Origin of the sequence: Acinetobacter sp. V102_4 (assembly GCF_031799005.1) — a bacterium.
Taxonomy (GTDB): domain Bacteria; phylum Pseudomonadota; class Gammaproteobacteria; order Pseudomonadales; family Moraxellaceae; genus Acinetobacter; species Acinetobacter calcoaceticus.
In genome coordinates, this window is the sequence record NZ_JAVQNR010000037.1 from 1 (window position 1) to 181,549 (window position 181,549).

Consider the following 181,549-nt stretch of genomic DNA (forward strand, 5'->3'; position numbering starts at 1 on the left):
CCACACGTTTTGCAATCTGGTCACGGCTGAGTTTCTGGTAGCTCATGTTATTTCTCCTTATTGCTTATTGTGCGGGCTGTACTTGGACAACGTGTTGTACAAAAATACCTGGGGTAATGATGTGCTCTGGATCTAATCCACCTAACTCAACTACCTCAGAAACTTGAACAATGGTGACATCAGCAGCCATAGCCATAATTGGGCCAAAGTTACGTGCAGATTTACGGTAAACCAGATTGCCCCAGCGGTCGCCCTTGTAGGCTTTAATAAGCGCGAAATCTGCTTTAATTGGATATTCAAGTACGTAGTCTTTACCATCGATCTGGCGGGTTTCTTTACCTTCAGCTAAAAGTGTTCCAAAACCTGTTGGGGTAAATACAGCGCCTAATCCCATACCGGCTGCCTGAATACGACACGCCAGATTACCTTGCGGAACTACTTCAAGCTCTACCTTTCCAGCACGATACAGTTCATCAAACACATAAGAGTCGGACTGACGAGGGAAAGAACAGATGACTTTTTTAACTGAACCAGCTTTAAGCAATTTAGCCAGACCATAATCACCATTACCGGCATTATTGCTGACAATAGTCAGGCCTTTAACACCGAGTTCAATCAGTCCATCAATGAGTTCAGCGGGTTGTCCTGCGGTACCAAAACCACCAATCAGGATGGTGGCACCATCTTTAATCTGCGATAGAACCTCGCTAAGAGAGGACTTACTTTTGTCAATCATGTGAGAAACCTTAGAGCATGAGGTAACGTGATGTATTACTACCGCTAAAAATTTATTTAAATTCTTAATGGTAGTAATAAATGGAATAAATTTTGTGAGTCAAAAGCGAACTTTTAACTCACATACACTTTCAATTAAGCACTAGCGCGACGACGTTCAACTTCAGTTGAAGGTGCTGCAGCGGCATCTTTCACAAGTTCGATGTTAAATGTGATGTGTTTGAAAGCGTGATCTAAACCACGGCGTTGAATTTCAGCAGGGTCAGTTACATCAACTGCTGTTGCAACTAAACCGTCACGAGTAGCGAAGGCAAAGTCGTCCCATAAGTACTCATCACCCTCAATGTTGAATTGAGTTGTAAGCTTACGGAAGCCTGGTGCAGACACGAAGTAATGAACGTGCGATGGGCGGTTACCATGACGGCCTAACTTGTTAAGAAGGGCTTGAGTTGTACCTTCTGGCGGGCAACCATAACCAACAGGCATCGTAGTTAATGCAACATATTTACCATCAGCATCAGTCAAAATACTACGGCGTAAGTTGAAGTCAGATTGAGACTTATCAAAGAATGAGTAATTACCCAAGCTGTTAGCATGCCATACTTCAACTTTAGCATTTTCAATGATATTGCCATCAGTATCAGTCACAGTACCTTCAATAATTAAGGTATCAATTTTGCCAGATTCTGTACCATCATCCATACGCGAAAAACCAACAGATTCAGGTGCACCAGCTACGTAAAGTGGACCTTCGATGGTACGAGGTGTGCCACCAGTAACGCCAGCTTTTGCATCAGCTTCATCTGCACGTAAATCAAGATAGTGCTCTAAACCTAAGCCAGCTGCTAAAAGTCCGAGTTCATTAGCTTGGCCTGCATCTGTAAAATATTCCAAACCTTTCCATACTTCTGAAGGTTGGATGTCTAAGTCTTCGATGGCTTGAAATAAATCCCCGAGAAGGCGCACTACAATTTGCTGAACACGTGCATCGACTTTGCCTTTAGCTGTGTCGACATTCATTTGTTTTACAAGCGCATCAATTTGTTGACGGTTCATACTAAAACTCCTTAAGTATGCAATACGGTTTTGGGTGGCAGCGGTACTGGCATTTTGTTTAGCTAGCAAATTGTTGCTGCCACGTTCCTTGTTACCTTTTGAATCAATGTATTTAATTTCTAAGTGTGTTTCAGACCACACACTCAAACTATTTTCTTAGATTACGAATCATCATCACGAACAGAAGAAGGGTGACGGTTAAGTGCCATCACTTCGATGTTCATGTAAGGATAGAGAGGTAATCCCTGTAAAATGTTGTGCAACTCTTCATTGCTCTCTACATCAAAAATACTGATGTTTGAGTATTGGCCTGTAATTCGCCAGATGTGTCGCCATTTTCCTTGACGTTGTAGATCTTGCGAATAAGCCTTTTCAACGGCCTTAATTTCATTTGCTTTGTCGGCTGGCATATCAAGTGGAATATGCACATCCATACGTACATGAAATAACATGGGAAACTCCTTATCCTGTTGCCTTAACGACGTAACTTCTCAACTTTATCTTCATCAATTTCAATGCCTAAGCCCGGAGCTGTTGGCAAGTGCAATTCAAAGTTTTCGTAACGTAGCGGTTCCTTCAAAATTTCTTCGGTAAGTAATAACGGACCAAATAATTCAGTACCGAATGCTAATGTTTCAAAGGTTGCAAATGCATGAGCAGAAGCAATGCTACCTACAGGGCCTTCAAGCATGGTACCGCCATAAAGATCAATTCCAGCCAAACCTGCAACCTTGGCCACTTCACATGCTTCGATCAGACCACCAGATTGTTCAATTTTTACCGCAAATACATCAGCCCCATGGCTTTTTGCAATACGGTATGCGCTGTCTGGCCCAGTTAAAGCTTCATCCGCCATGATTGCGACATCAAACCGATGTGTTAAACGAGCAAGTGCTTCAGTATTTTGAATAGCACAGGGCTGTTCAATTAAATCAATTCCGCCATCTTGCAGCTGTTGAATACCTTGAATACATTCCAGCTCTGACCATGCACGATTTACATCAACACGTACACTAATATCTGCGCCTAGTGCTTTTTTAATTGCAATCACATGATCAACATCGTGTTGCAAAGGACGAGCACCAATTTTGAGTTTGAACGTGTTATGACGTTTCAACTCAATCATTTTTCGAGCTTCAGTAATATCTTTTTCTGTGTCGCCAGACGCGAGCGTCCAAAGTACAGGTAAACTATTACGCAGACGGCCACCTAAAACTTCACTTAACGGCACGCCTAAACATTTTGCCTGAATATCAAGTAGAGCGGTCTGAATGGCACATTTCGCGAAACGGTTACCATTAATATTTTTACGAATCAGTTTTAGTGTTTGAGCCACATTTAAATCTTTAACTGATGCGAGTAATGGTGCAAAGTAAGTATCAATATTGGCTTTGACACTTTCAGGACTTTCTTCACCATAGTTCAGTCCACCAATGGTGGTCGCTTCACCCCAACCGACAATACCATCCGTGGTCGTAATTTTAACGAGTACCAAAGTCTGAGTACGCATTGTAGTCACAGACAACTGGTGAGGACGGATAGTTGGAATATCCACAAGTATGGTTTCTATGGTTCTATACATGAAGTTTCAACTATTACGAACTTGTTTACATACCATAGAAGAATGTAATAGCCTAAAATAGATATAGAACGGTATTTTAAGATACTAAAAAGGTATATTAATGGAATTAAGACATCTACGTTATTTTGTTACCGTTGTTGAAGAACAAAGTCTGACTAAAGCCGCAGAAAAGCTTTTTATTGCCCAGCCACCTTTAACACGTCAAATCAAAAAACTAGAGGAAGAGTTAGGGATTGATTTGTTTGTGAAGGGCTCTCGTCCATTAAAAGCAACAGAAGCAGGCCTGTTTTTTTACCAACATGCTGTGCAGATTTTAACGCATACGGCTCAAGCAGCTTCTATGGCTAAAAAAATGAAGTTGGTCGATAACATTGTCAAAGTGGGTTATGTCAGCTCACTGCTTTACGGTCGGTTACCGCAGGTCATTTATCTATTTAGACAAAAAAATCCAGATATCCATGTTGAACTGATTGAATGTGGAACACGAGATCAGGTTGAAGCTTTAAAATTAGGCAAAATCGATTTAGGTTTTGGACGATTACCCATTAGTGATCCTGCCATTAAGAGACTTTTACTCAGAAAAGAAAAATTAAAATTAGCGATTCATAAAAAGCATCCATTAAGTGAATTTCAAGATTCAGGAATTTACTTATCTCAAATCATTAATGAGACGATTTTTTCTTATCCAACCACGCCTAAACCGAATTTTTCGACCACTATTCAAGCTTTATTTACCAAGTTGGGTTTAATTCCAGCCAAATTGACCGAAGTCCGAGAAATTCATATGGCACTTGGTTTAGTGGCATCGGGCGAGGGCATTTGTATTATTCCAGAAAGTGCCTGTGACATTGGAATGAAGAATCTAATTTACTTAAATATATTAGACTTAGAAGCCTATAGTCCGATTTCTCTATCCATGCGTAACATGGACCAAAGTTCGTATATTCCTAAAATTCTAGATTGTATTGAAGAGATCTATAGCCAAGAAGAAGTGTCTAGAAATTTGAATTTATAAATTTTTAATACGATTAAAATTGAATTTTCATGTTATTTTAAAACTTTAAACCTATAGGTAATATGTAAAAGGAATTATTGAATGAGAAAAATTTTAGGACTAGCTTCTCTCATTATGTCTACTGGTGTTGTACATGCTGAACAATTAAATGAACAAGAACAAATTTCTCCATACAGTGCAAATGTAACCTTCGCGAGTCAATATATATCACGTGGTTTCCAACAAACATGGGGTAAGCCAGCTTTACAGATTGGTTTAGATTATGCAAATCCGAATGGATTATTTGTAGGTACTTGGGCATCGAATGTGAGTTCTAACTATCTTCGTGATGCTTCAGTTGAGTGGGATTTTTATACAGGTTATATAAAAACTTTCGATAAGTTTTCAGCTGGCATGACAGTTTTTTATTACTATTATCCGGGAGCTGAAAGCACGCCTGAAACGGGCAGTACCAGTTATAACTATGGCGAAATTGTGCCTCAGATTGGTTATGGACCTTTAACGCTTAAATATTTCATTACCTACACGCCAGATTATGCGGGTTATAACTCCAAGACGATGGGCGGCCCTGAGGGTAAACGTTCAAGAGGAACAACATATCTGGATTTAACTTTTACACAGCCAATAAATGACACTTGGACTTTTGGTGCCCATTATGGCTATGAAAAAATTAAAAATTTCTCGGAAGCTAATTTCCAAGATGTTAAGGTTGAGCTTATTAAGGATTTAGGTGATGGTTGGAATACAGGATTAGCCTACACTAAAGCTTGGGATAAAAATGGGTTCTATAAGAAGTATAGTAATGGTGAGCCAGATGCACCTATTTCAAATCCGATTGACTCAACATTTACGGTGTCTGTAAAAAAAGTTTTTTAAGTTAAACTTATCAATAATGGTCTGATTAACTACGCTTGAAAGTCATCTGTAAACTTTCAAACGTAGTTAAAGCTGACTGTTTATTGAGTTTTAAAATTAATTAAAGTAGGTAAATTAAGTACTACCTGAGTATCATTAATAATGTCTAAACGTGAAATTATCTAGAGTAATATATATAATTGAAAAACTAAAATATTAGTATTTTTCTAATCTCTAAAAAAATATTGATTAATAAAATTATTATGGATACTTAATATTAATCTTCAAAGGCATTTGTGGGCTGATTATAAATAAAAACTATTATATGAAACAAAATAAGTATTGGCATTTAGACGGGGATTTTTCCATTCTTAAACTGTTTTATGTACACGTTCCAGTAGGTAGCTGTCTCGGAAAATACAAGGGATTTGTTGTGTCTAACTTTGCCTGAACTTCGTATTCCGTTTTTATACCTTCAGTAACGCAGTATACGTTCAATTTTGCAGTTTAAGGAAATATTGATGTCGAATTCTGCTGTTGTTGATTCAGTTGCTTTTGCCTTAAGACAAGCTGAACTATCACAAACTGCGATTATTCCTATTCGTACTGAGCTCGGTGGTGAACAGGCAAATGTGGATATCGCTTATGCAGTACAGGAAATCAATACTGTACGTGCACTCTCGGAAGGGCGCCGTTTAGTAGGTCGAAAAATTGGCCTAACTTCTAAAGTGGTACAAGCCCAACTCGGTGTAGATCAACCTGACTTTGGGATGTTATTTGCTGATATGGCATATGGCGATGGTGAACTCATTCCAGCGGGTAAGTTGATTCAGCCAAAAGTTGAAGCTGAAATTGCGCTCGTACTCAAAAAGGATTTAACCCAAGCCCGACATACATATGCAGACATTATTAGTGCAACAGACTATGCATTACCGGCTATTGAAATAGTCGATAGTCGCATTGAGAACTGGAAAATCTCATTGATTGACACGGTTGCTGACAATGCATCAAGTGCAGCTTTTGTGTTGGGTTCACGTCCAGTACAGCTTAATCAACTTGATTTAGTTAACTGCAAAATGATTATGACTCGTGGTGATGAGGTCGTTTCACAAGGTGTTGGTAAAGCTTGTTTAGCTAATCCATTGAATGCAGCAGTTTGGTTAGCTGATGAAATGGTACGACGCGGACGTCCATTACAAGCAGGAGATATTGTCCTGACTGGGGCATTGGGTCCAATGGTGGTGGCTCATCCTGGGGATGAGTTTAAAGTTGAAATTGAAGGCTTCAATTCGGTTGTTGCATGCTTTGCTGCTGAATAAAGGATAAGGAAATGAAAAAGATAAAATGTGCCTTAATTGGTCCAGGAAATATTGGAACAGATTTGTTGTATAAATTGCAGCGTAGTGAAGTTTTGGAGCCAGTATGGATGGTTGGAATTGATCCTACTTCTGAAGGCTTAGCTCGTGCTGCAACAATGGGTTTAAAAACCACGGCTGAAGGCGTTGATGGTTTATTACCTCACGTACTTGAAGATGATATCAAAATTGCTTTTGATGCAACTTCAGCATATGTACATGCAGAGAACAGTCGCAAGCTCAATGAGCTTGGGGTGTTAATGATTGATTTAACTCCTGCGGCAATTGGTCCATTTTGTGTGCCGCCAGTGAATTTGGAAGCTTTGTTGGATGCGGGTGAAGTACCTAATGTGAATATGGTGACTTGTGGTGGACAGGCAACTATTCCGATGGTCGCGGCAATTTCAAGGGTACAGACTGTTAACTATGCTGAAATCATTGCAACGGTTTCGACTAAATCGGTTGGGCCAGGTACACGTAAAAATATTGATGAATTTACCCGAACAACTGCTGGAGCAATTGAAAAAGTTGGTGGTGCCAAACAAGGTAAAGCCATCATTATTATTAACCCGGCTGAACCACCATTAATGATGCGTGACACAGTACATTGTTTAGTTGAAGGAGAGCCTGACCAAGTTGCAATTACGGAATCAGTCAATGCCATGATTAAAGAGGTACAAAAGTACGTACCCGGCTACAAACTGGTGAATGGACCTGTATTTGATGGCAATCGTGTTTCTATGTTTCTTGAAGTAGAAGGCCTAGGTGATTATTTACCGAAATATGCAGGTAATCTTGACATTATGACTGCGGCAGCTGCACGTACTGCAGAAATGTTTGCAGAACGCGTTTTATCTAATCAAAAAGCTGAAGTTGTTTAAGGAGAAACCGTATGTCTAAGATTATTGTGCATGATATGACTTTACGTGATGGTATGCATCCACAACGTCATCAAACTACAGTTGAGCAAATGATTGCCATTTCAACCGCGTTAGACGAAGCGGGTGTGCCATTAATTGAAGTGACTCATGGTGATGGCTTAGGAGGGAGTTCCGTTAACTACGGTTTCGCTGCTGCAACAGATGAAGAGTATTTATCTGCTGTTGTGCCACGCATGAAAAATGCCAAAGTGTCAGCGTTGTTATTGCCTGGCATTGGAACAGTTGATCATTTGAAAATGGCACATGAGATTGGTGTTTCAACCATTCGTGTCGCAACACACTGTACTGAAGCAGACGTGTCTGAACAGCATATTACTGCCGCACGAAAATTGGGAATGGACACAGTTGGCTTTCTGATGTTGGCACATATGGCATCGCCACAACATTTGCTAGAAGAAGCAAAAAAAATGGTGTCTTACGGTGCTAACTGTATTTATGTCACTGACTCTGCTGGGTACATGTTGCCACAAGATGTTACCGATCGGGTTGGGTTACTTCGTCAAGAACTTGATAGCAGTATTGAGTTAGGTTTCCATGGTCACCATAACTTGGGTATGGGCGTTGCCAATACTGTTGCTGCGGTTGACGCTGGCGCAATTCGGGTCGACTTGGCGGCAGCTGGTCTAGGAGCTGGAGCAGGCAATACGCCGCTTGAATTATTTATTGCGGTTGCAAATCGTATGCAAATAGAAACAGGCGTAGACTTGTTTAAAGTACAGGATATTGCAGAAGATCTTGTGATTCCAATGATGCTAAACCCAATTCGTGCCGATCGTGATGCAGCAACGTTAGGTTATGCAGGTGTATATTCTTCTTTCTTGTTGTTTGCAAAACGTGCTGAAGCTAAATATGGTGTCTCTGCACGTGAAATTTTATTAGAGCTTGGTCGCCGTGGTACGGTTGGGGGGCAGGAGGATATGATTGAAGATCTTGCCTTGACCATGTCAAAAGCGAAAGTAATGAGCGCATAAGTTTTTACAAATGAAAAAGAGCACTCCACGAGAGTGCTTTTTTACATCTAATGATTTGATCTAGATGAAATAACTTGGATATAAGCGTTATTTTCTATAAATGGATGGTCATCATTTTTGATTGGATGTGTTTCTATTTAAATAAAAAAACGATTAGAAAATTAAAAATAGCAAATTTAAACAAAGATATTTTAATGAAAAATAGATATATAACAAATGCTTATTCTGGTTTTTAGGAGATGATTAATCGTTTTTAGTGATCTGTTAAAAATCCTCATTACTGGAAAAGTAACATTTTTTTAAAGCATTGAGTTTAAAAAGAAAAATATCTTAATACTCTAGTCGAATTTTTCATAAAAATAGAGTTGAGCATGATAGGGCTTGGTTTCATGGATTGATTGAAAGGAAGTACGCAATGCGTCGTCAAACGTTATGGATCGCAATGGCTTGCGCAATAGCAACAATAGGGGCTACTGGCACACATGCTGGTTTTGTTGAAGATAGTCAGGTTCAGCTTAAATTTAAAAACTTTTATTTAGATCGTCAGTATGATGACACCCCTGCAAAAAACTGGGGGAGTTGGTCGCAAGCTGTGACACTGGATGCAAAATCGGGCTATGCACAGTTTGGGGCGTTACAACTCGGTGTTGATGTGTTAGCACAGTACGCTGTACGTCTGGATGGCCGTGACCGTAATGCCGATTGGGTTCTGCCGTATAGTGGAATTTCTGGTACAGGCACAGGAAAACAAGAGCGCCAGTTTGGTAAAATAGGAGCAACTCTTAAAGCGAAAATCAGCCAAACTGAATTACGAATTGGTGAAATTTTACCTGTAACACCAGTAATTCATTTTGATCCATCACGTCAATTATTGACCACTTATAATGGGGTATGGCTAGAGTCAAAAGATCTTAAAAACACCAAATTAACGTTAGGTTATTTGGATAGTATCAATGCCCGTTATGAAAATCAGCCAATGGATTTTGGTCTATGGCCTAAAGCATTAAATAATGATGGTAAAACTGATGGGATGTATGTTGCGGGCATAGATTACCAATTAAATAAAAACTGGTCTGCAAGTTACTTTTATGGCGATGTGACGAATATCTATCATCAAAATTACTTGGGTGTGAACTATAAAAACAATTATGACAAGTTAAAAGTCGATTCACACATACGTTTTTTCGACAATGCAGAGTCGGGAGATGCCTTGTATGGTGATATTGATAATCAGGCATTGTCTATAGGCTCAACCTTAACTTATGGCTCACACAGCGTAGGTTTATCTTATCAGCAAATGTTTGGTGATCATGGTAGTAACCCGAGTGCAGCAACTGGTGCACCATATTTCCCATCCCTCGCAGGTTGGGTACCTCAGCCTTATTTGGATAACTGGTCAGTTGCGAGCTTTATCCGTAAAGATGAGAAATCGGTGGGCGTGGCTTATAGCTATGATTTTAGTGATCTTGGCATTAAAGGTTTAAAAACCACTGCAAAATATTGGCATGGTTGGGGCATTGATTCAGCTTATGAATCAAGTGCATTAACAGGCAAAGGCAAAGAAGATGAATTCAACTTTATTCTGAATTACGTTGTGCCAGAAGGGAAGTTAAAAGGCTTAGGTTTTCAGTGGATGTATATCGATGTGAACTTCGACAATATTGCAGGCCAAGCAAGCGATTTGCAGGAACATCGTATTGCAACGACATATACCTATAAATTTTAAATACTTTTAAATATTTATTTAAATAACAAATGGTTATTAATATTTTTTTTGTATCACCTCATCGTAAACAAGTATCAGTTTAGGCGCTGTGAACAGGTAAGATGGGTGAGTAAAACATTTAAAATTTGGCCTACTAAAAGCAGCTTAATCTTGAGTTCAGCTGTATAAATTGTAAGAGGAATGACATGGGCACAGTACAAATCCCCGAATATAAAACAGATCCATTTTTTGGTTTGGAAGACAAATGGATTGAAACTGCAGCAGGCGAGCTCACTCATTATCATGAGCTTGGAGAAGGTACTCCAATTTTATTTTTACATGGTTCGGGTACTGGTGTTTCAGCAGCAGCAAACTGGTGGTTGAACTTACCACAAATTGCTGAGCAGGCACGCTGTATTGCTATTGATTCGATTGGTTATGGACAAACTGTTGTTGCAGAAGGGACTGCTTACGGTATCCGTGCATGGGTAGATCATGCAGTCCGTGTATTAGATGCTTTGGGAATTGAAAAAACCTGGTTAGTAGGTAATTCTTTAGGTGGTTGGTTAGCATTCCAGTTTATATTGGATTACCCAGAGCGTGTACTGGGTATTGTATCAATGGGAACGGGTGGTGCTAAACAGACGGCAGCACTTAAAGCACATGCTAATCCTGAATTGACAGAAGCTGGTATCCGTAAAACTTTAGAAATGTTTGTGGTCGATAAGTCTTTAGTCACAGATGAATTGGTTAAAGTTCGTTTTGACTCAGCAAAAAATGACTACGCATCAGATCGATTGATGGATGTTGTTGGTGCACGAGACCGTGACCGCTTTGAGTTCCCACTTGATTTTGAAAAGATGAAAGAGATCCAAGTTCCTGTGTTACTCATTCATGGGGTGCAAGATGTAGTTATTCCTGTATCTCGTACATGGGATATTTTGAATATTGTACCTTATGCTGATGCACATATTTTTAGTCAATGTGGTCATTGGTCACAAGTTGAAAGAGCACAAGAATTTAACCAGATTATTAAACAATATTTAGCAGTACATGATGTTAAATAAAATATAAAAAATACAGGAAGGATAAATTATTATTCTTCCTGTATTTAAATTAAAAAATTTGGTTTTTTGCTGAGCCCTGTTATTTTATCTTAGACTTTTGTATTAAATAAGATAAGTTAGATCTGGTTAATATTTAAGTAAAAAACTTTACTTAATAAATCCATGAATTCTTTAACCCCAGAAGATTCTGCATCTTTGCGATAGCTTACAAATAAATCTAAAAAAGGTAGATCGACATCAACAGGTCTAGTGACAATATTATTTAAAGTGAGCGGCTCTATATAGCTAGGCAAGATCCCGCAACCTAATCCCATCCCTATTGAATTAATATTAAATAAAATATTATGAGCAGTTTGCACAATATTAAATTTAATTTTATGAAGTTCAGCAAAATTAAGAATTGTATTATGTAAAATCGATGACTGTTCTGACGATGGGATAATAAAATCAATATTATTTAAAAGCTTCACAGGAATACGCTCGTATTGAGCAAGTGGGTGATCTCGAGGAAGCAATAGCATTAGAGGTTCACGTAATACAAACTGACTCTGAATTTCATCGTTATTTAAGTTATCTCTCATAAAGGCAATGTCAATTTCACCTTTCTTTAAGGCTTCCATTTGTTCGGTATTATTCATGCTCCGTAATTCAATTTTTAAGTTTGGATTTTGTATGCGTAAACTTGGAAGAACACACGGGAAAACTTTCATTTCTACTACTGGAACAAAACCAATGGTCAGTTGTTGTTTTTTAAATTTAGAAACTTGACGAGCCATTGAAATTGCTTTGTCCGCCTGAGCTAAAGTCAGACGGGCTTGTTCAAGAAATACACTACCTTCTTCAGTGAGTTCAACTTTACGTTTAGTGCGATGTAGTAATGTAACGCCAACCTCATCCTCAAGGTCTTTAATTTGTTGACTTAATGATGGTTGAGCTGTGTAGAGGCGAAGTGCAGCTTTACTAAAGTTGAGTTCTTCAGCCACCATTACAAAGTAGCGTAAATGACGTAATTCCATATCAGTTGTGATCCCAAAATCCTATTATTAACGTTGGATAGTTAATAAAATATGCTAAATGCTTGAAAACCATAAATCCGTTTATAAAACCACTGATCAGTATCAGTCGAACTTAATTTTAATATTTAAAATCTATAATGAATAATTCATAAAAAGTCTAATTTGAAACAAATAAAATATTTCACTTAAAACAGTTAAAAAATCATTATCCATTCAAATTGAATTTTATGTTGTGCGTTTTTGGCGGCAGCAGGAGTGCTTCTCATGAATGGAAAAATTGAAGTGTGTGAAATCGATGCTTTAGTCGATGCACAAAATGGACGTATCTCGCCAACTATCTATACAGATCCACAATTGTACGAACTAGAGTTAGAGCGTGTTTTTGGACGTTGTTGGCTATTTCTTTGTCACGAAAGCCAGATTCCAAAATCAGGCGACTTTTTCAATACATATATGGGTGAGGACCCAATTATTGTTACGCGTCAAAAAGACGGTTCTATTAAAGCATTATTAAATCAATGTCGTCACCGTTCTATGCGGGTTAGCTATGCTGACTGTGGTAATACGCGTGCGTTCACCTGCCCATATCATGGCTGGTCCTATGGGATTGACGGTTCTCTTAAAGATATTCCATTGGAAGGTATCGCTTTTCCACATGGGGCTTGTAAAGAAGAATGGGGATTGCAAGAGGTTCCTCGTGTTGCAAGCTATAAAGGTTTGGTTTTTGGTTGTTGGGCAGATGACACACCCGAATTACTCGACTATATGGGTGATATTGCTTGGTATCTCGATGCAATGATTGACCGCCGTGAAGGTGGCTCGGAAGTTATTGGTGGTATTCATAAATGGGAAATTAACTGCAACTGGAAATTTGCAGCAGAACAGTTTGCTTCTGATCAATACCACGCGCCGTACTCGCATGCCTCTGCAGTACAAGTTTTAGGTGGTAAACCTGATGATGCATCAAAAGCATTAGGTGCAGCACAAACGGCACGTCCAGTTTGGGAAACAGCAGAAAGCTGTGTGCAATATGGTCAACGTGGTCATGGTTCAGGTTTCTTCCTTACGGAAAAACCAGATGCTAATTTCTGGGTTGATGGTCAAGTAGCAGATTACTTCCGTGAAACCTATGAAGAAACAAAAGAGCGTTTGGGTGAAACTCGTGCTTTGCGTTTGGCAGGCCATAACACCATGTTCCCAACATTGTCTTGGCTGAATGGTATGACGACGATGCGTATTTGGCATCCACGTGGACCAGATAAAACCGAAGTTTGGGCTTTCTGTATCACGGACAAAGCAGCACCGCAGCACATCAAAGAAGCGATGGAGTTGAATGCTTGTCGAGCATTTGGCCCAGCTGGTTTTGCTGAAGCAGACGATGGTGAAAACTGGATTGAGATCCAGAAAGTGTTACGTGGTTATAAAGCGCGAAAAAGCAAACTCATTATGGAAATGGGTCTTGGCAATGAAAAATACCGTGAAGATGGTATTCCAGGTATTACTAACCATGTTTTTTCCGAAACAGCTGCACGTGGCATGTATCGTCATTGGGCAAACCTGTTGATGCATGAAAAATGGGAAGACGTACAACGGGCAGATGAGGCTTATGAGCAAGAGCTTTTGAAAAAAGCGGCTAAAAAGGATGAGAAGGAGCTTGTGAAATGAACCAGATCATTGACTCATTAAAACCACAGCCAGTATGGCGTTCTATTGGATTGGAACTTCACCACGACATTAGTCAGTTTCTATATGCAGAAGCACAGTTGTTAGATGACTGGAAATTCCGTGATTGGTTGGACATCTTAAGCGAAGATATTTTATATACGCTAAAAACGACGACAAATGCGCAAACACGTGATCGTCGTAAATGTATTGCACCACCATCAACATGGATTTATCACGACGACAAATTTGTATTAGAGCGCCGCGTAGCAAAATTAGAAACAGGGATGTCGTGGTCCGAAGAACCGCCATCACGTACTCGTCACTTGATTACTAATATTCGGGTCGAAGCAACTGCACAAGCAAATGAATATCAAGTTTTTAGTAATTATTTGCTTTATCGCTCACAAAAAGAAAAAGACGTATTGACCTATGTTGGTAAACGAGTTGATCTGATTCGAAAAGATGATAGCAGTAGTTTAGGTTGGAAAATTGCTAAACGCGATATCACCCTCGATCAAGCGACTTTGATTTCTCACAATATTACGGTGTTTTTCTAATGAATAAGATTTTCGTTTGTCAGATTGATGAGTTGGATGAAGGCGAAGCGCTGAAAGTAGATTGTAATGTAGGTGATATTGCTGCACTTGCGGTGTTCAATTTCAATGGTGAGTTTTTTGCCATGAATGATAAATGCAGTCATGGTAATGCTTCTATGTCAGAAGGCTACCTAGAGGATGATGGCACGGTTGAATGTCCACTTCATGCATCACGTTTTTGTTTGAAAACTGGCGTACCACAATGTGTACCAGCAACTGATCCGATTCAGACATTCTCTGTCGTGATTGAAGATGGTGCACTTTATGTCGAAATGGCAGGAGCGTAATGATGGGCTGGCTAGAGGGTGAAGTTGCACTAATTACTGGTGGTGGTTCGGGACTAGGGCTTGCGTTGGTTGAGCGCTTTTTGCAAGAGGGTGCGCATGTTGGTGTGTTGCAACGGTCTCAATCAAAAATAGATGAATTGATTGCACGCTATGGTGACAAAATTGTGGCGATTAATGGAGATGTGGCTAATTTTCAGGATAACGTTCGTGCTGTGCAGGCTACAGTAGAACGTTTTGGAAAACTGGACTGTTTTATTGGTAACGCTGGTATTTGGGATCATTATGCCGACATCGTTAACATGAGTGGCGAACAGTTAGATAAAGCCTTTGATGAAATCATGAGTATTAATACGAAAGGTTATTTGCTTGGTGCAAAAGCAGCTTTAGATGAGTTACTCAAAACTGAAGGCTCGATGATTTTTACCTTATCTAACTCAGCGTTTTATTCATCTGGTGGTGGTCCAATTTATACTGCATCAAAACATGCTGGTGTAGGTTTAGTGCGTGAACTGGCCTATGAGCTGGCACCCAAAGTGCGTGTGAATGCAGTTGCTCCATCTGGTATGAATGTCAATGTGAAAGGTGCCGCATCCCTTGGGCAGGAAAATCTAGGATTACTTGATGCACGCGATCCGCAAAAAATTGGACAAGGCATGCCATTGAGATTCTTACCAGAACCAGAAGACATGACTGGTTCTTATGTATTGCTTGCATCTCGTCAAAATAACCGACCATTATCTGGCGTTTTTATAAATGCTGACTGTGGTTTAGGAATTCGTGGCTTACGCCAATCGAACGCTGGTTTTTTTGATGCTTAATTTTAATCCGATATTAATGGACTAATAAGACAGCTAAAAACTGTCTTATTTCGGAGCTAATCATGACTGTTAAACTTATTTGTGCTTCTCATAGCCCACTAATGGAATTTGCGTCTCCGGCAGAACAACAACAAGAACAAACGGTGCGTCATACTTTTGAAAAACTGGCAGCCGAGGTCAAAGCATATGACCCAACTTTAATTATTGCTTTTGGGCCAGATCATTTTAACGGCTTCTTTTATGACCTGATGCCGAGTTTTTGCGTGGGTGTACGTGCGACGGCGGCAGGTGATTGGAATTATGGTCCGGGTGAGCTCAATGTGCCAGAAAACACAGCATTGGGTTTAATTCGACGTGTACTTGATGAAGGTGCGGATGTTGCATATTCATATCGTATGCAAGCGGATCATGGCGTAACCCAACCGCTGCATTTTTTATGTGATGGTCAACTTAATCGTTATCCAACCATTCCAATATTTATTAATGGTGCAGCTGCGCCAATGCCTACGACAAAACGAACGATTGCTTTAGGACGAGCGGTTGGGGCTTTCATCAACTCAATTAATCTAGAAAATGAACGTATATTAATTTTGGGCACAGGTGGACTTTCACACGATCCACCAACCCCTCAAATGGGCTCTGCACCACCAGAAGTTGAAGAATTTCTAATTGCCGGACGTAACCCAACTGTTGAAGCTCGTAATACACGTCAGGCCAAAATCATTTCAGTGGGACAGCGTTTGGCAGCAGGTGACAAGAGCGTATCTGTTCCACTTAATCCAGAGTGGGACGAACAGTTATTGGAAAAATTCAAAAATGCAGACTTTGCTGCGCTTGAAAATATGACTGAAGATGAAATTCGCCGTGAAGGTGGGCGTGGTGGGCAAGAAGTTCGTACATGGATGGCTGCTTTTGCGGCATTAGAAGCTGTTGGCGATTATGAGATGACCTTACATTGCTATGAACCTATCAGTGAATGGATTGCTGGTTTTGGCATTGTATCTGCCGAGCTGAAATAAAGGATAAAACGATGAATATTCAAACTATTGTCATCATCGGTGCTGGACAGGCAGGTGCAAGTGCTATTCTGGAACTACGTAATAACAAATACGACGGTAAAATCATTTTGATTGGAGATGAATCACATCTGCCTTATGAGCGTCCCCCTTTATCTAAAGATATGATTTTAAGGCCTGAACAGACCAAAATTGAAATTCTGTCACAACAAAAATTGAAAGATTTAGGTGTTGAGACCATTCAAGGCAATGCGGTTGTTCGCATTGAGCCTGAACAATATCAAGTGATTTTGAAAAATGGTGAAAGTATTCACTATGATAAGTTATTACTCGCGACAGGAGGGGCTCCTCGTCGTCTTCCAATGTTAGATGCAGTCGGTAAACATGTTTATACCCTGCGAAATTTGGAGGATTCACAAGCCTTGGTTCCAGTCTTTCAAGCAGGGAAGCGCATTTTGCTTGTAGGCGGCGGGGTTATTGGTCTTGAATTAGCTTCAAGTGCTCGTTTTAAAGATTGTCAGGTGACCTTAATTGAACAGAGCCCAATGATTATGGGACGTTCACCAGCAATTATTAGCCAATTTTTACTTGATGAACACCGTAATCGAGGGGTTGATATTCACTTAAATGTGCAAATTGCCAATGTCACCTTACGTGGTGAAGAGATAGTTGTAATATTGGAAAGTGGTGAAGAGCTGATCGCCGACGCTGTTGTATATGGCATTGGGATTGTACCGAATGCTCAATTGGCCATAGATGCTGGTTTAGACGTCGATTTTGCCATTAAAGTGAATGAAAACTGCCAAACTTCGAATCCAGATATTTATGCTGCTGGTGATGTAGCAACTCAGTTGCGTGCAGATGGTAATTATGCCCGTATTGAAACTTGGGAAAATGCCAATAATCAAGCAGGCACTTTTGCTCGTCATGTCATGGGATTAGCGCAACCTAAAGCTAATCCATCATGGTTCTGGACAGATCAATATGATATTAATTTTCAATTCGTTGGCGATATGTCTGCAAAAGAATGGCATATACGAGGCAATATGAATCCGCAAGAAGACAAAAATGTTGGATTCACCTTATTTGGCTTAGACCAAGGTATCGTTGTAGCAGGTATTGCTGTTAATCAAGCTAAAGATGTTAGGCATTTAAAAAAATTGGTTTCTAGTTCTAGCGCCTTTGATAAAGAAAAGTTGCTAGATGTGTCTATTGAATTACGCAAATTAATTTAATTAGGGTTTTTATACTAAAAGCCTATTTAATATTGAAAATAAAAACCGTCATGATTATATGGCGGTTTTTTTATGGGTAATCATAAATATTTTCCATGAGTGGATATTGTTAATACTTAATTTGAACTGCATTATAATTTTTAACTATTAATAGATTTGATTTTTGTTGAGTGATTAATATGTTTTTTGGATTTTAAATTTTAAATTTGTAAGTTAAATAATTGAAATATATATTTATTTTAATTTTATTATAGGTTGTTTCTATAAGACTAAAGTATTTAAGTGAAATGTAGTAAATGTTTTTTAATTTTTTTATGAAATTATAGAACTTAAGGCTAATTTAGAAATAAAAGCAGTTAATAAATGATGGTGAATGATTTTTTAAACTAGTAGAAAAGGATTTTTCTATGGACCGTGCAGGAAATAAGCACTCTATTATTACGATCGTCATTTGTTTTTTAATTGCTGTGATTGAAGGGATTGATATTCAGGCAGCGGGTATCGCTGCTGTAGGTATTCGAGAATCTTTTGGTCTGGATAGCTCTCAACTCGGTATTTTTTTTAGTGTCGGAATATTGGGGTTATTACCCGGTGCATTAATTGGTGGACGTTATGCAGACCGGATTGGCCGTAAGATGGTGTTAATCGGGGCTGTCGCTATTTTTGCAGTATTTACCCTTTGTACCGTTTGGGTGAATAGTTTCTATATGTTGCTGTTAGTACGTTTTTTAGCAGGAGCTGGATTAGGGGCTGCAATGCCAAATTTAATTGCTCTAGTTTCAGAAGCTGTTTCTAGCGAAAATCGTGGGCGTGCTGTAGGTTTGATGTATTGTGGTATGCCAATAGGAGCCATATTGGTGTCATTACTGGCAGCCTACGATGTAAGTGGACATTGGCAAACAATTTTTTACGTTGGTGGAATCGTTCCTCTTCTTGTACTTCCACTTATGATCAAATTTTTACCGGAGTCACGGGAGTTTTTACAAACTAGATTTCAGGATAAATCTATTACACGCATAGAAAGCTCTTTTAAAAATCTATTTCAAAATAACTATGCAGGGCAGACCCTATTACTTTGGGCAAGCTATTTTTTTACCTTGATGGTTGTATACATCATGTTGAGTTGGTTGCCATCTCTATTTATGGAGTTGGGATTCTCTCGTCAACAGGGTAGTTTAGCTCAAGTCTTTTTCCAAATGGGCGCTGCACTAGGCACGGTTGTTTTGGGTATTTTGATTGATCGCTGGAATAAAGCTTATGTCATTATATTGATGTACATAGGTATTTTAGCTGGTTTATTTAGTTTAAATGGAGCCGGTAGTCTTACTGCGATGTATGCAGCCGCAGCATTAATGGGAACATTTACAATTGGTGGGCAAGGCGTTTTATATGCATTTGGTAGCATTGTATATCCAACTGAGATTCGGGCAACTGGTGTAGGCAGTGCTGCAGCGGTTGGGCGTATTGGTGCAATGTTAGGACCTGCGATTGCTGGACAATTACTCGCGATGGGAAGCGGTGCTACAGGCGTAATTTCTGCTGCCATCCCTGGAATTATCATTTCAGCATTACTGATGCTTTTGGTGATTCGCAAATTACATCAGGCCCAATAATCTGAATACCACAATGAAAAAAGCTCATATTTAGGAGCTTTTTTCATATTTGGCATTATTTGAGTGAAATTTCAAATTTGATCATCCGAATGTTTTAGTAAGTTCATAACTATATCGAGCATATGAGTCGAATTACGGTTTTACTAATCATCTATATTGAGTAAGAAAAATGTATTCAGTTACCAAGGAAAAGCTTTGGAATCGTTCATTTATTCTGTGTGTATTGAACAATCTTTTTTTATTCATTTATTACTATGCATTACTCACAATATTGCCACTTTATATTTTAAAAGAATTATCCGGTTCAATCAGTCAGGCTGGTTTGGCGTTAACCTTATTTTTGGTTTCATCTATTATCACTCGTCCTTTTTCTGGCTTAATTATTGATCGGTTAGGTAAAAAATATGCCTTACGTGGTTCGGCATTATTATTTGCACTTCTGGCATTAAGTTATCTATGGGCAAATCAGTTATGGCTTTTATTGCTTATTCGTTGTGTGCATGGGATCTGGTTTAGCATTTTGACGACAGTAATAGTGCCTATAGTGAATGATTTTATACCTGAGCATAGAAAGGGCGAGGGTATGGGATATTTCGTAATGTCTACGAATCTGGCTGTTGTTTTTGGGCCAATGATTGCATTAGCTACGATACGGTACACCAGTTTTTATAATTTATTTGCCTTTTTAGCATTCATTGTTTGTTTAGGTTTAATTTTTTGTTTTCTTATTCCCGTTTCTTCCTTAAAAGATAAGGAGATCATCTCTGCAAAGCGGAGTATTACATTTGACGATATCTTTGAAAAAAGGGTGATGTCTATCGGCGTTATTGCTTTATTTACTGCAATGTCTTATTCAAGCATTATGAGCTTTATTAGTGTCTATAGTGAAACAAAAGGCTTATTAGCGGCGACCAGCATATTTTTTATTATATTTGCCATATCAATGATTATAGTGCGCCCTTGGGTAGGTTATTCTTATGATAAAAGAGGGGCTAATTCCGTGGTTTACCCTTCATTTATCCTTTTTTCAATAGGCTTATTTTTAGTTAGTTGGATGCAAACACAGTGGGGCTATTGGTTGGCGGCAGTACTCATAGGAATGGGATACGGATCCCTTTTCCCTATTTTTCAAACCATGGCAATACAATCGGTTGAGAAAAAGAGAATAGGGCATGCTGTTTCAACCTTTTTTACTTTATTTGATTTCGGAATGGCGATTGGTTCAGTTTTGGTAGGATTAATTATTGCCCAAATAGGCTATGAGAAAACTTATCAGTTGTGTGCATTCCTTACGATAATGACTTTAGTTTTATATCGTTGGGTATGTAATAAAGATGGAAAGACAATAATTAGGATATGACATGGAATTACGTCACTTACGCTACTTTGTTGCGGTTGCTGAAGAGCTGAATTTTACTAAGGCAGCAATGCGTATGCATACGGTGCAACCTTCTCTTAGTCAGCAGATTAAAGATTTAGAAGAAGAAGTGGGAGTTCAGCTTTTTATACGAAGTAAGCGAAAAGTTGAACTGACCAAAGCAGGAGAAGTCTTTTTTAAAGAAGCTCTAATCATTTTAGAACATACAGAAAAAGCAATTAGTTTGGCTCAACAAACTGCTAAAGTTGAACAAGAACAATTAAATATTGGTTTTGTTCCAGCGGCAGAAATGAAAATCTTCCCCTATATCATGCCCAATATAAGAGCGCATTTCCCAGAATTAACAATTGATTTTCATAGCCTTACGGATGATGAACAACTAGTAGCGCTTAGAAAAGGCGAAATAGATATCGCTTTTACTCGCTATGGAACTGATTCAGATGAACTGGTTTCGATTCAGGTATTTCAAGAGCCACTTACCTTAATTATTCCCAAAAATTCGCCAGAGGCTCAGCAGGAACGCATTAGTATAAAAAGTTTTGAACAACATGATTTTGTGATTTGCAATGAAGAGTCATCGCCAGAACTTTATCGAATTATTCATAACTTCTTTAAAAAAACTAAGCTTAACGTCACTGTTGTACAGCACTCAACTAATATATTACTTAACGTTAATTTAGTCGGAATGGAAATTGGTTGGAGCTTGGTACCACAGTATGTGATTCCTCTATTAGGAGATAAAATTATAGTTAAAAAGACGATAGAACCATTACCGATGATAGGTTTATATGTTTCTTATCGAAAAGATCATGTTAATAAAGCTATAGATTTGATTTTAGATGTACTTAAAAAACAATTTTATCTGGACTTTAGTTAATATAAAAAAGCCATTCAAAAGAATGGCTTAAAAAACTTTAGTTAATTAAATGCATTTTTTCAAAAAGTTCTTCACTTATACTATTCACTGTTTGGGGAATAGCAAGACCTGCTATAAAACGGTCAGGTCGTAATATCACCATAGATTGATTTGTTTGACCGAACCAAGTGCGGATTTCACTATCTGCATCACCGATTGTAATGAAATCTGCATTAGAAGTTTGATTGGGTGCATCTAATTGCACGTTAGGGACGACTTGAATAAATTTTATACCTAACTTAATCCATTTTTTCATAATATTGGGTGAGATGCCCCAAGTTGGATTGACTCCCCAAGCGAGAATGGCAAAGTTATTTCCAATGACATCATCTAATAAAATTTTGTCTTTGTTTCCAAACTGTACATGAGGCTGTATGAACATCTTTCCAACAGGTGTATTTTTTCCTGAAAATGGTGCCAATATTCCCTCATTATATTTTGGCATTGGCTTGAAACGCATTTCTAGTAAATAGCGTTTTATGGGTTGTATGTAGTTCAATGCATAAGAAATACTATCGCGAACAACACCTTGCCATTTTTTCGGTGGAGCAAGTACATGACCCGCTAGAACGGATAAATTAATCATTGCTTGTGCGTGGTCTTTCCTTTCTAGTTGATAGCTATCAAGAATTTCAGGGCTTGCCACTTTTTTAATGACCAAAGCCATTTTCCAAGCAAGATTAAATGCATCACGCATACCACTATTGTAACCTTGGCCCTGCCACACAGGCATAATATGTGCAGCATCGCCTGCCAATAAAATACGGTCTACGCGGAAACGATCTGCAATACGTGCATTATGTGTATATACACGTTGGCGTATGACTTCAATATTGTCCGTATGAGGTAAAACTTTTCCTAATAGACGATTAATGTTCTCAGGTTTACTAAGTTCTTCTTGGGTCTCTCCCGGCATTACCATAAATTCAAAACGTCGGATGCCATGTGGTAAAGCTGCTGATACGTAAGGACGAACTGGATCACAGCATAAATATACATGAGGAGTAGCTAATGGATCGTTTGCAAGATCAATAACAATCCATTGGTTAGGTGCTGTTTTTCCTTCAAAATTAATGTTCAGATTACGACGTACAAATGAATTTCCGCCGTCACAAGCAATAAGGTACTGTGCTTGAATAATTTCTTGTTTTTTGTCTTTTGTAGTGAGGTTTAAAGTTACGTGATCTTTGTCTTGAGTAAAACTATTTAAGTGGCGCGAAAAAAATACCTGTGTTGTTGGGTATAACGCTAAACCTTCAAGTAAAACACGGTCAACTTGAGGTTGAATAAATGCGTTACGACGTGGCCAACCAAATTCGCGAGTCATGGGTTGGATATCTGCAAAGCAACGTCCTTTAGGAGTTAAAAAGCGCATCGCATGATTTGGGGTGGTATGCGGTAAAACTTGTTTAATTAATCCTAAAGATTGGATTGTTCTTAATGATTCATCATCAATACCAATGGCTCTTGGATAATCAATAAGTTGATCTAATTGTTCAATAACAGTAACTTGTACACCTTGCTTACTTAAGTAATTTGCAATTGTTAATCCAACAGGTCCTGCCCCTAAAATTGCAACTTCCGTGGTGTGATGTTGAGTTTGATTCACAGTAAATATCCCTTACTATCAAGTTTTCTTATTAATATCAAACTTGAAAGAAGGTTGAATTTAATCAATAGTTTAATAAGTGAATTTTAAAAAGCAGGATGTATATTTAATTTTTTTTAATATATTGTATTTAAAAGAGTTTTTATATTCTTGCAATAGTTTTTTTAAATCCAATCATTGTTTTAAATTATAATTGAAGGATGTCGCTTTTAGAGCTAAAGATTTATTCATTGTAAAAATAATAAAACTTTTATTATCAATAATTTAATTTGATGTAAATACTAATATTATAAACTTTTATAATGAGTAACAGTTATACAATGCCAAATAAGTTGCCATGATGGAAAATAGTATTTCTGTCACAAATCACTCTAAATGGCAGACATAATCAATCACTTCATTTGTCATAATTTTAAATTTACTATTTTCAGGAACATAAAAAGATTCACCGCTAGAATAAATTGTAGCTTCTGGTTCATCGCCAATTTGAACAGTGCATTTCCCAGAAATAATTTCGATGCGCTCTGGCACATGAGTTTTAAATGTTAAAGCCTTATCTGATGGAAGAATAACTCCAAGAGTCTTTTTTGTTCCATCAGCTAGTTCAATTACGTGACTAATAGAATGCCCCTCATAGTAGACATTAGCTTTTTTTGTTATAGAAACAGAATCAAATTGATTTGGCATTTCTTGTATCTCTTTATTGTACTAAATATTATTAAGATAATAATAAAAGTTCCTCTGAATCTTCAAGCTATAAAATTACATTTTAGGTAAGCAATAAAAGTAACTTTTCTCTCAAGTAGATCACTAACGAGAAATTAGTAAATATCAATTAAATGATTCAAAAATAAAAAGCCCAAGGTGAGAGCTTTCTAATCTATGAAATACTTAATATTAGGATCTTGAGCAAAATGTAAGCTAAATAAGGCAATTGCACGCAAGATAAACTGATGACTAAAGTCTGGTTGGTAGATTTAATACTACCTGAGCATCCTCAATAACATCTAAGCGTAGAATTATCTAGCGTAGTTTTTATATATAAATAAGGTCAGAAAAGATGAAATATTTGTCTTTTTCTAATTTTTAGAAAACTTATCTAGAGTATAAAAGCATATAAAAAATAAGATTTTGAAAAATATAAAATTATAGTTGTGAGTACAGGCAGAGATAAGTTGAGCTAAAAACATTACTTATATGAAATAAAATGAATAGTAAACTACTGGTTATTCCATAAAAAAACATCATAATTGGATATAACCTTTATTTATAAACCTTGTCCTAAGCTATTATGAAAATTGAAGATATTGAAGCTTTTGTTTGTTTTGTCAATGTTCAATCTACCAGTCTGGCTGCCCAGCAATTAGGTATTTCACAGCCTGCTATTACTAGAAGGATCCAAAATCTAGAATCAGATTTAGGATTACAACTTTTTGACCGTAATACACGCCCTCTAAAATTGACTCAGCTAGGATTTCAAATTTTTGAGCAGTGTGCTCAGGTTACTGCTGAAATGGATGCATTAGGACAACTAGTTAACAGCTATAAATTATCGACCCAAAACTTACGGATTGGCATTGCGACAAGTCTATCAGACACGATCTTGTCAGGTATTTTAGAAGACTTAAAGCAAAGTTACCCAACATTAAACTTAGAAATTAGCACAGGTTGGGGTATCGATTTATTAGATAAATTTAAGGAAAAAAAGCTAGATTGCATTTTTTCAACAACAGCTCAAACTTATGGGCAGAATGACCAGATAAACATGGAAATTTTAGGTCAGTTACAAATTGTGCCGACTGTTTCAAAAAAATTAAAAAAGATGTCTGTACAGCATCTTGCTGATTGTCAGTCTTTAGGATGGATTCTTAATACTGAAGGGTGCGGTTTTCGCCAATATCTCGTATCGGAATACCATAAATTGAATCAGTTACCTAATATAAAAATTGAGGTTACAGGAACCAATTTGCAGATGAATTTATTGGCTCAAGGTCTTGGAGTAGGATTATTACCTAAAGAAGTTTTTGAAAAGAGTATTTATGCTGCTCAACTTACCTCAATCGAACTTACTGACTTCAATTTATCAGTGCAACTTTTTTATATGATTCAACCCGATTTGAATGAAGTCTATCAATCAATTTGCCAGGAGATGAGCCGTAAAGTACAGAGCATACTAGGATGGGGATGAAATAAAATCTCAAGAAATTTTATTGAGCATAATCAATATAAAAAGCATTAGTTGAAGATAACGCTTTCGTTGACGTCCGCAATGTTTTGAGCCTCACTCATTCTATTAGTATTCCATATTTTAATATTATTATATATTTAATATTTGTTTTTAACATATTAAGACCTGCCGTATTCTTATAAAAAATACATCGGATTTAAATATGGCAATTCAAATTTTAGGAATGATCTGGCACCGTGAGGCATCTGAAATTATTCCAGCGACAAAAACTTTTGATAAAAATTATATTGTCAAAATTGCTCAGGCACATGAACAGGCAGGGTTTGACCGTATTCTATGTGGCTATTGGTCCGATCAGGCTGATGGTTTTTTAGTGACAGCCTATGCTGCTGCACATACGTCTAAAATAAAATTTTTACTAGCACATCGTCCGGGCTTTGTTTCTCCAACATTGGCAGCCCGTAAATTGGCAACCTTGGATCAGCTGATGGATGGACGTTTAGCACTACATGTTATTTCTGGCGGGAGTGATATTGATCAGAAAAAAGATGGAGATTTTTTAAATAAGCAAGAACGCTATGCACGTAGTGCTGAGTTCATCGAAGTTGTACAAAAAACATGGTATAGCCAAGAACCTTTTAGCTATGAAGGTGATTATTACCATGTAGTAGATGCTTATTCTGAAATTAAACCACTCCAAACACACTTACCCATTTATTTTGGCGGTTCTTCCATAGAAGCTTTACAAGTTGCCGCAAAACAGGTTGATATTTTTGCGCTTTGGGGAGAGCCTCTAGCGGGGGCCCAAGAGCAAGTTGAAACACTAAATCAGTTGGCAGCACAACATGAGCGCCAACTTGATTACAACATTTCATTTCGCCCAATTATTGCTGATAGTGAGTCCATAGCTTGGGAAAAAGCGCAAGAAATTTATCAATTATCTAAAAAACAATTAGAAAATTTTGGCTTACAAGCTGCCAGAAAAAAACCACAAAGTACGGGTGGGCAACGTTTACTTGCAGCAGCAGGGCAAGGTGAACGTTTAGATACCAATTTATGGACTGGTATTACTTCTTTAGTTCAAGGCAGTTATAACTCCACGGCATTAGTGGGTACCCCAGAACAAGTTGCAGAGTCTATTTTGCAATATTACAAACTCGGCATTCATAGCGTATTGATACGTGGGTTTGATCCTGTTCAGGACGCAATTGATTATGGTCGAGAGCTATTGCCCCAAATCCGTGAAAAAACAGAAAAATATGATCAACAGCAACAGCTGATTTCGGCCTAATTAGAAAGGAAATAATAATGAATCACTATGGAAAAATTTTATTGGGTGTTTTTACAACAGCAATTTTAGTCGGTTGTACAAAAAAAGAGACTTCACCTGAACATGCTCAGGCATCTGAAGTCAAAGCAAATAAGGAGCAGGTTGTGCTCAATATTGGTGATCAAAAAGGCAATATGCGTGCACAGCTTGAAGCATCTGGTGCTTTAAAAAATGTCTCATATAAAATCAATTGGTATGAATTTCCAGCTGCTGCACCAGTTGCAGAAGCATTAAAAGTAGATGCGATTGATATTGGTTATTTGGGTGATGCACCTTTTATATTTGCCAATTCTAATGGGGGAACAGCCAAGGCTATTGCCGTTTATAAAGCAGATCCATATCCAGTTGCTATTTTAGTGCCGCAGAATAGTCCAATTAAGTCTGCCAAAGATTTAAAGGGTAAAAGTTTAGCATTTAATAAAGGCTCAATTAGTCATCTTTTAACTTTAAAAGCCCTAGAACAACAAGGTCTGAAGCCTGAAGATGTGACGTTTAAATTTTTACCGCCTGCCGATGGAAAATTAGCTGTTGCCAATGGTTCAGTGGATGCTTGGGTGGTATGGGATCCATATACGGCATATGCTGAGCTTAAGGATCATTTTCGGGTTGTGGTTAATGGTCGTGGTTTGTATTCAGGTTATACCTTTTTAGCAGCCACGGATAAATCTTTAAAGGATCAGAACAAACGTGTGGCAATTCAAGATTTCATCTATCGTTTAAAAGAGTCGCAAGCTTGGGCAGGACAACACGGGGATGAGTTTGGTAAAGCTTATGCCAAAATAACTGGACTACCAGAGGATGTGGGAATCAAAGCTTTTAAACGTCGTAATGCCTCGTGGGAGCCGATCGATAATGAAGTGATCAAAGTTTCTCAAGGAACTGCCGATTTTTATACCAAATATAAGCTGATTGATAAAAAGTTTGATGTGACATCTTCATTTGATACTGGTTTTAAAGTGGAGCAAAAATAAAGATGAGTCAGTTGCAACAAGTACTCCAGCCGTTGATTGAAAGAATTGAATATGGAATTTCACAGCAATTAGAAGATGTTGATCTCATACAATCTTTTATTCCAGAGTTTCGTAGATTGCTGCATTTAAATGATTGGTTACCAAGCTCTTATCGGCAACCGAACCCTGAACGCTATCAACAGTTTTTATTATATCGCGATCCGGAAGATCATTTTTCAATTGTCAGTTTTGTATGGGATAAGGGACAAACTACACCAATCCATAATCATGAAGTTTGGGGAGTCGTTGGTGTCCTGCAAGGTGAAGAAATCTCACAGCGTTACCAAAGAAATGCATTAGGGCATTTTGAGATCACTGGTGAACCAGATCATTTAAAAGTTGGCGAAATTGATTTTTTTACTCCAGCCTTGGGTGATGTGCATCAAGTGCGTAATGCGCTGTCCGATCAGGTTTCGATTAGCATTCACATTTATGGTGCTGATATTGGCAAAGTAGAACGCTATACCTTTGCTTTAGATGGCACAGCAAAGCGTTTTATTTCAGGTTATTCAAATCAGGAACATTAATATGACAACCAATATTCAAACTTATCAAGATATCCGCAAAAAGCTATTGGCTGGTCAAGAAATCGCACTAATTGATGTACGTGAAGAAGATCCATATGCTCAAGGTCATCCTTTGTTTGCTGCCAATATTTCTCTTTCCAAATTTGAAGTCGAAATTCTCAATCGAATACCTCGTCTGTCTACTGATATTGTTATTTATGACAATGGTGAGGGTTTGGCACAACGTGCCTATCAACAGTTACAAGCATTAGGCTATCAGCAGATTTCATTATTGGATGGTGGTTTACAAGGCTGGAAAGATGCAGGTGGTGAAATTTTTATTGATGTCAATTCGGCAAGTAAAGCCTTTGGTGAATTTGTTGAACATTATAAAGGGACGCCGTCACTGTCAGCTCAAGAAGTCAAAAAATTAATTGATGATCAGGAAAACATTGTCATTCTGGACGCTCGTCGTTTTGATGAATATCAAACCATGAGTATTCCGGGCGGTATCAGCGTACCTGGTGCTGAATTGGTACTTCATGCTAAAAATATTGTTAAAGATGAAAATACTAAAATTATTGTGAATTGTGCGGGGCGTACACGTAGTTTAATTGGTACACAGTCATTGATTAATGCCAAGATTGGACATGAAGTCTATGCTTTACGTAATGGTACGATTGGTTGGACATTGGCGCAGCAACAATTGGCTTTAGGACAACGCCAACAATATACTAATTTTGCTAATAAAAATAATCCATCAGGCATATTAGAGAATACCAAACAATTAACACAGCAGGCTGGTGTAAAAACGATTAGTTTGGAGCAACTACAACTATTCCAACAACAGAGTGAACGCACCACCTATGTTTTTGATGTACGGTCAGAAGAAGAGTATATACAAGCGCATTTACCCAATAGTCGTTGGATTGGCGGTGGGCAACTAGTTCAGGAAACTGATCATTATGCGAGTGTACGCGGTGCCAGAATTGTACTAATTGATGATCAACTCGTCCGTGCTTATATGACTGCCTCTTGGTTGGCGCAAATGAATTGGGATGTCTACGTACTCGATGCGGATTTTCAGACAATATTTACCGAGCAAGGAGGGTGGAAACCAGTTGTTCCGTTGTTGCATATAAAACATCGGATTACACCTGAACAATTGCAAGCATGGTTAGATGACCGTGAAGAAGTCACTATTCTGGATTTTACAAGTAGTGCAAACTATCAAAAAGGGCATATTCCTACTGCTCAATGGGTCTTAAAAGCAGATATTGAACGACTGTTTAATGAGAAAAAAATTCCAACAAATCATAAAATTGTTGTGACTTGTGGTACTAGTCTGTTAGCACAATATGCAGTATCTGTTCTTCAAGCCAAAATTTCAGAAAATGTTTATGTCTTGGAAGGGGGGAATCAGGCATGGGCAAAAACTTTTGTTTTTGAAACTGATAAACATGTGTACTTATCTCCCCGTATAGATCGGTATAAACGCCCTTATGAAGGAACGGATAATTCTATCCAAGCTATGCAAGACTATTTAGAGTGGGAATATGGATTAGTTGCCCAACTCAATACAGATGGGACACATGGTTTCTTTGTAGTTTAGTTAAATATTTAACTAAGATATTGATAAAAACATAATAGCTCTTTTAAAGCGAAGAAGAGCTATTATGAAAATCAAAAGTATTAATCAAAACTTGTTCTTGAGATTTCTCTAAAAATGTCTTTTTGAAACCAAGTAATAACTGTTGCCTGAAAAACAGTTATTCAACAATAAACTATCACTTTTATGCACAGATAGCGAAACATATTTTTATAAGCTATTGAAAATAATTATAAAAATATTTGGCATGTAAATTGAAATATAACAGCAATATTTTTTTATCTCATCGTTTAACAATCGACGTTATGAGGGGGGATTGCAAAAATGTCAGATTATTCGCAAAGTCTTATTTCACTGTTGGCATACCACGCAACAGCACGTCCAGATGCAATTGCATTAAGACATAAAAAGCTGGGTCTGTGGCAGCACTGGTCATGGAAAAACTTACTAGAACTTAGCGAGAGATACGCGTCTGCGCTTTATGAGTATGGTTTTCAAAACAAGCAAACTTTTCTTATTGTCAGTGCTCCGAATATTGATGTAGTTGCTATTAGTCTGGCTATACAGGCTTTAGGTGGCGAAGTTCAATTGATTGACCAAAGTGTTGATACATTAAAAACAGAAGACTTTTTACGACACCTTGCGATTTTAAAGCCAGATTATATTCTCGTAGAAGAGCTAGAGCAGCTTGTTTCAATTGAAACATTACGTTATCACCCAATTTATATTTTTTATATTGAACAAAGCAAATTAAGTACATTTGAATATGACTATGTTGTAGCTGTCGATAAATTATTAAAAAATTCTAACGAGAAATATCGTATTGATTTTAAAACGAGTCAGCTCGAACCTGCACAAATTGCTTTTAGCTTTGAACGGATTGAATCTAATCAACGACTGAGAGTGCAATATTCTCATCAAGATTTGATTGCAGAGGCCAAACATTTAGTTCAAAACCACCACCTAGATCATCATGAGGAAGCTTTTGTCACGCGTGCTTTTTCAAGTGTTGGGCACATCCGTTATCTATGGTCATCATGGCTACTTGCAGGTTTTAACTTAAATATTCCTGAGACCTTAAATACTCGTGATCAGGATAGACAGATTATTTCGCCAACATTGATTTTAGGGACCAATCAAACCTATGCCCGTGTTGAGCAGTTAATTTATAACCGCTTACCAAGTGATAAATGGCTTGCCAAACATTACCTGCACGCACTTCAAAAACAGAAAAATGAAGAAAAATTATCTTTGATTGATAAGTTTAGCTTTGCCTTATTTAAGCAAGTCATTTTAGAAGAGTTGGGTTTTTCACATCTTAAAGTGGCTTTAACAGTGGGGCAGCCTGTCACACTTGCAACACGAAATTTTTATCAAAGTTTAGGTGTGAAGTTACACGAATGGGGAGAATATGCCGAATGGCAAAGTACCCAATTGGACAATTCGCAGCTTCATTCTTTGCCCATAACAACAATAAATTAAGAGGGGAATATATGTCAGTATCATCTGTGGTATTGCTAGAACTTAAGGCGATTGATTTATCTTTTGGCTCTTCACAAGTGCTCAAGCAACTTAGCTTAGAGGTGAGAAAGGGAGAGATTTATTCTTTAATTGGTCCCAATGGGGCCGGCAAAAGTTCGGTAATTAATATTATTAATGGCATTTATCAGCCGCAATCTGGTCAGATCATTTTTGCTGGTCAGGTTTTGCATAACTATAAGGCAAAGCATGCACCCTATTTAGGAATTGCGCGCACCTTTCAAAATTTAGCACTCTTCAAGCAAATGTCGGTATTGGACAATGTCTTAACTGGACGAGTATTAAAAAGTCGTCACTCATTATTAGGTGCATTATTGTCTTTACCAAGCACTCAAAAAAATGATGATTTACAGCGTTTTAAAGCTGAAGAAATTTTAAAACTGTTGAATCTACAAGAATACCGAGACCAATTGGTTAGCTCGCTGTCTTATGGTTTGCAAAAACGTGTGGAGTTGGCAAGAGCATTGGCAGCAGAACCTCAGTTTCTGCTTTTAGACGAGCCAATGGCTGGAATGAACCATGCTGAAAAACGAAGTATTGCCAAGTTTATTCAAAAGATAAATCAACAGTTGGATATAACCATTTTCATGATTGAGCATGATTTGGCTGTCGTTATGGATATTTCCGACCATATTGTGGTGCTGGACTATGGCAAAAAGATTGCAGAAGGCACACCACAACAAATTCAAGAACATCCCGAAGTGCTGAGCGCATATCTAGGGATTCAAGCGCTTGAAGCGCATTGAACATATACAAATAAATTAAAAAATAAGAGGTTAGTTTTTATATGTCATTTTTTCTAGAAGTCTTGCTAGGGGGGACGTTGGCAGGTGTCATGTATTCCTTGGTTGCCATAGGATTTGTTTTGATTTATCGGGCATCGGGTGTTTTTAATTTTGCACAAGGTTCTTTGGTTTTATTTTCAGCCTTAACTTTTGTCAATTTAACTGAACGTGGCATTCCATTTGTGGTGGCTTTTATTGTCACGTTATTTGTCATTTTTGTGCTGGTGCTATTGATTGATGCATTGATTTTAAAACATTTAATTAATCGCTCTGTCATTACATTGTTCATGGCAACTCTAGGTTTGAGTTATGTCATTGAGGGATTAGCTCAAACTGTATGGGGAACACAGGTTCATGGATTAGATCTGGGAATTTCTGATGCGCCCATCAATTTCTTTGGCGTCATGCTGAGCAAGTTTGATCTGTTCGCAACAGGTATTGCTGGAACATTGGTCATTATTTTATCTCTTTTATTTAGTAAAACTCGCTTTGGCATTTCACTACGTGCAGTTGCTGATGATCCTTTAGCCGCACAATCTGTGGGGATCCGTTTAAATCATATCTGGATATTAGTCTGGACAGTGGCAGGGTTTGTTGCATTAGTCGCTGGTTTGTTGTGGGGCGCACGTTTAGGTGTTCAATTCTCGCTTTCATTGGTGGTACTAAAGGCATTACCTGTACTGATTATTGGTGGTTTTACTTCGATTGCAGGTGCGATTTTAGCGGGCTTGATTGTGGGAGCAACCGAGAAACTAGCGGAGATTTATTTAGGCGGCATTATTGGCTCTGGAATTGAAAACTGGTTTCCATATGTGTTGGCGATTCTCTTTTTATTGGTATACCCAACTGGTCTGTTTGGTCAGAAACAAGTGACGAGGGTATAAGCCATGTTTTTATTTAGCCAAGCAAGACAGTACGTACAGCAATATCAAGATGAGAAACGCATTTTCCGCCTTAAAGAGCATCGTATTTTATTTATTTTTGCACTATTGATTGCCTTTCTTTTCGTTCCATTTGTTGGGCCAGATTACTTATTCAATGCCATTTTAGTCCCTTTTCTAGTTTTGGCACTTGCCGGATTGGGACTCAATATTCTGACAGGTTATACCGGACAACTTTCATTAGGTGCCGCAGCTTTTATGGCAGTGGGCGCATTTGCAACTTACAATTTAGAGCTGCGAATTCCTCAGTTGCCATTACTGGTCAGCATTTTTTTGGGTGGTGTAATTGCTGCTTTAACTGGGGGTGTGGTTGGTCTGCCAAGTCTTCGAATTAAAGGCTTTTATTTAATTGTTTCCACCTTGGCTGCACAGTTTTTTATACCGTGGTTATTCACACAGTATGGCTGGTTTACTAACAATAATGCTTCGGGAGTGATTACTGCTCCTCGTATGGAAATATGGGGTTATTCCATAAATAGCCCAGTCGGGCACTATTTATTAACCTTAAGTATTGTTGTGGTTCTCACCGTTTTGGCTCGCAACCTGATCAATAGTCAATATGGTCGTAATTTTCGTGCTGTACGAGATATGGAAACTGCGGCAATCACTATCGGTATTCCAGTGAGCCAGACTAAATTACTGGCGTTTGCGATCAGTTCATTTTATCTCGGTATTGCGGGGGCACTTTGGGCTTTTGCTTATCTTGGAACCATTGAAGCAGATGGGCTAGATCTTAATCGATCATTTCAAATTCTATTCATCATCATTATTGGTGGTTTAGGCAGCCTAACGGGTAGCTTTTTGGGTGCCGCATTTATTGTGCTGTTGCCTATTTTATTGAGTGTTTTGGGGCAAGCTGTTTTTGGACAGGCTATCGATCAAGCACTACTACAGAATCTACAAAAAATTATTTTCGGGGCTTTGATCATTTACTTCTTGATCAAGGAACCAGAAGGATTAAGCCGTTTACTACGTAATTTGTATCACAGATTAAGAAAATGGCCATTACGTTACTAATTGTTTTAACAACACTTTTGTCTGTTTATTTAGAGATTAATTTATGAAGTTATTTAAATCCTTGTGGTTTTGGCTGGTGGTTATTGCCATCGCTTTAGTCGCTATTGTGTTTGTCACGAAAAAAGACAAACAAAATCCACCTGAGCAAAAACAACAAGCTGCAACTGAGCAGCAAACACAATTGTCGGATAAAAATGCCCAGTATTTCCCTTTACAGAGTTATCGGGTTGGCCCTTATGCTGCTGGGGGAACGGGCTTTTTCGGGGGCTTTATTGACTACATGAAAGCCGTCAATGCCAAAGGTGGTGTGAATGGCGTGAAGCTGGTGTGGTCTGAGTGTGAAACTGAGTACGTAGTAGAAAAAGGGGTAGAATGCTATGAGCGTTTGAAGAATGGTTTAAATGGAGCGCCTGCTGCTGCAACCAACCCTTTATCTGTCGGTATCGCTTATGCAACTTTGGAGCGTTCTACAAAAGATAAATTACCGTTGATTACTATTAATCATGGGCGTACAGATTCTACGGATGGCCGTGTTTTTCCATACGTGTTTCCATTGCAGCTCAATCCATATAGTGAAGTATCTGCAATTATTAATTATTTAGGTCAGCAAAGTGGTGGCTTGGAAAAACTAAAAGGTAAAAAAATCGTGGTTCTATATCACGGTTCTCCTTACGGGAAAGAAACTATTCCAGTCATTGAGATTTTATCGAAAAAGTATGGCTTTGAAGTAACCAACATTGAAGTACCGCATCCCGGTAATGAACAACAATCTCAATGGTTGAATATTAGACGGATTCAACCGGATTGGGTCATTCTTCGTGGTTGGGGTGTAATGAATCCTGTTGCATTAAAAACTGCACAGAAAGTGGGTTACCCAACCAATAAAATTATTGGAAATATCTGGTCAAACTCAGAAGAAGATGCTGCCCCAGCAGGTGCTGCGGCAAATGGTTTTATTTCAATTACGACTCATCCATCAGGAACGAATTTCCCTGTATTACAAGAGATTAAACAACTTGTTGTTGATAAAGGCCAGTCAGATCTTGCCGATAAAAATCGTTTCGGTACGGTTTACTATAACCTAGGTGTGGTAAACGGTATTTTGAATGTAGAAGCAGTACGCGTGGCACAAAATAAATTTGGTAAACGTCCGCTTACTGGTGAAGAGGTCCGTTGGGGCTTTGAACATATCAACTTAACTGAAGCACGTTTAAAAGAACTTGGTGCATATGGTTTGGTACAGCCTTTAAAACTATCGTGCCAAGACCATGAAGGCGGTGGTGCGGTACGTTTCCAACAATGGGATGGTAAAGAGTGGAAAGTAATTAGTGATTGGGTACAAGCAGATCGCAGCTTATTACGTCCGATTATTGAACAATCTTCAGAAAAATATGCCAAAGAGCAAGGCATAAAAATTCGAGATTGCGCAACTGAAGAATAAGATCAGGAGATGACCGCATGTCTAAATCATTAAACAGTATCAAACCTGAAAGTAGTGAACCATTGTTAAATGTCGATGATATTGAAGTCGTATATGACCAGAGTATTTTGGCAGTTAAACGGGTGAGTTTAACTGTTCCTTCTGGTTCTATTGTTGCATTGCTTGGTGCCAACGGAGCTGGTAAGAGTACAACTCTGAAAGCAATATCACAGTTGATTTTTGCTGAAAATGGGCAAATTCACCGTGGCAAAATTGAATATCAGGGTGAATCCATACTGGGGAAAAATCCAAGTGATATTGTCAAAAAAGGTTTGGTGCAAGTCCTTGAAGGACGTCATTGTTTTACACATTTGACTGTTGATGAAAATTTAAGGACAGGCGGTTTTATTTCGCATCATTCAGGTGCCAAGCTTTCGACTGCATTAGAAAAAGTTTATCAATATTTTCCAAGACTTGCTGAAAAGAAGCAGACATTGTCTGGTTATCTTTCCGGTGGTGAGCAGCAAATGCTTGCCATTGGTCGGGCATTGATGACAGAGCCAAAGTTGGTTTTATTAGATGAACCTTCAATGGGGCTAGCTCCTAAGATTAGTTATGAAATTTTTGAATTAATTAAGTCGCTCTCTGAAGAGCAAGGTGTGAGTTTTTTAGTTGCTGAACAAAATATTCGTTTGGCACTTGGCTACACCAATTATGCTTATGTCATTGAAAGTGGAGAAGTCAAAGTTTCTGGACAGACTCAAGTTCTTTATGAAACCGGACAAATTCAAAAAGCATATTTAGGAGAGATTGCTTAGCTTTTAATAACCAGTCATCAATCAAATGATTGATGACTGGCTTGATATTGATAGATAAAAATAATTTATTCGCCGCGTTTATTTACAACCAACTCACCTAAATCAATCAGTCGAGAACGAATAACATTACGACTTAAACCTAGCATTTGTGCAGTTTTAACTTGATTCTGATTACAATAATGATAGGCGATTCGTAATAATTGCTCTTCAAATTGTGCATAAACTTGTCCATCATTTTGCTGAAATAGCTGATGAAAAACTTCTTTTAATTTAGGATTTATGACGGGTTCACTGGTTTTTTTTTCTTGAAGCTTATTTGAGTTCAGTTGAGTGGGTGGTTGAATTAATGTGAGATCATGACTTTCAATAATGCCATTTTGGCAAATTAATAGCGCATGATGGATCATGTTTTCTAATTCACGAATATTACCAGGCCACCAGTAATTGCTGATTTTTTCTTTTGCAGCGTTGGAAAAATCGGCTTTGTCATAACCAAGTTGAGCATGATATTTATCAATAAAGTGATAGGCGAGAGGTAGAATATCTCCTTTTCGTTCACGTAAAGGTTTAATGTTTAAGGTAACCACATTAAGACGGTAATATAAGTCTTCGCGAAACTGATCGCTAAGAATGGCTTGTTCTAAGTTTACATTTGTTGCTGCGAGTACCCGTACATTTACAGGAATACTTTTACGAGAGCCCAAACGAACTACTTCACGTTCTTGTAATAGTCTTAAAAGTTTAACCTGAATCCGTTTAGATAAATCCCCAATTTCATCAAGTAATAACGTCCCACCATTTGCAGCCTCGAACCATCCGGCATTGCTCGATAATGCCCCTGTAAATGCCCCTTTTTCATGGCCGAAGAGTTCGCTTTCAACAAGGGTCTCCGAAAAAGCCCCACAGTTTACGGCAATAAAAGGTTTATTACGCCGTTTACTGTGGTTATGAATTTGCCTGGCAATGAGCTCTTTACCTGTACCTGTTTCCCCATGAATTAATACACTCGCTTCGCTGGGTGCAATCTGCTTGATATATTCAAGCAATTTTTTGGATTCTGGGTCGTTAAATACCTGTGCCGTGGCTTTATGTGAGTCACTGCGCTGGGTAATTTCAGGTAGCGTAACAATATTATGCCGCATCTAATATAGGTCTCTCATTTATATCAAATCGTTTCTGTCGGTGGGAGTTCGATGCATATCGGTTATATTCCTAAGTATCCAGTTGTCGATGATGTTATGAATAGAATGATGCTTTGGGATAAAGATCATTTAGAGCCCAAATTCCTAAATCTTGCAGCTTATATTCCACGGGATCATGTAAAGTTTGTGTTCGTACATTGCGCCAGAATCGGTCAAATCGTAATGATGCCTGAGTTGCTCTGGCTCCTGTCACCTCAAAAATACGATTGGTAATATCTAGACTTGTTCGTGTTGCTGCTACTTTTGCTGTTGCTACTGCAATAGCAACCTCTCCACGTTGTTGTTCTGTCAGGTTTTCGGCAATGTCCCATGCTTCTTGTAATTTGGTAATCGCATTTTTGTTTAACAGGCGTAAGGCTTCTAGCTCTAACCAGAACTCCCCATAGTGTCGCAAGATGTAAGGGTCTTGGTCTGCATGTTCCACACCAGATAAAAACCATGCACGTGATTCAGTTTTTGTATAACGTTTGGCTTCAAGCATTGCACCTTCGGAAACGCCCAAGAACATATTCACAAAAACCAATTGTGCAATTAAAGGTCTTAACGTTGAAAATGGTGTACTTAGTGGCCCTGGGTCAAGCAACATATCTTTTATTTCAACACGAACCCGTTCGAAAATGGAACTACCACTGTCTGTTTGACGTTGTCCAATATTATCCCAGTCATGGTACAACGTAATTCCTGAGCGTGAAGTTGGTACCGCTGCAATTAAAAGATTTCCAGTTTTTTCATCTACTCCTGATGCAATAAGCATTTCTGAGTCAAGCGCACCCGAGCAAAAACTTTTTTTTCCGGAGAATTCGTACCAGTCATCTTGAGTTTTTACGACGGTACGTTTGTCGAGTGGGTTTAATGCATTTCCCCAAAACCACGATTTTTCAGCCGTGAGTTGGTACCAACGCTGCCATTGCTGTGAATTACCAAATAAGCGAACCGTTGCTAATAGCAAATGATGAAAACCAAAAACATGGGCGAGTGAGCTATCAGCCTGAGCAAAGATTTTGACAACATTAAAGATGTCTTGCCACTGACCGGACAAGCCACCAAATTGCTCTGGAATAGATAAAGAAAGAAGACCACTTTGACGAATTAAATCCCGTTCATATTTAGGAGTACCACCAACTTTATCTCGTTCTATAGCAGTTTGCGCAAACTGCTGAGCCAGAGACTGTGCAACAGGAATAACATCAGAAAGACTACGAATACTATGGTTCTGATTAAAAACGTTCATACTTGCCTTATCCTTTATTTATCTATTTTTGACATAATTTAAGACTTACTTTCACGATGTGGCGTGAAGGACGAATAAATAATTGGTTGGTGCTTCAATTGATTTATAAGTTGTTATAGCTAGATAAATCATAAGAGATCAACCAAACTAAAGTCTCATAGCATGCAGCCAGCAAACACTATGCCAATAAAATATTTATTAAATTTCAATAGACTGTATCTTTTTTCTCATGTGGTAGGTTGGCTTTAAATTCAAAGTGTTGATGTGCTGTTGCATAAACAACACTATGCTTTTGGAATTTTGCCTATTTCACATCGAGTACTCTAAATGAGCAAATAATTAAATTTAATATTATTTGCACTTAATATTATTGGTATTAGTTATCTAGAAAACTTAGATTAAGGTACGTTGTTTAGCTATTTTTCTGATTTAAGAAAAAGTACTCGTTCAGATTGATCTCATCCACTTTAAATTTTGGAGATTATTATGGATATCGTCAAACATCCCGAATCTCGCCAACTCGTACGTACGGTTAAAGCTAGTGCATATGTATTTGAAGATCAAAATTCAAAGTGTTTAATGTCTTATGTTGAACAAATCGCACCAAGCGAAGCGTCCGTTTTAATTGTTGGTGAAACAGGAACAGGCAAAGAACTGGTTGCTCGAAAGATTCATGCTTTATCTAATCGGAAAAATAAACCCTTTATTGCTGTAAACTGTGGTGCTTTATCTGATACGTTGGCTGAAACAGAGTTGTTCGGTCATGAAAAAGGAGCTTTTACAGGAGCTATAAGCCATCAGATCGGGTGGTTTGAAGCAGCGCATGGCGGAACCATTTTTTTAGATGAAATTGGTGATTTGTCACCAAGCATTCAAGTGAAGCTGCTAAGAATTTTACAAGAAAATGAAGTGGTTCGGGTTGGTTCTCGACAGACCAAAAAAATTGATGTCAGAGTAATTGCTGCAACGAATATTCGATTAGAAGAAGCCGTATATGCAGGTAATTTCAGAGAAGATTTATATTTTCGATTAAAAGTTGCATCGCTCCATGTTTTACCGCTTCGACTACGAACTGGTGATATTTTGCCTCTAGCACAGCACTTTATTTATGACTATTCGCAGAGTCTGAATAAGAAACCGTCTATGTTAAGTGAAGAAGCTCAACAATTGCTCGTTGATTATCATTGGCCGGGAAATATTCGTGAGTTGGAAAATGCAATTCATCATGCATTGCTCATTTGTAAAAATGGGGTGATTCAAAGTTATGATTTCCAACTTTCCGGTTTCAAGCATAAATTACTCACTTCCGAATATGATTTTTCGATTTATCGCAACTCAAATCAAACTTTAAAACAATTGCTGTTTAGTTGGTTTGAACAAGGAATCGAAGATTTAAATGAGCAATTAGAGGCAGAAATCACAGAAGCTGCCTATGAATATTGTCATCATAATCAATTGCATACTGCAAAATTACTAGGAATAAGCCGAAATGTTATTCGTGCAAGATTGATTAAACATGGTTTATTGTCTCCAAATATTCGCATATAGACCGTGCTTATTTTTTGTATCAACCCAAAATTACCATGTGATTTTGGGTTTTATTTTCTTACCCAAGAAAGATTTAATATTGTTGTTTGTTTAATTTCAAAATAAGACATATATCATTTACTATTGTGACTTTAGTTTTTAAGCACGTCTTTAATTAGATTTAATAAAATAGATAAGGGGGCAATAGTGCCAGAAATTGATAATAAACAACAACCTAATCCTGAATATTCATTAAAAGTTGATTGTGCATCAGCTTTGAGTTTCGTTTTACAACAAAATTCAGTGCCCCTAATCCGACAAGTTCTAATATCTTCTACTGAAACAATTTCTGACTCTCGAATTATTATTCGTTCTAATCCTGAATATTTCAAAGAACATACCATCCATATTTCAAGCTTAGAAAGTGATCAAGTCTTAGCTCTAGATAAACCAAAATTAGCTTTTGATATTCAAATGTTGCAAGAGCTACCTGAAAATATGAAAGGGAGTATTGAAGTACTCTGGTTGAATGAAAAAGAAGAAGTGCTGGCAGAACAGCGGTTAGAAATAGATGTATTAACTATTGATACTTGGGGCGGAGAACGTCAGCCAATTGAGTTGTTGGCGAGTTTTTCACAACCTAATTCTTCAGCACTCAGCCCAATTTTAGTTAAAGCGAGTGAGATCTTAAAAACAAAACAACTCGGTTCATTAAGTGGATATTTAGAACGAGATCGGGATTCTGTTCTATCTCAGTTGAATGCACTATGGGATTCTTTGTTACCACACGATATTCATTACATTGTGAGTCCAGCAAGTTTTGTTAAATCGGGACAACGAATACGTTTAGCAAAACAGATTTTTGAAGAAAAACTGGCGTGCTGTTTAGATACTACAATGTTGTTAAGTGCCTTGGCTGAACAAATTGGTCTTGATACGTTAATCATTATTGAAGAAGGACATGCCTATCTTGGTGTTTGGTTAAATGAAACCCCAAATGTTGATTTAATTATTGATGATATTCAGGCATTAAGAAAACGTTATGATTTGGGTGAGATCGTTTTTATAGAAACGACGTTACTTACACAACAAGCAAAATTCACTTCCGCACTTGAAACTGCAAGACAGTATATTAAGGATGAATCTCGTCAGAATAAATTTTATCTTGCAATTGATGTTCGTCAGTCTCGATTGCGTGGTATTAAACCCATTTCTGCACATCTGGAAAAGAAGAATCACCTAGATGAAACAGAGATTGAATGGGCATCTGCATCTATTCCTAATTACGATGTTGACCGTTCTGTTGAAAGTAAAACTACAAGGGTTGATCGTTGGTTACGCCGATTATTAGATTTAAGTCTTCGTAACAAACTCTTAAATTTTAAAGATAACCGTTACAGTATTCCTTTACAGTGCTCTGAGTTAACACTAAGCAAACTTGAAGATGCGCTTGCAAATCAGGAGGGTTTCTTATTTAAGAGTATTGATAGTATTTCGCTAAAAGATGTCCAGCGTGAAAATGAAAGCCAGCATATTAATCAATATGTTGATGAAAGCCTTTCTAGAAAATTATTATTTAGTCCTTTAGATACACCCTTATTAGAAAAGCGCCTGATCGAAGTCTATCGGGCTTCGCGTACTGCTTTAGAGGAAGGCGGAGCTAATACATTATTTCTTGCGGTTGGTTTTCTTGAGTGGAAAGAGTCAGAACGCTCGAAACGTACTTTTAAAGCCCCATTACTACTTATTCCTGTACAGATTACGCGTGAGACGGCTAAAACAGGCTATCGTCTATTTATGTACGATGATGAACCACGTTTTAACTCCACTCTATTACAACTATTAAGACAAGACTTTGAACTTGATATTGCTGGCTTGAATCCATTACCAACTGATGACTCCGGTGTAGATGTCAATCAGGTTTTACATATTGTACGGAAGGCGATTGTAAATATAGCAGGATGGGAAGTAAAAGCTGAGGCTGCTATTGGTCAATTCTCATTCTCTAAATATTTAATGTGGCTTGATTTGTCTTCACGGATGGATGAACTGAAAAATCAAGCAGTAGTAAATCATCTAATTGAATCCCCAAGGGAACCTTTTATTAAACAAGATGAATTCCCTCAACCTGCTCAATTAGACCAACAATATAAGCCACAACAATTATTTACACCTTTATCGTCTGACTCTTCGCAGTTAGCTGCAGTCATGTCCGCAGCATTAGGACGCACCTTTGTCTTGTCAGGTCCTCCTGGTACAGGTAAGTCACAGACCATTACCAATATGATCTCTCAATGTTTGGCGGATGGTAAATCTGTGTTATTCGTATCTGAAAAAATGGCTGCTTTAGAAGTTGTTTATCGCCGTTTGACACAAATTGGCTTAAGTGAATTGTGTTTGCAGTTACATTCATCCAAATCCCAAAAAATGGAAGTACTGGATCAACTGAGAGAAAGAGCGCAGAAAAATAATGATCCTTACTTTTTAAGTGCTCAACCTAAAACAACAGAATGGCAGAAACTTTCAGACAGATTAATTCAAACCCGAGATGAGCTGAATCAACATGTAAAAAATCTCCATACATCACACCCTATTGGCTGGAGTTTGTATGCCGCAATGAGTGATGAACTTCGTTATCGGAATACACCGCATTTACGTTTTCCTGATATCAATATTGCGACGTTGACAGCAGAAAAACGTGAGCTACTTAGTGAGAGCGTGACACAAGCTGTAAGTTTACGTCAGCTCGTCAATGAAAATGTTAAAGATGTATTGAATGGTTTTGCGGAAGGTTTGTCTGAGCCGATTTGGAGCCTAGCATGGCAAGAACAATATCAAATATTGCAAGATCAACTTGTAGATCAGATACAGCGTTTGCAAAGTTCAGTTTCTATTTGGCAAGAAGTTTATGGATTTGGTGAAAAGCAAAATCTGAGTCAGGTTAAACATGATGTCTCTATTTTTACGGCATTATCCGATCTTGTTCAGCAAACTGATTTAAAATTATTAAGTGTGATTAAAGATTTAGATTTAAACACGATTATACAAGCGAAGCAGTTAGTCCAAGATTTAAAACAGCAGCGTTCTTCGTTAGTTGGACAATACCAATCTCAAGTTTATCAAGCAGATTTAAATCAAATTGCCTTTAAATGGCGTGAAGCAGAATCAAAAATTTTCCCATTCTCATGGTTCGCTAAATTCCAACTCAGAAACTTAGTCAAAACTTATCAAAACTCAACTCAACGTCCTACAGCTTTGGCAGTTGCTCATGACTTGCCAATATTGCAACATATCCAAAGTCAACAACGACAATTCATTGAATGTGAAAATCAGTTGGCAAGTAAATTGGGTTCTTACTGGCAGGGTGAAGATAGTGCATGGCAAAGTTTTGAAACTATTCACAATCAGTGGCAAGAAATTAAGCAAATCGTTGCATCAACAATTACAGATCAAACAACTTTATTAAAAGCTGTAGAGTTTAGTAAAAATAATAGTTTGGATGAAATAAAACAAAATATAGCTCAGGTGGAAAATACATTCGGTCAATTGTTGAATGATCATGCACTGAAAGGCGATATCCAACTTACTCCATATCTAGATATTAATTTTAGTGAAATTCTTGAAAGACAAAAGCAATTACAGCAACACAGTTCATCTTGGAGACATTGGTTAAATTGGCAAGCTATAAAGAGCCAGTTGATTAAACAAGGATTAAAACCCTTCGCCTTTGAACTTTTAAATACCCGATTGGAACTGGATGCTGCTTTAAAAAGCTTGAATATTAATTTAGCAAGACACTGGATTACTCATCAATTTAGTCAACATCCAGAATTAAATCAATTCAATAGCCAGCAACATGAACAGAAAATCCAGACTTTTGCACAGCAGGATAGAGAACACCAGCTTGCTGCGAGCCATGAGATTATTCATCGTTGGAATGCTATTTTTAGTGAACAAGATAAATATAAGGCACAGTGGACTGTTCTAAATAAAGAATTGGGCAAGAAACGTCGTCATATTCCTGTACGTGAATTAATGCGCCAGATTCCTGACGTATTAGTAGGGCTAAAGCCATGTCTATTAATGAGTCCTTTATCTGTGGCTCAATATCTAGATACTGAAGCAAAATTTGATGTGGTGATTTTCGATGAAGCATCACAGATTCCAGTATGGGATGCGATTGGTGCATTAGCGAGAGGTAAGCAGTCAATTGTGGTGGGTGATAATAAACAAATGCCACCAACAAGCTTCTTTGGTAAAGGAGATTCTGAAGAAGAGGTTGATGAAGAAGTCACTGAAGATTTAGAAAGTATTTTGGATGAATGCCTTGCTGCTCAGTTACCTGAATTGGCTTTGAACTGGCATTACCGCAGTCGTTATGAAAGTCTCATTCAGTTTAGTAATCAGAAATACTACAAAGGTGGTTTATTTACTTTCCCTGCACCTGTTGCTAAGGATACCGCTGTAAAACTGCATATGGTTGAGGGTGTCTACGACAAAGGGGATACGCGGACCAATACGTATGAAGCTAAAGCAATTGTTGAATTTATTATTCATCATTTACAGTCACAGTTAGGACAAGAGAACCCTTTGACCTTAGGTGTTGTGACTTTCAATATGACGCAGCAAAAGTTGATTGAAGATTTGTTGGATAATGAGCTAGCAAATCATCCTGAGTTAGAGACACTCAGTAAATCAGGCATTGAACCTTTATTCGTTAAGAATTTAGAAAATGTGCAAGGAGATGAACGCGATATTATCGTTTTCTCCATTACCTATGCAAAAGATCAAGATGGTCGTTTATCAATGAATTTTGGTGCGCTTAACCGCCAAGGAGGGCAGCGCCGTCTAAATGTAGCAATTACTCGCGCCCGTCAAGGTTTACATGTTTTCTCTGCTTTGAGTCCAGAAGAAATTAATTTGGCACGCACCAATAGTGAGGGCGTAAGAGATTTAAAAGACTTCCTAGTTTTTGCTCGCAGTGGTCAGTTGCATTTAAATTATGTTGATCAAAGTAAAAAGCAGACTAAAAAAGAGTTCGTACAGTACCTACAAACTAAGCTACAAGAACAAGGCTGGAGTGTGGATCTTGGAATAGGACAGGGTGATAGCTGTGTAGATTTAGCTATTAAGAATGATCTGAATTCGGGTAGTTATATTGCAGGTATTATTGTAGATGGTGAAAACTATGCTAAAGCTGCTACTGCACGAGATCGAGATCAACTTAGACCAACGGTTTTAAATGGATTAGGTTGGGAGGTTTTATCGGTTTGGACCGTCGATTGGTGGTTAGATCCAAATCAAAACTTAACTGAATTGGTAAAAATATTAGAAGAGATAAAAGCGAATCAAAATGTTGCTTAAATTGTCTAGGAACAGATAGGGGGTGGCCTTATCTGTTCCTAGTCTTATTGAATAACGAATTACTAAATTTTAACTGCTAGATTTAATACTACCTGAGCATCTTCAACAACGTCTAAACGTAAGATTATCTAGCGTAGTTTTTATATATAAATAAGGTCAGAAAAGTTGAAATATTTGTCTTTTCTATAGCTTTTAAAAATATTATCTAGAGTACTTAAGTTGTATAAAAATATACTTATTTTCAAATAATAAAAAATATTTCAATAAGATATACATAAAATTATGAGGATACACCGAGATGTATTCAGTTAAAGACACTGCTTATAGTTTGATTAGAAGTATCATTAAGCTTTGGAGTTATGATAAGTGTGTGACGAGTATGCCTCATCGATTGAAATTAGTTTAGGATGGCTCAGAGGATTACAAAAGAGAATGTAGCTGACTAAAAATTACCCATGGAAGAGCAAAAATAAATTAATTTTGCCTACTTGACCTTAATGTGTACTTTAAGCTTATATTCATCATGCAATATTAAAAAAAGGAAAGAGTATGCGTATTTTTCAGAATAGGCAGTTTGACAGAATTTACAGATATTTTTTGGCAATTCTACTACTGCTTGCTTTACCAGTAGCTCAAGCTGCTGAACAAAGTAATAGCTGATATCTAACTATATAACTAATACGGAATATTGAGATAATTGTGGGATAAAGCGGGATAAGGTGAAATAAAGTGGGATGAGTTTTGAAATGTTATTGCAGATGGTGAAATGAAATAATGGGCGATTTTCTCTCCTTTTAGTTGAAGAACTTAGTAATATAGTCCAGCATCAGATTTGCATATTTTGCCTTGATCCTTACACACGAGACACTCACCACATATAAATCTTACTTTCAGTGTGCAACCCAGCGAATCATCTCTCCATGTTTCAATTTGATCTATAGAAAAATAATGTCCTGCAAAATTCACCGTATTTTTAAAGCGAGAAAGTTCTTGGTAGATTTTTTCAGCTTGTTCAGGTCGTAAAGTTAATATCATTTGAATTGCCCCCCATTTCAAGAGTTTTGACTGAATAGATCAAGGTTTCTATCTTCATTCATTTTAAGCTTTTCTTTTCCATTGACAACTGAACGTATTGTTCTAAGCGTTACATCAAATTTACGCGCCAATTTAGCTTTGGACTCTTTTTTAGCAAGCTTACGGATCATACGATTGCGCATACCAACAGTGATTGGCGTTCCCATAGGAACCTCAATAGTTGTATTTCCAAGTTGAGCTGAAAGTAATTTGAGGCTCTTTAAACCAATGACTTGAGTCACCTCATGATTGATGTTCATGCCATATTGCGAAGGGATGAATATAGTTGTCCCACCATAGGCATGTATGAGGTGTAAGGCTGCCTCAATACCAATGAGCTGGGCAACAAATAAAAAGCTTTTTGGCATCAAACCTAGGATTTCTTCGTCTGAGAAGACTTGCTGGGCATCTGTGATATGGGGACGATAAGCCATAGTTTTACCTCATAAAAATCTATGTTATAGTTGCTCAAATCGTCCTTTGGTCCGGATGGTTGTTAAATTCTGAAAAGCTCATGATTGCCGTCATGGGCTTTTCATTTATCTGTTCTCTCAATGCCACAACGTTTGCACCATTGACGTAAATGATTAATGATCATGTCAGCGTGCTGGCTGCTCATGAATTGCAATGTGCTGACACCGACTTTGTTCTCAACAAATTTTGCTAGAGCTAATTCACTGCCATTTCTCACTTGACCCGCTGCATGAAGCTGTAACCATAAATGGCGAATTAATTTGCTTTGTGCATCATCAGCTATATTCTTAACACCAGATTTATTTTTAGATTCAACGTCAAAGCCAAGTCCTTTGAAACGGTCTAGTACAGCTTCAAGCTGGGCTATGTTTAAATCTTTTGAACTGGTTTTACCCGTAGTGCTAGCAAGGATGTCGCGATAAACATCATCATCAAAACCAAGTTTGGTTTTGGCTACATGAATAAGTTTGATTAAATTCAGCTTTTTATTGTATTTCACTGGCCATTCTCCTTATTTAAGGCATCAATCCAGTCCTGAGCGCTCAGCATGTGGCGAATTGCTGTAGATAATTTCTGATTTGCAATATCAACGTATGTTTTACAAGTTAGACCTTTGCGGATTTCATCCTGACAATTACGCAATTCTGCTAATGCTTCTTGAATTTCTTCTAAAGCGACTGTTGTGGTTTTATGAATTAATTTACTCATTATCAGAAAACTCCTTTAGCAGCATCAATTAGACCAATTAACGCAAGCACAGCAAGAGATACTGATGCTCCAGCTTTCAGTGCATAAGAGCGACGTTCAAATATAGTTAGACCAGTACTCTTGCGTGTGGTCCAAGCCATTCGTGCTTCTTTTAAGCAGTAATATAAACCAAGAATAAATACTGCAAAAAATGCAAGGATCAGCATGATGACTTCTCCTTTGGAATTTGAAACGAAAATACAAGTTTCCATATTTGATGTACGGCACCACACATAACTTTGGCGTCGGGTCCTTCATAACAAAATGAATTAACAAACGTTCCCAAAGTAGGTTCTAGAAAACTGTTCTTCTTAGCCCATTCAAAATATGAATTTGCTACTTGAATCGATCTGACTTGAAAAGCAAAAGTTGCCTTTCTGTGGTGCTGTTCAGCACGACGATCTAAAATTATCTGTACTTCTTTATCTGACAGTCGCATTATTTTCATGTAGGTGCTCCCAACTTTTCATATTGTTTGCCACCATTCATTGCTTGATTAAGTTTTGCTGATTTCCCAGATTGTTTTCCAGCATGATAATCATTAGCTGCTCTATCATTGAATGCTTTGCCTTTGTTACGGTCTTTGGGTGTAAATGAACCAAGCTTTCCGTGGGCTTTATCCATATGTTTTTTTATACGTTCATTGGTATTTGTAGGTACTTCTATATCTAAATCAGTTATTAAATGCTTAACTGAATCTACCCAGCCTTCACAAAATAAATCTGCACGACGTACCTTGTTTTTTTTGACCGTTACACGTTTTAAGTTAGTTTCAATAAAGTTTTTTCTTGAACGAATCACCTGACGATATAAAACATCAAATGTATAAGAGGCAACTTCAGGTGCTGGATCGACACCAATAAATGTCCATGAAGCTTTAATACCCCAAGTACTGCTGCCAGAACTAAAAATAGGTTTGCATTGCATGGCTCTAGCTATTGTCATAACTAAGCTTGCTTCCCACGCTTGAGGAACCTTTGTTGCTTTACTTTCGCAACTAGCCTCAACGATATCGAGTAGGTCGGGATCAATCTGAAATTCGCGCATCAAAGACTGTGCTTGGCGTAGAGCAATTGCTGCTTCATTTTCATTGGCTGATTTAGCCAATGCTAAACATTTTTTGATTTTTAGAATTGCTTCTTCACGGGTCATGCTCATTATGTTGTCTCCTTAATACTTTCAATCACTTCAGGTGGTAACTTCTCTAAATCTTCAATGCTGATCATGTATGTTCTCGCTGCTCGTCAGTACTGGATCACGACATCCAGCAGACACAGGCACGAGTGCCTGTGTTTCGCTTATGCTGCTAGGGTGTTCAAAGCTATATCAATGGCACGTTGCTGGACGGTATCCCTTGCAATTCTTTGGTTGTTACTGTCCAATACGTGGTACTCGAAATAACCACAAAGGTTAAACTTCCGAACCACTCTTAGACCTTTCTTTTCAAGAACATCTAAGTGATTTGCTTTTGTTGCCATTACTTAACAGCCTCTTTAAGTGCTTTGCCTGCCTTGAAAGTCGGTACTTTTGCAGCAGCAATTTGAAGCTCTTCACCCGTTTTAGGGTTACGACCTGTACGCGCAGCACGGTCTTTTACAAAAAAGGTTCCGAAGCCAACCAAGGCAACCTGACCACCTGTGGCAAGGGTATCGATTACGCCTGTTTCCACTGCCTGAAGAGCAGCTGTTGCCTGTGCTTGAGTCAGGCCAGCCTGTAATGCAATATGTTTGATAAGTTCTGATTTATTCATGATTGAGTTCCTTTAATTACCTGATTTAGTAGGCAGCTGTTGCTGCTGGGTCAACGGTTTCAATTTCATAGCCAAAGTTGTTACGCTGTTTCAGCGTTGCTCCAATTTCAGCAATTAATTCAGGGGTAAGTTGTTTGATAGACTCCTTATCCGGTTCGGTTTTAGTGCGAATGCAGTGTTCAAGTTTTAGTTGCTTAAGCATCTGGCAAGTAAAAATAGGATCAGGAATAGTCACACTGGTTGATAATCGGTAGCCAACAGAACCATGTGTCAGCTTTTTACTTTTTATTTGCAAAAACTCAGTTTTACGGTGGTCACAAAATTCCTTAAGCTGAAGTTCATGCGCCTTCACTCGTTCAAGTAGAGGCTTGAGACGCTCCTTAGTTGCCCCCTTAAGTTTATCGACCTGTTCATTACAAGCAGCTTCTTCAAGTGCGATATCACGGTTGAGGTCTGCCATCTGAGCAAGTGTTTTATCAACGGCTTCCCAACTTTGAAGTTGTGGTTCTTTAAGTGCTTTACGTGCCATTAAATATTTACTCCTTGTTCTTTTTCATAGGCTTGGATCATTGCCTTGTATACTTTGGTTCGATTTGTACAGGTCACTGGATGTACCCAATGAGCACGATGTGGATTCATGGCAACGTTGGCTGCGTGAATCATTGCCTCAGTTGGTTCACGAGGAACAAGCACATAATCTCCACTGATCCATTTGTCTAAATCTTTGGGAAATTGAGCACGTTTCATATTTGGTGTGCTGCGGTAAGATTTTTCAGCCATACTTTTTAATCTTGGATTCATTGAACACCTCGAATATGTTTTTGTTTTGCTTCAAGTACAGCTTGGCAACCTACGCAACGGGTTACGCCACCAAGCTGCCGACGTTGTGCCGGAATTTCTTCACCACAGTCTTCACATTCATAGTGGCTGACTTGGTCAAAGTGTTTAATGTTGGCAAGTGCATGAGCCAAGTCTTGTTCAATCAAAGTGCTTGCAACATCTGCATAATCAGCCATTTTATTTCTTCCTCTTTTTGTTCTTGTTTTTGGTCTCATCTACTGGAGTTAAGCAGTCAATGGCCAAAAAAAACACAATGAATATGAAGTACCATCCGACCACTCCAACATGCTTTTCTGGTACAACATTCATCAAAACGAAAACCACGAAAAGTAAAATGATCCAGCTGATAGCCCGAAGATTACTCATTCCTCCAAAGAAGTTTTTAAACATGGATTAGACCTCCATCACCAAGTCACCAGTCACAACATCAACGCCCAGATCGGCAGCAACATTTAATGCACCGGTTAAAAGATTGCCGACTGCTAGTGGATATAAAAGACTTTCACTTTGGTTTTTACGACCAACATTACGAGTAAGTTTGCTGCAAATGGCATCAACGCCAGACGCATCTATAAAGTCAGAGAGTTGGCGACCCGCTGCCTTGCAACGATGCTGTAAATAATCAACAAGGCTGGTTTGGGTGAATGGCTCAAGCGTGACAATTTCACAACGTTGTACGACTTCGCGGACTTCTGGATTGTTTTCAGCCAGTTTGATTTTGAGTTCATCCTGACCAATCAAAACAATGGAAAGTAATGGTGTAAAACCATTCTTAAGTTCAAGAAAACGCTTTAAATGTTTAAGTGTCGGAATTGGCAGACTATGTGCTTCCTCAATAACCAATGTGTGATGCTGCCCAGCTCGACTAGACTCTTTTAATAGACTATGAATTTGCTGAAAACGTGCCTCAGGTGAACGCATTGCTTTCGTACTAGGTGCTAATGCTCGTAAAATTGCTTCAGCGATATGTGAAGATTTTAAAGTTTTACCTTTGATGTCATCAGCTTCTGTAGCAATCACATAAGGTTCAATAATGATAGTAGGTTCACGTTCACGTTCTACTCGATCATGTGTTTCCATACGAATAGTTGTTTTACCTGAACCTGATTGACCAACCAATGCAATAAATGAACTGTTTCCTTTAATAGTTTGCCAAACAGCTTCACGGGCATAATTGATGTTGGAGTCTTGATAAAATTCAGTCGTACTACGAATTTCTTCGGTAAAGATGTTTTTAAATAACTTAAATTTTTTCTTTGCCTCTGGCGTTAATGTCTGTTTGCGTAGTAGCATAAGTTGCTCTTCCTCCGGTTGAGTAGTGCTGTCCGTCCCACCATCCCGTTGTGCAGCAGTGCCAGTGCTGCTTGGGATATTACTACCGTGGGATTGGTCAGCATCTAATGCGTTTTGAATATCTTCAGGTGCAATACCTTTATTAAGTAAAAGCCCAATAAATTGGCTTTTAAACTCAGCAGCGCGTTTCTTCGGGCGTATCCCGTGGTTAACAAATAAGTTAACTGTAGTTGTACTTACACCAAGTGGTTTGCAGAGTGAGCTTTGTGTCAGCTCATGTTGTTGAAGCAATTGTTTAAGTGCACTCATGGATTACTCTCCAACCACTCGTAATTTGGGTTTTTCGGCTGTAGCTTTGATGCCTTCAGCAATTTCAGGGATAACATCTTGTGGAACTTCTCCAGTAGGAAAAGACTTCTTAAGTGCTGCCATGCATTCAGCAGTCCACAAGTCTCCAACCAGTCCACGAATTTGTTTTGCTGCTTGAATCAAATTAATGGGTGCAACCTGACGACGGCTGGTTTCCGTATGCATTTGCTCACCAGCACGTGGTAAGTAGTCAGGGATATCGTGTTTTGTGATATGTGCCGTTGGGTCAATTTGACCTTGATACGCTGGGGTCCGCTTTTTGATGGCCTTATCAACATCAGCCTGTGTGTCCGCGTTGTAAGCCTGTTTCATGATGCGCTTACGTGACTGATCAATTTTACTATCTGGCATAGAGCGAATTTCTTCACCAATAACGGGGGCATCTACTGCTTGACCAAATATGTCGTATTGATCGGGTTCAACGGTGTAGATGACTTGCTCGCCATGTTCATTGTCCATCAGAACATCAATATCCGGAGCGCGGTATGGGTTAACAACCACATCAACTTTTGCACCCACATAAATACCGTCGATATGACGAACGCTATAGAACTGTTCACCATAGCCTTTAATCGTATGTTGAATAGTCAAATCACCTTTGACAGTGCGCGGTACAGGTACTGTGCTTACCAGCTCACGACAAAGCTCAATCGATGGCGCAATACGTAACTGTTCAGGACGAATCATCTGCCATACAGCATTGCGAGTCCGCTTGGTGCGACTATGAATTTTGGTCTCATTGAACATCGTTCGCCATTCACTCGCAAAAGTATTTAACTCTTCAATACTGTTTACAGTTCTATAGCTAAGTAACGACTCAAACTGTGTCTCAATTAAATTGTTGGCTTGTTCAACTTGTCCTTTTGCACGGCTATTGTTAGTCGCATGGGGGATAAACTGAACATCGAGGCGTTCGAGTAAGTTTCGGAACATACCACTGGTATTGGCTGTACCTTTGTCTACATAAAGGATAAAAGGCACACCATGCATGGGTTCTTTTAAACTGCGCTTTTGAATGCAGCTGAAAAAGAAATTAGTCAGGTTTTCAACATTCTCAGAATGCCAAAAATATTCATGGTAAAAACTGCCTGATGCATGATCAGTCTGAACATATCGAATGACACGGTCTTTCTCGATTTTGTGCAGGTTAGCTGGTTTATTCTTGTAGAATTCACGCTCATCCATCACGTGTAAGCCAGCTTTTTTATTCAGATAGAAGACCACACAAACCGATGCATCGACCTCCCAAACATGGTTAGGATGTAATGAACGCTGCTGATGATGAGCAGTCGGTTGGGTTAATTGTACCGGGTGACAAAAGTTTTGTTTCATCACACGGCTAATCGTTGCTGCAGAAACCTTTGGTGCTTTGCCACTGTCTTGAGCAATCTCTAAAGCGAGGTTAATTGGCATACGTTTTTTGCCAGTTTTACTCATGGCACTGATGACCATACCGCCAACCAGCTCAGCAGTCTCTACACTGACAACGGATTTACCTTTATCACTACGTTGCTTACGACCAGACTTATAGCCAACCGTTTCAAGTTCTCGATAAAGTTGTGGGCGACTTAATTGCAAATAATCACACGCTATTTTGATAATCGCAGCTTTCTCACCAAACCCAGCATTGGTGAGCTTTTCAGCAATTTCACGCAAATAGTCGATTTTTGCTAGATTTGGATTAGACATGTTTAAGCCTCACCATCAACTTCAATGGGTGGAAGTTCCATTGCTTCAGGGAACATCCATGCAGGTGAGACCATATCTTTAAAGTCAACTTGGACATTGAGGCGTTGGCTGTATTGAGCAATACGCTGGTATGTCGCAATAACGGCTTCATCAACACGTTCAAATAGTTGTGCAATGCCTTTTTTTTCTGCTGTATCCAACACACTATTCACATCATTTTGATAACGCATGAGGGCATTAAGAAAGGTAAGACCAGAAGTACTCAGAGTCTCCATTGCTGCTTTTTCGATAGCTTGTTCTTCTGACTCAGCACGCTTTTTGATTTGTGCAGGGCTTTTTAACTTGGCATTCTCTTCGAGTAATTCATTATTACGCTTGTCTTTAGTGCCAATAATTTTATCTTTTGCATCAACATCAGCTGTTAAGTCTTCAACTTTTTTAGTTAAATTCTTTTTTTCTTTGGCATGTTTTGCGGACATTTCCTCAATGAGATCAATCAAGCTTTCACGGTCTTCTGTTTTAACTGCTTCACCGTTGATAATCACTTCACGATCTTCAGTATCCAACTTGCGTAGTTTGCGCAGGTCACGATAACCTAGACCCATGCGTTGGCTGGTCTCAAGAAAATCTTCACCGAAGGTTGATAAGTTTTGAATGTCTTGATTAATCTTTTCATAACTATATCCAAGGTGCTGGCAAAACTCTTCAAAAGTTGTAACGGTTACAGGTTTTCCGAAAGCATCAAGTGTCTTTAAGCCCTTGTATTGTTTAGTTTCCTTGATTTCTGCTACTAATTTAATTTCTGTAACGGTTACAAGTTTTTTAATAAAGGCAGTTGCTTTAATTGCCCCAAGTTTTTCAGAAAGCTGAATTTGCTCAACTGAAACACTTTGCTCAATTTGTGCAAGCTGATTTTGATCAAGTTCATTCATAATCATGCCTCTGATTTAATTTGATTCACACGAGCCGTGACACGTTGAATATGTTCGGTAATGTGTGCTTGGGCACGGCTGATTTCTTCTGAATGTGTATGAGCAATAGCTACCATCTCTCTACCAAGTGCGTAGCTGCCATCATCCATTTGTGATGCCAAACCTTCGTTAATAAGAGTTTGAAGATATCGGTACACTTGGCTTGGACTCTCTTCCAATTTTTTTGCTAAATCACTTATGGTCACTCCTTTCAGACTATGACCACGTAAAGCCTTTAAAACTTTGAGGACTTTGCTAGCTGACTTATTTACTGTTGTCATTAATGGCTACTCCCAAAATTGTATTTAAGTAATACAAGTTCCTGACGCAGAATCTCGTTATCTTGTTCTGCAAAGAACCAACCGATGTATCCAAAGCAAACTAAAAAAATGCAGATATAAATGAGCAATTGATTTTCTTTTTGCATAGCTTTCCCTTATTCTTGTTTGTGCTAATATGTGCTTATTGAAAATGATCAGGGTTTGGTTTTAACCCAAAATAGACTGCAATATCATGTGCTAATCCAAAGTTACCTTTGTATTGACCATTTAAAACTTTGTAGACATCTTGAGGTTTCCACCCTTTTTCTTTTGCAACTGATGAAAGTGGAATGCCTTTAGCTCGATATTCATTCTTCACTTGCTCACCTGTTTTGATGGGCATTGCAGCATTAGTTGCCATATGAGTGTTCTCCTTTGTGGGGATTAAATAGTTTTAAGTGGTATTGAAACCAATTTAATCCAAATGGATAAAACAATCAATCAATTTTGATAAATTTTTGAGTTTTCTATGGCATTGTCTATTGGTAGTCGTATTCGTAACATTCGTGGTACAGAATCAAGATCTTCTTTTGCTGAAAGATTCAGTATTGGTACAGCTACTTTACAAAGATATGAAAGTGATGAGAGATCACCTGATATTGAGTTTTTAAGTAAGTTGCAAATCGCTACAGGCTATTCATTTGATTATTTGGTATATGGAAAAGAGACAGAGCTTCCTACCGAAGAGAATCTTGTATTAAGCAAATTCAGAGAAGCCGCACCTGATATTAAAAATAAAATTTTGATGCTTCTTTTAGGTGGGATTGATGCGACAGAAAATGTCGTAAAAAACATATCTAATACTGGAAATAGCACACAATACAATGCTAAAAATCAAAATATTAATAATGCTCCAGTCACAAAAAAGAAAACCAGCATCAAAATAGGTAAACAGCAAGGTGATATTGTGAATGGAGATAAGCATGTAAATAAATAGGTGGATCAATGAACGAGATAAAAGAAATTCGACAAGTTAAAGTAAATAAATTACAAGGTGACATTATTGATGGCGATAAGCACATTCATTATGCGACTCCAAAAACCTTGTATGATTTTGATAACCGGACTTTGAAAAAAGAGAGGGATATTTGTAAAGGAAAAATATCAGAGCTATATTTAAAAAGAGTCCCACCTTTTATCTGGATAATTCTTGGAACAATTTTTACTTTATACTGTTTATATACAATAATTCTTCCTAACCTGTTTAACAGTGTAATGCCCACAGACTGGGCTATTGTCTTAATGTCTGCAATGTTTGGTACAGTTGCCCCATCTCTATGGTTAGCTTGGATTCGTTATAATGATGATGAGCTTTTAGCGGATTATAAGTTTACTTATAAAGAGGCTACAAAAATTTTAAGAAAACGGGGACGACTATGAAGAAAAGTTTAGTTTTAATTGCCTATATATTTATTTTGAGTGGTTGCTCAAAAGAGTCTATTGAAGAAAAAGCGAGCACATCTGAACAGGTATCTGATAAAATCAATATGAGTAAATATACTGAAGAGCGTGATTTAGCAACATTGTTAGAGAATGAATATGAAGAAGCACAAAAAGAAACTAAAATTAGCCGTCCCCCTATTTATACGCCAATTAGTATTAAGCAAACAAAAGAGTTTATTAAACGTGTTGAAGAGACCAGAGAGGGAGACTCCAAAGTAGATATTGAAAACCTTCTCGAAGTTTCTCAACAAAGCCGTAGATATAATGCTTTAGTTGATGAAGCTAAGAGTATCTACGGGGAAATGGATATTACAAATGAATTAAGATACTGCACTATTTTTGCTGAAACTGCACGAGAGCTATGGAAATTAACATATTCTCCGCCTACAACTTCACCAGAATTTGATGAGAATACACTACGATTAAATTTAGCAACTTATAATGAGTCCAAACAAGTGTGTATCGAAGATGTTCAGATGAAACTGAGCGAGAATACTTGATAATAAAAGAAATAGGATATACGTTTAAATACTGTGACTACTGGCCATAAAGATACCCATAGCAGATTATTTAAATGGGAACAATGATTATAGAACCTGAAAATAAGCAATTGGATAGAGCCTTAAAAATTGAACGAATATATAAGTTGGAAATCAGATGAAGAAATTACTCTTAGTTATTGGGCTATTTACACTAGTTGGATGTTCTAAAGAACCAATCCGTGATCCAGTTGAACCGGTATCTAAAGCAACAGACGAAAAGAATGTAGTGGACAAGAATGAAGCAGCTATCTTAGTTGATAAAATTCAGTCTATACCAACACTTGAGCAAGCAATACAAGTCTCTATTGGCATGATGGATGACTCATTTAATAAAATGCCAACTGCTGCAATGTTCATTCCATTATGGGCAGAGAAGAACAAAATTGATTTGGGTATGATTAATGCTATTACTTCGACTAGCTATGGGAAGATCATGAAAGATTCATCTTCCGAACGAGGTAAAAGCTTTTGTGTTACAGGTATGGTTGGAGATATTGCTGTAGATCGTTCAGCTGGATTTGCTGTTTATACAGGTGGTATCGTTACTAATGATATGCGTATTGTGAGATATATCGCGATGAAATCGACTGGTGATATCGTCGATGGATCTATGAGTAAATTCTGTGGAATCGTTGTTGGTAAAATAAAGTATGAAAATGCTAGAGGAGGCACAACACATGCCCCATATTTAGTAGGTATGTTTAATTTACCTGAGAATAAATGAATCTGAGTGGAAACATTTCCGCCTAATCTAAAAAAGTATAAGATTGCAATATGACCTCATCATTTGATGAGGTTTTTTTATGTCCACCCCAGTAAAAGCAAAGTCCTTTGTACTTTCTAAACTGAGTCTCAGCCGATTAGAGGGTGTTCACCCTAAATTGGTTGCTATTGTTAAACGAGCAATCCAAATCACTCAACAAGATTTTATGGTGGTTGAAGGCGTTCGTAGCAAAGAGCAATGTTATATCAATTATGGTAAAGGCCGTACTGTAGCTGAATGTCAGGTGAAAGGTGTACCCGCCAAATATGCTCAACCTAAATTGTCCAAAGTCACGTGGCTGAATAATCCACTTTCTTCACTCCATGTATCTGGTCGAGCTGTTGATTTAGTCCCATACCCTGTGGACTGGAATGATCTCAGTAAATTTAAAGTCATTTCCGTCGCCATGAAGCAAGCAGCCAAAGAGCTTGGGGTGACAATGGATTGGGGTGGAGATTGGAAATCGACCAAAGACTACCCTCATTTTGAATTGGTCTAGGAGGGAAAATGCATGAAAAAAAGTCAGCATAAAATCCCTACATCGGTGATACAAGCACGAATTAAGCAACAAGTTGAAAAGGAATTAAAAGATTTGCCCGTTTCGGATGAGCAAGTGAGCTTGTTGCGTGCGGATTTGTCCAAGGCGAATAGCCAACTTGATCAAGTCTCATTAGAACTTGCTGATAAAAAACAGCAACTTTTAGATCAAGCGAAGCGACATCAAACTCGTATTGATGAGTTGAAGGATCAAAGTGCTCAGCAACCACAATCTTTGCAAGCTGTTCACGGCTCTACAATAAAGCTTGGTTTTTGGGTACACAATTGGCAAACAGGCTGGATGTGGTTTAGTAACGTTGCTTTTGCAGGCATTGTTACTGTTCAGACTTTTTACGATACGTTGCCAGCTGAAGTCATCATGGCATTACCTGCAGATACGCAATCAAAAATCACCTTAACTTTAGCTGTATTGGGGCTTTTTGGACGTTTTATTAATCAAAGTAAACCTAAGCCGTTACCACCTGCATCCGATGATTTTAAGGAGGATGCATGACCATTCAACTTGAAGCGTATCAAGTGTTTCTTGTTCTTTCTGGTGTCATCAGTGCTGTTTTTGGCATGATCAAGCTCATGGGCAATCAGATTAATGACAATATTCAGCAGAACTTTGAGTCAATTAATCAAAAGATTGAGGAAGGGTCACGACAAAATTTGAAAAGTCAGGAAGATTTACGAAAGTTAGAGCGTGAATTTTTTCAGTTTCAAGTGGATATGCCATTTCGTTATATTGCGCGAGATGACTATATCCGTGGTCAAACCGTGATTGAAGCAAAGCTTGATGCTGTGGCGGAAAAGCTTGAGAAAGTACAGATTAAGCAAGGAATTAAGCCATGAGTTTTGATGTTCAAAAAATCCGTCGTGAAAGTATGCGTTGGCATTTACTCAATGCCTTGGATAAAGCACGTCCCTTGGGGGCATTGGATACTCTACTGCTGGATGTGATGCGCGCGTTATATCCTGACACCACCCCACAAGAGCTACATGTTCAGCTGGACTATTTAGAAGAACGTAAGCTGGTTGAAATTAAAAAGCAGCCAGATGGCCATTGGCATGCAAAACTAGATCGCTTGGGCATTGATATTGTTGAATACACCATTGATTGCCAAGCCGGGATTGCACGCCCAGATAAATACTGGCACTGAGGTGAAATATGGCGCGTGAATCCTCAATTGATCAGCTCAACAGTGATGATAAGACGTGGCTTGATCAGCGGTTTATGGATCAAGGCTTTTGTGGCTATGAAGAAATCGCCAAAATCCTGCAAGAACGTGGCTATGACATTAGTAAATCCAGTGTGCATCGTTATGGCCAGAAAGTAGAACAAAAGCTTGCTGCCGTTCAGGCCAGTACACAAGCAGCCATGATGATTGCAGATGCTGCTCCGGACGATAGCGACATGCGTAGTTCAGCGGTTTTGTCATTGGTTCAGACTGAGCTGTTCAATGCTCTCGTGGCATTACAAGAAGCCGATAATGAGGAGGCTGATCCGGCAGACCGCATCATGCTGATGGCCAAAGCAGGTAAAGGTATTGCTGAAATTGCCAAAGCCTCTGTCAACCAAAAAAAATGGGAATCAGAAGTTCGCGAGCGTGTCCAAGCTGCTGCCAAGGCGGTGGATAAGATTGCAAAAAAAGGTGGATTAACTGCTGAAACTGCTGCGGAAATTCGAAAACAGATTTTGGGGATTGTCGATAAATGATCACAGCAGAAGCATCTCCAATTGATCTATTACAGCCTGATTTTGACAGTGATGTTCCTGCTGTCCTATTACCCTATCAACAAGAGTGGATTGCTGATAAGAGTCCGCTGAAGATTGGTGAGAAGTCACGACGTATTGGTTTGACTTGGGCTGAAGCTGCCGATGCAGCATTGGAGTGTGCCAGTGACCGTTCTGCCGGTGGGCAGAACTGTTATTACCTTGGCTATAACAAGGACATGACGGTTGAGTTTATTCAGGCTGCTGCGATGTGGGCACGAGCCTATGGCTTGGCAGCTGCTGAAGTTGAAGAAGGTATTTGGGAAGATGGTGATAAACATATTCAAACCTATATCATCCGATTCCCTAAATCCGGCTTTCGTATTGAAGCTTTAACCAGTCGTCCATCCAACTTACGTGGTCGCCAAGGTCGAGTGATTCTGGATGAGGCTGCATTCCATGAGTCACTCGACGAACTACTTAAAGCAGCTATTGCACTACTGATCTGGGGCGGTTGTGTACGGGTGATTAGTACACATGATGGTGAAGACAATCCATTCAATGAATTGATTAATGAAATTCGAGCCGGTAAACGTAAAGGTACAATTCATCGTACAACCTTCCGTGATGCTGTGGCTCAAGGTTTATATCAACGTGTTTGTATACGTGAAGATATTGCCTACGATGCAGCTGAAGAAGCGTTATGGGTACAAGAAGTTTACGATTTCTACGGCAGCTCTGCGGATGAAGAATTGGATGTCATCCCGAGCAAAGGTGGTGGTCGCTGGTTACCGCATTCACTCTTAGAAAGTAAAAAAGATGACACTGTACCGGTTATTCGTTTTGAAGCACCGAAAGGCTGGGATGACTTTAGTAACGTGAGTGAGGAAGTGCGAAATGCTGAGGTGACTGAATTCTTTAATGAGCACTTAAAGCCATTGCTTGAAGCTCTACCTAAAAAGCTGATCAGTTATTACGGCCTAGATTTTGCCCGTAAACGTAATGCTTGTTCCTTCTGGCCTTTGGTCGAGCAACAAAACACTAAAAAGCGTATCCCATTTTTATTTGAAATGTTCAAGGTTCCGTATAAGCAGCAAGAAGAATTTTTAAAACTGATTGTTGATATGCTGCCAAACTTTAGCAAAGGTGCCCACGATGCCGGTGGTAACGGTGGTTATTTGGCTGAGGCCATGCAGGTCAAATATGGTGAGCGTATTGAAGCGGTCATGTTGACTGAAAGCTGGTATCGGGAGCATACACCACACTTTAAAGCCTCATTAGAAGATGGTGACATTGAGAATATGCCAGCCGATCAGGATGTGGTTGAAGACCATCGTGCCTTTGTCATGGTCAATGGTGTGGCACGTATTCCAGCACAGGGTAAATCTAATTCAAATAATAAAGATCGTCATGGCGATAGTGCCATTGCGCATTTACTGGCAGATTTTGCGAGTCATCATCCATCGGCACCGATTGAGTTCATACCATTACCATCTCACGATGAAATTGAAAGGAATATGGATGATTACCAATGGTTGAGTGATTCAGGCTGTATTTAAACAATTCATAGGAAGAATTTCCGTCTGATCTGAATATTGTTCCTGCATTAAGGTGATCGTACTTCATTCCTATATAGGATGCTTCATGGACATTCAATCATCACGTATTTCTATTGAAATTAATCAGCAACTGGTTTATTCGCAGTATCAAAGTAATGGCCTAAAAAATAGTGTTTACCCAATGGCCCCAGACGAAGTTTATGCTTTACGAGAATTGATCAAAGCTGCTGACCAAGAACTTGCTAGCCTAGAACAAACTTCAGGGAGTGTGTCTTATATTGAAATCCAGTTAGAAGGTAAAACCTGCTTCAGTCAAAACGTACCCATTGATGGTACACCGTTAGGCACTATGACCAATGATGCCTCTATTAACCAGAAGCTCAAACAAATTCTAGAGAATGCATTGGTGCAGATTAATTATCAATTAGGCGTCGTTTCAGAATAAACGGCCATTTAATCTTTTAGTCCTAAACCTGAACAATAAAACGAGGTGACGATTCTTGTTGGAGCAAGAATCGCCCCCTTTGGTAATTTAGCTACCGCAGGCAAAGCCTCGCTACTGTGCACACAGTATTTGCAGGCTATCAAAAATGAAATGCTTTTGCAGTAGGTGAAACTATGAAAACCAAACCAATTGTGCCGTGGATGGGTGGTAAACGTCGACTGGTGTCGCAATTAGTCCAAAAAATGCCGGAACATGACTGTTATGTAGAATTATTTGCAGGTGGTGCAGCACTATTTTTTATGCGTGAGCAGCCATCCAAAGTTGAAGTGATTAATGATTTAAATGGTGAACTGGTGAATCTTTACCGTGTTATACAACACCATTTAGAAGAATTTGTTCGGCAATTTAAGTGGGCATTGGTCAGTCGGCAAATGTTTGATTGGTTGAAAAATGCTTCAACGGATTTAATGACAGACATTCAGCGTGCAGCACGATTCTATTACCTACAACATCTTGCCTTTGGTGCAAAAGTTTCCGGGCAAAGCTTTGGCACAGCAACGACCTCGCGACCAGTGAATTTACTTCGAATCGAAGAGCAACTCAGCGAGGCACACTTACGTTTATCAGGTGTCACAATTGAACATTTAAGCTGGGATAAATGCTTACTTAAATATGATCGGCCCCATAGCTTTATGTATGCAGATCCGCCTTATTGGGAAACCACTGGATATGGATGTGACTTTGGATTTGAACAATATCAAAAGATGGCAGAATTGATGCGAAGCTGTAAAGGTAAAGTGATGTTGTCTATTAATGATCATCCAGATATTCGGGAATTATTTAAAGTATTCAATATTTGCACGACTGAAAAAATCAACTATACCGTTGGCGGTGCGAGCCAAAGTAAAGTAAAAATGCATGAGTTAATCATTACTAACTACTAAAGCATACGGTTTATAGATTTATAAATCTTTATAAAGCTATTTTTAGCGCTTTAAAGATGATTCAGCATAAATGAGTCAGGGATTGGTCCCAAATCGCTTAAATCGCCTGTTTTTTAGATTCCTCCTAATAGGGGGAATTTATTTATACTTCATTCAACGGAAGTCCTTCCGCCTAATCAAGATACTTTGAATCTTCCATGATGATGCAAAATCCACACATTGTATTTGCATCATGTCTAAAAAAAAGCCCACCTCAAAAAATCGAGACCTGTCTGCACTTGAGACCACCCAGACCGCTGAGGTTGCATGGTTATCAAGCCAGTGGCAGGAACATCCTGTTATTGGCTTGACGCCACAACGCTTACACCAGTTATTGACTGATGCGGAGCAAGGTAATTTACAAGCACAGGCTGATTTGTTTTGTGATATGGAAGAACGTGATGGTCACATCTTTAGTGAGATGGATAAGCGTAAAAAGGGTGTCAATGGATTAGCTTGGGTGGTGAATCCCCCTAAAAATGCAAATGAACAAGAAAAAAAGATTGCTGCTGAAGTTCACGAGTGGATTGATGATATTGAGGATTTTGAACAGTTCTTGTTTGATGCCATGGATGCAGTCGGTCATGGCTATAGCTGCCAAGAGATTGTTTGGCATAAGCTCGGTCATTTGTGGTTACCTCAACATTTTAATTTTGCGATTCCTCGCAATTTTCTGACACCTTATCAGCAACCCAATGAACTGCGCTTGAATGACGGGACACCTGATGGTGCAGAGTTTTGGGACTTTGGCTGGATTGTGCATCGACATAAAGCCAAGTCTGGCTATATTGCCCGATCCGGACTACACCGTGTGCTTTCATGGCCATTTCTGTTTAAGAACTATGGCATCCGTGATGTGATGGAGTTTTTAGAAACCTACGGATTGCCCAATAAAATTGGTAAATATCCAAGTGGTGCCACGGATCAGGAAAAAATGACCCTGCTGCGTGCGGTGATGATGATTGGTCGTAATGCCGGGGGAATTATTCCGAACGGGATGTCGATTGATTTTGCTGCAGCAACAGACGGTGATACAAAAAATCATTTTGATCTTGTGAGCTGGTGTGAGAAAACGCAATCCAAGATTATTGTGGGTGGGACCTTACTGTCTCAAGCTGATGGTAAATCCAGTACCAATGCATTAGGGAATATTCACGAAGTTCAATTTGGCAAGCTGGTGAAATCCGATGCCAAACAAGCTGCCAGAACAATCAATGATAGTTTAATCAGCTATTTGATGCGTTTGAATTATCCTAATATTCCCCCAGATCGCTACCCTAAGTTTAAATTTGATACCTCGGATACCGAAGATATTCAGACCTTTGGGGAGGCATTACCAAAACTGGTACAGGTGGGAATGAAAATTCCACGGTCATGGGCACAAGAAAAACTAGGAATTCCCGAGCCGAGTGAAAATGAAGATATTTTAACAACGATTCAGGAAGCCAATATTGCTGCGAATTCGCTTTTATATTCTGGTATGCGAGTCCCAGCAAATTTAGTCGCACTGAACCAGAATACGATCACAACGGCATCACCTGCGGAACTGGTAGCCATTCGTGCACAAGGTTTGTTGGATGAACAAGTACACCAATTGGACCATCAGCATTTGCAGAATCAGGCTGAGGCTATTCTACCAGCAATGATCAAGAAGCTGAGTCAGGCGCAAGATATTGAGGGTGCCTTGGCCATGTTGGCTGAGCTTTATCCGGATCAGGATTTAGAAAGTCTTCAGAATGATTTAGAAAAGCTTATTTTTGCCAGTGATGTCCTTGGGCGACTCTCAGTACATGAGGGGCGAAAGCGTGGATAAGCCAACAATGCAGGCTTTATTCAAGCAACCGCCACGTAAAGCCATCGAATATCTTGAACAAAAACAACTTATGCCCTCACAGGACTGGTGGCAAGTCCAAGGCAATGCCCATAACAAGGCTTTTGTCATTGCTCAAATGACCAGAATGGATTTACTAGAAGAGATTCGCCAATCTTTACTTGATGCCCAAAAAAATGGCTGGGATTTAAAAAAATGGTCTGAAGTTGTTGAACCTAAAATGAGACAACGTGGCTGGTGGGGAAAACAGGATATTTTAACAGAAGATGGTCAACGCACAGTACAACTTGGCAATCCCTACCGTCTCAAAACCATTTATCAAACCAACATGGCTCAAGCTTATGAAGCAGGTCGTCAAGCTGTCATTTGGGATGACAATCCACTTTTTCCCTATGTTCAGTACAGCGCTATTTTAGACAATCGCACCCGGCCAAGTCATCAAGCCCTGCATGGTGTGGTGATGCATAAGAATGACCCGGCATGGCAATATATTGCCCCCAAAAATGGTTATAACTGCCGATGTACTGTGATTGAGTTGATGGAGGGTGATGTTCAGGGGCAGAAACTTAAGGTTTGGGATAGTGGTGAATTTCTTCAGGTCTACGATGTCGATGTGAGCCATGGTGGTGTTGCTCAGGTCGCAAGATTAGATTTGCCTGATCGGCCATCGTTTTCGACAGATGCGGGTTGGGTGGGTCGACCAGCGTCTTTACCAACTAAACAATTGATGGATAAGACGGCATGGATTGAGCCACGCTTGGCATCCAATAGCGTGACCCGAACATTTGAGAATAAAGCAGTTGTCAACCAATACAATGAAGAAGTGAAGCAATGGATTCAAAATGTTGATCCGAAGCGTCCCAAAAATGAAATGCGTCATGTTGGTGTACTGGATCACGAGTTTCTAGACGCATTATCTAAACAGAACATTGATATTTCCAGCGCTGCATTAGTTGTACATGATAAGTACACACTTGGGCATTTAGATAAAGACCGTAAAAAGCATGACCGCGGATGGGTTGAAAATATTGTTGCACATTTGACCGAGCCACATGATCTGTATCTGGATACCAAGGACAATACACCACTGTTGGTTTTTGATATTGATCAGGATGGTGAGGTCTATAAGTTGGTATTACACATTAATAAATCTTTGAATGCCAAAGATCAGACCGGAGACAAGCAGAAAGTGATAGGCAATTTAATCAGGACCGTCGTCATTGATAAGCAGGTTAATTTCACCAACGGTCAACAGTATAAATTTTTAGCAAGGAAAAAGTGAGCTGGTTCGGGACTCGAACCCGAATCTACGGAGGATGATTGGAACTCCGCTGCTTTCCCATCAGCTACTTCAGCTCACCTCCATATGATATTAGTTTAAATACTAGGCAGGATCAAGTATGAGTGTTCTTCAGATCAAAGATGATGAGGTCCGGCAAAAGCTGAATCAAGCTGCTCAGCGTTTAGTGAATACTGAACCTCTGACAGCAGATTTGGAACGCGTTTTAGTGAGTCAGTCACTACAAAACTTTCATGCCAATGGCCGTCCTAAATGGGCTGGCCTATCTCCCGTAACATTGGCAAAGTATCGAAAACAAGGCATTAAACCCCAAGGAATATTACAGCGTAGCCCCGGTGGTTTACGTGACAGTGTTCAAGGTGACCATGATATGAACTCAGTCACGATTGGTGCAGGTTCTGGAAAAAGTGCAGCTTATGCACCTATTCACCAATTTAGCGGTATGGCTGGAAGAAAGCGTAAGGTTAAGATTCCGGCACGACCTTATTTACCGATGAATCAACAAGGCTTCTTACAAGCGGAAGCTGAGAATGCGGTTAGTTTTGTGGCCAGTCATTACTTATCAACACTCTTCGATTAAAAAAACAAACGGAAGGTTTTCCGCCTAATCTTTTCATCTTTGGAAACTTAATCTCATAGCATCATTTTAAAAGTTGATGTTATGACTGACTCAATTCGTGTTGCTTATTGCTCATTTAACTTAAATGCAGCGTCAAATCACTTGGTTTTAGTCCCTGAGGGAATTTTTACCGGGGTTGATGGTCGCCCGCATGATGCCCCGCACTGGAATCTTACACCAGAACGTGGTCGTCAAATTGTAGCAGTACTCAATCAACGTAAGATTGATATGGTCATTGATTATGAACATGCCACGTTAAAAAGCCAGACTTCAGGTGATCCGGCACCTGCAGCAGGTTGGCTAAAGTCAGATCATTTTGTCTATATCGATGGAGTTGGGATATGTAGTACCAAATTTGAATGGCTTGATAAGGCAAAAAACTATATTGAGTCGGGAGAATATAAATATCTATCGCCAGTCCTTTTTTATAACAAGCTCGGCGAAATTCTAGCATTAATCAATGTTGCTCTCACAAACACCCCTGCATTAGACCAGTTGCCCGAAGCCAAACTTGCTGCGGCAGCTCAGGAATATTTTGCCCAAAATTATGATGAGGATTTAACCATGAATGAGTTTTTAAAGCTCATGCTTAAGAAGTTAGGACTTGCTGAAACTTCTACTGAACAAGAAGTTCTGGCTGCTGCTAATAGCCTTTTTACTAAGCTGGATGGTGCGTTCGGCACAACACTCGCGACCGATCAAACGTTGGATCAAGCGATTGATAAAGCGGTTGAAGTCAAAGCTGCAGCAAATAGCCAAGCACCAGACCCAACAAAATTTGTACCAATCGGCGTATATAACGAAGCTGTTTTAAAGGCAGGTCATGCTGAAGCAGCGGGTAAAGCCAAGGAAATAGATGACCTCATTGTTGCTGCTTGTAGTGATGGTCGTCTTACAGGTGAGGTAACCATTAACTACTATAAGGAGTTGGCAAAAACTAATCCTGATGTTGCCAAAGTACAAATTGAAGAATTACCAAAAATTGCAGCTTTGACCCAGCGTCAAACCACGACTCAACAACAGGGTCCTTCACATCATCAAAATCAATTAACTCCGGAAACCTTAACTGTTGGCAATTTAATGGGTGTTGACTGGAATGAGGGCAAATAGCAATGAGCAGTATTTTAACTCAGGAAGAACGACAAACCGAGCGTCGTGAAGTCGGTTTGATTCATGTCCCTGTTAAGGCAGGTGCAACTATCGTCGCTGGTTTTATGGCTGTTGTTGATGCTACCGGTCATGCAGTCACTGCGACTGCTGCTACAGGCTTAACATATTTAGGTCGTTATGAAGACAGCGTTGACAATACGGAAGGTGCAGATGGTGAAGTTTACGTTTTAGTCCGCACCCATGATGCCTTCTTGTTTGCAAACAGCGCGACTGATCCAGTAACTCAAGCAGCTTTTGGCAAGCCTTGCTATATCGAGGATCACGAAACAGTAGCCGAGACCGATGCTGGTGGAACCTTGTCTGTAGCTGGTCGTGTGGTAGGTATTGATGAAAATGGAGTATGGATCGAATGATTGTTAATGGCGCGAATTTAAATGCGATTTTCTTGAACCTAAGTAAGGTTTTTAACCAGACATTTAATGATGTCCCGATTGAATATACCAATATTGCCATGGTTGTCCCTAGTAATGGTGCTTATGTGGATTATCGTTGGTTGGCTAACTTCCCTCAAATGAAGGAATGGATTGGTAAAAAACACATTACCAAGCTTGCTGAATATGACTACGTCATTCGTAACAAAGATTATGCTGCAACGATTGAAGTTCGTCGTAATGACATTGAAGATGATCAAATGGGGATTTACAAACCTCAAGCTGAATCAGCAGCATGGTCAGCAAAGCAGCACCCCGATGAGCTGGTTTTTGAAGCAGTGAATAAATCATTTACTGCGAAGTGTTATGACGGCCAACCTATGATTTCTACGAATCATAAAGTGGGCAAACTGACCTTCAGTAATAAAGGAACAAAGAAGCTTTCGATTGCATCGCTTGCTGAAGCCCGAGCTTCGTATGGTGTGGCCCGTACCACAATGATGAAATTCAAGGATGAATCTGGTCGTCCTTTGAATGTTAAACCTAATGTATTACTTGTACCCCCAGCACAGGAAGATGTTGCCAATGCTTTAATGACCGTAGATCGTTTGGAAGATGGTAAGCCAAACCCATATAAAGGTAGTGCAAAAGTCCAAGTGTCTACACGTTTAACCGATGATGATGCATGGTTCTTGCTGGACAACACAAAACCAGTCAAACCCTTTGTCTATCAGGTGCGCAAAAAACCTGTATTTGTTCAGCAAACCAATATGGATTCACCCTCTGTCTTTATGGAAGGCGTTTTCTACTTTGGTGCTGAAGCACGTGGTGCAGCTGGTTATGGCTTCTGGCAGACCGTTTACGGTTCTACTGGCAAGGAGGCGTAAGCCATGTATGCAACGGTAGAAGCAATGCTCCAAAAGTTCGGAGAGCAAGAACTACAACAGCTCACTGATAATGAGGGACCCTTTCAATATGAAATCAACATGACCAAGCTCAATTCAGCAATGGATGAAGCCAACAGTGAGGTTGATGCCTATGTGGGAAGCCGTTATTCACTACCGTTGCAAACGATTCCCCCCTTTTTAATTAATATCGCCTGTAATCTTGCGCGGTTTTATGCAGTTACGGGTGATTTGACTGAAAATGATCCTATTAAAAATCGTTATGAATCATCGATTAAAACGCTAACAAAGATTTCTAAGGGTGAATTAACACTGGGTGGCTCACCTGCGGGTGAATCTAAACCGGTACAAACTGCTGCAAATAATGTGGTTTTTGTTAAAGGTCGGCGCGACTTTGGAGGCAGCGGATGGTGAATCTGCGCATCGGTGATGTCGAGCAAGGCATTAAAGCCGTTCTTGCTCAACAAATTACTTCAAAAAAATGGCCATGGGTTCGTGAAATCAAAACTTATGGGGGGGAATTTGATGATGAGACATTGGTTTTCATCCGGTCTTTTCCAGCGATCTGGGTCACATTCCAAGGTTCAGGGAAACCCCATAAAATCAGTAATAACAAGACTGAGTACCCATTAACCTTTGTTGTGATGGTTGGCGCAAGGTCTTTACGTAATGAGGAGGCTCGTCGGCATGGGACACTGACCAATATTGGCACCTATGACATGTTATCTAATGTACATGAACTACTGACAGGCAATAACTTATCGAGTGTCGGTGTATGTGGTTTAGAGCCATTGGCACTGGGTCGCACCCAGACGATTTTTAACACAAAAACCCAAACCTCCTCAATTAGTGTCTTGGCGCAGGAATTTACCACGCAATATATTCTCACAGCTTCAGATCGTGATCGAGAGGAAGAAGCTGAAGAGGCTTACTTGGAACGTATCAATATCGATTATCACTTTAATCCAAACGACTACGGTATGTATGAGTCTGATTTGGTCGAGCTTAAGGAAAATTAAAATGGTTCAATCTGGCATTAGAACCCCGGGCCTCTATACTGATGTGAATATCAATACTCAGCGTACAGGCTTACCTGGAAATGTTCATCGTGTATTGTTTGTCAGTACGGATGATGTCAAAGATATGGTTCAGCCCGTGGATATCTATGATGAATCGGACGCTGACGAAAAAATCGCAAAAGATAGCTTTATCGGGCGGATGATTAACGCTGCCATTGCCACCAATCGACTGGTCAATGTACAGGCGATTACACTGGCAACTGAGGTCGATACAACACTGGATAAAATTGCACCACTGGGTCATACCATTATTACGGTGAATCAAGCCCCACAAGAAGGTGATGAAACCGAAGCGTGGGTTGATTATCTAAACTTTGTCAGTGGTTCCATTGAACAACGGCCTGCAATTTTAGTGGTTCCTTTTACAGATATTGATGCTGCAACTGCCTTTGCAGCTCAACCATTTGTTGAGACCAATTATCGTATTGTGGCAGCTTGTTATCATGGTGCTTTTGGTCAAGAGGCTGAAATTGCCGGTGCAATGGCAGCAGCCTTAGCAGATTCCAATGACCCTGCGGTCCCATTCAATGGTGTAAATTTAGGGGGTGTTACTGCAGTTGAAGATCAATACAAGTTGACCTTTGAACGTCAGGAACGTGCATTAAAAGCCGGTGTTTGTGTGATTAGTACGGGTGCGGATGGGAAGCCTGAGATTGTTCGGGCAATTTCGACTTTCCGAAAAAACCCGGATTCAGGAATGTCTGATGACATCATGCTCGATATTAATGGGGCATTGGTTATTGACTATGTGCGTCTGGTGATGCGTACTGCTGTATCTAAAGAACGTCGTCAAAAGAATACATCTCCTAGACGTCGTAACCTGCGCTCAATTTTTTTGACGGAAGCTTTGAAGCTGGAGAAAGCTGAAATATTAGAGCATGTCACTGAAACGGCAGATCAACTCACAGTCACACAGGATGATCAGGATAAAGCCCGTGCAAATGCAGACATCCCGAGTCACTGGGTTCGAGGGATGCATGTTATTGCGTCAACCTTGAACGTATATTAGCCTAATGTTCTCCCTTGATTATAAAAAGGCTGCTACGGCAGTCTTTTTTATGATCTCAACGGAAAGGTTTCCGCCTAATCTCCTACCTATTAATACCAGAAAATGAGTCAACGTTAACAAGAGCATTTAAACATGTCTGAAGAAGTCGTTGGCTCTATTGTGATGAGCTATAACGGTCTGGAATATGACTGTGCCAAATTTACCGCGTCAATTACTACCGGGACAAAACCGGTTGCCACCATGAACCGTGAGCAACGAATCAAATATGTTGCGACAGGTGTTCGTACTTTTGAGCTGACCGTTTCAGTCGTTATCCCAGATGGAAAAGATTCGGTTAAGTGGCTTGATATTAAAGATGGGCGTATTTCGGTGGAATCCCCAAGTGGTAATTTTCGTGAAACCTTCATTGATTGCCACACTACATCAGTGAGTGCAACGTATGATCTCAATGGAGAGACGTTACGTGACTTATCCCTATTTTGTTTAGATTATTTTGATGAAACTCTGTAGCAGGTTAGAAAATGGAAAAAATTAGTATTGATGGTGATTTACCCGTTCCAATCAAGATTTTAGTTGATGAGGAACAAATCAAGTGCGGTAAGTTTGTCATGTCTTCAATGACTGCTATTGAATATGTACAAGTCCAAGCCAAAATCACAGGTCTGCACTATATCTCTATTTCAGATGTGGTTGCCATGACCAAACTGGTTGATGATGAAGGTCATCACCATGAATTGACTTATGTTGATCTTGCTGAAGGCTCTCATTTTAACCTGATCCATTTAACTGAAACCAAGGCAGAATTAGAGGCAAAGGTCAAAGCCGCGAGTTAATTGAGCGCGTTCGATTAATTCGAGCATTGATGGCTATAGGTATTCCGTATGTAGAGGCATTAAATATGCCTCTACATATTGCCATAGCTTTTCTCAGTGATGAGCGGCGACTCACCCCATTGCGTCAAGAATCCAAACCACCCACGACCAGAACACCAGTACAGCCTCAGCCCCAACGTTCGAATACGGTGACTAAAAGCTATATTTCAACGGAGCGTAAACACTCAACCCCTAAAGGCAAATTATGAGTAGTCGGAATACCACTGTTTCATTAACATTGCAGATTAAAGGAAATGCGGGTCAAGAGATGAAACGCATCTCTGATCAGCAAGTGACGGCTACGACCAAGATCAACACGCAATGGACTCAGATCAGTTCGGCTCAAGCCAAGTTTGTGAATACTGCCCGTGCCGGTGCTCAAGCAACTCAAAATACTGCACGGATCAGTGATCAATTATTAAGAACAAATCAAACTCTAGAACAGGTCTTAAAGCAGCAAACCAGACAGACGCAATTGCAATCTCAACTTATACATAATCAAACCCGTGATTATCAAAATCAAGTAAATCAACTCCGGCAACAAACTACTGAAGCTGGTCGTTTACGGCAGCAATTAGAAAAAGCTGGACGAGAAAATCGCGATCTACAGCGTGGTGGACTTGGAAATGGATTGCAGAAGGTTGCAACCACAACAGGCGGTATCTACGCTGCTGGCATGATTGGAGGGAATTACCTTAAAGATCCACGTGATTACATGCAATCTATTTCTCAATCGGTTGGGACAATCTATGGTGGTCAACAGCAGACACCCGAACAACGAAAAGCAAAAATTATGGAGACTGAACGTTGGGTTCGCAATTCTGCTGTAAGTGGTGGGTCTAGTCCTCAATCTATGGCAATAGTGTTAAAAGAATTTTCTGCTTCCCCTGCATTTGAAGTCGGTGAGATTGAAAATGCACTAATGATAGCAAGTCAAGCTGCTTTTGCTAGTGGTTCAGATCCTGTTGATATTGCAAAAATGATGATTGCTAGTCGCCAACATAATCCAAGTGTCTCATTGGATAAAGTCATCAATATGGCTTTTCGGTCAGGCCAGCTAGGCTCATTTGAATTGGATAATATGGCACGAAATATGCCTAGTCTACTGAGTACAGCAAAAGGTGCTGGCTATACTGGCGAAGAAGGCTATAAGAACTTGCTAACAATGGCACAAGTCAGTACAAGAACTGCATCAACTCCTGATCAGGCTGCCAATAATTTAGAGAATTTACTAGGTGAATTTAGCCAACATAGTTTTGGATTACAGATTGCAAAATATATAACACCACGTAAAGGCTTACCGATTACTCAATATGGTGTAGCAGGTAATCGTACAGGGGTTGACTGGACAAAATATGCAGCTGATGCTCAAGAACGTGGTATTGGTCAAGTAGATGCAGCTGCTGAATTATTAAATGGTGAAATGCAAAACAACCCACTATATCAAGAGTATCAAGCCAAGGCCCAGAATGCTCAGAAAGAAATACTCCATAAAAGGAAACAAGGACTTAATGTCGCTCAAGAATTAATAGAATATCAAGAGAATCTTGATGCTGCATTAAAAATAGTTAGTCAAAGTGGAATCGGTAAAATTTTTCATAATAAGCAATCATTGGCTGCATTTACAGCCATCACCTTAAGTAAGGGGAATGATGGTGATTTCAATGATCTTATGCAACAAACGGATTATTTAAGCTCGCGTACTGCTGTTGCCGATGAACATAAGCTTCAGTCTCAAGAGGAATATGCGAAAGACAATTCTTTAGATACAGTAAAATTTAATGCAAAAGTTGATAACTATAATGGAGTTTCGGGTTGGCTGGGTGATTTAAAACAAGGACTTGCTGATTTCGCTAGTTCCAACGAAGATGTAGCAGCAGCGGCATCTGCAGCTGTAGTCGGATTAGCTGCTGTCGCAACGGCTGGTGGAATTGCTGCCATTAGTATGCGAACAGGTCATCCACAAACTCCTTCAACACCACCTATTTCAACAGGTAAGACTCTTGGAAATGTAGGAAAGGCAGCAGGCTTTTTCGGGGCACTCTATACTGGATATCAGGCATTTAAGCCTATTGATGATTATCTATATAGTAAAATTGATAAATTTGCTGGTGGCTCTGGTGAAAAAGTTGATTTTGTTCAGCAAGCGATAGAGCAATACAAAGCTCAACAAGTAGCAACTGAGCAACAGACTCAAAAAAGTGACCAATTGCTTACTGAGCAACAAACTCAGAATCAATATAGTCAAGAACTTTTGGGTAAAATGGATGCTTTGATTAATGCCACTCACCAAAACAAACCACTGCCATTCCCAAGCGGAGGCTCACTTCTCTCCATGATATCGCAACATGCAGCCACTGAAGAAAAGCGCTCAGGTTCACCAACCATTCCTTATATGCTTCCGCATGGCCCATAAAACTGAGTGGAAGCATTTCCGCCTAATATGATTCATTCATATTCCACACAATAGCCTCACAATCGTGAGGTTTTATTTATTATGGGCTGGGCTACTGATTTACAAGACGCATCATTTCGCGGAGTACAATTTGAATGTACAGCTGCTGCGAATACCTATACAAAATCTGTAGCTGTCAAACAGTCGCCTTATTCTGATGTCGCATCTGTTGAAGATATGGGGAATGACCCGGATGATATCTCACTCACTGCAGTCTTTACCGGGGAAGATTATAAAATAGACAGGGATGCATTAATCACTGCATTAAAAGTCACGGGTGTTGGCGAGTTGATTCACCCGATTGATGGGGTGATGCAAGTGATTGTAGTCAATTTTGGTGATAGTTATGACGCTGAGAATACTGATTATTGTACATTGGACATGAAGTTCTTGCGTTTTAAGCAAGAAGAGAAACTGCTCTTTGTCCCTGTTAAAACGCCAACCATCATTGAGACAGCTGCAATTATTGACACGCCTGCCACAAAACTTCAGTCCTTTCTCGAAAAACTAAAACTTCAAGATAATGACCAACTATTTGCCACCGTCACCATGATTCGTGATGGTCTTGATCAGGCACGCTCGTATCTCGGGTTGGCCAAACAAACCATCGAAGATATTTTATCCCCTGCAACATATCTGGTTGGCTTGGTGGATGATGTTTCCAAGCTGGTGACCTTTGATACAACCATCACTGCCATTTCAAAGTGGCGAGATATTGTCCATCGTATCCAGCGCTTTGAAAAACTATTTCAAAATGCAGACATTCCTGAAATCAAACAGGTTTGGCATTCAACTTATGTTGCTGCTCATATTGCGACAGCCCAGCAGGTCATCCTGACCGTACATCAAGAAATGGCAAGTGACCAGATGCTAAGTTTCACCCCGGTTGACTTGGCTGTTGTTCGGCAAAACACCCGAAAAATCCTACAACAAGCCATTGATATCGAGCGTGAATCATCTTCATTTGAAAGCATTACTCAGATTCAGGTTTATAAAGCACTGGCGGATCAAGTTCATTTACAGATTCAGGCGTTGATTGAGACACGTCCTCCAATCACCTCAATTCAAATTCCTATGGCTTGTACTGTGCATTGGCTTGCTCACTATTTATATGAGGATATGAGCCGATCTGATGAAATCTTGCGACTTAACCCAGATTTAATCAATCCAGCACGGTTGTTGGTGGGTATGGAGTTAACCGTCTATGCAAGATAATCAAGCGATTGAAATCCGTTTAGTGATTGGTGGTTATGAGGTAAGCGACTGGGAGGTTGTTGATGTTGATAATCAAATCGATACGCCTGCTGAAAACTGGAGCCTGACGTTATTTCAAAAGGATGGGCAACTATTACCTAGAAGCATTGCTGGTGGAGCATCGGTTCAACTTTATTATGGTAGTGAACTGATTCTGACATCGATTGCCGATAAGGTTGCTGAAGCAGTGAGTCGCCAAGGTTATGGCCTACAAATTACTGGTCGAGATTTAGCGGGCCAATTGATTGATTGTTCCGTCCCTATTTTTAATGGTCGCCAAGTCACACTGGAAGAACTGATCAATCAATATATTAAAGCCGGTGATTTGGCCTCACTTTTTCAGAAGGTCGCTATTCAGGATAATGCGTGGTTAAAAAATAAAATCTCGGTTGAACCGGGTGAATCTTTATGGGATGCCATTGAGAAAGCTGCACAAGTGACCGGCCAGCATGTTTGGCTGGAGCCTGATGGGACATTGAATATCGGTGATCCGTTTAAGTCTCCTTACCATGTCAAGACCACACTACGTCTGAATAAGCCCAATGACCGACAAAATAATGTGTTGTCACTTGAATATGAGAATGACGTTTCTCGGGTGTTTAGTCAGTTCAAAATCCTGAGTCAGGATACTCAGGCCAATCCGTTGTTGTCTGAAGCTACAAAGCAGACACCGTATCATTTTAACCGTTTAAAAATTCTGACCTTAAGTGATGTTGAGACTCAAGCAGAAGCAAATACAGCACTCGAAAAAATAAAAAAAGACAATGATTTTGAGTCACATACTTTAACGATGACGGTTGATGGCTGGACGATTGACCAAAAAGTCTGGGCAACGGGTTGGTATCTCAATCTGGAAAGTAATGCATTGACTCATGCGACAGCAAAATGGGCTGTGGTTGGGCGCACCTTAATGCTGGACCGTAAGAATGGGAAAACCACCAAGCTGCTGTTAAAACGTCAGGGTGACTGGGCCAATCCTTTGATCAAGAAGGAGAAGTCAAAATGATGCGGACCGTTGCAAGGCAAGTTCAAAAGGGATTAGGCCAGATACGTCAAACCTTCTTAGGCCGGGTTGCACGTGGTGGCTCCAGATTATTACAGGTGGTTGGTTTTGCCGATGAGACACTTGAAGAAATCGAGCTGTTTCAACATGTCGGTTTTAGTTCACATATTCCAGAAGATGCACGTGTGGTGTTGCTTCCTCTCGCAGGGAAAACGGCTCGTTCCATTATCATAGCGACGACTGATGGCCTTGTAAGCGTCGATGCTGCGGAAGGTGAAACCTGTATTTACGATCAATTTGGTCATTCCATTCTACTGCATGAGAACGGCATCAAATTAAAAGGAAACACCGAGGTAGATGGTGAATTACACGTTACGAAAAACATTAAATCTGACGCTGAGGTCTCGGATAAAACCAGTTCCATGGCGCAAATGCGTGTTGTTTATAACATACACGTTCATGGTAATAGCCCACAGCCATCGGAAAAAATGGAGTAATCAATATGGCAATTATCAATTTAGAAACAAAAGATTATGTCCTGACCAGTTTGGATGCTGCCTTTCATGATGATGTGGTGCAGTCGGTGTGCTTACGCCTGAATATCCATCGGGGTAAATATTGGAAGGACCCGAATTTAGGCAGTCGCTTCTATCTTCTAAAACGCTCCAAAGATGTGCCTCGTATGTTGCAGATTATTAAACAGTATGCTGAAGAAGCCTTAGCAGATTTAGTCCCGACTCGTCTTGACTCCCTGGTTGTCACTGCCACACAAAAGGTGCAAAGCCGGGTGGATTTGAATATTGATATTACTCGACTGACGGGTGAAAAAATAACGATTTACTATTTTGTCCCGGTTGGAGAATAAACAATGAGTTATCCAATTCCAACGTTTCAACAATCACACCAGCTCATTGTTCAAGAGATTCGTAATAAAACTGGAATCAGTATTCCGGCAGATTCCGATGCATCTATTCGTGCTGATGGTACAGCGTCCATTGTTGAGGGCTTATATCATCATCAAAGCTATATATTAAAGCAGCTCTTTATTCAGACTGCCGATGAGCCTTTTCTTTATATTCATGCAGAAGAACTGGACCTCCCTCGACATGGTGGAACACGTGCATCCGGTCGAATCAAGGCCACCAGTAATACGGATATCACCATTGCTGCCGGGGCAAAACTCACCAATGGAAAAGGTTACTACTGGTCTGTGGTGACATCGTCACAAGTTAAAACTGGTGTGCCCACTACGATTGAGATTGTGGCGGATCAAATCGGTGGGTCATGGAATGTGTCTACTGAAAAGTTGCTTTGGGTTAGTCCGGCTGCTGGTTTAAATGGTACTGCGGAAGTTATTTCAATCGGCGGTGGTTCTGATCAGGAAGAACTGGAGGCTTGGCGTGCACGCTTGCTTGAGCGTAAGCAGCTTGGCTTTTTTCGTGACCGTGAGGCTGATCTCATCTCGGCCATTAAGAAAGTCCCCGGTGTCCAGCATGTTTATGTTTATCCCAAACGTCGTGGATTAGGGTCTCTTGATGTTGCCATTACAGCAATTGGCACGCCACCCGTATTACCCAGCACCACACTACTGCAGGCTGTGCAAGCGGTACTGGATGCTGAAGCTGGTTTCTGGGCCGACTGCCGTGCCTATGCGCCAAATGAACAATATTTAGATGTCACAGCAACGATCACAGGTCAGGATATTGATGTCCCTCTGGTTGAAAAAACGATCCGTGATTATTTCTTGGAGCTTCAACCGGCAGATGCATTTTTACCTGCAGTACTCGTGTCCAGAATCATGGCTTTATCGAATGTTGTGGACGTAAAGTTAACACCTGATACGAATGTTGTGCCAACGGTGAACTGGATGTACACCTATTGGCTTCGTGCAGGCAAGATTGTGGTGGTCTAATGACATTACAGCAAGTGACTACGCTCTATGCACAAATCTTACGCCAACTGTTACCTGTTGGTGGATATGACACATCACCACAGACCACTGCAGCCATCGATATTTATGCACATGCCCAATTGCTGGCACAGGCAGATTTGGATGCTCAACGTATCTTAAATGTGTTGTCGGAAATTCCTGAAGAACTCATTGATGAGTATGAAACAGAATATGGTCTGCCTCTTAAATGTACCATCAATTCAAGTCTGAGTATGGAGGAGCGATTACAGTTACTGCAATGGGTTAAACAGACTAGAAATGTCATCAATCAAAGTTATTTAGAGCAACTACTGGCATTTTTTAAATTAAATTTTGTCAGCATCATGAAATACCGGCCAATGCAGTGTACCAGCGCTTGTACTGCACCGGTTAATACGGAACAACTGCGTTATAAAGTATTGCTGATACTTGCTGAACCACTTGCTGCCGATATTCATTGCATTATTGAAAATTACTTACCTGCTTACTTGCGTATTGACCTACAAACGCTTGGTCTTAGTTACCAGACGTCTAAACCATATGCTCTGGAACACACGGAAGAACTGTCGTCACGTAGTGTACATGCATCCGATATCGCGACCCTTATTGAACGTGAAGATCAGTCGGAAAAACTGACCACTTCTCTAAATGTTGAAAATGCGCAATTAAAAATGCTGATCAAAGAGTTCACCGTTGATCGTGAACATCTTGCATCCAGCTTCCATATCAGTAGCTCAACATTAATAAGTCTTGATTTCAAAGAGCCAATGAAGGTGCTGGATGCTTTAAGCAGCAATATGAATATCGAAAAATTAACCCTTAAAACGCTGGTTATCGTCAACAGCTTACAACCCGAACCGTTATCGACATCATTCAGTGTAGATGATGCCATTTTAGGAACAGAACCAAATGAAACTTGAAACTAAATTACAAGTGGGTGGCCGTTTTAAATTCACGGTACGCCAGCAGACTACCCATGAAATTACCCGGTCATCAGGCTGGTTTGACAATATAGTGCTGGACCAAGGGCTAGATATCATGGCTACAAAGTCTTGGTTCCAATCCTGTAAAGTTGGCCGTGGCAATAGTGAGCCACAAGCCACACAAACGCAACTGGATCAATTTTTTGCAGTTTCATCTACATTATTTTCAAGCGAGTATGGTGCAGCGCAAGAAGCCCCATATTTCTTTTTTAGCCGAAAAACATACCGATTTGCAGCAGGTGTGTTTGACAATACCATTTTGTCTGAAGTTGCGATTGGTCATGATACCGTCAATCAAGGAAATGGAATCTGGAATCGTGCTTTGATTCGAGATGATGCTGGACAGCCCACGACCATTACGGTACTGAAGGATGAATATCTGGATGTGACCTGTGAAGTACGTGTTTATCCCAATACTGCAGATGTAGCAGGTAGCTTTAATTTATACGATAGAGATAATCAATTGATCTCAACCCATACAACGCTAACACGGCCAATGCAAGTGACCAATAGTGTGGCTGAATTAGGCAGTGGTGTTGCGGTGAAGTCAACGGCAACGGCAGCAACACTCTGGACGGGGGAAATCGCGGAGATCACCTCCGCCCCACAAGGTCAGATTCTGAATAGTCTTGGGACTGGTGCGAGTAGTTACAATTTCTTAGATTATGTGTCCGGGTCGCACAAAGCGACGTTTCAATGGGAAATCCCATTGAATTATGGAAATGCACGAGACATTCAGAGTATCTCATTACGAAGTAACCTCGGTTCTTATCAAACAGAAGTCAATCCACCTTTACGAAAATCGGATCGTCAGGTCCTGATACTCAATTTAACCGTGACATGGTCGCGCTATGCAGGTAATGACTGATGATGCCAGATCATGCTTTATCGACGGTTCCTGTGGCCAGTGAGTTTATGACACCAGCCCGTACAGATTCATTGACAGACTATGAATATGGTGGTGTGGGACTGGGTGACCTCTCACAGGGTCTCTATGCCAAGCTCTGGACATGTTTTTATGCAGATGGTGCGATTCAGGCTAAGCATGATGATGTCGTTGAGCATTTAATCGTGGTTGAGAATGTCACTGCACTCAGTTTTGCTTTTGACCGCAATATGCGCCCGATGGTTGCCTATATTGCAGCAGGTCAATGCTATTTATGGTGGTATGACTCACTGGTTGCCAATCAAGTCACCAGTAATCTTGGGGCGACTCTTGAGTACCCTCAACTGGCGCTCGATGACCGTCGTGACTCCCAATCCGGTAATGCAGATGTGATTTTCGCTTATATCAAAGACCATAAAACCTATATCCGTTTACAACGGGAACGTTTTCGTATTGAACATGAATTAGCACAAGCCAGTCGCTTAATTCAGATTGGTATGATGAAGAACAATCGCTTTGGTTTTGCACTCTATACATGGAATAAACAATGAAACGAATTGATACGGTCAATGCCCGTCCAGATTTATTCGGCAAAGGTAAATCTGGCTTTCACGACAATGCTGACTTAAATGGACAGGATGCAACTTATTTAAGTCCGAGTTGGTTAAACGTCATTCAAGAAGAATTAGCGAATATTCTGGAATTGAACGGTATTACGCTTGATCCTGAAAAACGCGATCAACTCTATCAATTGCTGGTGACTTATCCTTATATAGAAGAGTTAATCCAAGCAATTGAAGATCGCTTTAAAGTCGAGGCAGAATTAAGCCAGCTGGCGCTTGATGAACTGCAAGCACAAATCACTGCTTTACTGAACCATGTCACCTATCCAAGAATTATCGCTTCAGGCGTTTTCTATTATGATGGTAGTGAAACTGGTGGCGTTGTCACCATGATTGCAGCAACAGATGGCTGGACGACGAATAATGATAGAATTAAAGCGCCATCGATCTATAATTTGACCGACCGCAATTTAGGTATTTATCTCAGTCCTGAAGCTGCAAATGAGTCTACGAACTTTGAACGTGGTATCGATACCTTTAAGCCGAAAATTTATAACCGATCTGGTCAGAATCGAGTTGGTTATTCAGGTCAAGTTGGTTTTCAGGTCATTCAACATCGGGACCCAAATGCGATATCTGTAGATGGAGATTATCCAGTAGGATTATACAGTTTCGTTCTTCAAGCCGGTGAATCGAAAATCTTTACTCTGGTTGGCGCTGGTGGCGGTGGCGGAGCTTCACGACGATCGAATAGTTCTGGCTACCCGTTAGCAAATGGACAAGCAGGTTCAGATGTCATCCTTAAAGTGAATGGTGTCAATATTGCTGTCGTACATGGCGGTGGTGGTGGTACTCAAGGGGTTTGGAGTAATGGCTCTGCCTATACAAATGGGCAAGCTGGCGTTGTTGGTGAGATTGAAATCCTCGGTGCCTTTGATAGTTACTTGCCGACTCAAGGTAAAATTGGGAATGAAACCAGAGAAGACCACTCCGGTGGTGCATCAGTCAGTCCTATCGGCTTATTTGGTAAAGGTGGTTCTGGTGCCGAAGGTGTTGGTGATGAAGGTTGGTCATTTGGTGGTGGTGGAGCTTCAGGCTCAGTACTTCAGGTTCAATATACCAATAATAGTACCGGTAATCAGACGATTACTCTAATTGTTGGTCATGGTGGAGCTGGAGGTCAAAAAGGAGGCTTTGATTCTGATATTGTGGGTGGAGCAGGCTCTGATGGTTTTGCGCGAATTACCTCGCCATAATTGAAATGGTTTTGCAGGGTGTGCAACGAGATTGTGAGGCAATTATCTCAAAAAACCGCTGAATTTATCTCGTCGCGCATCAAATAGCAGCAAACAAGCTATAGGATACAGAGGAAAGATTTTAGTTGTTATGACTAATCATTCTAAATATCCCTCAAGGGAAGATACTACAGGGCTTTGGGTTACTGAGCTTACCCATTTCTATGATGTTGCACTTAAAGCAGGATATGAGATGGATTTTGTAAGTCCTCAAGGTGGTTTCGTACCACTGGACGAGCGTAGTCAAAAATGGATTTATATGGATAAAGAAGCACGAGCCCATCTAGCTGATAAATCTTTTATGTCGCGACTTAGTAACACACTGAAGCCAAGTGATGTTAAAGCTTCTGACTATAAAGCAATCTACTTTACTGGTGGCCATGGTGTGATGTGGGATTTTCCTAATAATCCTGAGTTAACTGATTTAAGTGAAAAAATTTACCATCAAGGCGGTATTGTTTCAGCAGTATGTCATGGTGTTGCAGGACTATTAGCCTTAAAAGATGAACAAGGGCAGCCGTTGATTTCTAATCGTACGGTGACTGGATTTTCCAATATGGAAGAATCTTTATCTGGCATGAAAAAACAAGTACCTTTTTTTCTAGAAGATAGTTTAAAAGCGAAAGGCGCTACTTATAAACGTGGTTTCTTTCCATTTACTTCTTATGTCATTGTTGATGATAGAATTATTACAGGACAAAATCCCCAGTCACCAAGAGAGGTCGGGGAAGAAGTAGTTAAAAGATTGAGTACAATTAAATAGAATAAATTTTATACTTAAAGCTAGAGATAATCTCTAGCTTTTTTATTATAAACAAGAAAATAGGAACTTTTAAATAATTTATTTTAAAACTAAAAGTGATTAAATTAACAGCTTCTACCAGTCCTTGTGTTCCTCTATTGTGCGGTTGGATAGTTGGAAGTTTCCATATACATGGTTGCTTGATTTTGATGTAGCCTGTGAATCAAAAGAAAGATACTTCAATTAATATTTAAAATATTACTAAGTGTTGAAACGGTGTAATAATTGCTTAATAAGTTCTTTACTTAGACCGAACATACTATGTGCATATCCATAATATTTAGGTAAGCCATCTTCTATAGGTGAGATAGCACGGTGGTAAAATTCATGTAGACTTAGTTCTGGCAGAGATGATGGATCTTTAAAATTAAGAGCAGGGATAAAAGCTAAGTCATGCTTAACATAGGACTTAAGATAACCATAAACTGGTTTTTGGCATTGAAGGCATATTCCTCTATTAAGCGCTGGAGGTAGACGGAATTTCTTAAATTCAATTGATTGAGCTCTTATACTAACATCTTTTTTCCATGCTACAACTACATCTGCATAAGGTGCTTTATAGACATTTTGGCAGATTAAACAATGGCAAATAAACCGCATGATCACTGGACCATTAAGCACCAATTCATTTTGTTGGCATGAACATGAAATTTCGAGACTCATAAATATTCCTTTAAATTTTAATTTTAAAACTAGCAAAGTGTTGGTATATCAATGGGGGAATAAATACACCAACTACTTATTGAATGGTATTACAAGGGGAGGCCTCTTAATTCTTTGCGTAGAATTTTACCTGACAGCGATTTCGGAATGGCTTCGATAAAATCTACTATTCGAATACGTTTATGAGGTGCTACTTTCCCTGCAACAAAAGACATGATTTCCTCTTTGCTGATTTTTGAATTTCGCTGAAGAACTATGAAAGCACGAGGAATCTCACCCGCACTTTCATCAGGATGTGCAACGACTGCAACGTCGGCAACTGCTGGATGAGTTAATAATAATGCTTCAAGTTCAGCGGGTGGAACCTGATAACCCTTATATTTAATAAGCTCTTTTAAACGATCTACCACATAGACTTCGCCTTGAGGGCCAACTTCAACAATATCGCCCGTATGTAGATAACCATCGGTTGTAATTGTTGCGTCAGTAGCTTCTTGATTATTTAAATAGCCCACCATGACATTTGGGCCCTTAATCAGCATTTCACCTGCCTGTGTTCGCCCATTTGGAACTTTTTCAATTAGATTACCAGTTTGGGGATCGATGACCTTGAAGCTAATATTAGGAATGGCGAAGCCAATTGAACCTATTGGAATATCAGGATTGTCGAGTGGTGTGACATGCGATACAGGACTTAATTCCGTCATTCCAAAACCTTGTAATAAAACAGCAGGAATTTGTGCTGTTAAAGCCGCACCAAGTGCTTCATCCATTGGTGCAGCACCACAAATAATCGTACGGATACTAGATAAATCATATTCTTTCACTAATGGGTGTTTAGTTAAAGCAACTGCAATCGGCGGTGCAATATATATGCTGGAGCATTTTTCATTCTGAATCAGTTCAATAAAAGGCTTTAAATCAAACTTTGGTAAAATAACCAATTTACCTCGCTGTCGTAATGTCAGATTCATAATGACGTTCATGCCATAGATATGAAAAAAGGGCAGTACAGCGAGTACTGTATCATCTTGACGTATTGGTAATACTGATGAGCATTGGGCAATATTTGCAACTAAATTACGGTGTGTGAGCATGACACCCTTCGCTTTACCAGTCGTTCCGGAGGAATAGGGTAAGGCTGCAAGTTGAAGAGCTGTCTCCACAAAATCTTCAGGTGGTTTATAATTTTGAGAAATAAGCTCTGAAATGGATAAGTAGTTTTCTGTATGTCCAATTACTATGACTTGTTCATGGCTAAGACCAGCATCAATAACTCCAGCAACAGCATTTTCTAAAAACATTGAAGTGGTGATACAGAGCTTTGCCTCTGAATCTTTGATCTGGCTACTAATCTCTGCTGGGCTATATAAAACATTTAGTGTCGTGACTGTTGCCCCAGCACGTAAAATAGCATGAAAAGTAATTACAAAATCCGCACTATTGGGAGCATGTAGAGCAATAACATCACCCTGCTTGATTCCTCTTGCTCTAAAGCCTCCTGCTAAGGCATCGATTCTTTGTCGTAATTGACCATAAGAGATTTTCTGCATACCATCAATTACGGCAATACGATCAAGTTCTTCTTCTTTAAGGGAGTTAAAAATATAGTCATATATTGAACCAGTTGGAATTTTGACTTCTGGATAGGTACTGTAATAAATCATAATGCGGTAATCTTAAATAAGAAGCCAAAATTAAGCTCGAAAAGCATCGACAAAAATTTTAAGCATTTTTGTGACACTTGGTTTTATACTGAATTGGGTAAGTTTCTGAGCTGTGTCCTTGGCTGAGCGAGCAGTCACAAACCATGCGGGTTTTGGAGAAAACGCAATTTCACCATTAATGAATGAGCGAGGGAAAGGACGGAATGGTCCCCAGATCACACTTCTTTCAGTTCTCTCGACTAAATGGGAGTTATGAACAATACCAATCCCACTACCAACATTTTCTAATGTGTTTCCTGCAAAAGCCCCCCACGAAAGTGATGGTATAAGAAAACCAATTGCACTCCAGACATTGATACCGATTGTTCCATAGCGTAAGTCAGCTAAAGAATTTTCAAATGCTGATCCCATTGATTTAAGGTCATGTGGAGAAACAATAATACTTGCGCCTAAACTGCCATCTAGCTCATTGTTGGCAAAATCAACGGCGTTACGAAAAAAACTAATGCCAGTACCATCAAGAGCAATATGTCCCAACACTGGAGCAAAGTATTCTGTAGTAAAAAGTTCTTTGGAGGTTTGCTCATTTATTTCGATTAGCATCGTATCATTGCGTCGCTTAGCATTTGGATAAGCTATTTGAGCGGCTGCCAGTTTTGCTTCTGAGCCGGGATACCATGTGGGCCTTTTAGATGCTTTCTCAAGTTCTTCTAAAACAATTGCCAAAAACTCGTCTTTCTGTTCCCATTCTTTACTTAGGATAATGGCCTGCCCAGCGATACAGTTATGGCCTCCATTATGAGTCCTTTGGGTCACTACATTTTCAGCCTGATAGCGAAGGTCTGCTTTTGACCATTTCCCTGGCAAGATAATAATCGGGGATACTCCACCAAGTTCACTCGTAATTGGTTTATTAAGTATGGGGCGACCAATTTTTGTGGTTGTTGACCCCCAAACAATTTTATCGTGTGTTAAAGCACTCCCAGTAATATGTATATGCTTAATGTCCAGATGGTCTGTTAAATAAGCACCTGTTTCAGCACCACCATTCACAATACGTAATAAATTCGCTTCAATCAGAGGTGAAAAAGCTTGTTTATAAACATCTAACAGTGAAGCAAAAGTTGGATTCAACTTCAGAATGGTTGCACGATTATGAGCCACCAATTCATACAGCATATCTAAAGGTCCAATGGCACTAATATTTCCTGCACCTAGCACCAATCCAACACCACCATTTTGGCCTAAACGCTTAGCACCTAAACCCGCATTAGCTCTTGCTTCTGCCTCAGATATATTTGGTTCTAACCAAAGATCTGCTCGAAATCCATGAAATAAATTAAGCTCATAGAAGTTGGTAGGTAACATTTTAAACTTAATACGATTATTGGGTGCTTTACTGGCTTTAATTCCGTCTAATGGTGATTTACCTTTAGCAAGTTTTTCTAAACTATCAATAACAGCTGCGAAGCCTGAAAGTGTGGCATAAGGTCCAGACATCCATTCTTCTCCCTCAGGTGAACCTTTAGGTGTACCTTTCGCTGAAATCGCGGCCTTTGCCCAGTCTTCACTTGCATTAGCAATACTGATATGTGTTTTTTTGAGTAAGGCGATACGTTCTTGTAAATCGAGTTTTGCCCAATTAGCAATCCCATTTGTGAGATTTTTAATCGCTATATCTAATTGTGCTTCGGTTGCAAATCGAATTTCTTTTACGGCGGTAGTCATTATTTTTTCCTTAATGAAATAAAGGAGAGTAAGTTTCAATCCTGAAAATTTACTTTTTGAACTTTTTTATAGCTTCTGTGTATTAACTGTGACCAGCTGGACATTTAATTGCGGTTGCCTGATATTCAGCTTTAATTCCATCCAGACCTTTCTCTACCACATGATCTAGGAGTCGTAGTCCATGATGCTCGACTATTTTTTTGACGGTTGGAATATGAGTAATTTTATTTAATAGTCTTAATGAACCTGACACCACTTCTAACGCAAGAGCAGCAGAGTGGTCCTTAGGGAGCTCTAAATCATTAGGGAAATTATAGCCGGGTAAAGTTTGCAGCATTTCTTCTGATAATAAACGTCGGACAACCGCGGTATGCATTCGTTTAGAAAGAGGAAAAACTTTCATTGTTGATGCTCCTTCAATGACTCCCTGTGTAATTTCTGCCGCTTCTTTACTTTTGCCATAAAGAAATTGGTGCATTCTGGTTTGGATTTGGAACTGTTGTTCGTGTGTTTTCCCTAACAGTTGATTATTAGCTCCCTCAATACGGGCAATCCAGCGCCACATTAATGAAAAACTATCTTCTTCCTCTTTACTTACTTTCCCACCAAAATAACGAATAATATTTACCCTATAAGGCCCAAAAATCTGAGCCGTTGCAGCTGAAGCAACTTGGCTAATCGGCATAGCTGTTGGAAGTTGCCATTGATCTGCATGTAAAATTCCCATACGAATCATGGTATGGAGAAAACGGATACGAACCCATAATTCCCAGCTGGCACCACCTGGCTTCATCCCTTCAACATCCAATGCGCCAACAAAACCAGTGGCTGTTTCCCAATAACGACGGCGGTAATCTCCACCTTTCGCTAATCGTCCGGTACTACCCATGACTAGTGCCGTTGCTGGATCAATATAAGTAAATGGTAAGCCACCATGCATACCGAATAGCATGCCAATTGGATTGCGAGCTGCCATCTTTGCACCTAACTGCATGGCCTCAAAATCTAGCCATGATGGAATAGTTTCAACATCAGCAAAAAAAGCAATAGCAGCAGAATTTCCTTGGGCCTGTAATTTACGGGCATTGGTATATTTGTCACCCGCCAGCATCTTATTTGCTTTGAGTTCAGCCATAACTGCTTCACAAAGTGGATCGCCGACATGGTTCCAAGCTTCAAGATCAATATCCTTTACATCAAGATATTGTTCAGAACATGGCTGAGAAGCTAATAGTTTTAGCTTCTCAACACGGGCTTCAAGTTCTGGATTCTGTTCAAGTGTGGAGAAATTTAAATTAGTCATTTTGATAACGGTGTTATATCACACGTATAATAAACTTGTAAATGAAATATTATAAGGCTGATTTTTAATGGTAACTTCTTTAATAAAACAACATGATCGTCGTCAAATATTGACGCTTGCTGCTGTTGAGTTGCTTGAAGAAGATGGACCTAATGCTATGACTGCCAGAAAAATTACAACGAAAATAGGCGGAACTAGTATTCTGATATATAGAGAATTTGGGTCTATGACTAATCTTGTTTCTTCTGTAGTTGATTATGGTTTTTTACAGTTATTACAAATACTCCAACAGACCCCAAATACAAATAACATTCTATTAAATATATGGAATGTAACATGTAATGTTCGTGAGTTCGCTTTAGTACATAGGCATCTCTATGCTGTAATGTTTGCAGCAGAAAGTATTGGTGGATACCAGCGTTCAGGTGAAGAGTTGGAACAAGGTATAGAAACACTTAAATTTCTTCATAATCTTTGTTCAGAAGCCGTTAAAGAAAAGGTCTTCACGCAGACAACTCATCATGCAACTCAATTTATTTGGGCAACTATGCATGGTCGTTTAATGTTGGAACTTGCAGGTTATCTTTCAAAAGACAAAGAGCCAATGAAATCTTATAAAGATATTATTACTACAAGTTTAATTGGATTAGGTGCGGAAGCTGACTTGGTAAATCAAGCGATTTCACTTAAGGCATAAGCTAAAAGATATAAATTTTCAACTAACATTAAAGCTTTAATGAATCTTAATAACTAATCTTTATTGTTTAATAGAGGATATATCTTTTTTAGAGACAAAAACTCCTTTTAATAAAAATAGAGAAAAGCATTCACTACTAATTTGTATGGTAAAAGAGAGTTAAAATTATTTAATTTAACTCTCTGATTTTTTTAATTTTTATTTTTTTACTATTAGTGCTAGTTTTCCAACATGTTCACCTTTTTGTAGTAATTCATGAGCTTGGCGTGCTTCTTCTAAATCAAAAGTTTTATACAATAATGGCTTTAATTGCCCTTTTGAAATCAAAGGCCATACTTTTTCCTGAAGAGCCGCCATAACTTCAGCTTTAGCCTCTGCAGATTGCGAGCGAAGAGTCGCACCAGTATGCGTGAGACGTTTTGCTAACATTGGAAAAATATTTACTTTGTCGGCTAGGCCTTTAAGTACACCTATCTGCAATATAACCCCATTCATTGCAGCAACATCATAATTTCGCTGAATATAATCACCAGCAATAATATCTAAGACAAAATCTACCCCTTTGCCATCTGTATGTTTTTTTACTACTTCAACAAAATCATCTTCGTTATAATTTATTGCTACATCAGCACCAATTTTTAAACTTGCTTCTTGATGTTCTTTGCTCGAAACTGTTGTAAAAATTTGAGTAGCTCCAAAAGCTCGAGTTAACATGGTTGCTGTTGTACCAATTCCTGAAGTACCTCCATGAATTAAAATAGAACTATTTGGGCGGAATTTTGCATGTTGGAAAAGATGGGACCAAACTGTCATGAAAGTTTCTAGTAAAATTCCCCCCTCAATTAAAGTCAGGCCTTCAGGAATAAAGAGTACGTTATCTTGATGGGCAACAACATATTCCGCATAGCCTCCACCCTGAACTAACGCACAAACTTCATCACCAGCTTTAAATTTGGTCACTTGCTTGCCAACTTGTTTAACAATTCCAGAAACTTCTAATCCTGGAATATCTGTTACACCAGGGGGCGGGGCATATAAACCTTGACGTTGCATAACATCAGGGCCATTAATTCCTGCAGCTACTACTTCAATTAATATTCCATCCTCTGTCATTTCAGGCATAGCTCTTTCACTAACCGTAATGACTTCAGGACCACCTGCACCGTTAAAAGTAATACATTTCATAAAGTTGTTTCCTTATTAGACGTTGTTTATATAAGAAGGCAGGACTTAGATAGATTTCTCAATCCTGCTTGTGATGAAAAAATTAAGATTTTGATTTTTTCTTGCCTAAAGTAATCGCAAGGGCTAATTCCATAAACTTCCCAAAAGGAGCATGTAAGAAACTTGGGAAATTCCAGCGGCCCTGATCAAAGATACCTTTTGCATGGCTCATAGAACGGAAACCTTCAATTCCATGATAAGCACCCATACCACTTGGACCGATGCCTCCAAACGGCAGATCGTCTTGTGCCACATGGATTATGGTGTTGTTAATACCAACGTTACCTGAAGTCGTACGTCGTAGCAGTTTTTTGCAATCTGCATCTTTTTCACCAAAATAATATAAGGCGAGTGGACGGTCTCGTTCATTGATATAGCTAATCACTTCATCAATATCACGATAGGTACGTACGGGTAGAATTGGGCCAAAGATTTCTTCTTTCATAATTGCATCATCATCTTTTGCTCCTACAACAAGTGTTGGAACAAGAGTACGAGTACGATTCTTTGCCGATTCAGGTTTGATTCCTAGTTCAATGATTCGTGCGCCATTTTGTTTTGCACTATCAAGTAAGCCTTGTAAACGAGCATAATGACGTTCATTGACAATGGAAGTATAGTCATCACAATCTGGTCCGTTTGGATAGAATCGAGAGACGGTCGCATTGTATTCTTCAATAAATGCTTCTAAATCATCTTCATGAACAAGAGCATAATCTGGAGCAACACACGTTTGTCCACCATTGGATAATTTTCCATAGGCAATACTGGTCATGGTTCTCGAATTTACGTGGCCTCGACCTACAATAGCTGGGCTTTTACCACCTAATTCAAGAGTGAGCGGAACTAGGTTATCACTTGCCGCTTTCATAACTTTACGGCCTACAGGCGTGCTTCCAGTAAACAATAAATGGTCGAAAGGCAGCGTACTAAATTCAGCACCAACTTCAGGCCCGCCCAAAACAACCGCAACTTCTTCGATTGAGAAGTTCGCTGCAAGCATGCGTGAAATCACTTCACTTGTTCGAGGCGTGAGTTCTGATGGTTTAAGCATTGCTCGGTTACCAGCAGCAATAGCTGTAGCAAGCGGAATAAGTGTAAGAGAAATAGGATAGTTCCAAGGAGCCATGACTCCAATAACTCCCTTAGGTTGATATTCTATGTGAGCACTAGCCGAGCGATAGAATAAGCTGACATGACGCTTTTCTGGCTTCATGAAACGTCGTAAATTACGCGTTAAATAATCGATGGACTGGATGATACCAACAAGTTCCATCACATCTGTTTCATGATATGAACGGTGTCCAAAGTCTTCACTTGCAGCAACTTGTAATTCACTACGATATTCAATGATCGCAGCACGAAGCTTTGCGAGATTTGCTTTACGCTGTTCAAGTGTTGGTGGTTCAGCTTTCAAAAAAGCTTTGCGTTGTCGAGAGAGTATCTCTGATACATCTACCGTGCTGCTTACTTCATTGAGAGTGTTCATCTTAAACCTCATGATTTTTGGGCAGATAAACTGCTACTAATTTGGAATTTGGGATATTTAAACAGCCTCAAAAACTATTCCTGCATGTTTGGATAATCGTTGAATAAACCGATCATCAAACATAGTGGCTGGTGTCCAAAAACCACCTTTACGGCCAGTTTTTTGTCCATTTTCAACGTGATCAATTGCAAGACTAAGTACAGCTTGGCCTAACATTTTTCCTGTTGAGCCATAACCTGGATCTTGATCACCCGTTACTTTAATTCGTAGGCTTTTACCGTCATTGGTTTTACCTAGAAAACGTAAATCAAAACGTCCAGTAAGTTGCTGTTCAGGTGTTGGTCCTTCACCAGATTTAGGCAAAAGATAATGTTCCATTATTTGGCTAATTGGCTTGTTGACAGCCGCAAGCATAAAAGCCCCTAAACCTGCGACAATACCAATTGCTTTTAAACGGCCTTTAAAACCTTTTCCGGTCAGGATGGCTTCGTTATAAGTAAAATTGTGCCCATATGCTTTACCAGATAAGGCATTGGAGCGATGGACAACCCTTTCATTGATAGCGGCCATGACAAATGGAGCAATCCATGTGTCGAAATCAGAATCAAATCTTGCTGCTTTTACATAATCTTGCTTTTGAATAAAACTATGGTTTTTAGGACAAATTGAATAAGGATTAATAAGGTCTTTACGTAATGCTGGGTCAGCAGCAGCTTCTTGAATAACATTAATTAAACTTGCGACAGTCCCACCAGAAGCACCACCTTTTAAGGTTTTTACACGCATTTTGACTTGAGTGACAGGTTCACCAAATTGTTTTATTGCTTGCTGTTGAAGATAGTAAACGCCCATATCTGATGGAACTGAATCAAAACCGCAGCAATGAACAATACGTGCACCTGATTGTTGAGCTTGAGATTCATATTTCTCTATCATTTTTTTAATCCACTGAGTTTCCCCAGTGAGATCACAGTAATCTGTACCATTGGTTACACATGCTTTGATTAAGGGTTCACCATAGAGTGCATATGGCCCAACCGTAGAAACAATAACGTGTGTTTGGGAACATAAATTATTGAGTTCTATTTCATTTGTGGCATTGGCTACAAGAATCGGTAAAGATTGAGCAGATGGACCAAGAGAATCTTTCACCTCTTGTAATTTCTTTTGAGACCTTCCTGCTATTGCCCAATTTAACTGTTCATTGTGTGTAGAAAAGTATTCCACTAGATATTTTGTGAGAATCTTTCCAACAAAACTTGTTGCACCAAATACAACCAGATCATAATTTGTATTGCTCATTGCTTAACTATCCCAAGCTGGTTAAATAGCTGATTTTTTTAAAGCTTAGTCGGTAGGTTTAACACTACCTGAGCATCATCAATAACATCGAGGCGAAGAATAGTAGAAGCACCTAACTGATCTAAGAGCTGGCTCACATGGCCTCCATGGCGTGTCACTTTTACCTTTCGCGGAAAGAGTTTTTCACCAAATGAGAGAATGTTGGTTTGAACTAAAGTTTGATGCCATTCTCCATCCACTGAATGCAACATTGTAGTTTTACCCATGCGCGATTCAGATTTAACTTGCCTTAAACGAGGAGTTGCGGTTGTGAGACTTACATCTAATTTGTTGTACGTTGAAAGTGCTGCTTCAACTTTCTTGTTATTAATTTTTACATCAATTTCAGCTAGCCATTTTGGTAATTGATAACCATATACTCCGCGCACTCGGGCAATTTCTGTGTCGACAGGTAAAGCTAATACGTGTGCGTAAAAATGACGTTTACGAATAGAGTTAATCAGCTCTAAGGCATGAGGGCCATGGGCTTTAGGTTTACGAACTACAATAGCTACAGATGCTTCATTATATGGATCGTTATCACAAACAGAATAAGTAAAGAAAGTTAGGGCAACTAATCCATAGCCAGGAAAAGCTTCTAATGGTACTAAAGGAGAAGGTAATTTTTTCTTTAAGAGCTTAATTGGAGCAAGCATCAAAACTTGTACATTGCCGCTACGATAATAAAAATTTGGTGCCCAAACAGGACCAACTCTTGATTCAACTAATTTTTTTGGAATACTACGGAAAAAATCTATATTTCCAGCTGCAGGATCTTTTGCAACCTCATTCAGATCAGGATTCATACGAAAGCGATCATAATAGCCATCTTTGGGAACTTTGACTTTTTGTTGACCAAATTCAACTTCAGTAAACTGTTTATTTGTATTCATATTAGTTAACCTTTACATTGATTAAACCACTCAGACAACTTGTATAAGAACAAGGCCATTACGAGGTATGAGATCACTATAAGGTTAAAGTTTGCTTTAATGTCAAGTGGTTTTTTAAGACTTCTGGTTCGGTTAGTACAAAAAAATTAAATAAATTTATAGTTAAAACTGATATTTACATTTCTAAACAGTTGTTATTAAGAAAAACCTTGACCTTGAAGTTAACTTTAAGGTTACTATGATTTTAAAGCTTTATCAAAGTCATCCTTAATATATTTCTTTTAATAAAGCTTTGAAGAAAATTAAAGCACAACGAATTAATCCAAAGTGTAAACATTACACAGGAGTAACAAAAATGGGATATGTAACTACAAAAGACGGCGTTGAAATTTTTTATAAAGACTGGGGTCCAAAAGATGCTCCTGTTATTTTCTTTCATCATGGTTGGCCTCTAAGCGCAGATGACTGGGACGCTCAAATGCTTTTTTTCCTAAAAGAGGGTTTCCGAGTAGTTGCTCATGATCGAAGAGGCCATGGTCGTTCAACTCAAGTCTGGGATGGTCATGATATGGACCATTATGCAGATGACGTTGCTGCTGTGGTTGAGCATTTAGGTGTACAAGGCGCGGTGCATGTAGGGCATTCAACAGGTGGTGGTGAAGTAGCGTATTACGTTGCTCGTTATCCTAATGACCCTGTAGCTAAAGCTGTTTTAATTAGTGCCGTTCCTCCACTCATGGTAAAAACTGAAAGTAATCCAGATGGTTTACCAAAAGAAGTTTTTGATGACCTTCAAAATCAACTTTTTAAAAATCGTTCACAATTTTATCACGATGTACCAGCAGGTCCATTTTATGGATTTAACCGCCCAGGAGCGAAAGTATCAGAGCCTGTGGTGTTAAATTGGTGGCGTCAGGGCATGATGGGTGGAGCAAAAGCTCATTACGACGGAATTGTTGCCTTCTCTCAAACAGATTTTACTGAAGCTCTCAAAAAGATCGAAGTTCCAGTTCTTATCTTACATGGTGAAGATGATCAGGTGGTTCCTTTTGAAATTTCAGGTAAAAAATCTGCGGAACTCGTTAAAAACGGTACTTTGATTAGTTATCCAGGATTCCCTCACGGAATGCCAACTACAGAAGCAGAAACAATTAATAAAGATCTTTTAGCATTTATTAGAAGTTAAGTTTAAAAAAGAGGGCAGCCAAAATTGACTGCCTTTTTTATATTGATTCGATTGATTATTTTTCGGGTGCATATTAATGAATGACGATACTAAAAAATGTCCTTTTTCCCAACTTACTACTGATTTTGGGGCTCCAGTTGTAGACAACCAGAATAGTATGACGGCAGGTGCAAGAGGCCCTCTACTTGCTCAAGACTTATGGCTAAACGAGAAATTAGCTAACTTTGTACGTGAAGTAATTCCAGAACGTCGTATGCATGCAAAAGGTTCAGGTGCATTCGGTACTTTCACTGTGACTCATGATATTACTCAATATACCCGCGCTAAAATATTTAGCGAAATTGGTAAAAAAACCGAAATGTTTGCTCGATTTACCACAGTAGCTGGTGAACGTGGAGCTGCAGATGCAGAACGTGATATTCGCGGTTTTGCTTTAAAGTTTTATACAGAGGAAGGTAACTGGGACATGGTGGGGAATAATACACCTGTGTTCTTCTTACGTGATCCACGTAAATTTCCAGATTTAAATAAAGCAGTAAAACGCGATCCTAAAACTAACTTGCGTAGCGCAACAAATAACTGGGATTTCTGGACTTTATTACCTGAAGCTTTACATCAGGTCACTATTGTCATGTCTGATCGAGGTATTCCTGCTTCTTACCGCCATATGCACGGTTTTAGTAGCCATACCTATAGTTTCATCAATAGTGCGAATGAACGTTTCTGGGTGAAATTTCATTTCCGGACCCAACAGGGAATTAAAAATTTAACAGATGCCGAAGCTGGTGAATTAGTGGGGCATGATCGTGAAAGTCATCAACGTGATTTATTCGATGCGATTGAACGAAAAGATTTCCCTAAGTGGACTTTGTATGTACAGGTAATGCCTGAGCAAGATGCTGAAAAGGTTCCATATCATCCATTTGATTTAACAAAAGTCTGGCCTCATGGAGATTATCCATTAATTGAAGTGGGTGAGTTTGAGCTGAACCGGAACCCTGAAAATTTCTTCTTAGATGTTGAACAATCTGCTTTTGCACCAAGTAATCTGGTTCCTGGCATTAGCGCTTCACCAGACCGCATGTTGCAAGCACGTTTATTTAACTATGCTGATGCTCAGCGTTATCGTTTAGGTGTGAATTATCAGCAAATACCTGTAAATGCAGCGCGTTGTCCAGTTCATAGTAATCACCGTGACGGTCAAGGACGCATTGATGCCAATTATGATGGTCTTCCACATTACGAGCCAAATAGTTTTGGACAATGGCAAGAGCAGCCTCAGTACAAAGAACCACCGTTAAAAATTAATGGGGATGCTGATTTTTGGAACTATCGTGAAGATGACAATGATTATTTCAGTCAACCTCGTGCTTTGTTTGAACTTATGATTCCTGAACAACAACAGGCTTTATTTGATAATACTGCACGTGCAATGGGCGATGCTCTTGATTTCATTAAATATCGTCACATTCGTAACTGTTATGCATGTCATCCAGCTTATGGTGAAGGTGTCGCTAAGGCTCTTGGTCTGACAGTTGAAAATGCCCAATCAGCTAGAGAGACTGATCCTGCGCGTGGTTTACCTAGCTTTCTCTAAGGTCTAAAATATTCAAAAAGATAGCTTTTATACAATATAGTGCACATTACTTTATAAAATTAACTTTTAAATGACTAATATAGTTTTAATTTGAAGGTATATAGGGAAAATGGGAGGTAAGACCCATTATCCCTATACTTAATTTATATGTTCACTAATCTATTTTTTTATCATTTATCCATTCAGCATATTGCTTTGCATAATAGCTAACAATCATTGTTGCCCCAGCACGTTTAAATCCGATTAAAGTCTCATATACAGTTTGTATTTCATCTAAAGCACCTGCCAAAGCAGCAAATTTAATTGAGGCGTATTCACCTCCAACTTGATAAACTGCAAGGGGGCGATTTGTTCTATTACGTAATTTACTTAAAATGTCTAGGTAAGGTGTCCCAGGTTTAACCATTAAAATATCTGCACCTTCTTGCTCATCATAATCTCCTTCGATTAATGCTTGATATGCATTATGAAAGTCAGCTTGATAAGTTTTTCTATCACCTTTTAACTGAGAATCAACAGCGGAACGGAAAGGGCCATAGAAAGCAGAGGAGAATTTTATAGTATGCGCTAATATACCAACGTGTTGGAAACCTGCATCATCTAATCCTTTTCGAATAGCAAGAACTTGGCCATCCATCATAGCGGATGGTGCTAAAATATCAGCACCAGCTTTTGCAGCAGTAACTGCTTGTTTTTTTAAATTTTCTAGTGTTTTATCATTATCGACTGTTTCATTGCACACTACACCATAATGCCCATGAGAAGTGTATTCACAAAAACATATATCTGGAATCACAATCATATCCGGACATGTTGTTTTAATGATTTTAATCATGCGACTAAGTAAACCGTTTTCACACCACGTATCTGTACCTTCTTCATCTTTATTATGTGAAATACCAAAAGGCATAACAGCTCGTATTCCTAATTGATAAAGTTCTTTTATTTCTTCACCTAATTCTGTTTCAGAAAACGATAGAGACCAGGTAAAGTTTTTATTTCTTGCCTTTTGGTTAAATTTTCTTCTACAAAGATGGGGTAAATTAATTCATTTAAATGGATGTTTGTTTCTTTAACCAAATTTCTAACATTTGTATTTACCCGTAATCTTCTTAAATTCATCATAATGATCTTACTTAATAAAAACAGTTCCTAAAGTTTAAAGAATTAAAATTAATTAAATATTAAATTATGTAAATTCAGCTATTTATTTATTGATTTCCAGAATAATTATTTTTTATAAAAAAAATATTGACATTAAAGTAGGCTTTAATCTTAAAGTGTATCCATAATGAATGAGGCTACAAAAATGAAAGTATTTGAAAAACTGATTTTCCCTAATGGCTCACGTATTCCGAATCGTATTGCAAAAGCTGCAATGGAAGAAAATATGGCAGATATTAACCATGCACCATCAGAAGAGCTTATGCGTTTATATCAGGCATGGGCGGATGGTGGTGTCGGGTTGATCATCACTGGTAATGTGATGGTTGATCGCCGAGCTATGACTGGACCGGGCGGAGTGGTGCTAGAAGATGAAAAATCTTTGAGCATTTTCAAACGTTGGGCACAGATTGGACGTTCCAAAGGAGCACAGGTTTGGTTGCAGATCAACCATCCTGGGCGTCAAATGCAGTCAAATTTAGGGCAGCAAACTTGGGCACCTTCCGCAATTGCTTTAGATTTAGGAAAAATGTCAAACCGTTTTAATACGCCAATAGAAATGACAGAAGACATGATTCAAGAGGTGATTAGACGTTTTGCGAATACAGCACTTTTAGGTGAAAAGGCAGGATTTACTGGTGTAGAAATTCATGCTGCACATGGGTATCTATTAAGCCAGTTCCTTTCACCTTTAAGTAATAAGCGTCAAGATCGTTGGGGAGGTTCATTAGAGAACCGAGCCCGAATTTTAATTGAAATTGTTAAGGCTGTAAGGTCGGTAGTTTCTGCAAAATTTGCAGTTGCAATTAAACTAAATTCAGCTGATTTTCAGCGTGGAGGTTTTAGTGCGGAAGACGCGCAACAAGTCGTTCTAATGTTAAATGAATATTCTGTTGACATGGTTGAACTTTCTGGTGGTAGTTATGAAGCCCCAGCCATGCAGGGGCAAGCACGTGATGGTCGTACTCTAGCTCGTGAAGCTTATTTCTTAGAATTTGCGCAAGAAATTCGTAAAGTTGCAAAAATGCCAGTGATGGTTACAGGTGGTATTCGTCGTAAACAAGTGGCAGAGCAAGTAGTTGAAAGTGGTGTTGATATGGTAGGTATTGCTACTGCTTTAGCAATTAATCCTAATTTACCAAGTGAATGGAAAAATGGAGCAAACTCAGCTCCTCAATTAAAACCAATTCAATGGAAAAATAAGACATTAGCTTCTCTCGCTAATATGGCGACAGTTAAATACCAATTACGTAAGCTTAGTCTTGGCAAAACACCAAACCCAGAAATTTCACCTTTATGGGCACTTATTTTACAACAGGCAGCAATGGCACGTCGTACTCGCCAATATAAAGACCAAATGCGTAAATACTCATTTGTATCTTAAATCTGAAGGAGTTGATTATGATAAATGTAAATGATTCAAGCTGGATGATTTATGGTGCAAATGGCTATACAGGAGAACTTATTGCTCGCAAAGCAGTACGACAAGGACTAAAGCCAATATTGGCAGGTCGTAATCGTGCGAAAGTAGAAGCCCTTGCTAGGGAGCTTGGGCTAGAGTTTAAAACATTTGGCTTAGATAATACGGTGCAAGTGAGTGAGCAACTCAAAGGCTTAAAGCTTGTGATGCATTGTGCCGGCCCTTTTTCGGCGACTTCAAAACCAATGATGGAAGCATGCTTAAAAGCTGGCTCACATTATTTAGACATTACTGGAGAAATTGCAGTATTCGAATTGGCACAATCATTAAATGAGCAAGCGCAGGACGCAAATGTGGTTCTGTGTCCAGGCGTTGGCTTTGATGTCATTCCAACCGATTGTGTGGCAGCAAAATTAAAAGAAAACTTACCCGATGCAACCCATCTTGCTTTGGGCTTTGATTCTAAGTCGGGTTTTTCTCCAGGTACTGCAAAAACCAGTACTGAGGGTATGGCAGAAGGCGGAAAAATTCGTAAAGATGGTAAGATTACCAAAGTTGCATTGGCCCATCATGTTCGTAAAATTAATTTTGGTGATGGTGAGAAACAAGCGATGAGTATTCCTTGGGGGGATGTTTCCACTGCATTTTATACCACAGGAATTCCTAATATTGAGGTCTTTGTTCCTGCTCCCCCTAAAATGATCTGTGGTGCAAAAATATTAAACCTTATACGTCCTATATTGAAGTTAGAATTTATACAAGATGTGATAAAAAATCGCATTTCAAAATCTGTTGTTGGACCTGATGAGCAGGTAAGAGCAAATATGCCGACTTATGTATGGGGTGAGGCGAGAAATTCACAAGGGCAGATTAAAACTATTCGTATCCAGACAGATAATACTTATAGTTTAACTATTAATGGCTCTTTAATCATTATTCAATATCTATTAGAAAATAATGTTCAGGGTGGAGCATATACACCTTCAAAGTTAATGGGTGCTGATCTGGTCACTAAAATTCCAGGCTCTAGTCAATTCAGTATTACTTAATTTTATTCAATACAGTATGTTAATCCAGTGTTTGGTACCACTGGATTAATTTTTATTGCCACAATGAATGTTACTTCAGTATTTGTTTGAGATAAATATGAGATTATTACTTTTAAAAATAGCCTTAGTGACTTTGTTTATATCCTCAACTATCAAGGTTCAAGCAGGGTTAACCATCCCTATGGGATTCACAGCATCCGATTCAGTACATACATTCCCAGAAACTTTAAGAAGAGACTTTTGGGAGCAATTAGGAATTAAAGCTGAGGCCAAGGGCACGGCTACACCAATTGATGAACCGAATATTGGGGGAAACCCAACTAAGTTTAATTATCCAGTAACCAGTATTGTGATTGGTTCCAAAATGAAAATTATACTCGGGAGAGCCAAAGGTACAGTGATGGTGTATTCACGTATTGGAGAGGATGGAAACCAGAAGAGTTTGACGTTATCTAATTTTTCAATTGATTATATTCATAATTATGTATTAGCTGATGCAACGTATGGTAAAGATAAGAGAAATTTACAATTACCGATTTTTACATTTAATGTCGAACAACCTTTGAAATTTCATTATCAACTCCCAATTGGTTTTAAAAGTGATGAGAAACTTGATAATTTATATTTAACCCCACAAGCAAAAATCGTCTACCAAGAAGCATTAGATTTACCAGATGCAGCCATACCTTTACTAGAGTTAGATTTTGGTACATTAACTCAAAAATCATCTTCAAAGCTTAGGTTTAAATAATATAATTTAAAAAAAATGAAAATCAATTTATTGTTCTGACATAATATATACATTTATATACACATGTACAGAGTATCTAGAATTTTAAATTTTGTTTAATAAGCTTTTTAAGGCACAATGGTAAATGTATTAATTTTTAGAATATATAAGATAAATAATAAAAGCCCTTTTTTCCACCGATTAGAAGAAAGGGCTATTTAAAAATTATTTTTTAGTTGTAGATTTATCTAATGAAGGATATGGGACAGGCATATTCAATGCTAATTGAGCATCTTTTACTACATCAAAGCGTAGAACCTTATTAGCTCCCAACTCATCAAGCAATTTACTAAGTGGACCCCCATTTTTTACAAGTTGGACATTCTTAGGAAATAGCTTTTGTCCAAATGCAAGTGTGTTAGATTCAACAGAAGTACTGTGCCATTTACCATCTACAAGCTGATACATGGTTTTTGTTTCAATATGTGATTGTGGTTTTACATTTTTAATTTCTGGTAATGGTGCGTTTAAACTTAAGTCCGGTTTGCCATCAGTATTAAAAATGCTAGCTTGAACATTTTTAACACCAATTTTCACATCGATAGGTGTTAACCATTTTGGTAGTTGATAACCATATACACCACGGACACGAGCAATTTCGGTATCTACAGGTAAAGCTAATACATGGCCATAATATTTATGGTTACGCATTGAGCTTAATAATTCAGTGGTATTGAAATGATGAGCACCCGGTTGACGCACTACTATAGCAAGTGATACTTCATCGTATGGGTCAACATCACCAACAGCATAAGAGAAGAATGTCAATGAAACCAAGCCGTATCCAGGGAAGGGCTGTAATGGTTCAAGTGGAGCAGGAAGTTTAGCTTTCAATTTAGAAATTGGAGCTAGCATCAAGAGTTGTACATTGCTAGTACGATAGTAGAAATTAGGCGACCAAACTTTTCCAACTCGAGTCTCTACCAATTTTTTAGGTATGGTACGAAAGTAATCAATATTTCCAGCTGCAGGATCTTTTGCAACTTCGTCTAGATTCGGGTTCATACGAAAACGATCGTAATAGCCACCTTTTGGAACATTCACTTTATATGGCCCAAACTCTACAACAGTTGTTTCCTGTGAAGTACTTGAATTTGATGGTTGTTGTACAGAACTTGAGTTAGTTTCGACTGCTTGAGCTGAAAAACTCAATAATAAACTTACGGATAATGCAGTAACTGTTCGAGGTAGATTAAGCTTGCTGAACATTGATATGTTCCTCCTATAGGCCATGCATTAATGCTAGGATTAAAGTAAGGTTTAAGGTCAAGCTTTTTTTAACAATAAATTAACTGAATTTAGGATCTAAATTAAAAATACTCAAAAAGAGTTTAAGTAACTAGTTCTCTATGAGCTGAAATTAATGAAAATAGAAATTAAGTTTTTCCGGACTTTAAACTTTTTCATTTGTATAGTAAAGGTTTAGTAAACGTTCAGCATTTTCTTCACAAGTAATTTCGTCAGGCTTATTATTAATGGCATTCAGCATTGATGTTAGATTTTGCTTACTGATAAATAGTTTTCTTTCAAAATCCTCTATCTCACGAATTTTGTTTTCAATAATATTTGTAAGTTCATCATGATCCCAACTCACCACATTGGATGGTAAGAAAGCTTTAATTTCATTTAGAGTAAAACCTACTTGCTGTGCTTGCTGAATTAAGATTAATTGCTTTAAATCATTTTCACTATATTCTCTATAACCATTGGCTTTACGTTTTGCTTTTGGCAATAGTTTAATTTGTTCATAATAACGGATAGTTGGCGTACTTAGACCACTACGTTTAGAAAGTTCACTAATATTCATGGTTACTGTTTTCCTCTTGACATTAAAGCAAACTTTAATCTTATAGTGGTTAAAAAGCAAGATCTAGAGCTAAAACTCAATAGTTCAGTATTTATCTCTAGATTAAAAACAAATGGACGAATTAATTTGAAAAAGAGGGAATGAAAATGACAAAACGAATTCTACACATTGTGACAAATGTAGATAAATATGAAAATATCAATCGCCTTACAGGTTTATGGTTGGGTGAACTTACACATGCTTATGATCAATTTGAAAAAAAGTCTTATATACAAGATATAGTAAGTCCAAAAGGTGGGAGGTCTCCACTTGAACCAAAAGCTTTGGGGCGATTGGTTGCCGATGAATCAGTAATAAAAAGAAAAAATGATTCCACATTTATGGCCTTATTGGAAAATACAAGAAAACCTTCAGATATCAATTGGCAAGATTACGATGTGATTTATTACACAGGTGGACATGGTGTAATGTGGGATTTTTTAAATAACTTGGAATTGCAAGAAATCACTAAGAATATCTATGAGAAAGGAGGAATTGTTTCAAGTGTTTGCCATGGATATTGTGGACTTCTAAATGTGTATTTATCCAATGGTAAACGTCTTATTGAGGGGAAAAATTTAACTGGCTTTGCTTGGTGTGAAGAGGTACTAGCGGGAGTTGCAAAGAAAGTACCATACAATGCTGAAGAGTTGGCTAAAGAATATGGTGCAAACTATATGAAAAAATGGCTTCCGTTTGCTCCATACGTAGTGAGAGATGAAAATTTAATTACTGGTCAGAATCCTTTTTCGGCACGTGTAACAGCGCTTTCTATTATTGAGGCACTTGAAGACAAATAATAAATATTTTCATAACAAGTTTATATTTATTTCTTTTTTACTAAATTTCAAATATGAAATAAGTTTCATATTTGAAATGATATTTAATTTTTAAGTATTTGAATCTAAATAAAAAAATAATGGCATGTAATTTGCTCCCATGAAAATAGTTACAAGGAGTGAATAATGAATGCTAATCATATACTGCAATTGAGCGGAATATTGCAGGAGAGTCTAGGGCTAATACCTAATGAAATTCAGTTAAGAAAGATGAGTGGTGGAGCTATCCAAGAGAATTGGTTAGTTCAATCTGAAGATTTTGCTTTAGTACTGAGAAAAAATGCCGAATCTAGTGTAGAAGCTAGTTCAGATCGGGAGCAGGAATTTTTACTTTTAGATCGGTTATATCACTTTGGCATTAAAGTACCAGAACCACTTTATTTCGAGAAGTCACCTAACTTTTTAAATAGTGATTTCTTCATTATGAAAAAAATTGATGGTGTAACAGAAGGCCATAAATTAGTTCGAATTACAGAAGAAGAAAAACGTAAAAAGATTACTCAAGACATTGGCAAGCAACTTGCCTTAATTCACGCCATTCAATCAGATGAAGTATTAGAGAAACTACTTCCTAAGCCAGATAAAGATCAATATTTAGAAAAAAAGCTTACAGGTTTTCTAGAACAACTGGATCACTTAAAAAGACAGCGTCCAATCCTTGAGTACGCCATTCAATGGATGTTTAACAATCTTCCAAAAGTTGATGATTTGGTCTTAGTGCATGGCGATTACCGCATTGGTAACATCATGATTAATGATGATCAAATTTCAGGAATTTTAGATTGGGAATTTACTCAATGGGGTGATCGAAGAGAAGACCTAGGATGGTTTACCTCTAAATGCTGGCGTTTTGGTCAAGATGAAAATATAGCGGGGGGAATAGGTTCATATAAGGACTTTGCGAAAGCTTATGCTGAGATTTCCGATATTTATATCCCTGAATTTGAAATGAAGTTTTGGCATGTACTGTCTCATGTTCGATGGGCAATTATTGCGATGCAGCAGTCTGACCGAAACAACGAGATGGATACTCCATCGCTCGAATTAGCCCTAACGGAATTTTTAGTTCCCCGCCTTGAAAAAAATATCCTGGAAATATTGGGAGAAAAAGAATGAGCGAGCAAAAAATAATTGACCTGATTAAAGCCAGCCAAGCCGTCATTAAGAATGAGCTTTTACCGCAATCGGGCAGTCAGAAATATAACTTGTTAATGCTCATGAGAAGCTTGGAAATTTTGCAGGCTTATATTTTGCAAAAGGATATTTCTACATTGCATCGTTCAGGCATTGTGCAAGATTATTTTTCTTTTCCAATCAAAGATGTTGATGAGGCAATTCAATTGTTTATTAGCGATATTCGTGAAGGTAAACAATCGGATCAAACATTTGAGATATTAAAAACACTTAATTCGGAAGAGTTAAAAATTACTGAACCAAAGGCAGCTCAACATGGATAAATATCGGTTACGAATTTATTTGGTTCGGCATGGACACGTTTCATATTTTGATGCAGATAAGAACCCGATTAATCCTAAGTTTGCGCAGTTATCAGACCGAGGAATAGAGCAAATACAACAATTGGCTCATCAACTACAAAATGTTAATTTTGCAAAAATTTACTCATCTACCATGCCTCGTTCGATTCAAACAGCCGAAATTTTGAAGCGCTATCAAAACGAGCATACACACATTCAATCATTCGATGATATTCGAGAAATAAGAGCGGGACGTTTAAGAGAAATTTCGTTGGATCATGCTGAGCTGGAAATCAAAAAGGCCTATCAGTTCCATAAAAATAATCTTGAATTATTTGTACAAGGCGAAAGTTGGTCGCTTTTTATTGCTCGTGTACTGACATGGTTTGAAAACATGATTTTAACAGCAGACAAAGACCAGAACATCCTGATTTCTTCACACGATATTGTAAATCGAATACTCATTAATTGGGTATATGGACATGACTTTAAAGATGTCTATTCGCAGGAACAAGATTATGGCTGCTTAAATATTCTTGATCTAACGATTGAAAATCAAAAGGTAATAAGCAAACGAATCAAGCTTCAAAATTTCACCCCGTACAATATGATTAAAAATGAGCTATTTAATAGCGCTATGGATGATGTGTATGAAACTTATATCGCGACTCAAGGCTTTAAATTAAAGGAGCTCAACTCATGATCACACTATCTAATGAATTATTAGAGCTACAACAGAAAGTTAGAGAATTTATTCAACAAGAGGTGATTCCATTAGAAAGTGATCCTCGTCAAGATAGTCATGGCCCAAGTGAAGATCTACGCCAAGAATTGGTGAGTCGTGCGCGTCGTTGGGGGCTGCTAACTCCCCATGCAAGTCAAGAAATGGGAGGGCTTGGATGGTCGCATCTGCAAAAGGCTGTAGCTTTCGAAGAAGCAGGATATTCTGCCTTAGGTCCAATCGCTTTAAATATTCATGCACCAGATGAAGGAAATATTCATCTTTTAGATGCTGTCGCAAACGATGCGCAAAAACAAAGATGGTTAAGAAAATTGGTAGCTGGAGAAATTAGATCGTGCTTTGCCATGACGGAACCGGCACCGGGTGCTGGCTCGGATCCATCCATGCTTCAAACAACAGCAATTGAAGATGGCGATGACTATATTATTAATGGGCGTAAATGGTTAATTACAGGAGCCGATGGAGCGAGTGTTGCGATTATTATGGCAAAAATGGAAGATGGCTCCGCTTCAATGTTTCTAACAGACACCAATGTTGAAGGCTTTACATTAGAAAAAAATATGAATGCTATGGACTCATGCTTTTCAGGTGGACACGGCATTTTACGCTTTGAAAACTTACGTATACCTAAAGAAAATGTGTTGGGTGAAATTGGTAAAGGCTTTAAATATGCTCAAGTTCGTCTTGCACCAGCACGTTTAACACATTGTATGAGATGGTTGGGGCAAGCAAGGAGAGCACATGATATTGCTACTCAATATGCACGAGAACGCCAATCTTTTGGTAAGAGATTAGGAGATCATCAAGGCGTTGGTTTTATGCTTGCTGACAATGAAATAGATATTCTAACAACTCGATTAGCCGTTCACTATTGTGCGCAAGTTTTAGATTTGGGTGAGAAAGGAAATTATGAGTCAAGCCTAGTCAAAGTGATGAGCTCTGAAGGTATCTGGCGTGTGGTGGACCGATCAGTTCAGATTTTAGGTGGACAGGCAATGACAGATGAATCAGTAGTCTGCAAGATTTTTAAAGATGCACGTGGTTTCAGAATTTATGATGGCGCAAATGAAGTTCACCGTATGAGCATTGCCAAGAAACTATTAGGGAAGCAGGCATGATAAAACAGGGATAAGAGAATGAATATTTTTGATGTAAAAGATAAATATATTTTAATTACGGGTGCTTCAAGTGGTCTAGGGCATCACATAGCTGAATTATTTTCAAAAGAAGGCGCCAATATCGTTATTTGTGCCAGACGGTTAGAGCGATTGAAAGAATTAGAATCACATATAAAAAATGAATATGGCGTACAAGTTCATACCTTTGCATTAGATGTAAATGACCGTTCCGCTGTGAAAGATATGCTTACTTCTTTGGAAGCTGAAGGAGTCACAGTAGATGTTCTAATTAATAATGCAGGTGTGAGTGATACCAAGCGTTTCTTAGACTATAACGATGAAGATTGGGATAAGATTGTCGATACTAACCTTAAAGCACCTTGGCAATGTGCACAAGAAGTTGTGCAACATATGGTTAAGGCTTGTCGTAAAGGATCGATCATCAATATCACGTCAATTCTGTCTCAGTCTACAAACCTTGGCGTTAGTCCATACTGTGCATCAAAGGCAGGGTTACGCCATTTAACAGAAGTTATGGCAGTAGAACTGGCTAGATTTGGTATAAATGTAAATGCTATCGCCCCAGGCTATATGGTTACTGAAATTAATGAAGAATATTTAACTGGCGAATTGGGCCAACAGCTTTTAAAGAAAATTCCAACAAGGAAGTTTGTAGAATTTGATGACTTAAATGGACCTTTACTGTTACTTGCTTCGCAAGCAGGTCAAGGCATAACAGGTATCGAAATTAAAGTCGATGGCGGTCATAGCGCTGCGCCTATATAAAACGTTTTTTAATGGAGTAAAAAATGCTTAATCGAAAACCAATTAATATTTTGGTCACCTATATTAAAAAACCTAATATTAATGGTTTTCGTTCTTTGGTTGAGCAGGCGATTAGTGAAGTAGAGTCGAACGAAATTGATTTGGTGGAATGCCATATTTCAGATGTACAAGATGTTGCTCAAAGCTTAGTAGAAAATGGCTGTCAGATTCTTCTATGTACGGGAGCAACCGCAAGTTTTCTACAAAAGAAATTAAACATTGATATTCAGGTCATTCGAACTGGTACTTTTGATGTCATTCAGGCCATATCAAACTTAAAACAATATAAGCGCATTGCTTTGGTTGGGAATACATCTACGGTCGATCTTGAGAACTACTCAGATATTTTTGCTTTAGATATACAACAGTTTAACTATGATTCATATTTAGATGCTAAAAAAACAATTCATTTAATTAAAAATCAAGGTTTTGATGCCATTATTGGCTCGCCTGTTGCAGTAGAGCTAGCACTGAATGAAAATCTAGTCGGACATTTGGCGATTAGTGTGCCGTCTTTAAAAGATCTTCTGCAAAATGCCTTACGTACGCTTGAAAAAATTCGCAGAGAACAATATTCAACCTTACGTTTAACCGAGATATTTAATCACTTAAATGAAGGCATTTGTTTTATTACAAAGCAAAAAAAGATTTCTTTAATTAATAATTCAATGAGTTCGTTACTTGAAAAAGACTCTTTAGACGTTTTAAACAAATCAGCACTCGAAATTTTTGAAGGATTAAACTTCGATATCGATCAAGAAAACAGTCATCAACTCGTTCAATTTAAAAATTTAAAACTTGCTGTATATATTTCCAAACTAAAAAATGACTATATAGATGGCTATATCTTAAGAGTGCAGGAACTAAATGCATTAGAGCAGTCTAATAGTCAGTTTAGAAAGGTTTCATCAAAGAATTTTAATACAAGATATACCTTTGACCAGATTTTGACGAAAAACGCTAATTTTCAACAAATCATCAAGTTATCCAAAGCATATGCAAAAACCGATAGTACCATTCTCATTACTGGTGAAAGTGGTACAGGTAAAGAAGTTTTAGCACAAAGTATTCATAATCATAGCAGCCGTTATAAAGCACCATTTGTTGCAATTAACTGTGCGTCTTTTCCAGAAAGCTTGTTAGAAAGCGAGTTATTTGGTTATGAAGAAGGTGCCTTTACTGGGGCTAAGAAAAATGGGCGTATTGGCCTCATTGAAGCTGCTCATACGGGTACGCTTTTTTTAGATGAAATTGGAGATATGCCATTACATCTACAAACTAGATTTTTACGAGTCTTACAAGAAAGACAAATTAACCGCTTAGGCTCAGTGGTGAGTCATCATTTAGATATACGCGTGATTGCTGCAACTCATGCGAACTTAGAAGAGTTAGTACGAAATGGAACCTTTCGGGCAGATCTCTACTATCGTTTAAATATTTTAAGAGTGTATACACCGTCTTTAAATGAACGAAAAGAAGATATCTTATATTTAGCAAATTCCTTTCTAGAGAAATATAGAAAAACACTGGATGATTTGCCAAATATTTTACAGAAGGCTTTTTTACACTATTCTTGGCCGGGCAATATCCGCGAACTTGAAAATATTGTTGAAAGAATCAATGTGCTGTTACAGCTTGATCATGAAATTTTATCTCCAGAATTTTTAAAGCAACAGTTACCCGAGCTATTTCAATCTCAAAATCACTACACGGCGCAACCTTTATTAAAAGAGGTAAAGGTTAATCAAGAATTGAGTTTAATTGAGCAAACACTTGCAGAAGTAGATGGTGATTTAGATCTTGCTGCACAAAAACTTGGGATTAGTCGAACGACTTTATGGCGTAGAATGAAACTCATAAATCACTAATTTCAAAATTGAAATTTTTTCAAAAAAGAAAAACAGTAAAATTAAGTAAGTTATTGAAACTAATAATAAAATAATTTGGCATCATAGTTGCATTGACTCATATAAGCATCTGAATCAGTTGCTAAATTGTGTGAGGAAATAAGAATGACGAATGGATTAATGATGCATTGTAATTTAAACATTACTTCAATAATGCAGCATGCTTTGACAGTTTACGCAGATCAAGAAATTGTGACTTTGAAAGCAGATGGGATAACTAAACATCGATATACATATAAAGATGCTTTTGAACGTGTAGCTCAGTTTGCCAATGCGCTAGACCGATTAAATATAAGTTCTGATGCTAAAGTCGGAACGATGGCATGGAACTCATATCAGCATTTTGAATTGCACTATGCCATTCCATGTACGGGAAGAATTTACCATACAATTAATCCTAAATTGGCGCCTGAACAACTCATTCAAATTATCAATTCTGCTCAAGATGAAGTACTCATTATTGAACCAGATTGTTTGGCATTAGTTGATTCTATTTATGACAATATAAAGCCAGTCATAAAACATTTTATTGTGCTTGGTTATCCGAATAAAAACCTAAAAGCACAATTTGATTTTGTGTTTTATGAAGAACTCATTGCTCTAGAGCAGCCTCAATATGATTGGCCAGATATCCCTGAAGAACGTGCAAGTGGTCTTTGCTATACATCAGGTACTACTGGTGATCCTAAAGGTGTTCTTTACTCCCATCGTAGTACCGTATTGCATGCATTAATACTCGCTATGCCAAATGCGATTGGCTTAACGCATGATAGCTGTATCATGCCTTTGGTTCCGCTTTATCATATTAGTGCATGGGGAATGCCATTTAACGCGGTTTTATCAGGAGCAAAAATCGTTTGGCCTCATTCGTTTGCAGGTCAAACCGAGAAAATTTTCAATCTGATTCAATCAGAACACGTCGATATTTCTATGGCTGTTCCGACCATCTGGAATTCTTTTAAAAATTATCTTGAAGACCACCATATTTCATCAGTCAGTTTAAAACGGGCGATATCTGGCGGTTCAGCTGCGCCATATTCGCTTATTGAGTCTTTGAGCCATTATGGAATTTCTGTTGAAAATGCTTGGGGAATGACTGAAACCAGTTCAATGGCGGTCTGTAATCGATTAGATCAAATCAAAAATAATATCGAAACCCAATCGATTAAATGTGGCAAACCTATCTTTGGTATTCAAATGAGATTGCGTGATGAAAATCATCAATTGCTTCCTCACGATGGGATGCATGAAGGTATTCTAGAAGTACGCGGCCATACAATTGCCAAGCAATATATCAATCAACCCAAAGCATTAGAAGAAGAGGACAAATGGTTCGATACGGGAGATATCGCGTGCATAGATAAATATGGATATATGCATATTACAGACCGTGCCAAAGATATGATCAAGTCAGGAGGAGAGTGGGTCAGTAGTGTTGAAGTTGAAAATGCAGCGATGGGATATGAAAAAGTTGCAGAAGCCGCCGTTATTGCTGCCAATCATCCGAAATGGGGAGAACGCCCACTTTTAATTTTGGTGCCAAAATCTCCACAAGAAAAAATTGAACATTCTGAAATTGTCGTTTTTCTATCATCCAAATTACATAAATGGGCCATTCCGTCAGCAACCATATTGGTTGAAGAAATACCGCATACGCCCACTGGAAAAATCAGTAAAAAAATATTGAGAGAACGTTATCACGACTATTTTACCAATAGTGCTTTTGCTGAATGTAAATAATGATCAACATAAAAAAGGACTTTTTATATGAACTACCCTCAGGAAGCAAATATCGTTTTAGATATGAAATTTAAAAAAATGGTAAAGCAGAGAAATCGATTCGCCGTTTTTCTAAGTTTAATTGTACTCAGCATTTACTTTATTTTTATAGGAACCGCCACCTTTCGCCCTGAATTGCTTGCAATGCCACTAGAGGCAAGCAAAATCACAATTGGTTTACCGATTGCTGCAATAGTCATTGTATCGAGCTGGGTCATAACGAGCTTATATATATTTATTACAAATCAATATTTTGACAAACAAAAAGAAAAATTAAGAAAGGAATATCATTATGAATAAATATATTACTTTTACTCTTCTGACTTTACTAAGTCCTGCTGTTTGGGCTGCCCAAACTGAGCCAAGAAATTGGACCGCAATTATCATGTTTGCATGTGTAGTCGGCCTTTCATTATTTATTACTTTTAAAGCTGCAAAGAAAACAGTATCGAAAGAAGATTTTTATACGGCAGGCAATGCCATTTCAGCTAAGCAAAATGGCTTAGCAATTGCCGGAGACTATATGTCGGCATCAACCTTACTTGGTATTTCAAGTATGGTCTTCTTCAAAGGTTATGATGGTTTTATCTATGTAACGGGCTTTTTTGTTTGCTGGCCGATTTTAACTTTCTTAATGGCTGAAAGACTAAGAAACCTTGGTAAATATACATTTGCAGATATTGTTTCGTATCGATTAGATCCGCAGCGCACCCGTATTTTGGCAACGTGTGGTTCACTTATTGTTGTATGTTGCTATTTAATTTTGCAAATGGTGGGTGCAGGTCAGCTCATTAAATTACTGTTTGGTCTAGATTATAAAATTGCCGTCATGCTGGTCGGTTGTCTAATGCTGGTGTATGTCATTTTCGGAGGAATGCTTGCAACCACATGGATACAAATAGTTAAAGCTATTCTTTTGCTATTTGGTGGAACAGTTCTAGTCTTTCTGGCATTTAAAGCGTTTGGTTTTAGTTTAAATAATATGGCTGAGGCTGCCGTAAATGCACATAAACTCGGGCAAAAGGTTTTAGAACCTGGTCCAATGCTATCCAACCCGATTAATACACTCTCTATGTCTATTGGATTGATCTTTGGTTTAGCAGGTTTACCACATATTCTTATGCGCTTTTTTACAGTTCCAAATGCTGCTGAAGCACGCCGTTCAGTCTTTTATGCTTCTGGTTATATTGGTTACTTCTTTATTGTAGTTTGTATTTTAGGTTTAGCTTCCATCGCCATAGTAGGTACTAATCCTCAATATTTTGTAGATGGGCAACTCGGTGGAGATTTAATTGGTGGTAGTAACATGGTTGCAATGCATCTAGCAAAAGCCCTAGGAGGAAATTTATTGCTAGGTTTCTTATCTGCCGTAGCATTTGCAACGATTTTAGCTGTAGTGGCTGGCTTGGCACTTGCTGGCGCTTCTGCGATTTCCCATGATTTATTTCAAAAAGTAATTAAAAAAGGCAAGGCAACTGAAAAGCAGGAAATGGTTGTATCTCGACTTTCAGTGGTAGTTCTTGGTGTAATTGCCATAGCATGCGGAATTTTATTTGAAAAAATGAACATCGCTTTTTTAATGGGACTTACATTTGGTATTGCTGCTTCCGCTAACTTTCCTGTACTTATTCTTTCTATGTATTGGAAAGATTTAACCACACGCGGCGCTATATTTGGTGGGTTTGTCGGAATCATTTCGGCAATTACTTTTGTAGTTTTATCACCGACAGTTTGGGTTGGTGTACTAGGCCATGAAAAAGCAATATTCCCATTTGATAATCCAGCTTTGTTTTCTATGCCACTCGCATTTTTGGTGAGTATCGTCGTTTCTTTGACTGATAAAAGTAAAAGAGCCGAGTTAGACAGACAGGGCTTTGAGTTACAGGTGGTACGTTCAGAGCTTGGTGCTCAACAAGGTTCGTTTGAAAAAATGCCTTTGCATTAAGTTTGTTCAAGAACCCAAAAGTAAGAAAGCATGATTAAAAAATCATGCTTTCTTTATTAGACTTACATTATTAGTACTGCCTTAAAGCATTATTTCAAATGCTTTTGAAGTTCAGATCCAGCTTGTGATAATGCAGTTTTGACAGATGGTTCGTTGCTTAACGGATTTAACAGGCCATAGTCATGAATCAAACCGTTATAACGAGTTACAGTCACGGGAACACCAGCTTTATCTAAGTTACGGCCAAAAGCTTCACCTTCATCACGTAATACATCTAATTCAGCTGTTTGAATTAATGTAGGTGGGAAGCCTTTTAGCTGTTCGCTTGTAGCACGAAGTGGTGATGCCAAAATATTGTTGCGATCATTGGCATTGGTTGTGTAGTTGTCCCAGAACCATTTCATCATGTTCTTAGTCAGGAAGTATCCTTTTTCATACTGATTGTAAGAAGCATCGTCGAAACCAGCATTGGTAACAGGCCACAACATTACGTTGTAACGCACTTTTGGACCACCAGATTGTTTAATCTGAAGGGCAACAGCAGCAACCATGTTGCCACCAACACTATTACCTACTAAAGCTAAACGGCTACCATCAACACCAATTTCTTTACCATGTTTAGCGACCCATTTGGTTGCTTCATATGACTGATTAATTGCTACAGGGAAGTGAGCTTCTGGAGAAGGCGTATAGTTAACGTATACAGCCGCCGCACCAGACTCACGAACTAAATCACGAATTAAGCGTTCATGAGTAGCAAAGTCGCCCAACACCCAACCGCCACCATGGAAGAACATAAATACAGGAAGAACGCCTTTAGCATTTTCTGGTTTAACAATTTTTAGTTGAATGCTTTGACCATTTATTTGAATTGTTTTCTCTGAAACTTGTGCTGGTGGAAGTTTCGCTCCCTTTTGTGCGCCGATTAAAACTTGACGAGCTTCATTTGGAGTCATCAATTCCATTGGTTTGCCGTTACCCGAATTGAGTACGTTTAGGAAGGCTTGTACACCCGTAGTCGGAGCAGGGGTATTTATAGCTTCAGCTGAAACAGCTGTAGTGAAAAGAGCAGATGTTAATAAAGCTGTTGCGATTTTCATGGTGAAAACTCACTTTAAGTTAGAAATTTTAAATACAACTTTGAGCCAAGGCTTTGTGTCCAATATGAAGTTGGTTCTATCCAAAGCTCAGCCCAACATTTATCTTGTGTATATAATACTTGCACGCAAGATACTTATGGTCAAGAATTATTTATAATAATTTTTAGATAATTTTAATTTTTGGTTTAAATATGAAAGAAAACAATATATTAGGCGATCAGCTCTGTTTTTCGCTTTATTCAGTGGCGAATGCACTTACGCGCCAGTACCGTCCATTACTTAAAGATTTCGATTTAACTTACCCTCAATTCATCGTTCTTTTAGCTTTGTACGAAGAAGATGATATTTCTCTCAAAGAACTCGGTGAAAAGACGTTATTTGACTCAGGCACTTTAACGCCATTGGTTCAAAAACTTGAAGCAAAAGAGTTTCTGAAGAGGGTATCAATCAAAGAAGATGAGCGGGTAAAAAAAGTAATATTGACGGACAAAGCTTTAGAGATAAAAGAAAAAGTGATTGATCTACCCAATCAATTGCGATGTTCGATGCATATGAATGATGAGGAGCTGACTATGCTAAGAAAGCTTTCTTTGAAATTATTGGAAGATTTATAAAGTTTTCTTTAACTAAAAATAATTTTTATCTGCGAATAATTTGAAGCTTTAAACTTAAATAAGAGGCATTTGAAAGCCTCTTTTTTATATGAAAAATTAATGAATACAATTGATTAAATATAGAAGTAATAAAAGGTATTGACATTAAAGTTCGCTTTAAGCTTAAAGTAAAACCATACTGAATGAGGTCATTCCAATGAAAGTGTTCGAAAAATTAGTATTCCCTAATGGCTCATATGTTCCTAACCGTATTGCTAAAGCAGCAATGGAAGAAAACATGGCTGATTTAAACCATGCACCATCAGAAGAATTAATGCGTTTATATCAAGCTTGGGCAAATGGTGGTGTCGGTCTAATCATTACTGGAAATGTGATGGTAGACCGCCGAGCGATGACTGGACCGGGCGGGGTAGTGCTTGAAGATGAAAAGCATCTGGATACTTTTAAAAAATGGGCACAAATTGGTCGTTCAAAAGGTGCTCAGATTTGGCTTCAAATTAACCATCCGGGGCGTCAAATGCAAGCGAACCTTGGTCAGCAGACTTGGGCACCATCGGCTATTTCACTTGATCTTGGCAAAATGTCAAATCGCTTTAACACACCAATCGAAATGACTGAATCTATGATTGCAGAGGTGATTCAACGTTTTGCAAATACGGCGCGTTTAGGTGAAAAAGCAGGGTTTACTGGTGTAGAAATTCATGCAGCGCATGGTTATTTATTAAGCCAGTTTCTTTCTCCACTCAGCAATAAACGCCAAGATCAGTGGGGTGGTTCTTTAGAAAACCGCGCTCGCATTTTAATTGAAATTGTGGAAGCAGTTCGTAAAGTGGTTTCACCTCAGTTTACTGTTGCAGTAAAACTAAATTCAGCCGATTTCCAACGCGGTGGGTTTAGCGCTGAAGATGCTCAACAAGTGGTGAAAATGCTAAATGAACATGCAGTTGATTTGGTTGAACTTTCAGGCGGTAGCTATGAAGCACCTGCAATGCAAGGTCAAGCGCGTGATGGCCGAACACTTGCTCGCGAAGCTTACTTTTTAGAGTTTGCACAGGAGATTCGTAAAGTTGCCAAAATGCCTGTCATGGTGACAGGTGGCATACGCCGTAAACAAGTGGCAGAAAAAGTAGTTGAAAGTGGTGTAGATATGGTCGGTATTGCCACAGCTTTAGCGATTGAACCTGACTTGCCAAATGCTTGGAAACAAGGCAAAAATGTTTCACCTGAACTCAAGCCAATTACGTGGGAAAATAAAACATTCGCTTCTCTTGCCAATATGGCAGTGGTGAAATTCCAGTTACGTAATTTAAGCGCTGGTAAAAAAACAAAACCAAATGTTTCAGCAGCTTGGGCTTTAATTTTGCAACAATCAGCGATGTCATGCCGTACCCGCCAATACAAAAAAGGCATGCGTGACTATACATTTGCTTCTTAATAAGTGAGTTGTGTTATGACAAATCCTAACGATTCAAACTGGATAATTTATGGAGCAAATGGCTACACGGGCGAGTTAATCGCTCGTGAAGCTGTACGCCAAGGTCTAAAACCAACTTTGGCTGGTCGTAACAAAGCTAAGGTTGAAACATTAGCTCAAGAGTTGGGGCTCGACTATAAAGCTTTTGGGCTTGATAACGTAGATGCAGTAAGTGAGCAACTGCAAGGCTTTAAACTGGTCATGCACTGTGCAGGGCCATTTTCAGCAACATCAAAACCCATGATGGAAGCGTGTATTAAAGCAGGCGCTCACTATTTAGATATTACGGGTGAAATCTCTGTATTTGAATTGGCACAGTCACTTAACAGCCAAGCTGAAAAAGCCGATATTGTGCTTTGTCCGGGTGTTGGTTTCGATGTGATTCCGACAGATTGTGTTGCCGCGGCACTGAAAGAAGCATTGCCAGATGCGACCCATTTAGCACTTGGTTTTGACTCTAGAACAGGGTTTTCACCGGGTACTGCTAAAACAAGTACAGAAGGCATGGCCGAAGGCGGAAAAATTCGTAAAAACGGAAAAATTACCACCGTTCCATTAGCACATTATGTTAGGACCATTGATTTTGGTGACGGTAAAAAAAGTGCCATGAGTGTTCCGTGGGGAGACGTATCTACTGCATTCTATACAACAGGTATTCCAAACATTGAAGTGTTTGTACCTGCATTCCCTAAAATGATTTTTGGTGCGAAAATGATGAACTATTTACGCCCAGTATTAAAAATTAATGCTGTGCAGAAGTTTATTAAGTCGCGTATTGAAAAAACGGTTGTGGGACCAAATGAGGAACTTCGCGCGAAAGTACCTACCTATGTTTGGGGTGAGGCAAGAAATACGCGTGGGGAAATCAAAACTGCCCGCATCCAAACGGAAAATGCGTATAGCCTTACCGTAAATGGTTCACTGACTGTGCTGAATTATTTACTCAAAAATACCGTGAAAGGCGGTACATATACGCCAGCAAAGCTGATGGGCTATAAATTAGTGACCGAGCTGCCGGGTTCTGGTCCGCTGGTCATTAATTAAAAGCTTTTATTAAAACAGCATGTTTATAGATCGTCCCGAACAAGGAGTCATTCTTGTTCGGGTTATTTTTAAATATTTCAAGTAAATGCGGCTTAATATGGATAAAAAGAAAAACAGAAAACAAAACACTCAATAAGAAATAATTCAAATTGAATATACTAAAAAGCGATAAATCTTTTTCATAACAAAGGAATGAGAATAATGAGAAAACTCATACTATTTCTACATGCATCCCTAGACAGTTTCGTGGAAGGTCCAAATGGGGCAATGGACATAGGTTGGATTGCTTACGATGCCGATTTAGCAAATCATGCCAAAGAAATTTTGAGCACTGCCGATACGGTAATTTGGGGACGAGCGACCTACCAGATGATGCATAATTACTGGCCAACCATGCTTTCAAATCCAGAAGCTTCAGAGCATGAACGCAATCATGCTGAGTGGATTGAAAAGACTGAAAAAATCGTTTTTTCAACCACATTAGATACGGTTGAATGGAATAATTCTCGTCTTGTAAAAGACCATGTCGAAGAAGAAATTAATAAGCTGAAACAGCAAGCGGGTAAGGATATGGTGATTCTGGGGAGTCCTCGATTCGCGCACTATTTGATGCAACTTGATTTAATTGATGAATATAAAATTACAGTTTCGCCCGTGCTGATTGGTAAGGGCTTGCCACTGTTTCAAGGCATTCAGCAAAAGACCAATCTTAAACTTATTGAAAATAAAACGTTTGCTTCTGGAGCTCTCGGTCTTCACTATCAAAAGATAAGCTAATTTTTTCTATAATATTTATATGAAAAAACCAATTACAGCGTTCGCCTGTAATTGGTTTTTTCAACAAAAGTTCTATTTAAAGTTTAAAACTAAGGTGTATTTACTTTGTCGAAATAGAGGGTCATAAGCCGTTCTGCATTTTGCTCACACGTAATTTCATCGGGTTTATCATTAATGGCGTGAATCATAGTGCGTAAGTTTTGCTTACTAACTTTTAGCTTTTGTTCTAAAAGTTCTATTTCCTGAATTTTGGTTTCAATCGTTTGAATAAGTGCATCATGATCCCAAGCGACAACTTTCGAGGGCAAAAAACCTTTAATTTCAGCTAAAGAAAACCCAACTTGCTGGGCTTGCTGAATGAGAGAAAGTTGCTTCAAATCATTATCGGTATATTCACGATAGCCATTCGATTTTCTTTTTGCTTTAGGTAAGAGTTTGATTTGCTCGTAGTAACGAATTGTAGGGGTGCTTAAACCACTTAGTTTCGATAACTCGCTAATATTCATAGCCACATACTCTCTTGACATTCAAGCTAACTTTAGACTTATAGTAACATAAAAGCAAGGTTCATAACTTTACCAAGCACACACTTTCAGTAACAACTTTCTATGCTTTGATAGACGAAAGAATAGAATTATAAATATGAAAAATGAGGTGAGAAAATGTCTAAACGCATATTACACGTCGTGACCAATGTTTCACGCTATAAGGATGTAGATCAACAAACAGGGCTGTGGTTAGGCGAGCTCACTCATGCCTATGATGAATTTGAAAAGCAAGGTTATGTGCAAGACATTGTCAGTCCAAATGGTGGCAAAACCCCGATTGAACCAAAATCGCTTGCACCGTTAGTTGCTGATAAATCTGTTAAAGACCGAGAAAAAGATCAAGCTTTTATTACGCTGTTAGCAAATACCTTTAAGCCCTCAGATATCAATTGGCAAGACTATGACGTGATTTACTACACAGGTGGTCACGGGGTGATGTGGGATTTTTTAGATAACCCAGAGCTCCAAGAAATTACCAAAAACATTTATGAAAAAGGCGGCATTGTTTCAAGTGTTTGTCATGGCTACTGTGGGTTACTTAATGTACGACTTTCAAATGGTGAGCGACTGATAAAAGATAAGAAGTTAACAGGCTTTGCTTGGAGTGAAGAGGTTTTGGCAGGGGTAGCAAAAAAAGTGCCGTACAATGCCGAAGAGTTAGCGAAAGAATACGGCGCTCATTATGAAAAAGCTTTTATTCCTTTTGCTCCATATGTCGTTCAAGACGGCAAGTTAATTACAGGTCAAAACCCTTTTTCAGCTAGAAAGACGGCTTTAGCAATAGTAGAAGAGCTAGAAAAGTCATAATTGTTAATGATTCAAATATAAACTAGAAAAGCAAAACCAGTGACGGTTTTGCTTTTCGACTGTTTAAATAAAGTGGTGTGATCTAGCAAGGCTAACTTTAAGGAACAATCACAAAATCAGGGTTAGCTATTGCAAAAACTGCTTCGCGGTCTGCGGCTGGTGGATAAATCCAGATGGTATTAATTTCTTGTTTAATTTTTTTAGCTTCATCACGCACAAATTGAACCTGACGATCCCAACCTTCGCTATAGAGTGCGCCCCAAGGACCTAAGTCAACACACGTCACATACTTCGGTTGACTGTATGGATGAAGTGGTAAATCAACCAATTCTGCCGCAGCATTGTAACCTGCTACACGGCCTAGGCTCATGGCATGTTGGCAAGACATCACGTTAAAATTACCTAAATCATCGGTTGGAACTTTTACAGTATCTCCCGTCACAAAAACATTTTTTGCTTCAGGTGCATGTAAATAAGCATCCCCAATCAAACGGCCTAAATTATCTTTTTCACCAGCAATTTGAGAGGTGAGCGAGTTAGCACGCATGCCAGCTGTCCAAATGACGGTTTCTGTTTCAATTTTTTCGCCATTAGAAAGTGTTACCCCTGATGCATCGAGTGCTGTAACTCGTAGGCCAGCTTTACCTTCAACACCTAGCTCGCTAAGAGCTTCTCGAATAACTGTAGCAGCTTGGTCACCCATTGCCGCACCAATTTCTGTTGAGGAATCAACTAAAACTACACGCACATCAGTTTCACCTAAAATACTATGCAGACGTTCAGGCATTTCAGTGACAGTTTCTAGCCCAGTTAAACCGCCACCTGCAACTACAATAGTATTACGTGCTGCATTTGCAGGTTTATTGGCTAAGTTTTTAAGATGTTGGTCTAATTTTTCAGCATCTTCTAGGGTACTTACGCTAAAGCCATACTCGGTAAGGCCCGGTATCGGGGGCATAAACGTAGTACTTCCGGTTGCCAGAATAAAACGGTCATAGCTTAAGGTTTGTTTGTTGCCATCGGTGGTTGAAACTTCGATGCTCTGTCGGTCGACATCAATTTGATTTACCCAACCTGCTAGATATTTAACCCCAACTACACTTAATAACTCTGAAATATCAGGGTTCATGTTTTCTAGTACAGCTTCATAAAGACGAGGGCGAATACCAACATTCGGGCTAGGGGAAATCATCACTACTTCAATATTTTGTTCTTGCGAAGCTAGGTGAATTGCTCTTTGTGCAGCAAGTGCAGCCCATAAACCAGCAAAGCCAGAACCAGCAATAATAATACGCTTACTCATTTGATTATCCTTTTGATCGATTTTTCGGACAACAAATTCCAGCTCATCACAAATTTAGGGTGAGCGAATCCTTTCTCTGATTGTCCGAAAAATCTGAGAAGGCGTTTAAAACGATTAGGGGAGTTTTAGCTTAGGGTTTGAGGCCCTATCAGCTCATTAGTCGGGGGTGTCCCGCGATATTTTATTTTTCCGCATTTTTGCTGTTCTTCCTTCTATGCGTTCATTGATCCAGACATTTACATCACTAAAAAACACGTCGGGTGCATAACGGCCAAAACGGTCTGCAATATCGCCAAGTGTATGAGCATCTAGCGCATCTCGCATGGCTTTTTCGGCCTGTAACATCACAGCATGCACTGCACACACACCACTGGTTGCCCAATCTGGCGGGGCATGATTAAAGACTGCACATTTCCCACGGACTTCTTGGCACTCAAAAAGCGGTTTTTCACCTTCGATTGCATTCACGATATCTAAAAAACTGATTTCATGAGCGGATCGAGCGAGTAAATACCCACCACGAACACCTTCTTGAGCAATAACGAGACCTGCCTTTTCAAGTTTAGGAAAAATCTTAGCCATAAAACTCGGAGAGACTCCTTGTAATTCAGCCAAATCCTTACTACTCAAAGGTTTATCTTCATTGTTCACAAGAAAAAGAAGACAGTGAATCGCATACTCGACGCTACTAGTGATATAAGCCATTTAATTTCATAATTGATCAATTACAAACACAGACTAACTCGGTCTGTGTTTATAGTCAACAATAAAACTAAGACAAAGTTGGTCTTAGTTTTATTTAAAGAGAATGTAAATAAGGAAAATTGACGTTATATATCTGAATTTAAATACCATTAAAGAGAAATAAATAATTTAAAAACTATCAAAAAAACTTACGAACGCCACCAATAATTTTCTACATTTGGCTCGTTCAGATTTAGGATTTCACCCATTTGCGGTGTGCTAATGCCTAAATCTTTTTGCTTAGCTAAACCGACAATACGTTCAAACGGGTCATCCCAAGCATGAAGCGCCAAGTCAAAAGTCCCATTGTGCACAGGCAACAAATGACGACCTTTTAAATCGATATGTGCTTGTAAAGTTTGCTCTGGTTGCATGTGAACATCGGGCCATTCTGGGTCATAAGCTCCAGTTTCAATCATGGTGAGATCGAAGGGCCCATATCGATTTCCGATTTCTTTAAAGCCATCAAAATATCCCGTATCACCGCTAAAAAATACACGTAGATCATTATCAATAATTACCCACGATGCCCACAACGTTGCATTACTGTCACTCAAGCTTCGACCCGAAAAATGATGGGCAGGGGTGGCAACCAGTTCTAAACCATCAATATGTGTCGTATCCCACCAGTCGAGTTGTTGAACTTTTTCTGCTGCAATACCCCATTTAATCAGGGCATCACCCACACCAAGCGGTGTTATGAAATGCTCAACTTTGTCTTTAAGTTGCATAACTGCATGGTAGTCCAAGTGGTCGTAGTGGTTATGCGACAAAATCACGCCTTTAATTGGCGGTAGTTCGGCAATGCTGATTGGCGGTTGGTGAAAACGTTTTGGCCCAATCCACTGAAAAGGCGATGCGCGCTCCGAAAAAACAGGGTCAGTTAGCCAAAACTCATCGCGCAATTTTAACAATATGGTCGAGTGCCCCAGACGAAAGAGAGAGCGGTCAGGTGCACTAAGAAGTTGTTCTTTCGACAAGCTTAAAATAGGAATTTGTTTGTTTGGAACTGTGTCTTTCGGTTTGTTAAATAGAAACTTCCACATCAACTGAAGCGACTTACCAAAAGAAGGCTTGTGCTGGTTCGGACGTGTATTTCTAAATTTGCCATCGTGTTGCTGTGACGGCATTAAGGGAGAAGGCAAGTCTGTTGTGTTTGAAATAGTCATCTTGTTTTTCCTTTAGTGGAATAAACCTATATGTGCAAATAAGAACTTTAAGAGTACTTATTAATGAGTATTTACTCACTCATTAATTGGTTCAAAAATAAGGACGCCGTAGGTCCTTATCTTTTATTTATATTGAAACTGCATGCCAAAATGCTTCAAAACCCGATTTGCGATAACGCTCGGTTTGAGAAGGGTCTTGGGCAATAAAATTCAGTGTGACTTCCGCAAGTGCCCCCAAAATTGAAGCAATAAATAACGGTGGGTAATCACGTAGTGTTCCACTATTAATATGTTCTTGAATATTTTGGGTCAAATCGCAAAAGGTTTGCATACCAATTTGTTTGCTTTGCTCGGTAATTTGTTCAGAGGTTGAAAGCTGTGCCATTACTTTGCGTTTGAGTGGAGCTTCTAAACTCCAGTCCAAATAGCTTTGCCAAATATGAGACATTTGTGTTTGCAAATCGGAGTGAGCAGGGTAATTGAGAATCATGACCTGACGTAGTTCAGCTTTTAGTGAAAGATAGAGCTGATTAAGCAACTCTTCTTTACTACTAAAATAGGTAAATAAAGTACCTTCTGCTACACCAGCGACTTTGGCAATTTTTGAGGTAGACGCACGTTCGCCAAGCTCTGCCAATGTTTCAATAGCAGCACTTAAAATTGCATTACGTTTATCTTCACTACGAGGACGAGCCATACACAAATATATTAATTGAGTGATTACTCAATCATACATAAAAATAGCAAGACAGCAAGATATATTTTGTAGGGCAGAACTAAGAATCCGATAAATTAATACCTGAAAAGTTATAAAATACATCTGGAATAGATTATTAATCTTAAAAGAAAATTAGGTAAAAGATATGTCCTTATTTGAAGAATGCAAAAATGCGCTCAAAAATGATTTTCAAATTATTAGTGATATAGACGTAGAAGATGTTTATACGAAGTTGAATATGTATCCTATAAAACAAAACTATATTTTATGGAAAAATATAGATTTCAAAGATTTTGATGACATGGATGAGTTGTTAGAAAGCATGCAAACAATTCACAATGAAAATGTCTATGTTGTTGCAGATGATCAGAATATTCCAGTCTTTACTTCTAAGCTGAAATCAATAATTGAAAATATATACGACGTTATGGCTTTGTGCCCTAAAGTTTTTATTTTTAATGAAACTATCCTATTAGAACCACTTTTTCCAATTTATACCGTTAGAGTAGCTTTTAAGCCTAACTTAAATAAATCTCATACTTAAGGATATTCTTAAGTATGTAATTAAATGAAAAACAATAATTAATTAAATATTTTCTAGCCAATTTCACATTGACACCTTAAATATTGCAGATTACCATTTGCGGGCTGGCCTACATTGCCAGTCGGTTTTGACGGACCGATGATCGACCACATCAGATTATTCCTTCTGAGGAATAGTTTCATGTGTGCACACCTCGTTCCCTCCCGTAGCGGTAGGACGGGAGTGGGACACTTTCGAGTGTGCTGGATGTCGAACCCAGTCCGTCAACCCACTTCCGTTCTGCCACCATAATTTATAATGCTTTGGCAGAACTCCCAATAAAAAGGAGTTGGCTTTGCACATTCATTATTTCTTGGCAGCCTTTGCCAAAAGCTATATCGACACAACTTAACCCATCTTTAAACGGTTTGATGGCCTTTAAGCTTGTCGAACTTTAAATCATTTCGTTTAAAAACTTAGCAACAATAAAACTTGAGATGTGCCAAGCACAGTCTTTATGGCTTTGCTATGCCTTTTTTTACCCTTAAAAGGGTCAAGGCTTTTTATATCTCATTTATATACAACAAAAATTTATTTTATAACGGTAAAACTATGCCACATTCAGATCTTCCATTTCGTGCTTTAAGCGTGCTTCATTCTGCAAGATATCTTTTTAATAAACATGGCTTTCACAATGTCGGGGTAGACCGAATTATTGAAGCAGCAAAAATCCCGAAAGCCACGTTTTATAATTATTTTCACTCAAAAGAACGTCTTATCGAAATGAGTCTGACCTTTCAAAAAGATGGTTTAAAAGAAGAATTACTTTCAATTATTTATGTTCAAAAAGACTTAACGCTAGTTGAAAAACTTAGGAAAATATACTTTTTACATGCCGATTTAGAAGGGCTATATCATTTGCCGTTTAAAGCTATTTTTGAAATTGCGAAAACACATCCAAAGGCATATCAGGTCGTAATTGACTATCGAAACTGGTTGATCAAGGAAATTTATAATCTGCTTTTAACAACCAATGTAAATGCTTCAAAACAAGATGCGCACATGTTTTTGTTTGTGATTGATGGCGCGATGGTTCAGCTTTTAGACCCGAGTAAACCAGATGAACGGGAGAGGTTGCTTGAGTATTTTTTGTTGGGGTTGGGGTGAGAGAAAAGCATTTTAATCTATGAATCTAAAATAAAATTTGTTTTATCAAGTAGTCAATGTAATTTCTATTTTTAGAAAATTCAAATAACTGCATCTTTATTAGTCATATATTTTTATCTTCAATCATAAAATTTACAATGAAAGGAAATGTCACATGAAGTAGGTAGCCTTATAATGATAAGTATGTAAATGTAAAAATGAATCATATTAAAGAATGGACAATTAATATGGCTAATCAAAAAAATGATCAACACCGGCAACAAGAGATTGATCAAGATCGCCAAAATAAACAGCAAGATCAACAATTCGAGCAAAACCAACAGGATCAACAACAGCAACAAAACCACCAATACCAACACCATATACCAAATCAACAACGACAACAAAACGTGAAAGATCAGAAAGATATACAGCGGCAAAAAGATCAGCAAAACTGATAAAACTATCGCAAATGTATAAAAAACCTCAATATCTCATTGAGGTTTTTTTATACGTATTTAAGCCTATTTCTTGTAGCAGAAAGCATCCTATAAATATCATGATTTTTTATTTAAGGAATATCCTTATTGGTCAATCAATTATTTCAAAATATGGTGGGAGCTGGAGACGGCGAGCTTGATCATTCTGGATTAATTCGTGAGTTAGAGAGGATGAATCATTTACCTCTTTGATTTTATAAAGCTACTACGAATGGTCGAGTAATTAAGATCTTTAATGATTTGACCATTCGTAGTGTTTTTTATTTAAATAAATGCTCAAAGTTCAGCAATATTATTTAAAACGACTTTCCCTTTTGCTCGTCCAGTATTTACATATTGGAGCGCTTCTTTAATTTGAATAAAGTCATAGATTTGGTCAACTACGGGTTTAATTTTTCCAGCTTCGACCAATTCGGAAATTTTTGAGAGCTGCTGTCCATTTGGCTGCATAAATAGAAATGAATAGGTAACGCCACGTTTTTTTGCTTTATGTCGGATTGACCAGCTTAGAAGCGGGATAACACATTTTAGAAAACGGTTCAGATTAAATGCTTCTGTAGTAGCTTGATCGGGTGGACCTGCAAGACTGATAAGTCGCCCACCACGTTTAAGTACATTGACTGATTTCTCTAAGGCTTTTCCACCTTGCGTATCTAAAACCACGTCATAGTCTTTAAGTTCTTGCTCAAAATCTGTCGTTTTATAGTCAACAATGATGTCGGCACCCAACTCTCTAACCCAACGAGCGTTTTTACCACTTGTTGTAGTTGCAACAATAGCCCCTAACGATTTGGCAAGTTGAATTGCGATTGAGCCAACACCACCTGAACCTGCATGAATCAGTACTTTTTGTCCTGGCTGAACTTTTGCCATTTCAACCAGAGCTTGCCATGCTGTTAATGTAACTAAAGGTAAAGAGGCCGCCTGCTCCATAGAAAGATTTTGAGGTTTAAGTGCAAGTGAAGACTGTTGAACCACAGTGTATTCAGCAAAAGCGCCATTTAAATCTGTCTTGGCATAGACTTCATCTCCGGCTTTAAACTGAGTAACGTTCGATCCAACTTCTACGACTGTACCTGCAAAATCATTGCCTAATATGAAAGGAAACTTCAGTGGCAGAATTGCTTTAAGTTCACCCTCTAAAACTTTTAAGTCGAGAGGGTTAATACTTGCAGCATGAACTTTAACAAGCACAGCGTCTGCTGTCAGTGGTGGTTGAGATTGTTCATTGAGCTGTACGTCATCAATGTTGCCATAACGGCTAATGTAGGCTGCTTTCATTTGAAACCTCTATTTCTCGAAATTATTTTTAAAGTTTTATAGGCTTGGGTTTGTTCTAAACTTTCAAGCTGCGGTGAATTAATTTGTCAAAGATCTTTGCAGGTGCAAATCGTCTTAACGCTTTTAAGCTTTTTGCAGTTTTTCCTGCTGTGTAGCGTGCTACGACCTGTTGGCTTTGAATGACGGTTAAAATTGTATTAGCAACCACACTCGGGTCATCTGACTTATTAATTGAATTAATCATTTGTTTATGTAGCTTTTCACGCGTTTGATCGTAAAAAGAAATTTTATTGTCTGCTTCGAGTAAGTTTACTCCCAAAGACGTATTGGTGTAAGCAGGTTCAATAAGTGATACACGAATACCTTGAGATCTTAATTCGTGATCTAAAGATTCAGAGTAACCTTCAAGTGCATGTTTTGAAGCAGCATATAGTGCGCCAAAAGGCAGAGGTAAAAGCCCAAGAATTGAACTGATATTTAAGATCAATCCTGATTTTTTCTGGCGCATATGTGGTATCACTGCACGAGTCATTCGAACCGCACCAAAAAAATTGGTATCAAAAATAGCCTGTGCTTGTTGCATTGAGCTTTCTTCGGCACCAGCAGGCGCTATTGCAAACCCAGCATTATTAATTAAGACATCAATTTTTCCTTCAGTTGCTATTACTTTCTCAACGGCTTGTGCAACTGAATTGTCTTGATTTACGTCTAACTCAATAAGATGGAATTTGTATTTTGATGAATCTTTTGCTTGTCGGCTTGTGCCATAAACAATAAATCCAGCCTCATGTAAAAGGTTTGCTGTTGCTAAACCAATACCAGAAGATGCGCCTGTAATTAGAACTACTTTACCAGTCATACCATTTTTTCCAATTTGAAGGTGTTCGCTATTCAGTTTCACCTTGATATTTTCATCATAATCTAAAAACAAAATAGTTACTACTAAAATGATAGTGACTTTTATCGAATTTATTTCTAGTTTTTATTGGCTCATACGATTTTCAAACCAATTTCAAAATTAATGGAGAAAGAAATTGCATACAAAAAATAAAAGCTCTGCAAATTATTCACCAACCTTAAAGCTCAATGTCGATGGAACTTTATTTACTTATCGTGAATTTGGGAAAAAGAAGGCACACCAATTATTCTGCTAAATCATTTTAGTGCTGTAATTGATGATTGGGATCCTAGAGCCATTGATGGGATTGCTAAAGAAAAGTGGGGCATCATCTTTGACAATCGGGGTGTTGGTGGTTCACAAGAAAAAACCCTAACTACTGTTCAAGCAATGGCTGATGATGCGATTGAATTTGAAACGCGTGGTTTAGTTTTATTAATTATTTACCCAGACGCGGGTCATGGAAGTATTTTTCAATATCATTCTGACTTTGTGGGAAAGGTAATTCAGTTTTTAGAATAACTTCAATATTGTATAAAATGATGCCTCGGTTGACATCATTTTATATAGCTAGCTTTATACGATATTCTTTGAATTCCAGATAGTTAGAGCTTTATTTGCCGCATTTTCTGCTATTTGTGCTTCTGCGCCTAATCCAACTATTAGATTAATACACATTGGAATTAGAATTTCGGTGGTTGGATTAGGGCAACTAGTAAAGTGTTGCCCAAGCTCTAACATAATAAATCCATGCAGTGCACTCCATAACTGTGCCGCCATCACATCAGGGTCAATGTCTCGAATATATTTTGCTTCTATCAGATTGACACATTCTTGACGTAAGTATGAATAAGAATTTTTAAATGCTTCTGTACTTTCATTGGCTGAAGCTTCACTTCTCCGAAGTGGTGTGTATCGTCCCTGAATAGACAAGCCAAACATCAAATCATAAAGATGCGGATTAGCCATAGCAAAATTTCGGCATTCTAAAGCCATTAAACACATGTTTGTCATTGGCTCGTCTGTATTTTCTATACTTTTAAATAAACGAGCTTGTTGGGTAAATCCTTCGTCAGCTATGGCTTGCAGCAGCTCAGGCACCCCGCCAAAGTGAGTATAAACACCCATAGTGGACTGACCTGCTTCTAAAGCAACAGTTCTCGCTTTAATTTGAGAAGGACCTTGGTTTTCGATTATTCGCATTGCTGCTTCTAATAAACGTGTACGAGGACTTTTTTTTTCCATAACAAAGTTATTGCGCAATAAAAATAACATTGTTATATTAAACCATAACAATGTTATTGTTAATGCTTAGTAGCTACTAATTTCATATTTTTTAAATAAAAGTTAAGCAAAGCTGAACGGATTCTTCCAGCGAGATATCGAGCTTAGAGACATAAAATGTGGTGACTAGGATTGCATCATGAAGATACTTAAATGTGCTGTTTTGTCAGCAGTAGCAATAAGTTTAGCGGCCTGTAGTCATTATTCTCAGTCGTTAAATACAAGTAATAGCAAGGCTAATGTTAGTCAAATAAAGAAGGGTTCTGAAATGATTAATAGTGAAATACAGAGAAAGCACATTAAATTGGAAACTCATGACAATGTGCTCATTGCTCACTTAGATGGTGGTCCTTATCAGTTAATGGGACTAGATATGGCTGAAGAGTTATCTGAACTATTAGATGACCTTGAAAAAAAGCATACCTCTGTTGAGGCAGTAATTTTTACTGGGGATCATCCAGATTATTTTATTGCCCATGCTGATGTCCGTTGGTTGCAAGAAGGTGGAGCTAGTATTCCAAAGCTAGGGCTAAAAACTTCTTCTTTAGTTGCACGTACATCTAAAAGTATTCGAGGAGTTCCAGGCTTAGAGCAGTTAGCGGAACTTACCCCTTTAGATGGTGGTATGCAATTAGATAAATTGCATGAAACTTTTTTACGAATGAATAGAAGTGGTGTGATTTTTATCGCAGCATTAAATGGCTCTGCTCTGGGTTTGGGTAGCGAGTTTGCACAAGCCTGTGACATCAGAATTATGGCTGATGGCAATTATGTGATTGGCCAACCTGAAGTCTTACTGGGTATTAATCCAGGAGGTGGTGGGACTCAGCGATTAACGAGATTAGTGGGAACTCATCGAGCGTTAATGATGATGCTTGAAGGAAAACCTGTATCTCCAAAAGTTGCGTTAGAAATTGGCTATGTAGATGAAGTCGTGCCTAAAGATCAGTTGATCGATAAAGCTTTAGAGCGAGCAATTTATTTGAGTAAACGTCCTAAAACAGCACGCGCTGCAATTAAGCGTGCGGCATATTTTGGTGGGTCGGAAACATTAGAAGAAGGTCTGCATAGAGAGCGAACTGAATTTATTCATATATCCCCAACAGAGACAGCACAAAAGCTCATGAAAGGCTATTTAGAGCAAACCGATCAACGTAAAAAATTACCTTTCTATGATGCTGAAGTATTTCAAGAAACTTTAAAGAGTGGCTCACTTCCATTAGCGTCTGAAGGAAATAAAAAATGAATAAAAATCAAGTAAATGCTTCTAAGTATCAGGTTGTTAAAGAAGATATTCGTTTTGATTCAGGTGAAACTTATTGTTCTGCATGGCTATTTTTACCTAAAGGGGTAACCAAACCTCCTGTAGTTGTGCTTGGGCATGGTATCGGTGCAATCCGAGAAATGAGATTAGATGCTTTCGCAGAACGTTTCGCCCAAGCGGGTATTGCTGCTTTAGCCTTTACCTATCGATATCTTGGCGACAGTGGTGGTGAACCTCGTCAACTCATGTCTGTAAATCGCCAATTAGATGATTGGGAAGCAGCTTTAAAATTTGTAAAAAGCTATCCGTCGCTTGATGGTGAACGTGTAGGAATTTGGGGAAGTTCTTTCGGTGGAGGGCATGCAATTACTATTGCGAGCAGACATCCAGAACTTAAAGCCGCAATTGCACAGTGTCCGTTCACAGATGGTTTAGCTTCAGCGTCTGCACTAGGTTTAAAAGATACCTTAAAAGTAATTCCAGTAGTAACCAAAGATTTATTTGCAAAACTATTTGGATTGCCGCCAGTCATGGTGCCAATTGCAGCTCCTCCGGGACAGCCCGCTCTTATGAACGCTCATGATGCGTTAGAGGGCTATCTAGCATTAATGCCAGAAGGCGTCGAATTCGTAAACCACTTAACCGCAAGAATTATTCCAGAAATTCTAAGATATCGACCTGGATTAGTCGCCTCTAAAATCCAAAGCCCAATACTATTTTGTGTTAGTGATACCGATACGGTTACACCAGCAGGTCAGACTTTAAAACTAGTTAAAGATGCTCCACGTGGTGTTATTAAGCGTTATGAAGCTGGGCATTTTGATTTTTATACAGGTGAGGCTTTTGAGCAATTGGTTAACGATCAAACTCAATTCCTTAAGCAAAATTTCAATTAACTTGCTGTGATTTCATCTAGATTTGTAAAGGAACTACTATGCAATTTACTATGCTTTCTAAATTAAGGGCAGAGGAAGCCCCAAATGCTCACTGCATTTCTGACTCGAACATTTCTTTAACTAATTATGAGTTTCATAAAGCTGTTCTTCGAGCAGCTGGCACAATGAATAGCCAAGGTATTTGTGAGGGTGACGTCGTCGCACTTATGCTACCAAATCAAGTTGAATTTGTTGTTGCCATGTTCGCCGCATGGTATTTAGGAGCTGCTATAACTCCAATTAATCCTATGCTTACGCACAAAGAAGCAAATCATCAGTTAAAGGATTCAGGAGCAAAACTATTCATCAATTTAACAGGTGAGAAAATTGATAATAATGTCTCTTCAATAGCTGTGACTATGCTCAAGCATGGTGATGAGTTTCAACATGCCCCAGTTGTTAATCCTGAGGCATTGGCTTTATTAATATATACAAGTGGTACAACGGGTTTACCAAAAGGAGTCATGTTAGATCATTCAAATATTGTGGCTATGACAGAAATGGGGCGTGAGGGATTACAAATATCAGAAAAAGATCACTGCCTTTTGATTTTACCTTTATTCCACGTCAATGGAATTGTTGTGAGTATTCTTGTTCCTCTTGCTTCTGGTGGCCGTGTAACGATACGTCAAAGATTTGATATAGAAACTTTCTTTTCTGATATAGAGCATTTGCAACCGACTTATTTTTCAGCTGTGCCCACTATTTACGCAATGTTATATGCATTACCTAAAGAGGTTGTGCCAGACGTATCTAGTTTACGTTATGGCGTTTGTGGAGCAGCACCAGCTTCAGCTGATTTACTTATTAATTTTGAAAAGAGATATGGTTTTCCAATAGTAGAAGCATATGGCTTATCAGAAGGTACGTGTGGCTCTACATTAAATCCAGTGAATGGTATCAGAAAAGCTGGAACGGTAGGGTTGCCATTACCCGGTCAAAAAATAGCTATAGCTGATTTTAATGGAAGACATTTACCTGTAGGTGAAATCGGGGAAGTGTTGATTCAAGGTAAAAACGTTATGCGGGGTTATCTGAATAAACCAGAAGAAACAGCCAAAACGGTTGTAAATGGTTGGCTACACACAGGTGATATAGGTCGAATTGACGATGAGGGATATCTTTCAATTGTTGGGCGATTAAAAGAAATGATTATTCGCGGGGGCGAAAATATTTATCCAAAAGAAATTGAAGATACATTGCTTGAGGTATCCGAAGTTTTTGAAGCGGCTGTGATTGGTGTTTCTGATGAAAAATGGGGTGAAGTAGTTTGGGCGTTTATATCCCTTAAGCCTAATGCCGAATGTTCAATTGATCAAATAAATCAGTATTGTAAGCAGCATTTGACTCGTTATAAGCAACCAGAAAAAGTGATTGTTCTTCCGACTCTTCCCAAAAATGCAGTTGGTAAAATTGATAAACCTAAGCTTCGTGGGCTATATCAAGTTCAGGGAGCATAAAATGTCGAAATTACTAAATATCGTCATGCACCTAAAAAATGGGTTGTCTAAAAGATAACAAGCTAGAGTGAGGAATTATTATGCGAAACACTTCTTCTGACAGCCCATTATTTGATTACGACTGGGTGGTTATAGGTTCTGGTTTTGGTGGTAGCGTATCTGCCTTACGCTTAGCTGAAAAAGGCTATCGAGTTGCCGTATTAGAGCGTGGAAAACGTTATAAAGATGAGGACTTGCCTAAATCGACTTGGCAACTCAGTAAATTTTTATGGGTACCTTCAATTGGATGGAAAGGAATCATGCGAATGAAGATTTTTCGCCATGTTTTTTTTCCTAGTCAATCTGCTGTTGGTGGCGGTAGTACAGTTTACGGTGGAGTTCTCTATCGGGCTAGACCAGAGTTCTTCAAAAATCCTCAGTGGAATCATCTTAGTGGTGATTGGCAACAGGTTTTAACGCCATTTTATGATAAAGCCGAATATATGCTGGGCGTAGAGACAATTAAATTTGATTCCACAAATCAAAATATTGCAAAAGAAATGGCAGCTCATTTTGGTTGTAGTGATGGATTTAAGCGTGCACCGACAGGTATTTTTTTTGGGGAGCCAGATAAAAAAGTGCCTGATCCTTATTTTGGAGGGGAAGGTCCAGAGCGTACAGGATGTATTCGCTGTGGAGCATGTATGGTTGGTTGTCGAGTCGGAGCAGTAAACTCATTAAGTAAAAATTATTTATGGTTTGCTGAAAAGAAAGGTGTTCAAATTTTTCCAGAACATCAAGTCACTGATATTAAACCTTTAAATGCATCAGATGGAAGTGATGGCTATCGCGTTACAGTTCAAACAAAAGGGCTGTTCTTTACTAAAAAAATTACGTTTACGACTAAAGGTGTCGTGTTTGCAGGAGGCGCACTGGGAACTAATGAATTATTAGCCAATTGTAAATTGAATGGTTCACTACCGAATATCAGCAATAAATTGGGACAATTGGTGCGTACCAATAGTGAATCTGTGCTTAATGTAAGATTGCCCAAAGATCTAAAAACGTGGAATGACGTTACTGCAAGTAGCAGTGTACATATTGATCAAAACACACATATTGAGTTTTTGACCTATGGGCGACATGCGGACTTTATGAGTTTGATGTATACCGTTTTAGTGGGTAACGGAAATAGATTAACACGCCCACTCAAATGGTTGTGGCAAATTGTGCGGCATCCAGCACAATGGCTGAAAACAGTGTCACCTATTGGGTGGAGTCAGCACATGATTACGTTGTTGGTCATGCAATCTTTAGATAACTCAATCCAATTTTTACCTAAAAAGCGTTGGTTTGGTTCTGGATATAAATTAATCACTAAGCAGAATAGTGATAAGCCAAATCCAACATACATTGATATTGCAAATCAGGCTGCACAGTGGGTAGCTGATTATACAGGTGGTGTTGCGCAGAGTAATATTTTAGAAGCAATAGCTGATATCCCGACGACAGCACATGTTTTAGGTGGGGCTGTCATTGGAAAAGATGCTGCTCACGGTGTGATTGATCTTAATTTACAAATATTTGGATATAAAAACTTATTGGTTTGTGACGGATCAGCAATGCCAGCAAATCCTGGGGTAAATCCAGCTTTAACAATTACTGCTTTAGCTGAATATGCAATGTCTAAAGTAATAGAACCCTAGAGATATCCAACCTTTAAGTCTTGAACTGTTGATCAGTAATTTTAAGGGCTGTTTTGTGTATCAACACGAAGCAGTCCTTTTTTATTTCATTTAATTTTTACAAGAAATTCAACCAAATAATAGTTGGTACTAAAAAGATAGTGACAAAGGTAATTTATCAATATATAGTTAATATTAAATCGATACCTACTCTGTTTTTATCTTTTCTCTCTTTGAAAGATCACTCATAAAAACAGATGAATCAGATCAATGAATTAAATTTGAGGATCAGAGAAATGAATTTTTTATTAAATACAGTTGCTATGAGTTTGACGGCGATATCTATTTTTAGTGCTCCCTTAACTCAGGCCGAGACTGTGGAATCACTCTCTTTTAGCACCCCCTTAACTCAGGCAAATGAAGTGTCAAAAAACAGTGTTATCAATCAGCAAGCCGGTCAAAATCCCCAACTCAATACAAATTGGACAAATGTCCCAACTCAATTTATTAGTGCAGGTGGCGTTAACTTCGCTTACCGAGAATATGGTCAACAAAATGGTGGAACACCTGTCATTTTCTTAAACCATTTAGCTGCTGTACTAGATAACTGGGACCCACGAATTATTGATGGAATTGCGGCAAAACATCATGTTGTTGTGTTTGATAATCGCGGCGTCGGTGCTTCGACTGGTGAACCAGCAAAGTCAATTGAACAAATGGCAGATGATGCGATTACTTTCATTCAAGCAAAAGGCTTTAAGCAGGTTGATTTATTCGGCTTCTCGATGGGTGGCATGATTTCACAAGAGATTGTGCTAAAACAGCCGAATTTGGTTCGAAAAATGATTTTATCGGGAACTGGCCCTGCGGGTGGTACTGGAATTAGCACAGTCGGGCGAGTTTCTAATTGGGATTTAGTTCGTGGAATGGTGACTGGTCAAGACCCTAAGGTTTATCTTTTCTTCACTCGTACAGAAAATGGTAAAGCTTCTGCAAAAGCCTTTATTCAACGTATTAATGAACGTACTGAAAACCGTGATAAAGAAATTACCATTTCTGCCTATCGTGCCCAGCTCAAAGCATTAAAAAAATGGGGAAGTAAAAAACCTGCTGACCTTTCTGTGATTCAACAACCTGTTCTTGTTGCCAACGGTGATCATGACCGAATGGTGCCAACAGTAAATACTTATGATTTAGCAAAGCGATTACCAAATAGCTCACTTGTTATCTATCCAGATGCAGGTCATGGGGGAATATTTCAGTTTAATGAAGATTTTGTAAAACAATCACTTACATTCTTAGCTAAATAAGAACTTAAATTTAGGACTATGACCATGACAACAATTACACACCAAACAGCTGAGACCCAATTCATTGAAGTAGATGGAGCAAATTTTGCCTATCGTCGATGGGGTAATACAAATACAGAACAACCACCGCTATTTTTTCTTCAGCATTTCCGAGGTGGTTTAGACAATTGGGATCCGCTGATTACTGATGGTTTAGCGCAAGGGCGTGAAGTCATTTTGTTTAACGGTCGCGGCATTGCTTCATCTACTGGCCAGCCCCGTACTCGCATTGAAGATATGGCAGACGACGCGGCAGCAGTCATTCGTGCATTAGGCTTAAAGCAGGTTGACCTATTAGGCTTTTCACTGGGCGGGTTTCAGGCACAAGATTTAGTACGCCGCCACCCTGAACTCGTCAGAAAACTAATGCTTTTAGGTACAGGACCAAGAGGTGGCAAACCACGTGGAGATGATCCAGAAGTCGCTGCTTTGGTATTGAAGCATGCAACAACTGCTGTGCCTTCTGAAGAAAACTTCCTCTTTTTATTTTTCGGCCGATCTGAAGCTGCTATTCAGGCGGGTCATAAATTTTGGCAACGCCGCCATGAGCGTAAAAACCAAGATCCAGCAAGCTCAGTTGAAGTCATGCAGGCACAGATAGAAGCCAATATGCATTTTTTACCTAAACTTGATGAACAAGATCCTTTTGCGCATTTACGTGAGATTAAACAACCTACTTTCATTTTAAATGGTGTCGATGATGTGATGATTCCGACCATCAATGCATATCACATGGCACTTAACATTCCAAATGCTCAGCTATTTATTTATCCCGATGCAGGACATGGTGCCCAATTTCAGTACCCTGAACGCTTCGTAAAACATGCAATCCAGTTTTTAGATGAATAATGTCCATGAGTTCGGTCCATTCAGTTTGATGAATCAAGAAGATAAAAATGATGAAATTTAAATTATTGCTGTGGATGCTGACCAAGCTCATGCAGCGTGCTGTAAAAAAGAACCCGAAATGCGCAGCTTATGTGAAAGATAAAAATGTCATCTTTCAGATTCAAACAGCAAGTGGTGAAGGCCGCTATTTCGAAGTAAAAAACGGCAAGATTAACTCTTATTCAGGGCTAACCAAGTCACCAAGTTTTACCTTTACGTTTAAAACGGGTAGCAAGGGCTTCGCCGTGTTGTCAGCGAAAGACAGTGTAAACACTTTTTTAACTGCACTTAAAACACAAGACCTTGTCATTACCGGAAATTTTGTGGATGTGATGTGGTTTCAAAGTTTAGTGGACTTTATTCAACCCCATTCAAAACCCTCTTTAACTGTGTGAGATAAGCCATGACTCATCTGCAATTAAAAACGAATCTTTTGAATCAGCCTTTAACTTTACCGAATGGTGTCATCATTCCAAACCGGTTAGCGAAGGCTGCAACCAGTGAAACTTTAGCCAGCTATTCAAATAATCCAAACGAAAAACATGTTCGGCTATATCAGTGTTGGGCCGCATCAGGGATTGGGATGATCATAACTGGCAACATTATGATTGACCGCAAAGCCTTAGGTGAGGCTGGCAATGTGGTGGTTGAGGATGAGCGTGATTTTGCAATTTTACAGAAATGGGCAAAAACCGTGACCGAACAAGGTTCTCAATTGTGGGCACAGTTAAATCATCCGGGAAAACAATCACCGAAAGGATTAAATGTACGGAACATTTCTGCATCGGCAGTGCCATTTGGTGCAGAAATGCAGTCTTTATTTGCAACACCTGATGAAGCAACATACGAAGAGATTTTAGAAATTATTCAGCGTTTTGGTCGTAGCGCTGCGATATGTAAAAAGGCTGGATTTAGTGGAGTTGAGATTCACGCTGCGCATGGTTATCTGATTAACCAGTTTTTGTCACCTTTGCACAATTTAAGAAATGATGAGTGGGGTGGTACACCAGAAAAACGTCGCCGTTTCTTGATGGAAGTTTATGCAGAGATCCGAAAACAAGTCGGTAAAGAGTTTCCTATCGCGATTAAGCTTAACTCGGCAGACTTTCAAAAAGGCGGGTTTACCGAGCAAGACTCGTTAGAAACAATTCAGGCATTAGCGAATGCAGGCATTGACCTGATTGAAATATCGGGTGGTACTTACGAATCTGGTGTAGCCAAAGCTCCACAAAAAGCATCGACAATCGCACGCGAAGCTTTCTTTATTGATTTCGCAGAAAAAGTGAGAACACTTGTTAAAACGCCATTGATGGTAACAGGTGGATTCCGAACTGTAGAAGGTATGGATCAAGCTTTGCAGTCACATGCATGTGATGTCATTGGAATTGCAAGACTTATGGCAATTGAACCTGATGTACCCAAATCTTTACTGGCAGGAAAAAATGGTTTTCAGTCAGTGCAACCCATCAAAACTGGCATCAAAAAAATTGATAGTCTGGGGATTATGGAAGTACTTTGGTATACCCAACAACTCAAACGGATTGGTAAAGGTAAAGAGCCGAAACCTAAAGAAAGTGGGTTATGGGCATTTATTAAATCAGTTTTACTCAGTGGTTGGGGAACCTATGCAACCAAACGTAGCCGAGCAAAATAACCAATTTACTTTACATCAGGCCAATAAAAAGCACTCTAACTGAGTGCTTTTTTATATTTATATTATTCGCTTTTCAGACGAATAGGGCGAGTGCCAATTTCAGCTCCCGTCATTTGGTCTAACACAATAGGTTTTATTTCAGTACCTTGTTCTGCATCAAGGAAAGTCACCATTTTTTCAGGCTGTTCATAAGGTTTGTATTTTCGACCCCATGCGCCAATTACAAATAAAACAGGTAAGAAGTCTTTGCCTGCTTGAGTTAATACATACTCTTCACGCGGTGGGTGTTCAGAATATTGTCTTTTTTCAAGTAAGCCTTCATCTACCAACACAGACAAACGTTTTGTTAGCATTGTAGGTGCAATACCTAAACTTTTACGAAACTGATCAAAACGAGTGAAACCCGCATGAGCATCTCGTAATATCAACATGCTCCACGCATCACCGAGCACAGAAAGGCTTCTGGCGATTGGGCAGACTTCTAGATTGCTATTTTTACTCATATCGAATTAATAAACTCAACAGTAACTACTAAAACAATAGTAACACAAAGTAGCGAATTAAGCGAGTTTGAATACTAAATATACAATAATAACTCTATGTCCAGAGTCAATTTTGAACTATGTCTGCACTAGGCTGACTTTCTAATAACTTGGATAAATTATTTTCAAGCCAAGTAGTTAAATCAAAAAGTCGTTCGGAAGCCTCACGTCCAAAGTCTGTTAATTGATAATCTACACGAGGCGGTATTTCTGCATAATCCTGACGTACGATAAAACCATCGTGCTCAAGCGTTTTTAAGGTTTGTGCCAGCATCTTTTCACTAATGCCATCAATAATTTTCTTTAACTCATTAAAACGCAGACGTTGATCTCGAAGTGCAACTAAAATCAAGACACTCCAACGGCTCGTGAGAGTTAATAAAATTTTTCGAGAGGGACAATCTGCAGCAAAAACATATCCTTTCATCGCGTACCACCTTCATTACAAAAGTTTACATTTGTTTCTAAACTTACTTTTAGGTAAGTACTTACTTTTAGTAAGTTAAGGTACTACGATGATTGGAATATATCAACTACATCAGATGGAGATCATCATGCGTATTGCAGTTACTGGTGCATCAGGTCAACTCGGCCAATTGGTTATTTCTCAATTACTCGAACGGACTGACGCAAAAAATATTGTGGCATTAGTCCGCAGCCCTGAAAAAGCAGCAGACTTAAGCGCAAAAGGGGTAGAGGTTCGTGCTTTTGATTATGTTCAAGATGCAGATAAACTTTCAGCACAATTGGCTGGTATTGATAAGCTTTTATTAATCTCGTCAAATGAAATTGGTCAACGTACAGTACAACACCAAAATGTGATTAATGCGGCAAAGCGTGCAGACGTAAAATTTATTGTTTACACAAGTTTATTAAACGCAGATACATCACCACTTCTATTAGCACAAGAACATGTTGAAACTGAAAAATATTTAAAAAAATCGGATATCCCATATACGCTATTACGTAATAACTGGTACAACGAAAACTATGCAATGGGGCTTGTGCAAGCAGTTGAGCATGGCAAAATTTTTGGGGCAACGCATCATGGCAAAATAGCATCTGCTTCACGCTTAGACTATGCGACTGCTGCCGCTGTGGTATTAACGAAAGAAGGACATGAAAATAAAGTTTATGAACTAGCAGGTGATACGAGTTATACCCTTGATGATGTTGCAAAATGGGCAAGTGAAATTAGTAAAAAAGAAGTAATTTACCAAGACCTACCAGAAGAGGAATATAAAGCACTCTTGGTACAATTGGGTATACCAGAAGGGTTTGCTGGCATCTTGGCAGATTCAGATGAAGGCGTATCTAAAGGCGGCTTGTATAGTGATAGCAAAGATCTACATCAGTTAATTGGTCGTGCCACTACCAGTATGCAAGAGACGATTAAAGAATTCTTGTCTTAAATGATTAATGCTTTATACATAAAGCCCTCTATCTAATAGAGGGCTTTTATTCTTTTAAACGTCAGGAAATTACAGTAGATCTCATATAAATTGTGGCTAAGTTTATAGAGTATCTTTGGTCATTTCGCCATTAACCAGCCTTAAAATCTGCAACGGGTTACTGTCTTTTAAGGCTTCCGGTAATAAGCTTTGCGGATAGTTCTGGTAACACACAGGACGTAAATAACGGTCAATTGCCAAGGTTCCAACCGAGGTGCCCCTTGCATCTGAAGTTGCTGGATATGGGCCACCATGTACCATTGCATCACAGACTTCCACACCCGTTGGATAACCATTTAAAAGCAAACGACCAGCCTTTTCTTCGAGCACCGGAACCACATCTGCAAACTCGGTTAAATCGGCTTCGTCGGCAATTAAAGTCGCTGTAAGCTGACCATTCATGCTTTGTAATGCCTGAATGAGTTGGGCTTTATCTTCAACTCCAATAATGACAGTTGCTGGCCCAAAGATTTCTTCTTGCAGAAGCTGGTCACCCGCCAGTAAAAGCTCAACATCAGCTTTAAACAATTGTGGCTGTGCCTGATTACCTTGTTGGGCTTGACCTGACAAGTGCTCAATGCCTTGATGCTCGGTTAAATGCTCAAGACCTGCCGCGTAGCTTTTTAAGGTTCCGGCATTGAGCATGGTTTGAGCAGGTTTGCCACCCATAATATTGGTCAGGTTAGTAATGAGCTGAGTAAACTCGGCTGATTTAATTCCCAAGATTAAACCCGGATTGGTACAGAACTGACCACAACCTAGAACGACTGAATCTGCCAAGTCCTGTGCTATTTTTTCACCACGGTTTTTTAATGCTTCTGGCAACATCAGCATTGGGTTAATGCTCGACATTTCAGCAAACACGGGAATCGGCTGTGGGCGGGCTGCTGCCGTGTCACATAAAGCTCGGCCACCGCGGAGTGAACCGGTAAATCCAACTGCCTGAATTAAGGGATGCTTAACCAGTGGTTCACCCACACCATTACCATAAATCATGTTAAATACACCTTTAGGCATATTTGATTTTTCTACTGCACGTTCAATTGCCTGAGCGACAAAGTCTGCTGTCGCCATATGTCCGCTATGGGCTTTAACCACCACAGAACAACCTGCGGCGAGTGCAGAAGCAGTGTCCCCACCAGCGGTTGAAAAGGCCAATGGAAAGTTACTTGCACCAAATACTGCAACAGGTCCAACACCAATTTTAATCTGGCGTAGGTCTGGACGAGGCAGAGGCTGACGCTCTGGCAAAGCGGTATCAATACGGGCACCTAAGAAATCTCCACGGCGCAACACTTTGGCAAACAAACGCATTTGTCCACTGGTACGGCCACGTTCACCTTGTAAACGTGCAAGTGGCAAAGCGGTTTCTTGCGAAACGATCTCTAGAAAATCTGTTCCTAAGGCATCGAGTTCATCAGCAATATTTTCTAAAAAGGTTGCACGCTGCTCAGGTGAAGTGTGGCGATAAGTCTTAAATGCTTTACTCGCTGCTTCACAGGCCTGATTGACCTCTTGTTCGGTTGCATGGTGAAACTCAAAAGTCAGAGATTCGCCAGTTGTTGCATTCACACTTTTTAATAAGTTTGCACTTTGTGCACTGCGTGAACCGCCAATAAAGTTGTGTCCAATGATGGTCATAACGAATATCCTGAAAATTAATGAGAGTGTCTTGGAAGATTATTTTGGTTGACTACACGCATGTATAAAGTTGCTGGCTCTAAACAACCACCAGTAGATAGTTGACCTACCATGTTGCGATACATTTCTTGCCAAGGGGTTTGAGATGCAGAGACAGTGGGTTTCCATTCTTGACGGCGTTTTTCTAACTCCTCATCAGAAATGAGTACATTGACTGAACGATTGTTCAAATCAATGCGTAGACGGTCATTGGTTTTTAATAAAGCAATTCCACCGCCCACAGCTGCTTCGGGTGACATATTTAAAATAGAAGGGCTGGCAGATGTCCCACTTTGACGGCCATCTCCTAAGCAAGGCAGTGAGTCAATTCCTTTTTTAATTAACTCTGCTGGTGGGGCCATATTTACAACTTCCGCACTGCCCGGATAACCGACCGTACCTGCACCTCGAATCACCAAAATACAACGTTCATCAATTTCTAAAGCTGGGTCATTAATTCGTGCGTGATAGTCTTCGGGACCTTCAAACACAATTGCTTTTGCTTCAAAACTATTTTCACTATTTGGGTCAGATAAATACGTTTTCTTAAATGCTTCACCCACGACTGACATTTTCATAATGGCACTGTCAAAGAAATTGCCGCTAAGCACAATAAAACCCGCACCATGTTTAAGTGGTTGTTCATATGGGAAAATGACATCTGCATTTGAGGTTTTTGCATTTTTAGCAATTTCACCTATTGTTTTCCCGCTGACCGATGCACAGTCTTCATGTAAAACACCTGATTTTTGTAATTCATGCATAACAGCTGGAACACCGCCAGCGCGGTGAAAACCTTCACCCAAATATTTACCTGCAGGCATACAGTTCACAATTAATGGAATATTTTCTCCCACGCGTTGCCAGTCTTCCAAGCTCAGCTCAATGCCCATATGACGAGCAATTGCAATTAAATGAGGAGGGCAGTTACTTGATGCGCCTAAGGCCGACGCTACAGCAATAGCATTTTCAAATGATTGTTTGTTCATGATTTTAGATGGGCGTAAATCTTCTAAAACCATTTCGCAAATTCTTTTGCCAGTCATATAAGCCATCTGCCCACGCTCGCGATACGGCGCAGGAATGCTTGCACATGTAGGTAAAGACATCCCTAAAGCTTCTGCCAAGGCATTCATTGAAAGTGCAGTTCCCATGGTGTTGCAATGACCAACCGAAGGTGATGCCGAAGTCGTCATTTCCATGAAGCCTTCATAATCAATTTCACCTGTTGCGAGTAAATTGCGTGCATGCCAGAGCACTGTACCTGAGCCAATTAACTCGCCTTTGAAATGGCCATCTAGCATTGGACCACCAGATAAAACAATGGCAGGTAAATCTGTAGTCGCGGCTGCCATTAAGCAGGCAGGTGTGGTTTTATCACAGCCCGTTGTTAGCACCACACCATCAAGCGGATAACCATGCAATATTTCAACTAAACCTAAATAAGCTAAATTCCGGTCGAGTGCAGCAGTCGGACGGCGCGACTGTTCAGCAATTGGATGAACTGGAAACTCCATCGGAATACCACCAGCATCACGAATACCTGCTTTCACGCGTTCAGCAAGTTCTTTGTGATGACGGTTGCATGGGGTCAAATCACTACCAGTTTGTGCAATTCCAATAATAGGACGACCCGACTGTAACTCGGCACGGGTCAACCCATAGTTCATATAACGTTCAACATAGAGCGCTGTCATGTCAGCATGTGTAGGATCATCAAACCATTCTTGGCTACGTAAAAAAATCCGTTTATCTTGATCATTCATTTTTAGATCCTTTCACTCATACTTTTTGAAATTTAATTTTTTTCACGAGATGAATATTACAATTCAACTGATCGATAATACGTGAAAATTATAGTAATTCACGTTGCTTTAAATTACGTATCAAAGCATTTATTCCAAAATTCCACGGTGTGGCTTTGTCGCTGGTCATGACCGTGTTGTATAGAGTGCCGAGTTTTGGTGAATGAATGCGAACGACATCGCCGACCTTATGCGTAAACCCTGCGCCAGCTTGTTCCCGATCTTGAGTAGGTGCAAATAGAGTTCCCAAGAACAATACAAAACCATCTGGATATTGATGATTTTCATTGAGTGTTTGCTGGATTAAATCTTCTGGGTCACGGCTGATTTGTGACATAGAGCTAATGCCGTTCAGTACAAAGTTATCTGTACCATGAATTTGCAATTCAACATCGCAAGCGCGGATATCATCTAGACTAAATGTATGGTCAAAAAGGCGAATAAATGGGCCAATTGCACAAGAGGCATTGTTATCTTTGGCTTTACTTAAGAGCAAAGCACTACGGCCTTCAAAGTCTCGTAAATTAACGTCATTGCCTAAAGTTGCCCCTAAAATTTTACCGTGGCTATTTGCAACCAATACGACTTCAGGTTCTGGATTATTCCACTCAGACTTCGGGTGAATACCAATATTTTGACCCGTCCCCACAGCAGCTAAAACAGGTGCTTTGGTAAAAATTTCTGCATCTATTCCAATACCCACTTCAAGATATTGAGACCACATGTTTTGTTCAATTAAATATTCTTTCAGTTGTAGTGCTTTTTCTGAACCTGGTTCGATTGTTTTTAAATTATCACCAATTACATTCTGTACAACTTCACGGATGGACTGAGCTTTTTGTGCATCACCACCAGCTTGTTCTTCAATCACTCGCTCTAACATGCTTGCTGCAAAAGTGACACCAGCCGCTTTAATCACTTGCAAATCAATTGGGGCTAAAAAATATGCTTTATTTGTATCTGGTTCAGCCACTGTATTTGCAAATAATTCATCAATTGAACCAACTAATCTTCCTTCAATTTCAGATAAGGCTTTTAAAGGATCTGGGTGTTCGACCAACTCGGAAATCGTATTGAACTTTTCTGAAATATCAAAAACCTGATCACCTTTTAAAATAATAGGAGATGGGCCAGAAATTTGATTTGGGATCCATGCGCGGCCAATTAAACATCCTTGGGTAGCATCATCTGGTAATGAGTTCTGGGAATTTAAAGTAACATTCATTTAAAGCATCCTTCTTTTATTTGAAATCATGATATGTTTCTTATTTAATAAACACCAATCGTAATAATTTAATTATTAATAACGAATAGTTATCGAAAAGGATTTTTATAAATGGCTGATTTGACGTATTCAAGCTTAAATAATTGGTTTAAATTCAAACATTTGGTTTTATTGGAGACTTTGGCTCGAACCAATAATATGCATTTGGCTGCCGAGCAGATGAATCTAAGCCAACCTGCAGTGAGTAAAATGCTAAAAGAAATTGAAAGCTTGCTTGGCTTTCCTGTTTTTGAGCGGTTGCCTCGAAATATGCCAGTAACTGCTTTGGGCGAGCACGTGATTCGATATGCACAGCGTGTTTTGAATGATGCAAAGCATTTTGTTGAAGATATTGAAATTTTACGATTGGGTGGTCATGGTTTTTTAAAAGTAGGCGGTATCTTTGCAGCAACCGCAGTGGTGATTCCCAACTCAATTATTGAAATTAAGAAAAAATGGCCGTTACTTTCTATAGATGTTGTTGAGCAAACCAGTGACCATTTAATGGAAATGTTAAGCGAACATACTTTAGATTTAGCCATAGGCCGTTTTACCGATGTCACCCAAAGTCAGTTTTTTGATTTCCAACCTTTAGGACCAGAGCCGTTTTGTATTGTTGTGAATAGTGAGCATCCATGTGCTAAGAAAAAGTTTTGTACATTAGAAGAATTACTCAACTGGCCGTGGGTACTTTACCCTAAAGGCACCCCAATTCGAGAGCGCATGGAAGGTGCATTTGCCCGAGCAAAAGTCAAAATACCTTTAAATACGGTGAACACAATGTCTATGCAAACTTTTTTGCAGATATTAAAAGGCGCGCCCATGGTCGGAATGTTGCCAGAAGCGATGGTGATTGATCAGGTAAAAGAAGGGCAATTGCAGATTTTAGAAACAGATTTAATTTTAGATGCCCAAGATTATGGAATATTGACACGTAAAGATGAGCCAGTTTCTGACATTGCAGCTGCGTTTATTAATATCTTACTTAAAAATGCAAAACGTAAGTAAAGCAACAAGCCCTAAATCATAAAAGTATTTGGGGCTTTTTATTTAAAAAATAAGAAAAATAGCAGGTTATTTCTGGGTAATATCCTTATAAAACTGATATTAAAAAGTTATCAATATTTAGAAATTATTCATTGGAAATTATTACAAGGACTCCTTATCGTTTAATTCACGATGATTAAAAAATTTTTAAGTGAATAAAAATTAGGAAAGGATCCCTGTATGAATGTACTAATCACTGGCGGAACTGGTTTTATTGGAAAACAAATTGCGAAAGAGATTTTAAAAACCGGTAGCTTAGCTTTAGATGGCGGTCAACCTAAACCGATCAATAAAATTATTCTTTTTGATGCATTTGCTGGTGAAGATTTACCGCAAGACCCAAAAATTGAAGTCATTGTAGGTGATATTATCGATAAAACTACTGTTGAAAATATTACAGACAATATTGATGTGGTATGGCACTTGGCAGCCGTGGTGAGTTCAGCAGCGGAGGCTGATTTTGATTTAGGAATGGACGTTAACCTCTATGGACTCTTAAATTTATTAGAAGAATTAAGAAAAAAACAGACACGGCCTCGCGTCATTTTTGCTAGTGGTTGCGCTGTATTTGGCGGTCAATTGCCAGAGGTGGTGACAGACGAGACAGTAGTTACGCCAAAGTCTTCTTACGGCATGCAAAAAGCGGTAGGAGAGTTGCTCGTTTCGGATTATTCAAGAAAAGGCTTTATTGATGGACGCATTTTAAGGTTACCGACCATTGTGGTTCGTCCCGGTAAACCAAATAAAGCAGCCTCTACCTTTTTTAGCTCAATCATTCGTGAACCGCTAAAAGGGGAAACAGCAGTTTGCCCAGTACAGTCAGATACACCCGTTTTTATTACTTCCCCACGGCGCTGCGTTGAATCGATGATTAAGGCCGCCACAATTTCGACAGATGTACTTCAAGATAATCGAATTATTCCCTTACCGGGATTAACTGTCACTGTTAAACAAATGCTTGAAGCACTTGAAAAAGTTGCAGGCAAACAAGCCGCTGATTTAGTGCAATGGCAAGAAGATAAAACCATTCAACGTATTGTCCAAAGTTGGCCTATTCAAGTGAAAGCTGAATATGCCGAATCTTTAGGTTTCCAGGCAGATGAGAATTTTGAAAGCGTCATTCAGGCACATATAGAAGATACCCAAAATTAATGGCAGTGATCGCCAGTTGATGTGAGAGTTATTATGGAAGATATCAAGAATGTAACTGCTCTCGAAGAGCAGACAATTAAACGTGTTTCGAGTCGAATTATCCCGTTTCTCATTATTTTATTCATTATGGCATTTCTAGACAGAACCAATATTGGTTTTGCTGCACTACATATGAATGATGCCATTGGAATTACTCAAACCATTTTTGGTTTAGGTGCGGGCGTATTTTTCCTTGGTTATTTTATTGCAGAGGTGCCGAGTAATATTTTACTGCATCGGTTTGGGGCACGTATCTGGATTGCCCGAATCATGATTACTTGGGGCATTATTGCTGGACTCATGGGGTTCATCCATAGTGGCACACAGTTTATAGTTTTACGGTTTTTGCTCGGTATTGCCGAAGCGGGTTTCTTTCCGGGTGTTATCTTTTATTTAACTTTATGGTTTCCTGCAAAATATCGTGCTCGTGTTTTTGCCACGTTCTATCTTGGATTGCCAATTGCTCAAATTATTGGAGCACCAATTTCGGTAGGCCTTATGCAATGGGGCAATACCATTGGCTATGAAGGCTGGCGTTTGATGTATATTCTTGAAGGTATTCCTTCAATTATTTTAGGATTAATCTGTCTAAAATATTTAACCAATAATCCTAAAGAAGCTCAGTGGTTAACGGCTGAACAGCGTCAATGGTTAATGACCACGTTAGAGCGCGAAGAAAGAGAAAAAGAACAATCTACAGAAGCTGCTTTAACAAAAAAAGAAATGATTAAACAAGTGTTTAAAAATCCATTGGTTTGGATTATGGCAGTTGTTTACTTTGGCATTACGTCCGGTTCAAATGCAATGTTCTTCTTCTTGCCTAGTGTTTTAGAGTCATTCCGTAACACATTTGGTATGCAAATAAGCCTAGTTCAAAATGGGTTACTCACTGCAATTCCATATGCATTTGCAGCTGTCGGGATGGTTTTATGGAGCCGCCGTTCTGACCGTAAACAAGAACGTTATAAACATGGTGCTTGTGCCGCACTCATGGCTGCTTCTGCAATTGCTATTGCTTTAATCGTGAATCAACCTTGGGCAATTATTGTTGGTTTTATTTTTCTTGCGATTGGCGTGTTTAGTGCAATTAATATTTTCTGGACCATTCCCGGTCAGACTTTAACAGGTGTGGGAGCAGCAGCGGGAATTGGGTTAATTAACTCAGTCGGCAACTTAAGTGGTTTTACTGGTCCGTATTTAACAGGATATTTATATACAACTACAGGAACCTATACGGTCGCATTCCTGACAATTGCAGGATTTGTGGCGATGGGTGGTTTAGGGTTGCTTCTATTGGCAAAGTTAAAATCAAATAGCTTAAAAGCAGAGCAACAACAATTCAAAGTTCGAACTGCTACGGAGTTAAAATAATGGCGACCATCGGATTTGTTGGTACAGGCATTATGGGAATGCCGATGGCATTGAATTTATTAAAAGCAGGCCATCAAGTTAAGGTTTGGAACAGAACTCCATCTAAAGCAGATTCTTTAAAACAGGCTGGTGCAGAAGTTTGCAGTCAACTCGAGCAAGTCGGAAAAGATGTAGAGTTTCTGATTTGCATGCTCAGTGATGGAAAAACCTGTGATGAAATTTTGTTTAAAGAACATGGTGCAGTTTCGCAGCTAAAACCAGAAAGCACCGTGATTGTTATGAGTTCTATACCCGTTGAAGTTGCACAAAAGCAAAGTGAAAAATGCAAAGAGCTATCGCTGAGGTATTTAGATGCTCCGGTGTCTGGAGGTGAAAAAGGTGCCCAAAACGCCAGTTTAGCCATTATGGTAGGTGGTGAACTTGCTACCTTCACACAGGCTGAGACTATTTTAAAAGCGATGGGCCGACCAATTTTGGTAGGCGCTGCCGGCTGTGGCGAGCTTGCTAAATTAGTCAATCAAATGATTGTGGCAACCACTATTGCAACAGTAAGTGAGGGCTTATTGCTTGCGAGTAAAGCAGGGGCTGACCCCGTGAAATTGAAACAGGCATTAACAGGTGGTTTTGCTGACTCTCCAATTTTACAACAACATGGCGAACGGATATTAACGCGAAATTTCAAACCGGGAGGCACTGCTCGAACCCAATACAAAGATATAGATACAGCCATTACCTATGCCAAATCACTAGAGTTGAATTTACCGATTGCTGAATTGGTCAATCAATTATTTCAAAACATGGTTGGGGCTGGAGACGGTGAGCTTGATCACTCTGGTTTAATTCGTGAGTTAGAGCGGATGAATCATTTAGCTCTATAACCTTTTATAAAAACACTACAAATGGTCGAGTAATTAAAATATTCAATTACTCACCAACCATTTGTGGTGTTTTTACACTTAAATAATGCTCAAAAAGTTAAGCTATTCTGTTCTTTTACGAAATTGGATTGGCGTCATTCCAGTCCATTTCTTAAAAGCCCGTGTGAAATTTGTAGGCTGGATATAGCCTAGATAAAGAGCAATCTCTTGTATTTCCATATCACTATTGAGTAATAAGTTTTCAGCTTCTTTTTGTTGTGCTTCTTCAAGTAATTGCACATATGAAGAGCCGACTTGGCTTAAGTGGCGCCGTAATGTTCGGCTAGTCATATTTAAGCGATCAGCAATTTCATCAAATGAAGGATAACCCAACTGTGGTTTTAAATTTAATTCTGCTTTTACGGTCAGGCATATATCTTTAATTTGTTCGGAAAAGCGGAGTTGCTCAGCTTCACATTGGGCTAGAGCTTGTTTGAAAGCAATTGGATCTGCCATTTTAATAGGTAAATCTAGAAGCTGTTTTTTATACCGAATTTGATTAGTCGGTTGATTAAAATGAATGGAAGGTAATAAATGTTGATAAGCTTTGTGGTAGCTAGGTTCTGACCAGTCCACCCATAATTCAATATCAGCTAAATCATGTTCTCTTAAAAATTGACCAGCTTGAATCACACCAATCATCAAACACTCATAAAAAAAACGTCTTAGCGTTTCTGCTTGTGCGGCTTGATTGCTGACAACAGGGTGAGTTTCTTTAATTTCAATAATAGAAAATTTATGCTCATCCAGCAGGGCAATACGATAATCTTTTAAGCGCATGTTAAAGAATTGCGTTGAAACCTCAATGGCTTGACGTAAATTGGGGCTGCTCATTAAGGCGTATCCCATCGGGCCATGAGCAGTTAAACGCAGTTTTATTCCATATTCATATCCCAAGCCAGAATCTTTCGACAATAACAAGCTTTCCCACGCCAGTTTAGACCATTGCATAGGGGTAATTCGGGCGTCTAATTGGTCTAAAAGTGTTAAGGGAATTTTACTTTTTTTCAAAATTTCAAGCGCAGAAAACCCTTTGTCTACCATAATTTCTAATAATAAATGAGCATAAGAAATAGGAATGCTGGCTTTGGATAGCCCATAAGGATCCTTCATATTCTTTTTTTGTTGTGGCCGAAAATGATTATCAGTATGTCTGATCTACATCTCACGCTCAAGTTAAAACTTCGGAATAATCAATTTATTCTATTTTGAGCAAGAATTATGAGCCTACCTATTCCACGAGCCTCATCTCGCGTTGTGATTACAGGTGCTTCATCGGGCATTGGTGAAGAGTTAGCAAAACAGTTCGCTTTACGAGGCTATTCCTTAGTTTTAGTCGCTCGCCGTGTCGAAAAATTAGAAGCACTGGCTGAAAAACTAAAAGTTGAATATCAAATATCTGTAGATTTATATCCATGTGATTTGGGAGATAGACAAGCTAGAGCTAAGTTTCGTCAGTATTTAGAAGGTATTGAGGTTTCCATTCTTTGTAATAACGCAGGTTTTGCAACTTTTGGACGTCTTCAAGAGTTAGATGCAGATCGAGAGCGTGAAGAAGTCGAAGTCAATAGTGTGGCAATTCACGACCTGACTTTAGCCGTGTTGCCACAAATGCTCAAACGAAAATCTGGAGCAATACTGATTGTAGGCTCTACTTCTGGTCATCAACCGACTCCGGCAAATGCCACATATGCGGCAACTAAAGCATTTGCAAACTCATTTGCAGAGTCTTTGCATAGCGAACTAAGTGGTACAGGCGTGACCTGTACTTTACTTGCTCCGGGTCCTACTAAAACAGGTTTTAATGAAGTTGCTGGAATTACCAAAATTGATGGAGTCGGTGGAAATTTTGTTTGGGTAACAGCAGAACGAGTAGCTAAAGAAGCGATTCAAGGCATGGATTGCAATCGCCGTATTGTGATTCCCGGTTTTATTGCGCAGGCGCAAACTTTTGGGGGACGTTATACCCCGCGCATCATCTTGCTCCCAATTCTGAAACAAGTATTTTCGAGATTAAAGTCATGAGACAGCTCATCAATGATTTAAGTGTTCCAGTGGGCTTAGCCAATCTTGGCAATAAGCTGTATCACAATGCGCAGTATTTAACGGCTGTTGTTGAAGTGGATGAAAAAGCGATGGCTCGTTGGTTACCGTCTGGGATGACACTGGTTCAACCTGCAAGAGCTGATTTGTTCTGTGCTTATTTCCCAGAAAACGTCTATACGGGTACTTACCATGAAGCGGGTTTATTCGTTCATATTAAAGTAGGCAATAAAACAGGAATCTTTTGTCCTTGGATGATTTTGGACGATGATCGCGCCATGATTATTGGACGTGAGTTGCTTGGCTATCCTAAAAAGATGGGTGAGATTAGTTGGGAAAATGACGGCAAACGTATTGTTAGCAATGCCTCACGCCGCGGTACAACGCTCATTGAAATGGAGGCTAAGCTTGGTGAAGTCATTGATGATGCACCTCCAATTTTAGGGCTACCACATCGTAATATCACAGGTGGATTGGGCCTTGGTTTACCACGAGAGGTTCGATTTACTCCGAAAGAACATCCACTTGAAGTCCGTCGTGTAGAAATGAACTTACGTTTTACGGGTACTGTAAATGATCCTTTACACGATATGGGACTAGGTAAAGTCATTGAGGCAAGATTGCATCGAGTTGATTTATCGGGTGGGTTAATTCCTCCAATTCAAATACCTCGTCTACGCACGCCGTTATTTTTATTGCGCCAATTTAATCCTCGCGTTTTATAACTGGAGAATAAAGATGAATGCGTTCTTTAAGTCAAAACAAACACAAGATTTTTCTAAAATCTCGGCTTCAATTGATATTCCTGTAAGAACAATGGATTTTACTTTTCCGGATGAAATTCCTGAGTTCTGGTTTGATAACAATGCCTTACTTACAATGTTGTTGACTGCATTATCGAGCGCATTTCCAGATGGTGAACGTCAATTTATTCATAGTGTACGTAATTATCAGGCAAAAATTGAAGATCCTGTTCTGCTTAAACAAGTCCGTGCTTTTATTGGTCAAGAAGCACATCACGGTAAAGAACATGACGTGCTCAATGCTGTCATGCTGAAAAAGGGTTATCCCGTAGACCGAATTTATAAGCGCTTTAAAAAGATGAATCGCTTGATGCAAGAGCAATTCTCTACAGCTCATCAGCTTGCTTGCACGGTATGTATGGAACACCTCACAGCAATTCTAGCTGACTATTTTATTAGCACCGCGCCTCAAGATTTAGAGTTGTTTAATACACATGTCAGAAAAATCTGGGCATGGCATGCGATTGAGGAAACAGAACATAAAGCTGTAGCTTTTGATGTGTATCAGTCTTTGGTCAATAGGCCTTATTTCTTGCGATTGGTCATGATAGAAACCACGCTTTCTTTTCTTGTCATTACCACCAGAGGAACAACCGAACTGTTACGAGCTTCGGGCAAACAACGAGATTTAAAAGAACTTTATCAAGGTCTTCGTTATTTGTTTGGAAAACAAGGTTTAGTTAGACGGATTGGCAGACATTATCTCGACTTTTTCTCCGCAGATTTTCACCCTTGGCAGCATGACAATCGGGACATGATGAACTTATTAAAAAAACAATATTTCAATGAAGAGCTGCTGAAATAATCAAAAGTTGGTGCTTGTGCAGTACTCACAGAACAAACAATTTTAGGAATAATTACCATGGCACAGTCTACATCTACAAGTTCTCCGTTACAGCAACCATTAAAATTGGCATGTGGCATAACCATACCCAACCGTATTGCAAAGTCGGCTATGAGTGAACAATTGGCTGATCGACACGGCTCACCCACTACAGACTTACAGCAACTCTATGCAGCATGGGCAAGGGGTGGAACTGGGTTGTTAGTTACGGGCAATGTGATGATTGACCATCGTGCTTTTGTTGAGCCACGAAATGTCGTTTTGCAAGATGAGCAATTTTTACAAGCAAATAAGTTATGGGCTCAGGCTGCTAAGGCCAATGGCAGCAAAATTATTATGCAGATTAACCATCCGGGTCGTGTTGCGGTTTTGCCACTTTTGAAAAAGCCGATCGCGCCCTCAGCAGTCGGGCTTGATTTACCTGCTATGAATATTATTCGTATTCCACGAGCGATGACTGAAGCAGATATTTTAGAGCAAATTAAACGCTTTGCTACAACCGCAGAGCTTGCTGTTAAAGCAGGGTTTGATGGCGTACAGGTTCATGCCGCACATGGTTATTTACTCTCGCAATTTTTGTCACCCCTCTCAAATGTTCGAACAGATGGGTGGGGTGGCAGTCCTGAAAATCGACGCCGTATGTTGATTGAAACGGTTCGAGCTGTACGAGCTGCAATAGGCAAAGACAAAATATTAAGCGTAAAACTCAACTCTGCCGATTTTCAAAAGGGCGGCTTAAGTCAGGAAGAGTCTCTACAAATTGCATTAGCTTTAGAAGCAGGAGGGATCGACCTATTAGAGATTTCAGGCGGGAATTATGAATCTCCTGCACAGTTAGGCTATGCACCAGATCGTTCTGCTCAACGTGATGCATATTTTATTGACTATGCCACCGCACTTCGCAAACAAAGCAAATTACCACTGATGTTAACAGGTGGGCTGCGAGATGTAGATTTTATGAACCATATTGTTGCCAATGGTACGGTCGATTTGGTTGGATTGGCTCGGCCTTTTGCAATACAACCAGATTTAGCCAAACAACTGTTAGCCGGAAAATCGGTATTAAAACCAGCAAAAATTCCAGCCATTGGATACAAACCAGTAGATGCCTATTTGCAACTCGCTTGGCATGCTTCGCAATTTCGCCGTATTAGCAGTGGGCAACAACCCAAAGCGATTAAGGGCTTAGTGCGAACATTGATTGCCTTTGGTCCACGTATGGGCTTTAACATTCTGACTCAGGATTAATGGGAAGCGCTTTTGATATATAAGGATTTATTATCATGAATAGTTTAATCAGACAAAACCATGTGATTGTTCCGCGGCGTCCTGTATTTAATTTTACTGAAACGCCAACGCATTGGATTTATGACGATCCAATAGTTTCTCAAATATTAAATTCAATTAACCCGATTACACCTGCACCAGAACGTTGGTTTTGTCAGACGTTTAGAGATGCATTGCCTTACATTAAAGATGAAAAAATTAAAGAGGCAGCAATTGCTTTCATTAAACAAGAGGGTGCTCATAGTTATGGGCACACTCTTGGAACACGGCACATAGAGGCCTTAGGGATTGATTTAAGTCGTTATACCAAGATGACGAATTGGATATTTAATGACATGATTGGCCCGAAACCATTAGGCTATGAATTGAAGCATCCACGCTTAAAGTCGATGTGGTTAACGACCCGATTGGCAATGGTGGCTGCTGCCGAACATCTAACTGGAGTGTTAGGACATTGGGTTCTCAATGCAGAGGGACTACAACAAGCACCTGTCGATGTAGAAATGTTACGTTTATTGCAATGGCACGGAGCTGAAGAGGTAGAGCACCGTGAAGTAGCCGATGCAATGTTTAGATATTTTTAGCAATAGCAATGTACTTCGGGCTGGGGCGGCAGTTGTCACGTTCCCGCTATTTATTGTTTTGGCTTATGTTGCTGTCGAAAATCTAGTAGAGCAAGATGCGCAATTACCACATCGTTTTCGTTTCAAAGATTATTTCAGAGCAGCTCGACAAGACCGTGTTCCTCGTGCTGATTATGTGCTGCGCGCATGCTTACGTTATTTTAACCCTAAACATAGTCCACTAAATGAAGGCTCAACGGAACAAGCACTGACATATTTAAATAATATGCCTGAGTTCAAATGATTTTCTAGAGAAAGATAGAAAATGAATCCAATATCGCAAACAGAACTTGAAAAACTAGATATTTCTTATCTTGAACATTTTGATAAAGCTCGTTTATCAACACATCCTTTAACACGATTAAATAGTGTAAGAGAGGCGGCTTTAAAATTAAGAGAAGATATATTGGCTGGAAATACGGTAAGTTACTATCAAACTATAGATCTTATTCGTGTACCTTACCCAACAAAATATGGGCTACTAAATGCATGTTCTGCTTTAACACCATTCATGCATATTCTTAATCGACTTTTTATAGTGCGATTCAAGACCTCAAGTGGATTAAAAACTTTACTATTTTCTCCATCAGATGTAGACGCAAATAGGGAAACACCATACTTTAAACGATTGGAGCAAACTGCTCCCAATTGGCTTAGAGATTATGTTTCTCCATATGTAGCTCCACTCTATAATCGGGTTGAGGATGCTTTGGCCCAAGTAGGAATTCTTCCTGAAGAGATTGATTATATTTCTTATGACCATTTGCATACTCAAGATTTACGTAAATGGTTAGGTACAAATAATTCAATAGGGCTTTTCCCAAATGCTAAGCTATTGGTCATGCATCAAGAATGGTGTTCAACCTTACAGCTTTTACCACCTCAAAAAGATTGGTACTGCCCTCATGGGATTAGTGGGATTGATCTTAGTAAAGTAATTTTATTAAAAAAATCTGTTTTATTGGGAGAGGGGGTCGCTCTTATTAGTTCTCCTGGCCATACCGAAGGTAATCACTCACTAGTAGTTAATACGCCTATAGGAATATTAGTTTCAAGTGAAAATGGTGTTTGTGCCGATAGTTACTCTCCTCAAAATTCTAATATTCCTGGTGTACGTGCATACGCAAAAGCGACAGGTATGGAAGTAATTTTAAATGGGAACACACTTGAAGGGGGACTTGATCAATACATCTCGATGGTAATGGAAAAGACAATCGCTGGCTCATGTTACCAAAACGAAGATTTCTATAATTTTGTACCTTCTTCAGAAATGACAGCATATTGGGCACTTCCTGGTTTAAAACCGACTTTTAGTTTTGGTGCTTTAAAATTTGGTGAAATCTTACAAAAGTGAGCCTCGTAAGTAATACCAAATAGAATTATAACTCCAAAAAACTGTAATCTTTACATTTCTAAAAAAGGTTACAGTTTTCAAAATCATGTCTTTTTAATGCTGTAATTCCCCTAATCTTCTTAAAATCTTGCACCTTTATAAACCCCTCTTAAACAATCATTTATTCATTATTTATTCTTACTTTTTAATGATCTAATTTAAAACAAATGTGATTTTTTGTGCTTGACTGCTAAAGGGCAGAGCACTATCCTTTGCCTGCTGGCCTACATCGCCAGTCGGTTTTGACGGACCGTTATTTCAACCACATCAGGATTATTTCTTCTGAGGAATAGTTTTGTGTGCACACCTCGTTCCCTCCCGTAGCGGTAGGACGGGAGTGGGACACTTTCGAGTGTGCTGGAGTTGAAACCAGTCCGTCAACCCGCTTCCGTTCTGCCACCATAATTTAAAATGTCTGGCAGAACTCCCAATAGAAGGAGTTGGCTTTGCACATTCATTTTTTCTTGGCAGTCTTTGCCAAAAGCTATAACGACACAACTTAAACTTTTAAAGCAGTTTGATCGCCATTAGGCTTATCGGACTTTAATTCGTCACGACCAAAAACTTAGCAACAATAAAACTTGAGATGTGCCAAGCACAGTCTTTATGGCTTTGCTATGCCTTTTTTTCTCCTAGAAAAGTATCTCTTTTAGAAACAACAAGAATTTATAAAGGTAAAACTATGCCAACTTTAGAAACATCTTCCAAAAAATTACAGGTAATTCATACCGCCATAGAGCTGTTTAATATCTATGGGTTTCACAATACGGGCGTGGACTTAATTGCCAGAGAATCCAAAATTCCTAAAGCTACTTTTTATAACTATTTTCACTCAAAAGAGCGGCTTGTTGAGAGGTGCGTATCTTTTCAAAAAAGCCGATTGAAAGAAGAAGTGCTGGCAATTATTTACTCAAGCCGTTACCGAGCCTCAAGCGATAAAATCAAAGAGATTATTGTTTTACATGTCAATTTTAATAGTCTGTACTATCTATTACTTAAAGCCATTTTTGAAATTAAACAGATTTACTCTCAGGCCTACCACATGGCAATTGAATATAGAAAATGGTTAGTTCGAGAGCTTTTTGATCTGGTTTTTAGTTTGGAAAACTGCCCGTTAAAACCTGATGCTAATATGGTTTTAAACTTAATTGATGGCTTGATGTTCCAGATTTTAAGCTCAAAAAGTTTGGACGAGAGGGATGTGGTGGTGGAGAGGTTTTTTGGGTAATATTTGACAATGCTTAATTCTAAATTTTACTAACTAAAGATTAGAGATTAATTTAAAGTTATAACTGTAGATCATTAAAACTAAACAAATAATGAGGGGATTTTAATGCAAGATGTGAGGACTGGCTTATTAATACTTGAAAATAAAGAAGTTGAGAATATAGCTGAGATCTATTCTTTTGAACAAATTAGAGAAATACTTGTTTTTGCTCTAACAGATAGGACTTCTGAATATTGGACTATATTAGCTCTAAACCTATTGAGTAAAAAATCCGAGTATATTTCTGATGAAATAATCTTAATGCTTAAAGAAATAGTAGGCATGCCAAAAAAATATACACAAAAAACCAGACATGAGGCATTAAAAATATTTAAAAAACAAAATGGAAATACTAATTAGGTGATTTATATGAATTGAATTTTTCAAAGAATATAGTAGTTAATTTAACATAGGAATGGCTATGTATAGATTGGATATACCGCAGTGGAAATTATGATTGAGCCCTCAGTTCCTAGAACCAAATCTCCATTTTTTATTATTGCTAAAAATTTCTTTATTTTTGGATTGCTTTGGATTTTATCTTTATTCTTGTATGGTATTTTTGAATATGATTCATATTTTTCCATATTTATTTATCTAATTAGTTTCTATGCTACTTATTTTTTTGGTTATTTAATATCTAAACCTATTGTTTTAGACCTTGACTCTAACACACTTAATCGAGTTAAGTTTTTAAGCCTTATATTTTTTACTCTTTATTATGTAATAGTACCTCTACGGTGCTTTCTATTTGATATTCATAATGATTTATATGGTTTTAGACTTGTTTTTGGTTTCGTTTTTCCGTTCTGGACACTAACCCCAATTTTTATCACTAATCTGAAGAATAAGTTTTATATTTATTTATGTGTCTTGCTATGTGCTCTAGAAGTAATTTTTGGGATATTGTTTTTTAAAATGAGTGAGTCTGAATTTTACAAGATACCTCTATCGGTAGGGATGTTCGTAGGTTCTCTTATATTTGCATTAACTTTTCCTTGGTATTTATCTTGGCTAAGAGAAATAGACATCAATAAATGGGTTTTACCATTCTTTTTTAAGGAAGATAGATTTATATCTAAACTAATATCATGGGTAGCAATAGGACTCGGTTGTTTCTTTATGTTTTTCTTCTATCTTTGCTTCTAAAAAAGGAGTACCTATGAGATCTTTACATCAAGTAGCAGCTAGTGAAATAGCGGTAGTACCTTACTATCTCAAAGGCTATCATCAACATGGTTTGCAATATGATTCTCAAAGAGATTCTAGAGCTCAACCATTAGGTGCGCAATGCGCAAACTGCCATACCATTCTATGGATCACAGGACGTAGCGATCCTATTTTATTTAAAGAAGTAAATAATCAAGAATCCTATGATGATCAACATAAACGCTTTTTACGTTCATTGCCTCTATGCCCAAATTGTCATCAACAGATTTATGATTTATTTGTTCATAATACGACATTAACTAGATTTGAAGATGGCAGTCCATATCCGAAATATCCAGAAGAATATTATGGTGTTGACGAAGAAATGTCTGCACCAGTGAAAGACAAAGCCGTGTGGTGGTATGGCGATCAAGCTGAAGCTAAAAGACTGAATTTGAAATTTTTATAATATTTTTAAATATACGCTTGATAATCAATAAACTATTACTTGTGAAGATTTTGCACATAGTCGAATTAAAGGTTTTTGTAAGACCAGAGGCACAATGACATGAATTTGTATTCAATACCTGCTGATTTTATTGATGAAAAAGTGAACCTTTCATGGTGTGATATCAAATGGGGCTATGAAAATAATCTTCTCACTTCAGAAATACCAATAAAAAAAGCAGAGAATAGTTTATTAACGGAAAACTATACTAACGCTGAACTTGAATTGTCATTCCTTATCCCGAGTGAATCAAATGACATCACTCTTTTTATTAATGAACTATGTCCTAACTTTAAAGAAGATGAATATGAGAACATCAGTCAAAAATGGTTATATGTAATTCTTAGTTGGCTCTGGATTAATAGAGAAAACTTTGAAGATCCATTAGATGAGGTGGAAAGTATTTATACAGATTTTGATTGTCCAGCCGAAATGGATAGTTTTATTAAATATATGCCTCCTACTGATGGATACGATCCCTCGTTGTATTCTTATGCAGAAAATATTAATCGCTTAATGAAGAATTGGGAGAGCTATTTGCAAAAGAGTGCTGAAAAGTATAAGTGAAGCACTATGCGAACTATGAAGCTTAAGAATATTAAGCAAATTTTTTAAATACTGGAGTACTATCAAATGCTACAAGATATTGGGAATCAGTATCCAAATGGCGCAATTAATAAAGAAATTATTGAAAATTTTGCAGCTACCTTAGAAGTTACATTTCCACCAGAATATGTTGAACTTATTTCTCAACATGATGGAATTTATCCTGAAATTTCTAGCTTTGATTATGTTGACACTGATGGTGAACTAAATATCAGTACAGTAGAGTTGGGAGGATACTTGCATGAACCTCGAATAGAAGGAATGCAATTTCCCGAAGGTGCTGATGATTATGACGGAAAATTAATTAGCTTTGGATCGACACCTGGTGGAAATTTTATTTGTTTTGATTACAGATTTCCTTGGATAAAAAATCAACCTAAGATTGTGCTTGTTTTACACGATGAATTCTATGATTTTGGAATGAATGAGGGTAAAAGAAAGATTCTGTACCTAGCAGATAATTTTGAAAATTTTATTAATGCTTTACATGAATTTATTGAGTATTAGCAATCTACGATAGTTTTTTAATTTTTTAAATAATACTTTATTTAACAGTGCTCAATAGTTGAAAAATAGTGGTTTGGAGACAGAGCGATTGGTAAATTAAATATTAAAGGTTACTAATGATTTTATATGTTTGTAGTTATGTAGTAAGAACTCCATTTTTTTCAGCGAAAAGAATAGATTTAAAAGAAATGGGTTGGGAAAAATTATCAAATATAATTAAGAACGTTTTTTCTTTTGGAGGTAGTGTCATTATTCATAAGACAGACGCAGATTATTCTGAAGAGTATGAGCGACTAGCATATAGTGATATTGATAGCTACAGCATGGTTTGTGACTCTAGATATGGTTATTTATTTGGATGCAGTATTAGTGAAAATGAGGAATATCCGGCGGGTACGTATTTACGTCTTATAAACAGAAAAGCTAAAAATCCTGATGAGATTTATATTTTTGAGCCCCATGAAGATGAGTGGCAAGCGAAATATGTTAATCAAGATTTAGAATTAGCCTTAAATTTATTTAAAGATATTTATGAATATGGCGAATTATCATTTGAGTCAAAAATTATGTTTGAGTAGTTAATTAGAGTTTTAGTCAATATTTAATGTTAAGAAAATTAGCTCCTTCATGGAAAAATCAGCCTTTATGAATAGTATTAAAAATAAGGAAGAATATCAAAAAGCATTAGCACATGTAATTCAACATGCTGAATTTAATCAAGATATTATTGAGTTTGTAGATTTTGTTTCAAATCAAAGGGTAATATACCATTTTGTATTAGAAGGTTAAGAAGTTATTCTGAAGCCAATGCAATAGTATCTTGGCTTCGTGACAATGACTTAATGGGTTTTAAGCAATGGTGCTATATTGCTGCGAAGTTAAATCGAATGGTCATCCAGTTTGACCCTATTGGATGGTTTCCAGCATATGAACATTTTTCAGCATTATTATCAGATAATGAGGAAATCATTTCTTGGTATAGTCAGCACCGAGTATCGTATGATCGACAAGGCTCAATTAAAGACCGTGATAATCTACGTAAACCTGATTTTCATGGCTATCACTTAATATTAGCTCTTAATCATGAATGGGATAAATTACGTGAACGTTGTGAACTCATTTTACAAACTGATTTAAAAAAGGATAAAAAGTATTTAATTGACCATCGTTTTTATCTTGCCTTAGCCAATGGTGATAAGAGTGAAATGGAAAATATTTTGACTGAATTAACTAGTCCAAAAATTGCCAAAGTCCGTAATTTTGAATTTGCATTTACTTTTACTGAGCATTTTATTGCGACTCATGCTGTAATTTATAGCAAATTAGCATGGAGAAATGGATATCAGTTAAATATAGATACCCCTTGGATACCTAAAGAATGGTTGCCTGTAAAGCCTTTAGCTGAATATCCGGAACCTTGGGAATTTATGCGCGAATTTGATATTTTCACTCCTTTTGAAGGTGAATGGAAAGATTGGTCACCCAAAAGGAACACTAAATAAGTTCTGAAAATTTGGCTATGTCCAAGATAAATAGTGGGCTAACAATCAGTAAATTGCACTACTTTTGGCATTAAAGAAGGCTCTCAAAGTTGCGGGCTTTTTTATTACACATTGCTTAAAATATATACAGAAACCTCGCTAAAACGAGTTGGAAGGCTACAAACGCGAATGATACTTTAAGTTTCACTCTTCCCAATAAGTGAGGTGAGCAATGAAATTGTTAGCTTTGTTCAGTATGGGAGTTGCAGCGAGTTATTGGTATGAAACTATAAAAAATAGCAAGCCAGCTCTTCTGAAACCAACTTTTGATGAAATAGTAAAAAACTTTGTATTAGCAGAATTTAACGCCTAATACATACCGTTAATTTTAATTAAATAAAAAGCTCATCGGAAGGTGGGCTTTTTGTACATAGGATATATGTGACTTAGCATAAACGTATTTTCATACTTTTATTCTCTATCTTTTCTATTTAACTCCTCAAACATTTTATATTGCTCTTCAAATATTTTTTCATGATTCTTGACTGTCTGTAAGTACTTAACACACTCAGGGCACTTTTCTAAAATTAATGATTGTTCAAGTCTTATAATTATTTCTTTGTTTAGTGAGTGGGAATTGCTCTTTGCTGCATTTGTAAGTTTTTCGCGAAGTTCTATAGGTAAGCGCAAGCTATATTGAGGCGATATAGGTTCGCTATCATTGATATTTGTCATAGTTATTCCAGCCCTGTAATAGATTTTTGTTATAAAGTAAGACTTAAAGATAATTGTAGGGCAATTTGAGCTAAAAAACAGTACATAACTGTTTTTACTAAATAAGAAACTTAACAAATGATAGATTTTTTTTAGAGATGAATATCTGAAATTGGAACTGAATCAATAAAAGTATTAAATTCAAAAATAAATCTAAAGAGTTAAGTTATGAGAAAAATTCTATAAATTATTCATAATCTGCAATAGTTGCGCCTTGCACCATACTATTTGGTGTTCATGGGACTTTTGCTGATCCCAATATAGATTCATTTGGTATCCAGCTATATCAATGGGGAGTGGATGCACCTTAATTTGAGGATAATTATCTTTAAAATAAGCAACTTGGCATTGTGGAATCGTGAGTAAATGGTCCATTTGTGTAATTAATCGGATTGCCGTTTCATATTGTTGGCAGCGGAAACTAATTGTTCTTTTGATCCCTTGTTTAGATAAGAAAAAATCTTCGAAGACACGACCTGTGGGACGAGAGGACACAGTAATGTGCTTGGCATTTAAATAAATTTCTTTGGTGAGATCAGTAGAGGATAATAAGGGATGCTGCTTGCGACTTATTACTACAAACTGATCTTTAGTACAGCATTCATAACCAATGCTTTCTTCAACAGAATGATGAACATCAATCGCAAAATCGATTTTACCCGTAGAAAGCTCATGTCTTAAGTTTTTACGATCAATGCGTACGCTATTTAACTGCAAATTAGGATTAAATTGAGTTAAGTGTTGAATAATAGAGGGTAAAAAAATCCCTTCATATTCATCATTCATAGCGATGGTGAGATGCTTTAAATCTCGTGCTGGCACAAAGTCATAAGTGCTTTGAATTGCTTGATGCATCAGTTGCAATGACTGTTCAATTTTAGGCCATAAACGTTTGGCTAAGGGTGATGGAACAACACCATGCCCATCTCGAATGAAGAGTGGGTCATTAAAATGATCGCGTAAACGGGCCAACGCATGGCTAACAGCAGGTTGGCTTAAAAAAAGTTGTTCACTCGCACGTGTTAGATTTTTTTCTTTATAAATTGTGACAAACACCCGAAATAGATTGAGATCAATACGAGCGAGAGAGGCGACATTATTATTCATTTCATTCATGGTTTGTTATTCAAACAATTCATTTTATTCATTGTAGCAAGTTAGGTATGTTCAGGAAATAGCACAACAAATAGAGTGATTAAAACCGTGAATTTTGAACTTAGCGCTCGTGGTAAACAATATTTAGAAAAAGTTAAGCAATTCATGGCAACTGAAATTGAGCCTATTGAAGATGAGTTTTGGGCTGAGGTTCGACGGACTTGCGACCATGAAGATTGGACTACATGGAAATGGCCGACTGCTTTGGAAACATTAAAAAGTAAGGCAAAGGAAGCTGGTTTGTGGAATATGTTCTTACCTGATGACACATTAGGTGCGGGTCTGAATATTCAAGAATATGCTCATATCGCAGAACAAACAGGTCGTAGTTTTTTAGCCCCTACCGTTTTTAACTGTAATGCTCCTGATACTGGCAACATGGAAGTTTTATGGCGTTATGGGAATGAAGCGCAGAAAAAACAATGGTTAGAACCATTATTAAAAGGCGAAATTCGTTCAGTTTTTTGTATGACCGAGCCTGAAGTTGCATCAAGTGATGCCACCAATATGCAAACTACCGCAGTTATTGAGGGTGATGAAATCGTTCTCAATGGTCGAAAATGGTGGTCATCAGGTTTAGGTGATCCGAACGCTAAAATATTGATTGTGATGGCACGCACACCCGATGAAAATAAAGGTCAACACCAACAGCATTCGATGGTTTTAGTACCTATCGATACGGCTGGAATCAAAATTGAAAGAATGCTTCCAGTTTTTAATGAAACTGAGGCACCCCATGGTCACGGTGAAATTAGTTTTAATAATGTACGTGTACCCGTGAGTAATTTCATTAGCGAAGCTGGACAAGGTTTTGCAATTGCACAAGGGCGTTTAGGGCCAGGGCGAATACACCATTGTATGCGCTGTGTGGGAGCATCGGAACGTGCCCTAGAGTTGGCAATTGATCGTGGTATGAGCCGTACGGCGTTTGGTCAACCAATTTTAGAATTAGGCGGCAATAAAGAGCGCATTGCAGATGCCCGAATTGCGATTGATCAAGCTCGATTATTGACTTTGTATGCAGCTTGGAAAATGGATACCGTTGGAAATGTTGCAGCTATGACTGAAATTTCAGCCATTAAAGTAGTTGCCCCTAATGTAATGCAACAAGTCATGGACATGGCAATTCAAATTCACGGTGGAATGGGAATATCAAATGATACGCCGTTGGTTCGTTTTTTTGCTCTTGCGCGAACTTTACGTTTAGCGGATGGTCCAGATGAAGTTCATAAACGCGTCATTAGTAAAATCGAGTTAAAAAAGCGAGGATATAGCCACCATCGAGCAGAGGGGAAATAACCATGTCTGTGATTGATGTTGGTGGTCAGGTACGTCAGGGTGAAGAACTCAACATAACTGCTATACAAGACTGGCTGTTTCAACAGGGTATTTGTTTAAAAGGTACACCCAAAATAACTCAATATTCGGGTGGGGCCTCTAATTGGACTTATCGGATTGAATGCGATAATCACGATTTGATTTTACGGCGTCCACCATCAGGTACAAAGGCAAAATCTGCTCATGATATGGTGCGGGAATATCGGGTGCAAAAAGCACTTAAGCCACTTTATCCTATGGTTCCCGAAATGGTGGCATTGTGTACAGATCACACTGTCATTGGTTGTGATTTTTATGTGATGGAGCGTATCGAAGGCATAATTCTTCGCGCTGATCTGCCCCAAGACCTAAGTTTAAGTAGAGATCAGCTCAAAGTTCTCTGTACAAATATGCTGGATTCTTTAATCGCCTTACATCAACTCCCTTATCAAGGCACTGATTTAGAAATGCTAGGTAAAGGCGAGGGTTATTGTCGTCGCCAAGTTGAAGGGTGGGATAAGCGTTATGAAAAAGCATTAACGCCTGATGTACCAAATTTTAGTGCGATAAGACAATGGCTCCATGCGCATGTCCCTCAAGATAGTAAAACGTGTGTCATTCATAACGATTGGCGATTTGATAACCTCATTTTAGATCGACAACAACCTACTTCTATTATTGGGGTTTTAGATTGGGAAATGACCACTCTGGGCGATCCACTTATGGATTTAGGGTGTGCTTTGGCTTATTGGGTACAAGATGACGATAACGCAACATTGAAATCTATGCGTCGTCAGCCAACCTATTTACAAGGTATGTTTTTACGTCAGGAAGTCGTGGACTATTATCTGCAAAAAACAGGTTTACAAACCAATAATTGGACGTTTTACGAGGTATTTGGCTTATTTCGTTTAGCCGCTATTCTTCAGCAAATTTATTATCGTTATTACCATAAAGAAACTCAAAATCCTGAATTTAAAAATTTTGGGATTTTTGTCGAAAATTTATATGAGCGTTGCTTACAACTGACTTTACAAAACCCATGAACATAAGGAAATGATATGGCTACAAATTTATTCGATTTGACTGGAAAAATAGCCTTAGTTACAGGTGCAAGTCGTGGTATTGGTGAGGAAATTGCCAAACTTTTAGCTGAACAAGGCGCACATGTGATTGTATCTAGTCGCAAGATTGAAGATTGCCAACGCGTTGCTAATGAAATTATTGCAGCAAATGGTAAAGCGGAAGCTGCTGCTTGTCATGTGGGTAAACTAGAAGATATTGCAGAAATTTTTGAATATATTCGTAAAGAACATGGTCGTTTAGATATTTTAGTCAACAATGCAGCTGCCAATCCTTATTTTGGGCATATTTTGGATACGGATATTGCGGCCTATAACAAAACGGTTGAAGTCAACATTCGTGGATATTTCTTTATGTCTGTCGAGGCGGGCAAATTAATGAAAGAACAGGGTGGCGGTGCAATTGTGAATACCGCATCTGTGAATGCCCTACAACCCGGAGACCAACAAGGTATTTATTCTATTACCAAAGCTGCGGTGGTGAATATGACCAAAGCATTTGCAAAAGAATGCGGACCATTGGGCATTCGAGTGAATGCTTTATTGCCGGGTCTTACCAAGACTAAATTTGCTTCAGCACTATTTGAAAATGAAGATATTTATACAAGCTGGATGAGTTCAATTCCATTACGCCGTCACGCAGAACCACGTGAAATGGCGGGTACCGTACTGTATCTTGTGTCCGATGCTGCAAGTTATACCAATGGTGAATGTATTGTGGTTGATGGCGGTTTAACTATTTAGGGAGGAATAGCAATGTACGAACATTATTCAGGTCAAGTGTTCTTAATCACAGGTGCGGCGAGTGGATTTGGTGCATTGCTGGCAGAGCAACTGGCAAAGTATGGTGCAAAATTAGTGTTGGGTGACTTGAATATTGAAGGATTAAATACTGTAGTTGAACCGCTACGCCAAGCAGGAGTGGAGGTGGTTGCGCAAGTGTGTGATGTCAGCTGTGAAGCAGATGTACAGACTTTGGTGCAAAGTGCAGTTACTCAGTTTGGTAGAATCGATGTCGGGATCAATAATGCAGGTATGAGTCCGCCTATGAAAAGCTTTATTGATACCGATGAAGCAGATCTGGATTTGAGTTTTGCCGTCAATGCCAAAGGTGTGTTCTTTGGAATGAAGCATCAAATTCGTCAGATGTTGCAACAAGGTGGTGGCATTATTCTGAATGTTGCTTCTGTTGCAGGTTTAGGCGCGGCTCCCAAATTGGCTGCCTATGCTGCGGCAAAGCATGCTGTGGTGGGATTAACCAAAACAGCAGCGATTGAATATGCAAATAAAGGCATTCGAGTTAATGCAATTTGTCCATTTTATACAACCACCCCGATGGTGGTCGACAGTGAACTCAAACAGAAACAAGACTTTTTAGCGCAGGCCTCGCCAATGAAGCGTCTTGGCCATCCAAGCGAAGTGGTAGCAATGATGCTGATGATGTGTGCCAAAGAAAACTCATATCTCACAGGTCAAGCCATTGCAATTGATGGCGGCGTGACAGCTTATTAAAACATTTATTAAATAATATCTTATTCATTTATTTAGGAAAAAATCATGACAATTAATTTAAACAATCGAGTGGCTATTGTTACAGGTGCTGGCGCTGGTCTAGGGCGAGAACATGCGCTGTTACTGGCTCGTTTGGGTGCAAAAGTGGTCGTGAATGATCTGGGTAGTGATGTAAACGGAAAGGGCGGCTCAACCATGGCGGCCCAAAAAGTCGTGGATGAAATTATTGCAGCGGGTGGCGAGGCGATGGCAAATGGCGCTTCAGTCACTGATATTGAACAAGTTCAACAGATGGTAGATGAAACAATTGCCCGCTGGGGTCGTGTAGATATTTTAATTAATAACGCTGGAATTCTCCGAGATAAAACCTTTAGTAAAATGTCACTAGATGACTTCCGTACAGTAATTGATGTGCATCTCATGGGGGCCGTAAATTGCACTAAGGCCGTATGGGATATCATGCGTGAGCAAAAATATGGTCGTATTGTCATGACGACTTCATCCTCTGGTTTGTATGGCAATTTTGGGCAGTCCAACTACAGCGCTGCAAAAATGGCTTTGGTTGGTTTAATGCAGACGCTTGCCCTAGAAGGTGAAAAATCTAATGTTCGGGTGAACTGTTTAGCACCAACAGCTGCAACTCGTATGCTTGAAGGGTTATTGCCCGAAGAAGCACTCAAAGCCCTTGCTCCAAGTGCTGTCAGTCCTGCAATTGCGGCCTTGGTTGGTGAAGATGCACCTACCCGTATGATTCTTTGCGCTGGCGCAGGTAGTTTTGAGGCTGCCCACATCACCCTCACACAAGGGATTTATTTAGGTACAGATGAACAAGTTCCGCATGTTTTAGCACAACGTTTAGCTGATGTTTCGGACCGAACAGATGAGTTTGTTCCTGTCAGAGGAGGCGCTCAGGGTGAGCTTGAGCTGAAAAAGGCTTCATTAATGGCAGGAGAATAATTTTGACAAAAAATACATTAAGCATCGAGCAACTCTTTGAGTTACAAGGCAAGGCACTCGGTAGCTCAGACTGGATTGCAATAGAGCAAACCATGATCAATACCTTTGCTGATGTAACACTGGATCGTCAATTTATTCATGTGGATGAAGAAGCTGCTCGTCAAACTCCCTTTGGTGGCACGATTGCACATGGTTTTTTAACGCTATCTTTACTTTCAGCTATGGCCGCCCAAGTCATTCCGACTGTACAAGGGCAGCAATCTGCCGTGAATTATGGCATCAATAATTTGCGTTTTATCAGCCCAGTGCATAGCGGGAAGCGTGTGCGCGGACATTTTCACTTAAAAAATGTTTCCGAAAAAAATAAGGGAGTTTATCAATTGATCATGGAAGTCACGATTGAAATTGAAAACCAAGCCAAGCCAGCACTTGTTACAGAGTGGCTTACACTTGTGAACGTATAGGAATAAACCATGAGCAATGAATTAATTCTCTCTCGCCGTGATGTAGATTTTTTGCTATTCGATTGGCTAAAAGTCGAAGAACTTAGTCAACGCAATTCTTTTGCAGGACAGGACCGTTTTGAATATACATCTGTTTTAAACGTTTACGAGGCTTTGGCAACCGATTTATTTGCTCCTCATAATAAAAAAAATGACAGTAACGAACCTGTTTTTGATGGTGAACGTGTGACTGTCAATCCTGAAGTCGGAGTCGCGCTTAAGGCCTTTGCTGATGCGGGTTTGATGAGTGCAGCTTTTCCATCAGATTGGAATGGTATGAACTTACCCAATACCATTGAGCGTGCAGGTATGGCATATCTACTCGGTGCCAATTCAGGTACAGCGGGCTATGCTTTTTTAACCATTGGTAATGCAAATTTATTAATGGCTCATGGCGAACCTGAAAAAGTGAAACCCTATGTCAACGCCATGATGGAAGGTAAATGCTTCGGAACGATGTGTTTATCTGAACCACAAGCAGGTTCAAGTCTTGCTGATATCCGTACACGTGCGATTAAAACAGAAGATGGTCGTTATCGCTTGTTTGGAAACAAAATGTGGATTTCAGGCGGCGAGCACGATATCTCTGACAATATTGTTCATTTAGTTTTGGCAAAAATTCCAGATGAAAATGGACAATTACCAGCAGGTGTGCAAGGCATTTCTCTGTTTACCGTACCGCGCAAATTACTCGATGAAAATGGGCAGCCAAGCGAACGCAACGATGTAGTGTTGGCTGGAATTAACCATAAAATGGGTTATCGGGGAACAGTTAACTGCGTGCTGAATTTTGGCGAAGGTCGTTTCACACCCGAAGGAGAAGCTGGTGCAATTGGCGAGCTAGTCGGCGAAGCTGGTAAAGGGCTGGCCTATATGTTCCATATGATGAATGAAGCCCGAATTTCGGTTGGACTTGGGGCGGCAGCATTGGGATATACAGGTTATCTGCATGCTTTAGATTATGCAAAAACCCGAGTACAAGGTCGCTCTCGTAGCGAACGTAATCCAAGTTCTCCACAAATCCCGCTCATTCAACATGCGGATGTCCGCCGTATGCTCTTGGCGCAAAAAGCATATGTCTCAGGTGCATTGGCACTGTGCCTATATGCAGCCCGCTTAACCGATGATATTCACTCACTTGAAGATGCCGAGCAGCGTAATCAAGCCAATCAATTACTTGATCTATTAACTCCGGTGGTGAAAAGCTGGTCTTCTGAATGGGGACTTGTAGCAAATGATTTAGCAATTCAAGTTCATGGTGGCTACGGTTATACCCGTGAATATAATGTTGAACAGTTTTATCGGGACAATCGACTCAACCCGATTCATGAAGGAACATTTGGTATTCAGGCACTCGATTTATTAGGACGTAAAACTCGTCTTAATCAGGGGCTGTCGATGAAACTATTACATGAAAAAATCATGAATACCATTGCACACGCCAAAGCAGAGCCTTCTTTAAAGGATCATGCAGATCACTTAGCTCAAAAGTGGCAACTCATCCAAAATGTAACAGAGAAATTACATGCCTTAACCGATGTAGAACTCCAACTGGCAAATGCCGCCAATTATCTGGAAGCCTTTGGGCAACTTGTGGTGGGGTGGTTATGGCTTGATCAAGCAGCAGTCATTCATAAACTCATGCCAAATTCAACAGACCCTGATTTTCTGCGTGGGAAGCTTGCAGCTTGTGATTATTTCTTTGGTTGGGAAATGCCAAAAATTATGAGTTGGTTAGCAGTGCTTGATCCGGTAGAGACGACTCCACTCACTATGTCGGAAGAATGGTTCTAGTAAGAACCATTCCTTAAACGCGCCGTTGAATGGGCAGGAGAAGAACCTAAGTTTATTGAAAATGTGTTATGTCGCGGTATCAATGGGAGATGTGGAATTAGCCAGTTTATTTGAAGTTACCTAATAAGAACCACCATGTAGAAACAAACTTCGGGCGTTCGGTATAAGAGCGCTCTAATAAGTAAAAATAAAAAATCTAGGACGGATTAAAAGATGGAAAAGAAAACTTTAGTCATGGTAATGGCTTCATTTTGTACGAGCCCACTCTATGCAGCAGCATTTGATCGAACAGGACAATCAATTTCTGCATTTCTACAACCTGATAATTATTTTGAGGCAAGTTTATCTGTTTCAGACACTTCGTTAGAAGGACAAGAAGCGGGTACGAATCCAACGCGTAATGCTATTTCTGATATTGCAAATTCTGATTATCGCCCCAGTGCAGCTTTGAAATTACAGTTAGCTCCGCAGTTTTCATTTGGCTTTCTTTATGATCAGCCATTTACATCCGACTCAGAATATTATGGAAAGAACAGCTTTGTTGCTACCCCGAACGATACGGTTTTAGTACCAGGCATTAATTCTGCAACACTTGCCCAAAAGACAGGTAGAGAAGTCGTAACAGGGAACACCAAATCGAATTTTGTTATGCAAAATTTTAGTCTGATTTTTGGTTATCAACCGAATAAAAACTGGAATTTTTATGCAGGTCCTGTTTATCAAACTTTTAAAAGTAACGTCAATTTAAGAGGTCAAGTTTTCAGTTTATATAATGGTTATGACTTTGATGCCAAAGAAGTTGGAGATTGGGGATGGTTGGCAGGATTTGGCTATCAAATTCCCGAAAAAGCCATTAAAGCCTCATTGACTTATCGTTCAGAAATTCTGCATGAAGTGACTGCCAATGAAAATGCGCCCATGGTTGATATGTTAAGTACGCAACAAGGTCGTGATTTTCTTGATCAGCATTTGGCGTATATGGTTTCTATTGGACAACTCACTGAATCACGTAAAGAAGCTCTCAATCGTATTGTTGCGGGCTTACCAGATGCAGGAACGTCAGGTCCAACTAAATTTAGAGCACCAGAGTCAGTGAATTTGGAATTTCAGACCGGATTACGCAAAGGCACTTTATTGTTTGGTAACGTGCGTTGGGTTAACTGGAATGATTTTGAGTTCAAACCGTATCGTTTTGGGGAAATCTCAGAAGTTGTTGGGGTTCTATCAACACCAAGTCGTCCAAATGGTTTTAATCTGGTTCGCTATTATGACGATCAATGGTCTGCCAATCTTGGAATTGGGCAACGTCTAAGTGACAAATGGTCAGGTTCAGTTTCTGTTGGTTGGGATTCGGGTGCAGGAGAACGTGTGTCTACAGGCGGGCCAGCGAAAGGTTATTACAATGTTGGTCTTGGTGCGCAATATAGTCCAACTTCAAAATACTTTATTTCAGGTGGAATGAAGTATCTATGGCTCGGTGATGCCAAAGGCCAGCTTGGCGCTCAGGCAGGCAGTGAATATTATGTCGGTGAATATAAAAATAACTATTCAATTGGTTATGGTTTGAAAATTGGTTATAAATTTTAACTTAACAATAATGACATAGATGACACAGAAGAAAATCGAAATTCCTCTCTATCATAAAGGACGATAAGATGACAAATCAGATCTGGTTAGATGAATATAAGCAATGGAATATTGAAAGTACGATTACTTTGCCTGATGAACAAACTTCACTTCTCGATTTTTGGGACAACAGCTTTAATAAGTTCCAGCAAAGAAATGCGTTCATATTTGCAGATAAATCTTTTTCTTATGCTGAAATCGATTTATATAGCCGACAAGTAGCAACATTCTTGCAAAGTCTAGGGTTAGAAAAAGGTACACGTGTTGCTGTAATGATGCCCAATATTATTCAATACCCGATTATTTCACTTGCCGTGATTCGCGCAGGTTACATCCTGATCAATATTAATCCACTCTATACCGCACGTGAATTAAAGCATCAATTAAATGATGCAGGCGCAAAAGTCTTATTTATATTGGAACAGTTTTTACCTGTTTATGAGGCTGTCAAAGAGCAGGTGTCGGTTGAGCAGATTATTACCACCACAATGACTGAAATGTTAGTCGAACAACCTGTTGAATTAGACACATCAGATTCAAAAAACTATAGTTTTAAGCAAATCTTATTAAAGGTAAATGCCCAAGACTATATACGTCCTGAACTTGTTCTTGATGATACTGTGCTTTTGCAATATACGGGAGGAACAACAGGTGTATCAAAGGGTGCGGAATTAACCCATAAAAATATTGTCGCCAATTTATTACAAAATAATGTGGTTTTTAAAAGCTACTTTGGTGACCGAGATGCTCTTGAAAATGAAATAGCGATCTGTGCTTTACCGCTTTATCATATTTTTGGTTTTACTGTGTGTTTATTGCACAGCGCAATGAATAAAGGTTATGCCACTGTTTTAGTTCCAAACCCGCGTGATTTAGACGCTCTCGTGCATTGTTTTGAAAAGTATCGTCCTACGGTTTTTCCTGCTGTAAATACTTTATTTAATGCACTACTTAATCATGAAGGCTTTAATAAATTGGACCATAGCCGTTTGGAAATTACTACAGGCGGTGGTATGGAAATTTTAAAATCCACTGCCGATGGATGGGAAAAACTGACAGGACGTATTATCCGTGAAGGATATGGCTTATCAGAAACCTCACCAGTTGCTACCTTTAACCCGCCAATTTCTAATCTGTTTAGTGGCACGATCGGTATTCCTGTACCAAGTACAGATATTGCTATTTTGGATGATGAAGGTAATCAATTAGCACCCGGTGAAACTGGAGAAATTGCAATTCGTGGCCCGCAGGTCATGAAAGGTTACTGGAATTTGCCTGAAGAAACTAAAGCAGTCATGACGGATGATGGTTTCTTTAGAACGGGTGATATTGGCTTCATGAATGAAAAAGGCTATACCAAAATCATTGATCGTAAAAAAGACATGATTTTAGTTTCAGGTTTTAATGTTTTTCCAAACGAAATTGAAGAAGTTTTGGCTCAACATCCAAAAATTTTGGAAGTCGCCGTGGTTGGCATTGCAGATGAAAAATCGGGTGAAGTGCCTAAGGCCTTTATTGTTAAAAAAGATGACTCTTTATCGGTTGAAGAAATCCAGACCTATGCAAAAGAAAACCTGACAGGCTACAAACAACCACGCTATATTCAATTTATTAATGAATTACCTAAGTCGAATGTGGGTAAAATTTTAAGAAAAGAACTAAAGGTTTAATAAGAATTTTTAATTTTTTAATTAAAAACATAAGCGTATGGAACTAGAAGCTCCATCAATAAATGGAAAAAAAGGAATGAGATTATGGGTTCAGGATTAATTACCGTATTTTTACCAATTGCACTTGCAATTATTATGGCTGGTTTAGGTCTAGAGCTGACCGTAAATGACTTCAAACGTGTACGACAACACCCCAAAGCAGTCTTTATCGCATTATTTTGCCAACTGGTTATTTTAGTCAGTATTGCTTTTATTATTTGTAAGATTCTTGCTTTACCACCAATGCTTGCTGTGGGATTAATGCTACTTTCTGCGTCACCGGGCGGGCCAACTGCTAATTTATTTAGTTATCTCTATAAAGGTGATATCGCTTTAAATATTACTTTAACGGCTATAAATTCGGTGATTGCTGCCTTTACACTTCCATTAATTGTGAATTTTGCAATACAACACTTTATGGAAAATGAACAAAACGTAGGTTTGCAATTCTCTAAAATCATACAAGTTTTCCTCATTATTTTAGTACCTGTGGGTATTGGGATGTTAGTCCGTCATTTTTCACCGCATATGGCTGAAAAGCTCAATAAACCAGTCCGTATTTTTGCTATCGTTTTTCTCGTATCCATCATCATATTGGCAATTGCGCGGGATTACCAAAATCTGATGACTTATATTGGGCAAATTGGATTGGCAACTTTGCTGTTCTGCGTATGTAGTTTAATGGTTGGCTATTTTGTTCCACGATTATTTGGTGTAAATAGCTTTCAGGCAAAAGCTTGTGCGTTTGAAATTGGGATTCATAACAGTACCTTAGCCATGACCATTGCATTTACAGTAATGGTGAGCAGTACGGCCGCTATGCCAGCAGCAGTTTATTCATTATTTATGTACATTGTTGCAGCAATCTTTGGCACCTTGCTAAATCGTCTAGAAAAGAAAGAGATGGCACAAATATCAACTACTACCTAAAAAGAACTTAATATCTTGCAGATAAAGATATTTAACTACCACCAGATGTTTATGATTTGAATTAAAAGAGGAGGCTAGTACCTCCTTTTTTAGTCTCAAAAATTAAAATATTTATGGCTGCGTAAGCTTAGTCACAATAAAAAGAAAGCTTTAGCGTGCAGTTATAAAAGCAAATTGTTAAGCTAATATTTAAGGTTTTTCTTAATTGTGTAATTGAATGAAAAACAATAATTAATTAAATAATTTCTAGCCAATTTCACATTGACACCTTAGCGACTTTTTATAACTACTTTCACTCAAAAGAACGTCTCATTGAAATGAGTCTGACTTTTCAAATTTTAGACCCAAACAAACCAGATGAAAGGGAGAGATTGCTTGAGTATTTTTTGGTGAGGTTGGGATAAAAAATGAAAAAGGTCATAATAAATGACCTTTTTATAATCTTTAAAAATAAGTTTCTATGTACTTTTTATAGGTAAGAATGATCATGGGGCCACTGCTCATACTATTGATACCATGATCTTAAAGATCATTTGTGATAATACAGATAATCTTGGGTTTTGCCTCCATATCCATAAGCTCCCCCTCTACAATCAATTACATGGATATTTGAGTGTTCATGTAATTGATTTACATAACGGTTTAATAAAATAAATCCTTCTTTAATATAAGATGCCTTTTGATCTTTAGTACAAGTTTCATCTGTGACAGTTACATCAATTTTGAATGAATTTTTTCCTAAACTATCCAATGAATTAGAGCCAATAAACCATAAATCTCTTTGAATAAATTCGACAATAATCATTGTTTTACTTTTCTCTTTTATTAAAATTCTACAAGTCATTTCCGTAAGATTTTCTATGATAGAGACGACATCATAATCAGCTCGTTCTCCAGACAACAATAATTTGATAGCTGGCATTTTTTAATCTCAACAATATTTTTTCTAATAATAAGTTAATGCTGTATATGGTAAAATCAAATTTTAATGAATAATAAGTACGGTTTTTCCGAACATGAGATATTTTGATACGACGTTGCTCTCCACATTTGTTGTTGTAGCTAATTCAGGAACTATTTCTTCAGCATCGCCAAAACTAAATCTGACAAATTCAACAATAAGTGAACAATTATCAAAGTTAGAAGATTTTGTAGGAAAAAAATTAATGATTAGAGATCGGAGAGGAACATCTCTAACAGCAGAAGGTCAGTTACTTTTAATAGAAGCTGAGAATATTCTAATGTCATGTTCTCTTGCTTTGAATAAAATTAGAGGAATAAATATAGCTGGTGAATTCAGAATAGCAATAACCGACTATTTTAGGCCTAATGACTTAACTAAAATTTTAAAAAGAATCCAAAAAAAATTTCCTTTCTTAAAACTTCATATTTCAGTTGTAAAAAGTGAGGATATAAAAAATAATCTTTTTTCAAATAATTATGATTTAGCAATTTATATGGAATTTGAAGATGTAATAGAAGGAGATACTCAACCCATTAAATTACTGGAAGAGCCTCTATTTTGGGTCAAATCCCATGAGTTAGAAATAGATAATAGTCCTTTGCCTGTTATAACTATGTCATCTAATTGCTTATTGAAAGATTTTACAGAACAGAGTCTTATTCAAAATAAAATTCCATTCTATATTGCCCATACAGCTACTGGCGTAAAAGGTATCACGGCAGCAGTTGAAGCTGGACTAGGAATATCTTGTCTAAATAAATCTGCTTTAAATGACAATATTGGGGTTATTAATTCAAGCTATAACTTACCAGAGCTACCGAATATTAGATTTATGCTTTATTTACATTCCAAACAAAACCCAACCACAGATATGATTAGTCAAATTTTAATAGAGGAATTCATTTGAATGGCTTCTAAAATAAATTTTCTATTGTCAGCAACTGTATATAGTATATATGCGACTTAGCATAAACGTATTTTCATACTTTTATTCTGTATCTTTTTTATTTAACTCCTCAAACATTTTATATTGCTCTTCAAATATTTTTTCATGGTTTTTCACTGTCTGTAAGTACTTAACACACTCAGGGCACTTTTCTAAAATTAATGATTGTTCAAGTCTTATAATTATCTCTTTGTTTAGTGAGTGGGAATTGCTCTTTGCTGCATTTGTAAGTTTTTCGCGAAGTCCTATAGGTAAGCGCAAGCTATATTGAGGCGATATAGGTTCGCTATCATTGGTATTTGTCATAGTTATTCCATCCCTGTAATAGATTTTTGTTATAAAGTAAGACTTAAAGATAATTGTAGGACAATTTTAACTAAAAAACAGTACATAGTACTTTTTACTGAATAAAAGATTTCTTAAATGCTGGGATTTTTTGAGATGAATATCTGAAATTGTATGTAAATAAACAAGAGTATTAAATATAGAAATGAATCCCAAGGGATAGGTTATGAAAAAAATTCTATTAAGTTATTTGATTGTTTTAATTAGCGTTGGGTGTGCAACCAATGAACCTAAAGAAACCCCATTAGAAGTAAAGCCTAAAGATACTTATTGCAATCCTAATGAGGCTCAAAAGCTTATAGGACACTCTGTACCTAGTGAGGCAGAGTTAAAGAAAATAACTAATGCAGGTGTTGTGCGGATTTCTCGTAAAGGTCAATCTGTGAGAGCAAACTTACATTATGATCGGTTGAGTATTGTGATTGATAACGAATCGAAGATCATCTATTCAAACTGTAGTTAAGTTGATAAATAGAATCAAAGTATTCATTTAAATTTCATAAATGCGATAGCATTTTTTTGGGGATATAAATTAATACAGAATGGTCTGTACACTAGGTCCTGCTAAATATCGATTATTGGTGGGGGCTTTTTATTTTTTATTTGGTATATTTGAGATTCAACATCTTGAGTAATTATTATGACGATTAGAATTGATTTAGTTCAAGGCAGGACAAGCTATCATGATCGTTATGATAGAAATCCTGATTTACTGTTTATCAGTTTACAGACTTACGAAGATATCTTGCATGACCCAAACACCGATTTAAGCAAAAACTTTAATAATTTTTATGGTTGTGAAGTCATTACAGTGAACTCTTTAAATATTGATTATATATTTTTTGAGAAAACCGATTTGGATGCTGCGCTTGAAAAGTATATAAGCCAAAGAACCCAATTGATAACTATTCCAAAGCATTTGCCTTCACATAGTACATCAGCTCCTCCAGACTCCAAACTGCGGTCTATTGAAGATGATTTTACTTTAGAAAATTTACAAATTGAAGAGAAGATAATTGTTGCTTATAGGCAATTTCAAGAAAGTAAAAAATTAGATTTTTAAGAGCCGAAAGGCTCTTTTTTAATGGGAATAATCTAAGTCTTCTATGTCCTATATCTTAATTATAAGTACCAGTATTGAACATGTTTTTGCAGAGAAAGCCTCGCTAAATATCGATTATTGGTGGGACTTTCTATCTTTTTAACTCATGATATATTGGTATCAATTGAATAATTAATAAAGCTAATAAGTATGAAAAGATATATTTTTATAGGGCTCGTGATGAGCCTCCTTTCAGCTTGTTCAAATAATGTATTAAACCCTGAAACTCCTAAACAAGTTCAAGCGCAACCACCAGAGAAAAAAGTCAAGCCTCCAGTCCTTGGCACAAGTAAAGAATGGGACTCATCTTTTGACTGTGATCCAATTAAAGTTAAAAATCTTATAGGTAAAACTGGCTTAACCGAAAAGCAGGTTCTATCGATGACCAATGCTCGAATTTATCGAAGTGCTTATCCAGGAGAAGCGGTTACTGAAGACTTCCGCCCAGATCGAGTCACTATAGTAATTGATCCAAAAACAAAACGTATAGTAGCTAGTGCGTGCGGCTAACTTAAACAAAAAATAATCGTTCATAATATTTTGTTTTATAAATTGTAATTTTATAATTTTTCCTTAGAAATATTATATTTAATGCTGAAGTGTTAAAGAGCACTTAAGGATATGCTGCTCATGATTAAATTTTGGTTGGTTTTTATATAAAGAATATATCGTTATATTTTTAACCTTATTTCTGATTAGAAGGTAAAAGTGAAAAAATTATTAGCGCTAACAATTTTAATTTCATCATCTTATACATTTGCTGTATCAAATGAGGGATTTGAGCAGGACATCCGTAGTTATTCTTTATTGCATGGCGTTAGCACAGCAGAAGCAAATAAAGCATTGTTTTTAGAAGCTAACCGAGACTCTGCTTTAGATGCTATTGAAAAGGAGTTCAAGGGGAGGATAGCTGGTATTTATGTTGAAAACTCACCTACATATAAAATTGTGGTTAGAGTTAAAGGTTATGGCCAGAATGAAAAGCGAAATATAGTAGTAGGAAATGCAATTTCTAAAACTAATTTGCCTATTGATATTCAATATGGGGCAAAAGAAACAAGGGAGAATGCTAAAGGACAGATAAATAAAGCACAAAAACTAGTAAAAAATTATTTTAATACCATTCAAACTGTTAGCTACAATGAAAAAAATGGGAATATTGTGGTTGAAGTTAAAGGAAAAAGTACTGCTGAAAATTTAAAGAAGGTTGATCAGGTCAAAGCTGCTTGGAATAATCCGAATCTACCATTAGAAATTAATTTAGTTAATTGGTCTATTAAACCACTATAGTTTGTATAATTGATTTTCCTAAAAATTGACAAAACAACATGTTTATAGAATTTAAAAACTTGAAGAAAAAACGAAACATCGCTTTATTGACTGTCATTTTTCTTATTTTTGGTGGGGCATATTTCATTATTAATAATAAGGGAAATATTCAAAGAGTTGAATCAGTGATATA

181 protein-coding genes, 1 tRNA gene, 1 other RNA gene and 8 pseudogenes are annotated in these 181,549 nt (G+C 38.6%); 135 read left to right on the forward strand and 56 right to left on the reverse strand.

The window, feature by feature from the left end; all coding sequences use genetic code 11:
• Positions 1-64: 64 nt before the first annotated feature.
• The 4 genes from RMB13_RS08685 to RMB13_RS08700 all read right to left on the reverse strand — a co-directional run bounded on the left by RMB13_RS08685 (position 65) and on the right by RMB13_RS08700 (position 3,373).
• Positions 65-736: a 3-oxoacid CoA-transferase subunit A gene (locus RMB13_RS08685; RefSeq protein WP_045431259.1), complete on the reverse strand. Its 672-nt coding sequence runs from the start codon at positions 734-736 to the stop codon at positions 65-67.
• A gap of 134 nt (positions 737-870) precedes the next feature.
• A complete protein-coding gene (catA, locus tag RMB13_RS08690; RefSeq protein ID WP_311084998.1) occupies positions 871-1,791 on the reverse strand; it encodes a catechol 1,2-dioxygenase in 921 nt (306 codons plus the stop codon).
• Between the two features lie 161 nt (positions 1,792-1,952).
• Positions 1,953-2,243, reverse strand: coding sequence for a muconolactone Delta-isomerase (catC, locus tag RMB13_RS08695; protein ID WP_000897236.1), 291 nt, complete (start codon positions 2,241-2,243; stop codon positions 1,953-1,955).
• 23 nt (positions 2,244-2,266) lie between these two features.
• Positions 2,267-3,373, reverse strand: coding sequence for a muconate/chloromuconate family cycloisomerase (locus RMB13_RS08700; RefSeq protein ID WP_311084999.1), 1,107 nt, complete (start codon positions 3,371-3,373; stop codon positions 2,267-2,269).
• Positions 3,374-3,473: 100 nt separating this feature from the next.
• Between RMB13_RS08700 and RMB13_RS08705 the strand changes: the two genes are divergently transcribed.
• The 7 genes from RMB13_RS08705 (at position 3,474) to RMB13_RS08735 (ending at position 11,282) form a co-directional block, all read left to right on the forward strand.
• A complete protein-coding gene (locus RMB13_RS08705) occupies positions 3,474-4,388 on the forward strand; it encodes a LysR family transcriptional regulator (protein ID WP_281834643.1) in 915 nt (304 codons plus the stop codon).
• Between the two features lie 81 nt (positions 4,389-4,469).
• Positions 4,470-5,264, forward strand: coding sequence for a TorF family putative porin (locus tag RMB13_RS08710; RefSeq protein ID WP_311085000.1), 795 nt, complete (start codon positions 4,470-4,472; stop codon positions 5,262-5,264).
• A gap of 500 nt (positions 5,265-5,764) precedes the next feature.
• Positions 5,765-6,562: a fumarylacetoacetate hydrolase family protein gene (locus RMB13_RS08715; protein WP_045431567.1), complete on the forward strand. Its 798-nt coding sequence runs from the start codon at positions 5,765-5,767 to the stop codon at positions 6,560-6,562.
• A gap of 11 nt (positions 6,563-6,573) precedes the next feature.
• Complete coding sequence (locus tag RMB13_RS08720) at positions 6,574-7,479, forward strand: acetaldehyde dehydrogenase (acetylating) (protein WP_311085001.1); 906 nt, start codon at positions 6,574-6,576, stop codon at positions 7,477-7,479.
• 11 nt (positions 7,480-7,490) lie between these two features.
• Complete coding sequence (gene dmpG, locus RMB13_RS08725; RefSeq protein WP_005305792.1) at positions 7,491-8,510, forward strand: 4-hydroxy-2-oxovalerate aldolase; 1,020 nt, start codon at positions 7,491-7,493, stop codon at positions 8,508-8,510.
• A 415-nt stretch (positions 8,511-8,925) separates the two neighbouring features.
• Entirely contained in the window at positions 8,926-10,236 is a 1,311-nt protein-coding gene (locus RMB13_RS08730; protein WP_311085002.1) for an OprD family outer membrane porin, read from the forward strand.
• 185 nt (positions 10,237-10,421) lie between these two features.
• A complete protein-coding gene (locus RMB13_RS08735; protein ID WP_005046825.1) occupies positions 10,422-11,282 on the forward strand; it encodes an alpha/beta fold hydrolase in 861 nt (286 codons plus the stop codon).
• Positions 11,283-11,398: 116 nt separating this feature from the next.
• Here the strand turns inward: RMB13_RS08735 and hcaR are convergent, their stop codons facing one another.
• Positions 11,399-12,298 carry a DNA-binding transcriptional regulator HcaR gene (gene hcaR / locus RMB13_RS08740; protein WP_209830871.1) on the reverse strand — a complete coding sequence of 300 codons (900 nt, stop codon included), beginning with the start codon at positions 12,296-12,298 and terminating at the stop codon, positions 11,399-11,401.
• Positions 12,299-12,562: 264 nt separating this feature from the next.
• Between hcaR and hcaE the strand changes: the two genes are divergently transcribed.
• The 9 genes from hcaE to RMB13_RS08785 all read left to right on the forward strand — a co-directional run bounded on the left by hcaE (position 12,563) and on the right by RMB13_RS08785 (position 21,783).
• Positions 12,563-13,963 carry a 3-phenylpropionate/cinnamic acid dioxygenase subunit alpha gene (gene hcaE / locus RMB13_RS08745; protein ID WP_281835308.1) on the forward strand — a complete coding sequence of 467 codons (1,401 nt, stop codon included), beginning with the start codon at positions 12,563-12,565 and terminating at the stop codon, positions 13,961-13,963.
• On the forward strand, positions 13,960-14,520 hold the full coding sequence (gene hcaF, locus RMB13_RS08750; protein ID WP_045125554.1) for a 3-phenylpropionate/cinnamic acid dioxygenase subunit beta: 561 nt from the start codon (positions 13,960-13,962) through the stop codon (positions 14,518-14,520). The genes hcaE and hcaF overlap by 4 nt, the downstream gene beginning before the upstream one ends.
• Positions 14,520-14,846: a 3-phenylpropionate/cinnamic acid dioxygenase ferredoxin subunit gene (gene hcaC / locus RMB13_RS08755; RefSeq protein WP_005046830.1), complete on the forward strand. Its 327-nt coding sequence runs from the start codon at positions 14,520-14,522 to the stop codon at positions 14,844-14,846. Before hcaF ends, hcaC begins: the two co-directional genes overlap by 1 nt.
• A 2-nt stretch (positions 14,847-14,848) precedes the next feature.
• Positions 14,849-15,664: a 3-phenylpropionate-dihydrodiol/cinnamic acid-dihydrodiol dehydrogenase gene (gene hcaB, locus RMB13_RS08760; protein WP_311085139.1), complete on the forward strand. Its 816-nt coding sequence runs from the start codon at positions 14,849-14,851 to the stop codon at positions 15,662-15,664.
• Positions 15,665-15,726: 62 nt separating this feature from the next.
• The gene (locus tag RMB13_RS08765) at positions 15,727-16,683 is read left to right on the forward strand and encodes a 3-carboxyethylcatechol 2,3-dioxygenase (protein WP_311085003.1); all 957 of its coding nucleotides are present in this window, start codon (positions 15,727-15,729) and stop codon (positions 16,681-16,683) included.
• Positions 16,684-16,694: 11 nt separating this feature from the next.
• Positions 16,695-17,915 (forward strand): 3-phenylpropionate/cinnamic acid dioxygenase ferredoxin--NAD(+) reductase subunit, encoded by a 1,221-nt coding sequence (gene hcaD, locus RMB13_RS08770; RefSeq protein ID WP_311085004.1) that lies wholly within the window; start codon positions 16,695-16,697, stop codon positions 17,913-17,915.
• A gap of 407 nt (positions 17,916-18,322) precedes the next feature.
• Positions 18,323-19,528, forward strand: coding sequence for a 3-(3-hydroxy-phenyl)propionate transporter MhpT (gene mhpT / locus RMB13_RS08775; protein WP_045431596.1), 1,206 nt, complete (start codon positions 18,323-18,325; stop codon positions 19,526-19,528).
• 169 nt (positions 19,529-19,697) lie between these two features.
• Positions 19,698-20,888: an MFS transporter gene (locus RMB13_RS08780; protein WP_311085005.1), complete on the forward strand. Its 1,191-nt coding sequence runs from the start codon at positions 19,698-19,700 to the stop codon at positions 20,886-20,888.
• A 1-nt stretch (position 20,889) separates the two neighbouring features.
• Positions 20,890-21,783, forward strand: a complete 894-nt coding sequence (locus RMB13_RS08785; RefSeq protein ID WP_045431602.1) for a LysR substrate-binding domain-containing protein — start codon at positions 20,890-20,892, stop codon at positions 21,781-21,783.
• A 37-nt stretch (positions 21,784-21,820) separates the two neighbouring features.
• Here RMB13_RS08785 and RMB13_RS08790 read toward each other — a convergent pair whose 3' ends face one another.
• Positions 21,821-23,431, reverse strand: coding sequence for a bifunctional 3-(3-hydroxy-phenyl)propionate/3-hydroxycinnamic acid hydroxylase (locus RMB13_RS08790; protein ID WP_045431605.1), 1,611 nt, complete (start codon positions 23,429-23,431; stop codon positions 21,821-21,823).
• A gap of 366 nt (positions 23,432-23,797) precedes the next feature.
• A complete protein-coding gene (locus tag RMB13_RS08795) occupies positions 23,798-24,118 on the reverse strand; it encodes a pyrimidine/purine nucleoside phosphorylase (protein ID WP_311085006.1) in 321 nt (106 codons plus the stop codon).
• A 604-nt stretch (positions 24,119-24,722) separates the two neighbouring features.
• On the opposite strand from RMB13_RS08795, the gene RMB13_RS08800 reads away from it, so the two are divergent.
• The 11 genes from RMB13_RS08800 (at position 24,723) to RMB13_RS08850 (ending at position 36,594) form a co-directional block, all read left to right on the forward strand.
• A complete protein-coding gene (locus RMB13_RS08800; RefSeq protein WP_311085007.1) occupies positions 24,723-25,619 on the forward strand; it encodes a LysR family transcriptional regulator in 897 nt (298 codons plus the stop codon).
• A gap of 202 nt (positions 25,620-25,821) precedes the next feature.
• Positions 25,822-26,910, forward strand: coding sequence for an LLM class flavin-dependent oxidoreductase (locus tag RMB13_RS08805; protein WP_311085008.1), 1,089 nt, complete (start codon positions 25,822-25,824; stop codon positions 26,908-26,910).
• A gap of 17 nt (positions 26,911-26,927) precedes the next feature.
• The gene (locus tag RMB13_RS08810; RefSeq protein WP_198308210.1) at positions 26,928-27,920 is read left to right on the forward strand and encodes an ABC transporter substrate-binding protein; all 993 of its coding nucleotides are present in this window, start codon (positions 26,928-26,930) and stop codon (positions 27,918-27,920) included.
• A 2-nt stretch (positions 27,921-27,922) separates the two neighbouring features.
• Positions 27,923-28,486, forward strand: coding sequence for a cysteine dioxygenase (locus tag RMB13_RS08815; protein WP_198080061.1), 564 nt, complete (start codon positions 27,923-27,925; stop codon positions 28,484-28,486).
• A gap of 1 nt (position 28,487) precedes the next feature.
• Positions 28,488-30,077, forward strand: coding sequence for a rhodanese-like domain-containing protein (locus RMB13_RS08820; protein ID WP_311085009.1), 1,590 nt, complete (start codon positions 28,488-28,490; stop codon positions 30,075-30,077).
• A 321-nt stretch (positions 30,078-30,398) separates the two neighbouring features.
• Positions 30,399-31,556 carry an AMP-binding protein gene (locus tag RMB13_RS08825; RefSeq protein ID WP_311085010.1) on the forward strand — a complete coding sequence of 386 codons (1,158 nt, stop codon included), beginning with the start codon at positions 30,399-30,401 and terminating at the stop codon, positions 31,554-31,556.
• A gap of 11 nt (positions 31,557-31,567) precedes the next feature.
• Complete coding sequence (locus RMB13_RS08830; RefSeq protein ID WP_311085011.1) at positions 31,568-32,359, forward strand: ABC transporter ATP-binding protein; 792 nt, start codon at positions 31,568-31,570, stop codon at positions 32,357-32,359.
• A gap of 41 nt (positions 32,360-32,400) precedes the next feature.
• Positions 32,401-33,282: a branched-chain amino acid ABC transporter permease gene (locus RMB13_RS08835; RefSeq protein ID WP_311085012.1), complete on the forward strand. Its 882-nt coding sequence runs from the start codon at positions 32,401-32,403 to the stop codon at positions 33,280-33,282.
• Between the two features lie 3 nt (positions 33,283-33,285).
• On the forward strand, positions 33,286-34,356 hold the full coding sequence (locus RMB13_RS08840; protein ID WP_311085013.1) for a branched-chain amino acid ABC transporter permease: 1,071 nt from the start codon (positions 33,286-33,288) through the stop codon (positions 34,354-34,356).
• A 43-nt stretch (positions 34,357-34,399) separates the two neighbouring features.
• Positions 34,400-35,797 (forward strand): ABC transporter substrate-binding protein, encoded by a 1,398-nt coding sequence (locus RMB13_RS08845; RefSeq protein WP_005305859.1) that lies wholly within the window; start codon positions 34,400-34,402, stop codon positions 35,795-35,797.
• 17 nt (positions 35,798-35,814) lie between these two features.
• A complete protein-coding gene (locus RMB13_RS08850; RefSeq protein ID WP_311085014.1) occupies positions 35,815-36,594 on the forward strand; it encodes an ABC transporter ATP-binding protein in 780 nt (259 codons plus the stop codon).
• 65 nt (positions 36,595-36,659) lie between these two features.
• Here the strand turns inward: RMB13_RS08850 and RMB13_RS08855 are convergent, their stop codons facing one another.
• Together RMB13_RS08855 and RMB13_RS08860 are read right to left on the reverse strand one after the other, a co-directional pair.
• Positions 36,660-37,736 carry a sigma-54 dependent transcriptional regulator gene (locus tag RMB13_RS08855; RefSeq protein WP_311085015.1) on the reverse strand — a complete coding sequence of 359 codons (1,077 nt, stop codon included), beginning with the start codon at positions 37,734-37,736 and terminating at the stop codon, positions 36,660-36,662.
• Positions 37,737-37,830: 94 nt separating this feature from the next.
• Positions 37,831-39,027: an acyl-CoA dehydrogenase family protein gene (locus tag RMB13_RS08860; protein WP_199987591.1), complete on the reverse strand. Its 1,197-nt coding sequence runs from the start codon at positions 39,025-39,027 to the stop codon at positions 37,831-37,833.
• Positions 39,028-39,513: 486 nt separating this feature from the next.
• On the opposite strand from RMB13_RS08860, the gene RMB13_RS08865 reads away from it, so the two are divergent.
• On the forward strand, positions 39,514-40,575 hold the full coding sequence (locus RMB13_RS08865) for a sigma-54 dependent transcriptional regulator (RefSeq protein ID WP_311075946.1): 1,062 nt from the start codon (positions 39,514-39,516) through the stop codon (positions 40,573-40,575).
• A 186-nt stretch (positions 40,576-40,761) separates the two neighbouring features.
• On the forward strand, positions 40,762-45,918 hold the full coding sequence (locus RMB13_RS08870) for a DUF4011 domain-containing protein (protein WP_311085016.1): 5,157 nt from the start codon (positions 40,762-40,764) through the stop codon (positions 45,916-45,918).
• A 1,052-nt stretch (positions 45,919-46,970) separates the two neighbouring features.
• Here RMB13_RS08870 and RMB13_RS08875 read toward each other — a convergent pair.
• The 16 genes from RMB13_RS08875 to RMB13_RS08950 form a co-directional block, all read right to left on the reverse strand.
• On the reverse strand, positions 46,971-47,426 hold the full coding sequence (locus RMB13_RS08875) for a Mor transcription activator family protein (RefSeq protein WP_311085017.1): 456 nt from the start codon (positions 47,424-47,426) through the stop codon (positions 46,971-46,973).
• A 101-nt stretch (positions 47,427-47,527) separates the two neighbouring features.
• Positions 47,528-47,965: a regulatory protein GemA gene (locus tag RMB13_RS08880; protein ID WP_311085018.1), complete on the reverse strand. Its 438-nt coding sequence runs from the start codon at positions 47,963-47,965 to the stop codon at positions 47,528-47,530.
• Positions 47,962-48,174, reverse strand: coding sequence for a hypothetical protein (locus RMB13_RS08885; RefSeq protein WP_311085019.1), 213 nt, complete (start codon positions 48,172-48,174; stop codon positions 47,962-47,964). The genes RMB13_RS08880 and RMB13_RS08885 overlap by 4 nt, the downstream gene beginning before the upstream one ends.
• A gap of 2 nt (positions 48,175-48,176) precedes the next feature.
• Positions 48,177-48,380, reverse strand: coding sequence for a hypothetical protein (locus tag RMB13_RS08890; RefSeq protein WP_311085020.1), 204 nt, complete (start codon positions 48,378-48,380; stop codon positions 48,177-48,179).
• Positions 48,381-48,657: 277 nt separating this feature from the next.
• Positions 48,658-49,371 (reverse strand): DUF2786 domain-containing protein, encoded by a 714-nt coding sequence (locus RMB13_RS08895; RefSeq protein WP_311085021.1) that lies wholly within the window; start codon positions 49,369-49,371, stop codon positions 48,658-48,660.
• 73 nt (positions 49,372-49,444) lie between these two features.
• Positions 49,445-49,513: hammerhead ribozyme type II (locus tag RMB13_RS08900), an RNA gene on the reverse strand.
• Positions 49,512-49,691 (reverse strand): hypothetical protein, encoded by a 180-nt coding sequence (locus tag RMB13_RS08905; protein WP_311085022.1) that lies wholly within the window; start codon positions 49,689-49,691, stop codon positions 49,512-49,514. Before RMB13_RS08905 ends, RMB13_RS08900 begins: the two co-directional genes overlap by 2 nt.
• Positions 49,691-49,963 (reverse strand): HU family DNA-binding protein, encoded by a 273-nt coding sequence (locus RMB13_RS08910; RefSeq protein WP_311085023.1) that lies wholly within the window; start codon positions 49,961-49,963, stop codon positions 49,691-49,693. Before RMB13_RS08910 ends, RMB13_RS08905 begins: the two co-directional genes overlap by 1 nt.
• Positions 49,964-49,988: 25 nt before the next feature.
• Complete coding sequence (locus RMB13_RS08915) at positions 49,989-50,492, reverse strand: host-nuclease inhibitor Gam family protein (protein WP_311085024.1); 504 nt, start codon at positions 50,490-50,492, stop codon at positions 49,989-49,991.
• Positions 50,492-50,764 carry a hypothetical protein gene (locus RMB13_RS08920; RefSeq protein ID WP_311085025.1) on the reverse strand — a complete coding sequence of 91 codons (273 nt, stop codon included), beginning with the start codon at positions 50,762-50,764 and terminating at the stop codon, positions 50,492-50,494. Before RMB13_RS08920 ends, RMB13_RS08915 begins: the two co-directional genes overlap by 1 nt.
• Positions 50,761-50,979 (reverse strand): TraR/DksA family transcriptional regulator, encoded by a 219-nt coding sequence (locus tag RMB13_RS08925; protein ID WP_311085026.1) that lies wholly within the window; start codon positions 50,977-50,979, stop codon positions 50,761-50,763. The genes RMB13_RS08920 and RMB13_RS08925 overlap by 4 nt, the downstream gene beginning before the upstream one ends.
• Before the next feature lie 217 nt (positions 50,980-51,196).
• The gene (locus tag RMB13_RS08930; protein WP_311085027.1) at positions 51,197-52,405 is read right to left on the reverse strand and encodes an AAA family ATPase; all 1,209 of its coding nucleotides are present in this window, start codon (positions 52,403-52,405) and stop codon (positions 51,197-51,199) included.
• 3 nt (positions 52,406-52,408) lie between these two features.
• Positions 52,409-54,154: a transposase gene (locus tag RMB13_RS08935; RefSeq protein ID WP_311085028.1), complete on the reverse strand. Its 1,746-nt coding sequence runs from the start codon at positions 54,152-54,154 to the stop codon at positions 52,409-52,411.
• Positions 54,155-54,156: 2 nt separating this feature from the next.
• Entirely contained in the window at positions 54,157-55,086 is a 930-nt protein-coding gene (locus tag RMB13_RS08940) for a hypothetical protein (protein WP_311085029.1), read from the reverse strand.
• Positions 55,087-55,088: 2 nt separating this feature from the next.
• Positions 55,089-55,406, reverse strand: a complete 318-nt coding sequence (locus tag RMB13_RS08945) for a helix-turn-helix domain-containing protein (protein WP_311085030.1) — start codon at positions 55,404-55,406, stop codon at positions 55,089-55,091.
• Between the two features lie 181 nt (positions 55,407-55,587).
• Complete coding sequence (locus RMB13_RS08950; RefSeq protein ID WP_311085031.1) at positions 55,588-55,806, reverse strand: DNA-binding protein; 219 nt, start codon at positions 55,804-55,806, stop codon at positions 55,588-55,590.
• A gap of 108 nt (positions 55,807-55,914) precedes the next feature.
• Here RMB13_RS08950 and RMB13_RS08955 point away from each other — a divergent pair, with 108 nt between their 5' ends.
• The 14 genes from RMB13_RS08955 (at position 55,915) to RMB13_RS09020 (ending at position 66,547) form a co-directional block, all read left to right on the forward strand.
• Positions 55,915-56,382 carry a helix-turn-helix transcriptional regulator gene (locus tag RMB13_RS08955; protein ID WP_311085032.1) on the forward strand — a complete coding sequence of 156 codons (468 nt, stop codon included), beginning with the start codon at positions 55,915-55,917 and terminating at the stop codon, positions 56,380-56,382.
• An 8-nt stretch (positions 56,383-56,390) separates the two neighbouring features.
• Positions 56,391-56,825: a hypothetical protein gene (locus RMB13_RS08960; RefSeq protein ID WP_311085033.1), complete on the forward strand. Its 435-nt coding sequence runs from the start codon at positions 56,391-56,393 to the stop codon at positions 56,823-56,825.
• Entirely contained in the window at positions 56,822-57,388 is a 567-nt protein-coding gene (locus RMB13_RS08965) for a hypothetical protein (protein WP_311085034.1), read from the forward strand. The genes RMB13_RS08960 and RMB13_RS08965 overlap by 4 nt, the downstream gene beginning before the upstream one ends.
• A gap of 157 nt (positions 57,389-57,545) precedes the next feature.
• Complete coding sequence (locus tag RMB13_RS08970) at positions 57,546-58,154, forward strand: hypothetical protein (RefSeq protein WP_311085035.1); 609 nt, start codon at positions 57,546-57,548, stop codon at positions 58,152-58,154.
• A 79-nt stretch (positions 58,155-58,233) separates the two neighbouring features.
• Positions 58,234-58,692: a M15 family metallopeptidase gene (locus tag RMB13_RS08975; RefSeq protein ID WP_311085036.1), complete on the forward strand. Its 459-nt coding sequence runs from the start codon at positions 58,234-58,236 to the stop codon at positions 58,690-58,692.
• Positions 58,693-58,704: 12 nt separating this feature from the next.
• Positions 58,705-59,244: a hypothetical protein gene (locus RMB13_RS08980; protein WP_311085037.1), complete on the forward strand. Its 540-nt coding sequence runs from the start codon at positions 58,705-58,707 to the stop codon at positions 59,242-59,244.
• On the forward strand, positions 59,241-59,585 hold the full coding sequence (locus RMB13_RS08985; protein WP_311085038.1) for a hypothetical protein: 345 nt from the start codon (positions 59,241-59,243) through the stop codon (positions 59,583-59,585). Before RMB13_RS08980 ends, RMB13_RS08985 begins: the two co-directional genes overlap by 4 nt.
• Entirely contained in the window at positions 59,582-59,893 is a 312-nt protein-coding gene (locus RMB13_RS08990; protein WP_311085039.1) for a hypothetical protein, read from the forward strand. The genes RMB13_RS08985 and RMB13_RS08990 overlap by 4 nt, the downstream gene beginning before the upstream one ends.
• Positions 59,894-59,901: 8 nt before the next feature.
• A complete protein-coding gene (locus RMB13_RS08995) occupies positions 59,902-60,450 on the forward strand; it encodes a DUF3486 family protein (protein ID WP_311085040.1) in 549 nt (182 codons plus the stop codon).
• The gene (locus tag RMB13_RS09000) at positions 60,447-62,006 is read left to right on the forward strand and encodes a hypothetical protein (protein ID WP_311085042.1); all 1,560 of its coding nucleotides are present in this window, start codon (positions 60,447-60,449) and stop codon (positions 62,004-62,006) included. The genes RMB13_RS08995 and RMB13_RS09000 overlap by 4 nt, the downstream gene beginning before the upstream one ends.
• An 85-nt stretch (positions 62,007-62,091) precedes the next feature.
• A complete protein-coding gene (locus tag RMB13_RS09005) occupies positions 62,092-62,451 on the forward strand; it encodes a hypothetical protein (protein WP_311085043.1) in 360 nt (119 codons plus the stop codon).
• 173 nt (positions 62,452-62,624) lie between these two features.
• A complete protein-coding gene (locus RMB13_RS09010; protein WP_311085044.1) occupies positions 62,625-63,395 on the forward strand; it encodes a DNA adenine methylase in 771 nt (256 codons plus the stop codon).
• Between the two features lie 232 nt (positions 63,396-63,627).
• On the forward strand, positions 63,628-65,247 hold the full coding sequence (locus RMB13_RS09015; RefSeq protein ID WP_311085045.1) for a DUF935 domain-containing protein: 1,620 nt from the start codon (positions 63,628-63,630) through the stop codon (positions 65,245-65,247).
• Positions 65,240-66,547, forward strand: a complete 1,308-nt coding sequence (locus RMB13_RS09020) for a phage minor head protein (RefSeq protein WP_311085046.1) — start codon at positions 65,240-65,242, stop codon at positions 66,545-66,547. Before RMB13_RS09015 ends, RMB13_RS09020 begins: the two co-directional genes overlap by 8 nt.
• On the opposite strand, the gene RMB13_RS09025 is transcribed toward RMB13_RS09020, so the two are convergent.
• A tRNA-OTHER gene (locus RMB13_RS09025) sits at positions 66,545-66,623 on the reverse strand. The genes RMB13_RS09020 and RMB13_RS09025 overlap by 3 nt on opposite strands.
• A 42-nt stretch (positions 66,624-66,665) precedes the next feature.
• On the opposite strand from RMB13_RS09025, the gene RMB13_RS09030 reads away from it, so the two are divergent.
• The 21 genes and pseudogenes from RMB13_RS09030 to RMB13_RS09130 form a co-directional block, all read left to right on the forward strand.
• The gene (locus tag RMB13_RS09030; protein ID WP_311085047.1) at positions 66,666-67,145 is read left to right on the forward strand and encodes a phage virion morphogenesis protein; all 480 of its coding nucleotides are present in this window, start codon (positions 66,666-66,668) and stop codon (positions 67,143-67,145) included.
• Positions 67,146-67,226: 81 nt separating this feature from the next.
• Entirely contained in the window at positions 67,227-68,294 is a 1,068-nt protein-coding gene (locus tag RMB13_RS09035) for a phage protease (protein ID WP_311085048.1), read from the forward strand.
• Between the two features lie 2 nt (positions 68,295-68,296).
• Entirely contained in the window at positions 68,297-68,707 is a 411-nt protein-coding gene (locus RMB13_RS09040; RefSeq protein ID WP_311085049.1) for a hypothetical protein, read from the forward strand.
• Positions 68,704-69,612, forward strand: coding sequence for a Mu-like prophage major head subunit gpT family protein (locus tag RMB13_RS09045; RefSeq protein ID WP_311085050.1), 909 nt, complete (start codon positions 68,704-68,706; stop codon positions 69,610-69,612). Before RMB13_RS09040 ends, RMB13_RS09045 begins: the two co-directional genes overlap by 4 nt.
• A 3-nt stretch (positions 69,613-69,615) precedes the next feature.
• Positions 69,616-70,044: a DUF1320 domain-containing protein gene (locus RMB13_RS09050; protein WP_311085051.1), complete on the forward strand. Its 429-nt coding sequence runs from the start codon at positions 69,616-69,618 to the stop codon at positions 70,042-70,044.
• Positions 70,038-70,649 carry a phage protein Gp37 gene (locus RMB13_RS09055; protein WP_311085052.1) on the forward strand — a complete coding sequence of 204 codons (612 nt, stop codon included), beginning with the start codon at positions 70,038-70,040 and terminating at the stop codon, positions 70,647-70,649. The genes RMB13_RS09050 and RMB13_RS09055 overlap by 7 nt, the downstream gene beginning before the upstream one ends.
• Before the next feature lie 253 nt (positions 70,650-70,902).
• The gene (locus RMB13_RS09060; RefSeq protein ID WP_311085140.1) at positions 70,903-71,718 is read left to right on the forward strand and encodes a phage tail protein; all 816 of its coding nucleotides are present in this window, start codon (positions 70,903-70,905) and stop codon (positions 71,716-71,718) included.
• Between the two features lie 132 nt (positions 71,719-71,850).
• Positions 71,851-72,228 (forward strand): hypothetical protein, encoded by a 378-nt coding sequence (locus RMB13_RS09065; protein WP_311085053.1) that lies wholly within the window; start codon positions 71,851-71,853, stop codon positions 72,226-72,228.
• 11 nt (positions 72,229-72,239) lie between these two features.
• The gene (locus tag RMB13_RS09070; RefSeq protein WP_311085054.1) at positions 72,240-72,551 is read left to right on the forward strand and encodes a hypothetical protein; all 312 of its coding nucleotides are present in this window, start codon (positions 72,240-72,242) and stop codon (positions 72,549-72,551) included.
• A 29-nt stretch (positions 72,552-72,580) separates the two neighbouring features.
• Complete coding sequence (locus RMB13_RS09075; protein WP_311085055.1) at positions 72,581-72,799, forward strand: hypothetical protein; 219 nt, start codon at positions 72,581-72,583, stop codon at positions 72,797-72,799.
• Positions 72,796-75,006, forward strand: a complete 2,211-nt coding sequence (locus tag RMB13_RS09080; protein WP_311085056.1) for a phage tail tape measure protein — start codon at positions 72,796-72,798, stop codon at positions 75,004-75,006. The genes RMB13_RS09075 and RMB13_RS09080 overlap by 4 nt, the downstream gene beginning before the upstream one ends.
• Positions 75,007-75,087: 81 nt before the next feature.
• The gene (locus RMB13_RS09085; RefSeq protein ID WP_311085057.1) at positions 75,088-76,260 is read left to right on the forward strand and encodes a DNA circularization N-terminal domain-containing protein; all 1,173 of its coding nucleotides are present in this window, start codon (positions 75,088-75,090) and stop codon (positions 76,258-76,260) included.
• Positions 76,250-77,305: a phage baseplate assembly protein gene (locus RMB13_RS09090; RefSeq protein WP_311085058.1), complete on the forward strand. Its 1,056-nt coding sequence runs from the start codon at positions 76,250-76,252 to the stop codon at positions 77,303-77,305. Before RMB13_RS09085 ends, RMB13_RS09090 begins: the two co-directional genes overlap by 11 nt.
• Positions 77,302-77,799, forward strand: a complete 498-nt coding sequence (locus tag RMB13_RS09095; RefSeq protein WP_311085059.1) for a phage baseplate assembly protein — start codon at positions 77,302-77,304, stop codon at positions 77,797-77,799. The genes RMB13_RS09090 and RMB13_RS09095 overlap by 4 nt, the downstream gene beginning before the upstream one ends.
• Positions 77,800-77,804: 5 nt before the next feature.
• Positions 77,805-78,167: a phage GP46 family protein gene (locus tag RMB13_RS09100; RefSeq protein WP_311085060.1), complete on the forward strand. Its 363-nt coding sequence runs from the start codon at positions 77,805-77,807 to the stop codon at positions 78,165-78,167.
• A gap of 3 nt (positions 78,168-78,170) precedes the next feature.
• Entirely contained in the window at positions 78,171-79,214 is a 1,044-nt protein-coding gene (locus RMB13_RS09105; protein ID WP_311085061.1) for a baseplate J/gp47 family protein, read from the forward strand.
• Positions 79,214-79,738, forward strand: a pseudogene (locus RMB13_RS09110) (hypothetical protein); the annotation flags it as partial. The gene RMB13_RS09105 and the pseudogene RMB13_RS09110, both read left to right, overlap by 1 nt.
• 403 nt (positions 79,739-80,141) lie before the next feature.
• Positions 80,142-81,083 (forward strand): hypothetical protein, encoded by a 942-nt coding sequence (locus RMB13_RS09115; RefSeq protein WP_311085062.1) that lies wholly within the window; start codon positions 80,142-80,144, stop codon positions 81,081-81,083.
• Complete coding sequence (locus RMB13_RS09120; RefSeq protein WP_311085063.1) at positions 81,083-81,652, forward strand: hypothetical protein; 570 nt, start codon at positions 81,083-81,085, stop codon at positions 81,650-81,652. The genes RMB13_RS09115 and RMB13_RS09120 overlap by 1 nt, the downstream gene beginning before the upstream one ends.
• Positions 81,649-82,920 carry a hypothetical protein gene (locus RMB13_RS09125; RefSeq protein WP_311085064.1) on the forward strand — a complete coding sequence of 424 codons (1,272 nt, stop codon included), beginning with the start codon at positions 81,649-81,651 and terminating at the stop codon, positions 82,918-82,920. The genes RMB13_RS09120 and RMB13_RS09125 overlap by 4 nt, the downstream gene beginning before the upstream one ends.
• A gap of 109 nt (positions 82,921-83,029) precedes the next feature.
• A pseudogene (locus RMB13_RS09130) lies at positions 83,030-83,722 on the forward strand (type 1 glutamine amidotransferase domain-containing protein); the annotation flags it as partial.
• Positions 83,723-83,962: 240 nt separating this feature from the next.
• Here RMB13_RS09130 and RMB13_RS09135 read toward each other — a convergent pair.
• The 4 genes from RMB13_RS09135 to RMB13_RS09150 form a co-directional block, all read right to left on the reverse strand.
• Positions 83,963-84,424, reverse strand: a complete 462-nt coding sequence (locus RMB13_RS09135; protein WP_311085065.1) for a GFA family protein — start codon at positions 84,422-84,424, stop codon at positions 83,963-83,965.
• Between the two features lie 89 nt (positions 84,425-84,513).
• On the reverse strand, positions 84,514-86,091 hold the full coding sequence (locus RMB13_RS09140; protein WP_311085066.1) for an AMP-binding protein: 1,578 nt from the start codon (positions 86,089-86,091) through the stop codon (positions 84,514-84,516).
• Positions 86,092-86,121: 30 nt separating this feature from the next.
• Positions 86,122-87,819, reverse strand: coding sequence for an aldehyde dehydrogenase family protein (locus RMB13_RS09145; RefSeq protein ID WP_311075955.1), 1,698 nt, complete (start codon positions 87,817-87,819; stop codon positions 86,122-86,124).
• Between the two features lie 82 nt (positions 87,820-87,901).
• Complete coding sequence (locus tag RMB13_RS09150) at positions 87,902-89,122, reverse strand: oxygenase MpaB family protein (RefSeq protein WP_311085067.1); 1,221 nt, start codon at positions 89,120-89,122, stop codon at positions 87,902-87,904.
• A gap of 67 nt (positions 89,123-89,189) precedes the next feature.
• Between RMB13_RS09150 and RMB13_RS09155 the strand changes: the two genes are divergently transcribed.
• Positions 89,190-89,819, forward strand: coding sequence for a TetR/AcrR family transcriptional regulator (locus RMB13_RS09155; RefSeq protein WP_311085068.1), 630 nt, complete (start codon positions 89,190-89,192; stop codon positions 89,817-89,819).
• 198 nt (positions 89,820-90,017) lie between these two features.
• On the opposite strand, the gene RMB13_RS09160 is transcribed toward RMB13_RS09155, so the two are convergent.
• The 4 genes from RMB13_RS09160 to RMB13_RS09175 all read right to left on the reverse strand — a co-directional run bounded on the left by RMB13_RS09160 (position 90,018) and on the right by RMB13_RS09175 (position 94,766).
• Positions 90,018-91,004, reverse strand: coding sequence for an NAD(P)H-quinone oxidoreductase (locus RMB13_RS09160; protein WP_311075961.1), 987 nt, complete (start codon positions 91,002-91,004; stop codon positions 90,018-90,020).
• Positions 91,005-91,086: 82 nt separating this feature from the next.
• Positions 91,087-92,532 (reverse strand): coniferyl aldehyde dehydrogenase, encoded by a 1,446-nt coding sequence (locus tag RMB13_RS09165; RefSeq protein WP_311085069.1) that lies wholly within the window; start codon positions 92,530-92,532, stop codon positions 91,087-91,089.
• 57 nt (positions 92,533-92,589) lie between these two features.
• Positions 92,590-93,834, reverse strand: a complete 1,245-nt coding sequence (locus RMB13_RS09170; RefSeq protein ID WP_311085070.1) for a saccharopine dehydrogenase NADP-binding domain-containing protein — start codon at positions 93,832-93,834, stop codon at positions 92,590-92,592.
• Positions 93,835-93,872: 38 nt separating this feature from the next.
• On the reverse strand, positions 93,873-94,766 hold the full coding sequence (locus RMB13_RS09175; protein ID WP_311085071.1) for an acetoacetate decarboxylase family protein: 894 nt from the start codon (positions 94,764-94,766) through the stop codon (positions 93,873-93,875).
• Between the two features lie 355 nt (positions 94,767-95,121).
• On the opposite strand from RMB13_RS09175, the gene RMB13_RS09180 reads away from it, so the two are divergent.
• Together RMB13_RS09180 and RMB13_RS09185 are read left to right on the forward strand one after the other, a co-directional pair.
• Positions 95,122-95,952 (forward strand): alpha/beta hydrolase, encoded by an 831-nt coding sequence (locus RMB13_RS09180; RefSeq protein ID WP_311085072.1) that lies wholly within the window; start codon positions 95,122-95,124, stop codon positions 95,950-95,952.
• A gap of 76 nt (positions 95,953-96,028) precedes the next feature.
• Positions 96,029-97,549 carry a catalase gene (locus RMB13_RS09185; RefSeq protein ID WP_311085073.1) on the forward strand — a complete coding sequence of 507 codons (1,521 nt, stop codon included), beginning with the start codon at positions 96,029-96,031 and terminating at the stop codon, positions 97,547-97,549.
• A gap of 154 nt (positions 97,550-97,703) precedes the next feature.
• On the opposite strand, the pseudogene hemB reads toward RMB13_RS09185, so the two are convergent.
• Positions 97,704-98,674 (reverse strand): annotated as a pseudogene (hemB, locus tag RMB13_RS09190) (porphobilinogen synthase).
• A gap of 184 nt (positions 98,675-98,858) precedes the next feature.
• Between hemB and RMB13_RS09195 the strand changes: the two are divergent.
• The 3 genes from RMB13_RS09195 (at position 98,859) to RMB13_RS09205 (ending at position 101,933) form a co-directional block, all read left to right on the forward strand.
• Positions 98,859-100,097, forward strand: a complete 1,239-nt coding sequence (locus tag RMB13_RS09195) for an NADH:flavin oxidoreductase/NADH oxidase family protein (RefSeq protein ID WP_311085074.1) — start codon at positions 98,859-98,861, stop codon at positions 100,095-100,097.
• A 17-nt stretch (positions 100,098-100,114) separates the two neighbouring features.
• Positions 100,115-101,182 carry a saccharopine dehydrogenase NADP-binding domain-containing protein gene (locus RMB13_RS09200; RefSeq protein WP_311085075.1) on the forward strand — a complete coding sequence of 356 codons (1,068 nt, stop codon included), beginning with the start codon at positions 100,115-100,117 and terminating at the stop codon, positions 101,180-101,182.
• A 97-nt stretch (positions 101,183-101,279) separates the two neighbouring features.
• Positions 101,280-101,933, forward strand: a complete 654-nt coding sequence (locus RMB13_RS09205) for a hypothetical protein (RefSeq protein ID WP_311085076.1) — start codon at positions 101,280-101,282, stop codon at positions 101,931-101,933.
• 204 nt (positions 101,934-102,137) lie between these two features.
• On the opposite strand, the gene RMB13_RS09210 is transcribed toward RMB13_RS09205, so the two are convergent.
• Entirely contained in the window at positions 102,138-103,181 is a 1,044-nt protein-coding gene (locus tag RMB13_RS09210) for an acetoacetate decarboxylase (RefSeq protein ID WP_311085077.1), read from the reverse strand.
• 184 nt (positions 103,182-103,365) lie between these two features.
• Positions 103,366-103,779: a MerR family transcriptional regulator gene (locus RMB13_RS09215; protein WP_311085078.1), complete on the reverse strand. Its 414-nt coding sequence runs from the start codon at positions 103,777-103,779 to the stop codon at positions 103,366-103,368.
• Between the two features lie 146 nt (positions 103,780-103,925).
• Here RMB13_RS09215 and RMB13_RS09220 point away from each other — a divergent pair, with 146 nt between their 5' ends.
• The 10 genes from RMB13_RS09220 to actP all read left to right on the forward strand — a co-directional run bounded on the left by RMB13_RS09220 (position 103,926) and on the right by actP (position 114,448).
• Positions 103,926-104,618 carry a type 1 glutamine amidotransferase domain-containing protein gene (locus RMB13_RS09220; RefSeq protein WP_311085079.1) on the forward strand — a complete coding sequence of 231 codons (693 nt, stop codon included), beginning with the start codon at positions 103,926-103,928 and terminating at the stop codon, positions 104,616-104,618.
• A 165-nt stretch (positions 104,619-104,783) separates the two neighbouring features.
• The gene (locus RMB13_RS09225; RefSeq protein ID WP_311085080.1) at positions 104,784-105,773 is read left to right on the forward strand and encodes a phosphotransferase family protein; all 990 of its coding nucleotides are present in this window, start codon (positions 104,784-104,786) and stop codon (positions 105,771-105,773) included.
• Complete coding sequence (locus RMB13_RS09230) at positions 105,770-106,114, forward strand: hypothetical protein (protein WP_311085081.1); 345 nt, start codon at positions 105,770-105,772, stop codon at positions 106,112-106,114. The genes RMB13_RS09225 and RMB13_RS09230 overlap by 4 nt, the downstream gene beginning before the upstream one ends.
• Positions 106,107-106,835, forward strand: coding sequence for a histidine phosphatase family protein (locus tag RMB13_RS09235; RefSeq protein ID WP_311085082.1), 729 nt, complete (start codon positions 106,107-106,109; stop codon positions 106,833-106,835). The genes RMB13_RS09230 and RMB13_RS09235 overlap by 8 nt, the downstream gene beginning before the upstream one ends.
• Positions 106,832-107,992, forward strand: a complete 1,161-nt coding sequence (locus tag RMB13_RS09240; protein WP_311085083.1) for an acyl-CoA dehydrogenase — start codon at positions 106,832-106,834, stop codon at positions 107,990-107,992. Before RMB13_RS09235 ends, RMB13_RS09240 begins: the two co-directional genes overlap by 4 nt.
• Positions 107,993-108,010: 18 nt before the next feature.
• Entirely contained in the window at positions 108,011-108,778 is a 768-nt protein-coding gene (locus tag RMB13_RS09245) for an SDR family NAD(P)-dependent oxidoreductase (protein ID WP_192834936.1), read from the forward strand.
• A gap of 23 nt (positions 108,779-108,801) precedes the next feature.
• Positions 108,802-110,685: a sigma 54-interacting transcriptional regulator gene (locus RMB13_RS09250; protein ID WP_311085084.1), complete on the forward strand. Its 1,884-nt coding sequence runs from the start codon at positions 108,802-108,804 to the stop codon at positions 110,683-110,685.
• A gap of 144 nt (positions 110,686-110,829) precedes the next feature.
• Positions 110,830-112,464 (forward strand): long-chain-fatty-acid--CoA ligase, encoded by a 1,635-nt coding sequence (locus RMB13_RS09255; protein WP_311085085.1) that lies wholly within the window; start codon positions 110,830-110,832, stop codon positions 112,462-112,464.
• A 27-nt stretch (positions 112,465-112,491) separates the two neighbouring features.
• Entirely contained in the window at positions 112,492-112,803 is a 312-nt protein-coding gene (locus tag RMB13_RS09260; protein ID WP_311085086.1) for a DUF485 domain-containing protein, read from the forward strand.
• On the forward strand, positions 112,796-114,448 hold the full coding sequence (actP, locus tag RMB13_RS09265) for a cation/acetate symporter ActP (protein WP_311085087.1): 1,653 nt from the start codon (positions 112,796-112,798) through the stop codon (positions 114,446-114,448). Before RMB13_RS09260 ends, actP begins: the two co-directional genes overlap by 8 nt.
• A gap of 89 nt (positions 114,449-114,537) precedes the next feature.
• Here actP and RMB13_RS09270 read toward each other — a convergent pair whose 3' ends face one another.
• On the reverse strand, positions 114,538-115,548 hold the full coding sequence (locus RMB13_RS09270; RefSeq protein WP_311085088.1) for an alpha/beta hydrolase: 1,011 nt from the start codon (positions 115,546-115,548) through the stop codon (positions 114,538-114,540).
• A 191-nt stretch (positions 115,549-115,739) separates the two neighbouring features.
• Between RMB13_RS09270 and RMB13_RS09275 the strand changes: the two genes are divergently transcribed.
• The 4 genes from RMB13_RS09275 to RMB13_RS09290 all read left to right on the forward strand — a co-directional run bounded on the left by RMB13_RS09275 (position 115,740) and on the right by RMB13_RS09290 (position 119,457).
• Positions 115,740-116,162: a MarR family winged helix-turn-helix transcriptional regulator gene (locus RMB13_RS09275; protein ID WP_039762534.1), complete on the forward strand. Its 423-nt coding sequence runs from the start codon at positions 115,740-115,742 to the stop codon at positions 116,160-116,162.
• 196 nt (positions 116,163-116,358) lie between these two features.
• Entirely contained in the window at positions 116,359-117,597 is a 1,239-nt protein-coding gene (locus tag RMB13_RS09280; protein WP_311085089.1) for an NADH:flavin oxidoreductase/NADH oxidase family protein, read from the forward strand.
• Positions 117,598-117,612: 15 nt separating this feature from the next.
• Positions 117,613-118,680, forward strand: coding sequence for a saccharopine dehydrogenase NADP-binding domain-containing protein (locus RMB13_RS09285; RefSeq protein ID WP_311085090.1), 1,068 nt, complete (start codon positions 117,613-117,615; stop codon positions 118,678-118,680).
• 201 nt (positions 118,681-118,881) lie between these two features.
• On the forward strand, positions 118,882-119,457 hold the full coding sequence (locus RMB13_RS09290) for a dihydrofolate reductase family protein (protein WP_151826816.1): 576 nt from the start codon (positions 118,882-118,884) through the stop codon (positions 119,455-119,457).
• A gap of 89 nt (positions 119,458-119,546) precedes the next feature.
• Here the strand turns inward: RMB13_RS09290 and RMB13_RS09295 are convergent, their stop codons facing one another.
• Positions 119,547-119,963, reverse strand: coding sequence for a MerR family transcriptional regulator (locus RMB13_RS09295; RefSeq protein WP_151768034.1), 417 nt, complete (start codon positions 119,961-119,963; stop codon positions 119,547-119,549).
• A gap of 156 nt (positions 119,964-120,119) precedes the next feature.
• Between RMB13_RS09295 and RMB13_RS09300 the strand changes: the two genes are divergently transcribed.
• Positions 120,120-120,812 (forward strand): type 1 glutamine amidotransferase domain-containing protein, encoded by a 693-nt coding sequence (locus tag RMB13_RS09300; RefSeq protein WP_151826815.1) that lies wholly within the window; start codon positions 120,120-120,122, stop codon positions 120,810-120,812.
• A 97-nt stretch (positions 120,813-120,909) separates the two neighbouring features.
• Here RMB13_RS09300 and RMB13_RS09305 read toward each other — a convergent pair whose 3' ends face one another.
• The 4 genes from RMB13_RS09305 to RMB13_RS09320 all read right to left on the reverse strand — a co-directional run bounded on the left by RMB13_RS09305 (position 120,910) and on the right by RMB13_RS09320 (position 124,725).
• Positions 120,910-122,115 carry an FAD-dependent oxidoreductase gene (locus RMB13_RS09305; protein ID WP_311085091.1) on the reverse strand — a complete coding sequence of 402 codons (1,206 nt, stop codon included), beginning with the start codon at positions 122,113-122,115 and terminating at the stop codon, positions 120,910-120,912.
• A gap of 156 nt (positions 122,116-122,271) precedes the next feature.
• Positions 122,272-122,820 carry an Rrf2 family transcriptional regulator gene (locus RMB13_RS09310; protein WP_311085092.1) on the reverse strand — a complete coding sequence of 183 codons (549 nt, stop codon included), beginning with the start codon at positions 122,818-122,820 and terminating at the stop codon, positions 122,272-122,274.
• Between the two features lie 188 nt (positions 122,821-123,008).
• Positions 123,009-124,028 (reverse strand): MBL fold metallo-hydrolase, encoded by a 1,020-nt coding sequence (locus RMB13_RS09315; RefSeq protein WP_311085093.1) that lies wholly within the window; start codon positions 124,026-124,028, stop codon positions 123,009-123,011.
• A gap of 127 nt (positions 124,029-124,155) precedes the next feature.
• Entirely contained in the window at positions 124,156-124,725 is a 570-nt protein-coding gene (locus tag RMB13_RS09320) for a TetR/AcrR family transcriptional regulator (RefSeq protein ID WP_198495696.1), read from the reverse strand.
• A gap of 166 nt (positions 124,726-124,891) precedes the next feature.
• Between RMB13_RS09320 and RMB13_RS09325 the strand changes: the two genes are divergently transcribed.
• The 4 genes and pseudogenes from RMB13_RS09325 to RMB13_RS09340 form a co-directional block, all read left to right on the forward strand.
• Positions 124,892-125,290: a hypothetical protein gene (locus tag RMB13_RS09325; RefSeq protein WP_311085094.1), complete on the forward strand. Its 399-nt coding sequence runs from the start codon at positions 124,892-124,894 to the stop codon at positions 125,288-125,290.
• A 591-nt stretch (positions 125,291-125,881) separates the two neighbouring features.
• A complete protein-coding gene (locus RMB13_RS09330; RefSeq protein ID WP_045431631.1) occupies positions 125,882-126,436 on the forward strand; it encodes a TetR/AcrR family transcriptional regulator in 555 nt (184 codons plus the stop codon).
• Positions 126,437-126,663: 227 nt separating this feature from the next.
• Positions 126,664-126,873: a hypothetical protein gene (locus RMB13_RS09335; RefSeq protein WP_035357968.1), complete on the forward strand. Its 210-nt coding sequence runs from the start codon at positions 126,664-126,666 to the stop codon at positions 126,871-126,873.
• A gap of 132 nt (positions 126,874-127,005) precedes the next feature.
• Positions 127,006-127,107: pseudogene (locus RMB13_RS09340) on the forward strand (NAD(P)-dependent oxidoreductase); the annotation flags it as partial.
• Between the two features lie 84 nt (positions 127,108-127,191).
• On the opposite strand, the gene RMB13_RS09345 reads toward RMB13_RS09340, so the two are convergent.
• A complete protein-coding gene (locus RMB13_RS09345; RefSeq protein WP_311085095.1) occupies positions 127,192-128,196 on the reverse strand; it encodes an NADP-dependent oxidoreductase in 1,005 nt (334 codons plus the stop codon).
• A gap of 55 nt (positions 128,197-128,251) precedes the next feature.
• The gene (locus tag RMB13_RS09350; RefSeq protein ID WP_311085096.1) at positions 128,252-129,055 is read right to left on the reverse strand and encodes an oxidoreductase; all 804 of its coding nucleotides are present in this window, start codon (positions 129,053-129,055) and stop codon (positions 128,252-128,254) included.
• Between the two features lie 429 nt (positions 129,056-129,484).
• Between RMB13_RS09350 and RMB13_RS09355 the strand changes: the two genes are divergently transcribed.
• A complete protein-coding gene (locus tag RMB13_RS09355) occupies positions 129,485-129,616 on the forward strand; it encodes a hypothetical protein (protein WP_311085097.1) in 132 nt (43 codons plus the stop codon).
• Between the two features lie 54 nt (positions 129,617-129,670).
• Here the strand turns inward: RMB13_RS09355 and RMB13_RS09360 are convergent, their stop codons facing one another.
• The gene (locus RMB13_RS09360) at positions 129,671-130,369 is read right to left on the reverse strand and encodes a TetR/AcrR family transcriptional regulator (protein WP_013197756.1); all 699 of its coding nucleotides are present in this window, start codon (positions 130,367-130,369) and stop codon (positions 129,671-129,673) included.
• Between the two features lie 148 nt (positions 130,370-130,517).
• Between RMB13_RS09360 and RMB13_RS09365 the strand changes: the two genes are divergently transcribed.
• From RMB13_RS09365 to RMB13_RS09400, 8 genes are all read left to right on the forward strand, one after another.
• Positions 130,518-131,624, forward strand: coding sequence for an enoyl-CoA hydratase/isomerase family protein (locus RMB13_RS09365; protein WP_311085098.1), 1,107 nt, complete (start codon positions 130,518-130,520; stop codon positions 131,622-131,624).
• Positions 131,621-132,538 (forward strand): alpha/beta fold hydrolase, encoded by a 918-nt coding sequence (locus RMB13_RS09370; RefSeq protein WP_311085099.1) that lies wholly within the window; start codon positions 131,621-131,623, stop codon positions 132,536-132,538. Before RMB13_RS09365 ends, RMB13_RS09370 begins: the two co-directional genes overlap by 4 nt.
• Positions 132,539-132,576: 38 nt before the next feature.
• Positions 132,577-134,037: an AMP-binding protein gene (locus RMB13_RS09375; protein ID WP_311085100.1), complete on the forward strand. Its 1,461-nt coding sequence runs from the start codon at positions 132,577-132,579 to the stop codon at positions 134,035-134,037.
• Between the two features lie 80 nt (positions 134,038-134,117).
• A complete protein-coding gene (locus RMB13_RS09380) occupies positions 134,118-135,722 on the forward strand; it encodes a GMC family oxidoreductase (protein WP_311085101.1) in 1,605 nt (534 codons plus the stop codon).
• A gap of 275 nt (positions 135,723-135,997) precedes the next feature.
• Entirely contained in the window at positions 135,998-137,011 is a 1,014-nt protein-coding gene (locus RMB13_RS09385) for an alpha/beta hydrolase (RefSeq protein WP_311085103.1), read from the forward strand.
• A 24-nt stretch (positions 137,012-137,035) separates the two neighbouring features.
• A complete protein-coding gene (locus RMB13_RS09390) occupies positions 137,036-137,899 on the forward strand; it encodes an alpha/beta hydrolase (protein ID WP_311085104.1) in 864 nt (287 codons plus the stop codon).
• A gap of 47 nt (positions 137,900-137,946) precedes the next feature.
• Complete coding sequence (locus RMB13_RS09395; RefSeq protein ID WP_004642957.1) at positions 137,947-138,333, forward strand: hypothetical protein; 387 nt, start codon at positions 137,947-137,949, stop codon at positions 138,331-138,333.
• An 8-nt stretch (positions 138,334-138,341) separates the two neighbouring features.
• On the forward strand, positions 138,342-139,592 hold the full coding sequence (locus tag RMB13_RS09400; RefSeq protein WP_311085105.1) for an NADH:flavin oxidoreductase/NADH oxidase family protein: 1,251 nt from the start codon (positions 138,342-138,344) through the stop codon (positions 139,590-139,592).
• Between the two features lie 62 nt (positions 139,593-139,654).
• Here the strand turns inward: RMB13_RS09400 and RMB13_RS09405 are convergent, their stop codons facing one another.
• Together RMB13_RS09405 and RMB13_RS09410 are read right to left on the reverse strand one after the other, a co-directional pair.
• Positions 139,655-140,095, reverse strand: coding sequence for a helix-turn-helix domain-containing protein (locus RMB13_RS09405; protein ID WP_005040300.1), 441 nt, complete (start codon positions 140,093-140,095; stop codon positions 139,655-139,657).
• A 106-nt stretch (positions 140,096-140,201) separates the two neighbouring features.
• Positions 140,202-140,561 (reverse strand): helix-turn-helix domain-containing protein, encoded by a 360-nt coding sequence (locus tag RMB13_RS09410; protein ID WP_003651924.1) that lies wholly within the window; start codon positions 140,559-140,561, stop codon positions 140,202-140,204.
• 127 nt (positions 140,562-140,688) lie between these two features.
• Between RMB13_RS09410 and RMB13_RS09415 the strand changes: the two genes are divergently transcribed.
• A complete protein-coding gene (locus RMB13_RS09415; protein WP_311085106.1) occupies positions 140,689-141,546 on the forward strand; it encodes an SDR family oxidoreductase in 858 nt (285 codons plus the stop codon).
• A 102-nt stretch (positions 141,547-141,648) separates the two neighbouring features.
• On the opposite strand, the gene RMB13_RS09420 is transcribed toward RMB13_RS09415, so the two are convergent.
• From RMB13_RS09420 to RMB13_RS09430, 3 genes are all read right to left on the reverse strand, one after another.
• A complete protein-coding gene (locus RMB13_RS09420; protein ID WP_311085107.1) occupies positions 141,649-143,226 on the reverse strand; it encodes an aldehyde dehydrogenase (NADP(+)) in 1,578 nt (525 codons plus the stop codon).
• A 17-nt stretch (positions 143,227-143,243) separates the two neighbouring features.
• Entirely contained in the window at positions 143,244-145,031 is a 1,788-nt protein-coding gene (locus RMB13_RS09425; RefSeq protein ID WP_080027181.1) for an IlvD/Edd family dehydratase, read from the reverse strand.
• Positions 145,032-145,119: 88 nt separating this feature from the next.
• Positions 145,120-146,295 (reverse strand): fumarylacetoacetate hydrolase family protein, encoded by a 1,176-nt coding sequence (locus RMB13_RS09430; protein ID WP_080027180.1) that lies wholly within the window; start codon positions 146,293-146,295, stop codon positions 145,120-145,122.
• Between the two features lie 111 nt (positions 146,296-146,406).
• On the opposite strand from RMB13_RS09430, the gene RMB13_RS09435 reads away from it, so the two are divergent.
• The 4 genes from RMB13_RS09435 to RMB13_RS09450 all read left to right on the forward strand — a co-directional run bounded on the left by RMB13_RS09435 (position 146,407) and on the right by RMB13_RS09450 (position 150,821).
• Positions 146,407-147,342: a LysR family transcriptional regulator gene (locus tag RMB13_RS09435; protein ID WP_311085108.1), complete on the forward strand. Its 936-nt coding sequence runs from the start codon at positions 146,407-146,409 to the stop codon at positions 147,340-147,342.
• A gap of 219 nt (positions 147,343-147,561) precedes the next feature.
• Entirely contained in the window at positions 147,562-148,533 is a 972-nt protein-coding gene (gene denD / locus RMB13_RS09440) for a D-erythronate dehydrogenase (protein ID WP_311085109.1), read from the forward strand.
• A 33-nt stretch (positions 148,534-148,566) separates the two neighbouring features.
• A complete protein-coding gene (locus RMB13_RS09445) occupies positions 148,567-149,943 on the forward strand; it encodes an MFS transporter (protein ID WP_132069630.1) in 1,377 nt (458 codons plus the stop codon).
• Positions 149,943-150,821, forward strand: a complete 879-nt coding sequence (locus tag RMB13_RS09450) for an NAD(P)-dependent oxidoreductase (protein WP_311085110.1) — start codon at positions 149,943-149,945, stop codon at positions 150,819-150,821. Before RMB13_RS09445 ends, RMB13_RS09450 begins: the two co-directional genes overlap by 1 nt.
• A gap of 102 nt (positions 150,822-150,923) precedes the next feature.
• Here the strand turns inward: RMB13_RS09450 and RMB13_RS09455 are convergent, their stop codons facing one another.
• Complete coding sequence (locus RMB13_RS09455; RefSeq protein ID WP_311085111.1) at positions 150,924-151,973, reverse strand: AraC family transcriptional regulator ligand-binding domain-containing protein; 1,050 nt, start codon at positions 151,971-151,973, stop codon at positions 150,924-150,926.
• Between the two features lie 108 nt (positions 151,974-152,081).
• On the opposite strand from RMB13_RS09455, the gene RMB13_RS09460 reads away from it, so the two are divergent.
• The 15 genes and pseudogenes from RMB13_RS09460 (at position 152,082) to RMB13_RS09530 (ending at position 163,744) form a co-directional block, all read left to right on the forward strand.
• On the forward strand, positions 152,082-152,885 hold the full coding sequence (locus RMB13_RS09460) for an SDR family oxidoreductase (protein ID WP_311085112.1): 804 nt from the start codon (positions 152,082-152,084) through the stop codon (positions 152,883-152,885).
• Positions 152,882-153,628 carry an acetoacetate decarboxylase family protein gene (locus RMB13_RS09465; protein ID WP_311085113.1) on the forward strand — a complete coding sequence of 249 codons (747 nt, stop codon included), beginning with the start codon at positions 152,882-152,884 and terminating at the stop codon, positions 153,626-153,628. The genes RMB13_RS09460 and RMB13_RS09465 overlap by 4 nt, the downstream gene beginning before the upstream one ends.
• 13 nt (positions 153,629-153,641) lie before the next feature.
• Complete coding sequence (locus tag RMB13_RS09470) at positions 153,642-154,511, forward strand: metal-dependent hydrolase (protein WP_311085114.1); 870 nt, start codon at positions 153,642-153,644, stop codon at positions 154,509-154,511.
• Positions 154,512-154,568: 57 nt separating this feature from the next.
• Positions 154,569-155,798 (forward strand): NADH:flavin oxidoreductase/NADH oxidase family protein, encoded by a 1,230-nt coding sequence (locus RMB13_RS09475; RefSeq protein WP_311085115.1) that lies wholly within the window; start codon positions 154,569-154,571, stop codon positions 155,796-155,798.
• A 35-nt stretch (positions 155,799-155,833) separates the two neighbouring features.
• Positions 155,834-156,704, forward strand: a pseudogene (locus RMB13_RS09480) (metal-dependent hydrolase).
• A gap of 21 nt (positions 156,705-156,725) precedes the next feature.
• On the forward strand, positions 156,726-157,814 hold the full coding sequence (locus RMB13_RS09485; protein ID WP_311085116.1) for a hypothetical protein: 1,089 nt from the start codon (positions 156,726-156,728) through the stop codon (positions 157,812-157,814).
• 721 nt (positions 157,815-158,535) lie between these two features.
• The gene (locus RMB13_RS09490) at positions 158,536-159,081 is read left to right on the forward strand and encodes a TetR/AcrR family transcriptional regulator (RefSeq protein ID WP_311085117.1); all 546 of its coding nucleotides are present in this window, start codon (positions 158,536-158,538) and stop codon (positions 159,079-159,081) included.
• 105 nt (positions 159,082-159,186) lie between these two features.
• A complete protein-coding gene (locus RMB13_RS09495; protein ID WP_209830857.1) occupies positions 159,187-159,480 on the forward strand; it encodes a hypothetical protein in 294 nt (97 codons plus the stop codon).
• A gap of 93 nt (positions 159,481-159,573) precedes the next feature.
• Positions 159,574-160,269: a hypothetical protein gene (locus RMB13_RS09500; protein WP_409070789.1), complete on the forward strand. Its 696-nt coding sequence runs from the start codon at positions 159,574-159,576 to the stop codon at positions 160,267-160,269.
• A 13-nt stretch (positions 160,270-160,282) separates the two neighbouring features.
• Entirely contained in the window at positions 160,283-160,738 is a 456-nt protein-coding gene (locus tag RMB13_RS09505; RefSeq protein ID WP_311085119.1) for a hypothetical protein, read from the forward strand.
• A gap of 99 nt (positions 160,739-160,837) precedes the next feature.
• Complete coding sequence (locus RMB13_RS09510; RefSeq protein ID WP_311085120.1) at positions 160,838-161,344, forward strand: DUF2247 family protein; 507 nt, start codon at positions 160,838-160,840, stop codon at positions 161,342-161,344.
• A 66-nt stretch (positions 161,345-161,410) separates the two neighbouring features.
• A complete protein-coding gene (locus tag RMB13_RS09515) occupies positions 161,411-161,890 on the forward strand; it encodes an SMI1/KNR4 family protein (protein ID WP_311085121.1) in 480 nt (159 codons plus the stop codon).
• Positions 161,891-162,006: 116 nt separating this feature from the next.
• The gene (locus RMB13_RS09520) at positions 162,007-162,468 is read left to right on the forward strand and encodes a hypothetical protein (RefSeq protein WP_311085122.1); all 462 of its coding nucleotides are present in this window, start codon (positions 162,007-162,009) and stop codon (positions 162,466-162,468) included.
• A 67-nt stretch (positions 162,469-162,535) separates the two neighbouring features.
• Positions 162,536-163,392: pseudogene (locus tag RMB13_RS09525) on the forward strand (Imm49 family immunity protein).
• A gap of 211 nt (positions 163,393-163,603) precedes the next feature.
• The gene (locus RMB13_RS09530; RefSeq protein WP_005040355.1) at positions 163,604-163,744 is read left to right on the forward strand and encodes a hypothetical protein; all 141 of its coding nucleotides are present in this window, start codon (positions 163,604-163,606) and stop codon (positions 163,742-163,744) included.
• A gap of 98 nt (positions 163,745-163,842) precedes the next feature.
• On the opposite strand, the gene RMB13_RS09535 is transcribed toward RMB13_RS09530, so the two are convergent.
• Complete coding sequence (locus RMB13_RS09535) at positions 163,843-164,106, reverse strand: Arc family DNA-binding protein (protein ID WP_311085123.1); 264 nt, start codon at positions 164,104-164,106, stop codon at positions 163,843-163,845.
• A gap of 219 nt (positions 164,107-164,325) precedes the next feature.
• The gene (locus RMB13_RS09540; RefSeq protein ID WP_311085124.1) at positions 164,326-165,261 is read right to left on the reverse strand and encodes a LysR family transcriptional regulator; all 936 of its coding nucleotides are present in this window, start codon (positions 165,259-165,261) and stop codon (positions 164,326-164,328) included.
• An 87-nt stretch (positions 165,262-165,348) separates the two neighbouring features.
• Here RMB13_RS09540 and RMB13_RS09545 point away from each other — a divergent pair, with 87 nt between their 5' ends.
• From RMB13_RS09545 to RMB13_RS09595, 11 genes and pseudogenes are all read left to right on the forward strand, one after another.
• Complete coding sequence (locus RMB13_RS09545) at positions 165,349-166,599, forward strand: acyl-CoA dehydrogenase family protein (RefSeq protein ID WP_311085125.1); 1,251 nt, start codon at positions 165,349-165,351, stop codon at positions 166,597-166,599.
• Between the two features lie 2 nt (positions 166,600-166,601).
• Positions 166,602-167,663: a phosphotransferase family protein gene (locus RMB13_RS09550; RefSeq protein WP_045125520.1), complete on the forward strand. Its 1,062-nt coding sequence runs from the start codon at positions 166,602-166,604 to the stop codon at positions 167,661-167,663.
• 15 nt (positions 167,664-167,678) lie between these two features.
• Positions 167,679-168,443, forward strand: a complete 765-nt coding sequence (locus RMB13_RS09555) for an SDR family oxidoreductase (protein WP_311085126.1) — start codon at positions 167,679-167,681, stop codon at positions 168,441-168,443.
• Positions 168,444-168,455: 12 nt separating this feature from the next.
• Complete coding sequence (locus RMB13_RS09560; RefSeq protein ID WP_311085127.1) at positions 168,456-169,211, forward strand: glucose 1-dehydrogenase; 756 nt, start codon at positions 168,456-168,458, stop codon at positions 169,209-169,211.
• A gap of 45 nt (positions 169,212-169,256) precedes the next feature.
• Positions 169,257-170,168, forward strand: a complete 912-nt coding sequence (locus RMB13_RS09565; protein ID WP_311085128.1) for an SDR family NAD(P)-dependent oxidoreductase — start codon at positions 169,257-169,259, stop codon at positions 170,166-170,168.
• Positions 170,169-170,170: 2 nt separating this feature from the next.
• Complete coding sequence (locus RMB13_RS09570; RefSeq protein WP_005046911.1) at positions 170,171-170,632, forward strand: MaoC family dehydratase; 462 nt, start codon at positions 170,171-170,173, stop codon at positions 170,630-170,632.
• A gap of 9 nt (positions 170,633-170,641) precedes the next feature.
• A complete protein-coding gene (locus RMB13_RS09575) occupies positions 170,642-172,465 on the forward strand; it encodes an acyl-CoA dehydrogenase (protein ID WP_311085129.1) in 1,824 nt (607 codons plus the stop codon).
• A 213-nt stretch (positions 172,466-172,678) separates the two neighbouring features.
• Positions 172,679-174,052 (forward strand): long-chain fatty acid transporter, encoded by a 1,374-nt coding sequence (locus RMB13_RS09580; protein ID WP_311085130.1) that lies wholly within the window; start codon positions 172,679-172,681, stop codon positions 174,050-174,052.
• 68 nt (positions 174,053-174,120) lie between these two features.
• On the forward strand, positions 174,121-175,761 hold the full coding sequence (locus tag RMB13_RS09585) for an AMP-binding protein (protein WP_311085131.1): 1,641 nt from the start codon (positions 174,121-174,123) through the stop codon (positions 175,759-175,761).
• A gap of 84 nt (positions 175,762-175,845) precedes the next feature.
• Entirely contained in the window at positions 175,846-176,730 is an 885-nt protein-coding gene (locus RMB13_RS09590; RefSeq protein WP_311085132.1) for a bile acid:sodium symporter family protein, read from the forward strand.
• Between the two features lie 272 nt (positions 176,731-177,002).
• Positions 177,003-177,065: pseudogene (locus RMB13_RS09595) on the forward strand (TetR family transcriptional regulator); the annotation flags it as partial.
• 194 nt (positions 177,066-177,259) lie between these two features.
• On the opposite strand, the gene RMB13_RS09605 reads toward RMB13_RS09595, so the two are convergent.
• Positions 177,260-177,652: a hypothetical protein gene (locus tag RMB13_RS09605; protein ID WP_017390840.1), complete on the reverse strand. Its 393-nt coding sequence runs from the start codon at positions 177,650-177,652 to the stop codon at positions 177,260-177,262.
• Positions 177,653-177,746: 94 nt separating this feature from the next.
• On the opposite strand from RMB13_RS09605, the gene RMB13_RS09610 reads away from it, so the two are divergent.
• Positions 177,747-178,601, forward strand: a complete 855-nt coding sequence (locus RMB13_RS09610) for a LysR family transcriptional regulator (protein ID WP_311085133.1) — start codon at positions 177,747-177,749, stop codon at positions 178,599-178,601.
• 81 nt (positions 178,602-178,682) lie between these two features.
• Here RMB13_RS09610 and RMB13_RS09615 read toward each other — a convergent pair whose 3' ends face one another.
• Positions 178,683-178,946 (reverse strand): Arc family DNA-binding protein, encoded by a 264-nt coding sequence (locus tag RMB13_RS09615; protein WP_311085134.1) that lies wholly within the window; start codon positions 178,944-178,946, stop codon positions 178,683-178,685.
• A gap of 205 nt (positions 178,947-179,151) precedes the next feature.
• Between RMB13_RS09615 and RMB13_RS09620 the strand changes: the two genes are divergently transcribed.
• From RMB13_RS09620 to RMB13_RS09640, 5 genes and pseudogenes are all read left to right on the forward strand, one after another.
• The gene (locus tag RMB13_RS09620) at positions 179,152-179,448 is read left to right on the forward strand and encodes a hypothetical protein (protein WP_311085135.1); all 297 of its coding nucleotides are present in this window, start codon (positions 179,152-179,154) and stop codon (positions 179,446-179,448) included.
• 177 nt (positions 179,449-179,625) lie between these two features.
• Positions 179,626-180,048: a hypothetical protein gene (locus RMB13_RS09625; protein ID WP_311085136.1), complete on the forward strand. Its 423-nt coding sequence runs from the start codon at positions 179,626-179,628 to the stop codon at positions 180,046-180,048.
• A gap of 189 nt (positions 180,049-180,237) precedes the next feature.
• Positions 180,238-180,597, forward strand: a complete 360-nt coding sequence (locus RMB13_RS09630; protein ID WP_311085137.1) for an I78 family peptidase inhibitor — start codon at positions 180,238-180,240, stop codon at positions 180,595-180,597.
• A 198-nt stretch (positions 180,598-180,795) separates the two neighbouring features.
• Positions 180,796-181,377, forward strand: coding sequence for a hypothetical protein (locus RMB13_RS09635; protein ID WP_311085138.1), 582 nt, complete (start codon positions 180,796-180,798; stop codon positions 181,375-181,377).
• 38 nt (positions 181,378-181,415) lie between these two features.
• Positions 181,416-181,549, forward strand: a pseudogene (locus RMB13_RS09640) (hypothetical protein); the annotation flags it as partial.

Coding starts and splice junctions, on each gene's coding strand:
- RMB13_RS09435 (WP_311085108.1), top strand. CDS start 146,407: ATGGCTGATTTGACGTATTCAAGCTTAAATAATTGGTTTAAATTCAAA.
- denD (WP_311085109.1), top strand. CDS start 147,562: ATGAATGTACTAATCACTGGCGGAACTGGTTTTATTGGAAAACAAATT.
- RMB13_RS08945 (WP_311085030.1), bottom strand. CDS start 55,406: ATGACAACAGTAAATAAGTCAGCTAGCAAAGTCCTCAAAGTTTTAAAG.
- RMB13_RS09615 (WP_311085134.1), bottom strand. CDS start 178,946: ATGACAAATACCAATGATAGCGAACCTATATCGCCTCAATATAGCTTG.
- RMB13_RS09475 (WP_311085115.1), top strand. CDS start 154,569: ATGGCACAGTCTACATCTACAAGTTCTCCGTTACAGCAACCATTAAAA.
- RMB13_RS09085 (WP_311085057.1), top strand. CDS start 75,088: ATGGGCTGGGCTACTGATTTACAAGACGCATCATTTCGCGGAGTACAA.
- RMB13_RS09290 (WP_151826816.1), top strand. CDS start 118,882: ATGAGAAAACTCATACTATTTCTACATGCATCCCTAGACAGTTTCGTG.
- RMB13_RS09160 (WP_311075961.1), bottom strand. CDS start 91,004: ATGAAATGTATTACTTTTAACGGTGCAGGTGGTCCTGAAGTCATTACG.
- RMB13_RS09235 (WP_311085082.1), top strand. CDS start 106,107: ATGGATAAATATCGGTTACGAATTTATTTGGTTCGGCATGGACACGTT.
- RMB13_RS09590 (WP_311085132.1), top strand. CDS start 175,846: ATGGGTTCAGGATTAATTACCGTATTTTTACCAATTGCACTTGCAATT.
- RMB13_RS09575 (WP_311085129.1), top strand. CDS start 170,642: ATGAGCAATGAATTAATTCTCTCTCGCCGTGATGTAGATTTTTTGCTA.
- RMB13_RS09245 (WP_192834936.1), top strand. CDS start 108,011: ATGAATATTTTTGATGTAAAAGATAAATATATTTTAATTACGGGTGCT.
- RMB13_RS09260 (WP_311085086.1), top strand. CDS start 112,492: ATGAACTACCCTCAGGAAGCAAATATCGTTTTAGATATGAAATTTAAA.
- RMB13_RS09220 (WP_311085079.1), top strand. CDS start 103,926: ATGACAAAACGAATTCTACACATTGTGACAAATGTAGATAAATATGAA.
- RMB13_RS09445 (WP_132069630.1), top strand. CDS start 148,567: ATGGAAGATATCAAGAATGTAACTGCTCTCGAAGAGCAGACAATTAAA.
- RMB13_RS09170 (WP_311085070.1), bottom strand. CDS start 93,834: ATGAGCAATACAAATTATGATCTGGTTGTATTTGGTGCAACAAGTTTT.
- RMB13_RS08765 (WP_311085003.1), top strand. CDS start 15,727: ATGACTGTTAAACTTATTTGTGCTTCTCATAGCCCACTAATGGAATTT.
- RMB13_RS08975 (WP_311085036.1), top strand. CDS start 58,234: ATGTCCACCCCAGTAAAAGCAAAGTCCTTTGTACTTTCTAAACTGAGT.
- RMB13_RS08825 (WP_311085010.1), top strand. CDS start 30,399: ATGTCAGATTATTCGCAAAGTCTTATTTCACTGTTGGCATACCACGCA.
- RMB13_RS08810 (WP_198308210.1), top strand. CDS start 26,928: ATGAATCACTATGGAAAAATTTTATTGGGTGTTTTTACAACAGCAATT.
- RMB13_RS08895 (WP_311085021.1), bottom strand. CDS start 49,371: ATGAGCATGACCCGTGAAGAAGCAATTCTAAAAATCAAAAAATGTTTA.
- RMB13_RS09195 (WP_311085074.1), top strand. CDS start 98,859: ATGAAAGTATTTGAAAAACTGATTTTCCCTAATGGCTCACGTATTCCG.
- RMB13_RS09400 (WP_311085105.1), top strand. CDS start 138,342: ATGACTCATCTGCAATTAAAAACGAATCTTTTGAATCAGCCTTTAACT.
- RMB13_RS09295 (WP_151768034.1), bottom strand. CDS start 119,963: ATGAATATTAGCGAGTTATCGAAACTAAGTGGTTTAAGCACCCCTACA.
- RMB13_RS09370 (WP_311085099.1), top strand. CDS start 131,621: ATGAATAAAAATCAAGTAAATGCTTCTAAGTATCAGGTTGTTAAAGAA.
- RMB13_RS09115 (WP_311085062.1), top strand. CDS start 80,142: ATGAAACTTGAAACTAAATTACAAGTGGGTGGCCGTTTTAAATTCACG.
- RMB13_RS09470 (WP_311085114.1), top strand. CDS start 153,642: ATGAATGCGTTCTTTAAGTCAAAACAAACACAAGATTTTTCTAAAATC.
- RMB13_RS09045 (WP_311085050.1), top strand. CDS start 68,704: ATGATTGTTAATGGCGCGAATTTAAATGCGATTTTCTTGAACCTAAGT.
- RMB13_RS08860 (WP_199987591.1), bottom strand. CDS start 39,027: ATGAACGTTTTTAATCAGAACCATAGTATTCGTAGTCTTTCTGATGTT.
- RMB13_RS08705 (WP_281834643.1), top strand. CDS start 3,474: ATGGAATTAAGACATCTACGTTATTTTGTTACCGTTGTTGAAGAACAA.
- RMB13_RS08930 (WP_311085027.1), bottom strand. CDS start 52,405: ATGAGTGCACTTAAACAATTGCTTCAACAACATGAGCTGACACAAAGC.
- RMB13_RS08995 (WP_311085040.1), top strand. CDS start 59,902: ATGGCGCGTGAATCCTCAATTGATCAGCTCAACAGTGATGATAAGACG.
- RMB13_RS08800 (WP_311085007.1), top strand. CDS start 24,723: ATGAAAATTGAAGATATTGAAGCTTTTGTTTGTTTTGTCAATGTTCAA.
- RMB13_RS08940 (WP_311085029.1), bottom strand. CDS start 55,086: ATGAATGAACTTGATCAAAATCAGCTTGCACAAATTGAGCAAAGTGTT.
- RMB13_RS09210 (WP_311085077.1), bottom strand. CDS start 103,181: ATGTTCAGCAAGCTTAATCTACCTCGAACAGTTACTGCATTATCCGTA.
- RMB13_RS09280 (WP_311085089.1), top strand. CDS start 116,359: ATGAAAGTGTTCGAAAAATTAGTATTCCCTAATGGCTCATATGTTCCT.
- RMB13_RS09035 (WP_311085048.1), top strand. CDS start 67,227: ATGACTGACTCAATTCGTGTTGCTTATTGCTCATTTAACTTAAATGCA.
- RMB13_RS08850 (WP_311085014.1), top strand. CDS start 35,815: ATGTCTAAATCATTAAACAGTATCAAACCTGAAAGTAGTGAACCATTG.
- RMB13_RS09515 (WP_311085121.1), top strand. CDS start 161,411: ATGCTACAAGATATTGGGAATCAGTATCCAAATGGCGCAATTAATAAA.
- actP (WP_311085087.1), top strand. CDS start 112,796: ATGAATAAATATATTACTTTTACTCTTCTGACTTTACTAAGTCCTGCT.
- RMB13_RS09520 (WP_311085122.1), top strand. CDS start 162,007: ATGATTTTATATGTTTGTAGTTATGTAGTAAGAACTCCATTTTTTTCA.
- RMB13_RS09140 (WP_311085066.1), bottom strand. CDS start 86,091: ATGATTTATTACAGTACCTATCCAGAAGTCAAAATTCCAACTGGTTCA.
- RMB13_RS08915 (WP_311085024.1), bottom strand. CDS start 50,492: ATGGCACGTAAAGCACTTAAAGAACCACAACTTCAAAGTTGGGAAGCC.
- RMB13_RS09200 (WP_311085075.1), top strand. CDS start 100,115: ATGATAAATGTAAATGATTCAAGCTGGATGATTTATGGTGCAAATGGC.
- RMB13_RS08905 (WP_311085022.1), bottom strand. CDS start 49,691: ATGGCAACAAAAGCAAATCACTTAGATGTTCTTGAAAAGAAAGGTCTA.
- RMB13_RS09605 (WP_017390840.1), bottom strand. CDS start 177,652: ATGCCAGCTATCAAATTATTGTTGTCTGGAGAACGAGCTGATTATGAT.
- RMB13_RS08795 (WP_311085006.1), bottom strand. CDS start 24,118: ATGCCAAATCAATTTGATTCTGTTTCTATAACAAAAAAAGCTAATGTC.
- RMB13_RS09105 (WP_311085061.1), top strand. CDS start 78,171: ATGAGTTATCCAATTCCAACGTTTCAACAATCACACCAGCTCATTGTT.
- RMB13_RS09550 (WP_045125520.1), top strand. CDS start 166,602: ATGTCTGTGATTGATGTTGGTGGTCAGGTACGTCAGGGTGAAGAACTC.
- RMB13_RS08965 (WP_311085034.1), top strand. CDS start 56,822: ATGAAGAAAAGTTTAGTTTTAATTGCCTATATATTTATTTTGAGTGGT.
- RMB13_RS09355 (WP_311085097.1), top strand. CDS start 129,485: ATGGCTGATGATGCGATTGAATTTGAAACGCGTGGTTTAGTTTTATTA.
- RMB13_RS09240 (WP_311085083.1), top strand. CDS start 106,832: ATGATCACACTATCTAATGAATTATTAGAGCTACAACAGAAAGTTAGA.
- RMB13_RS08910 (WP_311085023.1), bottom strand. CDS start 49,963: ATGAATAAATCAGAACTTATCAAACATATTGCATTACAGGCTGGCCTG.
- RMB13_RS09460 (WP_311085112.1), top strand. CDS start 152,082: ATGAGCCTACCTATTCCACGAGCCTCATCTCGCGTTGTGATTACAGGT.
- RMB13_RS09415 (WP_311085106.1), top strand. CDS start 140,689: ATGCGTATTGCAGTTACTGGTGCATCAGGTCAACTCGGCCAATTGGTT.
- RMB13_RS09535 (WP_311085123.1), bottom strand. CDS start 164,106: ATGACAAATATCAATGATAGCGAACCTATATCGCCTCAATATAGCTTG.
- catA (WP_311084998.1), bottom strand. CDS start 1,791: ATGAACCGTCAACAAATTGATGCGCTTGTAAAACAAATGAATGTCGAC.
- RMB13_RS09405 (WP_005040300.1), bottom strand. CDS start 140,095: ATGAGTAAAAATAGCAATCTAGAAGTCTGCCCAATCGCCAGAAGCCTT.
- RMB13_RS09255 (WP_311085085.1), top strand. CDS start 110,830: ATGACGAATGGATTAATGATGCATTGTAATTTAAACATTACTTCAATA.
- RMB13_RS09015 (WP_311085045.1), top strand. CDS start 63,628: ATGTCTAAAAAAAAGCCCACCTCAAAAAATCGAGACCTGTCTGCACTT.
- RMB13_RS09250 (WP_311085084.1), top strand. CDS start 108,802: ATGCTTAATCGAAAACCAATTAATATTTTGGTCACCTATATTAAAAAA.
- RMB13_RS09125 (WP_311085064.1), top strand. CDS start 81,649: ATGAAACGAATTGATACGGTCAATGCCCGTCCAGATTTATTCGGCAAA.
- RMB13_RS09300 (WP_151826815.1), top strand. CDS start 120,120: ATGTCTAAACGCATATTACACGTCGTGACCAATGTTTCACGCTATAAG.
- RMB13_RS08840 (WP_311085013.1), top strand. CDS start 33,286: ATGTTTTTATTTAGCCAAGCAAGACAGTACGTACAGCAATATCAAGAT.
- RMB13_RS09425 (WP_080027181.1), bottom strand. CDS start 145,031: ATGAATGATCAAGATAAACGGATTTTTTTACGTAGCCAAGAATGGTTT.
- RMB13_RS09305 (WP_311085091.1), bottom strand. CDS start 122,115: ATGAGTAAGCGTATTATTATTGCTGGTTCTGGCTTTGCTGGTTTATGG.
- RMB13_RS09205 (WP_311085076.1), top strand. CDS start 101,280: ATGAGATTATTACTTTTAAAAATAGCCTTAGTGACTTTGTTTATATCC.
- RMB13_RS09510 (WP_311085120.1), top strand. CDS start 160,838: ATGAATTTGTATTCAATACCTGCTGATTTTATTGATGAAAAAGTGAAC.
- RMB13_RS09450 (WP_311085110.1), top strand. CDS start 149,943: ATGGCGACCATCGGATTTGTTGGTACAGGCATTATGGGAATGCCGATG.
- RMB13_RS09530 (WP_005040355.1), top strand. CDS start 163,604: ATGAAATTGTTAGCTTTGTTCAGTATGGGAGTTGCAGCGAGTTATTGG.
- RMB13_RS08785 (WP_045431602.1), top strand. CDS start 20,890: ATGGAATTACGTCACTTACGCTACTTTGTTGCGGTTGCTGAAGAGCTG.
- RMB13_RS08980 (WP_311085037.1), top strand. CDS start 58,705: ATGAAAAAAAGTCAGCATAAAATCCCTACATCGGTGATACAAGCACGA.
- RMB13_RS08730 (WP_311085002.1), top strand. CDS start 8,926: ATGCGTCGTCAAACGTTATGGATCGCAATGGCTTGCGCAATAGCAACA.
- RMB13_RS08990 (WP_311085039.1), top strand. CDS start 59,582: ATGAGTTTTGATGTTCAAAAAATCCGTCGTGAAAGTATGCGTTGGCAT.
- RMB13_RS08885 (WP_311085019.1), bottom strand. CDS start 48,174: ATGAGTAAATTAATTCATAAAACCACAACAGTCGCTTTAGAAGAAATT.
- RMB13_RS08875 (WP_311085017.1), bottom strand. CDS start 47,426: ATGGCTTATCGTCCCCATATCACAGATGCCCAGCAAGTCTTCTCAGAC.
- catC (WP_000897236.1), bottom strand. CDS start 2,243: ATGTTATTTCATGTACGTATGGATGTGCATATTCCACTTGATATGCCA.
- RMB13_RS09485 (WP_311085116.1), top strand. CDS start 156,726: ATGAATCCAATATCGCAAACAGAACTTGAAAAACTAGATATTTCTTAT.
- RMB13_RS09090 (WP_311085058.1), top strand. CDS start 76,250: ATGCAAGATAATCAAGCGATTGAAATCCGTTTAGTGATTGGTGGTTAT.
- RMB13_RS09565 (WP_311085128.1), top strand. CDS start 169,257: ATGACAATTAATTTAAACAATCGAGTGGCTATTGTTACAGGTGCTGGC.
- RMB13_RS09080 (WP_311085056.1), top strand. CDS start 72,796: ATGAGTAGTCGGAATACCACTGTTTCATTAACATTGCAGATTAAAGGA.
- RMB13_RS09380 (WP_311085101.1), top strand. CDS start 134,118: ATGCGAAACACTTCTTCTGACAGCCCATTATTTGATTACGACTGGGTG.
- RMB13_RS09385 (WP_311085103.1), top strand. CDS start 135,998: ATGAATTTTTTATTAAATACAGTTGCTATGAGTTTGACGGCGATATCT.
- hcaD (WP_311085004.1), top strand. CDS start 16,695: ATGAATATTCAAACTATTGTCATCATCGGTGCTGGACAGGCAGGTGCA.
- RMB13_RS09275 (WP_039762534.1), top strand. CDS start 115,740: ATGAAAGAAAACAATATATTAGGCGATCAGCTCTGTTTTTCGCTTTAT.
- RMB13_RS09455 (WP_311085111.1), bottom strand. CDS start 151,973: ATGAAGGATCCTTATGGGCTATCCAAAGCCAGCATTCCTATTTCTTAT.
- RMB13_RS09465 (WP_311085113.1), top strand. CDS start 152,882: ATGAGACAGCTCATCAATGATTTAAGTGTTCCAGTGGGCTTAGCCAAT.
- RMB13_RS09100 (WP_311085060.1), top strand. CDS start 77,805: ATGGCAATTATCAATTTAGAAACAAAAGATTATGTCCTGACCAGTTTG.
- RMB13_RS08805 (WP_311085008.1), top strand. CDS start 25,822: ATGGCAATTCAAATTTTAGGAATGATCTGGCACCGTGAGGCATCTGAA.
- RMB13_RS08820 (WP_311085009.1), top strand. CDS start 28,488: ATGACAACCAATATTCAAACTTATCAAGATATCCGCAAAAAGCTATTG.
- RMB13_RS08700 (WP_311084999.1), bottom strand. CDS start 3,373: ATGTATAGAACCATAGAAACCATACTTGTGGATATTCCAACTATCCGT.
- hcaC (WP_005046830.1), top strand. CDS start 14,520: ATGAATAAGATTTTCGTTTGTCAGATTGATGAGTTGGATGAAGGCGAA.
- RMB13_RS09430 (WP_080027180.1), bottom strand. CDS start 146,295: ATGAATGTTACTTTAAATTCCCAGAACTCATTACCAGATGATGCTACC.
- RMB13_RS09155 (WP_311085068.1), top strand. CDS start 89,190: ATGGTAACTTCTTTAATAAAACAACATGATCGTCGTCAAATATTGACG.
- RMB13_RS09005 (WP_311085043.1), top strand. CDS start 62,092: ATGGACATTCAATCATCACGTATTTCTATTGAAATTAATCAGCAACTG.
- RMB13_RS09325 (WP_311085094.1), top strand. CDS start 124,892: ATGTCCTTATTTGAAGAATGCAAAAATGCGCTCAAAAATGATTTTCAA.
- RMB13_RS08865 (WP_311075946.1), top strand. CDS start 39,514: ATGGATATCGTCAAACATCCCGAATCTCGCCAACTCGTACGTACGGTT.
- RMB13_RS08780 (WP_311085005.1), top strand. CDS start 19,698: ATGTATTCAGTTACCAAGGAAAAGCTTTGGAATCGTTCATTTATTCTG.
- dmpG (WP_005305792.1), top strand. CDS start 7,491: ATGTCTAAGATTATTGTGCATGATATGACTTTACGTGATGGTATGCAT.
- RMB13_RS09620 (WP_311085135.1), top strand. CDS start 179,152: ATGAAAAAAATTCTATTAAGTTATTTGATTGTTTTAATTAGCGTTGGG.
- RMB13_RS09095 (WP_311085059.1), top strand. CDS start 77,302: ATGATGCGGACCGTTGCAAGGCAAGTTCAAAAGGGATTAGGCCAGATA.
- RMB13_RS08925 (WP_311085026.1), bottom strand. CDS start 50,979: ATGGCTGATTATGCAGATGTTGCAAGCACTTTGATTGAACAAGACTTG.
- RMB13_RS08960 (WP_311085033.1), top strand. CDS start 56,391: ATGAACGAGATAAAAGAAATTCGACAAGTTAAAGTAAATAAATTACAA.
- RMB13_RS09215 (WP_311085078.1), bottom strand. CDS start 103,779: ATGAATATTAGTGAACTTTCTAAACGTAGTGGTCTAAGTACGCCAACT.
- hcaE (WP_281835308.1), top strand. CDS start 12,563: ATGAATGGAAAAATTGAAGTGTGTGAAATCGATGCTTTAGTCGATGCA.
- RMB13_RS09040 (WP_311085049.1), top strand. CDS start 68,297: ATGAGCAGTATTTTAACTCAGGAAGAACGACAAACCGAGCGTCGTGAA.
- RMB13_RS08985 (WP_311085038.1), top strand. CDS start 59,241: ATGACCATTCAACTTGAAGCGTATCAAGTGTTTCTTGTTCTTTCTGGT.
- hcaB (WP_311085139.1), top strand. CDS start 14,849: ATGGGCTGGCTAGAGGGTGAAGTTGCACTAATTACTGGTGGTGGTTCG.
- RMB13_RS09335 (WP_035357968.1), top strand. CDS start 126,664: ATGGCTAATCAAAAAAATGATCAACACCGGCAACAAGAGATTGATCAA.
- RMB13_RS09180 (WP_311085072.1), top strand. CDS start 95,122: ATGGGATATGTAACTACAAAAGACGGCGTTGAAATTTTTTATAAAGAC.
- hcaR (WP_209830871.1), bottom strand. CDS start 12,298: ATGGAATTACGTCATTTACGCTACTTTGTAATGGTGGCTGAAGAACTC.
- RMB13_RS09285 (WP_311085090.1), top strand. CDS start 117,613: ATGACAAATCCTAACGATTCAAACTGGATAATTTATGGAGCAAATGGC.
- RMB13_RS09175 (WP_311085071.1), bottom strand. CDS start 94,766: ATGAATACAAATAAACAGTTTACTGAAGTTGAATTTGGTCAACAAAAA.
- RMB13_RS08970 (WP_311085035.1), top strand. CDS start 57,546: ATGAAGAAATTACTCTTAGTTATTGGGCTATTTACACTAGTTGGATGT.
- RMB13_RS09365 (WP_311085098.1), top strand. CDS start 130,518: ATGAAGATACTTAAATGTGCTGTTTTGTCAGCAGTAGCAATAAGTTTA.
- RMB13_RS09075 (WP_311085055.1), top strand. CDS start 72,581: ATGGCTATAGGTATTCCGTATGTAGAGGCATTAAATATGCCTCTACAT.
- RMB13_RS09000 (WP_311085042.1), top strand. CDS start 60,447: ATGATCACAGCAGAAGCATCTCCAATTGATCTATTACAGCCTGATTTT.
- RMB13_RS09315 (WP_311085093.1), bottom strand. CDS start 124,028: ATGACTATTTCAAACACAACAGACTTGCCTTCTCCCTTAATGCCGTCA.
- RMB13_RS09560 (WP_311085127.1), top strand. CDS start 168,456: ATGTACGAACATTATTCAGGTCAAGTGTTCTTAATCACAGGTGCGGCG.
- RMB13_RS09495 (WP_209830857.1), top strand. CDS start 159,187: ATGCAAGATGTGAGGACTGGCTTATTAATACTTGAAAATAAAGAAGTT.
- RMB13_RS09390 (WP_311085104.1), top strand. CDS start 137,036: ATGACAACAATTACACACCAAACAGCTGAGACCCAATTCATTGAAGTA.
- RMB13_RS09360 (WP_013197756.1), bottom strand. CDS start 130,369: ATGTTATTTTTATTGCGCAATAACTTTGTTATGGAAAAAAAAAGTCCT.
- RMB13_RS08955 (WP_311085032.1), top strand. CDS start 55,915: ATGGCATTGTCTATTGGTAGTCGTATTCGTAACATTCGTGGTACAGAA.
- RMB13_RS09625 (WP_311085136.1), top strand. CDS start 179,626: ATGACGATTAGAATTGATTTAGTTCAAGGCAGGACAAGCTATCATGAT.
- RMB13_RS08735 (WP_005046825.1), top strand. CDS start 10,422: ATGGGCACAGTACAAATCCCCGAATATAAAACAGATCCATTTTTTGGT.
- RMB13_RS09320 (WP_198495696.1), bottom strand. CDS start 124,725: ATGGCTCGTCCTCGTAGTGAAGATAAACGTAATGCAATTTTAAGTGCT.
- RMB13_RS09350 (WP_311085096.1), bottom strand. CDS start 129,055: ATGACTGGTAAAGTAGTTCTAATTACAGGCGCATCTTCTGGTATTGGT.
- RMB13_RS08920 (WP_311085025.1), bottom strand. CDS start 50,764: ATGAATCCAAGATTAAAAAGTATGGCTGAAAAATCTTACCGCAGCACA.
- RMB13_RS09270 (WP_311085088.1), bottom strand. CDS start 115,548: ATGAAAATCGCAACAGCTTTATTAACATCTGCTCTTTTCACTACAGCT.
- RMB13_RS08830 (WP_311085011.1), top strand. CDS start 31,568: ATGTCAGTATCATCTGTGGTATTGCTAGAACTTAAGGCGATTGATTTA.
- RMB13_RS09050 (WP_311085051.1), top strand. CDS start 69,616: ATGTATGCAACGGTAGAAGCAATGCTCCAAAAGTTCGGAGAGCAAGAA.
- RMB13_RS08835 (WP_311085012.1), top strand. CDS start 32,401: ATGTCATTTTTTCTAGAAGTCTTGCTAGGGGGGACGTTGGCAGGTGTC.
- RMB13_RS09310 (WP_311085092.1), bottom strand. CDS start 122,820: ATGGCTTATATCACTAGTAGCGTCGAGTATGCGATTCACTGTCTTCTT.
- RMB13_RS09345 (WP_311085095.1), bottom strand. CDS start 128,196: ATGAAAGCAGCCTACATTAGCCGTTATGGCAACATTGATGACGTACAG.
- RMB13_RS09420 (WP_311085107.1), bottom strand. CDS start 143,226: ATGACCATCATTGGACACAACTTTATTGGCGGTTCACGCAGTGCACAA.
- RMB13_RS08950 (WP_311085031.1), bottom strand. CDS start 55,806: ATGGCAACTAATGCTGCAATGCCCATCAAAACAGGTGAGCAAGTGAAG.
- RMB13_RS09230 (WP_311085081.1), top strand. CDS start 105,770: ATGAGCGAGCAAAAAATAATTGACCTGATTAAAGCCAGCCAAGCCGTC.
- RMB13_RS09120 (WP_311085063.1), top strand. CDS start 81,083: ATGATGCCAGATCATGCTTTATCGACGGTTCCTGTGGCCAGTGAGTTT.
- RMB13_RS09395 (WP_004642957.1), top strand. CDS start 137,947: ATGATGAAATTTAAATTATTGCTGTGGATGCTGACCAAGCTCATGCAG.
- RMB13_RS09150 (WP_311085067.1), bottom strand. CDS start 89,122: ATGACTAATTTAAATTTCTCCACACTTGAACAGAATCCAGAACTTGAA.
- RMB13_RS09185 (WP_311085073.1), top strand. CDS start 96,029: ATGAATGACGATACTAAAAAATGTCCTTTTTCCCAACTTACTACTGAT.
- RMB13_RS08720 (WP_311085001.1), top strand. CDS start 6,574: ATGAAAAAGATAAAATGTGCCTTAATTGGTCCAGGAAATATTGGAACA.
- RMB13_RS09540 (WP_311085124.1), bottom strand. CDS start 165,261: ATGAATGAAATGAATAATAATGTCGCCTCTCTCGCTCGTATTGATCTC.
- RMB13_RS09010 (WP_311085044.1), top strand. CDS start 62,625: ATGAAAACCAAACCAATTGTGCCGTGGATGGGTGGTAAACGTCGACTG.
- mhpT (WP_045431596.1), top strand. CDS start 18,323: ATGGACCGTGCAGGAAATAAGCACTCTATTATTACGATCGTCATTTGT.
- RMB13_RS08935 (WP_311085028.1), bottom strand. CDS start 54,154: ATGTCTAATCCAAATCTAGCAAAAATCGACTATTTGCGTGAAATTGCT.
- RMB13_RS09555 (WP_311085126.1), top strand. CDS start 167,679: ATGGCTACAAATTTATTCGATTTGACTGGAAAAATAGCCTTAGTTACA.
- RMB13_RS09330 (WP_045431631.1), top strand. CDS start 125,882: ATGCCACATTCAGATCTTCCATTTCGTGCTTTAAGCGTGCTTCATTCT.
- RMB13_RS09070 (WP_311085054.1), top strand. CDS start 72,240: ATGGAAAAAATTAGTATTGATGGTGATTTACCCGTTCCAATCAAGATT.
- RMB13_RS09225 (WP_311085080.1), top strand. CDS start 104,784: ATGAATGCTAATCATATACTGCAATTGAGCGGAATATTGCAGGAGAGT.
- RMB13_RS08685 (WP_045431259.1), bottom strand. CDS start 736: ATGATTGACAAAAGTAAGTCCTCTCTTAGCGAGGTTCTATCGCAGATT.
- RMB13_RS09165 (WP_311085069.1), bottom strand. CDS start 92,532: ATGAACACTCTCAATGAAGTAAGCAGCACGGTAGATGTATCAGAGATA.
- RMB13_RS08890 (WP_311085020.1), bottom strand. CDS start 48,380: ATGCTGATCCTTGCATTTTTTGCAGTATTTATTCTTGGTTTATATTAC.
- hcaF (WP_045125554.1), top strand. CDS start 13,960: ATGAACCAGATCATTGACTCATTAAAACCACAGCCAGTATGGCGTTCT.
- RMB13_RS09490 (WP_311085117.1), top strand. CDS start 158,536: ATGCCAACTTTAGAAACATCTTCCAAAAAATTACAGGTAATTCATACC.
- RMB13_RS09145 (WP_311075955.1), bottom strand. CDS start 87,819: ATGACTACCGCCGTAAAAGAAATTCGATTTGCAACCGAAGCACAATTA.
- RMB13_RS09135 (WP_311085065.1), bottom strand. CDS start 84,424: ATGAGTCTCGAAATTTCATGTTCATGCCAACAAAATGAATTGGTGCTT.
- RMB13_RS09580 (WP_311085130.1), top strand. CDS start 172,679: ATGGAAAAGAAAACTTTAGTCATGGTAATGGCTTCATTTTGTACGAGC.
- RMB13_RS09585 (WP_311085131.1), top strand. CDS start 174,121: ATGACAAATCAGATCTGGTTAGATGAATATAAGCAATGGAATATTGAA.
- RMB13_RS09610 (WP_311085133.1), top strand. CDS start 177,747: ATGAGATATTTTGATACGACGTTGCTCTCCACATTTGTTGTTGTAGCT.
- RMB13_RS09055 (WP_311085052.1), top strand. CDS start 70,038: ATGGTGAATCTGCGCATCGGTGATGTCGAGCAAGGCATTAAAGCCGTT.
- RMB13_RS09500 (WP_409070789.1), top strand. CDS start 159,574: ATGATTGAGCCCTCAGTTCCTAGAACCAAATCTCCATTTTTTATTATT.
- RMB13_RS08845 (WP_005305859.1), top strand. CDS start 34,400: ATGAAGTTATTTAAATCCTTGTGGTTTTGGCTGGTGGTTATTGCCATC.
- RMB13_RS08715 (WP_045431567.1), top strand. CDS start 5,765: ATGTCGAATTCTGCTGTTGTTGATTCAGTTGCTTTTGCCTTAAGACAA.
- RMB13_RS08710 (WP_311085000.1), top strand. CDS start 4,470: ATGAGAAAAATTTTAGGACTAGCTTCTCTCATTATGTCTACTGGTGTT.
- RMB13_RS09630 (WP_311085137.1), top strand. CDS start 180,238: ATGAAAAGATATATTTTTATAGGGCTCGTGATGAGCCTCCTTTCAGCT.
- RMB13_RS09065 (WP_311085053.1), top strand. CDS start 71,851: ATGTCTGAAGAAGTCGTTGGCTCTATTGTGATGAGCTATAACGGTCTG.
- RMB13_RS09030 (WP_311085047.1), top strand. CDS start 66,666: ATGAGTGTTCTTCAGATCAAAGATGATGAGGTCCGGCAAAAGCTGAAT.
- RMB13_RS09505 (WP_311085119.1), top strand. CDS start 160,283: ATGAGATCTTTACATCAAGTAGCAGCTAGTGAAATAGCGGTAGTACCT.
- RMB13_RS09375 (WP_311085100.1), top strand. CDS start 132,577: ATGCAATTTACTATGCTTTCTAAATTAAGGGCAGAGGAAGCCCCAAAT.
- RMB13_RS08815 (WP_198080061.1), top strand. CDS start 27,923: ATGAGTCAGTTGCAACAAGTACTCCAGCCGTTGATTGAAAGAATTGAA.
- RMB13_RS09410 (WP_003651924.1), bottom strand. CDS start 140,561: ATGAAAGGATATGTTTTTGCTGCAGATTGTCCCTCTCGAAAAATTTTA.
- RMB13_RS08855 (WP_311085015.1), bottom strand. CDS start 37,736: ATGCGGCATAATATTGTTACGCTACCTGAAATTACCCAGCGCAGTGAC.